This is a genomic window from Rhodococcus sp. NPDC056743 (genome assembly GCF_042790355.1).
Classification (GTDB): Bacteria; Actinomycetota; Actinomycetes; order Mycobacteriales; family Mycobacteriaceae; genus Rhodococcus_F.
Genome location: NZ_JBHTZI010000013.1, coordinates 1 through 166,893, shown reverse-complemented (window position 1 = coordinate 166,893; position 166,893 = coordinate 1). Strand labels below are relative to the sequence as shown.

The 166,893-nt window shown below is 61.8% G+C and carries 152 protein-coding genes and 2 tRNA genes; 58 read left to right on the top strand and 96 right to left on the bottom strand.

Annotated features, from left to right (window positions below):
* Positions 1-203: 203 nt before the first annotated feature.
* The 8 genes from ACFRFQ_RS27840 to ACFRFQ_RS27805 form a co-directional block, all read right to left on the bottom strand.
* A complete protein-coding gene (locus ACFRFQ_RS27840; protein ID WP_138871613.1) occupies positions 204-401 on the bottom strand; it encodes a hypothetical protein in 198 nt (65 codons plus the stop codon).
* 155 nt (positions 402-556) lie between these two features.
* Positions 557-982 carry a DUF2752 domain-containing protein gene (locus tag ACFRFQ_RS27835; RefSeq protein ID WP_378664843.1) on the bottom strand — a complete coding sequence of 142 codons (426 nt, stop codon included), beginning with the start codon at positions 980-982 and terminating at the stop codon, positions 557-559.
* 55 nt (positions 983-1,037) lie between these two features.
* Positions 1,038-1,655 (bottom strand): RDD family protein, encoded by a 618-nt coding sequence (locus tag ACFRFQ_RS27830; RefSeq protein ID WP_378664842.1) that lies wholly within the window; start codon positions 1,653-1,655, stop codon positions 1,038-1,040.
* A 120-nt stretch (positions 1,656-1,775) separates the two neighbouring features.
* Positions 1,776-1,848, bottom strand: a tRNA-Thr gene (locus tag ACFRFQ_RS27825).
* A 30-nt stretch (positions 1,849-1,878) separates the two neighbouring features.
* The gene (locus ACFRFQ_RS27820) at positions 1,879-3,108 is read right to left on the bottom strand and encodes a DNA polymerase III subunit delta' (protein ID WP_378664841.1); all 1,230 of its coding nucleotides are present in this window, start codon (positions 3,106-3,108) and stop codon (positions 1,879-1,881) included.
* Positions 3,109-3,144: 36 nt separating this feature from the next.
* Complete coding sequence (gene topA / locus ACFRFQ_RS27815; protein WP_378664840.1) at positions 3,145-6,072, bottom strand: type I DNA topoisomerase; 2,928 nt, start codon at positions 6,070-6,072, stop codon at positions 3,145-3,147.
* 146 nt (positions 6,073-6,218) lie between these two features.
* Positions 6,219-6,803, bottom strand: coding sequence for a hypothetical protein (locus ACFRFQ_RS27810; RefSeq protein ID WP_378664839.1), 585 nt, complete (start codon positions 6,801-6,803; stop codon positions 6,219-6,221).
* 116 nt (positions 6,804-6,919) lie between these two features.
* Positions 6,920-7,123 (bottom strand): cold-shock protein, encoded by a 204-nt coding sequence (locus ACFRFQ_RS27805; protein WP_033235953.1) that lies wholly within the window; start codon positions 7,121-7,123, stop codon positions 6,920-6,922.
* Positions 7,124-7,582: 459 nt separating this feature from the next.
* On the opposite strand from ACFRFQ_RS27805, the gene ACFRFQ_RS27800 reads away from it, so the two are divergent.
* A complete protein-coding gene (locus ACFRFQ_RS27800) occupies positions 7,583-9,871 on the top strand; it encodes a DEAD/DEAH box helicase (protein ID WP_378664851.1) in 2,289 nt (762 codons plus the stop codon).
* Here ACFRFQ_RS27800 and ACFRFQ_RS27795 read toward each other — a convergent pair whose 3' ends face one another.
* From ACFRFQ_RS27795 to ssd, 7 genes are all read right to left on the bottom strand, one after another.
* The gene (locus ACFRFQ_RS27795; RefSeq protein WP_378664838.1) at positions 9,872-10,222 is read right to left on the bottom strand and encodes an Rv3654c family TadE-like protein; all 351 of its coding nucleotides are present in this window, start codon (positions 10,220-10,222) and stop codon (positions 9,872-9,874) included.
* Positions 10,222-10,572 (bottom strand): TadE family type IV pilus minor pilin, encoded by a 351-nt coding sequence (locus ACFRFQ_RS27790; protein WP_378664837.1) that lies wholly within the window; start codon positions 10,570-10,572, stop codon positions 10,222-10,224. The genes ACFRFQ_RS27795 and ACFRFQ_RS27790 overlap by 1 nt, the downstream gene beginning before the upstream one ends.
* A complete protein-coding gene (locus tag ACFRFQ_RS27785; protein WP_138871605.1) occupies positions 10,572-10,772 on the bottom strand; it encodes a DUF4244 domain-containing protein in 201 nt (66 codons plus the stop codon). Before ACFRFQ_RS27785 ends, ACFRFQ_RS27790 begins: the two co-directional genes overlap by 1 nt.
* Before the next feature lie 61 nt (positions 10,773-10,833).
* The gene (locus ACFRFQ_RS27780; protein ID WP_378664850.1) at positions 10,834-11,343 is read right to left on the bottom strand and encodes a type II secretion system F family protein; all 510 of its coding nucleotides are present in this window, start codon (positions 11,341-11,343) and stop codon (positions 10,834-10,836) included.
* Between the two features lie 71 nt (positions 11,344-11,414).
* Positions 11,415-12,203: a type II secretion system F family protein gene (locus tag ACFRFQ_RS27775; RefSeq protein WP_378664836.1), complete on the bottom strand. Its 789-nt coding sequence runs from the start codon at positions 12,201-12,203 to the stop codon at positions 11,415-11,417.
* On the bottom strand, positions 12,200-13,384 hold the full coding sequence (locus ACFRFQ_RS27770; RefSeq protein WP_378664835.1) for a TadA family conjugal transfer-associated ATPase: 1,185 nt from the start codon (positions 13,382-13,384) through the stop codon (positions 12,200-12,202). The genes ACFRFQ_RS27775 and ACFRFQ_RS27770 overlap by 4 nt, the downstream gene beginning before the upstream one ends.
* Entirely contained in the window at positions 13,381-14,481 is a 1,101-nt protein-coding gene (gene ssd / locus ACFRFQ_RS27765; RefSeq protein ID WP_378664834.1) for a septum site-determining protein Ssd, read from the bottom strand. Before ssd ends, ACFRFQ_RS27770 begins: the two co-directional genes overlap by 4 nt.
* 334 nt (positions 14,482-14,815) lie before the next feature.
* Between ssd and ACFRFQ_RS27760 the strand changes: the two genes are divergently transcribed.
* On the top strand, positions 14,816-15,634 hold the full coding sequence (locus ACFRFQ_RS27760; RefSeq protein WP_378664833.1) for an HAD-IB family hydrolase: 819 nt from the start codon (positions 14,816-14,818) through the stop codon (positions 15,632-15,634).
* Between the two features lie 386 nt (positions 15,635-16,020).
* Here the strand turns inward: ACFRFQ_RS27760 and ACFRFQ_RS27755 are convergent, their stop codons facing one another.
* The 5 genes from ACFRFQ_RS27755 to ACFRFQ_RS27735 form a co-directional block, all read right to left on the bottom strand.
* Positions 16,021-16,773 carry an oxidoreductase gene (locus tag ACFRFQ_RS27755; RefSeq protein WP_378664832.1) on the bottom strand — a complete coding sequence of 251 codons (753 nt, stop codon included), beginning with the start codon at positions 16,771-16,773 and terminating at the stop codon, positions 16,021-16,023.
* Positions 16,774-16,829: 56 nt separating this feature from the next.
* A complete protein-coding gene (locus tag ACFRFQ_RS27750; RefSeq protein WP_378664831.1) occupies positions 16,830-18,554 on the bottom strand; it encodes a dipeptide ABC transporter ATP-binding protein in 1,725 nt (574 codons plus the stop codon).
* A gap of 5 nt (positions 18,555-18,559) precedes the next feature.
* Complete coding sequence (locus tag ACFRFQ_RS27745; RefSeq protein WP_378664830.1) at positions 18,560-19,516, bottom strand: ABC transporter permease; 957 nt, start codon at positions 19,514-19,516, stop codon at positions 18,560-18,562.
* Entirely contained in the window at positions 19,509-20,435 is a 927-nt protein-coding gene (locus ACFRFQ_RS27740) for an ABC transporter permease (protein WP_138871597.1), read from the bottom strand. The genes ACFRFQ_RS27745 and ACFRFQ_RS27740 overlap by 8 nt, the downstream gene beginning before the upstream one ends.
* A gap of 125 nt (positions 20,436-20,560) precedes the next feature.
* On the bottom strand, positions 20,561-22,177 hold the full coding sequence (locus ACFRFQ_RS27735) for an ABC transporter substrate-binding protein (protein ID WP_378664829.1): 1,617 nt from the start codon (positions 22,175-22,177) through the stop codon (positions 20,561-20,563).
* A 364-nt stretch (positions 22,178-22,541) separates the two neighbouring features.
* Here ACFRFQ_RS27735 and acs point away from each other — a divergent pair, with 364 nt between their 5' ends.
* Positions 22,542-24,473 carry an acetate--CoA ligase gene (gene acs / locus ACFRFQ_RS27730; RefSeq protein WP_378664828.1) on the top strand — a complete coding sequence of 644 codons (1,932 nt, stop codon included), beginning with the start codon at positions 22,542-22,544 and terminating at the stop codon, positions 24,471-24,473.
* Positions 24,474-24,524: 51 nt separating this feature from the next.
* Here the strand turns inward: acs and ACFRFQ_RS27725 are convergent, their stop codons facing one another.
* Positions 24,525-25,910: an MFS transporter gene (locus ACFRFQ_RS27725; protein ID WP_378664827.1), complete on the bottom strand. Its 1,386-nt coding sequence runs from the start codon at positions 25,908-25,910 to the stop codon at positions 24,525-24,527.
* A gap of 212 nt (positions 25,911-26,122) precedes the next feature.
* Here ACFRFQ_RS27725 and nhaA point away from each other — a divergent pair, with 212 nt between their 5' ends.
* The 3 genes from nhaA to ACFRFQ_RS27710 are packed head-to-tail and all read left to right on the top strand — an operon-like array spanning position 26,123 to position 28,819.
* Positions 26,123-27,370, top strand: a complete 1,248-nt coding sequence (gene nhaA / locus ACFRFQ_RS27720) for a Na+/H+ antiporter NhaA (RefSeq protein ID WP_378664826.1) — start codon at positions 26,123-26,125, stop codon at positions 27,368-27,370.
* On the top strand, positions 27,367-27,876 hold the full coding sequence (locus ACFRFQ_RS27715; protein ID WP_138871591.1) for a phage holin family protein: 510 nt from the start codon (positions 27,367-27,369) through the stop codon (positions 27,874-27,876). Before nhaA ends, ACFRFQ_RS27715 begins: the two co-directional genes overlap by 4 nt.
* A 10-nt stretch (positions 27,877-27,886) precedes the next feature.
* Positions 27,887-28,819: an alpha/beta fold hydrolase gene (locus ACFRFQ_RS27710; RefSeq protein ID WP_378664825.1), complete on the top strand. Its 933-nt coding sequence runs from the start codon at positions 27,887-27,889 to the stop codon at positions 28,817-28,819.
* A gap of 4 nt (positions 28,820-28,823) precedes the next feature.
* Here the strand turns inward: ACFRFQ_RS27710 and marP are convergent, their stop codons facing one another.
* Genes marP through nth form a run of 4 tightly spaced genes read right to left on the bottom strand, consistent with a single transcriptional unit; the run spans position 28,824 to position 32,162 of the window.
* A complete protein-coding gene (marP, locus tag ACFRFQ_RS27705) occupies positions 28,824-30,014 on the bottom strand; it encodes an acid resistance serine protease MarP (RefSeq protein WP_378664824.1) in 1,191 nt (396 codons plus the stop codon).
* Entirely contained in the window at positions 30,011-30,730 is a 720-nt protein-coding gene (locus ACFRFQ_RS27700) for a CoA pyrophosphatase (RefSeq protein ID WP_138871588.1), read from the bottom strand. Before ACFRFQ_RS27700 ends, marP begins: the two co-directional genes overlap by 4 nt.
* Positions 30,727-31,380 carry a TlpA family protein disulfide reductase gene (locus ACFRFQ_RS27695; protein WP_378664823.1) on the bottom strand — a complete coding sequence of 218 codons (654 nt, stop codon included), beginning with the start codon at positions 31,378-31,380 and terminating at the stop codon, positions 30,727-30,729. The genes ACFRFQ_RS27700 and ACFRFQ_RS27695 overlap by 4 nt, the downstream gene beginning before the upstream one ends.
* A 5-nt stretch (positions 31,381-31,385) precedes the next feature.
* A complete protein-coding gene (gene nth, locus ACFRFQ_RS27690; protein ID WP_378664822.1) occupies positions 31,386-32,162 on the bottom strand; it encodes an endonuclease III in 777 nt (258 codons plus the stop codon).
* Positions 32,163-32,242: 80 nt separating this feature from the next.
* On the opposite strand from nth, the gene ACFRFQ_RS27685 reads away from it, so the two are divergent.
* From ACFRFQ_RS27685 to ACFRFQ_RS27660, 6 genes are all read left to right on the top strand, one after another.
* Positions 32,243-32,506 carry a hypothetical protein gene (locus ACFRFQ_RS27685; protein WP_378664821.1) on the top strand — a complete coding sequence of 88 codons (264 nt, stop codon included), beginning with the start codon at positions 32,243-32,245 and terminating at the stop codon, positions 32,504-32,506.
* 280 nt (positions 32,507-32,786) lie between these two features.
* A complete protein-coding gene (locus ACFRFQ_RS27680; protein ID WP_003943506.1) occupies positions 32,787-33,461 on the top strand; it encodes a Crp/Fnr family transcriptional regulator in 675 nt (224 codons plus the stop codon).
* Positions 33,462-33,589: 128 nt separating this feature from the next.
* Positions 33,590-34,060: a DUF1348 family protein gene (locus ACFRFQ_RS27675; RefSeq protein WP_378664820.1), complete on the top strand. Its 471-nt coding sequence runs from the start codon at positions 33,590-33,592 to the stop codon at positions 34,058-34,060.
* A gap of 15 nt (positions 34,061-34,075) precedes the next feature.
* Positions 34,076-34,636, top strand: coding sequence for a TetR/AcrR family transcriptional regulator (locus ACFRFQ_RS27670; RefSeq protein WP_378664819.1), 561 nt, complete (start codon positions 34,076-34,078; stop codon positions 34,634-34,636).
* 117 nt (positions 34,637-34,753) lie between these two features.
* A complete protein-coding gene (locus ACFRFQ_RS27665) occupies positions 34,754-36,028 on the top strand; it encodes a carboxylesterase family protein (RefSeq protein ID WP_378664818.1) in 1,275 nt (424 codons plus the stop codon).
* A 50-nt stretch (positions 36,029-36,078) separates the two neighbouring features.
* Entirely contained in the window at positions 36,079-37,005 is a 927-nt protein-coding gene (locus ACFRFQ_RS27660; RefSeq protein ID WP_378664817.1) for a LysR substrate-binding domain-containing protein, read from the top strand.
* A 54-nt stretch (positions 37,006-37,059) separates the two neighbouring features.
* Here the strand turns inward: ACFRFQ_RS27660 and ACFRFQ_RS27655 are convergent, their stop codons facing one another.
* The 9 genes from ACFRFQ_RS27655 to ACFRFQ_RS27615 form a co-directional block, all read right to left on the bottom strand.
* On the bottom strand, positions 37,060-38,406 hold the full coding sequence (locus ACFRFQ_RS27655; protein WP_378664816.1) for an MFS transporter: 1,347 nt from the start codon (positions 38,404-38,406) through the stop codon (positions 37,060-37,062).
* A 172-nt stretch (positions 38,407-38,578) separates the two neighbouring features.
* Positions 38,579-39,574 (bottom strand): amidohydrolase family protein, encoded by a 996-nt coding sequence (locus ACFRFQ_RS27650; RefSeq protein ID WP_378664815.1) that lies wholly within the window; start codon positions 39,572-39,574, stop codon positions 38,579-38,581.
* A 3-nt stretch (positions 39,575-39,577) separates the two neighbouring features.
* Positions 39,578-40,099, bottom strand: coding sequence for a 3-hydroxyanthranilate 3,4-dioxygenase (locus tag ACFRFQ_RS27645; protein ID WP_378664814.1), 522 nt, complete (start codon positions 40,097-40,099; stop codon positions 39,578-39,580).
* Entirely contained in the window at positions 40,096-40,548 is a 453-nt protein-coding gene (locus ACFRFQ_RS27640; protein WP_378664813.1) for a RidA family protein, read from the bottom strand. The genes ACFRFQ_RS27645 and ACFRFQ_RS27640 overlap by 4 nt, the downstream gene beginning before the upstream one ends.
* The gene (locus ACFRFQ_RS27635; RefSeq protein WP_378664812.1) at positions 40,545-41,318 is read right to left on the bottom strand and encodes a 2-keto-4-pentenoate hydratase; all 774 of its coding nucleotides are present in this window, start codon (positions 41,316-41,318) and stop codon (positions 40,545-40,547) included. The genes ACFRFQ_RS27640 and ACFRFQ_RS27635 overlap by 4 nt, the downstream gene beginning before the upstream one ends.
* Positions 41,319-41,364: 46 nt before the next feature.
* Complete coding sequence (locus ACFRFQ_RS27630; RefSeq protein WP_378664811.1) at positions 41,365-42,840, bottom strand: 2-hydroxymuconic semialdehyde dehydrogenase; 1,476 nt, start codon at positions 42,838-42,840, stop codon at positions 41,365-41,367.
* A gap of 144 nt (positions 42,841-42,984) precedes the next feature.
* Positions 42,985-43,770, bottom strand: coding sequence for an MBL fold metallo-hydrolase (locus ACFRFQ_RS27625; RefSeq protein ID WP_378664810.1), 786 nt, complete (start codon positions 43,768-43,770; stop codon positions 42,985-42,987).
* Complete coding sequence (locus ACFRFQ_RS27620) at positions 43,770-44,240, bottom strand: RidA family protein (RefSeq protein WP_378664809.1); 471 nt, start codon at positions 44,238-44,240, stop codon at positions 43,770-43,772. Before ACFRFQ_RS27620 ends, ACFRFQ_RS27625 begins: the two co-directional genes overlap by 1 nt.
* A complete protein-coding gene (locus ACFRFQ_RS27615; protein WP_092805866.1) occupies positions 44,237-44,410 on the bottom strand; it encodes a hypothetical protein in 174 nt (57 codons plus the stop codon). The genes ACFRFQ_RS27620 and ACFRFQ_RS27615 overlap by 4 nt, the downstream gene beginning before the upstream one ends.
* Positions 44,411-44,463: 53 nt before the next feature.
* Here ACFRFQ_RS27615 and ACFRFQ_RS27610 point away from each other — a divergent pair, with 53 nt between their 5' ends.
* The gene (locus ACFRFQ_RS27610; RefSeq protein ID WP_378664808.1) at positions 44,464-45,480 is read left to right on the top strand and encodes an ArsA-related P-loop ATPase; all 1,017 of its coding nucleotides are present in this window, start codon (positions 44,464-44,466) and stop codon (positions 45,478-45,480) included.
* Entirely contained in the window at positions 45,477-46,670 is a 1,194-nt protein-coding gene (locus ACFRFQ_RS27605; protein ID WP_378664807.1) for an ArsA family ATPase, read from the top strand. The genes ACFRFQ_RS27610 and ACFRFQ_RS27605 overlap by 4 nt, the downstream gene beginning before the upstream one ends.
* A gap of 35 nt (positions 46,671-46,705) precedes the next feature.
* On the opposite strand, the gene ACFRFQ_RS27600 is transcribed toward ACFRFQ_RS27605, so the two are convergent.
* Entirely contained in the window at positions 46,706-47,032 is a 327-nt protein-coding gene (locus ACFRFQ_RS27600; RefSeq protein ID WP_138871571.1) for a WhiB family transcriptional regulator, read from the bottom strand.
* Between the two features lie 298 nt (positions 47,033-47,330).
* Between ACFRFQ_RS27600 and ACFRFQ_RS27595 the strand changes: the two genes are divergently transcribed.
* Positions 47,331-49,667, top strand: a complete 2,337-nt coding sequence (locus ACFRFQ_RS27595; RefSeq protein ID WP_378664849.1) for a penicillin-binding protein — start codon at positions 47,331-47,333, stop codon at positions 49,665-49,667.
* A 65-nt stretch (positions 49,668-49,732) separates the two neighbouring features.
* Here ACFRFQ_RS27595 and ACFRFQ_RS27590 read toward each other — a convergent pair whose 3' ends face one another.
* Entirely contained in the window at positions 49,733-50,209 is a 477-nt protein-coding gene (locus ACFRFQ_RS27590; protein ID WP_378664806.1) for a GatB/YqeY domain-containing protein, read from the bottom strand.
* A gap of 57 nt (positions 50,210-50,266) precedes the next feature.
* Between ACFRFQ_RS27590 and ACFRFQ_RS27585 the strand changes: the two genes are divergently transcribed.
* The 3 genes from ACFRFQ_RS27585 to ACFRFQ_RS27575 all read left to right on the top strand — a co-directional run bounded on the left by ACFRFQ_RS27585 (position 50,267) and on the right by ACFRFQ_RS27575 (position 51,791).
* Entirely contained in the window at positions 50,267-51,235 is a 969-nt protein-coding gene (locus tag ACFRFQ_RS27585) for a metallophosphoesterase (protein WP_378664805.1), read from the top strand.
* Positions 51,236-51,289: 54 nt separating this feature from the next.
* Positions 51,290-51,363: transfer RNA gene (locus ACFRFQ_RS27580), tRNA-Pro, on the top strand.
* Positions 51,364-51,467: 104 nt separating this feature from the next.
* Complete coding sequence (locus tag ACFRFQ_RS27575; protein WP_378664804.1) at positions 51,468-51,791, top strand: hypothetical protein; 324 nt, start codon at positions 51,468-51,470, stop codon at positions 51,789-51,791.
* On the opposite strand, the gene ACFRFQ_RS27570 is transcribed toward ACFRFQ_RS27575, so the two are convergent.
* Positions 51,772-53,085: a wax ester/triacylglycerol synthase domain-containing protein gene (locus ACFRFQ_RS27570; protein ID WP_378664803.1), complete on the bottom strand. Its 1,314-nt coding sequence runs from the start codon at positions 53,083-53,085 to the stop codon at positions 51,772-51,774. The two genes, ACFRFQ_RS27575 and ACFRFQ_RS27570, sit on opposite strands and share 20 nt — an antisense overlap.
* An 89-nt stretch (positions 53,086-53,174) precedes the next feature.
* Complete coding sequence (locus ACFRFQ_RS27565) at positions 53,175-54,731, bottom strand: acyl-CoA synthetase (RefSeq protein ID WP_378664802.1); 1,557 nt, start codon at positions 54,729-54,731, stop codon at positions 53,175-53,177.
* Between the two features lie 168 nt (positions 54,732-54,899).
* Between ACFRFQ_RS27565 and ACFRFQ_RS27560 the strand changes: the two genes are divergently transcribed.
* Positions 54,900-55,931, top strand: coding sequence for an ABC transporter substrate-binding protein (locus ACFRFQ_RS27560; RefSeq protein WP_378664801.1), 1,032 nt, complete (start codon positions 54,900-54,902; stop codon positions 55,929-55,931).
* Between the two features lie 58 nt (positions 55,932-55,989).
* On the opposite strand, the gene ACFRFQ_RS27555 is transcribed toward ACFRFQ_RS27560, so the two are convergent.
* A complete protein-coding gene (locus tag ACFRFQ_RS27555) occupies positions 55,990-56,466 on the bottom strand; it encodes a MarR family winged helix-turn-helix transcriptional regulator (protein ID WP_378664800.1) in 477 nt (158 codons plus the stop codon).
* 120 nt (positions 56,467-56,586) lie between these two features.
* On the opposite strand from ACFRFQ_RS27555, the gene ACFRFQ_RS27550 reads away from it, so the two are divergent.
* Positions 56,587-58,203, top strand: a complete 1,617-nt coding sequence (locus ACFRFQ_RS27550) for a DHA2 family efflux MFS transporter permease subunit (protein ID WP_378664799.1) — start codon at positions 56,587-56,589, stop codon at positions 58,201-58,203.
* 86 nt (positions 58,204-58,289) lie between these two features.
* Here the strand turns inward: ACFRFQ_RS27550 and ACFRFQ_RS27545 are convergent, their stop codons facing one another.
* The 3 genes from ACFRFQ_RS27545 to ACFRFQ_RS27535 form a co-directional block, all read right to left on the bottom strand.
* Positions 58,290-60,050 carry a cholesterol oxidase substrate-binding domain-containing protein gene (locus ACFRFQ_RS27545; RefSeq protein WP_378664798.1) on the bottom strand — a complete coding sequence of 587 codons (1,761 nt, stop codon included), beginning with the start codon at positions 60,048-60,050 and terminating at the stop codon, positions 58,290-58,292.
* 106 nt (positions 60,051-60,156) lie between these two features.
* On the bottom strand, positions 60,157-60,957 hold the full coding sequence (locus ACFRFQ_RS27540; protein ID WP_378664797.1) for a metal-dependent hydrolase: 801 nt from the start codon (positions 60,955-60,957) through the stop codon (positions 60,157-60,159).
* Positions 60,958-61,199: 242 nt separating this feature from the next.
* Entirely contained in the window at positions 61,200-61,655 is a 456-nt protein-coding gene (locus ACFRFQ_RS27535) for a light harvesting protein subunit alpha (RefSeq protein ID WP_378664796.1), read from the bottom strand.
* Positions 61,656-61,823: 168 nt separating this feature from the next.
* Between ACFRFQ_RS27535 and ACFRFQ_RS27530 the strand changes: the two genes are divergently transcribed.
* On the top strand, positions 61,824-62,528 hold the full coding sequence (locus ACFRFQ_RS27530; protein WP_378664795.1) for a response regulator transcription factor: 705 nt from the start codon (positions 61,824-61,826) through the stop codon (positions 62,526-62,528).
* Complete coding sequence (locus tag ACFRFQ_RS27525) at positions 62,525-63,904, top strand: sensor histidine kinase (protein ID WP_378664794.1); 1,380 nt, start codon at positions 62,525-62,527, stop codon at positions 63,902-63,904. Before ACFRFQ_RS27530 ends, ACFRFQ_RS27525 begins: the two co-directional genes overlap by 4 nt.
* On the opposite strand, the gene ACFRFQ_RS27520 is transcribed toward ACFRFQ_RS27525, so the two are convergent.
* The 7 genes from ACFRFQ_RS27520 to ACFRFQ_RS27490 form a co-directional block, all read right to left on the bottom strand.
* Positions 63,801-64,790 (bottom strand): LLM class F420-dependent oxidoreductase, encoded by a 990-nt coding sequence (locus tag ACFRFQ_RS27520; protein ID WP_378664793.1) that lies wholly within the window; start codon positions 64,788-64,790, stop codon positions 63,801-63,803. The genes ACFRFQ_RS27525 and ACFRFQ_RS27520 overlap by 104 nt on opposite strands.
* 278 nt (positions 64,791-65,068) lie before the next feature.
* A complete protein-coding gene (locus tag ACFRFQ_RS27515) occupies positions 65,069-66,520 on the bottom strand; it encodes a catalase (protein ID WP_378664792.1) in 1,452 nt (483 codons plus the stop codon).
* Between the two features lie 50 nt (positions 66,521-66,570).
* The gene (locus ACFRFQ_RS27510) at positions 66,571-67,059 is read right to left on the bottom strand and encodes a Fur family transcriptional regulator (protein WP_378664791.1); all 489 of its coding nucleotides are present in this window, start codon (positions 67,057-67,059) and stop codon (positions 66,571-66,573) included.
* Between the two features lie 254 nt (positions 67,060-67,313).
* On the bottom strand, positions 67,314-67,961 hold the full coding sequence (locus ACFRFQ_RS27505) for a hypothetical protein (protein ID WP_378664790.1): 648 nt from the start codon (positions 67,959-67,961) through the stop codon (positions 67,314-67,316).
* Complete coding sequence (locus tag ACFRFQ_RS27500; protein WP_378664789.1) at positions 67,945-69,660, bottom strand: GMC oxidoreductase; 1,716 nt, start codon at positions 69,658-69,660, stop codon at positions 67,945-67,947. The genes ACFRFQ_RS27505 and ACFRFQ_RS27500 overlap by 17 nt, the downstream gene beginning before the upstream one ends.
* A complete protein-coding gene (locus tag ACFRFQ_RS27495) occupies positions 69,657-71,141 on the bottom strand; it encodes a flavin-containing monooxygenase (protein ID WP_378664788.1) in 1,485 nt (494 codons plus the stop codon). The genes ACFRFQ_RS27500 and ACFRFQ_RS27495 overlap by 4 nt, the downstream gene beginning before the upstream one ends.
* Positions 71,138-71,662, bottom strand: coding sequence for a TetR/AcrR family transcriptional regulator (locus ACFRFQ_RS27490; protein WP_313905567.1), 525 nt, complete (start codon positions 71,660-71,662; stop codon positions 71,138-71,140). The genes ACFRFQ_RS27495 and ACFRFQ_RS27490 overlap by 4 nt, the downstream gene beginning before the upstream one ends.
* A 183-nt stretch (positions 71,663-71,845) precedes the next feature.
* Between ACFRFQ_RS27490 and ACFRFQ_RS27485 the strand changes: the two genes are divergently transcribed.
* Together ACFRFQ_RS27485 and ACFRFQ_RS27480 are read left to right on the top strand one after the other, a co-directional pair.
* Positions 71,846-73,096, top strand: a complete 1,251-nt coding sequence (locus ACFRFQ_RS27485) for an oxygenase MpaB family protein (RefSeq protein ID WP_378664787.1) — start codon at positions 71,846-71,848, stop codon at positions 73,094-73,096.
* A 10-nt stretch (positions 73,097-73,106) separates the two neighbouring features.
* Complete coding sequence (locus ACFRFQ_RS27480) at positions 73,107-74,162, top strand: hypothetical protein (RefSeq protein WP_378664786.1); 1,056 nt, start codon at positions 73,107-73,109, stop codon at positions 74,160-74,162.
* A gap of 11 nt (positions 74,163-74,173) precedes the next feature.
* Here ACFRFQ_RS27480 and ACFRFQ_RS27475 read toward each other — a convergent pair whose 3' ends face one another.
* Complete coding sequence (locus ACFRFQ_RS27475; protein WP_378664785.1) at positions 74,174-74,725, bottom strand: TetR/AcrR family transcriptional regulator; 552 nt, start codon at positions 74,723-74,725, stop codon at positions 74,174-74,176.
* A gap of 258 nt (positions 74,726-74,983) precedes the next feature.
* Between ACFRFQ_RS27475 and ACFRFQ_RS27470 the strand changes: the two genes are divergently transcribed.
* Positions 74,984-76,759, top strand: coding sequence for a multicopper oxidase family protein (locus ACFRFQ_RS27470; protein ID WP_378664784.1), 1,776 nt, complete (start codon positions 74,984-74,986; stop codon positions 76,757-76,759).
* Between the two features lie 12 nt (positions 76,760-76,771).
* Here the strand turns inward: ACFRFQ_RS27470 and ACFRFQ_RS27465 are convergent, their stop codons facing one another.
* The 3 genes from ACFRFQ_RS27465 to ACFRFQ_RS27455 are packed head-to-tail and all read right to left on the bottom strand — an operon-like array spanning position 76,772 to position 80,671.
* Positions 76,772-77,668 carry a hydroxymethylglutaryl-CoA lyase gene (locus ACFRFQ_RS27465; RefSeq protein WP_378664783.1) on the bottom strand — a complete coding sequence of 299 codons (897 nt, stop codon included), beginning with the start codon at positions 77,666-77,668 and terminating at the stop codon, positions 76,772-76,774.
* 1 nt (position 77,669) lies between these two features.
* Positions 77,670-78,884 (bottom strand): CaiB/BaiF CoA transferase family protein, encoded by a 1,215-nt coding sequence (locus ACFRFQ_RS27460; RefSeq protein ID WP_378664782.1) that lies wholly within the window; start codon positions 78,882-78,884, stop codon positions 77,670-77,672.
* Positions 78,885-78,922: 38 nt separating this feature from the next.
* A complete protein-coding gene (locus ACFRFQ_RS27455; protein ID WP_378664848.1) occupies positions 78,923-80,671 on the bottom strand; it encodes a multicopper oxidase family protein in 1,749 nt (582 codons plus the stop codon).
* 249 nt (positions 80,672-80,920) lie between these two features.
* Here ACFRFQ_RS27455 and ACFRFQ_RS27450 point away from each other — a divergent pair, with 249 nt between their 5' ends.
* Entirely contained in the window at positions 80,921-82,249 is a 1,329-nt protein-coding gene (locus ACFRFQ_RS27450; RefSeq protein ID WP_378664781.1) for a DUF222 domain-containing protein, read from the top strand.
* An 89-nt stretch (positions 82,250-82,338) separates the two neighbouring features.
* Here the strand turns inward: ACFRFQ_RS27450 and ACFRFQ_RS27445 are convergent, their stop codons facing one another.
* Positions 82,339-83,271, bottom strand: coding sequence for an oxygenase MpaB family protein (locus tag ACFRFQ_RS27445; protein ID WP_378664780.1), 933 nt, complete (start codon positions 83,269-83,271; stop codon positions 82,339-82,341).
* A gap of 155 nt (positions 83,272-83,426) precedes the next feature.
* Between ACFRFQ_RS27445 and ACFRFQ_RS27440 the strand changes: the two genes are divergently transcribed.
* Together ACFRFQ_RS27440 and ACFRFQ_RS27435 are read left to right on the top strand one after the other, a co-directional pair.
* Entirely contained in the window at positions 83,427-84,089 is a 663-nt protein-coding gene (locus ACFRFQ_RS27440) for a TetR/AcrR family transcriptional regulator (RefSeq protein WP_378664779.1), read from the top strand.
* 43 nt (positions 84,090-84,132) lie between these two features.
* Positions 84,133-84,474, top strand: a complete 342-nt coding sequence (locus ACFRFQ_RS27435) for an Imm51 family immunity protein (RefSeq protein ID WP_378664778.1) — start codon at positions 84,133-84,135, stop codon at positions 84,472-84,474.
* 78 nt (positions 84,475-84,552) lie between these two features.
* Here ACFRFQ_RS27435 and ACFRFQ_RS27430 read toward each other — a convergent pair whose 3' ends face one another.
* Genes ACFRFQ_RS27430 through ACFRFQ_RS27410 form a run of 5 tightly spaced genes read right to left on the bottom strand, consistent with a single transcriptional unit; the run spans position 84,553 to position 88,465 of the window.
* The gene (locus ACFRFQ_RS27430; RefSeq protein ID WP_138871541.1) at positions 84,553-85,587 is read right to left on the bottom strand and encodes an aspartate-semialdehyde dehydrogenase; all 1,035 of its coding nucleotides are present in this window, start codon (positions 85,585-85,587) and stop codon (positions 84,553-84,555) included.
* A gap of 6 nt (positions 85,588-85,593) precedes the next feature.
* On the bottom strand, positions 85,594-86,859 hold the full coding sequence (locus tag ACFRFQ_RS27425; RefSeq protein ID WP_378540517.1) for an aspartate kinase: 1,266 nt from the start codon (positions 86,857-86,859) through the stop codon (positions 85,594-85,596).
* Positions 86,860-86,908: 49 nt separating this feature from the next.
* Positions 86,909-87,835 (bottom strand): hypothetical protein, encoded by a 927-nt coding sequence (locus ACFRFQ_RS27420; protein WP_378664777.1) that lies wholly within the window; start codon positions 87,833-87,835, stop codon positions 86,909-86,911.
* Positions 87,836-87,873: 38 nt separating this feature from the next.
* Positions 87,874-88,242 carry a hypothetical protein gene (locus ACFRFQ_RS27415; protein WP_378664776.1) on the bottom strand — a complete coding sequence of 123 codons (369 nt, stop codon included), beginning with the start codon at positions 88,240-88,242 and terminating at the stop codon, positions 87,874-87,876.
* Between the two features lie 4 nt (positions 88,243-88,246).
* Positions 88,247-88,465, bottom strand: a complete 219-nt coding sequence (locus tag ACFRFQ_RS27410) for a hypothetical protein (RefSeq protein ID WP_378664775.1) — start codon at positions 88,463-88,465, stop codon at positions 88,247-88,249.
* A 47-nt stretch (positions 88,466-88,512) separates the two neighbouring features.
* Here ACFRFQ_RS27410 and leuA point away from each other — a divergent pair, with 47 nt between their 5' ends.
* Positions 88,513-90,321: a 2-isopropylmalate synthase gene (leuA, locus tag ACFRFQ_RS27405; protein WP_378664774.1), complete on the top strand. Its 1,809-nt coding sequence runs from the start codon at positions 88,513-88,515 to the stop codon at positions 90,319-90,321.
* 210 nt (positions 90,322-90,531) lie between these two features.
* Positions 90,532-90,912: a PLDc N-terminal domain-containing protein gene (locus ACFRFQ_RS27400; RefSeq protein WP_378664773.1), complete on the top strand. Its 381-nt coding sequence runs from the start codon at positions 90,532-90,534 to the stop codon at positions 90,910-90,912.
* A gap of 72 nt (positions 90,913-90,984) precedes the next feature.
* Here ACFRFQ_RS27400 and ACFRFQ_RS27395 read toward each other — a convergent pair whose 3' ends face one another.
* The gene (locus ACFRFQ_RS27395; RefSeq protein ID WP_378664772.1) at positions 90,985-91,878 is read right to left on the bottom strand and encodes a LysR family transcriptional regulator; all 894 of its coding nucleotides are present in this window, start codon (positions 91,876-91,878) and stop codon (positions 90,985-90,987) included.
* A 72-nt stretch (positions 91,879-91,950) separates the two neighbouring features.
* Here ACFRFQ_RS27395 and ACFRFQ_RS27390 point away from each other — a divergent pair, with 72 nt between their 5' ends.
* The 6 genes from ACFRFQ_RS27390 (at position 91,951) to ACFRFQ_RS27365 (ending at position 99,474) form a co-directional block, all read left to right on the top strand.
* Positions 91,951-92,892 carry an EamA family transporter gene (locus ACFRFQ_RS27390; RefSeq protein WP_378664771.1) on the top strand — a complete coding sequence of 314 codons (942 nt, stop codon included), beginning with the start codon at positions 91,951-91,953 and terminating at the stop codon, positions 92,890-92,892.
* A gap of 25 nt (positions 92,893-92,917) precedes the next feature.
* Entirely contained in the window at positions 92,918-94,171 is a 1,254-nt protein-coding gene (locus tag ACFRFQ_RS27385; RefSeq protein ID WP_378664770.1) for a MurT ligase domain-containing protein, read from the top strand.
* Positions 94,164-94,877, top strand: a complete 714-nt coding sequence (locus tag ACFRFQ_RS27380; protein WP_378664769.1) for a type 1 glutamine amidotransferase — start codon at positions 94,164-94,166, stop codon at positions 94,875-94,877. The genes ACFRFQ_RS27385 and ACFRFQ_RS27380 overlap by 8 nt, the downstream gene beginning before the upstream one ends.
* A 68-nt stretch (positions 94,878-94,945) precedes the next feature.
* Positions 94,946-95,629, top strand: coding sequence for an IclR family transcriptional regulator (locus ACFRFQ_RS27375; RefSeq protein ID WP_378664768.1), 684 nt, complete (start codon positions 94,946-94,948; stop codon positions 95,627-95,629).
* A gap of 157 nt (positions 95,630-95,786) precedes the next feature.
* Positions 95,787-98,090 (top strand): cytochrome P450/oxidoreductase, encoded by a 2,304-nt coding sequence (locus tag ACFRFQ_RS27370; RefSeq protein WP_378664847.1) that lies wholly within the window; start codon positions 95,787-95,789, stop codon positions 98,088-98,090.
* Between the two features lie 40 nt (positions 98,091-98,130).
* The gene (locus ACFRFQ_RS27365) at positions 98,131-99,474 is read left to right on the top strand and encodes an MFS transporter (RefSeq protein ID WP_378664766.1); all 1,344 of its coding nucleotides are present in this window, start codon (positions 98,131-98,133) and stop codon (positions 99,472-99,474) included.
* A gap of 198 nt (positions 99,475-99,672) precedes the next feature.
* Here ACFRFQ_RS27365 and ACFRFQ_RS27360 read toward each other — a convergent pair whose 3' ends face one another.
* Positions 99,673-100,842 (bottom strand): low temperature requirement protein A, encoded by a 1,170-nt coding sequence (locus ACFRFQ_RS27360; protein WP_378664764.1) that lies wholly within the window; start codon positions 100,840-100,842, stop codon positions 99,673-99,675.
* 170 nt (positions 100,843-101,012) lie between these two features.
* On the opposite strand from ACFRFQ_RS27360, the gene ACFRFQ_RS27355 reads away from it, so the two are divergent.
* Positions 101,013-103,160, top strand: a complete 2,148-nt coding sequence (locus ACFRFQ_RS27355) for an acyl-CoA dehydrogenase (RefSeq protein WP_378664763.1) — start codon at positions 101,013-101,015, stop codon at positions 103,158-103,160.
* Positions 103,153-104,088 carry a 3-oxoacyl-ACP reductase gene (locus tag ACFRFQ_RS27350; RefSeq protein WP_378664761.1) on the top strand — a complete coding sequence of 312 codons (936 nt, stop codon included), beginning with the start codon at positions 103,153-103,155 and terminating at the stop codon, positions 104,086-104,088. Before ACFRFQ_RS27355 ends, ACFRFQ_RS27350 begins: the two co-directional genes overlap by 8 nt.
* Positions 104,089-104,139: 51 nt before the next feature.
* Here ACFRFQ_RS27350 and ACFRFQ_RS27345 read toward each other — a convergent pair whose 3' ends face one another.
* From ACFRFQ_RS27345 to ACFRFQ_RS27285, 13 genes are read right to left on the bottom strand one after another with little or no spacing between them, the layout of a single operon-like run.
* Positions 104,140-105,798, bottom strand: coding sequence for an AMP-binding protein (locus ACFRFQ_RS27345; protein WP_378664759.1), 1,659 nt, complete (start codon positions 105,796-105,798; stop codon positions 104,140-104,142).
* Between the two features lie 10 nt (positions 105,799-105,808).
* Entirely contained in the window at positions 105,809-106,732 is a 924-nt protein-coding gene (locus ACFRFQ_RS27340) for an SDR family NAD(P)-dependent oxidoreductase (protein ID WP_378664757.1), read from the bottom strand.
* A 57-nt stretch (positions 106,733-106,789) separates the two neighbouring features.
* Entirely contained in the window at positions 106,790-107,860 is a 1,071-nt protein-coding gene (locus tag ACFRFQ_RS27335) for a zinc-binding dehydrogenase (protein ID WP_378664755.1), read from the bottom strand.
* Positions 107,857-108,978 (bottom strand): acyl-CoA dehydrogenase family protein, encoded by a 1,122-nt coding sequence (locus ACFRFQ_RS27330; RefSeq protein ID WP_378664753.1) that lies wholly within the window; start codon positions 108,976-108,978, stop codon positions 107,857-107,859. Before ACFRFQ_RS27330 ends, ACFRFQ_RS27335 begins: the two co-directional genes overlap by 4 nt.
* 1 nt (position 108,979) lies before the next feature.
* A complete protein-coding gene (locus tag ACFRFQ_RS27325; RefSeq protein ID WP_378664751.1) occupies positions 108,980-110,185 on the bottom strand; it encodes an acyl-CoA dehydrogenase family protein in 1,206 nt (401 codons plus the stop codon).
* Between the two features lie 23 nt (positions 110,186-110,208).
* The gene (locus tag ACFRFQ_RS27320) at positions 110,209-112,416 is read right to left on the bottom strand and encodes an acyl-CoA dehydrogenase family protein (RefSeq protein ID WP_378664749.1); all 2,208 of its coding nucleotides are present in this window, start codon (positions 112,414-112,416) and stop codon (positions 110,209-110,211) included.
* A gap of 35 nt (positions 112,417-112,451) precedes the next feature.
* Positions 112,452-113,582, bottom strand: a complete 1,131-nt coding sequence (locus tag ACFRFQ_RS27315; protein WP_378664747.1) for a steroid 3-ketoacyl-CoA thiolase — start codon at positions 113,580-113,582, stop codon at positions 112,452-112,454.
* Positions 113,579-114,466, bottom strand: a complete 888-nt coding sequence (locus ACFRFQ_RS27310) for an SDR family NAD(P)-dependent oxidoreductase (RefSeq protein ID WP_378664745.1) — start codon at positions 114,464-114,466, stop codon at positions 113,579-113,581. The genes ACFRFQ_RS27315 and ACFRFQ_RS27310 overlap by 4 nt, the downstream gene beginning before the upstream one ends.
* A gap of 1 nt (position 114,467) precedes the next feature.
* Positions 114,468-115,676: a DegT/DnrJ/EryC1/StrS family aminotransferase gene (locus tag ACFRFQ_RS27305; protein WP_378664743.1), complete on the bottom strand. Its 1,209-nt coding sequence runs from the start codon at positions 115,674-115,676 to the stop codon at positions 114,468-114,470.
* Between the two features lie 32 nt (positions 115,677-115,708).
* Entirely contained in the window at positions 115,709-116,890 is a 1,182-nt protein-coding gene (locus ACFRFQ_RS27300; RefSeq protein WP_378664741.1) for a lipid-transfer protein, read from the bottom strand.
* Entirely contained in the window at positions 116,887-117,297 is a 411-nt protein-coding gene (locus tag ACFRFQ_RS27295; RefSeq protein WP_378664739.1) for an acyl dehydratase, read from the bottom strand. Before ACFRFQ_RS27295 ends, ACFRFQ_RS27300 begins: the two co-directional genes overlap by 4 nt.
* Before the next feature lie 2 nt (positions 117,298-117,299).
* Entirely contained in the window at positions 117,300-117,764 is a 465-nt protein-coding gene (locus tag ACFRFQ_RS27290) for a Zn-ribbon domain-containing OB-fold protein (RefSeq protein ID WP_378664737.1), read from the bottom strand.
* Positions 117,761-118,315, bottom strand: coding sequence for a MaoC family dehydratase N-terminal domain-containing protein (locus tag ACFRFQ_RS27285; protein ID WP_378664736.1), 555 nt, complete (start codon positions 118,313-118,315; stop codon positions 117,761-117,763). Before ACFRFQ_RS27285 ends, ACFRFQ_RS27290 begins: the two co-directional genes overlap by 4 nt.
* Positions 118,316-118,494: 179 nt before the next feature.
* On the opposite strand from ACFRFQ_RS27285, the gene ACFRFQ_RS27280 reads away from it, so the two are divergent.
* The gene (locus ACFRFQ_RS27280; protein WP_138871515.1) at positions 118,495-119,085 is read left to right on the top strand and encodes a TetR/AcrR family transcriptional regulator; all 591 of its coding nucleotides are present in this window, start codon (positions 118,495-118,497) and stop codon (positions 119,083-119,085) included.
* On the opposite strand, the gene ACFRFQ_RS27275 is transcribed toward ACFRFQ_RS27280, so the two are convergent.
* The 4 genes from ACFRFQ_RS27275 to ACFRFQ_RS27260 all read right to left on the bottom strand — a co-directional run bounded on the left by ACFRFQ_RS27275 (position 119,075) and on the right by ACFRFQ_RS27260 (position 122,134).
* Entirely contained in the window at positions 119,075-120,517 is a 1,443-nt protein-coding gene (locus tag ACFRFQ_RS27275; protein ID WP_378664733.1) for an MFS transporter, read from the bottom strand. The two genes, ACFRFQ_RS27280 and ACFRFQ_RS27275, sit on opposite strands and share 11 nt — an antisense overlap.
* Positions 120,518-120,602: 85 nt before the next feature.
* Positions 120,603-121,163: a TetR/AcrR family transcriptional regulator gene (locus ACFRFQ_RS27270; protein ID WP_378664731.1), complete on the bottom strand. Its 561-nt coding sequence runs from the start codon at positions 121,161-121,163 to the stop codon at positions 120,603-120,605.
* Positions 121,163-121,783: a recombination mediator RecR gene (gene recR, locus ACFRFQ_RS27265; protein ID WP_033235870.1), complete on the bottom strand. Its 621-nt coding sequence runs from the start codon at positions 121,781-121,783 to the stop codon at positions 121,163-121,165. Before recR ends, ACFRFQ_RS27270 begins: the two co-directional genes overlap by 1 nt.
* Positions 121,784-121,795: 12 nt before the next feature.
* The gene (locus ACFRFQ_RS27260; protein WP_033235869.1) at positions 121,796-122,134 is read right to left on the bottom strand and encodes a YbaB/EbfC family nucleoid-associated protein; all 339 of its coding nucleotides are present in this window, start codon (positions 122,132-122,134) and stop codon (positions 121,796-121,798) included.
* A 61-nt stretch (positions 122,135-122,195) separates the two neighbouring features.
* On the opposite strand from ACFRFQ_RS27260, the gene ACFRFQ_RS27255 reads away from it, so the two are divergent.
* The 3 genes from ACFRFQ_RS27255 (at position 122,196) to ACFRFQ_RS27245 (ending at position 124,811) form a co-directional block, all read left to right on the top strand.
* On the top strand, positions 122,196-123,017 hold the full coding sequence (locus ACFRFQ_RS27255) for an Rv3717 family N-acetylmuramoyl-L-alanine amidase (RefSeq protein WP_378664728.1): 822 nt from the start codon (positions 122,196-122,198) through the stop codon (positions 123,015-123,017).
* An 84-nt stretch (positions 123,018-123,101) separates the two neighbouring features.
* Positions 123,102-123,326 (top strand): hypothetical protein, encoded by a 225-nt coding sequence (locus ACFRFQ_RS27250; protein WP_378664727.1) that lies wholly within the window; start codon positions 123,102-123,104, stop codon positions 123,324-123,326.
* 6 nt (positions 123,327-123,332) lie between these two features.
* On the top strand, positions 123,333-124,811 hold the full coding sequence (locus ACFRFQ_RS27245; protein ID WP_378664725.1) for an alpha/beta hydrolase: 1,479 nt from the start codon (positions 123,333-123,335) through the stop codon (positions 124,809-124,811).
* A 2-nt stretch (positions 124,812-124,813) separates the two neighbouring features.
* Here the strand turns inward: ACFRFQ_RS27245 and ACFRFQ_RS27240 are convergent, their stop codons facing one another.
* The gene (locus ACFRFQ_RS27240; protein ID WP_092805784.1) at positions 124,814-125,248 is read right to left on the bottom strand and encodes an SRPBCC family protein; all 435 of its coding nucleotides are present in this window, start codon (positions 125,246-125,248) and stop codon (positions 124,814-124,816) included.
* Between the two features lie 261 nt (positions 125,249-125,509).
* Between ACFRFQ_RS27240 and ACFRFQ_RS27235 the strand changes: the two genes are divergently transcribed.
* The gene (locus tag ACFRFQ_RS27235) at positions 125,510-126,955 is read left to right on the top strand and encodes an FAD-binding protein (RefSeq protein ID WP_378664846.1); all 1,446 of its coding nucleotides are present in this window, start codon (positions 125,510-125,512) and stop codon (positions 126,953-126,955) included.
* Complete coding sequence (locus ACFRFQ_RS27230) at positions 126,952-128,253, top strand: class I SAM-dependent methyltransferase (protein WP_378664722.1); 1,302 nt, start codon at positions 126,952-126,954, stop codon at positions 128,251-128,253. Before ACFRFQ_RS27235 ends, ACFRFQ_RS27230 begins: the two co-directional genes overlap by 4 nt.
* A gap of 94 nt (positions 128,254-128,347) precedes the next feature.
* Here ACFRFQ_RS27230 and ACFRFQ_RS27225 read toward each other — a convergent pair whose 3' ends face one another.
* The 4 genes from ACFRFQ_RS27225 to ACFRFQ_RS27210 form a co-directional block, all read right to left on the bottom strand.
* Complete coding sequence (locus ACFRFQ_RS27225; protein ID WP_378664721.1) at positions 128,348-130,486, bottom strand: 3-hydroxyacyl-CoA dehydrogenase NAD-binding domain-containing protein; 2,139 nt, start codon at positions 130,484-130,486, stop codon at positions 128,348-128,350.
* 45 nt (positions 130,487-130,531) lie between these two features.
* On the bottom strand, positions 130,532-131,746 hold the full coding sequence (locus ACFRFQ_RS27220) for an acetyl-CoA C-acetyltransferase (protein WP_378664719.1): 1,215 nt from the start codon (positions 131,744-131,746) through the stop codon (positions 130,532-130,534).
* Between the two features lie 334 nt (positions 131,747-132,080).
* On the bottom strand, positions 132,081-133,802 hold the full coding sequence (locus ACFRFQ_RS27215; RefSeq protein ID WP_378664717.1) for a glycoside hydrolase family 5 protein: 1,722 nt from the start codon (positions 133,800-133,802) through the stop codon (positions 132,081-132,083).
* A gap of 68 nt (positions 133,803-133,870) precedes the next feature.
* Positions 133,871-136,003 carry a DNA polymerase III subunit gamma and tau gene (locus ACFRFQ_RS27210; RefSeq protein ID WP_378664715.1) on the bottom strand — a complete coding sequence of 711 codons (2,133 nt, stop codon included), beginning with the start codon at positions 136,001-136,003 and terminating at the stop codon, positions 133,871-133,873.
* A gap of 163 nt (positions 136,004-136,166) precedes the next feature.
* Between ACFRFQ_RS27210 and ACFRFQ_RS27205 the strand changes: the two genes are divergently transcribed.
* Positions 136,167-137,477, top strand: coding sequence for an ammonium transporter (locus tag ACFRFQ_RS27205; RefSeq protein ID WP_378664714.1), 1,311 nt, complete (start codon positions 136,167-136,169; stop codon positions 137,475-137,477).
* A 71-nt stretch (positions 137,478-137,548) separates the two neighbouring features.
* On the opposite strand, the gene ACFRFQ_RS27200 is transcribed toward ACFRFQ_RS27205, so the two are convergent.
* The 7 genes from ACFRFQ_RS27200 to ACFRFQ_RS27170 all read right to left on the bottom strand — a co-directional run bounded on the left by ACFRFQ_RS27200 (position 137,549) and on the right by ACFRFQ_RS27170 (position 146,550).
* On the bottom strand, positions 137,549-138,532 hold the full coding sequence (locus ACFRFQ_RS27200; RefSeq protein WP_378664712.1) for an NADPH:quinone oxidoreductase family protein: 984 nt from the start codon (positions 138,530-138,532) through the stop codon (positions 137,549-137,551).
* A gap of 55 nt (positions 138,533-138,587) precedes the next feature.
* Positions 138,588-139,631: a phosphotransferase family protein gene (locus ACFRFQ_RS27195; RefSeq protein ID WP_378664710.1), complete on the bottom strand. Its 1,044-nt coding sequence runs from the start codon at positions 139,629-139,631 to the stop codon at positions 138,588-138,590.
* Positions 139,624-140,877 carry an acyl-CoA dehydrogenase family protein gene (locus ACFRFQ_RS27190; RefSeq protein WP_378664845.1) on the bottom strand — a complete coding sequence of 418 codons (1,254 nt, stop codon included), beginning with the start codon at positions 140,875-140,877 and terminating at the stop codon, positions 139,624-139,626. The genes ACFRFQ_RS27195 and ACFRFQ_RS27190 overlap by 8 nt, the downstream gene beginning before the upstream one ends.
* Before the next feature lie 233 nt (positions 140,878-141,110).
* Positions 141,111-141,332, bottom strand: coding sequence for an acetyl-CoA carboxylase biotin carboxyl carrier protein subunit (locus ACFRFQ_RS27185; protein WP_378664708.1), 222 nt, complete (start codon positions 141,330-141,332; stop codon positions 141,111-141,113).
* A 5-nt stretch (positions 141,333-141,337) separates the two neighbouring features.
* Positions 141,338-142,726: an acetyl/propionyl/methylcrotonyl-CoA carboxylase subunit alpha gene (locus tag ACFRFQ_RS27180; protein WP_378664706.1), complete on the bottom strand. Its 1,389-nt coding sequence runs from the start codon at positions 142,724-142,726 to the stop codon at positions 141,338-141,340.
* A 12-nt stretch (positions 142,727-142,738) separates the two neighbouring features.
* The gene (locus ACFRFQ_RS27175) at positions 142,739-144,292 is read right to left on the bottom strand and encodes an acyl-CoA carboxylase subunit beta (RefSeq protein WP_378664704.1); all 1,554 of its coding nucleotides are present in this window, start codon (positions 144,290-144,292) and stop codon (positions 142,739-142,741) included.
* A complete protein-coding gene (locus tag ACFRFQ_RS27170) occupies positions 144,289-146,550 on the bottom strand; it encodes an acetate--CoA ligase family protein (RefSeq protein ID WP_378664702.1) in 2,262 nt (753 codons plus the stop codon). Before ACFRFQ_RS27170 ends, ACFRFQ_RS27175 begins: the two co-directional genes overlap by 4 nt.
* Before the next feature lie 753 nt (positions 146,551-147,303).
* Between ACFRFQ_RS27170 and ACFRFQ_RS27165 the strand changes: the two genes are divergently transcribed.
* From ACFRFQ_RS27165 to ACFRFQ_RS27155, 3 genes are all read left to right on the top strand, one after another.
* Positions 147,304-148,143 (top strand): cytochrome P450, encoded by an 840-nt coding sequence (locus tag ACFRFQ_RS27165; RefSeq protein ID WP_378664700.1) that lies wholly within the window; start codon positions 147,304-147,306, stop codon positions 148,141-148,143.
* Between the two features lie 75 nt (positions 148,144-148,218).
* Positions 148,219-148,425, top strand: a complete 207-nt coding sequence (locus ACFRFQ_RS27160; RefSeq protein ID WP_378664698.1) for a ferredoxin — start codon at positions 148,219-148,221, stop codon at positions 148,423-148,425.
* Positions 148,426-148,464: 39 nt separating this feature from the next.
* Positions 148,465-149,442 (top strand): PDR/VanB family oxidoreductase, encoded by a 978-nt coding sequence (locus tag ACFRFQ_RS27155; protein WP_378664696.1) that lies wholly within the window; start codon positions 148,465-148,467, stop codon positions 149,440-149,442.
* 59 nt (positions 149,443-149,501) lie between these two features.
* On the opposite strand, the gene ACFRFQ_RS27150 is transcribed toward ACFRFQ_RS27155, so the two are convergent.
* A complete protein-coding gene (locus tag ACFRFQ_RS27150; protein WP_378664694.1) occupies positions 149,502-150,266 on the bottom strand; it encodes an SDR family NAD(P)-dependent oxidoreductase in 765 nt (254 codons plus the stop codon).
* Between the two features lie 97 nt (positions 150,267-150,363).
* Positions 150,364-151,410, bottom strand: a complete 1,047-nt coding sequence (locus ACFRFQ_RS27145; RefSeq protein ID WP_378664693.1) for an ABC transporter substrate-binding protein — start codon at positions 151,408-151,410, stop codon at positions 150,364-150,366.
* Between the two features lie 675 nt (positions 151,411-152,085).
* Here ACFRFQ_RS27145 and ACFRFQ_RS27140 point away from each other — a divergent pair.
* The 3 genes from ACFRFQ_RS27140 to ACFRFQ_RS27130 are packed head-to-tail and all read left to right on the top strand — an operon-like array spanning position 152,086 to position 154,705.
* A complete protein-coding gene (locus ACFRFQ_RS27140; RefSeq protein WP_378664692.1) occupies positions 152,086-153,069 on the top strand; it encodes an ABC transporter substrate-binding protein in 984 nt (327 codons plus the stop codon).
* Entirely contained in the window at positions 153,066-153,887 is an 822-nt protein-coding gene (locus ACFRFQ_RS27135; RefSeq protein WP_378664690.1) for an ABC transporter ATP-binding protein, read from the top strand. Before ACFRFQ_RS27140 ends, ACFRFQ_RS27135 begins: the two co-directional genes overlap by 4 nt.
* On the top strand, positions 153,884-154,705 hold the full coding sequence (locus ACFRFQ_RS27130; RefSeq protein ID WP_378664688.1) for an ABC transporter permease: 822 nt from the start codon (positions 153,884-153,886) through the stop codon (positions 154,703-154,705). The genes ACFRFQ_RS27135 and ACFRFQ_RS27130 overlap by 4 nt, the downstream gene beginning before the upstream one ends.
* Positions 154,706-154,857: 152 nt before the next feature.
* Here the strand turns inward: ACFRFQ_RS27130 and ACFRFQ_RS27125 are convergent, their stop codons facing one another.
* From ACFRFQ_RS27125 to ACFRFQ_RS27110, 4 genes are all read right to left on the bottom strand, one after another.
* A complete protein-coding gene (locus ACFRFQ_RS27125; RefSeq protein WP_378664686.1) occupies positions 154,858-155,760 on the bottom strand; it encodes a LysR family transcriptional regulator in 903 nt (300 codons plus the stop codon).
* A 195-nt stretch (positions 155,761-155,955) separates the two neighbouring features.
* The gene (locus tag ACFRFQ_RS27120; protein WP_378664684.1) at positions 155,956-156,654 is read right to left on the bottom strand and encodes an SDR family NAD(P)-dependent oxidoreductase; all 699 of its coding nucleotides are present in this window, start codon (positions 156,652-156,654) and stop codon (positions 155,956-155,958) included.
* Between the two features lie 18 nt (positions 156,655-156,672).
* Positions 156,673-157,503 carry an ABC transporter permease gene (locus ACFRFQ_RS27115; RefSeq protein ID WP_378664682.1) on the bottom strand — a complete coding sequence of 277 codons (831 nt, stop codon included), beginning with the start codon at positions 157,501-157,503 and terminating at the stop codon, positions 156,673-156,675.
* 112 nt (positions 157,504-157,615) lie between these two features.
* Positions 157,616-158,443, bottom strand: a complete 828-nt coding sequence (locus tag ACFRFQ_RS27110) for an SDR family NAD(P)-dependent oxidoreductase (protein ID WP_378664681.1) — start codon at positions 158,441-158,443, stop codon at positions 157,616-157,618.
* A gap of 426 nt (positions 158,444-158,869) precedes the next feature.
* On the opposite strand from ACFRFQ_RS27110, the gene ACFRFQ_RS27105 reads away from it, so the two are divergent.
* The 7 genes from ACFRFQ_RS27105 (at position 158,870) to ACFRFQ_RS27075 (ending at position 166,858) form a co-directional block, all read left to right on the top strand.
* Complete coding sequence (locus ACFRFQ_RS27105; RefSeq protein ID WP_378664679.1) at positions 158,870-160,036, top strand: ABC transporter substrate-binding protein; 1,167 nt, start codon at positions 158,870-158,872, stop codon at positions 160,034-160,036.
* 43 nt (positions 160,037-160,079) lie between these two features.
* Positions 160,080-160,910 (top strand): ABC transporter ATP-binding protein, encoded by an 831-nt coding sequence (locus ACFRFQ_RS27100; protein WP_378664677.1) that lies wholly within the window; start codon positions 160,080-160,082, stop codon positions 160,908-160,910.
* Between the two features lie 46 nt (positions 160,911-160,956).
* Positions 160,957-161,793, top strand: a complete 837-nt coding sequence (locus tag ACFRFQ_RS27095; protein ID WP_378664675.1) for an alpha/beta fold hydrolase — start codon at positions 160,957-160,959, stop codon at positions 161,791-161,793.
* A 59-nt stretch (positions 161,794-161,852) separates the two neighbouring features.
* Positions 161,853-163,760 (top strand): flavin-containing monooxygenase, encoded by a 1,908-nt coding sequence (locus ACFRFQ_RS27090; protein ID WP_378664673.1) that lies wholly within the window; start codon positions 161,853-161,855, stop codon positions 163,758-163,760.
* A gap of 69 nt (positions 163,761-163,829) precedes the next feature.
* Positions 163,830-164,693, top strand: a complete 864-nt coding sequence (locus ACFRFQ_RS27085) for an alpha/beta fold hydrolase (protein ID WP_378664671.1) — start codon at positions 163,830-163,832, stop codon at positions 164,691-164,693.
* 17 nt (positions 164,694-164,710) lie between these two features.
* On the top strand, positions 164,711-165,541 hold the full coding sequence (locus ACFRFQ_RS27080; RefSeq protein WP_378664669.1) for an SDR family NAD(P)-dependent oxidoreductase: 831 nt from the start codon (positions 164,711-164,713) through the stop codon (positions 165,539-165,541).
* Positions 165,542-165,718: 177 nt separating this feature from the next.
* Positions 165,719-166,858 carry an NAD(P) transhydrogenase subunit alpha gene (locus ACFRFQ_RS27075; protein WP_378664844.1) on the top strand — a complete coding sequence of 380 codons (1,140 nt, stop codon included), beginning with the start codon at positions 165,719-165,721 and terminating at the stop codon, positions 166,856-166,858.
* Positions 166,859-166,893: the final 35 nt, after the last annotated feature.

Sequence of the window (166,893 nt, the reverse complement as noted above, 5' to 3'; positions counted from 1 at the left end):
ACATCTTGAAGAAGAACTGGAGGTGAAGCACAACCATACATGATGGAAACTACTTCGAAATTTGGCCAGGCACTTCGTACAACCTCGTGTCACTCACCCTCGCAGGTGGGAGTCGGTGTCCGTGTCGCTCTGACTTGGAATAAGTTACGCGAAGATCAACACAACACCAAATCGCCTGGTCACAGCGCTGCGCTTTGTAAACTTCAGGGAACCCAGTACCTCTCCGCCAGTTCTTCGATGATCGGGTCTCCCTCCTCTGCCAGTTCGAGGGCCTCGAGATCGTCCGTCACCGACAACAATCGGGGATCGTCGCCTTCCGCGTCGTGAATCGGGCGTCGGCCATCCTCGGCAAGCTGGCGTAACAACTTCTCGCGGACTCGAGCCTTCAACGAATCAGCCATACCGTCAGCATGTGCCTCAGACCAGACGATGTCGAGTACTTACTCGTCGTCTTTCTTACCGAAGACCCGCCTGGCCGTCGGGATCAAGACGATCAGTGCACCGAGAAGCACGATCAGTGAGAAAACCTGCATTGCCATTTCGACCTCACTTACATTCAGGCCGGCGCGAGCCAGCTACCCCAAGAGGTGTTTCGCACAACCGTAAAGGCAACAAGGGTTACGAGCACCATGACTGTCATAGCCGGCCGAAGCACGATCATCCGATCCGTCGACCCGTTCCATCTGCGGACAATCCACCGGACCCAGGCGACAACAAGTACCGCAATGAACGGAACAATCAGTACATTGCTCGACAGCGCCGCACCGATATCAAGGTTCGTCAGATCGTTGACTGCTCGAAGGCCACCGCACGCGGGGCACCACAGACCTGTCAACGCGTACATCGGGCAGATCCCGTAGCTTCCCGAATTGTGGGGATCTCGGAGGTGCAAAAGCGTGAAGGCCGAAACCCCCGCTGCGGCGACGCCGGCCGGAGCGCTCAGCGCCCGCCAGCCCCGCACCACGGAGGTCTCGGTATTCATACGATCCACTGTAGAAGCTGGCGACCACTAACAGCCGTGGCCACGCGAACCCGATCTATCTCGCTCGAATAACAACAGACCGAACGATCATGTCGTGCCAGCACTGGCTCTTGGAATCCCAGAGTGGCCACAGGTAGTTGAGGAAGCACGCCCCGCCGAGGATCGCTTCCAATATCCATCGCAGAAGAGCCATGGGCGGCCCCAGCGGAACTCCGTCGGATTCGCGGACCACTGAGATACCCAGCCACTTCTTACCCAAGGACTGGCCGGTGTTGCCCTGACGGAAGACGTAGTTCCAGACCTCGATCAGCAAGATCAGAACAATGCCGACGCCCATGACCAAGAGTCCACCTCCATTGGCACCCTCCGTAGTCACGGTCCCGTCGTCGTACGTGGTGACCTCCGCTCCGGCGAACGCGATCACTGCGCCAACGATCGCGAGGATCACGCCAGGTAGCGGCACGATGAAGTAATCGAGCAAGTACGCCCCGACACGCGACAGCCATGATGCGTACGGATAGGCCGGTTGCGGTGGCCCGTATCCCTGGGGCGACACGGGAGGCATCTGCCCGTACGGCTGTCCGTACTGCGGCGGCTGTCCGTACTGCGGTGGCTGGTTCGGCTGCGGTGACTGGTTCGGTTGCTCGCCAGATCCCCAGTTCTGCTCCGACATGGCGATACTCCCCTGCTCAGGCGCGTGTATGCAGAAACAGGATAAACCGACCAGCAAGCATTTATCGGATAAACGACAAGAGCCCCGCACCAGAAGATTCTGGTGCGGGGCTCTTGGCCGAGCTGCCTGAGAGAATCGAACTCTCGACCTTTTCATTACGAGTGAAATGCTCTACCGACTGAGCTAAGGCAGCGTGCCTTTCGGCGATGGCGAGTCTAACTGGTCAACCCCCGGAACGCGAAAACGGGGGTCGGAAGGCTTCGCCGATACTCGCAACCATCGCATCCAGAGCCCACTGCAACTTGACGTTGAAATCGACAGCTTCACGGCAGGCAAGCACGGCTTCGATGCACTTCAACAGACCTTCCGGGGACGTTCGAGATGCCAGATCGGAAGCCCTCTCGGCCATATCGGGATGCGTGGACGTGGACGACGATCCGAGCGAGTAGGACAAGGCGTCCCGGTACATACCGGCAAGATCGATCAGCGTCCGGTCGAGAAGATCACGCTTGGCGCGCGTATCCCTCGATTTCTGCCGCGCTTCGAGTTCCTTGATCAGTCCGGCAGACCCTCGGAGCGTGCCGGCTGTGCCCTTCCCCGTTCCGCCACCACCGAGCGAGACCTTGAGTTCTTCGAGTTCACGTTCCTTGACGTCGGTGAACAGTGTCTTGGTTTCGGACTCGATCGACTTCACCAAATTTTCGGCTGCTTTGTACGCCGTCGATGCGGACGCGGCATCAAAGGCCAGCCGGAGCGAACGCGCACGTTCGTCTCGCGCGACATCGTCGGTGGCCAAACGCCGAGCCCGGCCGACATGACCACCGCTTATCGACGCGGCAAATCTCGCCTGGTCGGGAGCTAAACCGTCGCGCTTGATCAACACCTGGGCGATCGATTCGACAGACGGCGTCACGAGAGCCAAATGGCGACAGCGCGAACGCAGCGTGACCGACATGTCCTCGGGGTCCGTGGTGGGAGCACAGAGCAGGATCACCGTACGGTCCGGCGGCTCCTCGACAACCTTCAAGAGCGCATTGGCTGCACCCTCGGTCAATCGATCTGCGTCCTCCACGACGATGACCTGCCAACGACCAGTCGTGGGCCGACGCGACGCGATGTTGACGATCTCGCGCATGCCTTTGACGCTGATGCTCAATCCGTCGGGGATGATCCGTCGTACGTCACCGTGAGTTCCGGCCATCGTAGTTGTGCACGCGTGGCACTGACCGCATCCCGGTTCGCCGTCCGACGTGCACTGTAGGGCAGCGGCAAAACACAGCGCCGCCACGGACCGACCGGATCCAGGAGGCCCGGTGAAGAGCCACGCATGGGTCATATCGGATCCGCTGGAGTCGCCCCGGGCGGACAGCGCGGCGGCTCGCAAACTCTGCTCGACGTCGTGCTGACCTACCAGCCGACCGAACACACCACGTTCGGCCACATCAGTACTCATGCAAAAACCTTAACCGTCGGCACCGACGAGTCCGGCTCAGTCCTTCTTCGCCGGAGCCTTCTTGGCAGCCGCTTTCTTGGCCGGGGCCTTCTTGGCGGCAGTCTTCTTCGCAGCGGCCTTCTTGGCCGGGGCCTTCTTGGCAGCAGCCTTCTTCTTCACCGGTCCGCGCGCACGACGGTCAGCGAGCAACTCCGACGCACGAGCATCCGAGATGGATTCGACGGCGTCGTCCTTACGCAGGCTGGCGTTGGTCTCACCGTCGGTGACGTACGGACCGAAACGACCGTCCTTGATCACCATCGGCTTCTCGCTGACCGGGTCGACACCCAGCTCACGCAGCGGCGGAGTAGCCGACGCCTGACGTCCACGACGCTTGGGCTCGGCATAGATCTTGAGCGCGTCATCGAGGGTGACCGTGAACATCTGCTCTTCGTCGGCCAGCGAACGCGAATCGGTGCCCTTCTTCAGATACGGACCGTAACGGCCGTTCTGAGCGGTGATCTCTTCCTTGCTCTCGGGATCGACACCTACAACACGGGGAAGGGACAGCAACCGAAGTGCGTCCTCCAACGTGACCGTCGCCAAGTCCATCGACTTGAGCAGCGATCCGGTTCGTGGCTTGGGGCCCGCGACCTTCTTGGCGGCCTTCTTCGCGGGAGCCTTCTTGGCTGCGGCCTTCTTCACCGCGGTCTTCGTGGTGCCCGCGCTGATCTCTTCCGGTTCCGGCACCGGCACGATGTCCGGCTCCGGCTCGGCCGGCGGTTCGGGCAGAATCTCCGTCACGTAAGGACCGAAGCGGCCCTCCTTCGCGACGATTTCGTTTCCGGTCAGAGGATCGACGCCCAGCTTGCGACCCTCTTGAGGTGTCGCGAACAGCTTCTCGGCGTACTCGGGGGTGAGCTCGTCCGGCGGCAGGTCATCGGGGAGATTGGCCCGCTGCGAGATCAGATCGCCTTCGGGATCGTCCGGATTCTGAACCATGCGCTCGAGGTACGGACCGAATCGGCCGACACGCACGTGAACCTCACGGCCCTCGGCGTCGTCGAACAAACGGATGGAGTTGACCTCGCGGGCGTCGATCTCCTCGAGATTGACGCCGACCATCTTCTTGAGGCCGCCTTCGCGGGCGACCGAACCTTCGGCACCGGTCTCGCCGCCGAAGTAGAAGCTGCTCAGCCAGTTACCGCGCTGCTCACGTCCGCCGGCAATAGCGTCGAGGTCGTCTTCCATGCCTGCGGTGAAGTCGAAGTCGACCAACCGGCCGAAGTGCGCCTCGAGTAGACCGACTACGGCGAAGGCAACCCACGCCGGAACCAATGCGCTGCCCCGCTTGTAGACGTACCCACGGTCGAGGATGGTCTTGATGATCGACGAATACGTCGACGGTCGGCCGATACCGAGCTCTTCCAGGGTCTTGATCAGGCTGGCTTCGGTGTATCGCGCCGGCGGGTTGGTGCTGTGACCGTCGGGATCGAGCTTGGTTGCCGTTACTTCCTGGCCCTTGACCAGCACCGGAAGCCTGGATTCGGCGTCGTCGGACTGACCGCCTGCCTCTTCGTCGACGCTCTCGACGTAAGCCTTGAGGAAGCCCGCAAACACGATGGTGCGGCCCGAAGCGGAGAACGTGCAGTCCTCGCCGGTCCCGGCAGTGCCGGAAATGCGGAGCGTCAGCGTGGTGCCACGAGCGTCGGCCATCTGCGAAGCGACGGTGCGCTGCCAGATGAGTTCGTACAACTTGAACTCGTCGGCGTCGAGCTTGGAGTGCAACTGCCCCGGCGTCTGGAAGACATCGCCGGCGGGACGGATTGCCTCGTGCGCTTCCTGCGCGTTCTTGACCTTGCGGGTGTACTGACGCGGCGTCGGGTGGACGTACTCCGGGCCGTACAACTCGGTGGCCTGCGCACGAGCAGCAGCGATCGCCGACTCCGACAGCGTCGTCGAGTCGGTACGCATGTAGGTGATGTAGCCGTTTTCGTACAGACGCTGCGCGATCCGCATGGCTCGCTCGGACGTGAAGCGAAGCTTGCGACCAGCTTCCTGCTGCAGCGTCGACGTCATGAACGGCGGGTACGGCTTGCGGGTGTACGGCTTGTCCTCGGCCGACGAAACCGTAAGGTCGACGCCGTGCAAGGCCTCGGCCAGTCGACGCGCGTACGCCTCGTCCAGCACGGTGACGGCACTGCCTTTGAGCTTTCCGTCCGGTCCGAAATCGCGACCGGAAGCAACGCGGGAGCCGTCGACCGAGACAAGACGCGCGCCGAAACTGCGTGGGCTGGCGTCGGCGCCGGCATCAAGCGTGGCGGAGATGTCCCAGTACGAAGCCGACTTGAACGCCATGCGCTCACGCTCACGCTGAACGATGACACGCGTGGCAACCGACTGGACGCGTCCCGCCGAGAGCCTCGGCATGACCTTCTTCCAGAGCACCGGGCTGACCTCGTAACCGTAAAGACGGTCGAGGATGCGGCGGGTTTCCTGAGCGTCGACGAGGTCGATGTCGAGCTCGCGGGTGTCTTCGGCAGCGGCGCGAATTGCCGGTTCGGTGATCTCGTGGAAGACCATTCGACGAACCGGAATTTTGGGCTTCAGGGTCTCGAGGAGATGCCACGCAATGGCCTCACCCTCGCGGTCGGGGTCAGTTGCGAGGAAGAGTTCGTCGGCGTCCTTCAAGAGTGACTTGAGTTCGGCGACCTTCCCCTTCTTCTCCGGGCTGACGACATAGAGCGGCTCGAAGTCGTGATCGACATTGACGCCGAGACGGGCCCATGGCTCGCCCTTGTACTTGGCCGGAACATCCGCCGCGCCGCGCGGCAGGTCGCGAATGTGACCGACCGATGCCTCGACGACGTAGTCCTTACCGAGGTAGGGAGCGATTTTGCGCGCCTTGGTCGGTGACTCGACGATCACGAGGCGACGAGGGTTACCGGACGCTCCCTGACCGCTGCCGTTGTCCGCTTTAGCCACCTGCTGCCCGAACCTTCCTTTGGACGATCACTGCCATCGGCAGTTCTTCAGAACTAGACGTGTGGAGCAAGTTATACCCCGTGTCTCTCTTTACAGAGTGACATACCCGCAAGACATTCGTGCAGATCAGTACAGTATGGGCACCGTCAGACATGCGGCCAGGCGGCCTCGACGTCCACGTGACGGGGCGCCTCGCCCAGATATTCGACGAGCTTGGTCAGCCGCTTCTTCCCCGCTATCCGAAGCCCAGGACCGGGCGTCCGGTTACCTAACTGAGTAGGTGCGATACCCACGCGCATCAAGGCTTGTGCCAACGGTGCGTGAGTCTGAGTCGCATGCGGATCGAGGCCGAAAACGAAGCGTTCGCCGTCCTCTTCCATCCTGCCGGACGAAACTGCCCAGACCCGGAGCTGGCGGGGATTCGGAACCCATCCCGAAGGCACCGACTTCACGGCGCCTCTGGTCCACTGCACGGACAGGGGCAGCAGCGCCGGCGTCGCCTGAGTTCGCACGAGCGGACTTCCCTCATCACTGCGCGTCACTTCCGCTCCGAGTCCGCATTGCGCGATCAACTCGGCGATGGCCTGCGCCCGCCAGTCTCGATCTACGACGATCGAGATCCGCGCACGATCTTCGTTTGTCACCACCTGACCGTGTCCGGCCAGCATGCCGGCCAGGTCTGTCACGGCAGGGGGAATCGACTCGGCGGAGAAAAAGGACAGTTGGCTCACAGAATGCAACGTAGGGCACGTCGACCGTCGCGGCATAAATTAAGGGGATTACTACGAAAGGTCTGTCCCCAATGCGACGGTGCAATGGGGACAGACCTTAGTCTTGCTCGTAAGAATCAGACTGCGCGAACGCCTGTCGCCTGGGGCCCCTTGTTGCCCTGCCCTACCTCGAACTCCACACGCTGGTTCTCCTCGAGGGTACGGAAACCGTTGCCCTGGATCTCGGAGTAATGAACGAAGACGTCTGCGGAACCGTCTTCGGGAGCGATGAAGCCGAAGCCCTTTTCAGCGTTGAACCACTTCACAGTGCCCTGTGCCATGCTTTTCCTTCTCTTTCTAACACCGGATTCGGTGAACTGCGCTTATTTCAATCCACCGGGCCCGTTCCGGCCGCAGTACCAGCTGATTTCCCCCCAGGGCTTGCATCCTCGCAGGAAAGGGCAAGAGCACCACGTCCGCAACAAAAGATCCTGCGAGCGTGCACTTTCTCAAGCCTACGAACACAGAAGCTGCGACCGGTTGTCAGTCAACCATGTTCTGCGCGTGCACAACAGTCGAAATACGTTAAGAATTTGCTACCGAAATCACCTGTTTCCGCCCTCCTCAGTCCGCTGCCACCCCGTGCCGCCACATCTATCGGCCGATGCGTATCATCAAAACTGCAGGTAACGGCAGTTCTGCACTGTCGGGACACCCGAACGCCGATCCCGGAGAATCACGTGAACGCAGCCTCCAGCCTTCCTGATCCCGACGCGGCGCCCAGCGAAACCTACGGGCAGATGCTCCTCGGTCGCGTCGTAGCCGGCGTGAGCGGAAACGAAGATCCGCTGACCTTCACCGCTCAACTACCGGCTCGCAAGGCCCGGTTCGCCGAATGGCCGGAGTGGTTGCACCCCAGTGTGGTCCGTTCCCTTCGCGAGCACAGTGTGACCGCTCCGTGGATCCACCAGCGCGCTGCCGCAGACCTTGCACACAGCGGAAACCATGTTGTGGTCGCCACCGGCACAGCCTCGGGAAAGTCATTGGCCTACCAACTCCCCGTCTTGACGGCGATGGCGTCGGATCCTCTTGCCACCGCTCTCTACCTCTCCCCCACCAAAGCACTGGGCAGCGACCAACTACGGGCAGTGCTGTCCCTCACCGACTTCGACGCCGAACTACGGGGAACCAATCCGAGCGCGTACGACGGCGACACGTCACAGGAACTGCGCACGTGGGCGCGCGAAAACTCCCGTTGGTTGTTCACAAACCCTGACATGCTGCACATCTCATTGCTCCGCACCCATCAACGCTGGGCGCACTTCTTCCGCAATCTGAAATACGTGATCGTGGACGAATGCCACTCATACCGCGGTGTCTTCGGATCGAATGTCGCCCTCATCGTTCGCCGACTGCGACGCATCGCGGCCCGATACGGCGCCGAGCCCACGTTCATCCTGGCCAGCGCCACCACCGCGGACCCCGGAATAGCGGCTTCCCGGTTGATCGGTGCGCACTGCACCGAGATCACCGACGACGGGTCACCCCACGGACCACGAACCGTCGCACTCTGGGAGCCTCCGCTCGTGCCGGCGCTCACCGGCGAGAACGGCAGTCCAGTCCGTCGCCCCGCCGGCGCCGAGGCCGCCCGGATCATGGCGGATCTGATGATCGAAGGCGCACGCACACTCACCTTCGTACGCTCACGCCGCGGCGCGGAACTGACCGCCATGACCACCAAACGACTACTCGCAGAAGCAGACACCGATCTAGCCGAACGAGTCGCCTCGTACCGGGCTGGATACCTCGCCGAAGACCGCCGCGAACTGGAAGCAGCACTTGCGGACGGCACGCTACTGGGCGCGGCAACAACCAACGCCCTCGAACTGGGCGTGGATATCGCCGGGCTCGATGCCGTTGTCGTAGCAGGCTTCCCGGGCACGGTTGCCTCGTTCTGGCAACAGGCCGGGCGCTCCGGACGACGAGGTGAAGGCTCGCTGGTGGTCCTGATCGCTCGAGACGATCCCCTCGACACCTACCTTGTCCACCATCCGTCGGCCATCCTCGAGAAACCCGTCGAGGCTACCGTGACGGACCCCGGAAATCCTTATATCCTGGGGCCGCAATTACTTTGCGCAGCAATGGAACTCCCACTCTCCGACGCCGAGGTCAGCTCGTTCGGGGCAATCGACGTCCTCACCAAACTCGCCGAAGAGGGCAAGATTCGGCGACGTACCCACGGTTGGTTCATCACCGCAGACGCCAACCCGCACGGTTCGCTGGACATCCGCGGCGGCATCGGCACCCAAGTAGCAATAGTCGACGGCGAATCCGGGCGGATGCTGGGAACCGTCGACACCGGGCGTGCGCCCGCCACCGTCCACCCCGGCGCGGTCCATATTCACCAGGGTGACGCATATGTGGTGGACGAACTCGACCTCGAAGTCGGTCTGGCATTGGTCCATACGGAAAATCCGGATTGGACCACCTCGGCGCGCGAGACAACCGAAATCATCATCACCGAACAACTCGAACACAAGAATTACGGCGACATCACCGTGGCACTCGTGCGCGTCGAAGTGACCCATCAGGTTGTCGGATACCTACGACGCCTCAATTCCGGTGAAGTCCTCGATTCCATCGAATTGGATATGCCGGCCCATACGCTGGAGACCCGAGCCGTGATGTACACGATCACGCCGGAACTACTCGAATCCGTCGGCATCTCGCCGGAGCGGTTCCCCGGGTCGCTGCACGCGGCGGAGCATGCGGCGATCGGACTCCTCCCACTGGTCGCCATCTGCGACCGCGGCGACATCGGTGGCGTATCAACGGCAATCCACGCCGACACCGGCCTGCCCACGGTATTCGTCTACGACGGACACGCCGGTGGCGCAGGATTTGCCGACCGCGGCCACAGTGAACTCTCACGCTGGCTCACCGCAACCCGCGACGCGATCACCTCGTGCGAGTGCGCGCACGGTTGCCCGTCGTGCGTCTACTCCCCCAAGTGCGGCAACGGAAACGATCCGCTCGACAAGGACGGCGCCGTGAAGATTCTGACGGCAATCATCGACACGATCAGCTGACTAGTCGACCGGACCGGCACGCGCCGACACCTCCGCATCACCGATACCGAAGCGGGACAACAATACCGGCGCCCGCACCCGGGCAATGACATCCCAGTCCTCGACAATGCACTCCGCGAGCACTGTGTGCATCCGCGCCGCAACGTCGGTTGCCGCGGCGCAGGCGGCCTCCGCACCGCGCTCGAGCGCGCCGGCCCCCGCCAATGCCGAAAGATCCGCAGCCGACTGGGCGGTGTGACGAGCGGTGACCGCCGAACCGACGTGCAGAAGCCCACCGGTCACAGCAACAATCCCGGCAAGCGCAATGCACGAAAACACTGTTGCGATACCGTCGTCTGCCCGCAGAGTCATCAGTCCACTCCTGGTTCCACGGCTGCGACTGCTTCTGCGGTGATGTCCAACAGTGGCAGCAAAATACTGTCGGCGCTCACCACTGCCACGGCAAATCCGTCCACGATCTGCACGGAAATCCGGGCGTCGGTGGGCGCGATTCGACGCGACGTGGTGATCGCGTTGTCCCGATCACCACGGGCCGTCAATCTCGCCGCCTCACGAGCAGCATCCACGCACCGAATCTGCATGGTTACCGCCAGAACCGCGCCGACGCACAGCACCACTGCGGTGATCATCGAGGCGAGCGCAATTGCCGCTTCGACCGTGACCGCACCGTCATCGGATCGGATGCTCCTCGTGGACACCATCACACGGCTGTCTTGAGTGCTTTGTCGATGATCCCGGTAAGTGCCGACACTATGGAATCGCCGGTGACCACCGAATAGAGAACCGCTCCGAACGCCGCAGCCGCAATGGTCCCGATTGCATATTCTGCGGTGGACATTCCGTCGTCCTCGGCGACGAGCAACGTCAACCTCGCCGACAACTTTCCCATCAATTCGAACATCGTTTTCCCCTCCTGTAAGACCACGACAGTTGTTCTGCCGCGGAAGAATCGCGGGTTCTTCTCAGATAAGCCCGTCACCGAGTACCGACGACGCCAATCCGATCACCACGGGCACTATCCCCAGCGCGAGAAACGCAGGCAGGAAACAGAGTCCGAGTGGACCACTGATCAACACGCCCGCGCGTTCGGCTGACGCGGCAGCAGCGTCCTCCGCGCCATCACGACAACGTTCGGCAAGTTCCGCCATCGAGACGGACAGCGAAGTTCCCGACCGTGACGACCGGCGGGCCAGCCGGGCAAGCGATTCGGTGTCAGGGTCCAGCGCAGCTTCACTCCACGCCACGTCCGGATCGGCGCCCAGGGTGAGCAGATCCGATACCCGCCGCAGAGTGTGATCCATCGGTGTCGGCGCTGTGTCGGCAACAGCCCCCACCGCTTCCGCAACCGGTAAACCGCCACGAAGGCACGCGGCCAGCAGGTCGAAACTTGCTGCCACTGCAAGAGGGTCGCGAGCCGATGGCTCATCCTGCAGAACTGTATCTCCGGCCGCCCGGTCGAGCATTGTTTCCATGCGTGGCAGTGACATGCGCGTATCCGGAACTATCCACAACGCCAACGCGATCGCCGTTACTCCCAGCCAGATCACGATGTCACCTTCGACGTGATCTTGTCGGTCCACAGCAGGCCAAGAGCTACCAATCCCGTTCCGGCTACCAGCATCAGTCCGCCGATCCCACCCCCGAACAGCACCTGCAACGGAGCCGCCCCCATCAGCTCACCTAACCCGATGCCGAGGACCGGTAACCCTGCCAGCACCGTCGCGGTAGCCCGGGCGCCTGCAAGTCCAGCTTCGGTACGCTGACGGAAACGGTTGCGACCCAACATATCTGTCCGTACTGCTCCCAGAAGCTCGGCAAGCGCCAGACCGTATCGTTCAGCGACAGACCACGCTGATGCGACACGGCTCAACTCCTGGTCGACGAGCGAACCGTCGGATCGAAATGCGTCGGCTGCACTGCCGCCCAACCGAGCTCGCGCCGAACCTCGACGAAATACTTCTCCGACTGCCCCCGAGCACTCCTCTCCGGCAACGGAACACGCGGACGCCGGATGCGCACCGATCCGCAACTCTGCAATCAGGATCTCCAAGCCGGCAAGCAGCAGCGTCAGCTCCGAGTCTCGTGCCAACGCTGTTTTCTTCCGCCGAGCACGAAAGAGCGCAGTTCCCACTGCAATCGCGGCGGCGATCAATGCAGAGACCCCTCCGAACAACGCGCCCAGGCCTAGTGGCAGTGCAGCGACAATCAGTGTCCACGGCACAGTGACCGATGCCGCCACCCGCGAATCTGTGAATTCAGCGAGCCTGGAACGCGAATCCACCGTCGGCGCAACCATGACCGACAGAGCACACAGCAGCAGTGCGGCGCTCATGCCGACAGCCCGTCCCGATCACGCAGTCGCAGCAGTCGCTCGAGTTGATCGCGGCCCGGACCCGCAACCGGCCAGGCCTGGCTGATCTGCACGTATCCGTCGGCGCTGCGGTTGACGACCCCGATCTGCTCGAGTCGCCGGGAACCGTCGGCGGAGCGGTGCACGTGCAGAACCACCTGGACGGCGGCCGCGAGTTGACTGTGCAATGCATTTCGATTCATCCCTCCCAACGCGGCCAACGCCTCCAACCGCGCCGGCACTTCCTCCGGCGAATTCGCGTGGATGGTGCCTGCCCCACCGTCATGACCCGTGTTGAGGGCAGTCAGAAGGTCGATGACCTCGGCTCCGCGCACTTCCCCGACGACAATGCGGTCGGGTCGCATCCGCAACGCCTGTCGCACGAGATCGCGTACCGTCACCTCGCCGACGCCCTCCACGTTCGGGGCCCGTGCGACGAGGCGAACCACATGCGGATGGGGCGGAGCCAATTCGGCCGCATCCTCGACACAGATGATCCGTTCCCGGGGATCAACCGCCCCGAGCACAGCCGCCAGCAAGGTCGTTTTGCCCGCGCCGGTTCCGCCGATCACAAGAAAGGCCAAACGGCACATGATGATTCGATCGAGCAGCGAGCGGGCTTCCGGTTCGATCGCACCCCGAGCGCACAATGCGTCAAGACCTTGCGTCGCCGGTCTGAGCACCCGCAGAGACAAGCACGTTCCCCCCTGAGCGACCGGCGCGAGAACAGCGTGCAATCGGACGCCGAAATGCCCGTCGCCGACTCCGCGCAACCGGCCGTCGACCCACGGTTGCGCGTCGTCGAGTCGCCTTCCGGCCGACAGGGCAAGCCGTGCCGCGAGGCGTCGCACCGCTGCCTCGTCGGCAAATTTCACACCTGTTCGTTCCAGCCCGACCCCGCGATCGACCCACACCTGGTCCGGAGCAGTCACCAGGACGTCCGCGACTCCTGGTTCATGCAGCAGAGACTCGAGCGGCCCGGCTCCGGTCAGCTCGGTCTGGAGAATTCGCACAACTTCGAGCAGATCGGTATCACCGAGCACTCCGGCGGACTCCGCTCTGACGGCGTCTGCGACCGTCGCCGCGGTCGGCTCCGCGGCTGTCGACATCGTCAACCGATCGCGGACCCGATCGAGCAGTTCAGCCGTGACCAGACCTCTCATGCTGCAGAACTCCAGGAACGTGGACCAGCCGCGAGTCTGTCCAGAATCGCGTCAGCTCCGAGAGTCAGGGCGCAGTTGCGTCGTAGTTCCAGTCCACCGCGTTCGAGCATCGACGCGAGCGAGCGGTGTCCCCGGACAACTGCGATCAACGGCAACCCGAGCAGGTTCGCGACGTCGGCCCCGCGCAGGCCACCCGGAGCGGGCCCTCGTACTACCACTCCTACATTCGAATTATGTTGCGCCGCCCATATTCCCACCTTTTCTGCAGCGACACACGCGGCCACCGTTGCGGGAACAATCATGACAACGGCATCCGACGCCTCCAATACGACCTCACCCGGGGCGCCGCGACAACCGGAAACATCGCACACGACAAGACCACCGGCTCGTCGGCCGGCGTCGAGCACCGCCCCGAGCGCAGTCACCGAAGGACCACCGATCTCCCCTCGACTACTCGAGAGCACCCGCAGATACTGCCCGCGCGCGGGCAGAGCATCACGAAGCGCTTCCGCCGACAATCGCCCACCCTCGACTGTCAACGCTGCCCAACGCACCCCCGGAACATTCTCGACACCGAGCACGACGTCGGCGCCGCAACCGAGTGCGTCGACGTCGACGAGCATCGTCGGGATACGACGAGCAGCCGACGCCAGGGCGATCGCAGCGGCGCTGACCGAGGCACCGGCTCCACCGCACGCGCCGACAACAGCCACAACGGTGGCCTCGCCCCGGCTCACCGAATGCTCGGCCAGCACCGCAACCAACGCATTCTCGTCCGCCGGCAGGGTGAACACCGCCTGGGCGCCGATCGAGGTGGCGTATTTCCACTCGTCGAGCGTCGGCTCGGACTCACTGACGAGGAAGACGCGTGAACGCCTCGGGTTGCGGCTAGAGCACGCCTTGGCGTGTGCAATGTCGAGCACCACCGCGGACGCTCTGTTCCACTGTTGCCGCGACACCGGTTGCGGCCCCTCGTCCACCGATTGATCAACGGCAGCAACGACGCGTCGTACGCTGGCAAGAATCAGCGGATCTTCGACCAACACAAGGACATTCGCGTCGACGTGCCCTGATTCCCCTGAAGTAGTCAAGTTCATGGGCACGAGCCTGAGCGTTGCAGTCAACAAAGAACAGATACCCGAATCGAGCTGTGGACAACTCGGGTCCTGTGGATAACTCTCACACCTGAGAAAGTCGAAACACCCGAGAAAGTCGACAACCCCCGCCTGGGGGGAGGCGGGGGTTGTCTTAATCTGTTCAGCCCCGGGGGGTTGGGCTGAACAGAAGTCCGAGCTAGTCGAACTGCGGTAATCCTACACCGGGGTTGTCCGGAAAATGCAAGCCTGAACAGCGATGATCCGTAGGTGTCTCCGCTGATTTTCCGGTTGCGATGACGCAACCGAACCTATCGTCGGACTATCCTCGGTAGCTGTGACCGACAAGCTTGGGAATGGACTGTCAACCGGGCGGACTGCCGCTTTCTTCGACCTCGACAAAACCGTCATAGCCAAATCCAGCACGTTGGCTTTCAGCAGGCCGTTCTTCGCTCAGGGATTGATCAACCGGCGCTCGGTTCTCAAGAGCAGCTACGCGCAGTTCCTATTCCTCCTCTCGGGCGCCGATCACGATCAGATGGAGCGCTTGCGTGCACACATCACCGCGATGTGCGCCGGGTGGGATGTAGAACAGGTCAAGGCGATCGTCGCGGAGACTTTGCACGACATCGTCGATCCTCTCGTCTACGCCGAGGCGGCCGACCTGATCGCCGACCACAAGTTGCGCGGCCATGATGTCATCGTGGTGTCTGCGTCGGGCGAGGAAATCGTCGCTCCGATCGCCCGCGCGCTGGGAGCAACACACTCGGTCGCGACGTCGATGAAGGAAGAGGACGGTCACTACACGGGCGAGGTCGATTTCTACTGCTACGGCCCCGGCAAAGTGGAAGCCATGGAAAAACTTGCAGCCGAGTACGGATACGACCTCGCCGCGAGCTACGCCTACTCCGACTCGATCACCGATTTGCCGATGCTCGAGGCCGTCGGACACCCGAGTGCCGTCAACCCGGACCGCGCGCTTCGCAAGGCAGCAGCCGGAAACGGTTGGCCCATACTGACTTTCTCGAATCCGGTCTCGCTTCGCGCTCGGCTGTCAGCGCAGTCTGGCACCGCGGTGGCAACTACTGCGGCACTCGGAATCGGAGCCGTGACAGCCGGTGTTGTGACGTTTGCACTACTTCGCCGAAAACGGTGAAACTTCAAGCCCACAAACAAAAATTGATACTTGCTGTGAGCCGCAACACAGGGTACAAAGGAGTTACGGAAGAACGGAAGGCCAGGAACGGCTCGGAAGAGAAGGACCGTTTCCCCAACCCGGATTCCCAGCACGGGCACTAGGGCACCCACGCGGAGCACAAGCCACTATAAGGGCAGAAGTGTTGTGGGCCTGCGAGATTCGTTCAATTTGAGCGAGGACTCCGCACAAGTTGCGGGGACGACCTCAAAATGGCGATCCCTCGCCGAGGCCATCCACACAACCCACCGAGCACGCTTGGTAACGAGTAGTCCGTGCTAACGGGCGGCGAAGTCGATAATCGGCAGCGCCGCCCGTTTTGTGTGTGGATCTAGCGCTGTGTGGATCTAGCTCGGACTGGCAGCGTCGGCAATCGACGTTGCTTCACGAGCACCAGCTTCGAGCGCGCCGCAACACAGGATCACCCAACTGCCGACACCTTCCGGACGACCGGAAGCAAATCCGGCAGCTCCATCGGAGTACGCCTGCGGCCTACGCAACCAACTGACCTCGGGGACGCCGAGGTTATGCGGATCGAGTCCGGACGAGACTGCGACAAGTCGGGACGCGGCACGCGCAACAATGCCGTCGGCGGTACCGAACGGGCTCAGTGCCAACAATTCACCGTGCACGACTGCCGCAAGAACGGGTGCCGGCGCCGAGGTTCCGCCCGTCACCAGTTGGGCGAGAGCGTCGAGACGCTCACCGACGCCCGGATCGATGCGAGGTCGCCCCAATTCGTCGGGATCCTCGACCAGATCTGCTGCCGCCAGTAGGTGCAACCGGGCCAAAGCCTGCAGCGGCGCCCGCTTCCACGTGGACTCCATCAGCGGCAGACCGTCACCGTCCAGCGCCTGAGCAACGCGCAGCGCTCCGGCGAGAATCGGATCACCGGCCATCCCCTCCGCCGGCAACTCCGTCGACCCCCCCGCCAAAGACGCTGACGCCCGAGCAGCACGAACCGCAGCTTCAGCAGCGGTCGTGGGCCATCCGCGTCGGTTGGTTTTGTGCCGATGTACCTCACCCAGAGCGTCGCGCGCATGATCGGCGGCGGCGCGAACACCGGGAAGATCGACGAGGGGCTGCAAGGGGTCCGTCACGATCAAAGACGGTACCCTTGCAGCCCCTCTGCGGACTTGCCTACCTACCTGTTGCGTCAGCTTCCCAGCTTGATGGACCCACCGGGAATCGCGTCGAGCAACTTGCGGGTGTAGTCCTGTTGCGGATTGCCGAACACGTCGTCGATCGGTGCCGATTCGACGATCGAGCCACGCGACATCACCAACACGTTGTCCGCGATCTGACGAACCACGGCCAGGTCGTGCGTGATGAAGAGGTACGTCAACCCGAACTCTGCCTGCAGGTCGTTGAGCAGGGTCAAGATCTGATCCTGAACGAGCACGTCGAGAGCGGAGACCGCCTCGTCGCAGATCACGACCTCCGGCTGCAGTGCCAATGCTCGCGCGATCGCGACGCGCTGACGCTGGCCACCGGAGAGCTCGTTCGGGAACCGTCGCATGACCGACTGCGGCAGACCGACCTTGTCGAGAAGTTCACGAACGCGAGCCTCACGCTCCGCCTTGGTCCCGACCTTGTGGGTACGCAGCGGCTCCTCGATCGTGCGGTAGATCGAGTACATCGGGTCGAGTGTGCCGTAGGGGTTCTGGAAGATCGGCTGCACTCGGCGGCGGAACGCAAAAGTTTCCTTCGCGCCGAGTTTCGCCACGTCCTGACCGTCGAAGACGACGTTGCCTGCCGTGGGCTCGAGCAAGCCGAGGACCATCTGCGCGACAGTCGACTTACCGGAACCCGATTCGCCGACGATCGCCGTTGTGGTTCCGCGGCGGACCTTGAAGGACACGTCGTTCACGGCTGTGAAGTCGGTGGTCTTGCGGAAACCCTTGCGCAGCTTGAACACCTTGGTCAGATGATCGACTACGAGAACGTCGTCGGTCGCCTTGCCGAAGGACTCAGCCGCACTTTCGTCGGCCTTGACGGCTTCGGCAACCTCTTCCGCCTGTACGCGAATCTCGGCGCGCACCACCGAGGAACTGAGCCGCTTCGACGCCAATGACGGCGCAGCCGCGACCAGCTTCTGCGTGTACGGATGTTGCGGGCGCTTCAGAATCTCCAGTGCCGGACCGGATTCGACGATGCGACCCTTGCTCATCACGATCAGATGCTCGGCTCGCTCGGCGGCCAAGCCCAGATCGTGAGTGATGAGCAGAACTGCGGTGCCGAGTTCCGTAGTCAGACCGTCGAGGTGGTCGAGGATCTGACGCTGGACCGTGACGTCGAGTGCCGACGTCGGCTCGTCCGCAATCAGGAGCTTCGGACGAGCGGACAACCCGATCGCAATGAGCGCACGCTGACGCATACCGCCCGAGAACTCGTGCGGGTACTGCCCCAACCGGCTCTCGGCTTCGGCGAGGCCGGCCTCCTCGAGCAATTCGACGGCGCGAACCTTGGCGGCTTTGCCCTTGGCGATCCCGTTGGCGGCCAGAGCTTCCTCGATCTGGAAGCCCACTTTCCACACGGGATTCAGATTCGACATCGGGTCCTGCGGAACCAAACCGATCTGGCTACCCCGGATGTGGACGAAGTCCTTCTCCGAAAGCTTAGAGATGTCCTTGCCGTCGAAGATGATCTCGCCTGCCGTCACCTTGCCGGTGCCGGGAAGCAGATTGATGATCGAGTGCGCGGTGGTGGACTTACCCGAGCCCGATTCGCCGACGATGGCGACAGTCTGGCCCGGGTACACCGTCAGGCTGACGCCTCGAACTGCCGGAACGGGACCGGAATTGGACTGGAACGACACCTCGAGATCACGAATCTCGAGCAACGGAGCTTCCTCCGAGGTGAGAGTTTCCTTGGTGGTCATCGTGCTCACCGCTTCCGAGACTTGGGATCGAGGGCGTCGCGCAGTGCGTCACCCATCATGATGAATCCGAGGACGGTGATCGCCAAAGCCGTTGCCGGGTAGAACAGAATGGTCGATCCCTGACGCAGCGTCACCTGAGCGTTGCTGATGTCGCCGCCCCACGAAACCTCGGTCGACGGAAGTCCGATACCGAGGAATGACAGCGTCGCCTCGGCAACGATGTACGTGCCGAGCGAGATGGTGGCCACCACGATGATGGGCGCCAACGAGTTCGGGATGACGTGGCGGATCAGTGTCTTGAGCTTCGAGACACCCAACGCTTCCGAAGCCATGACGTAGTCGTTGTTCTTCGCCGAGATCACCGCGCCTCGAGCAATTCGTGCCATCTGCGGCCAACCGAAGAGTGCCAGGACGCCGACGACGGTCCAGATGGTGCGATCGGTGAACAGCTGCATCAGGACGATGGCGGCGAGGATCAGCGGGATGCCGAAGAAGATGTCGGCAACGCGGGAGAGAATCGAATCGGTCCAGCCGCCGTAGAACCCGGACAGTGCACCGAAGATCACTCCGATCACCAGCACCGACGCAGTGACGCCGACGCCCACGAGCACGGACGCGCGAGCACCGTAGATGGTGCGCGAGTAGACGTCACAGCCCTGCCGGTCGAAACCGAACCAGTGGCCGGAGGTCGGTCCCTGCATGCTGTAGGTGAGGTCGCAGAACCGCGGATCGGTGCTTGTGAACAAGCCCGGAAACGCTGCGATGACGATGACCGCGAGGATGATGATCGTCGAGATGATGAACAGGGGACGCTTGCGCAGGTCGCGCCACGCGTCGGTCCACATACTCGTCGGCGCCTGATCGAGTTTGACGGCGTCCGTCTCCCCCGGTGCCGCAACTTCGGGCGGTGCCACGAAATGACTTTGCCGGACGGCGCGTCCGGTATTCACGGTCTCAGACATAGCGGATCCTCGGATCGAGCGCGGCGTACAAGAGGTCGACAAGCAGATTTGCGATCAGGTAAACCACGATGAGAATGGTGACGAACGAAACCACCGTCGGCGCTTCACCTCTGGTCACCGCCTGGTAGATCGTGCCGCCGACGCCGTTGATGTTGAAGATGCCCTCGGTGACGATGGCGCCGCCCATCAGCGTCGCGAGGTCGGCACCGAGGAATGTGACCACGGGGATCAGCGAGTTGCGCAACACATGGACTCGAACCACTCGTCCGCGGGATAGTCCCTTGGCGGTGGCGGTGCGTACATAGTCGGCACTCAGGTTCTCCGCCACGGACGTTCGGGTCAGTCGCAGGACGTACGCGAACGAGACCGAACCAAGAACCAACGCGGGCAGCAACAGATTCTTGAAGCTGGTGTTGCCACCGACCGTCGGCGGGACGATGCCCCATTTGACGCCGATGAAGAACTGAGCCAGGAAGCCGATCACGAAGATCGGGATGGCGATGAGAACGAGGCTGAAGAGCAGGACAGTGCTGTCGAAGAATCCGCCCTTACGCAGGCCGGCGATGAGGCCGAAGCCGACACCGAAGACCGTCTCGACGATCAGAGCCATGAAGGCAAGTTTCATCGTGATCGGAAATGCCTGTGCCAGAACTTCACTGACGGGCCGTCCGGAGAACGACGTGCCGAAGTCCAGCGTGAAAATGCCCTTCAGGTACAGCAGGTACTGCTGATAGAAGGGGAGATCGAGGTGGTAGCGCTCCCGAAGCTGCTGCGCAACAGCCGGACTGAGCGCCTTGTCGCCCGCCAGCGCGGCAATCGGATCACCGGGAAGCAGGAAGACCATGGCGTAGATCAAAAGAGTGGCCCCGAGAAAAACCGGGATCATTTGAAGCACTCGGCGACCGATGTACCAAAGCATCGGATCACCTCCTTGTCGATGATCGTGTACGTCAGCGGACAGTCCGGCGTGAACACGAGTTCGGGGCGGCAGGCAGGGCGCCTGCCGCCCCGAATTCACATTTCAGATGCGGATCGTTCTACGCGTCAGTTCTTTTCGATGTCTTCGTAGACCGGAATGCCATTCCAGCTGATGGTCACGTTGGAAACGTTCTCCGACCATCCACTGGCTGCGTTGCGGTACCACGTCGGAACTGCAGGCAGATCCTCGAGCAGGACTTCCTGAGCTTGATCGAGGAGTCCCTGAGCCTTCGCCTGATCAGTCTGGCCGGCCGATTCGCGCAGGAGGCGGTCGAACTCGGGGTTGGAGTAATCACCGTCGTTGGAGCTGCCACCGGTCTGGTAGTTCTGTGCCAGGAAGCCGTACTGCTGCGGGTAGTCACCCTGCCAGCCGGAGCGGAATGCGCTCTGAATGGTGCGGTTGGTGGCTTCGGTGCGGATCTGAGCAAAAGTGGCGTACTGCTTGCCCTTCGCGTCGATGCCGAGGGTGTTGCGGATGCTGTTCGCCGTGGCGTCGACCCATTCCTGGTGTCCACCGTCGGAGTTGTAAGCGATCTCGAAGCTGCCGGACCACGGCGCGATGGCATCGGCCTTAGCCCACGCAGCCTTGGCTGCCTCGGGATCGAACTTCACGTTGCCGTTACCGGTCAGCGAGTCGTTCCAACCCTCGATTGCAGGGCTGGTGAAGTCGAGCGCAGGCGTCCTGGTCTTGTTGTAGATCTGCTGCGTGATCTGATCGCGGTTGATCGCCATCGAGATCGCCTGACGACGAAGCTTGCCCTCTTCGCCACTGAAGTGCGGCAGACGAGCCGGGATCGTGAACGTCTCGATGGTCGCCGACGGCTGGTTGACCGTGCGTCCGGGCAGGTCCGTCTCGAAGGTCGTGACGGCACTCGGCGGCACCTGGTCGAGAACGTCGACGTTGTTGGCCAGGAGATCGGTGTACGCCGTGTCGAGGTTGTTATACATGATGAAGTCGACGCCGGCATTCTTCGGCTTGCGGTTGCCGTTGTAGTCGGGGTTCACGACCGTGTCGATGCGGACGTTGTGCTGCCACGCGCCGGTTCCGTCGAGCTTGTACGGACCGTTGCCGATCGGGTTCTCGCCGAACGCGGTCATGTCCGTGAACGCGACCTCGGGCAGCGGGTAGTACGCCGTGAAGCCGAGGCGATCGGGGAACGCCGACTCGGGTTGCTTGAGTTCGATGGTGAAGGTGGAATCGTCCACGACCTTCAGACCCGACATCGTCTGTGCCGTCGGAACCTCGGCGGCAACTTCGTCGTAGCCCTTGATCGGATCGAAGAACGAAGCCTGAAGCTGAGCGTTGGTGGAGAGGGCGCCGAAGTTCCACGCGTCGACGAACGACTTCGCGGTGACAGGGGTGCCGTCCGTGAAGGTCCAACCGTCCTTGAGCTTGACGGTGAAGTTCTGACCGTCGGTGCTCTCGATGGACTCGGCAACCTCGTTCTCCGTGCCGCCGGCGGCGGTGTACGAAACGAGACCCGCGAACAGGGAGTCGAGAACCCGGCCGCCCTGGTTCTCACTCGTGTTCGTGGGGATCAACGGGTTCTGGGGCTCGCCCGCCCAGGCGTTGACGACGCCGCTGGACGATCCGCCCGACGAATCGCCGGACGAACATGCCGTGATCAGCACTGCCGTCATTCCGAGCGCGACCGCGCCGGTCGCTATGCGTGAGATACGCAAAGGAATTCCTTCCACATCTAATAGACCCCGAGCATCCTCGTGGCCTGCCGACAGCCGTAACTGCCGGCGTCGTGTCGCCAACAACTGAAAGTGAACGTAACTTCGAGTTGTGGTCGAATAATGGTTTGACAATAGACACATCGAACGCGATGCGCGCACCGCCCCCATTGTTGGAAATTTGGGGGTAATTGAATTCGGACACACTCGTTCGTCGGCAGAAGCGACCACCCGTCGCAGCGATTCGACCGATCGTCGCAGGACAACGGGTTGCAACGTGATGCAACGATGCGTTTGCGCGAGCTTGTGACTACCCTCACACGGAGTCAGAAAAGTGTCGATCAAAGTGGAAAGAAGGCCGTCAGCCATGACAAGCGCAGCCGAAACAGACGTCCCCCAGGCATATCCGCCGAGCGCAGAGTTCGCTGCGGCCGCCAACGCTGGACCGGAGTTGCAGGCTGCCGCAGATACCGACCGCCTTGCTTTCTGGGCGAATCAGGCTGAGCGCCTTCACTGGCACCAGAAATGGACCGACGTCCTCGACTGGACCGACGCCCCCGTCGCCAAGTGGTTCGTCGGCGGAAAACTCAACGTCGCCTACAACTGCGTCGACCGCCACGTCCTCGCCGGCAACGGCGACCGCGTCGCAATCCACTTCGAAGGCGAACCCGGCGACAGTCGCGACCTCACCTACAACGACCTCCTCGCCGAAGTCAGCCGCGCCGCAAACACTTTCACCGACCTCGGACTCGTCGCCGGTGACCGCGTAGCCATCTACATGCCGATGATCCCCGAAGCGATCGTCACCATGCTCGCCTGCGCCCGCCTCGGCCTGACCCACTCGGTCGTCTTCGCCGGATTCTCCGCCACCGCCCTACGCTCACGCATCGACGACGCACAAGCCAAACTCGTTGTCACCGTGGACGGTCAGTGGCGCCGCGGCGCCGCAGCACCCATCAAAACCGCGGTCGACGAATCCGTCGCCGGCGCCGACTCGGTGCAGAACGTGTTGGTGGTCAACAGAACCGGCATCGACGTCGACTGGACCGACGGCCGCGACCTGTGGTGGCACGAGACCGTCGCACAGGCCTCACCCGAGCACGAAGCGCAGGCTTTCGACGCCGAACACCCCCTCTTCATCCTCTACACCTCCGGCACCACCGGAAAGCCCAAGGGCATCATCCACACCTCCGGCGGCTACCTCACCCAGGCGTCGTACACCCACCACAACGTCTTCGATCACAAAGCCGGACAAGACGTCTACTGGTGCACCGCCGACATCGGCTGGGTCACCGGACACTCCTACATCGTCTACGGCCCCCTCTCCAACGGCGTCACCCAGGTCGTCTACGAAGGCACCCCCAACTCCCCCGACGAGCACCGCCACTTCAACATCATCGAGAAGTACGGCGTCTCCATCTACTACACCGCACCCACCCTCGTGCGCACCTTCATGAAGTGGGGCCGCGAAATCCCCGACGCCCACGACCTGTCCTCGATCCGCCTCCTCGGCTCCGTCGGCGAGCCGATCAACCCCGAAGCGTGGCGCTGGTTCCGCGACGTCATCGGCGGCAACAAGGCACCCATCGTCGACACCTGGTGGCAGACCGAAACCGGCGCGATCATGATCTCCCCGCTCCCCGGCATCACCGCCACCAAACCCGGATCCGCCATGGCACCGCTACCCGGCATCTCCGCGAAGATCGTCGACGACGACGCCAAGCCCCTCGGCCCCGGCGGCAACGGCTACCTCGTCCTCGACGAGCCGTGGCCGGCAATGCTCCGCGGCATCTGGGGCGACATGGAGCGCTACCGCGACACCTACTGGTCCCGGTACGCCGAAGAAGGCTGGTACTTCGCCGGTGACGGCGCCAAGTACGACGAGGACGGCGCCCTGTGGGTCCTCGGCCGCGTCGACGACGTCATGAACGTCTCCGGACACCGCATCTCCACCTCCGAAGTGGAATCGGCACTCGTCAACCACCACGGCGTCGCAGAAGCCGCCGTCGTCGGAGCCGCCGACGAAACCACCGGACAGGGCATCGTCGCGTTCGTCATCCTGCGCGAAGGCGTCGAAAACACCGGCGACGTCCTGATCGCCGAACTCAAAGCCCAGGTCTCCACCGACATCAGCCCCATCGCGAAACCCCGTCAGATCACCATCGTTCCGGAACTGCCGAAAACCCGATCCGGCAAGATCATGCGACGCCTCCTGCGCGACGTCGCCGAAGGCCGCGACCTCGGAGACACCTCAACCCTGGTCGACCCCAAGGTATTCGACGCAATACGCGGTAAGTAAACCCTTGTGCGCCTTTGTTAACCGCCCGCGGTTAACAAAGGCGCACAGCAGTTAGGCCCCTACATCGTCCAGCGATTCGTCCTTCGTCTCCCGCATGACGAGCAGTGCGACAAACGTCAGAGCCGACGCGACGAGTAGGTAGATCCCGACCCAGCCGACGCCGTAGTGGTCGACCAGGTAGACCGCGATGAACGGCGCTACTGCCGCACCGAGGATGCTTGCGGTGTTGTAGGCGATACCGGAACCCGTGTATCGGACATTGGTCGGAAACAGTTCCGGGAGAACAGCACTCATCGGGCCGAAAGTCAGACCCATGAGGATCATACCCACGACGAGGAAGGCCAGCATGCGGCCGTCGCTCATTCCGTCGGCGTGCAGGAAGAGTCCGAACGTGAGGCCGAACAGCATCATGGTTCCGGTGATGACGAGCAACGTGATCCGCCGACCGTAGCGGTCGGCCAGCCACCCGGAGACCGGGACGGCAGCAGCGAAGAACACAACCGCGATGAGCTGCAGGACAAGGAAATCCGTGTACTTGAAGCCCGCTCCCGTACCACCTTCTGCAGCGGTTTTGCCAATTCCGTAGCTCAGGACCCACGTGGTCATGAGGTAGAACAGCGTGTAGGTGGCGAGCATGACGAACGTGCCGATGATCAGCTGACGCCAGCTTGTCTTGAATACTTCGGCGAGAGGCGTCTTGACCTTCTCGCCGCGCTCGACTGCGCGGGCGAACACCGGTGTTTCCTCGAGACGCAGACGCACGTACAGCCCGATCATCACCATGATTGCGCTGAGCAGGAACGGAATTCGCCAGCCCCACGAGAGGAATGCTCCGTCGAGGTCCGGGTTCGCGCTGTCATGATCCATCATCAACGAGATGGTCAGGAATAGTCCGTTGGCAAGGAAGAAACCGATGGGTGCGCCCAGCTGTGGCCACATGGCCGCCCAGGCGCGTTTGCCTTCCTTCGCAGTTTCGGTGGCGAGCAGTGCCGCTCCGGACCATTCACCGCCGAGGCCGAGTCCCTGACAGAAGCGCATCAGGGCAAGTAGCGCTGGGGCGAGCAAACCGACTTGCGAATAGGTCGGCAACAGGCCGATGAGGAAGGTTGCGACGCCCATCGTCAGGAGCGAGCCGACGAGGGTCGCCTTGCGGCCCACCCGGTCGCCGAAGTGACCGAACAGAATCGAGCCGAGCGGACGCGCCACGAAGGCAAGACCGAACGTCGCCAGCGACGCGAGCAGCGCGGTGGTGTCGTTGCCTTTGGGGAAGAACAGAAGCGGGAAGACCGACACCGCCGCTGTTGCGTAAATGTAGAAATCGTAGAACTCGATCGACGTACCGATCATGCTCGCGACAACGATCCGACGGCGAGGTACGCCGCCGACAGTTTCACCGCCGGCCGGCGTCGGCGGGTTCTTACTCAGTGACGTGCTCACGCGTGGTGCTCCTGCAGCTATACGAACATTGCCCAATTGGTGGGATGAATCTCAGTCAGTAGGAATTGAACACCCTGCGCGTTTTCCCGCGCAAATTCGGGTTTTGGACCGAATCCGCGATAAAATTCCGTAAAGGTGAGCCGGGAAGTCTGGTCGGCACGTGATTCGTCGCGTCCACATGTCTGCCAACCGAACAAAGGCGTTGCACCCGCGTGATCTCCACACTGCGTTCCGAACTGTCCCGATACCTCCGCACCGAAACCGTCGGCGGCTCGATCCTGCTGATCGCCGCTGCCATTGCTCTGATCTGGGTGAATTCACCGATCGGTGACAGTTACATCGCGCTGCGCGACTTCCAGATCGGGCCGGCGTCACTGCATCTGAACCTGAGTCTCGGCACCTGGGCGCAAGACGGTTTGCTTGCCATTTTCTTCTTCGTGGCGGGGCTCGAACTCAAACGCGAGCTGGTTGTCGGCGAGCTCTCCGACCGCAAAGCTGCAGCGCTTCCGATCATCGCGGCATGTGGCGGAGTTCTCGTTCCCGCGCTCATCGCGGCATCGATCGGCTTCGGCACCCCGGGGATGGACAAGGGCTGGGCGATCCCCGTCGCCACCGATATCGCGTTTGCCCTCGGCGTCCTCGCCCTGACCGGTTCCCGGATTCCAGCCAGCGCCCGCGTGTTCCTGCTCAGCCTTGCGGTAGTCGACGACCTGCTGGCCATCATCTTGATCGCGGTGCTCTTCACCGCGTCGATTGCGATGTTGTGGCTACTCACCGCGGCGGCGGCGCTGGCCGTGTACGCCTACGCCCAACACAAACGCATCACGACGCCGTTCCTCTATGTACCACTTGCCCTGCTCACTTGGTATTCGATGCACGAGGCCGGTATCCACGCCACTCTCGCCGGCGTCGCACTCGGCCTACTCACTCGCGTTGTCCGCGACAAAGATGAGGAATACGCCCCCGGTAGCCGCCTCGAACACCGCATCCAGCCGTACTCCGCCGGCTTCTGCGTTCCGGTGTTCGCACTGTTCGCGTCCGGCGTTCCCATCAACGCCGAGGTTCTCGGCGACATCTTCACCGATCCCGTCGGGCAATCCGTTTTTGTCGGCCTCCTCGTCGGCAAAACTGTGGGAATCTTCGGAATTTCCCTGCTCGCGATCAAATTGGGCATAGCCACGAAACCCAAGACACTCGAACACAGAGACATGTTTGCCCTCTCAGTGCTCGGTGGCATCGGGTTCACCGTTAGCCTGCTTGTAGCAGACCTCGCATTGGACGGGGTCGGCGATGGCAGCGAGGCCGAAATAGCGAAGGCCGCAGTTCTCGTGACATCGTTGATAGCGTCGCTGATCGGATCAGCGCTGCTGTGGCGACGTGGACGGGTTCATGCGGCGCGAGCCGAGGCCGATGCCATAGCCACAGACGCGAGAGAACTACCTGGAGAGGTCGACAAGTGAGCGTGACCAACGGAGAGAGCCAACGCTTCACCGGAGATGGGGTGCCGAACACGGTGTCGTCCATTCCTCTCACCGACGTAGACGCCCGAACACCGGCTGAAGCCTCGATCGGCGCGCTGGTCAGGGATGCGACGGCTCAGGTTTCGACACTGGTGCGTGCCGAGGTCGAGCTTGCCAAGGCCGAAGTCACCGGTGAGGTCAAGAAGGGCCTGCAGGGCAGCGTCTTCTTCATTCTGGCCTTCACTGTTCTGCTGTTCAGTTCTTTCTTCTTCTTCTTTTTCCTGGCGGAACTGCTCAGCGTCTGGCTCGAGCGTTGGGCTGCTTTCCTGATCGTGTTCCTGATCATGGTGCTGACCACCGCGGTACTTGCGCTTCTCGGTTATCTGCGGGTTCGCAAGTTGCGGGCTCCCGAGAAGACGATCGAATCGCTCAAGGCAGCAAAGAGCGTCATTCCGGGCAGCCACGACGACACAAAGCCGTCGGTCGACTTCAACGCGCGCAGGTAACGAAGCAGCTGTGTCAGCCCCAGATCCATCCACCGTCAGATTCGACGGCCCCTGGATTCACCGGGACATTCACGCCAACGGCATCCGGTTTCACGTCGTCGAGGTCGGCGATGCTGATCCGGATGCCCCGTTGGTCGTTCTCCTGCACGGTTTTGCCGACTTCTGGTGGTCGTGGCGTCACCAGCTGACGGCTCTGTCCAGCCAGGGTTTCCGAGTAGTTGCCATCGATCTGCGTGGCTACGGTGACTCCGACAAACCACCCCGCGGATACGACGGTTGGACGTTGGCCGGCGATGTGGCCGGGCTGATCCGGGCAATGGGATACGGCAAGGCCACGCTGATCGGTCATGCCGACGGCGGCCTGGTGTGCTGGGCGACAGCGATCCTGCATCCGCGTTTGGTGCGATCAATCGCTCTGGTGTCGTCTCCGCATCCGCACGCGCTCAAACAATCAGTCCTCCGCGACCGCTATCAGCGCAAGGCGCTCTTCCCGTCGTTCCTCGCGAATCAGCTTCCGTTCCGCCCGGAACGGCGGCTGACCGCAGACGACGGCGCCGAGGTCGAGCGTCTGGTGCGTTCACGCTCGGGTCCTGGGTGGCCCGAGCAGACCGAGTTCGACGACGTTGTTTCGAAATTGCGCTCCGCGATTCGCATCCCGGGGGTCGCGCACTCGACGTTGGAGTACCAGCGGTGGGCGTTCCGAAGTCAGCTCCGCACCGAGGGACGCCGGTTCATGCGTCTGATGGATCAGACTCTGCGCATTCCGATCCTGCAGATACACGGCGAACTCGACCCGTACATTCTCACTCGGACAATCCGTCGCGGTCGGCGTTGGGCGCCTGGCGAACAGTTGCACCGCGTCCCCGGAGTCGGTCATTACGCCCACTGGGAAGCCCCACAACGCGTCAACGACGCGCTCCGGGACTTCCTGTCAGCCGACTAGCTACTCAGAGGATGCAGACGCCGGTGGAGACGGGCGTCGACGCGCTTTCCGCCATGGCGAGTTGGCGCGAGACCTCATTGGCAGTGAGTACGAACCCGGTATCGCTGTCGTCGATGGCAGCGCCGAACACGACGCCGAGCACCTCTCCTTGATCGTTGACCATGGGCCCACCGGAGTTGCCCTGTCGAATCGATCCACGAACGGTGTACACCTCACGTTGTGTGGTGCCGGCCTTGTAGATGTCCGGGCCGTTGAGGTTCAGTGTTTCGCGAACACGAGCCGCGCTGGCTGTGTACGGACCCCCACCCGGATATCCGAGCACCAGTGCGTTGTCTCCGGTTTGAGCGGGCTGCGCTGCGAACGGCAGAACCGGCGCCTCGAGTCCGGGCACCGCGAGGATCGCGATGTCGACGGAGGAGTCGAAGAGCACAACCTGAGCGGGTAGTGCGCCCTGCATCGTGTCGACCGTGATGCTCTCGGTACCCGCCACGACGTGCGCGTTGGTCATGACACGCTCAGGCGCGACGATGAACCCGGAACCTTCGAGTGCACGCTGGCAACTCGGCGCGACGCCGTTGATGCGCAGGACACTCGGGCGCAACTGAGCGGCCAGCGGGCTCGCCAGAACACTCGCGTCCGGCGCTTCCACTTCGGTGATGGGTGTGCGACCGAACGGACCGATGACATCGGGTAATCCCGATGTGTCGAGCAGCGCCGAGAATTCCGTCGGAATCTGCCTCAACCATTGCGGAGCAAGGTCGTCGACACCGGCCAGCACGTTCGAGCCTCGGACTGCCGCTGCGACGTTGGGCTGAGACGACGACGTCAGCGGAATTGCCAGCAGCCACGCGGCAACCACCACGGCAACTGCTTGAAGCCCAGCGCCGATCACGCTGTCCACCGATCTCGCAGCCGGGGAATGCATACCGCTACGCGCGGCCCGGCCCAGAACCATGCCGGCCACTTCGCCGATGATCACCAACACGACGATCAGCGAAATACCGGCGAGGATGCGCAACTTGCCCTCGGTCACATGCACCAGGACATGCGGCGCCAGGAGAATTCCGGCAACAGCACCCAGAATCACACCGACAAAGGCCAACGCCGACGCCACCGCGCCCTGACGCCATCCTGAAGTCGCGGCGATGAGCGCCACCACCACGATCGCAAGATCGACCCACCGCGAACCTGTCATCGGGGAACCGCCGAATCTTCGATGTCTTCGCCCAGTTCTGCGAGCGCTGTGTCCAGATCACGCACGTCGTGATGATCCCAGGGGATTTCCCAACCGGACACCTCGAAGAGCCCCGCCAGTATTCCGGCAGTGAAACCCCACACGAGCATGCCGTCGGCCGTGAACGCCGGACCTTGGTACCCGGCCTGGTGACGTACCTGGAAGCGGTTGTCCGGGTCGAGCAGAGTGCGCAGCGGAACCCGTGCGACACGGCCGACCTCACCGGAATCCTGGATTCCCACAGTCACCGGATTTTCCCAATAGGCGATCACCGGAGTCACGTCGAATCCGGACGGAGGAATGAATATCTCGGGCAGTGTCGCCAGCGGGAGCACTCCACTCGGGTCGAGACCTGTTTCTTCCTGTGCCTCGCGCAGCGCTGTGCCGATCGGACCGTCGTCGCCCTCGTCGGCGGCACCGCCGGGAAAGGCGACCTGCCCACTGTGCTGACGCATCGTCGACGCCCGCTGTGTCAGTAGTACGTCGGCGTCGTCCGGCATCCCACCGAGGCACAGAGGATCGGCTTCCCGAGATCCTCCGAAGAGGACCAGTACCGCAGCGGGACGGGTTGCCGTCCCGCGTGGCGGGCGACGGTCGAGCACGGGGTTGAGCCGATGTGGATCAGTGGGTTGGGTGCTGGATACGGCACGTAACCATTCGGGAACCGATGAGCTCATACGACAACTCCCAAATACTGCGCCGTGGCGGCAGCTATCTCATCCGCACTGCGGAACGGTTGAGGCAACACTTTCGCGACGGTTCCGTCGGGACGAATGAGCACCGAGACCGGCAGCACGGGTGGCGCGCCGACGGCTATCTGCACCTTGCTCGAGCCGTCCTGAACGCCGGGTAGGCGAACGGAATAGTCGATCAGTCGGGTCAAGGCATTTTCCTGGTTCGGGTCGGAATGCACGGTCAGCACAGTCATACTGTCCCCCGCGCGATCCGCAAATTCCTGCAAATGCGGCAGTTCTTCGGCGCAGGGCGCGCACCAGTAGGCCCAGAGATTCAGCAACGCGGGCTTACCTCCCAGCGCGGCAGCAAGGTCGACAGAGCTTCCGTCGGCAACGCAGTCGAGAGTGACCCCGGCGAGCACGGCGCCGGCCGGAGCCTCGGCAGTAGGCGTCGGGCATGCTGCCAGTCCGGCTTGCGCGCGAAGCTGATCGAGCGATTCTGACGACGGCGTGAACGTCGGCGGTTGGTAAGCGGACGTCGAGGAACCCCCAGTCGAAACCGGAGTGTCCTCTCCCCCGCGCGGCCAGATCGCAACAGCGAGCGCAACAACAACCGCAAGCACGACAAGGGACCACCGAGCAGCATTGGACATGTGGGTCACAACCCGGCCAGAGCGAGCAGATGCTCCGTCTCCGGGCCCTTCACCAGCGCAGCAGCCTCCGCTTTGTCGGTGGGGCCAAGGCCGTACGACGGACAGTCCTTGGCCAGCACGCACACCCCGCATGCCGGCTTACGCGCATGGCAGACGCGCCGTCCGTGGAAAATCACACGATGTGACAGCAGGGTCCATTCCTTACGTTCGATCAATGCCCCGACAGCATGTTCGACTTTGACGGCATCTTCTTCGTCCGTCCACTTCCACCGACGAACCAGACGCCCGAAGTGGGTGTCGACGGTGATTCCCGGGACGTCGAACGCATTTCCCAGAACCACATTGGCTGTCTTGCGACCGACTCCCGGCAGCGTCACGAGGTCGGCAAGTTTGTTCGGCACCTCGCCGTCATAACGCTCGAGCAGCGCCTGACCCAATCCGATCAACGAGTTGGCCTTGTTCCGGTAGAAGCCCGTTGACCGGATGTACTCCTCGAGTTCGGTCCGGTCGGCTTCTGCGTACGCCTTGGCGTCGGGATAACGGGCGAACAGAGCTGGGGTGACCATGTTGACGCGGACGTCAGTGCACTGCGCCGACAGGATGGTCGCAACCGTCAACTCGAGGGGCGTCGTGAAATCGAGTTCGCAGTACACGTGAGGGAAGGCGACGGCCAGTTTCCGGTTCATCCGACGCGCGCGACGGACGAGCGCCAGATGGGATTCCTCGCCGCGAGCGCCGCCAGACCGGCGGGTCGCTGAGCGCTCGGTCGGGGTGGTCTGCACTCAGACAACTGTACGGATACGTCCCGACATGACATTTGGTCGTGTCGATTCCGAGATGTTGGCCGTGTTTACTTTCCTCTATGCAAGGACTCGCCGTGATTCTCTTCCCAGTGCTGTTGATGCTTTTTGCGCTGGCCATGGAACGGGTCGAACGTAGATTGCGTCGACTCTCCGTTCGGGAGAACGAAGTGGCGGAGTTCCTCGATCAGGCCGGTCCCGACGACGTCGCGTCGCTCGCCACCGATGGGTTCCCGCATGCGTTTGCCCGCTTCCACCTGCGCCGGAAGGGGCGACCGGCCAGCGCTCCGCGGCAATCAGGCGGCGAAGAACTGCCCACCCGCTGAGGCGATCGACGAGTCATACAAGGTAGTCACTTTTATTCGCCATCAGGATAATTTCGACGCTTTCGTGGCATCAATCACTCGTCCCGAGCGCGTGGGACGTAGACTTCGATGCCGTACCTGTTGTATTCAACACGGATTGTGTCGGACGCAGCGTCCCGCTCGCCCGAGCGAACGCCTGCGTGTGGGCGGTTCGTGCGTACAAACCAAGCACAACCGGGTACAAAGTTAGATAGCGCAAAAAATGACACCACAAACGAACAAATCCCAACAAGGAGCGCACGTGGACGACGTCCTGGCAAGAGCCGGCATCTTCCAAGGAGTCGAGCCCTCAGCGGTAGCGGCGCTGACCAAGCAGCTGCAGCCCGTCGACTTCCCCCGTGGACATGTCATCTTCAACGAGGGTGAACCCGGTGACCGCCTGTACATCATCGTGTCCGGCAAGGTGAAGATCGGTCGACGCTCACCTGACGGTCGCGAGAACCTGCTGACGATCATGGGTCCGTCCGACATGTTCGGCGAACTGTCCATCTTCGACCCCGGTCCCCGCACCTCGACGGCGACCACCGTCACCGAGGTTCGTGCCGTGAGCATGGACCGCGACGCTCTCAAGGCTTGGATCCAGCAGCGCCCCGAAATCGCCGAGCAGCTGCTTCGCGTTCTCGCACGCCGCCTGCGTCGTACCAACAACACGCTCGCGGACCTGATCTTCACGGACGTCCCCGGCCGTGTCGCCAAGGCACTGCTGCAGCTTGCGCAGCGCTTCGGCACCCAGGAAGGTGGCGCACTGCGCGTCACCCACGACCTCACCCAGGAAGAGATCGCCCAGCTGGTCGGCGCTTCCCGTGAGACCGTCAACAAGGCTCTGGCTGACTTCGCTCATCGCGGATGGCTGCGCCTCGAAGGCAAGAGTGTTCTGATCTCGGATTCCGAGCGTCTGGCTCGTCGCGCTCGCTAGTTCTTCCGTTCCGGCTCTTTCGGCCGCTCCCACTTCGGTGGGGGCGGCCGAAATTGTTTCTGGACTTTGATTGTACCTATCAGTACAGTTTGTACCGATAGGTACACGTCAATTCGAGAGGCCACGTCATGACTGTGCGAGCACCCGTTCCGCCCTTCACCCACGAAACCGCCGGCCAGAAGGTTCGACTTGCCGAGAACGGATGGAACTCGCGCGATCCGCACAAGGTGTCGCTGGCCTACACCCCGGACAGTTGGTGGCGCAATCGGTCGGCGTTTGTCACCGGCCGATCCGAGATCGTCGAACTTCTGACCGAGAAGTGGAACCGTGAACTGGACTACCGCCTGATCAAAGAGCTGTGGGCTCACGGCGATAATCGCATCGCGGTTCGGTTTGCCTACGAGTGGCACGACCGGGACGGGCAGTGGTTCCGCTCCTACGGCAACGAGAACTGGGAATTCGACGCCGACGGCCTCATGCACCATCGTCACGCCAGCATCAACGACGTCCCCATCGCGGAGTCGGAGCGAAAGTTCTTCTGGGACTCGCCCGGACCACGTCCGCAGAATCATCCAGGCCTGAGCGAACTGGGTCTGTGATGAAAGGATGAGCACATGGCCAGACAGGTAGCTGAACGTTCCGACCCGATCCCCGCGCTCGCAAACGTGTTCCGAACGTACGGGTTCGACGGAGCGAGCCTGGCCGTCATCACCGAACATACCGGGTTGGGCAAAGGCAGTCTCTACAACTTCTTTCCGCGGGGAAAGGAAGAGATGGCCGAGGCGGTGCTCGACGAGGTCGCCCGCTGGTTTCGGACCGAGGTCTTCGAACCGCTTCGAGCAGAGTCGGTTCCACCGACGCAGCGCATCGCGAGCATGTTCGCTACCGTGGCCGACTACTTTCGGTCAGGACAACGCATTTGCCTGTTCGGCGCATTTGCACTCGGCGAAGAGCGAAACCGCTTCGGTGCCAGGGTGCGAACCTACTTCGATGAATGGATCGACGCACTGACAACCGCACTCGCCGGCACCGATGATTCCACCGGACTTGCCGAAGAAGCCGTGGCCGGGATCCAAGGCGCGATCGTGATGTCGCGAGCACTGGATGACGACGCCGCGTACACCCGGGTGACGATGCGACTCGAAGATCGACTGGTACAAGCTCTCTCGCCGTAACGCATACCGCACGACCACAAAGGCATTTGTGCCGTGGCTTTCACCTGGCATGCTCGACAGTGCACTCTCGAACCGACAGCCCATGGAGAAGGGAACCCATTGCCAGCGCCTGAGCCCGTGATCGTATCCACAACCTCCGGAAGGGTCCGCGGCCGAAAGCGTGACGGGTCGTACTACTTCGGCGCCATCCCCTATGCCGGCGCCTCGCGATTCGAAAAGCCGCAACCCGTCGAGCCGTTTTCCGACATCTTCGATGCAACGGCTCTCGGAACGGTGTTCCCCCAACCACCTTCGCGTCTCGAACGAATCATGGGTCCGCCGCTCCCCGATCCGGAGCAGAGCGAAGACAGCTTCACCGTCACCGTCACAACCCCCTCGTTGACCGGAATCCGACCGGTCATGGTGTGGCTGCACGGCGGTGGGTACTCCAGTGGCGGCGGCTCCCTGCCCTGGTACGACGGCGACGCATTGTCATCCGAAGGCGACGTCGTCGTGGTTTCGGTCAACTATCGCGTCGGTGTGCTCGGATACCTCTTTCTCGACGGCGTCAGCGAAGGTAACCTCGGGGTCCACGATCAGATTGCGGCGCTCGAGTGGGTGCGCGAGAACATCGAGGAATTTGGTGGCAACCCCAATTCGATCACTGTGTTCGGCCAGTCTGCCGGCGCTCATTCGATAGTGAACCTATTGAGCAGTAACAACTCTCACCCCCTGTTTCATCGAGCAATTCTGCAGAGCACCCCGCGGGTGGATCTCAACTTCACGCAGGCTGCAGCGATCGAGAACGGCGAGACGTTTGCCCGACTGCTCGACGAAGATCCTCGAACCGCGCCACTCTCCCGCGTTCTCGACGCATTCCGCAGCACGGCACTCGAGTTCAGCCGACGGTCCCCCAATGTCGTTCAACCGCCATTTGCACCGATCGCCGAGTTGGCGCCGGTGACCCAGACTTTCGAGGCAGCGCCGGACGTCATCGTGGGATACACCCGCGACGAGGGGTCCGCTTTCCTGCGCGACGTAGCGGGAGCAACCGATCCCGAACGTGTCGCCGAAAAAGCGCTGACACAGAACATGTTTGCCGAACCTGCGATGGAGCTGGCCGACGCCTTCACCGCGACTGGTGCGTCGGTGTACACGTATCGCTTCGACTGGACACCGACCGACGACGTCTTCGGAGCAACTCACTGCGCCGAACTACCCTTCGTACTGGGAACCGAGCAGTCATGGCAAGCCTCGCCGATGCTGGGCAGCAGCAACTGGCCGAGCATCGACGCATTGGGCCGTCGTATGCGCCGGCACTGGGCGTCGTTTGCGCACACGGGAAGTCCGGACAGCAGCGAAACGTGGGAGAAGTACACTTCGGCTCAGCCGATCGGAATCACCTTCTCCTGAGTAACTTCGGGCGCCTACCCACCAGGAGAAATCCCGTCTAGGATTGCTCCATGGACATGCCCAAGCTCCTCGACGGGCGACTCAAACTCCGCCATCTCCTGCTCGTCGACGCATTGAGCCGTCAGGGCAGTGTGGTCGGTGCCGCTGCCGCACTTCACATCACACAGCCTGTCGCAACGCGCAGTCTGCACGATATCGAGTCCATTCTCGGTGTCTCGCTCTTCGACCGTGGCCCACGCGGCATCACCCCGACCATTTTCGGTGAGGCCTTCACCACTCATGCTCGGGCCGTGATCGCGCAGCTGACCGAAGCTGGCCGGCACGTCGTCGAGCTAGCCGACGCCAATCGCGGAACAGTCATCGTGGGAACACATCTCGCCGGTTCCAACGTTCTACTGCCCGGCGCAATCGCGCGACTGAAGGTCCAGCACCCGCTACTGACCGTGATCGTCCGAGAGGGCACTCCGGAGCAGTTACTCACCGATCTGGAGGCCGGCCGTATCGACCTCATCGTCGGCCGACTCACAGCACCGACAGACGACCGAGCCGTCAGACGCAATCTCTATGCCGAATCCGTTGAACTTGTTACCCGAGTGGATCATCCACTGACCAGTCGTGATGACGTGCACCTCGACGAACTCCGCGAGTTCCCCTGGATCCTGCCCGGCGTCGAGACGGTGCTCCGACGCGAACTCGGAGAGTTCTTCGCCAGGAACGGTCTCCCCTTGCCCGAAAACCGGGTAGAGGCAACGTCATTCCTCACCGTGCGACAACTGTTGTTGGAAACCGACATGATCGCAGTCCTTCCGAGTCTGATTCATCGCGATGACACCCGCTTGACCACGCTCCCGATCACCCTGGACCCCATCGGCCACAGCGTAGGTCTCACATCGTCGGCGACAAGGACGTCCAGTCCGTCGGCGCAGGCGCTGATCGCGGCGTTGCGCAGTTTCGCGGAAGAACTCATGAACCAGTGAACGCTCGAAAGCCCGCTCCCGACGAGGGAACGGGCTTTCGAATATCCTTACACGTCAGGCGTTTTCTGCCACTCGAACTTCTTCGTGCTGCAATCCACGTGACGAGTCGGGCACCACCTTGAACAGTGCTATCGCGCCGACCAGACTGATCGAGCAGATCGCCGCGAGGTACCACGTCACGCCTACAGAGGATCCCGTGGCGTCCAGCAGAGCTGTCGCAATCATCGGAGCCAGACCGCCGCCCAGAATTGCACCACTCTGCAGAATCAACGACGAACCCGAGTATCGAACCTTGGCCGGGAACGTATCCGCAATGATGCTTCCCTGGACGCAATGCGTCACCGGAATGATCAGGCCCATTCCCAGGAACGCCACGACCGCAACAACCTTGTTCTCGGTATTCAGCAGCGGGAAGAACACGATGCACCACAACAGGATTGCTGCCGATCCGCCGATGAACATGTGCCGTCGACCGTACTTGTCGGCCACCTTGGTCCAGATCGGAATGGAGACGAACCACAGGACTGCTGCCGCGGTGACACTGAGCACCAGGAACTGTTTGTTGTAGCCCAGGTGCTGAGTTCCGTACGAGAGAGTGAACACCATGAAGGCGTAGGCCACGGCGGAGTTCGCCAAGCACGCGGCGAGTGTCAGTGACAACCGCGGGAACCCGACCTTGAGCGACTCACGCAGCGGGAATCGGACGATCTCGCCCTTCTCCATGATCCCGGCGAACGAGGGCGATTCGGTAACCCGCAACCTGATCACCAGACCGATCGCCACCAGAACGAAGCTGAGCAGGAACGGAATACGCCAACCCCACGATTCGAATGCCGAGTCCGACATCAATGCACTGGTGGTCAGGAAGATGCCGTTGGCCAGAACAAGTCCGGCGGGTGTGCCCATCTGGGGGAAACCCGCATACAGGTTCTTCTGCCCGGCCGGAGCGTGCTCCATCGACATCAGCGTGGCACCGGCACCCTCGCCGCCGAGACCGATGCCCTGGACGACTCTCATCGCTACCAGCAGTACCGGCGCCCAGAAACCGATGGAATCGTAATTCGGGATGAGCCCGATCAGCGTAGAACCGACTCCCATCATCACGAGAGACACCACAAGCGTCGCCTTGCGACCGATCCGGTCACCGAAGTGCCCGAACACCAAGCCGCCAACAGGCCTGGCGATGAAGCCGACCGCAAAGGTGCTGAAGGCTGCGAGAGTGCCGGCGGTCGGACTCAGACTCGGGAAGAACTGCTTGTTGAAGATCAGCGCTGCTGCTGTTCCGTAGAGAAAGAAGTCGTACCATTCGAGGGTGGTGCCGGCGAGGGTTGCCATGGCAACCCGGCTGCGGGCAGCTTTCTCCGGCAACGGCTTTCCGTCACTGGTTACGCTTGTGGTCATCGCGGATACCTATCGATTGGGTGTGTGGCAGGACGAACGGTGAATTCTGTTTTGCCGAGCGAGTTTCAAAGATTGTCTGAAATATGGGTTGCCTGAATTATGCTCACTTGAGACATGACTCACAAATGCCGAAATCACCGTTCGTCATACCGGAAATGGCATATCTGAAGGATCAGCCGATCCCCAGGAACCGTTCCGCATTTCCCCGTGAGATCAATTGGCGCGCAGTATCGTCCAGGAACTCACTCTTGCGCACCACCTCACCGACCGGTCGCTCACCGAGTGGATACGGGTAATCGCTTCCCACCATCACCCGGTCCACGCCCACCGTATCCACCAGTAGTCGCAATGCACGCTCGTCGAAGACGACGGAATCCACGTAGAACCTGCCCAGGTAGTGCGACGGCGGAAACTCCGATGTACCGATGATGTCGTTGCGGCCGTGCCAGGCGTTTTCCATCCGACCGAGCCAGAACGCGAAAGACCCACCGCCGTGGGCAAATCCGATCTTGAGTCGGTCGTCGATCTTGTCGAACACGCCGCCGAGGATCAGCGCGAGTATCGACAGATGCGTTTCTGCGGGCATGGCGGTGAGCCACTGCGCCATCCACCGATCCAGACGCGGCGAGGACGCCATGTCCCACGGGTGCACGAACACGGGAACATCCAGTGACGCGCAGTGCTGCAGGAACGTCACGACGCCATCGCTGTCGAGATCGAGGTCGCCGACGTGATTGCCGATTTCTACGCCCCGGTGCCCGTTGGCGACGCACCGTTCGAGTTCGCGGCACGCGGCATCGGTGTCTTGCAACGGAACCTGACAGAACGGGATGAGGCGATCTCGAGCGGGTTCGACGATCTCGAGTGCCAGGTCGTTGAAGATCCGAGAGATGCGACCGGCCTGCTCGCCGGTTCGGCCGTAGTTGAAGAATGCCGGTGTCGGCGAGACGACCTGTGTGTGGACGCCGTCGGCATCCATGTCTCGAAGGCGCACTTCGGCGTCCCAGGCATCGGACTGGATGCGGCGGAACTCCCTGGTGCCCATCATGATCATGGCTTCGGTTTCCGACTCCACCTTCAGCCACGGTGCGTCCGGGCCGGCGTCGCCGGTGAGATCGGGCCACCCGTTGGGGACGTAGTGGGTGTGAATGTCGATCATGTTGGTCATCGTTCAGCCCTTACCGGGATGGAGCGTGCCGCACTGGTCGCACGTGCGAGCGTCTTCACTCTCGTAGAACGTGACGAAGACCGGTGGAAGGTCGGCCACGATGTCGCGGACTTGGAGTTCGACTTCGTAGATCTTGTGGTTGCACTCGAGGCAGTACCACTGGAAGTGTTCCAATGTTCCTTCCTGCCGCACCCTTTCGATGACCAGGCCGATCGATCCTGCGCTGGGACGCTGCGGTGAATGCGGCAGATTCCCCGGCAGCAGCCAGCTTTCACCCTCCCGGATGTCGACCCGCACCGGTCCGTCGTCGGTCATGACGTTGACGTGGATGTCACCTTCCACCTGGTAGAACCATTCCTCGTACGGGTCGAGGTGGTAGTCGGTCCGTTGGTTGGGTCCGCCGACGACCTGAACGATGAAGTCGTCTCCGAGTGCCATCGTCTGGTTGTTGACGGGCGGCTGCAGCAGGTGGCGGTTGTCGTCGATCCATTTCTTGAAGTCGATGACGGGAGGAATCGTGGTCATGATGCATTCTCCGTAGCTTCGGACGCTGAGCGCTTGGCGGCGGGCACGTACGCCACGCCGGAAATTTCGATGAGCAGGTGCGGGTGGGGCAGTTGGTGAACAGCCACAGTCGTTCTCGTCGGACCGTTTTCGTCGAACAGTTCGGCATACACCTCGTTGTATCCACCGAAGTCGTTCATCGACACCAGGTACGAGGTGACCTGAACCAGATCACTCAGCTGCCCACCCACTTCGGTGAGTATCGCCGCGATGTTCTCGATGACGGCGCGCGTCTGCGCCCGAATATCGAGCGCCGTGGTGCCCATCTCGTCGACCTCGACGCCGACAAACGTGTTGTCGGGCCGACGTGAGCTGGTGCCGGAGACATAGACGAAGTCGCCGACCACCTTGACGTGCGGGAACTTTCCGCGCGGCTTGGCCAGCTTCTCGATGACCTGCGCCCCACTCATCGCTTCACACCTTTCACCGAGACGGTGCCCAGTCCGTCGATGCTGCACTGCGCGACTCCCTCGTCGAGTCGCACGGCCGCAGTCGCCGCACCGGCCAAGATCACGTACCCGGCGCGCAACGGAATTCGGCGTCGACGCGCAATATCCACCAAGGCATGCAACGCACGCACGGGATCTCCGAGTATCGCTGCCGTCGAGCCGGTTACCGATTCGCTGCCCACCTCCATCCGGACCACCAAGTTCGCGGCATTGCGCAGCGGCTGCCACGGGCCGATCACATATCCGGCGGCACTGGTGTTGTCGGCGACGACGTCGGTGTAGGTGAAGCGGAAGTCGCGGTAGCGGGAGTCGATGATCTCCATCGCCGGAGCCACCGCGTCGACGCAGGACTCGATGTCCACGCTCGGGTCGTCGAGATCGACGTCCTTCGACAGTCGGTACGCGACTTCGGGTTCGATCTTGGGGTGGATGAACACCGACAGGTCCAGGTCACCACCGTCGTCCACCGCCATGGCATCGGTCAACTGCCCCACGATCACTTCGGAGACACCCATCTGTGCCATCTTCGCTTGGCTGGTGAAGCCGAGCTTGACACCGACAACGGATTCCCCACGGGCAGTGCGTCGTTCGATGATCATGTTCTGAATCCGGTACGCGTCGTCGATGTCGATAGTGTGGTCATCGGCGAGGCTCGGGGTGTCGGTGCGACTCTGCGCGGCGTCGTCGAGGCGACGCGCGAGCGCGGATACGGTGTCTTCTGGGGCTGTCATCACGCCTCGCTCATTTCTGGGGACTGAACTACTGCTGCTTCGATCATCACAGTTGTACGCACACGTTTGTCGGTTCGGTGTAGAAGTGCAGCGAGGACTCGCCGCCCTCACGCCCGATGCCGGACAGGCCCATGCCGCCGAACGGAGACCGCAGTTCACGAGTGAACCACGTGTTGACCCAGGAGATTCCGACGTTCATCTTCTGAGCGACCCGGTGTCCACGACGTAAGTCGTTGGTCCACACCGACGCTGCCAGGCCGTACTCGGTGTCGTTTGCCAAGGCGATCGCTTCGGCCTCGGTGTCGAACGGAATCAGTGCCGCGACAGGTCCGAAGATTTCCTCCCGCACAGCGCGATCCTTGTTGGTCAAACCAGTCCACAGAGTAGGTTCGATCCACGATCCGCCGGCCAGATCCTGCCCGAGATCCGGAATACCGCCACCGGTCAACACTTTTGCGCCCTCCTGCTCGGCGATCTCGAAGTAGTCGAGAACCTTCTTCCGGTGCGCCTGCGAAATGAGCGGACCGGTCGTCGTCGCAGCGAGCGTCGGGTCGCCCAGACGCAACCCTGCGGCTCGCTCGACGAGTCCACCGGCGATGTCGTCGAAAATGCTGCGGTGCACGTAGACCCGTTCGGTACACAGGCAGACCTGGCCGGTGTTGGTGAACACCGACTTGGTCAGACCCGTCAGCGCTTCGTCGATGTCGACGTCGTCGAACACGATCGCGGCGTTCTTACCACCGAGCTCGAACGAGACCGGACGCACCCTCGGGGCAACGGTTTTCATGACATGCGAGCCGGTTGCCGAGGATCCCGTGAAGGTGACTCCGTCTATACCGGGGTGCGTGGTGAGGAATTCGCCCGCGGAGTTCGCGCCGAACCCGTGCACGACGTTGTAGACACCGGCAGGCAGGCCGACCTCTTCGAGCACCTCCGCCAGCAACGACGCTGTTGCCGGGGTCTCTTCGGAAGGCTTGACCACCACGGAGTTTCCGCATGCCAGGGCGGGCGCAACCTTCCAGGTCAGGAGAAGCAGCGGCAGGTTCCACGGAACGATGACGGCAACCACGCCGAGCGGCTTGCGGATCGCGTAGTTCAGCGCCTGCTTGCCGCCGGCCAGATCGGTGACAAATGATTCCTGGCCGGCTGCGGCCACGATGTCGGCGAACGTGCGGAAGTTCGTCAGGGCGCGCGAGACGTCGAGTTCGCGTGCCTGCGTGATCGGCTTGCCGGTGTCCGCCATTTCTGCGGCGACAAATTCTTCGAATCGCTCCTCGATCCGATCAGCGGCCCGTCGCAGCAGCGCGGTGCGCTCGCGGACCGGTGTATCCGCCCAACCGTTGTCCAGGGCGCGCCTGGCCGAGGTCACAGCCCGATCGACCAGGGCCCGGTCGGCTTCGTGGACCTTGGCCAGAACACGGCCGGTTGCGGGGTCTACCTGGTCGAAGCTCGACGACGCGTCGGGTTCGACATAGGAGCCATCCACGTAGTTGCGGATCCATCCGTCGCAGTGTGAGGTCATGGACTAACTATTGGCCCCGACCCCATATCAAACAAATGCAAAAACTGCCGCCAGCTATACCTCGATCGGTATAACAGGCGGCAGTTCCGCTACAGCTCAGCGACTATGCACTTCAGCGACTACGAACTTCGGCGACCACGAACTTCAACGACGCAGATACGCCAACTGCACGTTGACGGATTTTTCCGCAACCGGCCACAGTTTGGGATCGACGTCCGAGTAGACGTGCTCGACGATCTCGCGAACCGACGCCGAATCACCGAGGGCGACGATGGCAGTCCGCACCTGATCGAGCCGCTCCTCGCGATGCGCGAGGTACTGCTGCGAGATCTCCTGCAGGTCAGGAAGTTCCGGGCCGTGCCCGGGTAGAACGGTTCGCCCGTCACCCAGCTCGATGAGGGCACGCAACGACGCAAGATAGTCACCCAGATCGCCGTCCGAATCATCGAGAACCGCTGTGCCACGGCCGAGTATCGTGTCACCGGTCAGCACGCTGCCTTCGTTCTCGATGACGATCGAGACGGAGTCCGCGGTATGGCCGGGGGTTGCCACGATGCGCAGGCGCAGCCCGGCAACCTCGATGAGTTCGCCGTCGAAAAGCGTCGTGCCGTCGCCGCGCAGGAACTCTGAAGAAACGGAACGCACTGGCGCCGAGGTCAATTCGTGAAGACGGCTCACCCCGCCGGTGTGGTCGAAGTGCCGATGCGTGATCAAGACCAACGCCACCGGGCCGACTCCGGCCACTCGTTGCAGGTGTTCTTCATCGTTGTCACCGGGATCGACGACTACATATTCATCGTTGCCCGGCGCCTGCAGAATCCAGGTGTTGGTGCCGTCGAGCGTCATCATGCCCGGGTTGTTCTCGAGCATGACGGACGCGATATCGGTGACGCGGCGAAGCTGCGCGTATGCGGGATGAACCGTTGTCATCAGCGAACTTCTACGATCAGTTCCACCTCGACAGCGGAGCCGAGGGGAAGTTCTGCAACACCGACAGCGGAGCGGGCGTGAATGCCCTCGTCGCCGAAGACCTCAACTAGGAATTCGGAGGCGCCGTTGATCACGCCGGGCTGACCGGTGAAACCTTCAGCAGAAGCCACAAATCCGACGACCTTGACGACACGAACCAGATTGTCGATGCCGACCAGGGCGTTGATCGCGGCAAGAGCGTTGAGAGCACAGACACGCGCGGCGGCCTTTGCATCTGCATCCGACGCATCCGCACCGAGCTTGCCCGTCAACGACAACTTTCCCTCGACAAAAGGCAACTGGCCGGAGGTGTAGACGTGATCACCACTGCGAATCGCCGGGACGTAGGCAGCGACCGGCGCCGCAACTGCGGGCAGCTCGATGCCGAGTTCCGCGAGACGCGCTGACCAGGTCTGCGTTGTTTCGGTCATGCGCCGGCAACCTTCGGACGCTTGAGGTACGCGACGTGCTGTTCGCCCGACGCGCTCGGAAGAACCGTCACCAGCTCCCACCCGTCGACACCCCAATTGTCGAGGATGGCCTTCGGGTTGTGGACCAGCAACGGAGTAACGGTGTATTCCCAGGAAGTCAATTCACTCATGTGGTGAGCCTATCCCGCGCACATCTTCGGCCCCAGACTTATAGGCTCGCGGTGTGGTCGCATCCCAAGATGAGCTGAGCAAGAGCTGGCCGGAGTCTGCATCGAAGGCCCGCCTGCATTTTGTGTCGGGAAAAGGTGGAACCGGTAAGTCGACGGTAGCCGCCGCCTTGGCGCTCGCGTTAGCCGAAGGCGGCCGACGCGTTCTGCTGGTGGAAGTGGAGGGCCGCCAGGGAATTGCGCAGCTCTTCGACGTGCCACCGTTACCTCCACAGGAAACGAAGGTCGCAGCTGCCGAAGGTGGCGGTGAGGTGATGGCGTTGGCCGTCGACATCGAGACGGCTTTCCTCGAATACCTGGAAATGTTCTACAACCTGGGCTTCGCAGGCCGCGCGATGCGCAAGTTCGGTGCCATCGAGTTCGCCACGACCATTGCACCCGGCCTGCGTGACGTGCTGCTCACCGGCAAGATCAAGGAGTGCGTCATCCGCACCGACCGAACCGGGAAGCGGGTGTACGACGCCGTTGTCGTCGACGCCCCGCCGACGGGCCGGATCGGTAGTTTTCTCGACGTCACGAAGGCTATGGCCGATCTCGCCAAGGGCGGGCCGGTGCATTCGCAGAGCGAGGGCGTCGTGCGGCTGCTGCACTCACCGGAAACGGTGGTGCATCTGGTGGCGCTACTCGAGGCCCTACCCGTGCAGGAAACCACGGATGCCGCCTTGGAGCTGGCCCGAGACGAGCTCAATCTCGGCGCGATCATCGTCAACCGCACCAGCCCGAAGTTCCTGCCGGAAGGCACGCTGGCCGGGGCTGCGGCCGGAGAAATCGATGCCGCGGCGATCCGGTCAACGCTCACGGATGTCGGCCTCGAACTGTCGGACGACGACTTCGCCGGACTGCTGACGGAGACCATCGAGCACGCGTCGGTTCTCGAAGCGCAGGAATCCAGTGCTGAGAAACTGCAGGAGATCGACGGCGCCCGACTGCACTTGCCGGCTCTGGCCGACGGGGTCGATCTGGGTGGTCTGTACGAATTGGCCGAATACCTCATGGAACAGGGTGTCCGATGACCGAAACCACAGAAAACGCGGTCACTGACAACGTCGTGGCCGGCAGTTCCAGAACCGGTCGCCGCAGCGCTCCGGTGCTCGATATCTCGGCGATCATCAACGATCCAACCGCTCGAATTGTGGTGTGCTGCGGCGCCGGTGGCGTCGGCAAGACCACCACGGCAGCGTCGTTGGCACTGCGGGCGGCCGAGCAGGGCCGACGCGTCGTCGTTCTCACGATCGATCCGGCGAGGCGGCTGGCTCAGGCTCTGGGCGTCGCAGAACTCGACAACACACCGCAACCGGTGAAACTCGGCCCCGAGGCAACGGGTGAACTGCACGCGATGATGCTGAACATGCGTCGCACGTTCGACGAGATGGTGCTCGAGCATTCCAGCCCCGACAAGGCGCAGCAGATACTCGCGAACCCCTTCTACCAAACCGTTGCCACGTCGTTCTCCGGAACTCAGGAGTACATGGCGATGGAGAAGCTGGGGCAGCTGGCGTCGAACGACAAGTGGGATCTGGTGATCGTGGATACGCCGCCGTCCCGGAACGCACTCGATTTCCTGGATGCTCCGCAGCGGCTCGGAACGTTCCTCGACGGCCGGATGATCCGGTTGCTCTCGGCTCCTGGTCGGGGTTTGACCAAGCTGGTGGCCGGCGCGATGGGCTTGGCGCTGAAGGGTGTGTCGACGATCGTCGGAAGCGCGATGCTCGCCGACGCCTCGGCGTTTGTTCAGTCGCTCGATTCGATGTTCGGTGGTTTCCGCGAGCGCGCCACCAAGACCTACGAGCTTCTTCGCCAGCCCGGCACCCATTTCCTGGTGATCGCTGCTGCGGAACCGGATGCTTTGCGGGAGGCGGCGTTTTTCGTCGACCGACTGGCCGGGGATTCGATGCCGCTGGCCGGGTTGGTGCTGAACCGAACGCATCCAACTCTGACTGCGCTGCCGTCTGATCATGCGGCAACGGCCGCAGACAAACTCGCAGCCAAGGAAAATCCGACTGACGCCGAGGCGCTGACGGAGGCGGTGCTCCGTATTCATGCTCACCGCGCAGCAATCGCCAAACGTGAGGTGGCACTGCTGAGCCGGTTTACCGCTGCCCATCCGCGGGTGCCGCTGATCGGCGTTCCGTCACTACCGTTCGAGGTGTCCGACCTCGAGGCACTGCGCGCCGTGGGCGATCAGCTCACCCGTAAAGGCTAGTCACTCGCAAAGGCTAATCACTCGCAAAGGCTAGGTCAGACAGCAGCGGACTGCTGGTGACGCCGGTCCTCGAAGAATTCGGACCACGAGTCGACGTCGGGGTGCTGCTTGAGGAGAGCGCGTCGCTGGCGTTCGGTCATGCCGCCCCACACTCCGAATTCGACGCGGTTGTCGAGAGCGTCGGCTCCGCACTGCATCAGGACCGGGCAATGTCGGCAGATTGTTGCTGCCTTACGTTGCGCGGCACCTCGAACAAAGAGCTGATCCGGATCTACTTCGCGGCAGCGTGCCTGCGTTACCCAGGCGATGCGAGCCTCTGCCTGTTCGACATCCAAACGGCTACTCGGGGTGGCTGTGTACATTCTCTGGTCCCCTCTACAAAGTATGTCCGTCGCCTCGAGGGCGAGCAGCACAACATCTCCGCTCCGTCGCGAATATCACGACGAAAGCTGAGACACATTCGTGATCGAGTGTTATATCAATCACACCGTTCACACAATTTAGGTAAAGAAACGCCCAGACGCAAGACGGCCGTCCACCTTTTTTGGTACGGCAGTACAAACCGGGTGTTCAGGACGTTTTATCCGCCACGAATTCTTTCCGTGCCACGCCCAGTGGGTGCGCACACGTACTCTGTAGATCGTGTCGATTGCAAAAACAGTGGCGAAGCTCGCCGGAAGTTCGGCGTTGGCCGGTGTCCTCGTTGCCGGAGTGATGTTTCCGCTGGCAGGTGGACTCGGATTCGCATCCAACCGAGCCGCGGACACGGTCGACAACGTTTCTGCCGAACTGGTGGACGGCACTGTCCCTGCAGTCTCGACGATGGTCGATTCGGCAGGCAATCCCATCGCCTGGCTTTACGAGCAGCGGCGGTTCGAAGTCCCGAGCGACCAGATCTCGAACAACATGAAGCTGGCGATCGTCTCCATCGAGGACCGTCGATTCCCGGATCACAAGGGAGTGGACTGGCAGGGAACGCTGCGCGCCTTCCTGACCAACACCACTTCCGGCGAGGTCCAGCAGGGTGCGTCGACGCTCGATCAGCAGTACGTGAAGAACTACCAACTGTTGGTCGTCGCAAAAACCGACGCCGAACGCCGTGCCGCAATCGAGACCACTCCGGCTCGCAAGATTCGCGAAATCCGGATGGCACTCACATTGGACAAGGAACTCACAAAAGACGAGATCCTCACCCGCTACCTGAACCTCGTGCCGTTCGGTAACGGTTCCTTCGGAATCCAGGATGCCGCTCAGACGTACTTCGGCGTCGACGCCAAAGACCTCAGCATTCCGCAGTCCGCGATGCTCGCCGGCATGGTCCAGTCGAGTTCGGCCTTGAACCCGTACACCAACGTCGAAGGTGTCACCGAGCGCCGCAACACCGTGCTCGACACGATGATCACCAACATTCCCGACCAGGCCGACGAGTTCCGGGCAGCCAAAGACGAACCGTTGGGTGTTCTCCCCACCCCGAATACGCTGCCGCGTGGATGCATCGCAGCTGGTGACCGCGGATTCTTCTGCGACTACGCACTGAAATACCTCTCGGACGCCGGGATCAGTCGCGAGCAGATCAACGAGGGCGGCTACCTCATCAAGACCACGCTCGACCCGACGGTTCAGGCCTCCACCAAAGCCGGTCTCAACGCGAACGCCAAGCCGGACCTCGACGGCATCGCCAATGTCATGAGCGTGATTCGTCCCGGCCAGGACTCACACAAGGTCGTGGCGATGGCCAGCAGCCGCACGTACGGTCTCGATGCCGACGCCAGCGAAACCGTCCTGGCCCAGCCGTATTCGCTGTCCGGTGATGGCGCCGGCTCGGTGTTCAAGGTCTTCACCACCGCCGCCGCCATGGAGAAGGGCCTCGGTATCGACGCGACCCTCGACGTTCCCCGGCGCTTCGACGCCAAGGGCTTCGGTAGTGGCGGCGCAGCGGGATGTCCGGTGTCCACGTACTGCGTCGAGAACGTCGGTAACTATCCGGCGACGATGTCGGTGACGGATGCTCTCGCGCAGTCGCCCAACACCGCATTCGTGAAGCTCATCGCGGCAACAGGTGTGACGCCGACCGTCGATATGGCCGTGCGTCTCGGTCTGCGTTCGTACGCCGAACCCAACACGTCGGGGTTCGACGATCGCAGCATGGCCGACTTCCAGAAGGAACAGAATCTCGGCTCGTTCACGCTCGGCCCAACCTGGATCAATCCGCTCGAACTGTCCAACGTCGCGGCAACGTTGGCATCGCACGGCAAGTGGTGCCCGCCCAGCCCGATCGACTCCGTCGTCGACCGCAACGGCAAGCCGGTGACGGTCACGGAACAAGGCTGCGAGCAGGTAGTCGAGCCCGGATTGGCCGATACCCTCGCCAATGCACTCAGCCGCGACGACGTGGGTGCAGGTACCTCTGCGGGTGCCGCCGGCAGCGCCGGATGGACCCTGCCGATGTCCGGTAAGACCGGTACCACGGAGACTCACAAGTCTTCGGCGTTCCTCGGCTTCACGAACAATCTGGCCGCGGCCGTCTACATCTTCGGCGACTCCCCGACTCCGGGTGAGATCTGCTCGACTCCGCTGCGCCCGTGCTACAGCGGAAACCTGTACGGCGGTACCGAACCGGCACGGAGTTGGTTTGCTGCAATGATGCCGGTTGCCAACAATTTCGGTCCCACGGCGCTACCGCCGATCGACCCGAAGTACGCCCGTGGCTCGCAGAACGGTCAGGTTCCCGAGGTTGTCGGACTGAGCCAGTCTGCTGCCACCTCTCGCCTGCAGGAGTCGGGATTCACCGTCAACGCGGTGACGTCGGCGTCGGGTGCGCGAGCCGGAACTGTCACCGGCGCATCTCCGTCGGGCTCGGCGATTCCGGGTTCCACCATCACGATCTACATCAGTGACGGGTCGGTACGAGCGCCGATAGCACCGGCGTCGCCGGACGGCTCACCAGATCCGGCATCACCAGCGTCGCCGGATCCCGATACACCGGCACCGCGCTAGCAACCGCAGAAGAGAACGGCCGCACCCTCATGAGAGTGCGGCCGTTCTCTATTTGGCGGTGATGCCTACAGGCGAGACTTCACGGCAGCTGAGATACGAGCGCCATCAGCCTTACCCTTGGCCAAAGCGCTGGCGGCCTTGATGACCTGACCCATCTGACGCATTCCCGGACGCTCACCGAGCTCCTCGGCTACCTGCGCCAACGCGGTGTCGACGACGTCGACAAGTTCTGCGTCGGTCAACGGCGTCGGCAGGTATTCGTCGATGATCTGCGCCTCGGCGCGCTCTTTCGCGGCAAGTTCACCGCGGCCGTTCTCGGTGTAAATTTCGGCGGATTCCCCGCGCTTCTTCGATTCCTTGGCAAGAACCTTGATGATTTCTTCGTCGGTGAGGACTCGCGCTTCCTTACCCGAAACCTCTTCGGTCTGAACTGCTGCGATGAGCATCCGGAGAGTGCCGGTGCGAAGCGGATCCTTGGCCTTCATGGATGCGACCATGTCGGAACGGAGTTTGTCTTTGAGCGTTGCTGTCGTGTCGGACATGAGGGAAACGCTACGCGCACGCCCCGCCTCTCGTCCCCTTAGTTATATCCTTGAGTGGTGTCTGACCAGTTCCGCACCAACCTGACCCGCACCGCACTTGGTGCCGCGGGCGTCGCTGCACTCGGAATCGGGTACGCATCCGGCATCGAACGCAATGCTTTTACGTTGCGCGAGGTGACGATGCCCGTACTCGAGCCGGGGTCGTCGTCGCTGCGGGTTCTCCACCTCAGCGATCTGCACATGATGCCTAACCAGCGGTTGAAGCAGAACTGGTTGCGTGAGCTCGAAAGTCTCGACCCGGATCTCGTGGTGAACACCGGCGACAACCTGTCTCATCAGCGCAGCGTCCCCGCAGTGGTCCAGGCACTCGGCGACCTGCTCGCCCGTCCCGGTCTGTTCGTGTTCGGCAGCAACGACTACTTCGCCCCGAAGCCGAAGAACCCGCTGAGCTACATCTTCGACAAGAAGAAGCGCATCACGGGCGATCCGCTGCCGTGGGGAGATCTGCGGGCTGCATTCACCGAGCGTGGCTGGCTCGACGTGACGCATGTGCGGCGCGAACTCGAGGTGTCGGGCATCAAGATCGCCACGGCCGGCGTCGACGATCCGCATCTCAAGCGTGATCGTTACGACACCATCGCGGGCCCGCCCAATCCCCTGGCTCAGCTGAAACTCGGTTTGACGCACTCCCCTGAACCGCGGGTGTTGGATCGATTCGCCGAGGACGGCTACGACCTCGTTCTCGCCGGCCATACACACGGCGGACAGCTGTGCCTGCCGTTCTACGGTGCGCTGGTGACGAACTGTGAGTTGGACCGCTCCCGGGTGAAGGGGCCGTCCAAGTGGGGTGCCCACACACAGCTTCACGTATCGGCCGGTATCGGAACCTCGCCGTGGGCTCCGGTCCGTTTCTGCTGCCGACCCGAGGCAACGCTGTTGACGTTGGTGCCCTCTACCGGCCGCGAACCTGAGCACTCCTCCGAGCGCGGTTCCGCTCAGTCTGTTGCGCCGGTTCTACGCAACTGACCTGCGGATTTAATGCCTGCCGACTTCGTGCTGTAAGCTAACCGAGGTTCGACACGGGGTGTGGCGCAGCTTGGTAGCGCGCTTCGTTCGGGACGAAGAGGTCGTGGGTTCAAATCCCGCCACCCCGACAGTGAAGAACTTGAAGAAGGCACTTTTTCCTCGCGGAGAAGGTGCCTTCTTTTGTTGTACGGTGCTCTCCAGGTTGTACAGGCTCTCCAGGAGGTGGTTACCCATGGGCAAGAACGAGGACTTCGCGCACAACGACATCGCCAGTCGCAGTCGACGCGAGAAGGCCGTGGGTCTGGCCAAGTTCGCGTGGAATCGCGGGATCACTGCCGCCGAACTCCTGGACATGCCCGACGACCGGTTACGCAAGTTGGCTCGGGCCGCCGACGCGAATCCCCCGAGTACCCGGGAGACCTGGACCATCGCAGCCGGTCTCATCGACGAAAAGGATCAGTGGGCTGCAGCGCACCCTGATCGCTCCGAGGCGCAGCGCACGCACGCCGACGAGAAGATCATGTGGGTGAAGAAGCCTATCGAGCCGTGGCTTTAGAACTTCGTTCCTCGAGGCAGGCCAGAACGCGGGCTGCGTTCTTCTCCAGGACAGCCGCGTAGACATCGATGTCGCCACTGTCAGGAGTTCCGCTCAGGACTGAGATCGCGAGCACGTCACCCACCGAATAGATCCCGTGGTTGAACGGGCTCCGCGGCGACACGTACGGAAATGACGCAGTCGACACAATCTTGGAATCACCTAGTGTCATGACGGCGGGGCCACGGTTGACACTGCTTGCGACCGTTCCCAGTTTCGGTTCCGACGACAATACAGGTCTGACTGCGACTGCCGGCAGTTCGTATTGCAGCGTACGAACCGCTCGATAAGCGTCGGGATATCCAGCTTTACCGTGGTTGTTGTTCGTGGTTATCACATGCAACCGCTCCGCAATATCTTCTGTGTCCATCGCCAAATCGACGTGATAGCAACCCATATGATTTTGTCCGCGCACCTCGGCCCCCGCGGGTGCGCCAGACATCACCTGCATCGAGCGCGGGCTCTTGTCACCAAAATGTTCTTGCAGTGACAACGAGATGATCGTCTGGGCTATTGCGGTCACCGTCACCCCTGGCCACATTCTCTTGGCTTCTCGAATCGCCACCAGATCGAGCATGATTGCCGACGCCGAACGTTTATCCGTAAAGGTCACGGCGCCACCGCCGGAATCCGGCGCGTCGTATTTCCGGGTTTCCGGCAGTGCACGAAAAGCGCGGACATATCGCCGCGGAGTTCCGAGGAGTCCCTTCAGAGATGACCACCACGGATTCGGCGTCGTGAGCTCCGGAACGAATTCGGGTAGATCCTTGGACGAGAACAGGTCGTGAACAATTGCGTTGTACGCTTGCCCGTCACCTAGAGCGTGAGAGGCCTTGAGAATCACCACGGTTGCTTCGCCCTGCACCCCGGGCGCATCGCGAACACCTCGAACGACATGCAGTCGCCACAGGCATTCGTAGGGATCGACGATCTGTGCGGCAATGTCGCCGAAGTATTCGAAAACACCTTTCCACGAGGATATTTCGACATGATCTTCGACATGCTCAGTAATGTCGAATGGCGCGGAGTCGATCCAATAGGGAAACCCGAATCCGCCGGGAACTGTGGTCACGGTCCACCGCAATTCCGGAATCCTCGACGCACGATCTCCGAGAAACTCGAGTAGTTCTTTCTTGTCGAACGGAGTCGAACTACCAGAATCGAACAGGAAAATCGTCTGGACATCCGTGGACCGGGTTTCCATATTCGCCGGAATCAGTTCGAAATCCACCGAAGTCAGCTGTTTGGTGGGCATGACAAATCTCCGATGCATCATTCTCGAAAAAGCGGGCATGAAAACAATAGACAACAACTACCTGCCTCGCGAAACGTTCACCCGATTATTTACAACCCGGCGACGGTTTCCTTCGCCCAACGGTAATCGGCTTTTCCGCTGGGTGAGCGAAGAATCTCCGGAACCAGAACTATCGAACGCGGAATCTTGTACCCCGCCACATGAATCCGGCAGTGCTCGGACAAGGCGCCAGGCTCCACGTCGCCGAAGCCTGGGCGGATCTGGACGACCGCCGCCACTTTCTCACCGAACTTCGCATCGGGCGCACCCGCCACCAAGGCGTCGAGCACCGCTGGGTGAGTCTTGAGTGCCTGCTCCACTTCTTCGGGGTACACCTTCTCACCACCCGAGTTGATACACATGGAACCGCGTCCGAGCAGCACGATTGTGCCGTCTGCTTCCATCGTTCCCATGTCGCCGAGAACTGCCATCCTGACACCGTCGACAACCGGGAACGTCGCTGCTGATTTCTCCGGATCGTCGAAGTAGGCAATCGGCACATGCCCGGCTCGCGCGATGTAGCCGACGGTATCCGATCCCGGTTCGATGCGACGGAATTCCTCGTCGACCAGAATCATGTTGGGGTTGGAGCGAATTCGCTTCGTTCCGTCTTCGCTGAACTCGACGACGCCGTCGTTGCCGGATTCCGAGGCGCCGAATGCATCCTTGATGACTAGCCCGGGAATTCGAGACTTCAACTCTTCCTTGAGGTTCGGCGAGAACAGGGCACCGCCGGATCCGATCAGTTTCAGCGAGGAGATGTCGTACTTACCGTCGGCAGCGACGATCGCGTCGGCGATGGGTCGTGCGATCGCATCGCCGACGACGGTGATGCCGGTGATCTTTTCGGCCTCCACGAGCCGGAGCACGTCGGCGGGGTCGAAGCTCCGGGTCAGGACTCGCGGCGCGCCCATCAGAAAGGCAGTGAGCAGCGAGTAGATGGCCGCTCCGTGCATGAGCGGCGGAATGAGCAGCAGCACAGTGGGATTGGTGTTCGCGATCGCTGCATCTACAACTTCTTCGAGACTACGACGCGGCGGCCCGCTGAGGTTTGCTCCGGACAGGGCAGCAAAGAAGAAGTCTTCGTGCCGCCAGACAACGCCCTTCGGCATACCCGTGGTGCCGCCGGTGTAGATGATGAAATGGTCGTCGTCTGAGCGAGTCTCGAAGTCCCGGACGTCGGACGCTGCGGCCAGTGCCGTTTCGTACTCGTCGCCGACGATCAGAACGTGGTCGATCTCGGCGCACTGCGGTACAACACCCAACGCAATTTCCGCGAATTCGTCCTCGACCAGCAATGCCACCATTTTCGAGTTGGTGTAGACGTATGCGAGTTCGACGTCGGTGTAGCGGAAGTTGACGTTGATCGGAACCGCCCTGATCTTCATGCAAGCCAGTAGCGCTTCCACATATTCCACGCAGTTCCTCATGTGGATTCCGACGTGCTGTCCCGGTTCGACGCCGACGGACTGAAGGTGGTGTGCCAATCGGTTTGACCGCAGTTCGAGCTCCCGATAGGTGAGGCGCTTTTCCTCGAGGATCAGCGGCGTTCGATCGGGAATTGCATCGGCAACGGCCTCGAACAGGTCGGCAACGTTCAGGGTCATCGATTTCCTCACGTGTCTTCGCACACAATTGGCAGGTCTTTCGCGAAGCTAACACTTTTACCGAGGCGTCGAAGTCGAATTGCGGAGTAGGTTCCGTTAGTCGGGATCGTCGACGATTGTCCCGAGACCAGCTAAAAGCGTCCGATACCACCAGCGTAGCCTTGCCTAATGTTCACTCGTACTTCATTTCGGACCCGCACGTCGGTCCGGGTCGCCATGGTTGCCCTGGCGACAGTCTTTGCCGCAACAGCTTGTGGAACTTCCGATGCCGGAAGCAACGCCAACGGAAACACCGACGTCGCGACCGGCGGCAAGCTGTTCAGCACCGCCGACACCGAAACCGCCAAGCTCGGCAGTGACGCCGCTCCCGGCGAGTTCCCGCGCACGGTCACTCATGCATTGGGCGAGGTCACACTCGAGGCCAAGCCGACTCGCGTCGTCGTCCTGGACAGCGGAGAGTTGGACGAAGTCCTCTCACTCGGCATCACCCCGGTCGGTATCGCCAGCCCGGAGAGCGCCGCAGGTCAGCCGTCGTACCTGGCGGACAAGTTGGTGGGCGTCCCCGACGTGGGCACCACCAACAATCTCAACCTCGAAGCGATCACCGCACTGCAGCCCGATCTGATCCTGGGCAGCAAGCTGCGTCAGGACAAGCTGTACCCGCAGCTCGCGGCAATCGCGCCGACGGTCTTCAGCATCCGCCCCGGATTCCCGTGGAAGGAGAACTTCCTCCTTGCCGGTGATGCCCTGGGCGAGGAAACGAAGGCCGAGCAGATCCTCAACGACTACCAGACCCACGCCGACGAAGTCCGCGCGTCGATCGACGGTTCCCCGACCATCTCGCTGGTCCGTTTCATGTCCGGCAAGCTGCGTCTGTACGGAAACTTGTCCTTCATCGGCGTCATCCTGAAGGACGTCGGACTCCCCCGCCCGGCAATCCAGGACATCGACGAACTGGCCGTCGAGGTCAGCCCGGAGACGATCACCCAAGCCGAGGGTGATCAGATCTTCTACTCGAGCTACGGAAGTCCCGCGGACACCGGTCAAACCACCGTCACCGCCGGTCCGTTGTGGGCAACGATGGACGCCGTCAAGGACGGTCGCGCCAGCGAGGTCAGCGACGAAACCTGGTTCCTGGGTCTCGGCCCGACAGGTGCCGGCTTGGTTCTCGACGACCTGCAGGCCAAGCTCGGCAAGTAGCCGCCGCCGAAGCCAAGACCGCCGCTCGACTCCGGAGTCGAGCGGCGGTCTTTTTTGTTCAGCGGTTGTCCTGCTCGAGGTGTTCGTTCATCGTCGAGTGCAGGTCGACGAGGAACTCCTCGAATCGACTCAGCAATTCGGGCGGGTATTTCGCCATCATGGCGTCGAGTCGCACAGCGAGCGGCCCGAAGAACTCGTCAGCCAGATCTTGCACATGTGCACTGCTGTGCAGCGTGACCACGCGACGGTCCGTGTTCTCGCGGGTCCGGACGATGTGCCCCGCCTTCTCCAAGCGGTTGAGCAACGCGGTGGTGGCGCCCGACGTCAGTGAGATCCGCTCGCTGAGGCGTGCGGGCGAGAGCGGCGCACCCTTCTCCTCGGCAGCCGTGATTTCCATCAGAGCCGTTGCGTCGGTGGAATGCAGGCCGAGCCACGACGCGAATCGATGGCTGAATTCGGTGAACGTCGCACCGTACGCACGGAATTCGTCCATCAGCCGCTCCCGCTCCACGGCGATGTCGCGCGGTGCTTCCACCTCGGTAATCCCACCTTTCCTGTGCCAGACGGCGGCCGGTCGAGCCCAGCGCGCACGTTGACAACTTACCGTCTCAAATATACCTTCATCATAAAGTTACTTCACAATGGAGGTTTATTCGTGAACATCTCACCCACCACCCGCAAGTGGCTGGGCCTGATCGCCATCGCACTCGGCGTGGCACTGATCGTCGTCGACACCACCATCGTCAACGTCATCGTCCCGTCGATCATCGAAGATCTCGGAATCAATTCCGTTCAGGCTCAATGGATCCAAGAGTCCTATGCCATCGTGTTCGCGGCGCTCCTACTTCTGGTCGGCAGAGTTGCCGACTTGGTCGGCGCCCGTCGCATCTTCATAGCCGGAGTCGTCGTGTTCGGCGCAACGAGCCTGCTGGCCGGCCTGGCACCGAACGGCGGTCTGCTCATCCTGGCGCGATTCCTGCAGGGCGCCGGCGCAGCCATGATTCTGCCCACCTCACTGTCGCTTCTGAACGCGATGTTCACCGGCAAAGCCCGCGGCCAGGCCTTTGCGGTCTGGGGTTCCACCATCGGCGCTGCCTCCGCTCTCGGTCCCTTGCTCGGCGGCTGGCTTGCCGAACATGCCTCGTGGCGTTGGGCATTCGGCATCAACATTCCGCTTGTAGCGGTCATCCTCGTCGGCGCAGTTCTGTTCATCGCACCCTCGCCCCGCACCGCAGGGCGCGTCGACGCCACCGGAGCGGCACTGTCCATCGCCGGCCTGGGCCTGCTGGCCTTCGGCCTCGTCGAGGGACGTACGTACGGGTGGCTGACAACGAAGGAACCCTTCGAACTGTTCGGACTGTCCTGGTCCAGCGGACCGTCGCCGGTTCTGATCGCGTCAGTTCTCGCCGTCATCTCGCTCGGTGCGTTCGCCTACCGTCAAACCCTGCTCACCCGCAGTGACGATCCGTCACGGGCGCTGATGGACGTACGGTTGTTCTCCATCTCGTCGTTCCGCAACGGCAACATCGCGACGCTGATCATCGGTCTCGGTGAGTTCGGAATCGTTGCGGTACTTCCTCTCTGGCTTCAGTTCACGCTCGGATACAGCGCACTCCAGGCCGGACTCGCGCTGGTTCCCATCGCCATCGGCAGCTTTGTCGCCAGTGGTGCGAGCTTCGGGCTGGCGTCGAAGGTCTCGCCGTTGGGCTTGGTCCGTCTCGGCCTGGCTCTCGAAGCTCTCGGCCTTGCCGGCCTCGGATTCATCGCTGCAACAGACAGCCCCTGGTGGACCATCGCCGCAGTGCTGTTCTTCTACGGCATCGGCGTCGGTTTCGCGACGGCGCAGGTCACCAACGTCGTGCTCGAGGAGATTCCCGAGCAGAGCGCCGGTCAAGGCTCCGGCATTCAGAGTGCATTCCGCCAACTCGGATCCGCACTGGGCATCGCCGTCCTCACCACGGTGTTCTTCAGCACTCTCAATTCGACTTTGAACAACGACCTCACCGAATCCGGTGTCGACCAAGCTCAGGCCGATCAGTTGACGCGCGCAGTCACCGACAGCGCGGGCGCCGCCATCGACTCGCTGGCCGGCTCACCGAGCACTGCCTTCGTTGCCGACGCCGCCCAGTCTGCGATGACTCACGGCATCACACTCGGCGGATACCTTGCAGCCGGATTTGTTGTCGTGGGCCTGATCGCCACGGCGCTCATCCCGAACACGCCGCTCTCGTCACCCGAGGAGGAACCGAAGACTGCAGCGGATGTCGGCTGACGCAGAAACAGCGGGCGCCGTGAGATTGAGGCGGGCGCCGTGAGATTAAGGCTGGCGCCGTGAGATTAAGGCTGGCGCCGTGAGATTCAGGCGGGCGGCATGAACCGGTCGATAAAGGTGTTGCTGAAGACTCGGTGCGGATCGTATTTGTCGTAGGTCGCAAGGGCGGAGTCCCAATTTCCGTCACCGCCGGCCCGGAAGGTGGCAGGGATTGTGCGCGTGAGGAATTCGTCGTCTTGATAGGCGGCATCGTTGGTGAATGCCCAACCCTTCGACCACTCGGGCCGGAAGGTGGCGTAATCGCCGGAGTAGTTCGCGACCATCCACTTTTCCATGTCCCGCAGGAACGCCGACAGCCCCGGAGTGCCGGGAATGGACACCACATTCATCCAGATGGCGGTGTCCCAGTCGTCGCGATCCGATCGAGGTCGCACGGCAGACAGATCCGGCACGCCGGCGCTGTCTACCAGGACTTCGCCGTTGTCGTCGACGCCGCACAGTCGCACTTCGAAGGGCATGTTCACGGGGTATTGCCCCATCGACGCGAGGTGTGTCATCCGCTCGTTCAGCCACGTTGTCATCTCGTGGATGACACGAGCGATGTTGGAACGCTTGGTGATGACCGCCCCACCACCCGCGACGACGCGCACTGTGGTGTGCCGCAGATAGAACAGCACGTCCTTGGACCAACCCCACAGGTCGTCGGTGTCGGTGAGCACCAATCCAGCTGCGACGGCACCGAACTGCGACGCACCGAACATCGGCGTAGCCGCTTGTAATCCCTTGGCCACCATTCCCAATGGCGTGGTGACTGCTTCGGGTAGTGCGTCCGAGAAGAAGTAGTTGTACGGCCCGTACACTTCCCTCGACTCGGGCGGTTTGACGGGCGTCGGTGTCCAGATCTTCAGCCACGGAGTGTTCGTGAACGGGAACCAGATCGCTTCGACGCGTCCGGAGGCTTCGACAAAACTCTCGTAGGTACGCCCCGGCGATCCGGGGGGTGCAAAGAGTTCCCGCCACGGGATATCGGTGAAACTCTGGCACCGCAACCGGTAGTTCTCACCGGCCTGCAGGGTGACGGAGGTGACGAATGTGCGCCCGAGGTGCGTCAGGTATGCCGTGCTCTCGAAGTCGGACCGCTCGAATTCACGGAGCGTGTAACTACTCGAACTGCTGTCCCACGCCACGACGGTGATGGCCGTGACCAGGTTGCTCAGAGACCCGAACGACTGTCCGGGGGTGATAGTTTCTCCCGCCGCGGGATAGGTCGCACCGTGGGCTCCGATCGCGAGCGCGCCGGCAATGGACAGATCACCGATGGCCGGTGAATTGGCCCAGCCCAGGCCGTGGTTCTGCAGCGCCGTGAGGATCGCCTCGATGCTGGCGCCCGCCCCAGCTGTCACGAGGGAGCGATCGCCGTCGCTGTGCACATCGACAGAATTCAGGTGAACCATAGTGTCCACCAACAGCACTCGATCCACTGGCGCGCCCGGGACAACAGTCAGTGGGCTCCAGCCGTGCATCGTGCCGCGGGCGCGCACGGTGTATCCGTTGCGGTACGCCCAGTTCGCAAGTGTCACCACGTCATCCGAGTTCCGGGCCGTTGCCGTCCACACACGATCGAGAACGATCTCCTTGGACCAGTTGGCGTAGGCCTGCTGGGACAACGGGATACCGGCCGGAAACTCGGGCGGCGGAGCGAGCGTGGATTGCGGGCCCCACGGCACCGCTCCCGCCGGTGACCAGGTCAGACCGGCGAGCGCTGCGGCGCCGACGCCGGCCGCCAGGAAACCTCGCCTACTGACCGAACCGGCATGAGATGTTCGATCCCCTGCACTTTGTTCCACTGAACCGCTGTGTTCCACGGACTACTCGTCTCTGCCGAATCGGACTTACGTTAGAGATGAACCTAGAACAAGTTCCAATACGATGCCAGTGGTTCCGTAATAAAAGTTACGGAGTCGGTGAGAACACCGCATAGATGGCGTCGGACGCGCCGTCGAAGGCCCCCACGATCAGCCAGACCGTGAGGAGCGTCAGCGCTGGGCCGATCAACACCTTTTCGAGGTTGCCGCCCGCGCGTATGGACAGAAACGACGGAAGTCGCTGTTCCCACCATCGTTTACCGCCTAGCGGAATGAGCGGCGCAAGAAACGGCACGCCTTCCTTGGTGATGGCATCGCCCAGACAATGCGTCGCACATCCCAACGCAACCGCGACGCCCAACCCGGTGGATCCCGCCTCGCTGGGATACTGCTGCCACGTCACGGCAGACAAGGCCAGTGCCAACGCGGAGACGACCAGCCAGCCCTTGTCCTTCGCGAAGTCCCCCGCCAGACCGCGAATCGCCAAACCTAAACAGAAGAACAACGTGATGATGATTGCCGGCTTTCCGAACTGGACAACCAGCGCGGAAACTCCGGTACCCAGCCCGGCCGCGAACAACGCCGTATGGGTCAGTGTCCGGTGGCCACCGCGCCGCTTACCGTCCTTCTTGCCTTTGGTGATCCGGTAGAAGGCAACCGACACCGCGTCAACACCCTGCGCCAGCGCCTTGCTCAGCGGCCCGAACGACCGGGAAACGGTCGACTGGCTCGTGTCGAGATCCGGAAGCAACGCAGCACCCGCGCACACCCCTGCAAACGTCAGCGTTTCGGCAGTGGAGGTGGGCCCACCCCAGTCGAGGGGCAAGAGTTCGGCAACCACCAGACCCACAGCAGCACCGGACATCGCGTGGGTGGGGCCCATGACCATGAAACACAACACCTTTCGAAACGCGCCTTACGTCGAGCCGACAGAACTCGACACAAGACACCACACACATGACGCCGTCGGCGACGGCCTCGGCATGCTCGCCGAGACCGCCACGAACGTAGCAAGGGCTACCGACAGACTTCGCCGCCGTAAATCTCAAGTTCAGTACGGTCGTACCGTTCCAGGTCAAAGCGGTTCATGCGGAGCTCCTTTCGCTCGTCAGCCTGCTACTCCTTCTCGTGTCAACCCGCCGCGACCGTGCAAGACAGAGCAACCCCTTCTGCCAGCGGAGCGACGCCGGCCACGTCGAGTACCTCTGCCGGAACACCCTCGATCGCCGGAGCCCACTCGACGGTCGGCACCCCTTCACTCGCAAGGAATGTCGCAGCTTCACTCGGCACTTCGATCGTGATAGCGGCCGTACCGGCCTCCTCCGCGCGCACAACCTTGCCCTCGTCGATGAGCTTCTGCAGCTCCTCGTCTGAAATCGGCGTCGTGGCGCCACACGCCACGTCGGGTGCCGCACCGAGCTCGGCCGGAGCGGTCGCGACGGATCGCACAGCTACCGGCGATCCGTCGGCGATGGGGTTGGAAGCCCAGGCGATTCCCGGCGCCGCGGCCATACCGAGGACCGCCACGGATGCCACCACCACAGCGGTCCGTCGGACCCGCTTGCCGTTCACTGTCAATCGCGTCATCGTTTGTTCTCCTTGATCGGACGTTCTCGAATTCTCGGCGCGGTCGCATCCGAGAAACCTGAGGTTATGAAGCCAACACTGCAGATCTGTTGTCGATTTCTTAGGAATTGATGAGAATGCGGTGGCCGTCGCTCGGTGCGAAGCCCCAGGTCGAAATCCGGTGGCACTATGGCTGGGGTGAGTACACGCGAGCGCATCCTGATCGTTGACGACGACGCAAAGGTACTGAATTCGCTCGAACGTGGATTGCGACTGTCTGGCTTCGACACGGCAACAGCGGTAGACGGCCGATCTGCCTTGGCTTCGGTGAGCAAACAGTGTCCGTCTGCCCTGGTTCTCGATGTCAACATGCCCGGCCTCGACGGCGTTGGGGTGGTGACAGCCTTGCGGGCGATCGGCAACGACGTTCCGATTTGTGTACTCAGCGCCCGAAGCTCCGTGGGTGATCGCATTGCCGGGCTGGAAGCGGGCGCAGACGACTACCTCACCAAGCCTTTCGAACTGGCGGAACTTGTTGCCAGACTGCGCGCCTTGCTACGACGCACGACGCGAAGCGCCCCAACTCTTGATCAGCCGATCGTCGTGGGACCCCTGACGGTTGACCTACGCGGCCATCGCGCCCACGTCGACGGCCGGAGAATCGAGCTCACCAAACGAGAATTCGACTTACTCTCCGTCCTCGCAGAACATGCCGGCGTGGTGCTGAGTCGGTCCCAGCTTCTGCGCCTCGTCTGGGGTTACGATTTTGCCGCCGATACCAATGTCGTCGATGTTTTTGTCACCTACTTACGCAAGAAGCTCGAAATCGACGGCGCCCCACGGGTGCTCCATACCGTGCGTGGAGTCGGCTTCGTCCTGCGGGCCGAACGATGAAGCGGCCGTTCTCCCTACAGACTCGAGTGGCCATCGCCTCGGGTCTGGCCGCCGGAATCGTGATTGCCACGATCGGAATTGCGTTCGCGGTCTTCCTGCGTGTCAACGGATCCGAACAACTGGAACGCACCCTCGATTCCGTCACCCTCGGAGTCGCGGCGAGTGCGCCGAGCCCGCTCTTCATCGAAACACCTACCGCAACAACAGAACCGTTCGTAGTCGAACCCGGATTCAATTCCACGGCCATCAGCGCGTTGGCCACCACCGACGTCCGCAGTCGGGATGTTCTCGTGCCCGGCGACAGCGGCGCCGCACTAGCCGTCAGTATCCCCGAAGACCCACTGACCCAGGCTATCCGCGAGCAGCAGGTCCAGGTGGCGGTCGCGGCAGTAATCGCGATTCTTGCCGCAGCCGGGCTCGGCTGGTTCCTTACCGGCCGAGCCGTCCGACCCCTTGCGGAGTTGACCGAAACTACCAGCGCGATCGGCAATGATCTCGACGTCGAAGGGCTGTCCCTCCGGGCGCCGTCTGTGCGTGGGACTCGCGAGGCTGAAGAACTGTCGGAAGCAATCCACAGCATGCTCAGTCGAATTGAACTCGATCGCAGCCGCACCGAGCAGGCTTTGGAATCGGCTCGCGATTTCGCCCGAGTCTCAGCCCATGAACTACGCACACCTCTGACATCGATGCGCACCGATCTGGAAGTCCTCGCGACTTTGGAGCTCACGGAAGATCAGCGTCGCGAGTTGGCGGGCGAGCTGTTGGCCGCTCAACGGCAGATCGAGTGCACCCTCACCGATTTGGAGACACTGGCACTGGGCGACGTAGCCGATCCCGAGGATTGTGACGACGTCGATCTGGTGGAGGTTGCCGATCGCGCCGTCGCGGATGCCGCTCGGCTGCACCCTCAGCTCGATTTTCGTTTGACTGCACCGGACGAGCTTTCAGTCCACGCCTTCCCGGCCGGCATCCGTTTGGTCTTGACCAACGCCGTCACCAATTCCGTCCGGCACGGCCGCGCCGACACAGTCGAGATCACCGTCCGAGCTGGGGTAGGCAGAGGGTCCGCCACGATATTCGTCGACGACAACGGCGCCGTGATAGACCCCACCGAGAGGGAAGCGATGTTCGAACGCTTTGTTCGCGGAACCGGCGCAGGCGAGTCCGGAAGCGGTCTGGGGCTCGCCCTTGTCGCTCAACAGGCTCAATTGCACGGTGGCAGCGCACGACTCGACGCAAGCCCACTCGGCGGAACACGATTGGCCTTCTCGATCAACCCAATTCGACGTGCAGCGCCTCCAGCAACGGTTTGGCAGCCTCGTCGAAGAAGCGGTCTTGCGTATCGCCGCCGATCTGTATCAGCGCCACATCGGTGAAGCCCGCGTCCTTGTATGCCTTGACGGCTTCGACGATCGCGTCGAGATCGGGACCGCACGGGATATTTTCTGCAACATCTTCTTTGCGGACGAACTGCGACGCCGCAGCAAACCCGGCGGGGGTCGGCAGTTCGGAGTTCACCGGCCAGCCGAGGCCGAACCACCGGAACTGCTGATGGGCCCGGGCAACAGCAACGTCGCGATCGTCATCCCAGGAAATCGGAATCTGGCCGACGGCCTTGCGCGCCGGAGGAAGACCGAACGCACGGCCATGCACATGCTTCCATTGATGAACGAGCCGCGAATCCGGTGCGACACCGATCAGATCGTCCGCCATCGGCCCGAATCGCTCGACGGACTTGTCCCCGGACATCGCAATTGCGAGCGGGACAGGAATTTCGGGTAAGTCCCAGATACGAGCCGACTGAACGTCGAAATATTCGCCCTTCCAACTCACCAGATCACCGGAATGCAGAGCCCGAATGATGGCCACTGCTTCTTCCAGCATGTCCATCCTGGCATCGATCGACGGCCATCCGTCACCGACCACGTGCTCGTTGAGACACTCACCGGTGCCTAATCCGAGTGTGAACCGCCCGTCTGCGAGTATCTGCATCGTGGCCGCCTTCTGCGCGATCACCACCGGGTGGTACCGAATGCTCGGACACGTCACATAGGTCATCAGATCAACCGATCCGGTGGCGTGCGCAATCGCTCCGAGAACCGACCACGCGTACGGGGCGTGGCCTTGTTCCGTCAGCCACGGCGAGTAGTGATCACTCATCACCTCGAAGTCGAACCCGGCCTGCTCGGCCCGAACCGCATAGCGGATCAGGTCCTTTGGCCCAGCCTGCTCCGTCATCAACGTGTAGCCGATACGCATCATGGCCGATCCTCTCCTGAGCCCAGGTGCCAAAAGGGACCGCACAGACAGTCCTACGACTCGACTGCCCGCCGAAGCCTCAGTCGAAACAGTGACGGCACGCGCGGATCATGGAATGTACGTCGAAGTGAAGGAGAATCGTCGTGGATTTTGTCGTCGAATTCATTCTTGCAACGCTGTTCTACTGGTGGGGGTTGCTGTAAAACAAGAAAAATGCGGGCCGCTTCAAGGAGTTGGATTCCCTTGCAGCGGCCCGCATTCTTTACATGCGAGGTTGCCCGTTACTGACCGGCGCGCACACCTTCTTCGACGCGCTTACCCAGATCGGCGTCGACGTTCTTCCAGTACTCGAAGACGCGCAGCAAAACTGCTTCGCTCACTCCGTCCGATGCATGGCCGACGATGTTGCTCACGAGCCGCTCACGCGCCGCGTCGTCGAGGACCTCGCGGACCAAAGTTCCGGCTTGAGTGAAATCGCCGTCCTCAGCGTGTTCGATGTATCCGGCACGCACCGCTTCACCGTCGAACGACCACAGGCCCTCGTCACCGGCAGCCGACGGATCGGCGTGCGGTCCGCCGTACGAGTTGGGGGCGTACACCGGCGTCGACGGCGAGTTGAAGCTGTACCGCATGGCGCCCTCCTTGGAGTAGGAGTTCACCTCGTTCTTCGGCGCGTTGACCGGCAGATCGGCGTAGTTGGTGCCGATGCGGTAGCGATGGGCGTCGGCGTAGGAGAACACGCGGCCGAGGAGCATCTTGTCCGGGCTGAATCCGATGCCCGGCACCACGTTCGACGGCTCGAACGATGCCTGCTCGATCTGCGCGAAGAAGTTCTCCGGGTTGCGGTTGAGCGTCCACTTGCCGACCTCGATCAGCGGGTAGTCCTTCTGGGACCACACCTTCGTGAGGTCGAACGGATTGAAGCGGTAGCCCTCGGCCTCGTCGACCGGCATGATCTGGACGTTCATGGTCCAGCTCGGGAAGTTGCCGGCTTCGATGGCGTTGTACAGATCCGCGCGGTGGTAATCGGGATCGCTGCCGGCGAGGCTGTCAGCTTCTGCCTGCGTCAGGAACTCGATGCCCTGATCGGTCTTGAAGTGGTACTTCACCCAGAAACGCTCACCGGCGGCGTTGACCCACTGATACGTGTGCGAGCCGAAGCCGTCCATGTTGCGCCACGTCTTCGGAATGCCACGGTCACCCATCAGCCACGTCACCTGATGCGCGGATTCGGGACGCAGAGTCCAGAAATCCCACTGCATGTCGTGATCGCGCAGACCCGAGCCCGGCAGACGCTTCTGCGAACGGATGAAGTCGGGGAACTTGATGGCGTCCTTGATGAAGAACACGGGGGTGTTGTTGCCGACGAGGTCGTAGTTGCCCTCTTCGGTGTAGAACTTCATGGCAAACCCGCGCGGGTCGCGCCACGTGTCCGGAGAACCCTGCTCACCGGCGACGGTCGAGAAACGCACCAGCGACTCGGTCTTCTTACCGGGCTGCAAGAAGTTGGCCTTGGTGTACTTGCTGACGTCATTCGTGATGACAAGTTCACCAAAAGCGCCGCCGCCCTTGGCATGCACGACGCGCTCCGGGACGCGCTCGCGGTTGAACTGGGCCAGCTTCTCGATCAGGTAGTGGTCGTGAAGCAGGACCGGTCCCTGAATACCTGCGGTCAACGACTCGTCGTCGCTGGCTACCGGGATACCGAAGTTGTTCGTGGTGGGCTTGGTCATGGCAAAGCCTCCTCAAGTCAAAGGGGTTGTGCGGCAAAGGGGCCGTACTGTCAGCGGGCTGCTTCGTGATTCTGTGAAACCGCGTCGGAAGCGATGTTCGACTCGGCAGAACTCGTCAGGCAATCGTTGCAACGGCCCCAGAACACGACCTCGGCTTCATCGATCTCGAAGCCGTGATAATCGGACGGTTCCAGGCAGGGAGCTTGGCCGACAACACAATCGACGTCGACGACCTTGCCGCAGCCACGACACACGAGATGGTGATGGTTGTCCCCGGTTCTCGTCTCGAACCGTGCGGGCGAACCCGCGGGCTCGATGCGTCGTAGCAAACCTGCGTTCACGCATGCCTTCAGCACGTCGTAAACGGCCTGGGTGGATACGGATCCCAACTGTTGCCGCACCTGCGCTGCAACAGAATCTGCGTCCGAATGCGGTTGGGCTGTAACCGCATTCAGAACTGCAAGACGAGGCGCAGTGACTCGCAACCCGGCCGCACGCAGTTGCGCCCGGAGGTCGAGATCCTGCCCGTCGTCATGCATAGTTCCCAGTATGCGCCTTTTCTGGAATTAGTCAAGAAAAGGGTTACCTAACCACTTTGGTGACTCGGGTCACAGCCCGCCCCCGGGGAACAAAACGGCTCGCGAGTCCGTTGATCACTTCGTCGGCGCCCGAACAAGCCCCGGGCCCCACCCCATTGTCGCTGCGAGCGACCTACCGCCGAGAGGCGCCTGTGGGGCGTCGACGCCGAAGGCCGCCCAGTCATTGCACTGAGCGGCCTTCACCTTTTTTCAGTCTATTTTCGCGTGGCTGGGCCGGTCCTCATCTTTCCCTCCGTGATGACAATTCCGTGATGCGAGCCTGCCACCAGCCAATTCGGCAATGTCGGCCCTACGGATTCGACGTCGACACGTGCGTAGCGGAACCGACCGGCAAGCCGCGCCGACGCGAGAGCCAACCGCCCGTCATCGGTAGGTTGCGCAAAACCCAGAGCTCCCACAATGGGCAGAGTTGGCCCCTTTGCCCGGGCGGCGGTGTTCACCTTCCACCCGCCCCCCTGCGCAGCCGTGCTTCCGAGGACATCCCCGTCGAACTGCGCAAGAACCTTCGGCAGTTCCCAATGAGTGCGGCCACCGTGTACCGAAGCTTCCGAATCCACCGCGATGAAGGGCACCGCCATCCGAGGCATCGGACCGATCCGTCTACCCGGCACCCGCAACACCGGGCTGGCCAGAATCTCTCGATACGGCCCCACCGGAGAGTCCAGATAATCGACCATCATCGCCAAAGTCATCGGGACAGTTCGGCCGCCTGGCCCGAGTTCACGGGCCGCCGACGTGCTTCGATGCCACCACAACGTGGCCCGGACACGCGCGGGCCACGGCGGCGGATCACTGACCGGCCAGTCGGCGGCTTGGCTTGTCGATTCAGGGACGCTCCACATCTGGCACCTTCTCGGTTCGGAGTATCAGGGGAAGCCGCAGGGCGCCCGGAGCATGCTCGGGCACTACCGGGTTGGACGGCAACGTCGGGTCGAGGCGAACATACGGAATCCCTACCGCCGGCCGGGTGTCATCGGTGCCGGCGTTGGGCCACAGCGCGCACGCACGCTCGGCTTGCGCGGTGATGGTCAACGAGGGGTTCACACCAAGATTGGCACTCACCACCGAGCCGTCCATCACGTGCAACCCGTTGTACCCGTACACACGCAGATACGGATCGACGACGCCCGCAGACGGTGAGTCACCTATCGCGCACCCGCCGAGGAAGTGTGCCGTCATCGGAATATTCACGATCTCGGCGATGGAACCACCGGGGTCACCGTCGATCTTCTGCGCCACTTTGCGAATCGCGGTGTGACCTTGCGGAATCCATGTCGGCGGTGGATCGCCGGGACCAGGGCGACTGGTGAGCGAGCGTCCGAACCTTCTTTTGTTATTGGACAGCTCGAGAGAATTGTCGTCCGTCTGCATGACCAATGCGATGACGGTCCGCTCGGACCAGTTCCGCACCGACAGTGACCGAGCAAAAGCGCCCGGATGGCGCGCGGCCACGGCCAGCGTCTTCAAAATCCGCGGCACCTTCCCACCGCCGTCACTGAGAACAGTCTGCAGGAGTCCTATTGCATTGCTACCCTTGCCGTATCGCACGGGTTCGATGTGCGTGTGATCGTCCGGATGGAACGACGACGTAATGGCAACACCCTGCGTGAAGTCGCGTCGACTCGACTTCGAGGTTGCGGCAAGCACCGCTTCGGAATTGGTGCGGACCACAGTGCCCAGCGCATTCGACAGACGCGGCAGCGCGCCGGACTCCTTCATCCCGAGCAACAGCCGTGCTGTCCCATACGTGCCGGCAGCCACCACTACCTGATCAGCAGTGAAAACTTGTTCACGCTTTCGGATACCGTCCGTCCGCCGAGCGAGCAGTTGGTACCCGCCGGCATCACGCGGCCGGAGATCGGTGACGGTTGTCAGCGGATGAACCTGCGCCCCAGCATGTTCAGCCAAGTGCAGATAATTCTTGACCAATGTGTTCTTCGCGCCGACGCGGCACCCCGTCATGCAGCCACCGCATTCGGTACACCCCGTTCTCTCCGGCCCTTTCCCGCCGAAAAACGGATCGGGCACGGACACTCCGGCATCCCCGAAGAAGACGCCAACCGGGGTGGACGTGAATGTCTCGCCCACGCCCATTTCCTCGGCCACTTCCTTCATCACCGCGTCGGCCGGAGTGAACGACGGGTTGGTTCGCACACCCAGCATCCGTTTTGCCTGGTCGTAGTACGGTTCCAACTCGTCTCGCCAGTCGGTGATGTGCGCCCACTGCCGATCCTCGAAGAATCGCTTGGGCGGCTGATACAGGGTGTTGGCGTAATTGAGTGATCCGCCGCCAACTCCGGAACCTGCCATGACCAGAACATCCGGGAGCAGGTGAATGCGTTGAACCCCGTAACACCCGATCCACGGTGCCCACAGGTACTTTCGCAGTCGCCAACTGGTTTCGGGGAGCTCGTCGTCGGAGAATCTGCGACCCGACTCGAGCACTCCGACGCGATAGCCCTTCTCCGTCAGACGAAGAGCGGCGACGCTACCGCCGAACCCCGATCCGATGACTACGACGTCGTAGTGCGTTGCGCTCATGCGTCGACGCTTTCGATCTTCCGGGCCGAGTAGTTCTCCCGATCGAATTTCCCGAGGAGGGAACGAAATGAGAAGGTAAACGTCGGCCATTGCACCGAGTTGCGCCCCTCGGCATCGATGTACCAGCTCGCGCAGCCGCCTTTGTTCCACACCGTGTGCTTCAGCTCGTGCTGGATTCCCTTGTTGTACTGCGCCTGTGCCGACTCATCTACGTCGAGTGCGTCGAGCCCCTCGCGCTTCATGGTGTTCAACGCGTCGTTGACGTACTCGGCCTGAGACTCGAGCATGTACACGATCGAACTGTGTCCGAGGTTGGTGTTGGGACCGTACATGAGGAACAGATTCGGGAAGCCGCTGACCGTCGTTCCCTTGTACGCGCTGGGACTTCCGTTCCACAGTTCGGCCAGCGTTGCGCCACGCTTCCCCGTTATCAGGTGCGCAACAGGCGGTTCCGTCGGCGTGAATCCGGTTGCGAAGATGATGGTGTCGACTTTGCGCTCGATTCCGTGCCCGTCGACCACTCCGTCCTCGGTAACCGAGACGAGCCCACTGTCGACCAGACTCACGTCCGCGCGATCGAGGGTTCGCAACCAGTCGTTGGACAGGAGCATTCGCTTACAACCGATGGTGAAATCGGGGGTCAGTTTCCGGCGCAACTCGGGGTTCTTCACCTGCCGACGCAGATGTGCCTTTGCCACCATCTCGAAAGCCGGTAACACCCAGGTGGCGTGCGACATTGCCGCGCCCAGCGCCTCGCGGAAACCGTAGACGGTACCGCGAACAGCCTTCTGTGCAGCGGGAACCTTGGTGTACAGAGCCTTCTGTAGTGGAGGAAGTGATCTATCCGCGCGTGGAATCACCCAGGCGGGAGTCCGCTGGAACACGGTGACATGAGCTGCCTTGTCGACGATTTCGGGAACGAATTGCACCGCCGAGGCACCCGTACCGATCACCGCGATGCGCTCGCCCCGCAGGTCGTGCTCGTGGTTCCACGTCGCGGAATGGAAAGTGGTTCCGGAGAATTGGTCGAGACCGGGAAAGTCGGGAACTTTGGGGGTGGACAGTGCTCCGGTCGCAGCGACCAGTGCCTTGGCCGTCAACACCCCTCGAGAAGTCTGCACGTGCCACAACGCCGCATCCGCGTCCCAGACTGCGGCTTCGAGTTCGCAGTTCAGAACCACTCGATCTCCGATACCGGTGTCAGCAGCCACCTTCTTCAAGTAGGCAAAGATCTCCGGCTGACGGGCAAAGGTATGACTCCAGTCTGCGCTCGGCGCAAAGGAATACGAGTACAACGCCGTCGGCACGTCGCACGCACAGCCCGGGTAGGTGTTGTCTCGCCAGGTGCCACCGACGTCGGCGGCGCGCTCGATCAGCACGATATCCGCGGCCGGGTCGTCGCGAAGCACTCTGGCCGCCAGGCCCATACCGGCAAACCCGGCGCCGACGATCAGCATTTCGACATGTTCGGGAAGTTTCACTTGTTCTCCACTCGGGATTGCCAGGCCGGCAGCAGTCGCGCGCGCAGCGCTTCGTCGGCTTCCGGGGTACGGAACAGGGCGGACACCGCAAGCCCTCGGACAAGTTCGACAGTCAATTCGACTGTCTCGGAATCGAAGCGATCGCCGAAGACTTCGGCGCTACCGAATTCGAGAGCCTCGCTCACCTTGCGCTCGAGCGGCACGGTTGCCGCATGCAGTGCGGGGTCGGTGCGAGCCGCCACCCACAGTTCGAGTGCTGCGTAGAACAGCGGACCGGAAAATGCGTCGGCCAGTACCTCCAAACCGCGGCCACTGTCCACCTCCGCCGACAGGATTTCCGCCAGTCGTTTGTCCACCAGATATTCGACCGCGGCGACGACCAGCGATTCCTTGGTCGGGAAATGATGGAGTTGAGTACCGCGTGAGACGCCCGCTCGGCGTGCGATCTCCTGGGTGCTCGTCCGTGCGTAACCCAGTTCGACCAGCGATTCGATCGCCGCATCGAGCAGTCGCCCGCGCATCGTCGCTGTACGTTCTGCCTGCGTACGGCTTACTTTCAGATCGGAAGTGGTCTCGGTCACATAGTGACTGTAGATCGAAAACAGAAAACAGTCCAGGCTGACTTCAAATAATTCGTTCGAAGTTTCCACTCAGTACCATACGGTAGGGTATGTTCAATCTTGACTCTGGTTCGAGGCGGTGACATGACGGCAAGTGATCGAACACCGACCGCGTTTCCCTACTGGGAAGGCATACGCAAACCCGGAATTGCCCGCGCCCGCACAATCGTCAGAAAACTGACCGGCACGGACATCTTCCCCACCACGGAACAGGCACAACACTTCTGCAACGACCTTTTCTCAGGAGACCCCGTCGCCGAACGATTTGTCGAAGAAGTCTTCCACGGCGAGATCGGGGCGAAAGCCGGCCGCGCCATGCTCGACACCGCCCTTACCCACGGTATCGACGCCCTGCCGGACGCTCCGGAATCCATGCGCGTGCTGTTCGAGGAATTCGAAACAGTACCGGACTGGGTTGATCCGGCACTGGTCGAGCAGGGAGCTGCAATCTGGCGGCGGTGGGGCACAATGCTGTTCAGTTTCGCGGGAGCGGAAACACTGGAGATCTACACCGAATCTGCGGTTGCCACCCCGCTCTCTCTCGCCGGCGGTTATGCGGGCGACAACGCACTACGACGATTCCTCGAGACCTGCCGATTCTGGATCGACGTGTCGCAACCGGGAGCACTACTCCAACCCGGATCCGACGGGCGCGCAACCGCTCTCAAGGTTCGTGTGATGCACGTGTCCGTGCGGTCACGAGTAGCCGATCACCCGGAATGGGATACTTCGAAGTGGGGGCTTCCGATCAGTCAGAGCTACATGCTCCTGACCTTGATCGCCGGTAGCGTCACCCCCGGCCTTGCACTGTGGACACTCGGCTACCACACCACACCATCCGAGGTCCGGGCTCTGATCCATTTCCAGAGGTACATGGGACACCTTCTGGGGGTGCGCGCCACGTGGTACCCGGAAACCGCGACGGATTCCCTACGCGCTCTTGCCATGACGATTGTGTCGAGGTCGTACGACTCCGGCAAGCACGGTAGCGAACTGATCGAGAGTTACCCGAAAGCCTTTGCTCCGCGCGACGGCCATCGCGGGCTCACCCGGCTACGGGAGGCGTATAACTTTCGCATCAATTCGGTGTACGCCGCGATGTTCATGGCGCCGGGCACACGGCGGAAGTACCGGATGCCGGGTGTCATTCCCTGGCTACTCATTCCCATTCTGAGGTTCCCGCTCATCACCGCAATGGAATTGATCAGACGCTTTGTTCCCGGCGCCGGCGCGATCGTGGAAAAGACGATGGTCAGGCATCGCGAAAACTGGTACCACGCCCAAATGAAGGGCCGCGAGGCCGCATTCGACGCAAGTGGCGCACTACGCCGATAGGAGTCGCTCGATGACCACCATGAATATCGTGGAAGCGTGGAACGGACCCGGACGCAAGGACGGTGAGATCACTCGACCGCGCCCGAGCGACAACGGTGCGCACCCGTCCGACAACAAATTTGCTTTCGAGCACTGGTACTTCGACGCGCATCTCGACAGTGGGCACATCGTGGTGGCGATGCTTCAACTGCGTGAACTCGTCAATCGCAAACCTGGAATCGAAATCCATATCTACTCCCCGGACGGTACGCGCCGGGAAGTAGTCACACCGTATTCCGCCGCCGACGTCAGCGCGTCAACGGAACGGTGCGACGTTCGAATTGGCCCGAACACCGCTGTCGCAGGATTTGATTCAGGTGACCTGCCGGTGCACCGGGTGCATCTCGAAGAAGAAGACATCGTGTTCGATCTCGAATTTCGTAACGAGGTACCGAGTTGGATGCCCGGCCGCGGACAGACCACCTACGGAGACACCGAATTCTTCGCCTGGGTTGTCGGAGCTCCGCGTGCCTCGGTGACGGGCACCGTCACTATCGGCGAAGCCACGCTCGATGCCCGCGGTCGCGGCTATCACGACCACAACTGGGGCGTCGGGGACATGAAGCGGATCATCGATCGCTGGTACTGGGGCCGGCTGTACGTCGACGACTTCTCACTGGTCTACGCCACCGTGCACACCCAGAAGAGATACGGCGAGCACTGGTCACTGCCACTCATGTTGGCCCGCGGCGACAACGTCGTTCTGAGCAACGGTGAACTGGAGATGAATGAGGGGCCAGCGGTCTTCCACGACGTTGCGAATCGGTCATTTCCGTCGACGCTGCGTCTACACATTCGGGGTTCGGTAGATCTCACGCTGACGGTACGTGACGTAGTCCATGCGCACGACTTCCTCGCCGACGTTCCGGTAGCCCGAACCCGGCTGGTCAAACCGATACTGAATCGACTTCTCGGCCGCCCCGGATACTTCCGTTTCCGTTCCGACTTCGTACTGAAGGTGACGATCGACGGGGAAACGATCGAGCGGACGGGATCAACTCTGCACGAGATGGTTGCGCTCAAGTGAAGGCAATATAGTCAGCTTTTCTGCGTCAACAGTGTGAAGATCTTTCGAAGCTCGGCGCTGGTGGGCGTCGGGAGACTGCCGCGGCCGTGCACAAACCCGATTCCGGCATACACCAGAGCACCCGCCCGCAGGCGCGCACCTTCAGCGTCGAAATTCAACTCCAACAAGGCTTCCTGGATGATGTCGAAGATCCGTTGATCGAGCTGACGTACAGCCTCTGCCACTTTCTCGTCGCTTCGCGCCCATTCGCGTACCGCGATCTCGACCGACCAATTGCGCTCGTCGATCAGTAGTTGGGCCATCATCTCGAATCGCTGCTCCACAGGAATGGATTCGATTGCCGCGAGCCCTCGTACGGCGTCGTTCTGGGTGCCGCACCAATAGTCGGCCATCGCTTCCATCAGTGCGCCGATATCGTCGAAATGCCAATAGAAGCTACCTTTCGTGACTCCGAGTTCGTCACACAGCGTGGAGATCTTGACCCCGGAAACCCCCTCTCGTACGAGGAGATCAAAGGCCGCGTCGAGCCAACTCTCGACACTCAGGCGGTTGGCCCGCGCCATCAGAGCAGCTCGTTCTCGCGGGCGCGTTCAGTTCTCACTCTCACACGTCGATCATAGATGCCCACCGTTGTTCGATCGCATCACCGGATCGTTCGACAATAAACCTTCTCCAAGGGTTACCACGTCCACCGCCCCAGAGTCACGACTGTTTCGAATTCTGCTGCGTCGAAATGCATTTCACCAAGCCATGGACAATATCGCATTCCATACCATACGGTGCGGTATGGAATGTTGTAATTCTGGAAGGAGGCACGATCTGTGAGTCGACAGTTCACGCGGCGTGCAGTGTTCCGTGCAATCGGCCTTGCTGGAACCAGTGCAGCTTTGGTGTCGGCCACGCGTACGCCAACCCGCAGCGAACTACCCAGTCCACTGATCTTTCACTCGCCACCCATGACGCCCTTCGTCGACGAACTCCCGCGGCCGCGTGTTATTTCCGGAACCACACTCTCGCTCGACGCCGCGGTACACCGCCACCAATTCCACAGAGATTTCGACGCCGTACCGTCGCTGGGCTACGGCGGTGACAACTACCTGGGCCCCACCATCGAATGCCATGTCGGAGAAGCACTCACGCTGAACTTCACCAACCGACTCGAAAGCCATCCACTGGCGCTCGACATGGACACCAGCATCCACGGAGTCACCGAAGATCACCGACGTGCGCCGCCGTCGTCGCTGCACCTACACGGCGGCGTCACACCACCCGGCAGCGACGGGCATCCATTACGAGCCATTGCTCCCGGACGCAGCATCACACACCATTTTCCGAACGAACAGCACGCGGGCCATCTGTGGTATCACGACCACGCCATGGGCATCACTCGATTGAATGTCTACGCCGGGTTGGCCGGTCAGTATTTCCTGCGCGACCAATTCGACACCGGCCGGCGCGGCAACCCGCTGGGACTGCCGGCCGAAGAGTACGAGATGCCCCTGATTCTCCAGGAGAAGATCTTCACGGCCGACGGGTATCAATCCATCCGTTCGACTCCGATCGTCCCGCAAGGTTCCTGGGAGGGCGGCGCCGTCGGAGACGTCGGTGTGGTCAACGGCAAGGTCTGGCCGCGAATGAATGTCGCGCGGGGACTGTACCGCTTCCGCATCATCAACGCCGGGTCGTACAGTGTGTGGAACCTCCACTTCAGCAACGGAATGCGCTTCGCGGTTATCGGCAACGAACATGGCCTGCTCGACGCTCCGGTACGCACAACGAGCTTTCGGCTCTCGCCCGGCGAACGCATCGACCTGCTCGTGGACTTCTCCGGATTCGGCGAAGGTGATGCCGTCGAATTGATCAACGACGAACAACCGCCCTTTCAAGCTGCGATGCTCGGCGAGGTGGCCATGCTGGTCTTCTGCCGTTTCGTCGCCGATTCCCGTCGCGGGTTCACCGGCAGTGTGCCGAACTCACTTCGCGGCGGCGCACGGCAACTGTCGGCGCTTCCGCCGCTCGAGGTTCCCACTGTGGTCCGAACCGTGACCGTCTCTCAGCCGTACGCAGTCCGCGTACCACCCGCAATCATGTCTCTCAACAATCTGCGCTTCGACAGTACCGACATCGAACTGCCCCGCCAGGGCACCGTAGAACAATGGGACATCGTCAACATCACGCCGGATCCACATCCCATTCATCTGCACCTCGTGATGTTCCGCATTCTCGGACGAGCCCCTCTGAAGACCCTCGAATATCAAGCGGCACATCCTCAACCGCCGATCGGTTCCAAGTGGACGCCTGCTGTCGACGGGTTTCTCGGGGGCCCCCTGATCGCGCCGGCGCCCTGGGAGTCCGGCTGGAAGGACACCGTGCGGGTCGACGGCGGCACAGTCACCCGAATCATCGTCCGATTTCCCACCGCCGAGGAACTCGGATTCGATCCGGATGCATTGTTCAGCCCGGATGACTATCTACCCACCATGACCCATGCCGACCATCACCCTGCGGCACAACAGATCCAGGGTTACGTGTGGCATTGCCACATTCTCGACCACGAGGACCACGACATGATGCTGAAATATCGTACGGTCCGATGACCTCGACCCCCGCTACCTGATGCGGTCACCCGCTCGAAGGAGGTTGCTCGGAACTGCATGACCCACAATCTCCTCCGCGACGGCCGCCGCGCGGATGGACGCGTCCAGATCGATGCCCGTCGTGATTCCCATGTCCCCCAGCATGTAAACCAGTTCTTCGGTGGCGATGTTTCCACTCGCGCCGGGGGCAAACGGGCATCCGCCCAGCCCACCGGTGGACGCGTCGAGGTTCCGCACTCCGTGCTGGACGGCCGTCAGTGCGCAGGCAAGACCACTGCCTCGCGTGTTGTGGAAATGGACGCCTAGGTTGAAGTCGCCGACCCGGGCGTCAACCGCATCGATCAGCCGTCCGACGCGCCCCGGAGTCGCAGTGCCGATGGTATCCGCGATCGAGAACTGATCGGCACCGAATTCCCTGGCCTGCTCCGCAATCCGCAACACGCGATCAGGATCGGTAGGCCCGTCGAACGGGCAGTCCCACGCCGTTGCGACGATGACCTCGACCCGGCCACCGGCGTCGTGAACAATCTTGACCACTTCCCCGATTCGCTCGGTGGCCTGCTCGGTAGTGGATCGAGTATTGGCTTCACTGTGACCATTCGAAGCCGAGACGACATATTCGACGGTTCCCATTCCCGCCGCTACTGCCCGTTTGGCTCCGCCGATTCCGGCTACCAGTGCAGAAAACTCGACACCTGGCCACCGGTGCAGTTCTGCTGCCAGCGCTTCTGCGTCGGCTAGCGCCGGAACAGCACGCGGTGACACGAAGGACGTGGCCTCGATGCGCGGAACACCGGTTGCAACAAGAGCTTCGACAAGTCGAAGCTTCTCCGACAACGGCACCGGTGCCTCGATCTGGAGACCGTCGCGTGGACCCACCTCACGAATGCTGACTTCCGTCACCGTCATGTCAGATCACTCCCTTCTCGAGCAACGTTGCCTGCTCGTCGTCCGAGAGTCCGAGGAGTCCACCCCAGACGGACGCGTTGTCCTGACCCGGCGTCGACGCTCCCGCGTTGCGCACGGTGCCGGGTGTCTCGCTGAAGGTAGGAACAACCCCCAAGCCCAGGACGTCCTCTCCGATCCGGTCATCGTAGTGTCCGACCAGCATTCCGCGCTCGATCAACTGCGGATCCTTGACCACGTCTTCGACGGTATTGATCGGTCCGGCAACAACTCCCACCTCCGTGAGGCGCTCCACCAGACTGCCGGGATCTTGGAGCGCGACCCACGCACCGATCAACTCGTCGAGCTCGTCCTGATGTTTGCCGCGCGCAACATGATTGGAGAATCGATCGTCCTGCGCCAGTTCCGGTCGCCCCATGATGGTGCACAGCCGGACGAAGAGCGTGTCCTGATTGGCCGCGATGACCACCCAGTTCCCCTCGGAGGTCTGATAGATATTGGAGGGCGCGATGCCCTCGAGCCTGGTGCCCGAGGGTTGGCGGATGATGCCGCCGCGATCGTAGTCCGGAATCGTCGATTCCTGCACTGCCAGACACGATTCCGTGAGCGCAACGTCGACAACCTGACCGCGACCGGTTCGCTCACGGGAAAGCAGCGCCGCGAGTACACCTTGCACGGCGAACATCCCGCCGAGCGAATCTCCGAGCGAGAGTGCGATACGCGGCGGCGCCTGGCCGGGATAGCCGTTCAGGTGCCGGAAACCGCTGACAGCTTCGGCCACCGAGGCATAGCCGGCGCTCTTGGCCTTCGGACCGGTCTGCCCGTAGCCGGATACCCTGGCCAGCACCAGTTTCGGATTGCGTTCGCTGAGCACGGCAAACCCCAGGCCCCATTTTTCGAGGGTGCCCGGCCGAAAGTTCTCGACGACGACATCCGCGTGCTCGACCAGATCCAGAAACAGTTCGCGGCCCTTGTCGACCCGCAGATCCAGCGTGACGCACCGCTTGTTGCGGGCGTGGACCGTCCAGAAGAATCGGTGACCGTCCTGTTCTGCTTGCCCCCAGGTACGAAGCGGGTCTGGACGATCCGGCGACTCGATCTTGATCACGTCGGCCCCCATGTCGCCGAGCAATTTCCCGGCGAAGGGTCCGGCAATCAACGTGCCGAGTTCGATTACCCGATATCCGTCCAGGGGCCCGGTGGGCACACCTTCCGACACAGCAGCCTCCTCGTGGGAACGTCTCTCCCTACGAAAGGTTACGTCACCAGCCGATACCTCAACATCATGTCGTGGTCTTCGTGATCGAGCATGTGACAGTGCCACACGTACCCTTGCAGGTCTCCCATGTCGCCGCCGCCGTGCCCGCTGTGATCTGCCATCGCGCCCCTCGGGAACGTCGCGTCCGGATCGAAGCCCAGTTCGTCAGCCGTCGGGAAGCGCACGATGATGCGAGTGATGGAGTTGGCGTCCACGATGACGGTGTCCTTGGCGCCCGTCTCCCACACTTCAGGCGCCCGCAGGGGCGAGGTCACAAAATCATCCGCAGACGGTGTCCAACGCGTCCCGAGATCCGGCAACGGGTACGCAGCCGTGTATGCCGGTGTGTTGATGTTCTGCCTCCCCAAGACCCGAAAGGTCACCAGGTGCAGGTGAATCGGATGCGGTTCCGTCGTCACGTTGATCAGATTCCACTGCTCGACGGTTCCCTGACGCGGCAGTTCGATATCCGAGTCGGTGTAGCGCAAATTGTTGAGCGACATGGTGATCGTCGGATAACTCGAGGGCCGGGACAGTTGCATGATCGTGAGATTGCGGACCACGTCGGGCACGGCCGCCGGCGGGGCGACGGGACTCAGTTGCTGCGGCACCGGCCCCGTGAACCCCTTCGCGCTACTCACGTCGAACCTGGCAAACAGGGGCATCACCTGCGTACCGCGTTGTGCCACAGCCAAAGGCACCGGTTCATCGTTGCGCAGTTCCACACTGGTACCGGGTTCGAGCATGCCGAAGTCGACCAGGAGGTCAGCCCGTTCGCCCGGGCTCAAGCGCACGTGATCCGTCGGCGCCGATGCCGCAAGCAATCCGGATTCCGAGCCGATCACCCAGAACCGCATACGGTTTCCGAAATACAGATTCCACACCGAGTACGACGCGGCATTGAGCACACGCAGGCGGTACAAACCCCGCGCCACTTCGATTCTGGGCCACACGACGCCGTTCACCACGCCCACGTCACCGGGCGTCGCGGGATCCCAGGCGCCCTGCGGCGTTGTCCACGTCGACCTGACACTTTGCCGGCCATCGGAGGTGAAGACCTTGTCCTGCAATATCAACGGCAGTTCGAACTCACCCGACGGCAAGCCGAGCGGATTACCGGCCTCCCCGGTGTCATCGTTGTCGCGAAGCAAGTACATCCCGGCCAGGCCCGCGTAGACGTTCAGCCGAGTCATTCCCATGGCATGGTCGTGGTACCAGTGATTTCCACTACCGCTGGGATTCCCGAGGCCGGGACCGTTGCCGAACTCGTGAACCAGCCCCTCGCCGGGCCGCTGAATCAACTCGGGATTCCCGTCGTACTGCGGCGCGGTGACGCCGCCGTGCAGGTGCAGCGACGTGGGAACCCGCGTCCGATCGTTATCACTGAGGCCGTGCAGACGCGAATCCACATCAGCGGCAAGAGGATGCATGGTGATGTCGTTGGCGTACCGCAGCGTCAACGATTGCTCGACATGAGCCTCGATCGTCGGCCCGAGGTAGTCCATCCCGCCGTATCCCAGCGACGGCGACGGCGGCAGGTCGGGATGGAACCGGTGCATCGACGACGCGGCACGAAGCTCGAGATTGCTACCGCCGATCGTCGGCGGAAATACCAGCGCCTCGCGAAATGGTTCCAGCCGTGGTGACGGCAATTGGAGCGGCCGCAGCGGATCGATATCAGGCAAACCTGTACGTGCGGATTCCCGAGCGGAAGCGGACCCCACCGACAGTGCTCCTAGTCCTGCCATCAATCCCAAGCCTTGCAGCACCGAGCGTCGACGGATCTTGTGCGGCTTGTGCACAGGCTCATCCACTACAGGCCCCCTATCGCTGACGGCATCCGGACCGGGTTACCCCTGGGGCAATGAGGTCAAACACGCAGCGGCGAGGCCAAACACAGATTTCGAATCGCGGGTTCGAGAAAACTATTGACTCGAATTTTTGTTCGACTACAATGAGGTGATGCGGATCGGGGGATCCACATTCGGGGGGCATCAATGAGCATCGACACATCACATGTGGTTTCCGGTTCCGCCGTGGGACTACGTTCCAGGCTGTGGCAAGCGCCGGTAGCCGAGCTACGGGCCGCCGCGATCGAGGCGAGCGCCGAAATCCTGCGACTCGAAGCGATCCGCGTCGCCGTCGTCGACGAACTCTCCCTACGCCCGGACGACCAGGTGCTCTGTTACCGCGGTACCGGCCGCTGGTTGGCGGCACACACGATGCTGCAGATCCCGGCCGGAAACAAGATCGCCGCCCTCGGCGCCGCACTACGGACATTCCCCACGGTAGCGGCACGATTCGACGCCGGAGACTGCTCCTTCGACCACGCCGCACTGATCATGTCGTTCTGCGAATCACCACCCAAAGCAATGCCCGAAGAAGCACTACCCCAGTGCATCGACCTCCTACTGGCCGCCGCCTCCGGAATCGAAGCCACCACCACCAAAATCCGCTACGTGATCGCAACACTGGAACGACTCTTCGAATCCGACAATATTCCACCGGCCGAAGACATCGACCGCAACGAACTACGCATCGCAACAACGTTGAACGGGCGGGTTGTCGTCCGAGGCGATTTCGACGCCGTCACCGGCGAAATGCTTCTCTCCGCCCTCTCGAACCTGACCATGCCCACCCCAGCACCCGACGGAACACCCGATGCCCGATCCGCAGCCAAACGAACCGCCGACGGATTCACCGAACTGATCCGCCGCTACCTCGACAACGCAAAAACCGGTATCGACGGCGGCCAACGCCCACACCTGAACGTACACATCAACGCCCGCGACCTCGCCGAACACCGCAACTACGCCGCCGCACCCTCTACTCCCAATGAGGACGGCGATGACGACGGCACACTCGATCTCGATCTTGCCGACCTCGACGTCGGGCACATGCCGTGGATGGGACCACTATCCCTCTCGCAGACCAGACTCCTCGGCTGCGACTGCTTCCTCTCCACAGTCCTGCTCGACGACCACGGCGCACCGCTCGATGCGAGACCCGGAAAACGACTGGTCACAGCCGAACAACGCATCGCCCTGATCGCCCGCGACAAAGGCTGCGCCTTCCCGGGCTGCGATTGCGTACCAGCCTGGACCGACGCACACCACATAAAACACTGGGCAAACGGCGGGCCCACCGTAATGAACAACCTTGTCCTGCTGTGTCGCTCACATCACCGGCTCATGCACCGCAAAACCGGATTTGTCGGCAAATGGGAAATCCGAATCGGAGCCGACAACAAACCCTGGTTCATCCCACCCCCGGCGATCGACCCACACCAGCACCCGCGACCGGCGAACACCACATTCAAGACCTGAGGACACACCTCAGACACAACAGAACACAGCCAAGGCTCCGCACCGGACATCACCATCCGACACGGAGCCCACAGGCCGTGGCGAATCCGTCAGACTGCCTGCGTAGCTCTGGTGTTACGCGGGAATTGTTCCCGAATCTCAGCCGGCGTGACAACCCTCGGGTCGAGGGGTCGCTCGTCCCGCAGATGGCGCTCCAACACCTTGCCGGTCATCGGGGCAATGACTTTGAGTGCCGCGGTCATATTCTTCGGCGAACTACCCACGCGCACGGCAGCTCGCACAGCCGGCGCAATTGCCTTGTCCAGCAACGCCGGTTGATCGAATCCACCCATGGTTCGCATCCAGCCCGGCAATGTTGCGATTGTTGCCGGCGCGACCAATCGACTGAACGTCGCGAACTTCGCCTTCCCCTGTGCCCTGGGTGTTCTCAGCAAATAGTGCATCGCCCGGTTCGCGCGCTCAGAGGTACACAGCCTCGGCCTGACCTCTGCGAAGTATTCACGCACCTCATCACGAGAACGGGGAACGTCGGACGCCTTGCATGTCTGCAACTGCGCGGCGATCACACATTCTTCCCAGTACCGCTGCTCTTCCGCAGCAGGGAGCGGACCCGGCCCGTACATCTCGTAACACTTGAGCACCGAATGCCAACCGGTCACGTGGATCCATAGTTGTGATGCCGGATTGTTTGCGCTGTAACGAGTTCCGGTGATCGGTTCGATTCCCGTCGCTTGCGCGTGGACAGTCATGAGATGGTCGGACAGGGCCATCGCAGTCCGCCCGTCGGCGGTGGCAACGGTAAGGAAGTAGGCCAGCGTTCGGTCGAGTCGACCGGCGGGATCACTGTAGATACCGCTCATGTCAGCCACTGCAGCGGCAAGGAAGGGGTCGAAGTGCTCGAGTACCACTGACCGCTGGAACCCGATCAGTGCGCTCGGAGCCGCCCAGATCTTCCAACTGGGTGATCCTGGGCCGAAAAAGCCGTAATCCTCGCGCGGTCGATCCATGTTCCGGTCGGACATTGTGAGGTTCCCCGTTCATGTCGTATGCACCGTTCAGGCCTACCCATTCGAATACAACGCCACCGTAGCAATCAACCCTCACGAATACAACGGTTGCGTATTATTCAGAACGAATTGGCTGGCAGCTTAGGGTGGGAGCAGAGGTGAGGCACACGATGACCAGGTCACAGGCAGACGAAGCACAGACAGGCGAATCACGGACAGGCGCTCCGCGACGCAAGTACGCCCCCCGCCTGGCGCCCGAACAACGGCGCGAACAGCTCCTCGACGCTGCTTTCCAGATCACCGGCCGCGTGGGTCTGCACAACCTCAGCATGGAAGCGGTGGCCGCTGAAGCCGGCGTCGGCAAGCCTGTCCTCTACACAGTTTTCGACACCAGAACTGATCTCGTCGCCGCACTCCTGCGCCGCGAGCACGAGCGAGCCATCGCCCAGGTCCTTGCAACCATGCCCACAGACCTGAGCGAACTCGGCCCCGCGACGTCGTACGCCGGAACCGTCGGCGCCTTCGTTGATGCCGTACTCGAGAACCCGACGCGGTGGCGCCTGATTCTCACATCTGTCGAGAACGCACCCAGTGAGTATCACGACCTGCTGAAGCTCTCTCGCGGAGCTGTCTTCGCCCGGGCCGAAGAACTGGCGCGAACCGGCATCGCTCTCGAACCGAAGCTCGAAGGACTGGATCCGGTTCTCCTCGCGCACACCATGATGTCGTTTGCCGAAATGCTCGGACGGCTGGCCGTCAGCGACCCCGAAACCTATACCCGAGAACGACTTTCCAATTTTGCCGTGGCTCTCGCACAATCGGTCGGGCGTTAGCACACGACTGAAACCTGTCGGTCGGATCTGCTTCAATACACGCATGACAACACCATCGATTGAACCGCTGCAGCTTTTCGAAACGTCTCCGGGCAACTGGTCACTGATGCTCACTGACCAGCATTTCGGCAAGGTGGCAGCGGTATTCGAGCAGGTAGAGGGCTTCGAAGGCTCCGGCTACGACTGGGCTTCGGTCGCCCACGCAGTGGTAGGCCGCGATGCACCGCATCTGGAAGGCCGATTCGGCACCGATCCCGAGGCCGGCATGTTCGTGGCCTACGGCGGCGACAACGAAGCTCTCGGTGAACTCGGAGTGCTTCTCGCCAAGGCCTATTCGGATGCCGACTATCTCGGCGGACTAGTCGCGATCTCCGAACTCGACTAGAACTCGGTATCTAAACGACACCGGCCCCGCACCTAGGTGCGGAGCCGGTACCGAACAGCGATCTAACCAAACAACGATCTAGCCGACCAGCAGCTCAGCAATCTGAATCGTGTTGAGCGCAGCTCCCTTACGCAGGTTGTCGCCCGAGACGAAGAGCGCGAGTCCGCGGCCTTCGGGGACACCCTCGTCCTGACGGATGCGACCGACCAGCGACGCGTTACCACCGGCAGCGGCGAGCGGCGTCGGAACGTCGACCAATTCCACACCGGGGGCGTCGGCGAGGATTTCCTTCGCACGAGCGACCGAGAGGGGGTTGGCGAACTCGGCGTTGATCGCGAGCGAGTGACCGGTCACGACGGGAACGCGCACGCAGGTGCCCGAAACCAACAGATCGGGAAGCCCGAGAATCTTGCGGCTCTCGTTGCGGAGCTTCTGGTCCTCGTCGGTCTCGCCGCTGCCGTCGTCGACCAACGAACCTGCGAGAGGCAGGACGTTGAACGCGATCGGTGCGACGTAGTTGTTCGGGGCCGGGAAGTCGACAGCACTGCCGTCGTGAACCAGCTTCTCGGCGTCACCGACAACAGCGCGCACCTGGCCGAGGAGTTCCTCGACGCCGGCGATGCCGCTGCCGGACACAGCCTGGTAGCTGGAGACGATCAGTCGCTGCAGACCAGCTTCGTCGTGCAGAACCTTCAGCACCGGCATCGCTGCCATGGTGGTGCAGTTGGGGTTCGCGATGATGCCCTTGGCCAGGTTCTTTGCGTCCTGCGGGTTGACCTCACTGACCACGAGGGGAACCTCGGGATCCTTGCGCCACGCGGAAGAGTTGTCGACAACGGTCGCACCGGCAGCGGCGAACCGCGGAGCCTGTGCACGGGACAGCGTCGCACCGGCGGAGAAGAGGGCGATATCGATGCCCTTGAGATCCTCGTCTGACGTTGCTGCGGCATCCTCGACAACGATCTCTTCGCCGCGGAACGTCAGCTTCTTACCGGCAGAGCGTGCCGATGCGAAGAACCGCACCTTGTCTGCGGGGAAGTTACGTTCTTCGAGCAGAGTGCGCATGACGATGCCGACCTGACCGGTCGCACCGACAACAGCGATTGTCGTCATCAGAAATTACCGTCCTGTTCCTGCGTGTACTACAGCTTCTTCGTCGCCGCCCAGTCCGAAGGCTGCGTGGATGACGCGCACGGCGTCGTCGAGTTCGGTGTCCTTGACCAGCACGGAGATGCGGATCTCGGAAGTAGAGATGAGGTCGATGTTGATGTCGGCCTTGGCCAGTGCCTCACAGAACGTGGCAGTGACACCCGGATGGCTGCGCATGCCGGCGCCGACGAGCGAGACCTTGCCGATGTGGTCGTCGAACAAGATCTGCGTGAAACCGATGTCGTCCTGACGCTTGGTCAGGATCTCGACCGCGCGCGGGCCGTCAGCCGTCGGCAGTGTGAACGTGATGTCCGTCTTGTTGGTCTCCACCTTGGAGATGTTCTGCAGCACCATGTCGATGTTGATCTCGGCATCGGAGACAGCGCGGAACACCTTGGCAGCGTGTCCCGGTGTGTCCGGCAATCCGACAACGGTGATCTTGGCTTCGCCGCGATCGTGCGCGACTCCGGTGATCAGGGCCTCTTCCACAGGAATGTCCTCCATCGATCCGGACACAATTGTTCCGGGCTTGGTGGTGTATGACGAACGGACGTGCACTGGCACGTTGTAGCGACGGGCGTACTCGACGCAGCGGAGCATGAGCACCTTGGCACCACACGCTGCGAGTTCGAGCATTTCCTCGAAGGAAACCGTCTCGAGACGGTGAGCGTCGGGGACGATGCGCGGATCGGCGGAGTAAACGCCGTCGACGTCGGTGTATATCTCGCAGACGTCGGCGTCGAGAGCAGCTGCCAACGCCACGGCAGTGGTGTCCGAGCCACCGCGTCCGAGCGTCGTGATGTCCTTGCTGTCCTGGCTGACGCCTTGGAATCCGGCGACCAGAACGATCGAGCCCTCGTCGAGCGCGGTGCGAACACGGCCCGGGGTGACGTCGATGATCTTGGCGTTGCCGTGGCTGCCGGTAGTGATGACTCCGGCCTGTGAGCCCGTGAACGAGCGAGCCTCGGCACCGAGTGAATGAATTGCCATCGCAACCAAGGAGTTGGAGATGCGCTCACCCGAGGTCAGCAGCATGTCCATTTCACGGGCCGGCGGGGAAGGGCACACCTGCTGAGCCAGGTCGAGCAGCTCATCGGTGGTATCGCCCATCGCTGACACCACGACGACGACATCATTGCCGGCCTTCTTGGTCTCGACGATCCGTTCAGCGACTCGTCGGATGCGCTCGGCGGTTGCCACCGAGGATCCGCCGTACTTCTGGACGACGAGAGCCACGCGTTTCTACCTCCAGGTCGAAATTGTTTACAGATACCAGAGGTCGAGCTTACCGACGTGGTCCTGGGACTTCCCGACGTGTACTGACCTCGGCCCTGACCTCGGGCTCGGATTCGCGCCTGATCAGTCGCGAGATCGCGTTTCGCATTGATGTCGCGGAACGTGAACCACCGGCAACGTAACCCGCCACTGCGACGGCAACTCCGCAGGCGAGGAGGACGCGGATACTGCTAACCAGTGAAGTTGCGACAGTGTCGAACACCGCTACTGCCGCATCCGGAGACACGATGTCTTGATCGTGTAAATAATCCCGACGCACGACGGTCAGCGCCACGAGCAGGACAATCATGGCGACTACCGTCGCGAGCCCGACCAGCGAGAGTGCGCGCATTCGTTTCGGCGCAACAGCGACGGCAAACACGGCGCAGAGCGCGGCCACCCACGGCAACCACAAAGCAGCTCGATCGAGGGCGTTCGAGTAACGCTGCGCCGCCACCAGTTCGTCGGATTGCAGGATCTCGAACTGCGGATCAAAGGCCGGGAGGCGGTCGACGAGGGTGAATCCACGCTCGTACACACGTGTCCGCAGTTCCGTCATGATCGGTTCGAGAGACAGCGTGACCGTTCCGTTTTCGTCAGCTCGCACGATGCCGTCCGTTGCCTGGCCGGTGACCGCCGCGGCAAGCTGTGCGTGCGCCCCACGGTTGGCTTCGGCCCACAGTGTCGCGAACTGATCACTCGAAACCAGTGAGAGCGCCGCCTGTCGAACGACACTTTCGGTCGGGCCGGTCAGCATCTGCGGCAATCCGTCCAGCCGCCGAGTCAGCTCCTCCGTCAGCCGATCGGCCACCGCAGCCTGCACCGCGGGGTCTGACGCCAACGGCGCGACCGTGTCGACATAACTGTCGGTGTCATTCACCTGAGTGTGGACGAACAGCGCCACTACCGAAGCCGCGGTGCTCAACGCTCCGGTCACGATCAGGGCACAGCAGAGTATCCAGCGCAACACTCGTGTCACGAGCGCTTGCCGCGGGTGGGCCGGATCTTCGCGGTGATGCGATGGATACGGAGGTCGTCGGTAGGTATCCGAAACGTCTCGTGCACGTGCACCGTCATCAGATTCTTGCCGAACAGGCCCGCATCGAGGAGGTACTCAGCTACGACATTCTCGCCGTCGACTGCCCACTCCACATCTCGAATCGCGCGCACCAAACGGAACTGCGGACCACCGGACAGGCTGCGCCGCAAGTGATTTCCCGAGAATCCGGTTTTGATCCCCGCTTCGTGCCGCACTGCATCCGGAGCCAGCGGAACGGAACTGCCGTCATGACTGAGAAGAGCGTCGAGGTACGCGCGCGCCACAGCTATTCGAGGATCATCCATGCGATCAGTCGATCATTTCGGAGCGCGAAACAACAGCACCGATCAACGACAATTTCGGAATGTCGCCGAACCCCACCTCGATCGCCGCCGTTCCAGGAGTAGAGTGCAGTGCATGCAGCGCGCACTCCTTCTTGGTTGCCGCGACGGGGTCTGATCCAGACTGGCCTCCCGTCGCGGGGTTTTGTGTGCGCCGGTCGACCAAGCCTTCCGGATTTTCGGTCATGACCAACAGGTCATCAGGCCGGGTCCACAATCGTTGGAGATCACCCCATGTCCCCCGCTGACGCATTCACCACCGGCACTCGCATCATCACCCCTCCCACCAAGCCGGCACCTGCCGACCAGCCTGCGTGGAACACGCAGAAGAACTCGTCGATGCCGACGTTCCGTTACCGTCCCTTCGCCGAAGAAGTCGAAACGGTCACGCTGCCGGACCGCACCTGGCCGGACAAGGTCATCGACCGCGCCCCCCAGTGGTGCGCGGTGGATCTGCGTGACGGCAACCAGGCCCTGATCGACCCGATGAGCCCGGCACGTAAGCGTCGTATGTTCGATCTGCTGGTCCGGATGGGCTACAAGGAGATCGAGGTCGGCTTCCCGTCGGCAAGCCAGACGGACTTCGACTTCGTCCGCGAAATCATCGAAGACGGGGCAATCCCGTCCGATGTCACCATCCAGGTGCTGACGCAGTCGCGTCCCGAGCTGATCAAGCGCACGTTCGAGGCGTGTGAAGGTGCCGAGAACGCGATCGTGCACTTCTACAACTCCACCTCGATCCTGCAGCGTCGTGTCGTCTTCCGCGCTGACAAGGAGACGATCAAGAAGATCGCCACCGACGCCGCCGAGCTGGTGCTCGCCGAGTCGAAGAAGTACCCGGACACCAACTGGCGCTGGGAGTACTCCCCCGAGTCCTACACAGGCACCGAGCTGGAGTACGCCAAGGAAGTATGTGACGCCGTCACCGAGACCTTGGGCGCAACGCCGGCAAACCCGGTGATCCTGAACCTGCCCGCGACGGTCGAGATGGCCACGCCCAACGTGTACGCCGACTCCATCGAGTGGATGCACCGCAACTTGGCTCGCCGCGACTCCGTCATCCTGTCGCTGCACCCCCACAACGACCGCGGAACCGGCGTCGCTGCAGCCGAGCTGGGCTACCAGGCCGGCGCCGACCGCATCGAAGGCTGCCTGTTCGGCAACGGCGAGCGCACCGGCAACGTCTGCCTGGTCACTCTCGCCCTGAATATGTTCACGCGTGGCGTCGACCCGCAGATCGACTTCTCGAACATCGACGAGATCCGTCGCACGGTCGAGTACTGCAACCAGCTGCCCGTCCACGAGCGTCACCCGTACGGCGGCGATCTGGTCTACACCGCATTCTCGGGCAGCCACCAGGACGCCATCAACAAGGGCCTCGACGCCATGAAGGTCGACGCCGACGGGCAGAACTCCGACGTCGACGACATCCTGTGGCAGGTTCCGTACCTGCCCATCGACCCCAAGGACGTCGGCCGCAGCTACGAGGCCGTCATCCGCGTGAACTCGCAGTCCGGCAAGGGCGGCGTCGCGTACATCATGAAGGCCGATCACGGTCTGGTGCTGCCGCGTCGACTGCAGGTCGAGTTCTCGCAGTCGGTCCAGAAGATCACGGACGGTGAAGGCGGCGAGGTGTCGCCGAAGGAAATGTGGGACGTCTTCCACGAGGAGTACCTGGCTCCGATCACCCCGCTCGAGCGCATGAAGCAGAAGGTCACCGCTTCCGAGGAAGACGGCGGCACCGATGCGATCACCGCGATCGTCAAGGTGAACGGCAAGGAGCAGGAGATCTCCGGTACCGGCAACGGTCCGCTCGCTGCCTTTGTCGACGCACTGGGAAGCATTAACTTCGACGTTCGGGTTCTCGACTACTCCGAGCACGCCATGTCCGCTGGTGACGACGCTCAGGCTGCCGCCTACGTCGAGTGCGCCGTGACTGGCCCCGACGGTCAGAGCACCGTCGTCTGGGGTGTCGGTATCGCCACCTCGATTACGACGGCGTCGCTGCGTGCCGTGGTTTCGGCAGTTAACCGCGCTAGCTAGGACACCTGTCGAGTGTGGCTCCTATCCGATTCGGATAGGAGCCACACTCGTCTGAACTGCCTATCGAATTCGCGTGAACGACGAACGTCCTGAACCGGATATTAAAGAATTCATTACAGTTCTTTTCATCCGTTGGGGATGATGCGGAAGAGGTCATCGCATGAGATAGTTCATCTCAGACAAATCCGACCTGTGAAATGGGGCTCGACAATGGATTCCTTCTGGGATTTCCTCTGGGTGATAATCGTCAGTTTTGCGTTCATCGCATACCTGATCCTGCTGTTCTCGATCATTACGGACCTCTTCCGTGACCACAAGACTTCAGGTTGGAAGAAGGCCATCTGGGTATTCTTCCTCTTCGTCATTCCGTGGCTCACCGCGCTCATCTACCTGATCGTGAAGAGCGACGGTATGGCTCAGCGCTCGCTGGAAGCAGCGCAGCAGGTCAAGCAGGCACAGGACAGCTACATTCGCGAGGTTGCGGGTAAGTCTCCCGCCGAGGCAATCGCAGACGCGAAGGCACTTCTCGACGCCGGCACGATCAACGAAGAAGAATTCGCCTCCCTGAAGGCCAAGGCTCTGGCAGCCTGATTCATCTTCGGTTCAATTGCAGGTTGCACCACCGAAGCGGGAGCGACACTAATCGTGTCGCTCCCGCTTTGTTTATTCTCCGACGGCCCGCTGGGCGTCTCGGAACGCCGCAAGTACCACCGAGATCGCCGGACTTCGATCGCCGTGCAATCGCGTTGCCAATTCATAGACCCGGGCAGCACGCACACCCGCTATGGGTTTCCTCGATACCGCCGGGTGTGTGATTGCATGCCGCGGCATCAGCGCCACTCCATGTCCGGCGGCCACCAGCTCCTCGATTACCCGGAAATCGTTTATCCGATGCGCGACGCGCGGTTGCACGCCGGTAACGGCTGCAACCGACATCAGGACGTCGTCGACGGGAAATCCGCCGCGCACGCTGATCCAGTTCTCGTCCACCAACTGATCCAATCGAACCGAATCCTGCTTTGCCAGAGGATGATCCGGCCGCAGAACCAGGTCGATAGGTTCGCGCATCAAAGACTGCACACTGACTCGCGGAAACGACGTCTCCGCAGCACGTTCGTCGCGGTGGGTGAGGATCACGTCATGGTCGGCCAGTAGTCGCGGCACCGCGGACGCCGGCTGATCCACGTCGCACGCATCGATGTCGACACCAGACCCCTCGAGTGCCGTCAACACCCGGGGCAGCAGCAGCGCCGCCCCGGACGGGAAGAACGCCACCCGCACCTTGCCGCGCGGCGAACCTCGGTACGACGCCATCTCCGCGTCCGCGCGTTCGAGGGCGGCCACCACGTCGTCGGCGCGCAGAACCAAAGCCCGGCCGGCGTCGGTGAGCCTGAGCTTGCGGCCGTCCGGTTCCAGGAGCGGCACGCCTGCCTCCCGGGCCAGGATCTTGAGCTGCTGGGAAACCGCAGACGGCGTCATGGACAGCGCCGCGGCGGTCCCGCCCACTGTTCCTCGGTCCGCCAGTTCGCGCAGCACTCGCAACCGGGTTGCATCCATGTAGAAAAACTACATTAATAGTCCATCTTTATTCGCTTGTCCTGATGCTTTGCACAGCTCACGATTGACAGCATGACTCCTCGCGACCGCCTACTCGGATTGACCGTCGCGATCATGTGGGGATTGAACTTCCTGGCGATCCGGGTCGGACTCGACCACTTCCCGCCCTACTTCTTCGCCGCGCTGCGCTTTCTGCTGATCGCGATTCCCGTGGTGATCTTCGTGCCGCGTCCTCAGGTTCCGACGCGATGGCTGTTGCTCTACGGCTTCGGTTTCGGCTTCGGTCAATTCGTGTTCCTGTACTGGGCAATGCACACCGGCATGCCAACCGGTCTCGCATCGTTGGTCCTGCAGTCCTCAGCTCCCTTCACTGTTCTGCTGGGCGCATTCCTGCTCCGCGAGAAGCTCAGCGTGTGGCAGGTGTCCGGCATCGGCGTTGCCGTGGCAGGTATGGCCCTGATCGGCTGGGACCGCTCGCATCAGGCCGCCTTGCTACCGGTGATCCTGACGCTATTGGCCGGTCTGTCCTGGGCTTGTGGCAACCTCGGCAGCCGCCTTGCTGCGGCCGGTACCGTCGGCAAGCCAAATCCGATGCGCCTGATGTTGTGGATGTGCGTCATTCCCCCACTGCCGATGCTTGCCCTGTCCGCCGTCGTCGAAGGTCCGAGTGCGGGCTGGAATGCCCTCGGAAGCTCGTTCAGCGCCGACGGGTGGCCGGCGCTGATCGGACTCGCGTACATCGTGTTGATCGGCACCATCGCCGGGTCGGGGATCTGGACCATCCTGATGGGACGCTATCCCGCGGGCACTGTTGCACCGCTCTCCCTGCTCGTCCCGGTGGTGGGAATCGGCGCATCCTGGCTGTTCCTGCACGAGAATCCCACCGCGTTGTCACTGGTGGGAGCCGTCATCGTGATCGTCGGGGCTAGTGCCGCCCAGATACGACGCGCCCCCAAGGCTGCTGTTCCGTCGAACACACCGGCGTGGCAAGCGCCTGCACGACTCGAAGTCTGACCGCGCGCTGTGCCAAACTCGGGCCGTGGGAACTGGACTATCGATCACGACACGCGGAAAGCTCGCCCTGCGCGCTGCCGCCACGGCCTCCTGGGCATCGCAAAAAGCCGGCCGCGGCAAGGGCTCCATGATCGGTGGGCTCATCGCCCTGAAGATCGACCCGACGCTGATGACCCAACTCGGACGCGGAAAGCGGACCGTTGTTGTCACCGGCACCAACGGCAAGTCGACAACAACGCGCATGACGGCTGCGGCGCTCGCGACGCTCGGTGACGTGGCAACGCAAGCCGACGGCGCCAACATGGACGCCGGAATCGTCGCGGCACTGGCAAACCGGATGAATGCGCCGGTCGCGGCTCTCGAAGTCGACGAACTTCACGTTCCCCACGTGGCCGACGCCGTGAACCCGGAAGTGATCGTGCTCCTGAATCTGAGCCGCGATCAACTCGACCGGGTCGGCGAGATCAACATGATCGAACGCAAACTGCGGGCCTGCGTCAACGCCCACCCGAATGCGGTCATCGTCGCCAACTGCGACGACGTACTGGTCACCTCCGTGGCCTACGACGCCCCCAACGTCGTGTGGGTTGCCGCCGGCGGCGGGTGGGCGAGCGATTCCGTCAGCTGCCCACGTACCGGCGAACCCATCGTCTGGGAGGGAAAGCACTGGCGCAGTACCGGTTCGGACTTCGCGCGGCCCGAGCCGTCCTGGTGGCTCGACGACGACAATCTTTACGGCCCTGACGGCCTGAAGATACCGATGACGTTGACGCTTCCCGGAAAAGCCAACCGCGGCAACGCAGCTCAGGCCGTCGCTGCTGCAGTTGCTCTGGGCGCAGATCCGGTCGGCGCGGTTGCCGCCGCGTCGACGGTCCAGGAAGTTGCCGGGCGATACAGCACCGTCCAGGTAGGCTCGCACTCCGTCCACATGCTTCTCGCGAAGAATCCTGCCGGCTGGCAGGAAGCTCTGTCGATGATCGATCCGTCCGTCGACGGCCTGGTCATTGCCGTGAACGGGCAGGTTCCCGACGGCGAGGATCTCTCCTGGCTGTGGGACGTGAAGTTCGAGCACTTCGAAGGCGTCAAAGTAGTCGCTGCCGGTGAGCGGGGAACCGACCTCGCCGTGCGTCTCACCTACGCCGGCGTCGATCACACCTTGGAGCCGGATCCCTTGCGTGCCATTGCTTCCTGCCCGCCCGGTCGCGTCGAAGTTCTTGCCAACTACACGGCATTTCGCGATCTGAACACCGCAATCGCCAAGGAGACCCGCGATGTCTGATTCGACAGTGCGCATCGGCCTTGTTCTCCCCGACGTCATGGGAACCTACGGCGACGGTGGTAACGCCCTGATCCTGCGCCAGCGTCTTCGTATGCGCGGCTACGACGCCGAGATCGTCGACATCACGCTCAACGACCCGGTGCCGGATTCACTCGACGTCTACACCCTTGGCGGTGCGGAGGATTCCGCGCAGCGCCTCGCGACCCGACATCTCGCGAAATATCCCGGCTTGCAGCGCGCAGCCGAACGCGGCGCACCCGTCCTCGCGATCTGCGCGGCCATCCAGGTTCTGGGCAACTGGTACGAGACGTCCAGCGGCGAAAGAGTCGACGGCGTCTCGATGCTCGACGTCACCACCTCGCCGCAAGAGAAGCGCTCGATCGGCGAAGTCATCACGAAGCCGCTGATCGACGGACTCACCGCGCCCCTGTCAGGGTTCGAGAATCACCGCGGCGGAACAACTCTGGGCAGCGCAGCCTCAGGATTCGCCCGGGTCACCCATGGCGTCGGCAACGGCGTCGGCGACGGGTTCGAAGGCGCCGTACAGGGTTCGGTGATCGGGACGTACATGCACGGACCCGCCTTGGCGCGTAACCCGGAACTCGCAGACCTGCTGATCATGCGGGCACTGGGTGTGACCGAACTCGAGCCGCTGCACCTGCCCGAGGTCGACAAGCTCCGCAAGGAACGCCTCGCAGTTCGCTGACCGGTAGAGACCAGGTCGCCTGGCAACGTAAGGTCGACACGGACCGCCCGCCCACGAACAGGACGCCAATGAGTACCCTGCAAACCCTGGATCGTGGGCTGCGCGCGCTCGACATCATTGCCCAGTTCCCGACCGGGATTTCGGTTGCCGACCTTGCGCGTGAACTCGATGTCCACCGAGCCATCTGCTATCGCATCGTTTCGACACTCGAAGCACATTCGCTGATTGCTCGCATCGAGGATGGACGAATTCGCCTTGGTGTCGGAGCCGCGGTTCTCGGTTCCTGCTTCGAGCCACAGCTCAACCGGGACGGGCAGTCCCTACTCCACTCACTGGCAAACACCACGCGTGCAACCGCCTTCATATCCGTTGCACAGGGCCAGGATTGCGTTGTACTGATGGTGGCCGAACCCGAAGACACACTCATCCGAGTGGGATACAGAACCGGCACCCGGCATCCCCTCGACAAGGGTGCTGCCGGTATCGCGATATTGGCCCTGCGACCCGAGACTGCGATTGATTCCGACGAGGTCAAACAGGCGCGCAAGGACGGATACAGCCTGACTCTGGGGCAACTCGAGCATGGCGCCATCGGCATTGCGTCCGGGATTGCACTACCGGCGAATCTCGGATCGGCCACGAACCTCGAACGCAGCGTCGGCGTGGTGGCGATCGATGGTCTCGATACCGAACTCGCTGCCCAAGCCGTGATGACCACGGCGCGAGAACTCGAACGCCTCATCTCTGCCTGATCGTTCCGTCGGGGAAATCTGCGCCCGACTGCGTTTTTCACCCATCTTGACCTTTGAATGTGACCTCACTTACCCTGTGCAAAGTGCGCTCAGAGCACACTATGTGCGCTATTAGTAACTTCACAGTTCAGGACGGTTTATAGAGATGTCAGAAGTCATGAACGGATGCCCGATCGATCATGCGGCTCTTAACTCGGGATGTCCGGTATCCGGAAACGCAGCCGACTTCGATCCCTTCGGCGGCGACTACCAGGTAGACCCCGCTGCGTCGCTGCGCTGGTCCCGTGACGAGGAGCCCGTGTTCTTCAGTCCCGAGATCGGGTACTGGGTCGTCACTCGCTATTCGGACGTCAAGGCTGTCTTCCGCGACAACATCCTGTACTCGCCGTCCATCGCACTGGAGAAGATCACCCCCGTCTCGGAGGAAGCAACCGCCACCCTCGCCAAATACGACTACGCGATGTCGCGCACCCTGGTGAACGAAGACGAGCCGGCGCACATGCCGCGGCGCCGCGCATTGATGGATCCGTTCACACCGGCGGAACTCGTGCATCACGAGCCGATGGTTCGTCGCCTCGTCCGCGAGTACGTCGACCGCTTCGTGGACTCAGGCAAGGTAGACCTCGTCGACGAGATGCTGTGGGAGGTCCCGCTCACCGTCGCGCTGCACTTCCTCGGTGTGCCGGAGGAAGACATGGACGACCTCCGCAAGTACTCGATCGCACACACCGTCAACACCTGGGGCCGACCTGCACCTGAGGAACAAGTCGCGGTCGCCGAAGCCGTAGGCAAGTTCTGGCAGTACGCAGGCACGGTGCTCGAAAAAATGCGCAAGGATCCCTCCGGCCACGGCTGGATGCCCTACGGTCTCCGCGTTCAGAAGGAACAGCCGGAGGTCGTCACCGACTCCTATCTGCACTCGATGATGATGGCGGGAATCGTTGCCGCTCATGAGACCACCGCCAACGCATCGGCCAACGCATTCCGCTTGCTGCTCGAAAACCGGAGCGTGTGGCAGGAGATCTGCGAGGATCCCAGTCTGATCCCGAACGCCGTCGAGGAGTGCCTGCGGCACTCAGGCTCAGTTGCCGCGTGGCGCCGACTGGCCACTGCCGACACCCGAATCGGCGACATCGACATCCCGAAGGGTTCCAAGCTCCTGATCGTCACATCGTCCGCGAACCGCGACGACCGCCATTTCGAGAGCGGAGACGAGTTCGACATTCGCCGCGAGAACTCCAGCGATCACCTGACTTTCGGCTACGGCAGCCATCAATGTATGGGCAAGAACCTGGCTCGTATGGAGATGCAGATCTTCCTCGAGGAGATCACCACACGACTCCCGCACCTGGAACTCGTCCCAGATCAGGAGTTCACCTACCTACCGAACACCTCATTCAGAGGACCGGATCATGTTTGGGTGCAGTGGAATCCGGATGCGAACCCTGAACTCCGAGATTCTTCGATTCTCCTGCGACGACAGCCCGTGAAGGTCGGCGAGCCGTCCAAGACCAATATCTCGCGCACGGTGCGGGTGGACGCGATCACTCCCGCCGCCGAAGGCGTGGTCATGGTGACCCTTTCCGATCCTTCCGGCAAAGCACTTCCGAAGTGGACGCCGGGCGCGCACATCGACATCGATCTCGGCGATCTGACGCGGCAGTACTCGCTGTGCGGCGACCCTCACGATCTGTCCCGCTACGAGGTCGCCGTGCGCGAAGAGCCCGAAAGCCGGGGTGGCTCACGCTATGTACACCACACTCTCGCAGCCGGAAACACCCTCAAGATGCGTGGGCCCCGCAACCATTTCAAGCTCGATCCGACTGCCGAGCGCTACGTCTTCGTAGCGGGCGGCATCGGTATCACGCCGATCGTGACAATGGCCGATCACGCCAAGGCCGCCGGCAAGGAGTACGAAATCCATTACTGTGGACGCGATGTCGCCACGATGGCGATGCTCGACAGACTGAATGCCGATCACAGCGGCCACCTTGTCGTGCATTCCAGCGCCTCGGGCAACCGCCTCGACATCGCGACGATGTTCTCCACTGCGACGGCACACACTCAGATCTACTCCTGTGGTCCTGAACGACTGCTCTCCGCGCTCGAGGAGGCTACGGCGCACTGGCCGGAAGACTCGCTGCACGTCGAGCACTTCACCTCGACGCTCGCGACACTCGACCCGTCCAACGAGCACACATTCGAGGTCGAACTCCGGGACTCCGGTCTGATAATCCAGGTCGCCGCCGATCAGACCGTCCTCGACGCGTTGCGTGCCTCCAATATCGACATCCCCAGCGATTGCGAGGAAGGCCTGTGCGGATCGTGCGAGGCCCCCGTCCTCGATGGCGAGGTGGACCACCGAGACATGGTGCTCACGAAAACCGAACGCGCTCAGAATAAATCGATGATGACCTGCTGCTCGCGCGCCTGCGGCCAGAAGATCACCCTCGCGCTCTGACCCACCTTTCCCCAGTTCTTCCCGACCCGAAAGGATCCTCATGGGATCACAGACAACCCAGGTCTCCGACCTGGAAGAACCTCCCATCAGCGACGCCGTCCCCCGCAGTAGTTTCAAGCGCGTGCTGACCGGCAGCATGGCCGGCGCCGTTCTCGAGTGGTACGACTTCGCGATCTACGGCATTCTCGCCGCCACCGTACTTGGGCCGCTTTTCTTCCCGGGCGACAGCGGCGTCGCGAAACTGCTGCTCGCACTCGCCACCCAGGGTCTCGGCTTCGTCGCCCGACCGCTCGGCGGCATCGTATTCGGACACCTCGGCGACAAATACGGTCGCAAGCCGATGCTGGTGACCACCTTCATTCTGCTGGGTACCGCGACTGCCGCGATCGGCTTGCTCCCCACCTACGAACAGGTGGGCATCTGGGCAACTGTCGGGTTGGTAGTCCTGCGCATGATCCAAGGGTTCGCGCTCGGCGGCGAGTTCGGTGCCGCAGTACTGCTGGTCAGTGAGTACGGCGAACCCAAGCGTCGCGGTTTCTGGGCCTCGTGGCCGCAGGCCGGTGCCCCGATGGGTACGGTACTGGCCACTGTAGTGGTCTCGATCCTCGTTTTCGCAGTCCCGGACGAAGCGTTCGACCAGTGGGGTTGGCGCATTGCCTTCCTGTTCGCGATCCCGCTGCTCGCCATCGGTTTCTGGGTCCGCCGCGGCGTCGAGGAATCGCCGGTATTCAAGGCCGCACAAGAGCAAGCGGCACAGGCTCCGAAGGACGAACGCTCGAGCATTTTCGAAGCCTTGTCCCGACCGAGTGTGGTGCTCATCGGTCTCGGTACGCGCATCGGTGAAAACATTGCTTTCTACATCTATACGATCTTTGTGATCGCTTACGCCACCACCTATTTCGATTTTGCGCGCGGCGATGTCATCATGGCTGTTACGTTCGCCTCGGTGTTCCAGTTCGTTGGCATGATTGGTGGCGGAGCGTGGTCCGACCGGGTCGGCCGCCGCATCGCAATGCTCGTGCCCGCTGTCATCCTCATGATCTGGGCGCCGGTCTTCTTCTGGCTCGTGCAGCTCGAGAGTCTTCCGATGCTGTGGCTCGGCGTGTGCGTCGGCGCCCTGTTCCACGGCATGCTCGCCGGCCCGGAAGCAGCTTGGATCACCGAGTTGTTCCCGACCCGCTACCGCTATGCCGGCTCCTCGCTGGTGTTCCAAGGTTCGTCGATTCTCGCCGGTGCGCCCGCCCCGTTCATCGCCATCTGGCTCATCGAGAACCACGGCGTCGGCATGGTCGTGGGTTACCTGGTGGTCACGATGTCGATCACCGTAATAGCCCTCTTGGCCAGCCGTGAGACCAAGGGAGTCGACCTCGACAAGGTCGAATAGTCGCACCCAGCTGCAACTCCGGGGATCTTACGAACCTCAACGAGATCAACGAACCCGACCCACTCCCGGCTCAGTCGCGGGGTTCAATGGTGACCTGGTTGCCGGTGCATCGTCGGACATCTAGATCTGCGCCTGGGATCTAGATGTCCGACGATGTTGGCCACACCGTTCGGAAGCTACCGAGAAAGTATCTCGCGGTCAGTGCGCGGCGGAACCTTTCTCGCCTTCGGTGAGGACCAATTCCACTGCCAGCAGCGCGGCGCAGACCAGACCGGCCACCAGCTCGGGCACCGGGGTGTAGGTGCCCGCGAGCACTGCGACGATCGCGACCGAGAACGGTGCCAGCGTGCGAAGCGAGGAATCGTGGAGCCGGATGTGGATGAACCACAGCGCCGCGAGGATGATCGCGACCGGAACGGTTACGGCGGCGCCCGTCACCAACGCACTGCCGTCGCCGTGGTGCGTCCAGAAGTCGACGCGGGACGCCAACCCCGCCCCGATGGCGGCAGCGGCCGCGAAGATGAAGTAGTGCCCGAATCCCCAGACGAAGGGTGAGGCGTCGCCGTTGCCGATGACATCGCCCGCGTTGCGTTGGAAGTACAGCCACCACAGGCTGAAAACGATCAGGATTCCGCCGATGACGACGTAGGTGACCTGCGCTGCCGGATGCTCACCGTCGACTGCATCCTGAATTGCGAGAGTGGTCGAGAGGATCGTCTCGCCGAGAACGATGATGAAGAACAGCGAGTACCGCTCGGCGATGTGGTGCGGATGCCACGGAGTCATCCCCGGCTTCTCGGACCAGACCGGCACAGCGAACTCGCACAGAACCAACACGAGGAACGTCGGAACGTAGATGGCGGACGGCACGAAGTAGAAACCGATCCAACCGATCTGGACCAACACGATTCCGAGAGCGTATCGACGAGCCGTCAGCGCGTGTTCGGGGTCGTTTCGCGAGACCCTGAGCCATTGAATCACCAAGGCTATTCGCATGATGACGTAGCCGACGATGATGAGTAGGGCGTCGTCGTTGAAGAAGCGGACGACACCGGCGGCAAGGACCAGCGAACCGAGGATCTGGAAGATCGTCAGCAGTCGGGCAATTCCGTCGTCGTTGTCGTACGCCGAGGTGAACCACGTGAAGTTCAGCCATGTCCACCAGATCGCGAAGAACGCCATCGCGAAGTGCCCGACGCCAGAGGCCGCGTGCCCCTCACTTATCGCATGGTGAAGGCCCGTGGCGGCCTGGGCCACTGCCACGACAAAGCACAGGTCCGTCAGTAGTTCGAGTGGTGTGGCTACTCGATGCGCCTCGTGCGGATCACGGGGAACCAACGGCCGGATGAACGAATTGATACGACTCACGGTTGGCAGAGTAGCGCTCCGATCGCGGACGCGCTGGACCCACTCAGCGAGATTGTCCGCTACAGCCGGGTCTGTCGTGATACGTGTAGAGGGAACAACTCCTGCCTGCGGTAGTCCTGCGGCAGTGACAATCAGCCTGCGGGCTCAGTCGCGTAACGAGGTAGTTCTCCATGTCTATTGCACTTTCCGAAGACCAGCGCGCTCTCGCGCAGTCGGTTCGCAGTTACATCCTGCGAGCGAACCCACTCGCCGAGGCTCGCGAGTGTCTCGACAATCCGACGCACGAATTGCCGTCAGGGTGGTCGACTTTCGCCGAACTCGGCTGGTTAGGCGTCCACCTGCCCGAAGAATACGGTGGCGCTGGGTTCGGCTTACCTGAATTGTCGGTAGTGGTGGAGGAATTGGGGGCAGCTGTCGCTCCCGGACCACTGCTTCCGACGGTGTGGGCATCCGCTGTGGTCGCGGCAGCGGGCACCGCCGAACAACAGGCGGCGCTCCTTCCTGGACTGAGTGACGGAACGGTCGTCGGAGCAGTCGGAATCGCCACGACGGGCGCACTCGCAGGTTCCAGCGTCGACATCGCGGAGCCCGTCGAGATTCTCTGCGCGGCAACGGCCGACCTCCTTCTGGTCTCGATCGGCGAAGACGTTGTAGTCCTACGACGCGAACAGGTGCAGATCACCGACGCGCCGACGCTCGATCCGACGCGGCCACTCTCGGCGGTAACGACCAACGGCAGCGTCGACGCCGTCGCCGTTCTCCCCGGTGCGAGAGCGCTCGCAGTGTCGATCGGGCGTACCCTGGCCGCTGCCGAAGCCGCGGGCGTGATCACCGCGGCCACCAACCTGGCTGTCGAGTATGCCAAGGCCCGCTTTGCTTTCGGCCGCGCAATCGGTTCGTTCCAGTCGGTCAAGCACATCCTCGCCAATATGCTCGTGGACCGCGAAATGTCCACCGCTGCTGCGTGGGATGCCGCCCAGGCAGCATCCGACAACGAGGATCAGAGCGCCCTCGCAGCGGCTGTGGCCGTGGTGACCGCGCTCCCCGCGGCCATGCGAGTAGCCCAGAAGTGCATCCAGGTACACGGCGGAATCGGGTACACGTGGGAGCACGACGCTCATCTGTACCTGCGTCGCGCCGGCGCAGTGAACGCTGTCTTCTCCCCCGTTGTCGCACGCGCCGACATTGCCGACGCCACCGCCGCCGGGATCCGACGCGAATCGAGCATCGAACTGCCCGCCGAGGCCGACGAGTATCGCACGCAGGCACGTGCATTCGTGAAGGAAGCTCTCGCCGCTCCCGCTGATCAACTGCGCCGCCTACTCGTCGACTCTGGCTACGCGGTTCCCCATTGGCCGAAGCCCTGGGGCCGTGGGTCCGGCGCCGTCGAGCAATTGGTTCTGGAGGAGGAACTGTCGGCACTCGAGTTGCCGCAGTATGGAATCGGCGAATGGGTGCTCCTCACCGTTGTCGGGCACGGCACCGCGGAGCAACACGAACGCTTTGTCGACGCCAGCCTCATGGGCACCGTGAAATGGTGCCAGCTCTTCAGCGAACCCGGCGCCGGTTCCGATGCAGCGGGCATCACCACCAAGGCACGCCGCGTCGACGGCGGCTGGATTGTCAACGGCCAGAAGACCTGGACCAGCGGCGGAGTAACCTCCACACACGGAATGGCAACTGTTCGCACCGACCCGGAGGCGCGAAAGCACAAGGGCATCACCATGATGCTGATCGAAATGTCTGCCCCCGGAGTGCAGGTACGCCCGATCAAGCAGATCACCGGCGATTCGCATTTCTCCGAGGTTTTCCTCGACGACGTGTTCGTTCCCGACGCCGATGTGCTCGGTGAAGTCAACGGCGGCTGGGGAGTTGCGCGATCCGCCCTCGGGAACGAACGTGTCACCATCGGCCGGGACAGGCTCGGCCTGGGCGTCACGTACAGCATCCACGATCTGTTCATCGTGGTGCGCGAAAACAACTCCGGCATGGACCACACAGTGGCCGACCTGGTAGCCGAAGATCTGGCCCTGCGGGCACTGACCACCCGGATCGCGGAACTCGCGGTCCTCGGCGCCGGACCTGGCCCCGAGGGTGCGGTGCTGAAACTGGTCGGCAGCGAGCACGGACAGCGACTTGCCGATGCGGGACTGCTGCTCTCCGGGTTCCTACCCGCCGGCAGCGATTTGAAAACACCTGTCCATCACAGTCTTCTGGAAGTGCGCTTCCAGACCATCGCCGGCGGTACCTCGGAAATCCTCCGTAACCAGATCGGCGAACTCATTCTCGGACTACCCAGGGAGCCAGCTCTTGCCTGACACATTCAACACCTCACCCACCGAACTCACTGACCTCACCGGCCGCACCGCGATTGTCACCGGCGCCGGGGCCGGCTTGGGCCGCACCGAGGCACTCGCATTGGCCTCGCGGGGCGCCAGTGTCGTGGTGAACGACATCGGTTCTGCCGCAGACGATGTCGTGCGCGAAATCGAGGCTCTCGGATCCCGCGCTATTGCAGTGACCGGCGACGTCAGCGACTGGTCGCTGGGAGATCGTCTTGTCGAAGCCGCGGTCGATACATTCGGCAGCCTCGATATCGTGGTCAACAACGCGGGCATCACCCGCGACGCAATGCTGTTCAACATGAGCGAGAAGCAGTGGGACGACGTCATTGCGATTCACCTCAAAGGCCATGCGGCGCTGTCCCGCTCGGCTGCAGTGCATTGGCGGGCAGCGGGCAAGGCCGCCGGCGGCCCGGTGTACGGGCGCGTCATCAACACAGCATCCGAAGCTTTTCTACTCGGCGGCGCCGGGCAAGCGAATTACGCTGCAGCCAAGGCCGGCATCGTTGCGCTGACCCTCTCCACCTCACGTGGACTGGCGAAGTACGGTGTCACCGCCAATGCGATTTGCCCGCGTGCCCGCACCGAGATGACTGCCGGCGTCTTTGCCGACGGTGAACCGGATACGGGGCTCGACATCATGGCACCCGAACGCGTTGCCACCTTCGTGGCGTTTCTGGCCACTCCGGCGGCGCAGACGATCAACGGCCAGGTGTTTGTCGTCTACGGAGACATGGTGGCGTTGATGGCCCCGCCCACGGTGCAACAGAAGTTCGTCGCCGCAGACGGGGTCTTCACGGTGGAGGAATTCGCGGATCAGTTGGTGCCGTATGTCGCCGAACTACCTGCGGGGCAGAGCTACTCAGCGAGCAGCATCATCGAACTGGATACAACCGGCACCTAACCACTGTGCGCCTTTATTAACCGCCCGCGGTTGATAAAGGCGCACAGCATGCTAGCTCGGTAACATCGCCAACCGGCCGTGTGTGCGAAATTCCGCCTCGATGGCGTCGCGCCCGGCTTCGTCGAGTAGGACGTACTCACGGGTTCTTCCCACCCTGGTATACACGGAATCGTCTGTGGCCCAAGCGGCGCGGCGCAACGGGGTCTTGTTGACCTTGTTGCTTCCGGTCAGGGGCATCCGATCGATGACGCGAACGAATCGTGGCCACCACTTTGCGCCCATGTCGGGCTGTTCGCCGAGGAAATCGCCGAAGCTCTTCGGGTCGAAGTTCACTCCGTCTTCCATCTCGACCACAACCATGACCTGATCGCCGGTCCGCGGATCCGGTACCGCAAAGATCGGGGCGGCAGACACTCCCGGAACCCGCTGCAAGACACGCTCGACCGGTGCGGCCGAGAAGTTCTCGCTGTCTACGCGCAACCAGTCGGAAGACCGTCCGGCAAAGTAGAAGTAGCCGTCCGCATCGCGGTAGGCCAGGTCGCCGGACCAGAAATCGGCGCCCTTCACACGATCAGCCATCGCCCCGGGGTTCTTGTAGTACCCCTCGAACGTGTGGGCCAGGCCGATCGCCACCATCTCACCGATGGCCTCGGTATTGATCAGGCGACCGTCTCTGTCGAATTCCGCAGGCGGGCATTCGATGCCGGTCTCCTCGTCGAGAACCCGGATGTCGAGACCGTTCTGCGGAATGCCCAGAGAATCCCGCGGTGTCTGCGGTGTGCGACCGATCCGGAACACCCCTTCACTGAGCCCGTAGCCCTCCATCACCGTGCACCCGTACCGCTCGGAGAATTTCCGGACGTCGGTTTCCGAGGCCTCGGTCCCGAAGGCCAACTCCAGTGTGCTGTGCGCATCCCGCGAATCCTCGGGGCTGCTCAACGTGTACGACAGCGCCCGGCCGACATAGTTGACGTACGTGACACCGTAGCGATGAATGTCCGGACCGAACTTACTGGCTGAGAACTTCCTCGTCAGGGCAACCGTCGCGCCGACGCACATCGCCGGAGCCAGGTTGAGCATCACCGCGTTGCCGTGGAAGAGCGGCATGCACAGGTACGTCACCGAATCTCGCCGCATCGACACCCGATCGACCATGGCTGCGGTCAACCGCGCCAACCGACCCTGCCCGACGATCACGGCCTTCGGTGCTCCGGTCGAACCGGAACTGAAGAGCAGCAACGCTTTTTCTTCCGGTGCCGGCACAGTCTCCGGCAGTGCTGCTCCGCGGAACGGTGCCAGGAACTCGGCATAGTCTGGGCTGTCGATGTTCAGGATGCGCTCGGGCGGCAGACCGTGGCCCGTACCGTCGACAAGATGCGCCAAGGCATTCTCGGTGATGACGATGTCCACGTCGCCGTGCCTGATGTCGTGTGCCAGCTCCGCGCCACTTCGACTGGCGTTGATACCGACTACGGCCGCACCCGCCAATGGTCCGGCACCGAGCCAGAATACGAAGTCCGGAACATTCTCCAGCAGGACGCCAACATGAATCTGGCGGTCGTTCGGCCGCGGTACCAGAGACGTCAATGCCGCTGCGCGATCGGCACTTTCCTGTACTACCTCGCGCCACGACCACGAATTGTCCTCGTACCGAAGACCAATCTTGTCGTCCTCGGCGCGCCTTCGAATGATTTCTGCGTACGTGTCCACGTCAAGCTCCTTACTTCAGCAGTTCAGCCGGCACGGCGGCCGGTGGGTTGAAGGTGAGGTAGTGCCCCGGGAAACCGTCCGCGTCGAGATCATCCGGCTGCCAACCGTCGAGCAGTCCGCTCCCGTCGAGTGCGCGAACCGAGCGTCCGAATTCCTTGAGCAGCGGCAGGCTGAACGCCACTCGGCCGGTCACCTCGGACGGATCGGCCGTACAGAGCAGCAGTGCCGCTTCGGCCATCGTGTCCTCGGGTTCGGACGGCCATCCCGGAACCGCCGCGGCAGCGTGCTCGGTTGCGACGCCACGGTTGGGGGCAAGGGAATTCACGGCGATATTGTCGCCGTACAGCTCCATCGCGGATCCCGTGCTGATGCGGTCGAGCATCGCCTTCGTTCCGCCGTACAACACCGAACCGGCCAGCGGATGCGGCGCAAAAGGCGGCCCGACGCGTGGCCCGGCCTGCCGGGACGAGATGTTGACGATCCAACCCGCGCCGTTCGCGCGCATGCTCGGGATGACCGCCTTCATCAGGTCCCAGGTGTTCCACACGTTCGTTTCGACGGAGTCGTAGAACCACTCTCGCGGCATGTCCGCAAAAAGTGTCTCGTACCGCCGAGACGCCGCCACGTTGTTGACGAGGATGCTCACCGGCCGTCCGAAACTGTCCTCGATCCGAGCGATCAGAGCGGCGCGATCAAGTTCGGAATCTCCCAGATCGACTGCAAAGCTCTGTGCCGTTCCGCCTGCCGCCGTGATCAATTCGACGGTTTCCTCGAGCGATCCCTGGAGGCTTCCGTCACCAGCCCGCAATGTGCGCGAGACCGCTGCAACGGGTATTCCCTCTGCTGCAATGCGTCTCGCGATCGCCCGGCCGATTCCTCGGCTGGCTCCCGTGACAACCGCGAGGCCTGTGGACGTGGTGCTGTCATTTGTCATGCGATACACCTTCCATTTCCCCGACCACCGTGTCGGGCTGAGTTCCTTGACGTGCCGCTACCGCAGAATGTGTGGCGCCGGACCAAGTTGTACAAGTTGACGGCCACGGCTGCGGCCTGTCAGAACATTTGCCAATGCCTGTGGGGCATTCGCCAACCCGTCCACGACGTCCTCGCGATAATGCAACCGCTGTGCGTCGAGTTGTTCGATTGCCCACTCGCGGTAGCGCGGATAATGCTCGTAATGGTCATACACCACAAAGCCTTGAATTTTCAGCCGTTTACGAAGAACCGGGCGCAGTGGTGGGCCGAAGTCGGCTTCGGCACCGTTGTACTCACTTGCCATGCCGCACACGACAACCTGCCCGAAGTTGTTGAGCTGCTCGAACACTGCGGCCAGCGTCTCACCGCCGACGTTGTCGAAGTACAGGTCGACGCCATCCGGACAGGTCCTCGCCAGTCCCGCCGCGATCGTCTCGTTCGTGCGATCGATGCACTCCGCAAATCCGAGTTCGTTCACGACATAGGCGACCTTGTCACCACTTGCTATTCCGACGACGCGGGCGCCGGCCAGCGCAGCCAGTTGTCCGGCCACCATCCCGACTGCGCCACCGGCGGCCGAGATCACCACCGTCATACCGGCTTCGAGCGTCGACGCGAATTGCAGTCCGCAGTACGCCACAAATCCCGGCCTACCGAGTACGCCCAGTTCCGCTTCCAATCGAAATCCGGGACGCGGCTCCAGCAAGTCAAGGAACTCGCCTCGAACCGTGTGAAAAATCTGCCACGTATTTCCGCCACGGACCACGTCGCCCGGCGCAAAACCCGGGTGCCGCGATGTGACAACCTCACCCACCAACGCACCGTCGAGACCGGCCTGGGGCGGACTCACGCCTGCCAGCACGATGTCACCGATCCCGGCCACCGCACCGAGTGGACCAGGCCGCCCGTCGGCGGCGGGTAGCCGCCGACGGGCGCTGGGGTCGATAGCCAGGTAGCAAGCCCGGAACAACACTTCACCGTCTCGCGGCTGCCGAACCGAAGCCTTCTCGACCGAAAAGTCTTCTGCCTGTGGAAGTCCCTGTGGTGCGCGCAGTACGCGCACCACCAGGTTCTCCCGCATGCTCATACAGGTGCGCCGATCGAAGCACCCTTCTCCAGGACATTGCCCAGTTCCATCCCGATCGTGCCTGCGCTCCCCAGAGAGAAGGCGATCTGACGCCCCCACAGGAAGTAGCGATGGATCGGGTAGTCGACATCTGCGCCGATTCCGCCGTGCAGATGCTGAGTTGCCTGAACGACCCGGAGTCCGCCGCGCGATGTCCACCACTTGGCTACCAGCGCAGCGGCTTCAGCTTCGCTCTCTTCTCCGGTGTCCATCAGCCAGGCCGCACGGTGCGTGGTCAGCCGGATGCTCTCCGTGTCGAGATACGCGTCGGCGGCCCGGACGGAGACTGCCTGGTTGGTGGAGATAGGTCGACCGAACTGGATGCGCTCCGATACATACTTCGCTGTCATGGCCAGCGCTTCTTCGCACACACCAACAGCCAAGGCTGCCAGCGCAACCCGTGCTCGGCGCAGAGTCCACTCGTAAATGGCAGTGCCGTCGCCGGGCAGAACGTCCCCGGCACTGACGGTAGCGCCGTCGAACCGCACCGCGCTGTTACTTTCACGGTTCGTCACATTCAGGGTGGTGCGCACGAGTCGATCGGTCGGGACGATCATCACGTTCGTTCCGCCGTCCGGCATGGCCACCGGAACAACCAGTGCGTCGGCAACATCAGCAGCAGATACCGAATCGACGGTTCCGCTCAGAGTCCATCCGTCACCCGTTGCCTCGGCCCGCACGGGCAGGTTGGTTCCGTGACCGATGTCGAACGCGCCCGCGACAATTGCGGAACCGTCAAGCAGGCCGGGAAGCCACGACGCTTTCTGCTCGGAGCTGCCGAACTCGGCAATCGGCAGCGCCGCTGTCGCGACGACCGACCACAACGGCACCTGCGCGACGCGTCGGCCCTGCTGCTCGAGAACGGCAGCGAGCCCGAGCATTCCGAGACCTGCTCCACCCACCTCTTCGGGGAGGGCGATTCCGAGGACATCGGAGTCGGCCAGCAGCTTCCACAGGTCTGCGTCGAAACCGCCGGTGCTCTCGACCTCACGCAGGCGGTCGACCCCGGATTTTGCAGCGAAGATCGATTCACTCAGATCCCGCACTGCGGACAGGTTGTCGTCGAATTCGAATTCCATGTCAGCTCTTTTCGTTCTGTGCAGCGGGCCGGCGGCGGGCAGCTAGCGCCATACCCAGGCACTTGGCTGCGACAATTTCACGCATGACTTCGTTGGTGCCACCACCGAAAGTGTTGTTCTGAGCGCGTCGGCCCAGGTTCTCGACGCGGCCTTCGAGCACCGCACCTGGCGTTCCGGGACGCAGCAATCCCTTGGCGCCGAGAACTTCCTGCAGCATTCCGTACGTGTTCACGACGGCTTCGGTGCCGAAGATCTTGGCGGCAGCGGAATCGCCGCCGCCCAGAGTGTTCGCGGCAACGTCGGCAACCAGTCGCAGGTTCATCAGGTCGGCTGCACTGAGCAGTGCGTAGACCTCTGCAAGCTTTTCGCGAACCCACGGGATGTCGTAGACGTGGCCGTCACCGGCGGGTTCTGCCTTTGCCCACTCGACCACCTCGGCAAAGAGCTCGTTGGCGATACCGCCGCGAGCGGCCAAGGCAACCCGCTCGTGGTTGAGCTGATTGGTGATGAGTTTCCAACCCTGATTGAGTTCACCGACAACGTTGGTGAGCGGTACCCGCACATCTTCGTAATAGGTTGCCGAGGTGCTGATTCCGCCGACGGTATGAATTTCGGTCACGGAGAATCCGGGTGCGCTTGTCGGTACCAGTACCACCGAAATGCCCTGATGCGTCGGCGCATCCGGATCGGTGCGCACGGCCAGCCAGACCCAGTCGGCAAATACGCCGGCGCTCGTGAAGATCTTGTTGCCGTTGATGACAAGCTCGTCGCCCTCGATGCGAGCTCGCGTTTCGAGAGCAGCGAGGTCGGTACCGGCGTTGGGCTCCGTGTAGCCGATGGCAAAGATCAACTCGCCGGCCAGAATCGGACGCAGGAAGAAGTCCTTCTGCGCCTGCGTTCCGTGCTTGATCAGCGCGGGACCAACGGTGTTCAGCGTGACCAGTGACAGCGGCGCATTGGCGCGAATCACCTCGTCGTAGAACACGTACAGAGCTTCGGGGTTCTCACCCCGGCCGCCGAATTCCTCCGGCCACCCCAAGCCCAACCAGCCGTCCTTGCCCATCTGGCGCAGGATGCGATCGAAGACGGGACCACCCTCGGTCTGATCGACCAGCGCGCGGCGATCCTCGTCGTTGATGATTTCCGCGAAGTACGTGCGCAATTCCTTGCGCAGAGTCTTCGACTCCTCTGACAAATCCAGGTACATGGTGAAACTCCTCGAGAAGGAAGCTAAGAGCGCGGCAGGCCGAGAACGCGCTGCGCGATGACGTTGAGTTGAATTTCGACGGTTCCGCCGCCGAACAGAATCGATGGCAGACCGATGTGGTCGATGCCGTAATTGGCACGGGGATCGACCACTGCCGCACGTGGTCCCAACAGACGGAGCAGATCTCGCGACCCCTCGCGCTGGGCCAGTGCGTTGTACACCTTGGAGACGCTGATCTCGGCGCCGGGTTCTTGACCGGCCAGCCGGGCAGAAACACCGCGCAGGTTCATGGCGGAGAGTGCCAGTTCGCGAGAAATACTGCGTCCCAGCCCTTCCACGGCATCCTCGCGTGAGCAGTCGTGACTGCCATCGGCGATAACCTGGCGGAACTGATCACTCGAACCGTGATGCAGATGGGAACCCATGCTCAGACGTTCGTTGGACAGTGTGGTCGCTGCAAGCTTCCAGCCCTGTCCCGGTTCGGCAACCAGGCACTCGTCCGGGACGAACACGTCGTCCAGGAACACCTCGTTGAACTCCGACTTACCCGTTGACTGCTTGAGCGGCCGAACGTCTATGCCCGCCGATGTCATGTCGACCAGGAAGTACGACAACCCGCGGTGTTTCGGAGCATCCGCGTCGGTGCGAGCGAGGCAGACGCCCCAATCCGCCTCGTGCGCACCCGAGTTCCATACCTTCTGCCCTGAAATGACCCAGCCGCCGTCGACCTTGCGTGCCTTGGTGCTCAGTCCGGCCAGGTCGGAGCCGGCTCCGGGCTCGCTGAAGAGTTGGCACCAGATGATGTCTGCTCGCAGAGTCGGATCGACGAACCTGTCCTGCTGCTCGGCGTTGCCGTGCTCGAGAATCGTCGGAAGCACCCACTCGCCGATCACTGTGGACGGTTGCGCCCATCCACGCGTGGCGAACTCGTGGGCGATAACTGCCTGTTCCTGGGGACCTGCGCCCAAACCGTAGGGCTCGCGGTAATGCGGGGCAACCAGTTTTGCCTCGGCAAAACGAGCACGCCTGGCACTTCCCTTGGCCGGAGCCCAACTCGCGTCGGTGGTTCCGTCGTCCGGCAGCAGTTCGACGTAGGCAAATACCCGACGTACTTCCGCCCGCAATTCCGGCAGCATGTCGGGATCGACGAACGAGAAGTCGCGAACCGAGTCAGCCGAGCGCTCACCCAGTGTGTGTGCCCACCTCTCCTCAGCTCCGACCACAGCCGCGATGCTGAGCGCGCGACGCCAGTACAGATGCGCGTCGTGCTCCCACGTGAAGCCGACGCCGCCGAGCAACGTGACACATTCGAGCGCGTTCTCGATCCCGATCGGCAATGCTGCCAGCGCAGCCTGGGCGGAAACTAGTTTCTGCTGGTCTACGTCGTGGTCTTCGGACCGCGCTGCGTCCCACGCTGCTGCACAGGCAATTTCGGAGCGCACGAGCATCATGGCCGCTTTGTGCTGCACCGCCTGGAAGCTACCGACCGGGCTACCGAACTGAACACGAGTCTTGACGTACTCGACTGCTGTGCGCAGCGCCCACGCGGCCAGTCCACTTGCCTCCGCGGCGTACACGGTATTGACGATCAGCTCGACCCGATGCGGCACCAGAGATTCCACGATCTCGGCGTCCGCGACCTGATGCTCGGTCAGTGTCAACGTGCCGACGGAGCGTGTCAGGTCGATTCCGTCTTCGACCGCGACTGCCGCGGTAGCTGCCGGCGCAAGCCGGAACCACAGTGGACCTTCGCTGCTACGAGCCTGTACGAGAACAACATCTGCCCCTGGCAGACCGAGGGCAGGGTCGGCTGTACCACTGACAGTCCACCCGGCGGCCGAGCGCTCCGCAACCAGCGAACCGCCGCAGACGGCACCGGTGGCTCCATTTCCCAACTCGCCCAGCATCGCTGCCGCCGCGCTACCGGAACCGGTTGCCAGGATTCCGCCTGCGACGACAGTCGGAACATACGACCCGGGATAGAGCGCCATTCCCAATTGCTCGACTACCACCGCAAGTTCTGCGAGCCCGGCGCCGTCGCCGCCGTATTCCTCCGGCAGATGCACCGCATGCAAACCCTGGCTGACCAATGCCTTCCAGGAATCCGGCTGTTCACCGGCGGCATAGCGCGCGAAATTGGCTCGGGTATCGGAGATTCCGCTGTTGCGGGCCGCAAACGCGGCTACCGCTTCGGCGAGATCACGGTGGTCTTCGAGCAGGGACAGTGCCATGACGGGTTCCTCAATCTTCGGTTTCTACTTGGGCGTCAGATACGTTCGAGAATCAGGCAGGTGGTTGCGGCGGACGCGCAGATCGCGATGAGAGCGAGGGACTTGTCGCGTCGTTCCAATTCGTCGATCGCATTGGCCAGCAGACGAATACCGGTTGCCCCGGCCGGGTGACCGAGCGCAATGGCCCCACCGTTGACGTTCAGCAGGTCGGGGTCGACGCCGTGTACTTGTGCAAAGGACATGGGCACGGAGGCAAACGCTTCGTTGACCTCGAAGAGATCGATATCGGCGATCGTCAGACCTGTGCGTTCCAACACGATGGACGCTGCGTCCACGGGACCGTCGAGCATGAACTCGGTGTCGCCGCCGATAACGCACTGCGCCAGAATCCGCGCCCGCGGACGCACGCCCAGAGCCGCTGCGCGAGTTGCCGACATCAGCAGTGCCGCACTCGCACCGTCCGAGACCTGCGAAGACGTTCCAGCGGTGTGTAGTCCACCTTCTTGAACGGTGCGCAGTTTCGCCAGACCTTCCAGGCTCGACTCACGAAGTCCCTGATCCCGGTGAACCACGACATCCGAGTCCGGAGTCGACACGTCGATGATGTGCGAGTCGAATCGGCCGGCCTCCCACGCTGCTGCGGCCCGCTGCTGCGAGCGCAACCCGAAGGCGTCAAGATCCTCGCGGCTGAAACCACGTTTGACAGCAATGCGGTCTGCTGCGGTGTACTGATCGACGGTATCGAGTGACCACGACTCCGGCCGCGGCGTTCCGAGGCCGGTACCCACCTTGTAGGTGAGCGGTGCCCGCGACATCAGTTCCACACCGCAGGCAACGCCCACGTCGACGGCGCCGATGGCAATCTGACCAGCCAGCAACTGCACCGACTGTTGCGCTGTTCCGCACTGAGCGTCGATCGTGGTGCAACCTGCCTTCAAGGGAAGGCCGGCATGCATCCAGGATGTCCGCACGATATTGCCGAACTGTTCGCCGAGCGGCGTGACGCAGCCGCCGATGACCTGATCGACTGCATTCGGGTCTACTCCCACCCGGTCCAGCACACCGGACTGCGCATATCCCAACAGTTCGGCCGCGTGGACTCCGGACAGCCAACCCTCACGCTTACCGAACGGCGTTCGTGCTGCGTCCACGATGACGGGCTTCATGCCAACTCCTCGGTTCGTAGTACTGCTGTTTCCGGTAATGCTGCTGTCTCCGGTGCTGCTGTCTCCGGTAATGCTGTGCCGTCCAGACCACGTACGGTCAGGGCCCACTCGTCGATCAGGTTCAAGCTGACGCACGAGCGAGCAGTGAACTCGGTGTCGCAATCACACAGCGCGGTGACCGCTTCCACCATTTGTTCCATAGATTCCACTTGATCCGGCCGGATTGTCTCACCGACCAGGACTCTTGCACCCTCACTGAGCACCGCTGCCCGCGGTTGAACCGTGTTGACGCGCACCCCCTGGCCGTAAAGCTCCACGCCCATGCCATTGCTGATCCTGTTGAGCGCTGCTTTGGAGGCGCCGTACACGGTCATGGCAGTTCCCGGTTCGACCCACGTGAACGGCGGGCCCTGCCACGGTTTGACGGTGCCGCTGGACACGTTCACGATCCAGCCGTATCCGTTTGCCACCATCCCCGGCACCACGGCTTGCATCAGATCGAGCGGTGCATGGACATTTGCCTCGAACATCAGACGTCGCCGCCGCAGTGGGTAATCCGACAGCGGCTGATAGATCGCCGCTGCCGCGTTGTTCACCAGGATGTCGATCGTCCCGCCGAGCTTCTCGACTGCCGACGGCACAACGGTGTCGCGCTGCTGCTCGTCCGTCAGGTCGGCAACAATGATCTCGACTTTGTTTCCGTACTTCGCAATTCGAGCGGCCGTCTCCTCGAGGCTGCCCGGCAGGGTTTCGTGTGCACCGAGCGTCCGGGCCACGAGAGCGACGTCTGCGCCCTCTGCTGCCAGCCTCTCTGCAACGCCCGCACCGATTCCGCGGCTGGAACCGGTGACAAGCGCTCGGCGTCCCTTGAAGCGCCTTGTCATGCTACTTCCACTTCGAGGCAAATCGGTTGATGCTCTCCGCAATCCGAGCAACTTCGTCGTCGCGCAGGCCATGACTCATGCCGAGCGTCATGCCACGGGCGAAAACCGCGTCGGCTTCCGGCAACCCTTCGGCCGGCTGGCGGTACTCGATGTTGTTCATCATCGGGTGACGAGTGACGTTGCCGCTCCACACGGTTCGCGTGTCGATGCCGTCAGCCTCGATGGCTTCCTGCATGTCGCTGCGGGTGAAGGGTGCGTCTTCGTTGATCATCACCGGGTAGCACAGCCACGCGGTATCGAGACCGTCGAGTTCCACTGGTGTTGTGAAGAATTCGGGGTGCGCACCGTATGCCGCGGTGAAGGCCGCAAACGTGGCCTTACGTGTCTTGTAGTTGTCTTCCAGCTTGTCCAGCTGCACGACGCCGTAGGCAGCGCCGAGCTCGGAGGGCTCGAAGTTCCATGACATGAGCTCGAAGATGAAATCGTTGTCGTAGTCGACTCCGTCGAGTTCTTCGCGGAAGACTCGGCCGGACTTGTTGCTGCCGAACAGGTTCGGCTCGCTACGACGGCCCCAGCGGCGGAGCAGCAGCGCCTTGTCGCGGCTGGATTCGTCGTCGACGCACACCATCCCGCCGGTTCCCGCGCACGTGATGATGTGCGCCATCGAAAAACTGGTGACGACGATGTCCGCGCGCGAGCCCGTCGGAGTGCCGCGGAGTGTGGCACCGATCGCGTCACACGAATCTTCGATCACCTTGAGTCCATGGCGGTCTGCAATATCGCGAATGACGTCCCAGTCCGGGCAGTTGCCGGCGAGGTTCGGGATCAGGATGGCGCCGGTCTTCTCGGTGACCATGGCCTCGATCTTGGTGACGTCGACGTTGAACGTGTTGGGTTCGACGTCCACGAACACCGGCACGAGGCCGGCTCGCACGATCGGGGCGATGTCGGTGGAAAACGTCAACGGTGATGTGATGACCTCGCTACCGGCGGGGAGTCCGAGCAGTTCGACCGCCAAGTACAGACCCGACGAGCCCGAGTTGCACATTACGCCGAACTTCTTGCCCGCCAGGGCTGCAATGCGTTCTTCCATCTCGAAGACGTTCTTGCCGATGCGCAAGCCCTGGTGGCCGCTTCGCAAGACGTCGACTACTGCCTGAATTTCCTCTTCACCGTGGGTAGCCCGCGCGTAGGTGATCCGCTCACTCATGTGTTCCTGCTTTCGTAAAGTGGTCTGCGGATTCAGCGATCCGCAGAGAGGACGAGCGCACTGTGCGGAACGGGCGAACCGCCGGTCACGAGTACGTTGTCCAGAGTTTTCGTCGGTTGGTTCGTGGAGGTTCCCCGGATCAGGCGAACGCCTTCGGCAATGCCGTTGACCCCGTGGATGTATCCCTCGCCGAGCTGGCCGCCGTGGGTGTTGATCGGGAGTCGCCCGCCCAGTTCGAGATTGCCGTCCGCGATGAAATCCTTGGCCTCGCCGCGTCCACAGAAGCCGTACTCCTCGAGTTGCAGCAGCACCATCGGAGTGAAGGCGTCGTAGAGAATCGCGGCGTCGATGTCGTCGGGGCCGATACCGGCCTGGTTCCACAACTGACGAGCGACCAGTTCGACCTCTGGCATGCTGTCGATGTCGTCACGGTAGTAACTGCTCATCGAAATCTGTTGTGGACCAACACCTTGTGCTGCTCCGGTGATGATGGCCGGCTTGTGCGGCAGATCGCGGGCCCGCTCCGCACTGACGATGACCAACGCCTGCCCGCCGTCGCTCTCCTGACAGCAGTCCAGCAGACGGATCGGATCGGCGATCATGCGCGAGTTCTGATGATCCTCGATGGTGATGGGACGCTCGTAGAACCAGGCTTTGGGGTTGTTGGCAGCGTGCTTGCGTGAGAGAACCGAGATCTGCCCGAAATCCGCACTGGTTGCACCGTACTTGTGCATGTACAGCTTGGCCAGGAACGCTTCCTGCTGAGCGGGAGTCAGCAATCCGTACGGGTTGATCCAGTTCCGGTATTCCTGATCCGTCGACTGGTTGTACGCAAAAGGTGGTGGGCCGGCGCCGAATCGGTGGCCCGACCGTTCGTTGAAGGCGCGGTAGACGACCACAACGTCGGCAACACCACTGGAGACGGCAAGCGCCGCCTGCTGAACGGGTGCGCAGGCACCGCCGCCGCCGTGGGGAATCCGGCTGAAGAAGGTCAGTTCGGGGATGCCGAGCGCACGTGCAACGGCGATCTCGGGGTTGTTCTCCATGGTGAACAGGGCAAAACCGTTCACCTCCTCCGCCTCGATCTGAGCGTCGTCGAGCGCCGCCATCACCGATTCGCACGCCAACTGCCATTCACTGCGCCCGGAATTCTTGGAGAACTCCGTGGCGCCGATGCCGGCGATTGCTGCTGCTCCGGAAAATCCTCGACTCATGCCGACACTCCTTCTACCGGTGCCACGGTCACCTTGGCACTGACGTGTGTTCCTCGTTCGTTGCGCCCGACCACGGCGACCGTGACGGCCGAGCCGTCTTTCTCGACTACCTCGCCGGTGAAGGTCATCGTGTCACCGGGAAAGTTGGGAACACCCAGCCTCAGTGATGTTTTGACGATTCTCGAGCTCGGGCCGGACCAATCGGTGATGTACCGGTCGATGAACCCGTTCGTGGAGTTGATACTCATGAAGATGTCCGGGGTGCCACGTTCCTGGGCCTTGCCCGGATCGTGGTGCACGTCCTCGAAATCCTGCGACGAGACTGCCGCAGCGACAATGAGTGTCCGGTCCAGCGGCAGTTCGAGCGCGGGAAGATTCGAGCCCACTTCTACTTGGGGGAAGGTCATGTCTACGCCTCCCCGCGGCGACGAAGCTGCGGCAGGATCTCACCGTGAGCGTGCTCGGAGAAGCCGACTTCGAGTTCCATACCGAATGCCAAGTCGTCGTGGTCGATTCCGGCGATATCCGCAACCAGACGGGTACCTTCTTCCAGATCTACCAGGCCGACGGCCAGCGGGTACTCGAACGCGGGGTCCTGGGGGTGGTGAATAACCGTGAAACTGTGCAGGGTGCAGCGACGCGTGGATTCGACTGTGTCCCAACTGAACGAGCGGCACGACGGGCAGGCGGGCGCAGGTGGGTGGCGTAGCGTCTTGCAGTCGGCACAACGCTGAATCTCGAGGCGGCCTTCCTTGGCTGCCTCGAAGAAGAAGTCGTTGTCGCCGGTGACGGTAAGTCCTGGCACCGAGGTCCGGGGAACCGGTACTGCATTGGTCGATGTTTCGGCGTTGGTCGATGTTTCAGCCGCGCTCATGCGGGCACCTCCTGCGTGTCGGGGTTGAACCTCAATATCCGAAATCGCTCTTCCACCAAGGTCTTGCCGTTGCCGTCGACGTAGTTCTTGAACAACGTGATGAAACAGCCGTGTCCTAGGCCGGTCTGCTTGAACGGTGAAATGGACTCGATCGTGAAGTGAGCGGTCACGTGATCGCCCGGATTCAGTTCCGCGAAGTACTCCTGCTCCACGTTGGTCGCAACAACCGAGGTGTAGCCGGCCTCGTCGAGCAGCGAGAGGAGTCGTGAGTAGGAAAAGTCCTCGGTGACGCCGTCGGCTCGGAGCTGCTGAACCTCGCGATAGCGCCGATACCCGGCCATCACCCAGGTCGAGATCATCGCGGGCGGGCAGATGACGTCGCGTCTGCCGCTCGCGCGCGCCGCGTCTACGTCAACGTAGACCGGGTTGTTGTCCTCGTGTGCTTCCACCCAGTTGCGAATCATCGCCTCGTTGACGGCGTAACGCGCGACGCGCGGCGGTTCGGCCTCCGTCCCGATGAATTGCGGGAACTGTGCCTCCAAGCTCTGCACTGAAACCTCCAGTAGGGTTAGAGTTGATCAAGCGCTTGATCCTGAAGTTAGCATAGGAGCCGGAAAGTTGAAATACGGCGCCGGATCACACCTGATCGGGTTCGAACTCAGGCCGTCAGGCAGGATTGACCGAAAGAGAACACCTGCCCGAAACGGGACAGATCAGCAGCGGAGAGCATGTGGCAGCCACACCCGATCGTCGAGACACAATCTTGGAAAGCTCGGCCGAACTGTTCGCGAAGAAAGGCGTCGCATCCACGACGGTCCGCGACATCGGCGAATCAGCCGGCGTGTTCTCCGGCAGCCTGTACCACTACTTCAAGTCCAAGAACGCGATTGTCGCGGAACTGCTCCGCGTCTTCATGACGGATATTCAGGAGCGGTTCAACCAGGTCGAGCGCTCTGCCGACGGGCCCGAGGACGTACTGCGCGGCCTCATCCGGGAGACGTTGATCGTGATCGAACTTCACCCGCACCCAACCGCGATCTACCAGAACGAACGGACGTACCTTCGCGACAACGATCTCCTACAGTCCGTCGACGGCCCGTCACGTGAAGTCCGCGAGCATTGGCTCAAGGCCATTGCGGAAGGCGTCGAACAGGGGATTTTCCGCAAGGACATCGCTCCCGAGATCTTCTATCGGTCGGTACGCGACACCTTGTGGTCGACAAACCATTGGCCGGACCGCCAGAAGTACACCACCGAGGAGTTTGCCGATCTCATGATCACGCTATTCCTCTCCGGCTTCCGAATCCCGCCTAAATCTTGAGTTCCGGCAGCTCGATGTCGATCGAGGTGCGGCCTTGCGGGAGCAAGAACGACACTCCGAAGACCACCACCGCGCACGCAGCGCACACCAGATAGGCGACGGCGAAACCTGCCCACGACGTCGAATGTTCACTGCCGGCGACAACAAAAGCAGCCAGGATGGTTGCCACCGTCGCACTGCAGAGAGTGCTGCCGGAGGTACGCAACAACGAGTTGACCCCGTTTGCCGCCGCAAGGCGCTGACGCGGCACCGCTACGAGAATGAGCAGCGAGAGAGTGCTGTAGACAATCGCGGTTCCGATAGCCGTAATGAACAGTGCGACAACCACTCCCCACAGGGGTTTACCCGCAACAGCATGAATTGCGTAACCGCCGGCAAGAAATGCCGCACCGGTCAACATCGCTGTACGCGAACCGAATCGGTCCGTGATGCGCACCGCGACCGGCGAGAACAGAACCATCGCGACGCTGGCGGGAATCTGGCACAGCGCCGCGGAGATGATGGTCAAGCCGTATCCGGCCCCGGGCCCCTGTGTGCCTTGCAACAGTTGAGTCGTGATCAGCGTGTTGCCGAAGAACGCGAAGCCGACAAGAAGCGCTGCGATGTGCGGGATCAGCACCGCGCGCTTGACCAGGGCCCGAACATCCACCAGAGGATTGACGTTGCTCCGTTGCTGAAATACCCAGAGCGTGAAGAGAACTGCCGACGCCGACAGCATCGAGATCACCGAACCGCTCGCCCATCCCCAACTGCTGCCCTGTGTCATCGGGACAAGCAGCAGAACGAGCGCGGCGCTGAGTCCTACCGCACCGACCCCGTCGAAGCGGCCCGTCGGACTGGCTTCCGATTCGCGGATGAACAACACGGCGGCAAGCGTGACCGACAACCCGATTGCCGTGGTGATCCAGAACAGCACATGCCAGTTCGAGTATTGAGCGATCATCGCCGAGAACGGAATGCCCAGGGCAGTACCAACTCCGAGCGTCGAACTCATCATGGCGACAGCACCGTTGACCTTGTTCCGCGGTAGTTCGTCGCGGAGCAGAGAAATTCCGATGGGGATGACAGCGGCGCCTGCACCTTGGAGAGCCCGCGCGAAAATGAGCACGGAGATGTTCGACGACACCGCGCACAGCAAGGATCCGAGCGTCATCAAGAAGAATGCGACCAACAGCATTTTCTTCTTGCCGAACATGTCGGCCAGGCGCCCGAAAATGGGCGTGACGACGGCGCCGACCAGAAGTGTCACCGTGACAAGCCAGGACACCGCGGTGCGACTCGCCCCGGTGAAGTGCGGGAGTTCGGGAAGCAGCGGAACTATGACGGTTTGCAGCACGGCCTGAAACACAGCGGCTGCGGAAACAATGGGAAACAGAAAACGGGAGCGCTCTACAACCGGCGGGGCTGCTGGTGCACGGTCGAGCGTCGTCAACCTGCGCCACCTGTCCCGAGGAGTAAATATCCGTTCACCTACATTAGGTGAACGGATATTTACCACGCAAGTGCAGTGGCCACAATCACCCGTCGAGAAGCTTCTGCACCAACGGCGCATACATCGCGACAACCTCGGCCTGCGTGCCCGTCGCGTGACCGGCCAACATCCGTCGACGCATGACGGCAACCCCGGCCACCATCGACATCGCCAATTCAGCGCGCAGTCGCGCGTCCGGACCCGGCAACCGCCCTGCCAGTGCGTCGATCATCTGCGTCGAATAGTTCTCGCGCAGTTTGCGGTTGCTTTCCTCGCTCACCCCACTCATGAAGAGCAGGCTCACCGACAGCGGCTTGTAGGGCTCCTGCGGTTTGGTGAACAGCGACACCATCCGCTCGCCGAGCTCCTCGTTGGGTGCATCGAAAACCGCGAGTGCCGCCGCCCGGAAGTCGACCAGCTCGTCGTACAACTGCTCCTTCGAACCGAAGTACTTGATGATGAGTGGCGCGCTGACTCCGACGTCTTCGGCGATGTCCTTGAGCGTGATTTCTCGATAAGGACGCGTAGCGAAGGCCTTGCCTGCGGACGCCAGGATCTGCGTGCGCGTCTCCTCCGAACTACGACGCCCCGATCGCGTGCTGGTCATCAGGCGTTCCTGGACAATTCGCGGCGTCCGGACAACGCCCTGCCCAAGGTCAGCTCGTCCGCGAACTCGAGATCGCCGCCCATCGGCAGTCCGGAAGCCAAGCGCGACACCGTCAAACCCGGAATATCGCGCATCATCCGAACCAGATACGTTGCCGTTGCCTCACCCTCGGTGTTGGGGTCGGTCGCGATGATCACCTCGGACACGTCCACGCCGTCCTCTTGGTTTGCGATGCGAGCCAGTAACTCCCGAATGCGGAGCTGATCGGGCCCGACACCGGACAACGGATTGAGCGCCCCACCGAGAACGTGGTAGCGCCCCTTGAACTCCCTTGTCCGCTCCACCGCCTGAACGTCTTTCGGCTCTTCTACGACGCAGATCACCGTTCGGTCGCGACGAGAATCCGCGCAGATCCTGCACTTCTCCTGATCGGACACAGTTCCGCACACCGTACAGAACTGAACGCCGTCGCGGATGCGCTGCAGCGCATTCTTCAACCTGTCGATCTCCGGCGGTTCAACCGAGAGAAGATGAAAGGCGATGCGCTGAGCACTCTTGGGACCGACCCCGGGGAGTTTCCCGAGTTCGTCGATCAGATCCTGAACGGGACCTTCGTACACGCGGGCTCTTTTCTAGAAACCGGGGAGACCGGGAAGGCCTCCGCCGAGTCCGCCGGCCAAGGGGCCGAGCTTCTCTGCTGCCACGTCCTGAGCCTTGCGCGACGCGTCTTCGATGGCGCCGATCACAAGATCCTGCAAGGTTTCGACGTCGTCAGGGTCTACAACCTTGGGATCGATCTGCAGACCGACCACCTCACCGGTGCCCTTGACCGTGGCAATGACCAGTCCGCCACCGGCCTGGCCGGTCACCTCCGCCTGTGCCATTTCCTGCTGCGCAGCCATCAATTGCTGCTGCATTTGCTGAGCCTGAGCCAGCAATGCCGACATATCGGGTGCTCCACCTGGTTGCACGTGCGGTCCTTTCTCCAGAGTTATCCCCACCAGCGTAGTCGGTGCGCGCTACCGTGAGCGGGTGCGCCGAAACCCGTCAGAGATCACAAAACTGCCTAATCGCCGTAGCCTCACGCTCGGCGTAGCTCTCGCAGCTACCTTGATCACGGCTGGATGCACTATCCCGACAGGCACCGCCGAGAGCGCCGCTGCCGTCACACCCGCGGCGGCACCGGCATCTGCGCCCGCCGTCGAACCACTCGCGGGCAAAGTCGTCTTCCTCGATCCCGGACACAACGGCGCAAACGACGACACCATCAACACTCAGGTCCCCACCGGCCGCGGCGGCACCAAGAACTGCCAGACCACCGGCACCAACACCGACGCCGGATTTCCCGAACACACCTTCAACTGGGAAGTCACGAGTCTGGTCAAGAGCGAACTCGAAGCCGAAGGCGCCACAGTCCTGCTGAGCCGTCCCGACGACACGAGCGTCGCCTCCTGCGTCGACGCCCGAGCCGAGGCAGCCAACGCGTCCGGCGCCGACATCGTGGTCAGCATTCACGCCGACGGCGCCGACGCGAGCGCCGAAGGCTTTCACGTCTGCTACTCGGCGCCGCCCCTCAACCCCGTTCAGGCCGGACCGTCCGTGACGCTGGCCGAAACCATGCGCGACTCCTTGACCGGCGCCGGACTCACACCGTCGACGTACATCGGCGAGAACGGCCTGTCACCACGCGCAGACCTCACCGGACTCAATCTGGCGCAGCGCCCGTCGATTCTCGTGGAACTGGGAAACATGCGTAACGCCGACGAAGCCGCCCGGATGAGCAGCCCCGCCGGACAAGCCGAATACGCATCGGCGATCTCGGATGGCGTGCAGGTGTATCTGACAACCCGTTAATCGACCTTCTGGGGATAACAACGGGTTGTCCACAGGACGATTTCGCGAGCATCACAGCGTCTCCGTAGCCGCTACCGTTCCGGCATGGGCACGTTCCTTCAGGCAGATATCGATGCACTGCAGCTTCTTTCGACGGTTCTGCGCGCTCAGGCCGGCGAGGTTGCCGAGGTCGATACCCTCGCACCGGTCGCCGACGCCTATCACTACCTGTCCGGACGTATCTCGGCATTGGCCGACGCGACCGCCCATACCGCGCGCCTGCTCGACGCGGCAGACCGTGACTTCGCTGCCGTACTCCACAGGATCTGAGTTCCGATGCGTCCGACCATCTCCGACGTCCGCGCCTTCTCACCTGAGCCGCTGCGGACCACGAGTTCCCAACTGATCGATGCCGATCGGCGGGCCGAAGGCATAGTCGATGCCACCCGCCGCTCGGTAGAGCGCGAATTCGACGTCTGGAAAGGCGAAGCCGCGACGGCAGCCTCTACCGCACTCTCGATCACGCTCCGCACGTCCGGTCGCATATCCATTGCCGTGCGAAATGTGGCGGACTGTTATGCCGGAGCGGCAAATACGCTCGGCCAGGCCTACCGCACTGTCAGCCTGATCGTCGACGACGCGACTCTCGCGCACGGCCTGACCGTCACCGACAACGGCGAGGTCTTTCCGCCGGCGCCTGCTCAACCGGGAAGTTTGGCAGACATCCTGCAAAACGACCACTACGCCGAAGCTGCAGCAACTTTTGGCATCAGACTCTCCGAAGCCCTCGACGCAATCGAGCGCGTCGACCACACTGCCGCCGAGGCATTGGCAACCGCATACGGCCAACTCGCCGAGCTTCTCGGCCCTCCCGTCGCCGTTGTCAACGCTCCTGTCAGCCTGCCAGACAACCCCGCAGAACTGAGTAACTACTGGAACAGCCTCTCCCCCAGCGAAAAGGACGCGCTGGCACTCCGAAATCCGGCACTCGGAAATCGGGACGGACTCCCGGCGCTGGATCGCGACTACTACAATCGGCGCTATCTGGAGACACTGCGCGAATCAGCGCCAAGCACTTACGCCGGCGTCGCCACAGCGCTGCAACCGGACATGTTCCTCCTCACGCTGAGCCCCGACGGACACACCGCCATTGCACTCGGAAATCCTGATACCGCAGACAATGTCGCAACGCTGGTTCCCGGAACCGGAACCACCGTCGACGGAATCGGCGGAGACCTTCAGAGAACCAGGGCGATGTACGACGCGGCCCGCGTGGCATCACCCGGTTCTGCCAACTCGGTCATTCTCTGGTCCGGATACGATTCTCCGCCAACCATTACCGAAGCAGGGTTCGACCGCTACGCCGACGCTGCCGCGCCCGTGTTGGACGCATTCCAGGACGGCTTACGCGCGTCCCACGACGGCCCTGTCTCTCACAACGTAGTCATCGGGCATTCATACGGCAGCACCGTCATCGGTGCCGCCACCACCGACGGAGGTTCACTGAACGTCGACGATCTGGTCTTTGTCGCGAGCCCAGGCGTCGACGCGCAGCGCGTCGGCGAATTGCGACTCGATACGACGGCGGAAGCCGATATGGGTGAACACGTCTATGCAACAACAGCATTCTGGGATCCCGTGCAACTGATACCGCGAGCACTCGGGATACACGGATTCGATCCGGCCGACCCCACGTTCGGCGCCCAGGTATTCGCGAGCGCGCCAGGTTCACCGGGGTTGGCAGTGCACAGCGACTACTGGAATGCAGAAAATCCGGCCCTGAAAACTCTGGGCCGGATCATCAGCGGGCAGTAAAACTAGCCGAGTTCACGCTTGAGGTTGTCGAGCACGGTGGCCTGAATGCGCTGCAAGCCCTTAGGGGCGAAGGTCCGCTCGAAGAATCCGCCGATACCCGTAGCGCCCTGCCACTGCGTCAGCGTCGTCACCGTGGTGCCCGTACCGTTGGGGGCCACGGTCCACGTGGTCACCATGCTGGAATTGGCGTCCTTCTCCGTGATGACGTTGCCCTCGACCGTGACCGTCGCCTTGACGTTGCGCGAACGCTTTTCCGTCGCCTTGAGGGTCCACTCCGCAACTGTTCCGTTGCCCTGGCCACCACTGAGCACCTTGTAGTCGAGGTACTGCTCGGACAGAATGCGCGGGCGCACCGTCTCGTAATCGGAGAGTGCCGCGAGCACCTGCTCCGGTGCATGTGGAACGACCGTCGAACTCATTGCGTTGACCTGACCCATTACCCGTACTACTCCTCGAGTTGACTACCTGCATGCTGCACAGACACTTGGTTCCATACTGCCTGTTCCGGCCCGGTATCTCGACTATCGACCAGATCATGTGAGCTGGTTCACCATCCGTGCCGCAAATCCGCGACCGTTTGCAACAACTCGATCAAATTCCCGCAAATCGACCCCTACCGATGGCCCCCGGCAACCGCTAGGGATAGCGTCGAGGTTGTGACTCTCTCGTTCAATGGGGTAGTTCCGAAGTTTTCCAGGATCCGGGCAGGTAAACGTCCGGGTTCCGACGGCGCGCGCGAAACCGGTTTTGCGCAGCACCGGGAAGGTGTTGCGCGACTACTCGCGTCGTATCACGCGATACCCCCCGATGGTTCGGTTCGACTGGCGAAGAAAACCTCCAACTTGTTCCGTGCCCGTGCCAAGTCCTCGACTCCCGGCCTCGACGTCAGCGGGCTCACCGGTGTGATCGCTGTTGATCCGGTGGCGCGCACGGCAGACGTCGCCGGGATGTGCACGTACGAGGATCTTGTCGACGCCACGCTGGCGTACGGGCTGGCGCCACTCGTCGTGCCTCAGCTCAAGACCATCACGCTCGGTGGCGCCGTCACCGGGCTGGGAATCGAATCCACGTCCTTCCGAAACGGATTGCCACACGAATCCGTCCTGGAGATCGACATCCTCACCGGCAACGGCGAGATCATCACCGCCACGCCTGACGGTGAACACGCCGAACTGTTCTTCGGTTTCCCCAATTCCTACGGCACTCTCGGCTATTCCACCCGGCTCAAGATCACGCTCGAACCGGTGAAAAAGTATGTAGCCCTACGTCATCTGCGTTTCGATTCACTGAAGACACTCGAGACGACGATGGACCGCATCGTCACCGATCGGGAGTACGACGGCATCGCAGTCGACTACCTCGACGGCGTGGTCTTTACCGATACCGAGAGCTACCTCACGCTCGGCGTTCAGACCGACGACGAGGGGCCGGTCAGCGACTACACCGGGCAGAACATCTTCTACCGTTCGATCCAGCATCCGTCGCTGGTACATCCCAAGACCGACCGCCTCACCATCCGGGACTACCTGTGGCGCTGGGACACCGACTGGTTCTGGTGCTCCCGGGCCTTCGGAGCCCAGAACCCCAAGATCCGGCGCTTCTGGCCCAAGCAGTACCTCCGCAGCAGCTTCTACTGGAAACTGATCGCCCTCGACCACAAGTACGACATCGGCGATCGCCTCGAAAAGCGCAAGGGAAAGCCCCCACGTGAACGCGTCGTCCAGGACGTCGAGGTGCCCATCGAGCGAACTGCGGATTTTGTCTCCTGGTTCCTCGCGGAGATTCCGATCGAACCGCTGTGGTTGTGCCCGTTGCGGCTTCGCGAGCCCAGTCCCGCCGGAGCCTCCGCAGCACGGCCGTGGCCGCTGTATCCTCTCGAACCCAAGCGCACCTACGTCAACATCGGCTTCTGGTCTTCGGTGCCGATCGTTCCCGGTGAGCGCGAGGGAGCAGCAAACAGATTGATCGAGGACAAGGTCGGCGACTTCGACGGACACAAGTCCCTCTACTCCGATTCCTATTACTCGAAGGAAGATTTCGAGGCGCAGTACTACGGCGGTGACCGCTACCTGCACCTCAAGGATCGTTACGACCCCAATTCGCGTTTATTGGACCTATTTTCTAAGGCGGTGCAACGTAAATGACCACGTTCAAGGATTCCAAGAACCAAGAAAAGCTCTCCATCGCAGAAATTCTCGAGACGCTTTCCGACGGTATGCTGCCGCTTCGATTCACCGCCTACGACGGCAGCTCTGCCGGACCTGAGGACGCCGACTACGGCCTTCACCTCAAGTCGACCCGCGGAACCACCTATCTTGCAACAGCTCCCGGCGATCTCGGCATGGCACGCGCCTATATCTCCGGCGACCTCGAAGCCGAGGGTGTTCATCCCGGCGACCCGTACGAGATCCTCCGGATCATGGGCGACGAACTTCACCTCAAGCGACCGTCCGCGCTGACGCTGGCCAGCATCACCCGCTCCCTCGGCTGGGATCTGTTGCGACCCATCGCGCCGCCGCCGCAGGAACATCTTCCCCGCTGGCGCCGCGTCGCAGAAGGACTGCGACACTCCAAATCTCGGGACGCCGAGGTCATCCATCATCACTACGATGTCTCCAACACGTTCTACGAGTACGTCCTCGGCCCCTCGATGACCTACACCTGTGCCACCTACGAGAACGCAGAACAGACACTCGAAGAAGCCCAGGAGAACAAGTACCGTTTGGTGTTCGAGAAGCTCGGACTCCAAAAAGGTGACCGCCTCCTCGACATCGGTTGCGGTTGGGGTTCGATGGTCCGCTACGCCGCCCGCCGCGGCGTCAAGGTGATCGGCGTGACCCTCTCCCGCGAACAAGCCGACTGGGCACAGAAAGCCATCGAGGACGAGGGGCTTGCCGATCTCGCCCAGGTCCGTTTCTCCGACTACCGCGACGTAGCCGAATCCGGTTTCGACGCAATCTCTTCCATTGGACTGACCGAACACATCGGCGTCGGGAACTACCCGGCGTACTTCGAATTCCTCAAGGGCAAACTTCGCGAGGGTGGGCGTCTGCTCAACCACTGCATCACCCGCCCGGACAATCGCAGCAGCGCAAAGGCCGGCGGCTTCATCGACCGGTACGTCTTCCCGGACGGCGAGCTCACCGGTTCCGGCCGCATCATCTCCGAAATCCAGAACGTGGGACTCGAAGTGCGGCACGAGGAAAACATCCGCGAACACTACGGACTGACCCTTGCGGCGTGGTGCCAGAACCTCGTCGACAACTGGGACGCCTGTGTTGCGGAGGTCGGTGAAGGCACCGCCCGCGTGTGGGGCCTCTACATGGCCGGTTCACGTCTGGGCTTCGAGCGCAATGTGGTTCAGCTGCACCAGGTTCTGGCTGTCAAGCTCGGCCCCAAGGGCGAGGCACATGTGCCGTTACGCCCGTGGTGGAAGGGGTAGGGGCCTTCCTTTCTGCCCCCAGAACTGAGCGAACGTACCTTTCAGCGCGTTAGATGCGCCGAAAGGTACGTTCGCTCTTTCAGGTGGGTCTACATCAGCCCTTCAGCGACGCCGGCGGCGTGAACCGCTCACCGTACTTGGCTGCCAATTCTTCAGCGCGAGCGACAAATCCAGCCTTGCCACCCTCGTACCCGGTGACGAACTGGCTGACGCCACCCGTCCAAGCCGGGTACCCGATACCCATGATGGAGCCGATGTTGGCGTCGGCGGTCGTCATGAGGACACCTTCGTCGAAGCACTTGACGGTCTCGATGGCTTCGATGAACAGCATGCGGTCGATGAGATCCTGGAGCGGCGCGTCCGTCGGACCCGACTTGAAGGTTTCGCGCAGACCGGACCACAGGCCGGTGCGCTTGCCATCGGCGTACTCGTAGAATCCGCCGCCGCCGAGACGACCGGTGCGACCGCCCTCGACGAGGGTGTTGATGACGTCGCCTGCCGGATCTGCCGGCAGTTCCTTGCCCTCCGCCTTGGCTGCATCCGCGCTTTCCTTGCGGATCTTCTGCATCAGAGTGAGGTTGAGCTCGTCCGAAAGCTGCAGCGGCGCAGCGGGGTAGCCCGCCTGCATACCGGCCTGCTCGATGGTGGCCGGTTCGATGCCCTCGGCCAGCATCCCGATGGCCTCGTTGATGAAGGTACCGATGACGCGCGAGGTGAAGAATCCACGCGAGTCGTTGACCACGATCGGCGTCTTGCGGATGGCCTGAACGTAGTCGAATACGCGGGCCAGCGCCTCATCGGACGTCTTCTCGCCGCGGATGATCTCCACCAGCGGCATCTTGTCGACAGGCGAGAAGAAGTGGATGCCGATGAAATCTTCCTGGCGCTTCACACCGGTCGCAAGACCCGTGATGGGAAGCGTCGAGGTGTTGGAACCCAGCAGTGCGTTGGGTGCAACGATGTCCTCGATCTCCTGGAACACCTTGTGCTTGAGTTCCTGGCTCTCGAACACTGCCTCGATGACGAAGTCGACGCCGGCAAAATCTGCCGGGTCAGCCGTCGGGGTGATCTTGGCCAGGAGCGCGTCGGACTTCTCCTGCGTGGTCTTGCCGCGCGAAAGCGCCTTGGCTTCAATGCCTTCGGAGTAGGCCTTGCCCTTGTTCGCAGCTTCGATAGTGACGTCCTTGAGAACGACGTCGAAGCCCGCCTTCGCGGAAACGTAGGCAATGCCTGCGCCCATCATGCCTGCACCGAGAACGCCGACCTTGGTGATCGGGGTCTTACCGATGCCGGCGGGACGTGAGCCGCCGCCGTTGATGGCCTGCAGGTCGAAGAAGAACGCCTGGATCATGTTCTTCGCAACACGACCGGTCACCAGGGAGGTGAAGTAGCGAGCCTCGATGAGCAGCGCGTTGTCGATGTCGACCTGCGAGCCCTCGACGGCTGCGGCCATGATGGCGCGCGGAGCCGGCATCGGAGCACCCTTGAGCTGCTTACGCAGGTTCGCGGGGAACGCCGGAAGGTTGGCAGCGAATGCCGGAGTGGACGGGGTTCCGCCGGGGATCTTGTAGCCCTTGACATCCCACGGCTGAACGCCGCCTTCGGGGTTGGCCTTGATCCATGCCTTCGCGGCCGGAACCAGTTCCTCGACCGAGCCGACGACCTCGTCGATGAGCCCGACTTCCTTGGCCTGGACGGGTCCGCGCTGCTGTCCCTGGAGCAGTACGCCCATGAGCGCGTTCTGCAGGCCGAGCATCCGCACGGTGCGAACGACGCCGCCGCCACCGGGCAGCAGGCCGAGGGTGACCTCGGGCAGACCGATCTTGACGCCCTTGACGTCTGCCGCGATGCGGTGGTGGGTCGCGAGAGCGATCTCGAGGCCGCCGCCGAGTGCCGCGCCGTTGATGGCGGCGACTACCGGCTTGCCGAGAGTCTCGAGGCGACGCAGGTCTGCCTTGATCTCGACGCTGTGGTTGTAGATCTCCTCGGCCTGCTCGGGGCCGACCTTGATCATGTTCTTGAGGTCACCGCCCGCGAAGAAGGTCTTCTTGCCGGAGGTGATGACGGCACCGGTGATGGAGTCCTTCTCGGCGACCAGACGGTCGACGGTGGCCTTCATCGACGCGATGTACGCGTCGTTCATGGTGTTTGCGCCCTGGTTGGGATCGTTGATGGTGAGCACGACGATGCCGTCGGCGTCCTGGTCCCAGTTGATGATGTTCTGATCAGTCACTTTGCTTGACTCCTGGTAAGCCTCGTTGGAAGGACGGACGCCGCGTCAGACGCGCTCGATGATGGTGGCAACGCCCATACCGCCGCCGATGCACAGGGTGATGAGGGCGCGCTTGCCGCCACGACGCTCGAGCTCGTCGACCATCGTGCCGAGAATCATCGCGCCGGTTGCCCCGAGCGGGTGACCCATGGCGATGGCGCCACCGTTGACGTTGAGCTTTTCGTCCGGGATGTTCAGGTCCTTCTGGAACTTCAGGACGACGGAGGCGAATGCCTCGTTGATCTCGAAGAGGTCGATGTCGTCGACGGTCAGGCCGGCAGCGGCCAGTACCTTCTTCGACGCCGGTGTCGGGCCGGTGAGCATGATGGTGGAGTCGGCTCCGCTGGTGGCGGTGGCGACGACGCGAGCCCGCGGCGTCAGACCCATATCCTTGCCGGCCTGCTCGCTACCGACGAGAACGAGTGCAGCGCCGTCGACGATTCCCGAACTGTTGCCGCCGTGGTGAACGTGGTTGATCTTCTCGACCCAGTGGTACTTCTGCAGCGACACGGCGTCGAACCCGCCGATTTCACCGATCACACCGAATGCGGAAGCCAGTCCGGCAAGGTTCTCTGCCGTTGTTCCCGGACGCATGTGCTCGTCGTTGTCGAGGATGGTGATGCCGTTGATGTCCTTGACCGGCACTACCGACTTGGCGAAGTATCCACCGGTCCATGCTTTGGCAGCGAGATCCTGCGAGCGCACGGCGTATGCGTCGACGTCGTCACGCGAAAAGCCCTCGATGGTGGCGATGAGGTCTGCGCCGACGCCCTGCGGGACGAAGTAGTTGTCGTAGTTGGTGGCGGGGTCGAGCGCCCACGGTCCACCGTCGGATCCCATCGGAACACGCGACATCGACTCGACACCACCGGCGATCACCAGCTCATCCCAGCCGGACCGGACCTTCTGAGCAGCCATGTTCACGGCTTCGAGACCGGATGCGCAGAAACGGTTGAGCTGAACGCCGCCGACGGTGTCGGGCAGTCCCGCATCGTTGACTGCGACGCGGGCAATGTCCATTCCCTGATCACCGACGGGGGTGACAACGCCCAGGATGAGGTCCGAGATCCTATCCTCGTCGAGGTCGGGAAAGCGCACGCGCAGTTCCTGGATCAGACCCGTGACCAGCGAGATCGGCTTGACCGAGTGCAACGACCCGGTCTTCTTGCCGCGGCCTCGCGGGGTACGGATGGCTTCATAAATGAATGCCTCTGTGGTCACTGTGAGGTGTTCCTTCCATGTATGCGTCGACCCTGTGTGCGTCGAACCGGTCCGCCTCGGTCGAGCCCGCGGATACAGCGCTCGGCCCGGTACAAACCTCAGCCCTCCCACTCTAGAACGCGTTCCAGAAATATGGGAAGGACTGAAGCGATCCTGCTCCATGACCGAGGCGATCACGATGCCGACCGGGCACGGTTACCACCGGCTCCTACCTGCTCGATCCTGCCCCAGAACGAGTTGGGCGACGCCCACATGACTACGCGCCAAAGGGTGTCGCCTGAACGTCGGACAGCAACTATCTGCTGTTCACAAAAGAGCGATCATCCGTTGTTCTTCAGCCTGCGCACACCACATCGACTTGATACACACCGGCAGCGGTCACCGGTACCGAAACCCGGTAGCCGCCGTCGACCGAGCGAACAGCGGCAGTTCCGACGTTGGTTCCGGACACCGCCGGACTTCCGCAGCGCTGGGGCACCCACAAGTCTGCCGAGACCCCCTCCCGGTCCGCGACACCCTCGACCTCGAGTGCGCCGCTAGGCACATCAGCCCGGATGTCCGTCAATTCACCGGGAACTGCGCGCGGATACGCCCTGGTCAGAATCGGCAGAAGCGGATCGTCCGCAGGAAAATCGGACAGACCGCCGAATTCACCGGCCTGGCAATCCGGACGCTCGCCGCGCACATGAATGTTGTGCGGATCGCCGCAGGCCTGCTTCCACTGCCACCACGTTCCACCGACCCGGTAGGAATCCTCGGCCGCGGCATATCGGGCCAGCTTGGATGCATCGTCGGCCGGCTTGCCGAAGAATCCCCATTCACCCGAGAAGAACGGCGTCCCGTAGTTGTCGGCTGCCTTCTGCGCGTTGGCGAAGCCTTGCTCGATGGTGCCCATCGCGAGCGGCAGCGACTCGTTGTAAATGTGCGGCGCGTAGACGAGGTTGGAATCCGACGTGAAACCGGACGGGCCCGACGACGCCGACCCCGCAGAACCGGCACTGCCCGAAGAATCTGCACTACTCGTCGCCGGCCCCGGCGTCGGCAGGATGCTCGACACGACCCCTGGCTCGAAGTACACGGTATGGCTGAAACCACCCGGAACCGATGCTTCGGCGGCTCGGATCGCCGGAACCAACCGGTCGTACATCTGACCCAAACGCACGTAATCGTTGAAACCGACAGCCAGACCAGGATTGGGTTCGTTCAGCAGGTCGTATCCGACGACAGCCGGATCAGTGGCGAACCGCCGAACCACGAACTCCCAGGATTTGACGAACTCCCCTTGAACCCCGTTCAGATCGTTGTAGAAATTCTCGAACGACGTCTGAACCGCTACCGACACCTCACGAGAATCTTCCAGCCGGCACGTCATCACCGGGCCTGTCACCGCAGTCGCCCAGGCCGGAGCACCGTCCCAGCCGACGGCAGGCTTCATGAAACTCGGGCACACAGTACCGTCGGGAGTGTTGACCGCAGGACCCCAGGCATCCTGATGCATGTCCAGAATGACGCCGATATCGTGCTTCTTCGCCCAGTTCACAGCTTCGGCGATCTCGTCGAGGTACGCCTGGTCGAAGACCCCGCGCTGGGGCTCGATCCGTGACCACGTCATGATCAGCCGAACCACGTTGAAGCCCTTGGCGGCGATCCCCGCAAAATCGGCTTCCGTCAAAGGGATCGTCGGGTCGAGGTCCGGGAACTCCTGGTAGTACTCACCGAGACCGTTGACATTGACACCTCGCAGGATGACGGTGCGCCCCTGATCGTCGAGGATGCGCGCTTGCCCGTCCCCACTCGTGGACAACCGTGCCGGAGTCGAATCGAGGGTCGAATCGAGCGCCGGCTCCGCGGCTGCAATACCTGCGCCCACTGCTCCACCGACGCCCACTGCTCCACCGACGCTCACTGCTCCCGCACAGACGACTGCGGCGCACGCGGCCGCCAGCACTGTCGTCGCTTTCCCGCGCACCCCGGACAGCATCCGCAACACACTCACCTCACCTCGACGCAAAGAATCGACGGCAGAGCCATCACCGGCATCGATCGTATTGGTCATGTGTCCAATACGTGAGTGCTTTGAGGACATTGATCAGCGGACATTGATCAACTACCTCCGTCGCAGCACTACTCGAGTTTGCGTGCCCCCAGGACATCCTTGAGCAGTTCCTTTGCCACTTCCTCCGGATCGCGACGGGTTGTCGGATCGGCAGGTTGCGCGGCCTCCGCGAACATCTGCTTCTCTTCTTCCGGCGTTGCCGCGGCAGGTGTCGCTTCGTAGTCGACCTCGGGCGCCGGTCCAGGGTCGTCCGGATAATCCGGAGCCTCGGGCGGCGGAATGTCGTCGGAACCGCGGTCGGCGCCCTGCGGCCTCGGTGTCGCAGGAGCCTTGGCCGCGCGCTCCTGGCTTGGCCGCGAGAAGCGAGGCGCTGCCGCAGGTCGCGCCGGAGCCTCAGCCGTCTTGGCTGCCGGGCCAGAACCGGCCGGAACGACCGGTGCGCCCTCCTGGTACTCCACTTGCCAAGTACCACCGAACATTTCGGAAAGCACTTCACAGATGACCGCCGCATTGTGCGGCGACGTGACACGCGCACCGAGCACCGGAGTGACATGCGCAATCACCAATACCTGGCCACGCACATCGTGAACCGTCGCAGCCGACAGCATCGCCGGCAGTACCTTGTTTCGTTCACCCACCTTGTTGCGCAACGTGTTCCACGCCTCGCGCATTGTCTCGACGGTCGGGCCCGCCGAAGCGGGGGCAGCGGCCGGCACCTCATCCGGAACCGGAGCGGGTTCGGGCTCGACCACTGGCACAGGTTCAGGTTCTGGCGCAGCCTCAGCGACCGGAACAGGCTCGGGTTCGGGTTCGACCACAGGCACAGGTTCGGGCGCAACCTCGACCACCGGCGCAGGCGCAGGTTCAGGCGCGCGCTCGACTACCGGCGCGGCCGGCACGACCTCCGGTTCCGCTTTACGCTGAGACGGACGCTGGAATTTGGACTCGACAACCGGCTCAGGAGGTGCCGTCGGCGCAGCATGCACAGCCTGCGGAGCGGCAGCACTGGAAGCAACGACGCCGGCAGCAACTGGCGCGAAACCTCCTGCCGGGATACCTCTTTCGACTTTTTCCAACCGCTGGAGCAGCGCAGATTCCGAATCCGATGCCGAGGGCAGCAGCATCCTGGCGCACATCACTTCGAGCAATAGACGCGGTGCAGTGGCGCCGCGCATCTCACCGAGCCCGGCGTGGACGGTCTCGGCAAAACGCGTCAGCGTGGCCGGTCCGACCTTCTGAATCTGTTCACGCATGGTGACCAGTTCGGCTTCGGGTGCGTCGACCAATCCCGTTTCGGCAGCGTCGGGAACTGCCTGCATCAGGATGAGATCGCGAAGGCGTTCGAGAAGGTCGAGGGCAAATCTGCGGGGATCGTGGCCGGCGTCCATGACGCGTTCGACTGTTCCGAAAAGCGCGGCACCGTCACTGGCGGACAGCGCGTCCACGGCCTCGTCGATGAGGGCAACGTCGGTGACACCCAGAAGTGAGAGAGCCCGCGGGTAGGTGACGCCTTCGTCGCCGGCTCCGGCAAGGAGTTGATCGAGAACGCTGAGGGAGTCACGCGGCGATCCGCCACCGGCCTTGATGACCAACGGATAGACAGCCGGCTCGACGGGGACGTTCTCTTGCGCGCACACGTTCTCGAGGAGTCCGCGCATCGTGGACGGCGCAAGAAGCCGGAACGGATAGTGGTGCGTACGCGACCGAATGGTCGGAAGAACCTTTTCCGGTTCCGTCGTCGCGAAAACGAAGATGAGATGCTCCGGCGGCTCTTCCACGATCTTGAGGAGCGCGTTGAAGCCGGCCGCCGTGACCATGTGGGCCTCGTCGATGATGAAGATGCGGTAGTTCGACTCGGCCGGCGCATAGAAGGCTTTGTCGCGAAGCTCACGGGTGTCGTCGACACCACCGTGACTCGCGGCGTCGAGCTCGGTGACATCGACGTTGCCGGAACCACCAGGGCCGAGCGCGATGCAAGAGTTACACACCCCACACGGCGTCGACGTCGGGCCTTCCTTGCAGTTCAGCGAACGCGCGAGAATGCGAGCCGACGACGTCTTTCCACAGCCACGGGGGCCGGAGAACAGGTAGGCATGGTTGATTCGCCCTGCGTCGAGGGCGGTGCTCAGTGGTGCGGTGACATGTTCCTGCCCCACCACCTCGGCGAAGGACGCCGGTCGATACTTCCGGTACAGGGCCACGCGCAAAGACTACCGGCGCGGTACGACAGCTCGCCCGGTGCGGGTGCAACGCGCAGACGTACACGAAACATGTTTGCAACATGGTCGCAGCGCAGTGGAAACCACACGCACTCATCGTGGATGCCGAGCATGCGGACAGGTCCGCATGTGGGAGGAGAAAACTGTGCCCGCCACCATCGACGCCGGAGCAACCGCCTGGTTGCTCGTCAGTACCGCACTCGTTCTACTGATGACTCCAGGCCTTGCCCTGTTCTACGGCGGTATGGTCCGCTCGACCGGCGTACTGAACATGATCATGATGAGCTTCGTCTCCATCGCACTTGTCACCGTGGCCTGGCTGTTCGTGGGCTACAGCCTCGTATTCGGTGACGATCACGGCGGCATCATCGGCGGACTCGAACACCTCGGGATGGCAGGCATCGACCCGTCGACCGTGCATGGGAACGTTCCGGAAGTGCTGTTCGCAACCTTCCAACTGACGTTCGCCATTCTCACCGCAGCACTGATCAGTGGCGCCATCGCAGACCGCGCAAAGTTTTCCGCGTGGATGATCTTCGTGCCGATCTGGTCTCTCCTCGTCTACGCTCCCGTCGCGCACTGGGTGTGGAATCCGGACGGTTGGCTGGCTCGAATGGGGGCGCTCGACTACGCGGGTGGCTTGGTCGTCGAGATCGTCTCCGGTGCGTCCGGACTCGCCCTGGCTCTTGTTCTCGGTCAGCGCATGGGCTTCAAAGCGGAGTCGATGCGCCCACACAACCTCCCCTTCGTCCTGCTCGGCGTCGGCCTGCTGTGGTTCGGATGGTTCGGTTTCAACGCCGGTTCCGCTCTTGCCGCCGACGGTATGGCCGCGCAGATCTTCCTCAACACCCTCGTCGCCGGCTGCACCGGCCTGTTGGGCTGGCTGTTCGTCGAGCAGAACCGCGACGGTCATCCCACGACATTCGGCGCCGCGTCAGGCGTCGTTGCCGGCCTTGTCGCCATCACGCCGTCCTGCGGAACCGTCAATATGTTCGGGGCAGTGATCATCGGATTGATCGCCGGCATCGTCTGCTCCTATGCCGTGGGTTGGAAGCACAAGCTCGGCTACGACGACTCCCTCGACGTGGTCGGCGTGCATCTCGTCGGCGGCATCATCGGTTCGTTGCTGATCGGACTCCTTGCTACGGCAGTCATGACCGGCGGCCCTGAAGGACTCTTCTACGGTGGCGGCCTGGCACAGCTCGGCAAGCAATTTGTCGGTGTAGTCGTCGTCGCGCTCTATGCCTTCGGTGTTACCTACGGCCTCGGCAAGCTGATCGATCGAACCTTCGGCTTCCGTATCTCGCGCGAAGACGAGGCCCGCGGAATCGACGTCGCACTGCACGCGGAGTCCGCGTACGAGCACGGTGTCCTTGGCCACGGCCCGATCGGCGGCCAGAACCCCAGTCCGTTCCTTCAGCGATCACGCGAAGAACGAGAACACGACCGGGACTGACACACCACTGAAGTTGCCCGCCTCCTCGACAAGCGAGGTTGCGGGCAAACTCGAATCAACGAATTAGCGGATCAGGGCACAAACACCATCCTTCCTACGCTCTTGCCCTCAGCCAGTTTGGCCAGACCCTCGGATACGTCAGTCAGCGAAAGACGCTCGGAAATCAACGGTTTGATCAGACCGGCGTCAGCCATCCTGGTCAGCTCGTCGTGGCAATCCAGAATCGCCTGCTGGTTGTACCGCTTGTACAATCCCCAATGGAGTCCGATGATCGAGTAGTTTTTGATCAACGCGTGGTTGAGTCCGGGAGTCGGGATCGTGCCACTGGCAAAACCGATGGTCAGGATACGACCTTCAAACGCAATGCATTTGGTTGATTTTGCATAGGCATCGCCGCCGACCGGATCGTAGATGACGTCGGCGCCGCGACCGTTGGTGTACTCGTTGACGATCGAAACGAAGTCCTCACTGCGGCGGTCGATCACAAGATCTGCCCCCAATTGCCGGCAGTACTCGATTTTGTCGGGTCCACCGACGACGCCGATGACCTTGGCGCCTGCAGCCTTACCGAGCTGGACAGCGGTGCTGCCCACTCCACCAGCTGCGGCGTGAACCAACAGCGTCTCACCGGGCAACAACTGCGTGCGCCGATGCAGAGCGAACCAGCTCGTTTGGTAGCCGATGCTCAGCGCGGACGCCTCGGCGTCATCGAGTGAGGCCGGCGCCGAATACGTGTCGGCTTCCGCCATGATGGTCATCTCGGCAAATGCTCCGTCAGGAAGGGAAGGGTTGCCGATCACCCGATCTCCGACAGCGAAGCGTGTTACGCCGTCCCCGATCGCGATAACCTCACCGCACAGTTCGACGCCAGGGGTGAACGGAAGCGGGGGTTTGATCTGGTACTCGCCGCGGCACAGCAGGACATCGGGGAAATTCGCCGGTGCAGCAAGCACTTTGACCAGCAATTGCCCGGGACCGGCAACCAGATCGGCAGTTTCCTCGAATCGGAGGACATCTCGCGGTTCGCCGAGTTCGTTGACGCGCCATGCCTTCATAGTTTTTGTGTCCTCTCGGGAAGATCTTGCGAATCGAATTGATCGGTCAGCACTGTCAGATACCTGCCTCGTCGGCCACCTGTGTGGCCATCCGAACCAGTCCGTCGATCTGTTCGACGGTAGGTGTCCCATCCGCAGCCTTGTTCTGCGGCTCGTCCATCGCCCGGCGCATCACGCCTTCTGCAATCACCGCGATCTTCCACAGCCCCAACGCGTGCCAGTACTTCAGGGCCGCGGCGTCTCGCCCGGTCTCGTTGATATACGTCGATGCGAGCTCGTCTCGGCTCGGGAATCCGTCGAGAACGGTCGGAGCGAAGTCGAATGCAGTGTCTTCGCCCGCTTCCGGCCAGTAGGCGAGCATGCTACCCATGTCCGCCAACGGATCTCCGAGTGTCGACAACTCCCAGTCCAGGGCCGCAACGACATCGCCGCGTTCTTGCGCAGTGATGACGTTGCGAATGTGAAAGTCCCCGTGGACCAATGACAGCTCGTGTTGCTCGGGCACTGCCGCAGCCAACCGCGCAGTGACCGAATCGAACTCGGGTAGCTCCCGGGTCTTCGACTCCTCCCACTGCCTGCTCCAGCGCCTGAGCTGACGCTGTGCGTAAGGCTTGTGACTGGCCAGGTCGTCGAGTCCACACTGCTTCACGTCAACCGCGTGGATCTGGGCCAACGTCTTCGGCAGCGCGAGACCGATCTCGCGGCGACGCTGAGGAGTCAACGATTCGGCAACCGGCATTCGGTCCACCACCAACCCGTCGACGAATTCCATCAACAGCAGTGTGGCATCGGTGAATCGGGTGTCCTGAGTCAATCCGTATACGCGCGGTACCGGGACGACGGTGTCGCCCAACGCCGACAAGATGCGGGCTTCTCTGGCCACGTCGTGCGCCGACGCCAACAGGTGTCCGAGCGGCGGCCGTCGTAGTACCCAACGGTGCCCCGCCTCGTCGGTGACAAGGAATGTCAGGTTCGACTGCCCGAGCCCGATTCGTTCGAAGTTCAATGTGCCGACGACATCGAGGCCGAGTGACCTGATCCATGCAGTCACCGAACTGCGGTCAATCCCCACTGCCTCCGAGACTGCCGAGCTAGACACGAACCGGACTTCCGTTGAGTGACGCGCCCGAGCTGGGCATCGACACCCGTGCCAGGTCACGGTACTTGCGCAGTTCCTGCTTGGCGATGGCGCGCTTGTGTACTTCGTCGGGGCCGTCGGCAAGCCGGAGCGCACGCAGATGCGCCCAGGCCAACGCGAGGGGAAAATCATCGGTCACGCCGCCGCCGCCGTGGACCTGGATTGCCCGGTCCACGATCTCGAGTGCGATGCTCGGAGCTGCGACCTTGATCGCGGCAATCTCGGTACGCGCATGCTTGTTTCCGACGGTGTCCATCAGGTACGCGGCCTTGAGCGTGAGCAACCGGATCATCTCGATGTTGATGCGCGCCTCGGCAATCCAGTCCTGGACATTCGAATTTTCGGAGATCTTCTGACCGAAAGTGCTCCGGGACTGCGCGCGAGTACACATCAGTTCCAGGGCGCGCTCAGCAGTTCCGATCGCCCGCATGCAGTGGTGGATCCGGCCGGGTCCGAGCCGAGCCTGGCTGATCGCGAAGCCCTCGCCCTCACCCTTGAGCAGATCCGTGGCCGGCACCCGGACGTCCTTGAAGTCGATCTCGGCATGCCCCTCACGGTCCTGATAGCCGAACACCGGCAGACCTCGCATCACTGTGACCCCGGGTGCGTCGATCGGCACCACCATCATCGACTGTTGACGATGCACTTCAGCGTTCGGGTCGGTCTTGCCCATCACGATCATGACCTTGCAGTTCTTGTGCAAAGCGTTGGAGGCAAACCATTTACGGCCGTTGAGAATGTACTCGTCGCCGTCGCGTTCCATTCGCAATTCGATGTTGGTTGCGTCCGAACTGGCAACCCGGGGTTCGGTCATCGCGAAGGCCGACCGCATGGTGCCGTCGAGCAAAGGCTTCAGGTACTTCTCGTGATGCTCTTCGCTGCCGAAGAGTTGCAGGACCTCCATGTTGCCGGTGTCTGGGGCGTTGCAGTTGCACACCTCCGAAGCCATAAGGCTGCGTCCCATGATTTCTGCGAGCGGCGCATACTCGAGGTTGGTCAGTCCTGGTCCGTACCCGGGGTGTGGGTGAAAAAGGTTCCACAGTCCCCTTTCTCGGGCCTGCACCTTGAGTTCCTCGACGATCGGAGGCTGAAAGTGCGGGTCTCCGGATGCGCGCATCTGCTCGTCGTACACCGCTTCGGCGGGGTAGACGTGTGAATCCATGAACTCCAACAGATCGGCCTGGTACTGCTTTGCACGATCAGTCATCTCGAAAAAGGTCACGCTAGTGCTCCTTGGATTGTGAATGCGCGAGTGTGAATACAAATGCGTGGAACGGCGCTCTCCGGCATATTTGTCTTTTGCGGTGTTGAGCCGATCGATCGACTCACAGTGGCACGCTGCACTGTTCAACGACGCCAGACCGACATCGGACACGTCTCGTTCCGCCGTCCGCAGCGGACAAACCGCACCGAGGGCCTCCGAGGATTCGGGAACCTGACTTACTGCGCAGAGACCTCGACGAGGGGTTGGCCGATCCCCACACTCTGACCTTCCGCCACATGGACCGCGATCACCGTTCCGGACTCGGAATGAACAACCGGGATTTCCATCTTCATGGACTCCAGGATCATCAACGGCTCATCTGCGATAACCGGGTCGCCGACCGCGACAAGGATCTTCCACACATTGGCGCTCATATCCGCCTGAATCATTTCAGTCATTTTCTTCATACTCCCGACTTGGCTTTTGCCAGTTCTCGACTGGTGATGGTGGAAACGATCGAAGTGTCGTACTGCCCGGCAACGAACTCCTCTGTACGAGCGAGCAACCGCAGGAACGGAAGATTCGTCACGATTCCGGTCACTTCGAAGGCGTCGAGCGCGCCCTGCGCCAATTCGACAACTTCGGTTCGGCTCGGCGCCGTCACGCATAGCTTGGCGAGAAGCGGATCGAAGTTCGAGGTGACGACGTCACCAGCGTCGTACCCACTGTCAACCCGAATTCCCGGTCCGGTCGGGGGGTTCCACTGCTCGATCGTCCCGGGTGCCGGGAAGAACCTGACAGGATCCTCGGCGCAGACACGAAACTCGATCGAGTGGCCCTTCGGCTCTGTGTCAAGTTCGATCGTGGTTCGGCCGGTAGCGGCGATACTGAGCTGCTGCTCGATGAGGTCGACCCCGTAGGTCAGCTCAGTCACCGGATGCTCCACCTGGATGCGGGTGTTCATCTCCAGAAAGACGAACTCCCCGGTCTCGGTGTCCATCAAGAACTCGACGGTGCCGGCGTTCTCGTAGCCGACCGCGCCGGCCGCGCGAATCGCCGCCGCACTCAACTTCTCCCGCACGGCTTGCGTGAGACCGGGTGCAGGGCATTCCTCGGCAACCTTCTGATGGCGTCGCTGCACAGAGCAGTCTCGTTCACCGAGCGCAACGATATTTCCGTCGGCCAGGCCGAGTACCTGAACCTCCACATGCCGGGCAGAAGAAATGTACTTCTCCAAGAACACCTTTCCCGAACCGAAGCTACGTTCCGCCATGGACTGGGTACCTGCAAACATCTTGCCCAGTTGTTCGGTGTCGTGCGCTACGACCATACCGATCCCACCGCCGCCGGCGGCGGCTTTGAGCATGACCGGAAAACCTATCGACTCAGCCTGAACGAGTGCGTCGTTCACCGATGACAATCCGTCGGCGGTACCGCCGCTGACCGGCACTCCGACTGCGGCAACTGCATGTCTGGCGGTGACCTTGTCGCCCATCACCTCGATCACCTCGGGGCTCGGGCCGATCCAGAGGAGCCCGGCCTCCGTCACTGCCCTGGCAAACTGAGCGTTCTCGGCGAGAAAGCCGTATCCGGGATGAACCGCGGTTACTCCTGCTGCCAAAGCACTCTCGATGATTCTCCCCGCGTCGAGGTAGGTACCGAGAGGTTTCTCGTCCTCGATACAGATCGCACGGTCTGCCTCGCGAACGAAGGGGAGGTCCGCGTCGACGGGGTGGTAGATGGCGACGGACTCGATGCCGAGCCTGCGCGTGGTCTTGATGATTCTGCGAGCGATCTCACCGCGGTTGGCGATCAGCACGCTACGCGGATACTGCGTCACGTTGTCAGTCATGTCATCGTCTTTTCAGTAGCTGGTCGGCCAGTTGCTCAGCAAGTGCTCGCCGACGCCGTTCGTGCGGTGTCGGTAATTAGCGCTGAGTGCGTGGAGAACAAAATCTCGTGTGTCGACGGGATCGATCACTTCGTGGACGCCGTACACGCGGGCGATGTCGTACGCAGTCGTTTCACGGGCCATTTCTTCGTATCGGGCCTGGTATTCTTCGGGGTTCACCGCGGGGTCCACGCCGTACACGACGCCGACCGCCGAACTCGGATCCATGAAGCTGACCTCTGCGGACCACCAGGCTGCGACGGCATCCGCCGTTTCGGATCCACCCATATTCACAAATGCCTGACCGTAGTTCTTACGAAGCATCACGGTGACCTTCGGAACGGTGACGAGTGATAGTGCATTCATCCAGTTGATGACCTTGCCGGCGATCTTGTTCCGCTCGGCCTCCAGCCCGATGAGGAATCCGGGCTGATCGACCATGAAGACGATGGGGATGTTGTACGAATCGCACAGCACGAGAAAGCTTGTGGCCTTGTCGCAGGCATCGGCGTCGATAGCGCCACCCTTGAACATGGGATTGTTGGCGATAATTCCGACCGTGCGACCACCGAAACGGGCCAGTCCGGTGATCAGACTCTTGCCGTACTGCGCCTTCAACTCGAAAAGACTGTCATCGTCCGCGACGCACGCAATCACCTTCCGCATGTCGTAGACTTTCGATCGAGATTCCGGAACGAGGTTCCGTAGCTCCTGTGCTCGCGATCCCGAACCTTCGGGAACCGGAACGATCGGCGGAGCCTCCTTATTGTGAGCCGGAAGGTAGGACAGGAACTTTCGAACCAGTTCGATGGCTTCTTCGTCGGTATCGGCCACAGCGTCCGCGATTCCGGTGACCTGGGCGTGCATCTTCCAGCCGCCGAGTTCTTGGGCATCGACTTCCTGGCCTGTCGCCCTGCTGACGAGGCCGGGACTCGACACCGCCATCACCGCCCCCTTGCGGAACACCACAAAGTCCGAGGACACCGAATGCCACGTGGCCGAACCGAACGCGTATCCGAACACTGCTGATGCCCAGGGAGTTTCACGCCTGCGAAGGAATCGGGTGCGGTCATTCCCGCTGCCCATGCCCATGCCGCCCATCACGTCCGGCATCCGGACCCCGGTCGACTCTGCCAGGTACACCATGGGAACGCCGCTGCGCTGCGAAAGGTCTTTCATGTGCTGCATCTTCTTGTTGCTCACCGAGCTACTGGACGCACCCTTGACCGTGAAGTCGTACGCGATAACCGCGGTGCCGCGACCGAAAACGTCACCGGTGCCGGTGATCTTTCCATCCGCCGGCGTGCGGTTGTGGTCGGCCGGCACTGCTGACGTCGCGAACATACCGGATTCGCGATAGGTGCCCTCGTCGAAGAGGAGCGCAACTCGTTCACGCGCATTCAGGACGCCGGCGTCGACCCGTTGCTTCAGCTTCTTCGGCCCACCCATTGCCAGAGCCGCGTTACGCCGCTCGATGTGTCGAGCCTCGAGCCCGATCTCCTCGTCCCGCAGATTGTCGATGGTCATGCGTTGCCCTTTCCGGCTGAAGTGAGATATGTCCGCGCGCTGTCGTTTTCATCTCTGGCATCTTCGATCTGTTGATGCAGCCGAAGCACTCGCATCGCGCGCGCAGCATCTTCCAGATCGCGGAATGTCGGGATTCCAGCGGCTCTCGCACGCTGTTCGTATCCTGCAATCTGTGCATCCGTATCGGCTTTACCGTCGGTTTTCAGGACCAGGATGTGGTGGCATTTGTGGGTGGCAGCGTCCCGTGCGCGCACGATCGCATCGATGATCGCGGCCGGAACATCGCCGTGCGTAGCTCCGAAGTTTCTGACAATGATGCCCACGTTGAAGTGGGAGATAACCGCCGAGGGGGAACTGTGAGCCAGGACCGAGCCGATGATCTTCTCGGCTACCGCGCCTCCGTCGACGGCCAGGGTCGGGGCGGGTGCATCGATCGGGTTCTCGAGGCCGTTGCCGGGAGGTAGTCCGAGACTGTTCAACTCGTCAATCGCAGCCTGCGGCAGTTTGGGAGTCGTCAAGCCGACACGTTCGAGCGTATCGGCCGCCAAGACACTCGCGCCGCCGCCGTTGCCGAAGAGGACCACGTCTCCTGTCGTCACCTTGACCGATGGATCCAGGAGGTCGAAAACGTGTAGCGCATTGACGAATTCATCGATGGTGTCGACCAGAACGACGCCTGCCTGCCTAGCCAGAGCGGGCCACAGCCGATGGTTTCCACTGAGCGCACCGGTGTGGCTGGTTGCCGCACGCGCGCCGTCAGCGGTACGACCGCCGGCCAAGAGCACGACGGGCTTGTCCGACGCGCATCGACTCAGGACCTCGAGTACTTCCACTCCAGAGGAAAGGGATTCAAGGTACAGACCGACCACCTTGGTATCGGGATCGCTCAGGAAGAACTCGGTGAGTTCCCCAGCGGAGACATCGGCACCATTTCCGATGCTGACGACCCCACGGAAGGCCAAGCCGCTCGCTTCACCCAGACGCAAGATGTCGACGCTCAGTCCACCGCTCTGCGACACAACCGAAATGCCGCCTGGAACAGCCGGCGCTTCCGGAATGAATGCGAGGCGACCCGAAGTAGAGTGAGTACCAAGACAATTGGGTCCGATCAAACGAATACCGGCCTCGCGGGCAGTAGCGACGAGTTCGCGTTCCCGATCTACACCTTCGGCAGTCTCGCCGAATCCACTGGAGACGACTTGAGCGAACTTTACGCGGCCACGACCCTGCGCCAGCGCGGGCGCTACGGCATCGGAAGGCAGCGCGACGTACGCGTAGTCGACGACGTGCTCGACGTCTCCCAGCGACGCGACAGTTGGCAGACCCTCGACGCTCTCAGCGGTCGGATGCACCGCGATGATCTCACCAGGAAATCCGAAATCCAGAATATTGCGAATGAAGATGTTGCCAGCAGCCCTTCCACTGCCACTTGCGCCCAGGACCGCAATAGTTCGGGGATTCAAAAGACTGTCGAACCCTTTGCAGTACAGATCAATTCCGGCAACCGAATCGAGGTCTGCAACCTCTTCCGGCACACGGGACGAGCCGGCGTCACGCAGAACGAATCGCGCATCGACAGCAACAGCGCCCTGCGTGGACACAATCACCGGATTAAGGTCAATCTCCACCACGTCGTCGGGCATCGAGTCGAGCAGTCCGCCTGGTTCAGCCAGCGCGTACACCACATCCACCAAGCTCTCGACGTCCACGGGAGCGGCACCTCGAACTCCGTCGAGCAACGCCTTTCCGCGCAACTCGTCGAGCATTCCGTGAATTTGTCTGCGGTTCAACGGCGCAAGCCCGAAGGCTACATCTTCGAGAATCTCGACGAAGATGCCACCGAGACCGAGCATGACGGCCCAACCCACGTCCTCTGTGCGCACGGCCCCCAGAACAACTTCTGTTCCCTTCGGTGCCATTTCCTCGATCAGGAACCCGGTGGCAAAGTGACCGGATTCCGCTAGTCGGCGTCGCATGACATCCGCAGCCTGTGCGAGTTCACTATGGCCGAGGCCCAATTGGACGCCGCCGGAATCCGACTTGTGCACGAGAGTAGGCGAGACGGCCTTGAGGACCAGCGGCGATCTCAGATCAGGCGGCACGGATCCCATTTCTTCGACAGTGAGACCGCGCGGAACTCCAATCCCGAATCTGCCCAAGAGATCCTTCGCCGCAGTCTCGGGAATTACTATTCCTCCCACCGCGCGCGTCTCGTCGATTGCCGCCTGAACCTGAGCGGCAATCGAAGTGGATGGCATTGAATCGACAGACAACGAAGGCTCCCCTGCTCGAAAAACGTGGACCACGAGCATCTGAACTGGAACTGCACTCGCTTGAATTGCAGCCTTGACCAAGATCACACTTTGGGGAAGGCCAAAGCGGCTAACCCAGTGATATCCAACCGCTATCGGTACATTGAGAATGTCTTCGAGCGCCGTTTCAGCACAATATAATTCAACACCGTCCACCAACTCGGGTGCATTTTCCCAGAGCCTTCACTGCAATCACGCAAGTATGAATCGCCTATCGCGGCGATAAGCGCTCGACAGTCATAATTCCTTGACGCTACCCCGTACCGGCAGCAGTATCGGTGAGACCGTCGTCACAAGACCTGATCGTCACAAAACCTTGATACGTGGAGGCAAACTATGGCGTCACCCGTTCCTGCTCCTGAATTCCCGATGCGGCGGAGTTGCCCGTTCTCCGCACCTGCCGAGTACAAAGAGCTACGAGACACGCAACCTGTTGCACCAGTTCGACTTTGGGATGGAAGATCTGCCTGGCTACTGACACGATATGACGACATCCGCTCGATCCTGCGGTCGTCATCGATCAGTTCGCAACCGAGGCGGCCCAACTTCCCCTTCCTTTCCGAGTCCGATCAAGCTGGCAAGATACAAGACGAATCACTCCAGCGGATGGACGGTCCTGAGCACAGTCGGCGGCGGCGACTGCTGATCCCCTTCTTCACAGTTCATCGTGTCGAGGCACTTCGGCCTACAGTGACGAAGTTGGTACGAGCACTCCTCGAAGATCTGGTCGCCAAGACTCCGCCAGTCGATTTCTTCAGTGAGTTCTCGCTGGTTGTTCCATCGACCGTGGCCTGCGAGCTACTCGGTATCCCATATCAGGACCACGATTTCTTTCAGGAGAAGAGCGCAGTGCGCATCTCACGCACAGCAACCCCTGGCGAAAGTACGGAGGCTACCGACCAACTGCTCGAGTACCTTGGTGAACTGCTCGACGCGCGTACGCGTGACCCACGCGACGACGTGATGACGTTTTTGGCGGAGCATGTCACCAACGGTGAATTGACCCGCGAAGATGCATTGATGGACGCGAATCTCCTCCTTCTCGGCGGCCATGAGACCACCGCCAACGTGATCACACTGGGCACGATGGCACTCCTGGAGAATCCAGACCAATTGGCGCGAATCACCTCCGGCGAGGTTTCAGTCACCAACGCTATCGAAGAACTGCTCCGCATCACATCGGTCACGCACAGCAACGCGATGCGTCTGGCGCTCGAAGACATTGAGGTCGGCGGGCAAACGATTCCGGCGGGCGACGGCTTCATCGCGGCAGTGTCCGCAGCCAACCAGGACGAGTCCGTCTTCGCAAATCCCGAAGTGCTCGATGTCGGCCGGCCGGAAGCCCGACAGCACATGGCTTTCGGATACGGAGTTCATCAGTGTCTCGGGCAGGCTCTTGCACGCATGGAGTTGGAAGTTGTGCTCGAGGCAGTATTCGATGTCATTCCAAGGCTTCGTTCAGCACAGCCGATCGAAGAGCTCCGATTCAAAGACGACTCAGCGTTCTACGGGGTGCACGAATTCCCGGTTACCTGGTAACGAACCAACCAGACAGACAACCAACGATGCGGGCTTCACTCCCCCGGTGAGCCTGAGAACTTTCGATCTCAAGGAGTGGTTTTGATTCGGGTGTCGGTGGATAACACGAAGTGTATCGCTGCGGGACTTTGCGTCGGGCGCGAGCCAGGCGTCTTCGATCAGGGCGAAGAAGACGGTCTCGTTTTCGTTCATCGGGAGAATATCCTCCCCGAGGAACACGATGGAGTGATCGAATCGGAACGCATCTGTCCGTCTGGAGCCATTGTGGTACACGAGGATTGATGCACGTAGACCGATCGGTTGTGGAAAGCAGGCTTCATAATGCGTTACTCGTTCAACGAGACGGAACTGACCGTCGTAGTGACCCGGCGGACAGCTGTCACCGATGAGATCATCCAACTCGAGCTTCGAAACCTGGACGGATCGGACCTTCCGGCGTGGGATCCTGGATCGCATATCGAGTTGATTCTGTCTGAATCCATGGTTCGTCAGTATTCGCTGTGCGGTGATCCCGACGACCGTAGCCGTTGGACAATCGCAGTGCTTCGAGAGGTTGATGGCCGGGGTGGTTCGCAGCGGATTCATGATGTACTGCAGGAGAATTCGAATGTCCTCATACGGGGACCGCGCAACCTTTTCCCACTTCGCCTGTCGCGCAACTATATATTCATCGCAGGCGGAATCGGTATCACGCCAATGTTGCCGATGATTTCTGCCGCAATCAAGTCGGGCGCCCGGTGGTCGCTCCACTACGGAGGCCGTTCACGACAGTCAATGGCGTTCGCCGAGCAACTCTCCATGACCGCCGGCACACTGGCCCACGCCGACGTACGCCTCTATCCGCAGAATGAGGTCGGATTCATCGATCTGGATTCTGCGCTGAAAGAACCCAATTCCGAGACATTGATCTATTGCTGCGGACCCGAACCGCTACTCTCCGCTGTCGAAGATCGGTGCCAGTCGTCCTGGCCTTCGGAATCTCTTTGCGTAGAGCGATTCTCCCCGAGAACCTTCGACGAGAGCCCGGTCGAGACAACGTTCGAAGTCGAACTGATGCAAAGCGGGAAGACGATAGTCGTAATCCCCGGGCAGAGCATTCTCGATGCTGTCGAGCAGGCGGGAGTTCCGGTCCTCTCGTCGTGCATGGAGGGTACGTGCGCATCATGCGAAGTAGCTGTCCTGGATGGCATCCCGGATCATCGGGACTCCGTTCTCAGTGAGCGTGAACGAGAGTCCAACAAGACGATGATGATATGCGTTTCCCGAGCCTCTAGCTCCCGGCTCGCAATCGATCTCTAGTGGAAGAACAAAGCCCCTGTCCCTCGACAAATGAGGGACAGGGGCTTTGTCGCGGATAGCTACAACGCTCGACGCGCCAGGCTGAAAATTTGGCCGGTGGGGCCTCCAATGCGTTGCTGAGCCAGCCACCCGACCAACTCTGCAACTTCGTGAGGTAGCTTCACACGCTCGCTCGGCAAGCCTGCAGGTGCTTCACCCACCGCAACAAGGCCTTCCGTGAGCTTAGTTGCGACGGGCCCCGGAATCACTTCATTGACATCAATGCCATGTGCCCACACTTCTTCGGAGAGCGTCTTCATCAGATGACTAACGCCTGCCTTTGACGCACCGTAGGCCGAGAATCCACCCGTGACCGAATGTCCGTGACCCGAACCGATCATGATGATCCGACCACCTCCCGCCTCGATCATGTGCGGCAGGACGGCATGCGAAATATTGAATGCACCAACTAGATTGAGTGTCACCACGCGAGTCCATTCAGCTGGTTCGGCGTCCACCACCGTGCAGGGGGCACCGGTGCCTGCACTGTTGACGAGCACATCGATACGACCGAAGACGTCAACTGCTTTTCGGGCAACTTCATCGCACGCACCGTACTCCGAGACATCGCACGGTACGATGAGCGCCTTCGAACCGAGAGCCTCCACCTCGGCACCTACAGCTTCCAGTTCTGTGGTGGTCCGGGAGGTCAAGACGATATCTGCACCCACGCTTGCAAGCTGGAGGGCACAGGCACGGCCGATACCTCGCCCGGCACCGGTAATGACGGCAACCCTCTTCGAGAGATCGAATTCGTCACTGTTACTTAATATCTGACTAGCCACACAGCATCCTTTCGTCGCGCGCATTTGCCTGGCCGGAAGTTCCGAAGGCGGAGTGTGACCCACAGTAGATGCGGGCAGCACTCCGCAGGACTACAACTCAGACACGGGCGAACGGCGGCACGATATCTTCGTAGGACACTGAACCCTTCGGGAGCATCCCCAGTTGATCCATGACATCTGCAGCATGCTCGATCCCGCTACGAGTGACCTTCCAGTTGGGGCTGACCAGCGGAAAAACGCGATCGACCATGTAATCGATTGTCTTGGCGGCTTCCTCAGGAGCACTGTTGTTGAAGGTCCCCTCGTTGAGGAGTTTTGCTGCGGCAGAACGATTATCGGTGATCCATGTTTTGGCTTCCCACTGCGCAGCAAGCCAGGCATTGGCCGTATCTTGATTCGATTCGACTTTGTCCTCCCGCATAACCAAGGGACACACCTGCAGATCGCTCAAAAGTTCAGGAGTACCAGTGGCGCTGAAATCGATCAGCATCTGGCCGCCGACCTGCGTCGCCACCGACAGACCCGAACCGAAGGTGAATCCCACATAGGCGTCGAGTCGGTCATTCTTGATCTGGGCAATTGCAGCCGGTATCTGGCCGACCCCGACGACGGCAATATCGTCGCGTTCCATCCCTGCCGCTTTGAGAGCTAGGTTCAAAATGTTGTCAGTCCCTGCACCGATCGCTGTGACACCGATCCTCTTCCCTTTCAATGCCGCCATCTTTTCGGCGAATCCGGCATTCTCACCGGGCCAGTTGCCTGGCCCCACAATCATGTTGTAAGTGTTGACGGGCATACGCATACCGACAATCACCGGGCGACTTCCCTTTTGACTCTTCGCAAAGCTGAGCATTGCACCAATGGTGTCCATCGCCGCGCCGTCGATAGCGCCGGCACTCACCATCTGCAGCCCTTGCACACCGCTTTGAGGGTAGATGAGCTTCGGAACTTCGAGATTTAAAGGGGCGAACTGATTCTGAGCGACATTGACTGAGTCGATCAGGAAACTGTCACCGGACGACGATCCGACGACGAACGGTGTCGGCGATGCCAGCGCGCCTGCCGCCTTCGTACCCTGCGTACCTGCTGCCTCGCTGCCGCCACCACAGGCGGCGAGCAAGGATCCGGCACCTACGGCCAGCACTCCAGCTCCGGCGAACTTGAAAAGATTTCGCCGACTGGTCACCCGACCGGTCACTGCGGTCCGACTTCGTTCAGCAGCCTCGACGCGGTCAAATTCCTTGCTCATCGTCTCTCCCTAAGCTCATTACATCAGGGCAGGCAGAATTGATCATTCCACCTGACAGTAGTCAGTCGAATCCAGACTTGACAGAATCACATTCAGATCGAATTCAGTCCTGGCACATAACATCTCAGGATCTTCCGACAGTTCAACCTCGACTGCGCCATAAGTCGACCAGCAGGCCCGGAAGGTGTCAAGATCAATTCACGCGCCTGAGACCTATCACCCCGATAGCCTCTTTCAGTTGAACACGCATCCACTTGATGTGATCCTCATCTCATGGGAGATTGCGCTGTGCGCCGACGCCGGACCCGGACGATCTTTCACGTACATGACATACCTGCGGCCCCTGCGTTCATCGGCACTCGTCTCACGTAGGCCCGCTACCCGCCCTGCGACGGCCCTGCGACGTCCACAACCATCACCCACCACGGACGTCCCCGAATTGGTAGCCACCAACCTCATTGGGATGCTCCGCGTTCCCTCGTGCCCACGAACGCCCGACACAAGGCACGGCACTCGTCATCATCATTTGCATCATGCCCACAGCCATGATGCTCGAAGGAAGGCTCCTCGATGATTCGCCACAAGGTACTGGCGTGCCTCGTCCTCCTACTGACCGCGGCTACTGCTTGCAGCAGCGCATCCGGCCAGAATGAGGACGGCTCACCGGCCGAAGTTCACATCACCATCGGGACCGGCCTCCCCTACGCGCCACTCACTGTCATCCGGCAGAATCGTGTCTTGGAAACTGCGTTTCCCAAAACCGAGATCGTGTGGGACGAAGGAGTCAGCGGAGGAGCCGCAACCCGCGACGGAATCCTGTCGGGCAAGGTGCAAGTCGGTGTCACCGGAATTGCGCCCTTCCTGGTCGGCGTCGACAAGGGAGTTCCGTGGAAGGTCCTCGGCTCCATGGGTCAGATCGGCATCAGCCTGGTCTCCCGAGATCCGAACATCCGCACCCTCGCAGACCTCAACGCGTCCGGACGACCGATTTCGGTCCCCTCACCGGACTCGGGTCAGGCCATGGCGCTCAAATCCCTCGCCCAGTCGAAACTCGGAGATGTCAAGGCATTCGACGACCAACTCTCACCGATGCCGCACCCCGACGCCTACCAAGCACTACTGACGGGAACGACGGGTGCTGCGTTCATCACACCACCGTTCCAGTACCAGCTCCTCGCAGATCCAGAAGCGCACGAAATCGCCACGGCTGCAGATGCCTTCGGGTCAATTACGTATTCCGCGATTGTCATGTCGGACAAGTTTCACGACGACAATCCGGTCTTCGCGGAGACACTCTTCACGGCATTGTCCGACTCCCTGCGCATCCTCCGAGAAGATCCTGAGGCAGCAGCCGAGGTATTGTCCAGCGCGGACGCCGGCCGCCAGTCTGCCGCTTCCTACGCCGAGTGGCTCCAACTGCCCCAAAACCATTGGGATGTCACTCCCCGTGGATTCGTCGCTCACGCCGAGTTCATGAAGACAGTGGGGCTGACCAAATCGGTCCCGTCGACCGAACAGATGATGTTCCCGTCCGTCAGCGGGGCCGGCCAGTGACGTCGGCACGCCGGAGCGACGCGGCGACACCTGTCATTACCACCGACGCAGTCAGCATTCGCTACCAACCGCGAGATCACAACTCCCACCTTGCGGTCGACGACGTCACGTTCGAGGTCCGGCAGGGTGAACGATTCGTTCTGCTCGGCCCATCCGGTTGCGGAAAGACCTCACTTCTCATGGCGATCGCAGGTTTCATCAAACCTGCCTCGGGCAAACTTCAGGTTCGAGGCAAGCCGATCGTCGGTCCTGGCCCCGACCGGGCCGTGGTGTTTCAGGACTTCGACCAACTCTTCCCGTGGCGGACAGTGGTCGGGAACCTCAACTACGCGGCGAAACTGACACTCGGTCTTCGCGGGAACGAAGCTCGGCAACGGAGCCTTCGTTACCTGGAATTGGTCGGCATCGGACAGGCCGCTGATCGCTATCCGCATCAGCTTTCAGGCGGAATGAAACAACGCGCCGCCATCGCCCGGGCACTGTCCGTGGAACCGGCACTGTTGTTGCTCGACGAGCCATTCGGCGCAGTCGACGAAATCACACGAACGAATCTACAACGCGAACTCGTCAGGATCTGTGACAGCGAGTCGATGACCGTCATCATGGTCACGCATTCCATCCCCGAAGCCGTCTACCTTGCAGACCGGGTCATGGTCATGTCCAGCGGCCCGGGTCGCATCCAGAAGATCGTCGACACTTCAGCCATCGACGGCTTCGGCCATCCCGCTTTCGGATCGACGGTGGAGGAGTTGAGACTCCTCCTCGAGGAGGGCTCCACGCCGAACGGTCGGGGCATCACGCAGGGAGCGCAGCAATGACCGCCACAGCACTCACACCGCCCCTTCGTCGCACTCGGTCACTCCACCTCAATTCAGCAATGCGCCGTGTGATCCTGGCCGCCGGTCTGATCGCGACCTGGCAGGCGGCGATCCTCGTCATCCAACCGTCACCGCTTCTCTTTCCCTCGCCCGTCGAGGTAGCGCGAGCGATCGTGGCGTCGTTTCAGAACGGCGCGATTGTGGATGCGACAGGTTCGACGTTGCGAATCCTCGGAATCGGAACGGGCCTGGGCCTTGTCGTCGGATTGACGCTGGCTACCCTTGCCGTGTTGTCGCGCTGGGTGGACGACCTGCTCTCCCTTGTCGTATCTGTCATGAATCCGCTGCCCTCGATCGCAATCCTCCCCCTCACGATGATCTGGTTCGGGCTGACTCCCACTGCGATTGTGGTGGTCATTCTGAACTCGACCATTTGGCCTATCGCGCTGAACGCAAGCATGGGGTTTCGGATGGTGAGCACCACGCTGCAGAGGTCCGCCAGAACGATGGGGATCAAGGGCATCCGAATGGTCGTGATGGTCCTCGTTCCAGCATCACTCCCGCACCTGTTGACAGGAGTACGCATCGCCTGGGCCTTCGGGTGGCGCACGGTAGTCGGCGCCGAACTCGTCTTCGGGGCGGCAGGCGGCACCGGAGGTTTGGGATACTTCATCAATCAGGCTCGCTACTACCTCGAGACCGACGTGGTTTTCGCCGGCCTGGTCGTGATCTCTGCATTGGGCCTGCTGATCGAATTCGGGTTCTCACGCATCGAACGCCTCACGATCGAACGTTGGGGTATGGCAAAAGTCAACTGATACTTGCCGAATGGAAGTGCAGCGGTTCGGGAGCGGAGCGACCTTCGTCGCTACGCTCCCTTGCGCGCCTATGGGGCAAGTAACGAGCAGAACTCCGAAACGTCTTCGAACATGTTCCACAGCAGTTTAATTCACGAATCCCGCATCAACTGTCAAGAGCCGACAGCAGCGTCGACCTGTTGCCGAATGAGCTTGAGCAGCGTTTGAACCACGGGACTGCGCTTCTCCCCCTTACGCACAACTGCGGCAAGGCGCGTCGCGGCCCAGTCTTCCGAGACGGGTGACAGCACCACTCCGTCTCCGCTGACCGTTGACGGCGCCAATGAATTCGCTATCGCAATTCCAACTCCGGCCTTGACCATACGGATCGAGGTCTCAGCGCTGTCCGTGAAATAGACGGGGCGAATCTCGATACCTTCTACAAGCCGTTCGAGCGCGTCGCGCAAGATGCTCCCCTTGGAGAAGAAGATCAACGGCTGACCGGCAAGGTCGGAAGCCTGTACCGACTCCTTGGCAGCCAACGGATGTTCCTCCGGGATAACGAGAACGAGCCTTCCGGTGAGCAGGTCGATGTACTGCAGACTGTCGGCGTCACGATCATCGCTCTTGAGCGTTGTGAGTAGCCCCATGTCGAAGTGTCCTGTCGAGACACCTCTGCGGACCATCTCGGAGCCGCCTTCTGTCACCTCGAAACGGATGTTCGGGTGTTCACGGTGAAGCAATTTCACGACGTCGGGAAGCACGGTCAAGGTGGCAGTGGATACTGCGCCCAAACGAATGCTCCCGATCTTCAAATTGTCGATTGCGTTCGCTTCCTGCCGTAGCGCATTCTCAGCCCGCATAACCGCAAGTGCATGCGGGAGAATACGTTCGGCGGCATACGTCGCGCGCACTCCGTTGGCACCGCGGAGCACGAGAACGACGCCGAGATCTTCTTCCAACCGCTGGACCTGGGTTGTGATTGTCGGCTGCGTAACACCGACTTCCTTCGCAGCTTGTCGGAACGATCCCGTCCGCACCGCAGCCTCTAGATACCTCAACTGCTCGAATCTCATGGTGAAGAACCTCGTGTCGTCAGGGCAGGGCGCCTCACCCTTTTGCATACATTTCACGCATCGAAGTGTGCTGTGACACACACTGATGAGGCTCAGCGCCAGAGTAAGGCCTGTCGAAACTGCACCGAAACCCGGGTCTCGCGGTCACATCAACGATGCCGGATCAGCACTGACTTGCAGAGCGCCGCGACCCGATCAATGCCGAATCGAACCGCCGTCCACTACCAAGGTCTGTCCTGTCACGAATGACGCGCCGGGCGAAAGTAGAAAGCGCACGGGCTCCACGAAATCCGAGGGCGTGGAAGCTCTTTTGATTGCCCTCGTCGCGATGTTGCCCTCCTCGGTGGAGGCGATCGATTCCGACAACGGCGTCACAACAAGCCCAGGAGCGATCACATTAACGGTAATCGCACGCCGACCTACCTCCTCTGCCAGACACCGCGCAAATCCGATGATGCCGGCCTTCGACGCAGCGTAGACAGCGGCAGCTCCCGGCCCCTTGAACACCGTTCCGGAGGAAAACAGGACGACTCGCCCACTATCGCGAATCAATGGCAAAAGCGCCTGCGTAACAGCCAGCGTTCCATGAAGGTTGACGTGCAGGACCCGCTCCCATACCGGCCGCGGCGTCTGTTCGAACGACTCGAAGTGACCTATCGCGGCGCAGTGAATCAGACCCTGGATGCTCTCGACGGCATGCGCGCGCAATTGTTCGACAATGTCGTCGATCCCCTCCGTGGTGGATACGTCCCCGACAATGTAGACCACACCGGCAATCGGCTCACTCGGGATCTGGAGGTCGATCACGACTACGGAATTATCTGCCGCAACCGCCTCACACAGCGCTCGCCCGATTCCACTTGCACCACCTGTGATAACAATGGGACAGTTCATAATTCACACCCTCCGGTCTCAGGCACGCTTTTGGGCAACCTTCTGGAACAGCGAAATACCCGAGTCGAGCAGCATCGACATCAAACCCATCGCGAGCAGCACGGCAAACGATTCCGCCACCTGAAAGTTATTTGTCATCGTGACTAGTCGCTGCCCTAGACCGGTGTATGCGCCGACCATCTCGGACAGCACTGCACCGAGCACTGAATAGACCGCTGCAAGTCGAAGACCGCCTACGATTGCCGGTAACGCACTGGGGAATTCGATCTTCACGAACCGTTGCCACGGCGACATCGACATCGAGCGAGAGAGAAGATTGATGTCGTGATCGATCCCTCGAAGCGCACTGATCGTGATGGTGAGCAGCACGAAGTAGACCATGCTGGCCGCTACCAGAGCCTTGGGGACCATTCCGAGCCCGAACCATAGGATGAAAATCGGAGCGAGTGCAGGCCTGGGAAGGCTGTTGAGCAGTGTCAGGAAAGGTCCCACAGCGCGGTTCAACGTCTCACTGCGAGAGAGGATCACACCGCTGAGCACTCCAGTCGACGCGCCGATCAGAAGCCCCGTCATAGCACCGCTGAACGTGCTACGCACATCCGTCCAGAAGCCACTGTCGGTCAGTTGATCGATAAATGCTCGTCCGACATCTTCCGGAGTCGAAATGAACAGCGGATCGACGATGCCGCGGTGCGAAACGAAGTACCACCCGCCGAGAAACGCCATGAGCACTACCACGCGGATCGCCCATGTCCCTAACGTGGCCTTGCGGCGATCGCTCCGTTGCTCGGCGAAAATACTGCGTTCCATATCGATTACTTCGGCACTGGACGCCTGGACAGTAGTCATCTTCACTTCCCTGAGTTGAGAGTGCTGGTTCGCATCCCAGGTCGGATGCGATCGGTCGAAACGTGAACATATGGCGACAGGACACCTACTGCTCGAAGTGCGAGTCCGAGGGTCAGGCGCGCTCGAACTCCTGCCGCGGCGGAACTTCCGTCGGTGACGACGCCAGCGGACCGCCCGCGACGGTGAGCACCTCACCGGTGATAAATGAGGCAGCATCCGAGCACAGGAACAAGCACGCATTCGCGATGTCGCGCGGGGTTCCGAGACGACCGAGCGGAATATACGCAGCAACGCTGTCAGCGGTATCCGAAGAGACGCCGAAACGCGAGGCATCAGTCATGATCGCGCCGGGCTCAACGCAGTTCACCCGAATATTCTGACCTGCCCATTCCCACGCCATCGTCCGAGTCAACGAGGCCACTCCCGCCTTGGCTGCGGCGTAGGCTCCACGCTGCGGATGCGCAAAACTACTCGAAACCGAACCGATATTGACTATGATCCCGCCGCCTTGCTCGGAAAAGGTCGGCCAGCAGGCCTTCGCGCACTGAAAGGCACCACCGAGGTTGGTTTCGATCGTCGCGTTCCACGCGTTCATCGAAAGCTCTTCCAGTCGCTTGGCGAAGTTCCCACCTGCATTGTTCACCAGAATGTCGACCCGGCCGAACGAATCCAATGCCGCACGAATGATCGTCTGCGCGGTTTCCTCGGATCGGATGTTCCCTGCAACAGTCACCGCCTCACTGCCAAGCGCGCGAACCTGCTCTGCGACCGCTTCGAGGCTTTCCGTATCTCGGCCGTGCAGAACAACTTTCGCCCCTGCTTCTGCGAAGGAAAGTGCAATCTGGGCTCCGATGCCCCGCGAAGCGCCGGTGACAATTGCCACGCGAGAAGAAAAGTCGAATCCGAACGATCGGGCGAGCGAACCTGGAGTCTGCAGCATTGGCGATAGTTCCTTCATTGATCCGTCTGATGGGCAGTCGCCGATTCGCCTCGCCCGGATGTCTCGAACGATGCTCGGATTTGCGTCTCCTCCGCTTCCGCGGTGGGTAGGCGTGCCGATTCGGCTGCCTTCAAAGGCTGGGCTTCAGCGACCCCCGAGCACAAGGGCACGTTGCCTATCAGGGTGATAACGGCCACAACGGTTCGAGATCTTGACGTGTCGTCCGAGCGACGTAAGTATTCATGTAACGGAAGTCACACGTCAGATCGGTCGTTGCGGCGAACCCGAAACACAAGCCGCCACAACAGCTGACAACAACGGATCCACTTCCCAAACTTCAACTCCGGAAAACACTTTCATCCCAAAATCAGATTCTGTGACGCTGCAATACTTCGATCCACACGCCGAACCAGGAGCCCGAAAAATATGAAGTTCTCCTTCGACCTGCTGCCATCCGCACGTCGACCACACGTTTCCGTGGCAGGCGTCAACTCGAGTCGCCGCGACTTCATGAAATTTGTCGGCGTGGGTGTGGCCGCCGTAGGCGCGGGCACAGTGCTCGCTGGTTGCAGCGACACTTCGAGTTCGGGACAAACAGTAGCCGAGACCGGTGGAGTTTTGGCCTCGAACGCACTGGCCGAACCGACGAAGTTCGTCGTCGGATCAGCCGCCGGCGATAACTTCCTCATCGATGTAGTGAACAAAGAGCAAGGCAATTTCGCGAGCTACAACCTCTCAGTTCCCGATCTGCTCTTTCCGTCGAGTTCAGTCCAGGCGAACCAGTTGCTCGCGTCCGGCGCTCTGGGCGGCTGCATGACCGACATCACCCTGGCAATCAATGCGTTCGCAAATTCCACACCGGGTCAACGTCCAGTCGTGGTCGGGCTTCGTGTACCGGTGAATACCTACTCTGTCGTAGTCGGGAAGGGTTCGTGGCCGGCAGAGAGTGCGTCGTTTGAGGATAAGATGAATGCGCTGCGCGGCAAACGGATCGGCGTCACTGCCCTCGGCGCAGGTGCAGATCAGCAGCTGATCATGGCCCTCGAGGCCGCTGGAATCCCAGAACGTGACGTGACACGAATAGGTGTCGGTCAGATTTCGCCGGCCATCGCACAGATGAGTGCCGGACGACTCGATGGCTATGTCGGCTACAGCCGCGGCGCGAGCCTGGCAGTTGCACATCAGGCAAAGGGAAGCTTGCTGGCGAACTTCGCCGATCCGGGGACTCCGGAAACACTGCGCAATCAGGTAGTCGGAGCCGTCGTCGTACGCGAAGATTTCGCCAGATCCAATCCTGAAGTGGTGAAAGCATGGCTCGCAGCACAAGAAGAAGGCCAGTCGTGGATTGAAGCAAACCCCGAAGCTGCTGCGGCACTTCTGAACAAGAACAGCTTCGACGGGAAAATGCAGGAACCCGCCAACCAGTCCATCAGGTTCTTCCGAGAAACGGTTTTCCCGAGTGCGAAACCGATGTTCCAGGTACCTCGTGACTCAATCGAATTGATGGTTGGTCTCGCCGAGAAACAGGGCCTCATCGCTCCGGGCACCGTTCACTACGAGGACTTGGTTCCGGACTACGCGCGAGCTCAGTGAACTTGCTCTCCACCATTCATCGACACTGAAACGAGGCGATTCAATGACCACACTCACAACAGATTCCACTCCCACACTGGCACGAGGGCTATCTGTAGAGTTCGAGAACATCCACCACAGCTTCATTCACGGAGATCGACCCGTGCGGGCGCTGGAGAATTTCAATCTCTCCATCGCGCCTTCCGAATTCGTCAGCATCGTCGGTCCGTCCGGGTGCGGTAAGACTACGGCCCTATCGATGACGGGCGGGCTGGTCCGACCACGAACGGGGTCAGTCAAGCTCGACGGCCACGAAGTCATCTCTTCTCCAGAGGACGTGACGTTCCTTTTCGCAAGAGACGCGCTCCTACCCTGGCGCACCGTTCGAGCGAATGTCGAACTCGGACTCGAAGTTCGCGGAATGGGCCGTGCCGAACGACGCCAACGTAGTGACGAGTGGCTGCACCGTGTACGCCTGGAGGAATTCGCCGATTCCGACATCACCCACCTGTCACAGGGAATGCGACAGCGCGTAGCTATCGCGCGAACACTTGCCCAGAGTCCCCGCGTCGTGCTGATGGACGAGCCGTTTGCAGCCTTGGACGCTCAGACTCGAGCAATCCAACAGGAAGAGTTTCTCCGACTGTGGGAGGCCGAACGCCCGACTGTCATCTTTGTGACACACGATTTGGAAGAGGCGATCCTCCTCAGCGACCGGGTGTTGCTCATGGCAAGCCGACCCGGCCGCGTCGTCGCCGATATCCGAATCGACTTGGAGCGCCCACGAAATCAGGAGATGCGGATCAGCTCGGACAAATTCCACGGTTACTATCACCAGCTCGCGGGTCTCTTGAAGGACGCGGTGCACGCAGCTGAAGACGAACGCTCGAAGTGACACTCTCCGGGAATCCGAACAGCCCCTTTCGACAGGAGTACAACTGATGATTCGCGGCAAAGTCCACTCAGTCGACGGCACTCTACTCAACTACAGGATCTACGGGAGGGGGACGCAGGTCGTCACCTGTCTGCATCCCCTTGCACTTGATGGATCTTGGTACGAGAATCTGGCCGACGAGCTGGGACGAGATCGGCGCTACCTGTGTCCTGACTTTCGCGGGCACGGCGACACCAGTGCCGGGAGTTCCGAAATTACTCTCGATTTGCTCGCGGAAGATGTTGCAGCGCTGTGGCACCAGCTCGGAGTTCGAACGAGTACGGTACTCGGCGTGTCGCTTGGCGGTATGGTGGCGCAGGCCTTGGCAACCCGACATCGTGGGACTGTCGAATCCCTGGTGTTGATGGGCACCACTTCCTCCTTCGACGAGCAGGCAAGCCACCATACAGGTCAACGCGCCGCCCTCGCTCGAAGCGAAGGCGGCATGCAGCAATTACTCGACCCAACTCTGCAACGCTGGTTCGACGAGGGCGCCATACTTGCAGACGGACCACTCGTGAGACGCGCTCGGGCGTGTTTGACGGGTACCGACGGAGCTGTTCACGGAGCATTCCTGGACGCGATGCGCCGTCTCGACTACATCGCAACATCACCTGAATGGGATACTCCACCACCAACTTTGGTGGTTGGTGGCGAAAATGACACTAGTTCGACACCGACAGTAATCCTAGCGCTGGCCGCGGCAGTTCAGGGGTCCGAACTGAGAATGACCGAGGGTGGTCACCTAGCTGCATTCGAGTTTCCTGGACAAGTTGCCGCTCTGGTCAACGACTTTCTCGAACGCGCGAAGCCGAACAGCCCCCAACCCGCCGCACAAAGGTAAATCTTGCCGCTCGTCGAGACCGGCGGCACAGACCTGACCTGAAGAAATCGGAGAATCAAATGCCCGAGGGTTGTGAAACTCTTCCCGATATTGACCAACTGCGCACATTCATCGGCTGCGCGGAGACACCCGCTCTACTGATGGTAATTGCGCACCTGACGAACGACACCGGCGTATTGCGCAAAGAATGGCGTCCCAACCCCGAACTTCTGCCGCACGGGAATCTGTCTCCCGAAACGACAAATGAGGTTCGTCGATACTGCCTGGCACGCCTCGAAGCATTCGCTGCCAGTGGAGCACCTGTACCTGCGCGCCCCAGCAGTGCAGTCCTGAAGGCCATCGGAGAATGGGCTCTCGAGGGGTTGGCTGACGAAGTGAGCGCACTGTTGGACCAGGCGCTCGTTCCGGACTTCGAAGATCGCCGTGCTCCCACCTGGACCCTTGAATCACTCGATACCGAACGGGATTTCAAGGTTGCTATCATCGGAGCCGGGATATCAGGGCTGCTCGCAGGCCTCCGAATGAAGCAGGCCAACATTCCGTTTGTCATCTTCGAGAAGGGTGACGATGTCGGCGGAACCTGGAACGAAAACACGTATCCCGACTGCAGGACCGACGTCCACAGCCACATTTATGCGTACTCGTTCTTTCCGTACGACTGGCCCTCGTACTTCTGCCGCCAGGAAGTAATCCTCAACTACCTCCGCGATTTCGCAAAGCACTACGGTCTCTACGAGAACATCAACTTCGGAATGACGGTCGAAGATGCCAAGTGGGACGAAGAATCCAGCCGCTGGGTCGTCGCAACCGCGGATCGTCACGGCCACAAACGCTCTGAAGCGTTTCAATCAATCGTCAGTGCCGTTGGGCAACTCAACCGTCCGAGCATTCCGAACATTCCCGGACTCGACACCTTCGAGGGTGCAGCCTTCCACTCCGCAGAGTGGGACCACTCCGTTGATCTGACCGGCAAGAGGGTCGTCGTAGTCGGTTCTGGCGCAAGCGCATTGCAGTTCGGTCCGGCAGCAGCCAAGATCGCCGAGCACGTCACGATCCTCCAACGAACGCCACCGTGGCTGGCGCCTACACCGGAACTGCGCGAAGACATCGGAGAGGGCGAGCGGTGGCTACTACGTCACCTACCGTTGTACCGCGCCTACTATCGATTCACGATCTTCCTGCCCCGCGTCGTCGGTCAACTCGACGCAGCAACCGTCGATCCGCAGTACCCACCGACGGAGCGCGCAGTTTCCCACGCGAGCGAACTCGTACGCGAGGGCTTGACCCAATACCTGCTTTCCCAGGTTGACGACGACGAAGAACTCCTCGATCACGTCATTCCGGATCACCCTCCCGCAGCCAAGCGCATCATTCGCGACGACGGCACATGGGTTCGAACTCTCAAGCGCGACAACGTTACTGTGGTAAAGAGTGGCGTACCTCGCGCCGACCGCACCGGAATCTGGACCGACGCCGGCGAACACATCGACGCCGACGTCATCCTGTTCGGTACAGGCTTCGCAGCTTCGGACTTCCTGAGTTCCGTGTCGATTTCCGGCATCGGCGGGCAAGATCTCAAAGACATGTGGGCTGGGGAGGCCGGGGCGTTCATGGGCTTGACAGTGCCCGGATTCCCGAATTTCTTCATGATGTACGGCCCTAACACCAATCTCGTCGTGCACGGCAATCTGGTCTTCTTCATGGAGTGTCAGGCCGCGTATCTTGTCGATTCGATCAAGTTCCTGATCGAGAACAAACACTCCGCCATCAATCTCCGACCTGAGGTCTACGCCGACTACCGACGCGATATCGACGAAGCGAATCGACTCCGGGCCTGGGGATGGTCCGGCGTCAGCAGCTGGTACAAGGACGCCAGCGGCAGATCACCGATCATGTGGCCGCTCACAACCAAGGAGTACTGGGAGGGAACGCGCGAGATGCGGCCCGAGCACTACTCAGTGGTCTGAATCTCTTGACCTCAGAACTGCTTCGAGCACCGAGGCCGGTTCGCACGATACATCGATGAAAGGTAAGACATGACAACCGAGAATTCGGTTCTGGTCGACGGAGCTGTTACGCGTTACCTCTCGGCAGGTACGCCGGGCGACCCGGTAATCGTGTTCCTACACGACGGCGCTTGGGGCGGAAGTGCAGACGTGACCTGGAGTGACATGATTCCACTGGCTGCCGCCAACTACCATGTGATCGCCCCCGACATGCTCGGGTTCGGAGGCACCTCGAAGACCATCTCGTTGGATACCTCCCCCTTCGCATTCCGCACGACGCATCTATTCCGGCTCCTGGACACCTTGGACATCACCAGCCCCGTACACATTGTCGGCAACTCATTCGGCGGGTCGATAGCCCTGCGCGCCTTGACTAATCCGGTTTTCGCCGATCGAATCGCGTCGGCTACGACAATCAACGGAACGGGCGGACCCTGGAAGACGCCGACCATGATGGAACTCGGAGCGTTCGACGGCACCACCGATGACGCTCGTCGTATCGTCGGACTGATCTGCGACAACTTCGACGGGTTCGAAGAGCAGGTCGCACGCAGGCACACCTGGGCGACCGCACCGGGACACTACCAGTGCATGCTCGCCGTGCACATCCCGGTGCCGGAGGCCGCCCAGGTAGCTCGGCCAGATGATCCCTACCCGGCGAATCTCGAGGGTGTGACAACTCCGATTCTGCTCATCGAAGGTGAGAACGACGCACTCGTCGAAAGTGGTTGGGCCGGCCGGATCGCCGAGTTCGTTCCCCACGCAACGATCGCGACAATGCAACTGAAGCACGCACCCAACATCACCCACCCAACTCAGACATGGGAGATTGTAAGCAATTTCCTTACGAAGTCGGATATTTCGCGCCCAGTTGCCACCGCTCCGTCGAACTGATCCGAAGGGAACTGACAATGCACGAAGCTCTTGGATCCAATGTGCCTGTGGCCGCTCTCGATGTCGACTACAGCCGACTGTTCCGGTTGGACGGACAACGGATTGTCGTGCTCGGAGCGGGTGGTGGTATCGGCGAACATACCAGTCACATGTTGACATCGATGGGCGCCGAATTGGTGTGCGTCGACTCCGACCCCGCAAGCGCCGAGTCGATCGGCCACACCTTGGACTGCCCATCCCTGTGCGTTGACGTGACATCAGAATCCGGCGTCGCGGAACTCGTGAAGTTCATCGAACATGAGATCGGCGAGATTACCGGATTTGTCGACGTCATCGGCAAGACGACGCCAAAACCACTGGCGGAGTTCACCTTGGAAGACTGGGAAGACGATTTTCGAGTCAATACCCGGCACGCATTCCTACTCGGGCAGCAGCTCTCGCCACTGATTGCTCGCAGCGGTGGAGGTTCCATCGTCTTCGTCTCGAGCGTGTGGTCGCAATACTCCAGCGCAGCAGCCCCTGGATACGGTCCTGCAAAAGCCGCGCTGAACACCTGGGTCAAGCAACTCGCAGAGGCACACGGACCCGCAGGCGTGCGAGTCAACGGCGTGACACCAGGGTTCTTCCTGACAGCTCGCATGGTCGAGACAATCAACCAAATCGGTAGCGCAGCTGCGGAGTCAATCTTCAAGCAAGCTCTACTCGAACGTCTGGGTCAGGCATACGAGGTGGCCGGAACCATCGGATTTCTGATGTCACCTGCGGCTGGTTACATCACCGGCAGCCTGATCCCAGTCGAGGGCGGCGCAACCTCCCGAGATCCGCTGGGGTTTGCTCGACGTAGCTGAAACGTCGAGCGGGACAAGACAGGTCGAACTGAATAAGCCCGGTATACATCGGAATGTCGAACGCTGCGCACCGTCGCCGACTTCGTGTCGACGACGGTGCACCCACTTCTGCTACTGATCCGAAACACCCTCTATTCCAACAAATTCGATACTTACCGAGGTATAGATGTGAATTTCATACAAGTTCCGAGCGGCAGTAGCCGAAGTTGCCTGGTCGGCGTCCCTCGGGAGTCGAGTGACGGTGAGCGTCGGGTCGCGTTGGTGCCGAAGATCGTGGCGGCTCTGATCGGTAAGGGCGTCGACGTCGTGGTCGAGTCCGGTGCCGGTTTGGGCGCGTTGATCCCGGACGAGCTGTACACCGCTGCCGGCGCGAAGATCGGCGATCCGTGGACCGCCGACGTTGTCGTCAAGGTCGCGCCGCCGTCGTCGGACGAGATCGGCAAGATCAGTACGGGAGCGAAGTTGATCGGGTTCCTGAACCCGCGCAACGCGGACAATCGCATCGCGGAGCTCAAAGCTGCCGGGATCGAGGGATATGCGGTGGAGGCAATTCCGCGTATTTCCCGCGCCCAGGTGATGGACGCGCTGTCGTCGCAGGCAAACGTGTCCGGCTACAAGGCTGTGTTGTTGGCGGCGTCGGAGTCGACGCGATTCTTCCCGATGCTCACCACGGCCGCCGGTACGGTCAAGCCCGCGACGGTGCTTGTTCTCGGTGTCGGTGTTGCCGGGTTGCAGGCGCTGGCCACGGCGAAGCGTCTCGGTGGCCGCGCCACCGGTTACGACGTGCGACCGGAGGTAGCCGATCAGGTGCGCTCGGTGGGCGCTCAGTGGCTCGATCTCGGTATCGACGCAGCCGGTGAGGGCGGCTACGCCCGTGAGCTCACCGACGAGGAGCGTGCGAAGCAGCAGCAGGCGCTCGAGGACGCGATCAAGGGTTTCGACGTCGTGATCACCACGGCGCTGGTTCCGGGTCGTCCCGCTCCGCGTTTGGTGACCGCGGCCGCTGTGGAGGGCATGAAGCCGGGCAGCGTTGTCGTGGACCTCGCCGGTGAGACGGGCGGCAACTGTGAGTTGACCGAGCCCGGTGCGACCGTCGTCAAGCATGGCGTCACGATTTGCTCGCCGCTGAATTTGCCGGCGTCGATGCCCGAGCATGCCTCGGAGTTGTATTCGAAGAACATTTCCGCGTTGATCGAGCTGATGTTGGTGGATGGCGGGGCGAGCGAAGCGACGGGGAATGTTGCTGTTTTGGCGCCTGATTTCTCCGACGAGGTTCTGGCCGGTGCGTGCGTCACCCGTGAAGAGAAGGGCGCCTGATGTACACGTCGTTGTTGTCGAATATCGCGATCCTG

Bases quoted from the DNA above. Each gene is read 5' to 3' on its own strand.
- ACFRFQ_RS27840 (WP_138871613.1), bottom strand. From the start codon at position 401: ATGGCTGATTCGTTGAAGGCTCGAGTCCGCGAGAAGTTGTTACGCCAG.
- ACFRFQ_RS27835 (WP_378664843.1), bottom strand. From the start codon at position 982: ATGAATACCGAGACCTCCGTGGTGCGGGGCTGGCGGGCGCTGAGCGCT.
- ACFRFQ_RS27830 (WP_378664842.1), bottom strand. From the start codon at position 1,655: ATGTCGGAGCAGAACTGGGGATCTGGCGAGCAACCGAACCAGTCACCG.
- ACFRFQ_RS27820 (WP_378664841.1), bottom strand. From the start codon at position 3,108: ATGAGTACTGATGTGGCCGAACGTGGTGTGTTCGGTCGGCTGGTAGGT.
- ACFRFQ_RS27805 (WP_033235953.1), bottom strand. From the start codon at position 7,123: ATGGCACAGGGCACTGTGAAGTGGTTCAACGCTGAAAAGGGCTTCGGC.
- ACFRFQ_RS27800 (WP_378664851.1), top strand. From the start codon at position 7,583: ATGCTCCTCGGTCGCGTCGTAGCCGGCGTGAGCGGAAACGAAGATCCG.
- ACFRFQ_RS27795 (WP_378664838.1), bottom strand. From the start codon at position 10,222: ATGACTCTGCGGGCAGACGACGGTATCGCAACAGTGTTTTCGTGCATT.
- ACFRFQ_RS27790 (WP_378664837.1), bottom strand. From the start codon at position 10,572: ATGGTGTCCACGAGGAGCATCCGATCCGATGACGGTGCGGTCACGGTC.
- ACFRFQ_RS27785 (WP_138871605.1), bottom strand. From the start codon at position 10,772: ATGTTCGAATTGATGGGAAAGTTGTCGGCGAGGTTGACGTTGCTCGTC.
- ACFRFQ_RS27780 (WP_378664850.1), bottom strand. From the start codon at position 11,343: ATGGAAACAATGCTCGACCGGGCGGCCGGAGATACAGTTCTGCAGGAT.
- ACFRFQ_RS27775 (WP_378664836.1), bottom strand. From the start codon at position 12,203: ATGAGCGCCGCACTGCTGCTGTGTGCTCTGTCGGTCATGGTTGCGCCG.
- ACFRFQ_RS27770 (WP_378664835.1), bottom strand. From the start codon at position 13,384: ATGAGAGGTCTGGTCACGGCTGAACTGCTCGATCGGGTCCGCGATCGG.
- ssd (WP_378664834.1), bottom strand. From the start codon at position 14,481: ATGAACTTGACTACTTCAGGGGAATCAGGGCACGTCGACGCGAATGTC.
- ACFRFQ_RS27750 (WP_378664831.1), bottom strand. From the start codon at position 18,554: ATGACCACCAAGGAAACTCTCACCTCGGAGGAAGCTCCGTTGCTCGAG.
- ACFRFQ_RS27745 (WP_378664830.1), bottom strand. From the start codon at position 19,516: ATGTCTGAGACCGTGAATACCGGACGCGCCGTCCGGCAAAGTCATTTC.
- ACFRFQ_RS27740 (WP_138871597.1), bottom strand. From the start codon at position 20,435: ATGCTTTGGTACATCGGTCGCCGAGTGCTTCAAATGATCCCGGTTTTT.
- acs (WP_378664828.1), top strand. From the start codon at position 22,542: ATGACAAGCGCAGCCGAAACAGACGTCCCCCAGGCATATCCGCCGAGC.
- marP (WP_378664824.1), bottom strand. From the start codon at position 30,014: ATGACAGGTTCGCGGTGGGTCGATCTTGCGATCGTGGTGGTGGCGCTC.
- ACFRFQ_RS27700 (WP_138871588.1), bottom strand. From the start codon at position 30,730: ATGAGCTCATCGGTTCCCGAATGGTTACGTGCCGTATCCAGCACCCAA.
- ACFRFQ_RS27695 (WP_378664823.1), bottom strand. From the start codon at position 31,380: ATGTCCAATGCTGCTCGGTGGTCCCTTGTCGTGCTTGCGGTTGTTGTT.
- ACFRFQ_RS27685 (WP_378664821.1), top strand. From the start codon at position 32,243: ATGCAAGGACTCGCCGTGATTCTCTTCCCAGTGCTGTTGATGCTTTTT.
- ACFRFQ_RS27675 (WP_378664820.1), top strand. From the start codon at position 33,590: ATGACTGTGCGAGCACCCGTTCCGCCCTTCACCCACGAAACCGCCGGC.
- ACFRFQ_RS27670 (WP_378664819.1), top strand. From the start codon at position 34,076: ATGGCCAGACAGGTAGCTGAACGTTCCGACCCGATCCCCGCGCTCGCA.
- ACFRFQ_RS27660 (WP_378664817.1), top strand. From the start codon at position 36,079: ATGGACATGCCCAAGCTCCTCGACGGGCGACTCAAACTCCGCCATCTC.
- ACFRFQ_RS27655 (WP_378664816.1), bottom strand. From the start codon at position 38,406: ATGACCACAAGCGTAACCAGTGACGGAAAGCCGTTGCCGGAGAAAGCT.
- ACFRFQ_RS27650 (WP_378664815.1), bottom strand. From the start codon at position 39,574: ATGACCAACATGATCGACATTCACACCCACTACGTCCCCAACGGGTGG.
- ACFRFQ_RS27645 (WP_378664814.1), bottom strand. From the start codon at position 40,099: ATGACCACGATTCCTCCCGTCATCGACTTCAAGAAATGGATCGACGAC.
- ACFRFQ_RS27640 (WP_378664813.1), bottom strand. From the start codon at position 40,548: ATGAGTGGGGCGCAGGTCATCGAGAAGCTGGCCAAGCCGCGCGGAAAG.
- ACFRFQ_RS27635 (WP_378664812.1), bottom strand. From the start codon at position 41,318: ATGACAGCCCCAGAAGACACCGTATCCGCGCTCGCGCGTCGCCTCGAC.
- ACFRFQ_RS27630 (WP_378664811.1), bottom strand. From the start codon at position 42,840: ATGACCTCACACTGCGACGGATGGATCCGCAACTACGTGGATGGCTCC.
- ACFRFQ_RS27625 (WP_378664810.1), bottom strand. From the start codon at position 43,770: ATGACAACGGTTCATCCCGCATACGCGCAGCTTCGCCGCGTCACCGAT.
- ACFRFQ_RS27620 (WP_378664809.1), bottom strand. From the start codon at position 44,240: ATGACCGAAACAACGCAGACCTGGTCAGCGCGTCTCGCGGAACTCGGC.
- ACFRFQ_RS27615 (WP_092805866.1), bottom strand. From the start codon at position 44,410: ATGAGTGAATTGACTTCCTGGGAATACACCGTTACTCCGTTGCTGGTC.
- ACFRFQ_RS27605 (WP_378664807.1), top strand. From the start codon at position 45,477: ATGACCGAAACCACAGAAAACGCGGTCACTGACAACGTCGTGGCCGGC.
- ACFRFQ_RS27600 (WP_138871571.1), bottom strand. From the start codon at position 47,032: ATGTACACAGCCACCCCGAGTAGCCGTTTGGATGTCGAACAGGCAGAG.
- ACFRFQ_RS27590 (WP_378664806.1), bottom strand. From the start codon at position 50,209: ATGTCCGACACGACAGCAACGCTCAAAGACAAACTCCGTTCCGACATG.
- ACFRFQ_RS27575 (WP_378664804.1), top strand. From the start codon at position 51,468: ATGGGCAAGAACGAGGACTTCGCGCACAACGACATCGCCAGTCGCAGT.
- ACFRFQ_RS27570 (WP_378664803.1), bottom strand. From the start codon at position 53,085: ATGCCCACCAAACAGCTGACTTCGGTGGATTTCGAACTGATTCCGGCG.
- ACFRFQ_RS27565 (WP_378664802.1), bottom strand. From the start codon at position 54,731: ATGACCCTGAACGTTGCCGACCTGTTCGAGGCCGTTGCCGATGCAATT.
- ACFRFQ_RS27560 (WP_378664801.1), top strand. From the start codon at position 54,900: ATGTTCACTCGTACTTCATTTCGGACCCGCACGTCGGTCCGGGTCGCC.
- ACFRFQ_RS27540 (WP_378664797.1), bottom strand. From the start codon at position 60,957: ATGGTCATGGGCCCCACCCACGCGATGTCCGGTGCTGCTGTGGGTCTG.
- ACFRFQ_RS27535 (WP_378664796.1), bottom strand. From the start codon at position 61,655: ATGACGCGATTGACAGTGAACGGCAAGCGGGTCCGACGGACCGCTGTG.
- ACFRFQ_RS27530 (WP_378664795.1), top strand. From the start codon at position 61,824: ATGGCTGGGGTGAGTACACGCGAGCGCATCCTGATCGTTGACGACGAC.
- ACFRFQ_RS27525 (WP_378664794.1), top strand. From the start codon at position 62,525: ATGAAGCGGCCGTTCTCCCTACAGACTCGAGTGGCCATCGCCTCGGGT.
- ACFRFQ_RS27520 (WP_378664793.1), bottom strand. From the start codon at position 64,790: ATGATGCGTATCGGCTACACGTTGATGACGGAGCAGGCTGGGCCAAAG.
- ACFRFQ_RS27515 (WP_378664792.1), bottom strand. From the start codon at position 66,520: ATGACCAAGCCCACCACGAACAACTTCGGTATCCCGGTAGCCAGCGAC.
- ACFRFQ_RS27510 (WP_378664791.1), bottom strand. From the start codon at position 67,059: ATGCATGACGACGGGCAGGATCTCGACCTCCGGGCGCAACTGCGTGCG.
- ACFRFQ_RS27505 (WP_378664790.1), bottom strand. From the start codon at position 67,961: ATGTGGAGCGTCCCTGAATCGACAAGCCAAGCCGCCGACTGGCCGGTC.
- ACFRFQ_RS27500 (WP_378664789.1), bottom strand. From the start codon at position 69,660: ATGAGCGCAACGCACTACGACGTCGTAGTCATCGGATCGGGGTTCGGC.
- ACFRFQ_RS27490 (WP_313905567.1), bottom strand. From the start codon at position 71,662: ATGCGCGGGCGACTGCTCGATGCGGCGATCGAATCGCTGGTCGAACTG.
- ACFRFQ_RS27485 (WP_378664787.1), top strand. From the start codon at position 71,846: ATGACGGCAAGTGATCGAACACCGACCGCGTTTCCCTACTGGGAAGGC.
- ACFRFQ_RS27480 (WP_378664786.1), top strand. From the start codon at position 73,107: ATGACCACCATGAATATCGTGGAAGCGTGGAACGGACCCGGACGCAAG.
- ACFRFQ_RS27475 (WP_378664785.1), bottom strand. From the start codon at position 74,725: ATGGCGCGGGCCAACCGCCTGAGTGTCGAGAGTTGGCTCGACGCGGCC.
- ACFRFQ_RS27465 (WP_378664783.1), bottom strand. From the start codon at position 77,668: ATGACGGTGACGGAAGTCAGCATTCGTGAGGTGGGTCCACGCGACGGT.
- ACFRFQ_RS27455 (WP_378664848.1), bottom strand. From the start codon at position 80,671: ATGGCAGGACTAGGAGCACTGTCGGTGGGGTCCGCTTCCGCTCGGGAA.
- ACFRFQ_RS27450 (WP_378664781.1), top strand. From the start codon at position 80,921: ATGAGCATCGACACATCACATGTGGTTTCCGGTTCCGCCGTGGGACTA.
- ACFRFQ_RS27445 (WP_378664780.1), bottom strand. From the start codon at position 83,271: ATGTCCGACCGGAACATGGATCGACCGCGCGAGGATTACGGCTTTTTC.
- ACFRFQ_RS27440 (WP_378664779.1), top strand. From the start codon at position 83,427: ATGACCAGGTCACAGGCAGACGAAGCACAGACAGGCGAATCACGGACA.
- ACFRFQ_RS27435 (WP_378664778.1), top strand. From the start codon at position 84,133: ATGACAACACCATCGATTGAACCGCTGCAGCTTTTCGAAACGTCTCCG.
- ACFRFQ_RS27430 (WP_138871541.1), bottom strand. From the start codon at position 85,587: ATGACGACAATCGCTGTTGTCGGTGCGACCGGTCAGGTCGGCATCGTC.
- ACFRFQ_RS27415 (WP_378664776.1), bottom strand. From the start codon at position 88,242: ATGGATGATCCTCGAATAGCTGTGGCGCGCGCGTACCTCGACGCTCTT.
- ACFRFQ_RS27410 (WP_378664775.1), bottom strand. From the start codon at position 88,465: ATGACCGAAAATCCGGAAGGCTTGGTCGACCGGCGCACACAAAACCCC.
- leuA (WP_378664774.1), top strand. From the start codon at position 88,513: ATGTCCCCCGCTGACGCATTCACCACCGGCACTCGCATCATCACCCCT.
- ACFRFQ_RS27400 (WP_378664773.1), top strand. From the start codon at position 90,532: ATGGATTCCTTCTGGGATTTCCTCTGGGTGATAATCGTCAGTTTTGCG.
- ACFRFQ_RS27395 (WP_378664772.1), bottom strand. From the start codon at position 91,878: ATGGATGCAACCCGGTTGCGAGTGCTGCGCGAACTGGCGGACCGAGGA.
- ACFRFQ_RS27390 (WP_378664771.1), top strand. From the start codon at position 91,951: ATGACTCCTCGCGACCGCCTACTCGGATTGACCGTCGCGATCATGTGG.
- ACFRFQ_RS27380 (WP_378664769.1), top strand. From the start codon at position 94,164: ATGTCTGATTCGACAGTGCGCATCGGCCTTGTTCTCCCCGACGTCATG.
- ACFRFQ_RS27375 (WP_378664768.1), top strand. From the start codon at position 94,946: ATGAGTACCCTGCAAACCCTGGATCGTGGGCTGCGCGCGCTCGACATC.
- ACFRFQ_RS27370 (WP_378664847.1), top strand. From the start codon at position 95,787: ATGAACGGATGCCCGATCGATCATGCGGCTCTTAACTCGGGATGTCCG.
- ACFRFQ_RS27365 (WP_378664766.1), top strand. From the start codon at position 98,131: ATGGGATCACAGACAACCCAGGTCTCCGACCTGGAAGAACCTCCCATC.
- ACFRFQ_RS27355 (WP_378664763.1), top strand. From the start codon at position 101,013: ATGTCTATTGCACTTTCCGAAGACCAGCGCGCTCTCGCGCAGTCGGTT.
- ACFRFQ_RS27340 (WP_378664757.1), bottom strand. From the start codon at position 106,732: ATGACAAATGACAGCACCACGTCCACAGGCCTCGCGGTTGTCACGGGA.
- ACFRFQ_RS27335 (WP_378664755.1), bottom strand. From the start codon at position 107,860: ATGAGCATGCGGGAGAACCTGGTGGTGCGCGTACTGCGCGCACCACAG.
- ACFRFQ_RS27330 (WP_378664753.1), bottom strand. From the start codon at position 108,978: ATGGAATTCGAATTCGACGACAACCTGTCCGCAGTGCGGGATCTGAGT.
- ACFRFQ_RS27325 (WP_378664751.1), bottom strand. From the start codon at position 110,185: ATGTACCTGGATTTGTCAGAGGAGTCGAAGACTCTGCGCAAGGAATTG.
- ACFRFQ_RS27320 (WP_378664749.1), bottom strand. From the start codon at position 112,416: ATGGCACTGTCCCTGCTCGAAGACCACCGTGATCTCGCCGAAGCGGTA.
- ACFRFQ_RS27315 (WP_378664747.1), bottom strand. From the start codon at position 113,582: ATGAAGCCCGTCATCGTGGACGCAGCACGAACGCCGTTCGGTAAGCGT.
- ACFRFQ_RS27310 (WP_378664745.1), bottom strand. From the start codon at position 114,466: ATGACAAGGCGCTTCAAGGGACGCCGAGCGCTTGTCACCGGTTCCAGC.
- ACFRFQ_RS27305 (WP_378664743.1), bottom strand. From the start codon at position 115,676: ATGAGTGAGCGGATCACCTACGCGCGGGCTACCCACGGTGAAGAGGAA.
- ACFRFQ_RS27300 (WP_378664741.1), bottom strand. From the start codon at position 116,890: ATGAGTCGAGGATTTTCCGGAGCAGCAGCAATCGCCGGCATCGGCGCC.
- ACFRFQ_RS27295 (WP_378664739.1), bottom strand. From the start codon at position 117,297: ATGACCTTCCCCCAAGTAGAAGTGGGCTCGAATCTTCCCGCGCTCGAA.
- ACFRFQ_RS27290 (WP_378664737.1), bottom strand. From the start codon at position 117,764: ATGAGCGCGGCTGAAACATCGACCAACGCCGAAACATCGACCAATGCA.
- ACFRFQ_RS27270 (WP_378664731.1), bottom strand. From the start codon at position 121,163: ATGACCAGCACGCGATCGGGGCGTCGTAGTTCGGAGGAGACGCGCACG.
- ACFRFQ_RS27250 (WP_378664727.1), top strand. From the start codon at position 123,102: ATGGGCACGTTCCTTCAGGCAGATATCGATGCACTGCAGCTTCTTTCG.
- ACFRFQ_RS27245 (WP_378664725.1), top strand. From the start codon at position 123,333: ATGCGTCCGACCATCTCCGACGTCCGCGCCTTCTCACCTGAGCCGCTG.
- ACFRFQ_RS27240 (WP_092805784.1), bottom strand. From the start codon at position 125,248: ATGGGTCAGGTCAACGCAATGAGTTCGACGGTCGTTCCACATGCACCG.
- ACFRFQ_RS27230 (WP_378664722.1), top strand. From the start codon at position 126,952: ATGACCACGTTCAAGGATTCCAAGAACCAAGAAAAGCTCTCCATCGCA.
- ACFRFQ_RS27215 (WP_378664717.1), bottom strand. From the start codon at position 133,802: ATGACCAATACGATCGATGCCGGTGATGGCTCTGCCGTCGATTCTTTG.
- ACFRFQ_RS27200 (WP_378664712.1), bottom strand. From the start codon at position 138,532: ATGAAGGCATGGCGCGTCAACGAACTCGGCGAACCGCGAGATGTCCTC.
- ACFRFQ_RS27190 (WP_378664845.1), bottom strand. From the start codon at position 140,877: ATGACTGATCGTGCAAAGCAGTACCAGGCCGATCTGTTGGAGTTCATG.
- ACFRFQ_RS27185 (WP_378664708.1), bottom strand. From the start codon at position 141,332: ATGACTGAAATGATTCAGGCGGATATGAGCGCCAATGTGTGGAAGATC.
- ACFRFQ_RS27180 (WP_378664706.1), bottom strand. From the start codon at position 142,726: ATGACTGACAACGTGACGCAGTATCCGCGTAGCGTGCTGATCGCCAAC.
- ACFRFQ_RS27175 (WP_378664704.1), bottom strand. From the start codon at position 144,292: ATGACCATCGACAATCTGCGGGACGAGGAGATCGGGCTCGAGGCTCGA.
- ACFRFQ_RS27170 (WP_378664702.1), bottom strand. From the start codon at position 146,550: ATGCCATCCACTTCGATTGCCGCTCAGGTTCAGGCGGCAATCGACGAG.
- ACFRFQ_RS27155 (WP_378664696.1), top strand. From the start codon at position 148,465: ATGCGTTACTCGTTCAACGAGACGGAACTGACCGTCGTAGTGACCCGG.
- ACFRFQ_RS27140 (WP_378664692.1), top strand. From the start codon at position 152,086: ATGATTCGCCACAAGGTACTGGCGTGCCTCGTCCTCCTACTGACCGCG.
- ACFRFQ_RS27130 (WP_378664688.1), top strand. From the start codon at position 153,884: ATGACCGCCACAGCACTCACACCGCCCCTTCGTCGCACTCGGTCACTC.
- ACFRFQ_RS27125 (WP_378664686.1), bottom strand. From the start codon at position 155,760: ATGAGATTCGAGCAGTTGAGGTATCTAGAGGCTGCGGTGCGGACGGGA.
- ACFRFQ_RS27120 (WP_378664684.1), bottom strand. From the start codon at position 156,654: ATGAACTGTCCCATTGTTATCACAGGTGGTGCAAGTGGAATCGGGCGA.
- ACFRFQ_RS27115 (WP_378664682.1), bottom strand. From the start codon at position 157,503: ATGACTACTGTCCAGGCGTCCAGTGCCGAAGTAATCGATATGGAACGC.
- ACFRFQ_RS27110 (WP_378664681.1), bottom strand. From the start codon at position 158,443: ATGCTGCAGACTCCAGGTTCGCTCGCCCGATCGTTCGGATTCGACTTT.
- ACFRFQ_RS27105 (WP_378664679.1), top strand. From the start codon at position 158,870: ATGAAGTTCTCCTTCGACCTGCTGCCATCCGCACGTCGACCACACGTT.
- ACFRFQ_RS27100 (WP_378664677.1), top strand. From the start codon at position 160,080: ATGACCACACTCACAACAGATTCCACTCCCACACTGGCACGAGGGCTA.
- ACFRFQ_RS27095 (WP_378664675.1), top strand. From the start codon at position 160,957: ATGATTCGCGGCAAAGTCCACTCAGTCGACGGCACTCTACTCAACTAC.
- ACFRFQ_RS27090 (WP_378664673.1), top strand. From the start codon at position 161,853: ATGCCCGAGGGTTGTGAAACTCTTCCCGATATTGACCAACTGCGCACA.
- ACFRFQ_RS27085 (WP_378664671.1), top strand. From the start codon at position 163,830: ATGACAACCGAGAATTCGGTTCTGGTCGACGGAGCTGTTACGCGTTAC.
- ACFRFQ_RS27080 (WP_378664669.1), top strand. From the start codon at position 164,711: ATGCACGAAGCTCTTGGATCCAATGTGCCTGTGGCCGCTCTCGATGTC.